The following is a 230,686-nucleotide window of genomic DNA, read 5'->3' as shown; positions in this document are numbered from 1 at the left end:
AACAAGCCTCAGCCTGCCGCTGTCTTCGGCATCGATATCGGAAAGAATGTTTTCCATGTCGTAGCAACAGACGCACGCGGTAGAGTCATTCAAAAAGTAAAGCTCCGCCGCGACACACTTTGCAGTTCTTCGACGCCGCGCAGCGTACGGCCGTCGCGATGGAGGCTTGCCCAGGCTCCCAATGGCTGGCGCGCAAGTTACAAGAGCTTGGGCACGTGGTCCGAGTGATACCTGCGCAGTTCGTGAAGCCCTACGTGAAGTCCAACAAGAACGATATCATCGATGCGGAAGCGATCGCCGAGGCCGCCACCCGACCCGCGATGCGCTTTGTTGAGATCAAATCGGAAGCCCGGGTCGACATCCAGGCGCTGCACCGCATCCGAGATCAGAAGGTTGGCCTGCGAACTCAGCTCGTCTGCCAAATGCGGGCATTTTGCCTCGATCGTCGCTGAGATACCTGACCCCCGCGGCCTATGCCGCCCACCTCACCGCAACGGACGATCGGCTGCGGTCGAGTCGCCCGGGGGAATTTCACCCCCAGGCGCTCACGAATCCGGACGTGAAGCTCGCGCTTCATCCGGCTTCTATCATCCAGCCGTTGGTCTGATGCCGACTTTCCACAGATACAGCAGGCTTGGCGCTCGTTTTGCGAGACGTCCTAGCCAGGATATGGCCGCAGTTTTCCGGCGCTTGAACCTTTTATATTTCCCCATCACCCACCGGGTGAGCACCATGTTGACGTGACGAAGGACGTTGACGCACTCCGAGCGGTAAAACCGCCCGTAGTAGTTCAGCCATCCTCTCGCGACAGGGTCGATCAGTTTGGCTAGGTCTTCCAGCGTTTGGTTGCTCCTGCTTGTCACCCGCCATTCGCGGATAGCCTGCCGGATTCCCTTGGCTGCCTTGCGGCTGATGGCCGGTGCGAAGCTGACAAACTTCTCACCCTTGCTGTCCCGAGCTTTGCGCGGCCGGAACGTGTAGCCGAGGAAGTCGAACGTGATTTGCTCGTACCCTCCGCTCCGATTGTTGTCCTTGCAGTAGACGATCCGGGTTTTCTCCGGGTGGAGTTCCAGACCGCACTCGGCAAGGCGATTACGGATCGCTCCCAGTACGGCTTTGGCCTCCTCCTCACTCCAGCAATGGACGATCGCATCATCAGCGAATCTTTCGAAGCGCAGGTGTGAGAAGGTCCGTTGCATCCATGCATCGAAACAATAATGCATGAAGAGATTGGAGAGTACGGGCGAGACGACAGAACCCTGAGGGGTTCCTCGTGTTCGCTCGTCGCGGGTCCCGTCTTTCCGCTCCACGGTGGCTTGCAGCCACCGTCTGACGTAGAGACGAACCCAGCCCAATTCCACATGGTGGGCTACAGCTTTTTCCATCAGGTCCCATGGAATCGTATCGAAGAACGACTTGATGTCCAAGTCTATGACCCAATCGAATTTCCAGCAGCGCTCGCGCGCCTTCCCCACCGCATCGAGCGCAGAGCGTCCGGGCCGATAGCCGTAAGAGTCGGGGTGGAAGACTGGCTCCACTTCCTTTTCTATGACCATCTTTGCGACCGTCTGGGCCACTCGGTCTCCGACGGCGGGAATGCCGAGTTTCCTGACACTCTTGCCATCGGATTTGGGGATTTCCACGAGACGAACAGGCGGTGGAAAATACGTCCCCGACGACATGCGATTCCAGACCTTGTAGAGATTCCTCTTCAGGTCCTTTTCGAACGCCGCGACGGAGACGCCATCCACGCCCGCGGCCCCTTGGTTTGCTTTGACCTGTTTCCAAGCCTGCCAAACAAGGTGCTTGGAGATATCATACGGCTTTGCCTCGGACATCAGTTCATCCCCATTGCGGGTTGGCTGTTGTCGTTGGCCAGATGATCGGGTCCCTTCGCTCCACCTGCATTACCAGGCTTCATCACTACTGCGAACCCGTCCGCCCCTGCGCCGTGCATCGGTACTCTCCCCTCAGCGGTGCTGCCGCTTTCAGGTTCTCCCTTGGCATCACGACACAGGTTCCCACGTTCCGTGTAAGAGCCTGCCATCAGGATCGCGCCGCCTCTACACCGGTCGTCACCCATCCAGTAACCAGGCTCCCGATAGGCTTGCTCCCAAGGAAGGGTTGAACCCTTGGTTTCGACAACGTCTGTACTGGTTTTCGATGCTTCATCGGCGGTTCGCTTCCGCTCGCCTTCCTGAGGCTTACCTGACGGGCTTGCGCCCGCCTTTTCCAACAACGCTCACCACCTCGACCGTTGTGTCGAAGCAGCTTGTGGTGGTTTGGACTCTGATCCTGCAATCCGAGCCCGAGGGGCCTACCCTCATCTCTTGCACAGCAAGGCTGCTTGAAGGCTTTAGGTCAATTGATCTACCTCCTTCTTCGCGCCGTCGTGGCGCACCAACCCCGACCAGCTCCGCCGATCGTCCGTTGCTCCACCCGCGCCACTTGGCGTACAAAGCCCCGAGACTCTAACTGCTGCCGGATGAAAATTCAGTGGCAGGTCACATCGAACACCGCATCGCCGAGATCACTCGTGAAATCGAGGCTTTGGCGGCGAGTGACGAACGAACGCGCCGGCTCATGACTGTTCCCGGGATAGGCCCACTGGTGGCGACGGCATTCGTCGCGAGCGCCGGCAATGCTAGTCAGTTCCGAAGGGCCAAGGACCTCGCCGCGTGGCTTGGGTTGGTCCCTCGCGAACACTCAACGGGTGGTAAGACGACCCTCCTCGGGATCAGCAAAAGAGGCAATCACTACCTCAGACGGCTGCTGATTTACGGCGCAAGGTCATGCGTCATGCATCTGAACCGTACTTCCAATCGCCTGGGTTCGTGGCTGACCGGCCTCGAAAAGCGCATGCATACCAACAAGGTCACCGTGGCCCTGGCTGCAAAGATTGCGCGGGTGGCCTGGGTCATCCTTTACGCGGCCCGGCTCGACCTACGAGCGGCGCCTTCCCGCATTCCCGCAAGCCCGGGCAGCAGACTGCGAGGTTCGAGTCCTGATGACGAGACAGTTGATCGGCGCCGCGTAAGCCCTTCGCCGAAAACATGCCCGATTAACTAAACTATCTGGGAACGCGGCGTGCTGATCTCATCATGGCCTGGCTGCAACCGCAGCCCACTCGCGAGAGGCCGGATACATTTACGCAGACTGTCGAAGTCGGATCGCTCAAGAGCCTTGCACGGGCGGGGCAGACCATACATTTCGGCGGATCACGTCCTGCAGCATCTCCTTGTCGAGCGACAGATCGGCGACCAGCTTCTTCAGCTTGCCATTCTCCTCCTCGAGCTGCTTTAACCGTCGCATCTCGTTCGGCAGCAGCCCGTCATACTTCTTCTTCCAATTGAAGTAGGTCGCCTGGCTGATCCCGGCCCTGCGGCAGATCTCCGCCACCGCACCCCCGTCGCTGCCCTGCTTCAGGATGAACGCCTTCTGGGCGTCCGAAAACTTCGAGGCCTTCATCGTCGTCGCTCCTCCCAGCCGGGTGGATTTACGCAGCGCAAACTCTAGCCAAAAATGGTCCAGTTTGCCGGCCTCAGATCATCACGTCGGTGAGCTATTTAAGGCTCTTGATAACGAGCGTGCCAGGACTTTGCGGTTTTCTGGAGTGTTCATCATCGTCGCGTGATTGCCTGGAATCGGTGTGGTATCAATGGCCGCTGCACTCAAAACCCTGTCCCAGCCTCGCATCGGCGAGCTCATCTCTGGAGCTATTGAGCTCTTGTCTATTCGTGCGCGACAACTTACGGAAGAATCCGTCGCGTAAAACTGATGTACCTCAATTGGCAGCGACGGAGCCCGATATAGCTGCAGCGCCCTTTGAAATTGCTCAATTCTCTCGTACATCAAAGCATCATTGTGATCCGGAAGTATAGCTCCTATTTGATGAGCCTTCTCAAGTAGTTGAGCAATTGAACTGTGCCGTGCAAAGCGCTTTAATAGTTTAAAGTGCTCGTCCTCAAGGGGTTCAAGAGTTTCTAGCACCACTTCGCATACCATCTGGGTGGGCGTCATGCCGGCTGGCTTTGCGGGTAGCGTAACATCAATGAACGCCATAAATGAGACAGTTTCATTGAGGCTCAGTAACTGCTCGGCTATGGCGTAAGCCAATATTCCGCCTGATGAGTATCCAGCAAATCGATATGGACCCCGGGACCGTATCTCCCTGATCGCCGGAATAACTTGCGAGGCTATCGCTTCAAGAGCTGGTGAACAAACTTCACTGAAAGAAGGCCACGGTAGACCATAGATTGGACAGTCCGCGTCCATTTCCTCCACCAAGTTGAGGATATAGGAACAATCTCCTAAGCCTGTGGGAACAAAGAACAGCGGCGGCTGCGATCCGGTTGCGCGAACACAAATCACTCCCGGACTACTGGGCTGTGGCTCCAAATGAACCTTCAATGCAAGTTCCTTCAGAACAGGAGCTTGGAAGAGATCGGCGGCGGTAAACTTGAACCCTGCATCGAGCGCTCGGCTGAGAAGCCGCACCGCTAGCAGTGAGTGCCCGCCCAGTTCGAAGAAGTCGTCGTGGCGTCCGACCCGCTCAACACCGAGCAGCTCGGCCCAGATCTGTGCTAGCGCGGGCTCGATCTCGCCTTGCGGCGCCTCATAGGCGGCGCGCGCATACGCCTCATCGTCCGGCGCAGCCAGCGCCTTGCGGTCCAGCTTGCCGTTCACCGTCAGCGGCAGCGCCGCCAGCCGCACGAACGCCGATGGCACCATGTACTCCGGCAGGTGCGCACTTATGTGCGCGCGCAAGGCGCCGGCAAGCTCGCTTCCCTCCAGCCCGTTCGAAGCTGCTTCCGGCGCGCACACCACATAGGCGACAAGACGCTGCTCGCCGCCGGGGCTCTCGTGCGCCACCACCACCGCCTCGCGCACGAACGGGTGCTCGCAAAGCCGCGCCGCGATCTCGCCCGGCTCGATCCGGAAACCGCGGATCTTCACCTGGTCGTCGTTGCGGCCCAAAAACTCCAGATTGCCGTCCGGTAGGTAGCGCGCCAGATCGCCGGTGCGGTACAGCCGGTCGCCGTCCACAAAGGGACTGGCGATGAACCGCTCCGCGGTCAGCTCGGGCCGGTTCAGGTAGCCGCGCGCCACCCCCGCCCCGCCGACGTAGAGCTCCCCGACCGCGCCAAACGGCACCGGCCCGCCATGATCATCCAGCAGATACACCCGCGTGTTCGCAATCGGGCGGCCAATCGGGACAATGGCCCCATCAAACCCATCGGGGCAACTCCAGGTCGCCGCACAAACTGTTGCTTCGGTAGGTCCATAAGCATTGATAATGGATGCTGGAGCTAGACTCCGGATCAGTTCTGCCTTCGGCAGCTCTCCAGCAAGAATGAGAACTTGCGATCCCAAGCCTTCCAGCTTCTGGCTTCCCTGAAGCAAGGCTGGAGGCAGCGTCGCGTGCGTGATGGCTTCGCTTCGCAGATAATCCGATAGCTTGTTACTCGATTGACGGAGCTCATCCGCAGGCAAATGCAATGCGGCTCCCGAACCAAACGCCATAACAAGCTCCGAGGCGCTTGCATCAAAACCGAAGGAGGCGAACTGCACCACGCGGCTGTTGCAACAAACGCCAAAAAGCCCGATCTGAGCCAAGCTGAGATTGACCAAGCCGCGATGCTCGACCATGACCCCCTTGGGGGTGCCTGTTGATCCGGAGGTGTAGATCACATAGGCGAGATGGCGCGAGGTCAGGCCGAGCGCACGCGGGTCCGGATCCGACGCCGGCAGATTTGCCCATTCCGGCGTCGCCGCCAGATCCACCACCGTCAGATCGCGTAGCGCATCGTCGCCCAGCGCCGATCGCCCCGCTGCATCGGCCAGCAGCACTCGCGGCGCCGCATCGTCGAGAACCTGCCGCAGCCGCGCCGGCGGATAGGCCGGGTCCAGCGGCAGGTACGCCCCGCCCGCCTTGAGGATCGCCAAAAGCCCGACCACCATCGCCACGCTGCGCGCAACGCAGATCGCCACCGGCTGATCCGGCCTGACCCCGAGCCCGATCAGATGATGCGCCAGCTGGTTGGCATGCGCATTGAGCTCGCCATAGCTGACGCGCTGGTCCTGATAGACCACCGCCACCGCCTCCGGCGCTTTTTGCACCTGCGCCTCAAACAGCTCATGGATGCACTGCTGCTCAGGATACGTCACCGCCGTCCGGTTCAGTTCCTCCAGCAGATATGCGCGCTCGTCGGCTGGCAGCAGCTCAATCCGCCCGACCGCTTGCTGCGCATCGGCAACCATCGCCCGCAGCAGCGCCAGCAGATAACCACGCTGCCGCTCGATGGTCGCGCGATCGAACAGCGCCGTGGCATAACCCAGCGTGCCAGCAATCACCTCACCCTGCTCGCCAAGGCTCAGCTCCAGATCGAACTTGACCTGATCGAAGCCGTCTGCCGCCGCCTCCACCATCAGCCCAGGAAGGTCGAACGTCCCAGCGGCGTTGTTCTGCCAGGCCAGCATCACCTGGAACAACGGCGTGTGATCAAGAGCCCGGGGCGGCTGCACGATCTCCACCACCTGCTCGAACGGCAGGTCCTGGTGCTCCTGCGCTCCCAAGGCCGTGCGCCGCGTCCGCTCCAACAGCTCCGACACGCTCGGCTCGCCCGACAGGTCCAGCCGCAGCGCCAGGGTGTTGACGAAGAAGCCGATCAGCTCTTCGATTTCGCGGCGACCGCGATTAGCGCTCGGCACGCCAATCGCAAGATCGTCCTGTCCCGACAGACACGACAGCACCGCGGCCCACCCCGCCAGCACCGTCATGAACAACGTCGTGCCTTGCTGCAGGCCCAGCCGCTTCAGCTCCCGCGTCAGCTCCGCATCAATAACGATCGGGACCGTCGCCCCCGCAAACGACTGCTGCGCCGGCCGCGGCCGGTCCGTCGGCAGCGCCAGACGGGCCGGCGCGCCAGACAGATTGTTGCGCCAATACTGCGCCTGGCGCTGCAGCCGCGCGCCCGACAGCCACTGCCGTTGCCAGGCGGCATAGTCCGGATACTGGATTGCAAGCGGCGGCAGCGGATCGCCTTCTCCGGCCACGAACGCCCGGTACAGCTGACTGAGTTCATGCGCCAACACGCCCAGCGACCAACCATCCGAGACAATGTGATGCTGCGTCAGCAGCAAGACGTGCTCCTCATCCGAGATCCGGATCAGCCGGCCACGGATCAGCGGGCCACGCGCCAGATCGAACGGCGTGCACGCCTCTTCCCTGCACAGACCCAATAGCGCCTCGTCCGCATCCGGCCTGTCCCGCAGATCGTGCTCCACAACCGGCAGCCCCGCATCCTCCGGCAGCAGCTCCACCCAGGGCTTGCCCTCCGGCGCGACAAACACGCTGCGCAGCGCCTCATGGCGCGCCAACACACGGTCCAGGCTACGCTGCCAGGCGCTGCGGTCGAGCCCACCCTTGAGCCGCCACCCGAGCGGAATGTGATAGTTCGTGCTGCTCTGATCCAGCTGCGCCAAAAACCACAGCCGCTGCTGCGCAAACGACAGCACAAGCGGCGCGTCACGCGACACCGGCGCAATGGCTGGCAGGTCTTGCGCGCCGGAGCGGCTCAACTCATCCATGATACTCGCGGCCAGATCGGCCAGCACCGGTTTGGCAAACAGCGTGGTCAGCGGCAGTGTGAAGCCAATGGCCTGCGAGACCCGGCTCAACAGCTGCACCGCCGCCAGCGAGTGCCCGCCGAGCGCAAAGAAGTGGTCGTGGCGTCCGACCCGCTCAACACCCAGAAGCTCGGCCCAGATCTGTGCCAGCGTGGTCTCGATCTCGCCTTGCGGCGCCTCATAGGCGGCGCGCGCATACGCCTCATCGTCCGGCGCAGCCAGCGCCTTGCGGTCCAGCTTGCCGTTCACCGTCAGCGGCAGCGCCACCAGCCGCACGAACGCCGATGGCACCATGTACTCCGGCAGGTGCGCACTTATGTGCGCGCGCAAGGTGCCGGCAAGGTCGCCGCCATCCTGTCCGTTCGAAGCTGCCTCGGGCGCAGACACCACATAGCCGACAAGGTGCTTGTCGCCGCAGCCATCCTCGCGCGCCACCACCACTGCATCACCCACCGCCGGATGCTCGAGGAGCCGCGCCGCGATCTCGCCCGGCTCGATCCGGAAGCCGCGGATCTTCACCTGCTCGTCGTTGCGGCCCAAAAACTCCAGATTGCCGTCCGGCAGGTAGCGTGCCAGGTCGCCGGTGCGGTACAGCCGGTCGCCCTCGACAAAGGGACTGGCGATGAACCGCTCCGCTGTCAGCTCAGGGCGGTTCAGATAGCCGCGCGCCACCCCCGCCCCGCCAATGTAGAGCTCCCCCACCGCCCCGAACGGCACCGGTGCCCCATGACCATCCAGCAGATACACCCGCGTGTTCGCAATCGGACGGCCAATCGGGACAATGGCGCCATCAAACTCAGCCGGACAACTCCACGCTGTCACGTCGATCGCAGCTTCCGTCGGACCGTACAGATTGTGCAGGGCCGTCCAAGGCAAGAGGCGCCGAACCTTATGCACACTGGCGGCAGGAAGCGCCTCGCCGCTGCATAAAACTCGTCCCAGCGATGTGCAGCGGTCAACACTCTTCGCATCCATAAAGCTGACCAGCATGGATGGCACGAAGTGAACCGTCGTAATTCGCTGGTTGATGATCAAGTCGACCAATGCGTCGGGATCTCTGTGCGCACCGGGCGGCGCCAGCACCAGGGTTGCCCCTTCAAGCAAGGTCCAGAAGAACTCCCAGGCCGAGACATCGAAGCTAAATGGCGTCTTCTGCAACACGACATCAGTTGCGTTGAGACCATAGGCGTTTTGCATCCAGATCAGGCGATTAACGATAGCCCGATGCTCATTCTGTGCCCCCTTGGGCGAACCGGTTGATCCGGAGGTGTAGATCACATAGGCGAGATGGCGCGAGGTCAGGCCGAGCGCACGCGGGTCCGGATCCGACGCCGGCAGATTTGCCCATTCCGGCGTCGCCGCCAGATCCACCACCGTCAGATCGCGTAGCGCATCGTCGCCCAGCGCCGATCGCCCGGTTGCATCGGCCAGCAGCACTCGCGGCGCCGCATCGTCGAGAACCTGCCGCAGCCGCGCCGGCGGATAGGCCGGATCCAGCGGCAGATAGGCGCCCCCCGCCTTGAGGATCGCCAACAGCCCCACCACCATCGCCACGCTGCGCGCAACGCAGATCGCCACCGGCTGATCCGGCCTGACCCCGAGCCCGATCAGATGATGCGCCAGCTGGTTGGCCCGCGCATTGAGCTCGCCATAGCTTACGCGCTGGTCCTGATAGACCACCGCCACCGCATTCGGCGCCTGGCGCACCTGCGCCTCAAACAGCTCATGGATGCACTGCTCCACAGGATACGGCGCCGCCGTCCGGTTCAGCTCCTCCAGCAGATAGGTGCGCTCGTCCGCTGGCAGGATGTCCAGCTCCCGCACTGGCGTGTTCGGCGCCCGCTCCAGCGCCGCTGCCAGCTGCGCGAGCGTCTGCTGCATGTAGCCGCAGATCCGATCCGCCGAGATTGGCTCCACCCCCTGCGCCGTCAGCCCGAGCGCCTCGCCAAAATCCTCCACCGACAAGGTCAGCGGATAGTTGGTGCGCTCCTCCTCGCCCAGCCATTCCACGCCGGACAGCGCATCATCGGCTGCGGAGGCGGTGACCGCCGCCGGCGTGTTGTGGCGGTAGTTCAACAGCGCGCTGAACAGCGGCGCCGGCGCCGCAACGGCGCTGCAGCGCTGCGCCAGCGCCAGCGAGGCATGCTCGTGCGCCAAGAGCTCGACCAGCCGGGCATGCGTGGTTCGCACGCTCGCCTCGACCGCGGTGCCGTCAAGATCAAGCCGCAGCGGCAGGGTGTTGATGAACAGGCCCATCGCGCGGTCGGCGCCCGCCCCGCCATGCATGCGGCCGAACAGCACCGTGCCGAACACCACCTGCTCGCGGCCGCTGCTGCGCGCCACCACCTGACCCCAGGCCAGATGGCACAGGCTGGCCAGGCTCACCCCCAGCCGCCGCGCCTGGCTGCGCAGCCGCGCGTTCAGCTGCTGCGGCAGCATCCGCTGCGCCTCTCGAACCCCGCCGCCGTCGCCGCGCACCTCGCTCAAGCCGAACGGCGTGCTCGGCTCGTCGATGTCTGCCAGCAGCTCCCGGAAGAACGCTTCATCCGCCTTGGCATCAGCGCCGAGATGCGCCTGCGCCACCAGATTGCGGAACGGCTGTGGCTCGCTCAGCTCGTGCTCGCGTCCCTCCAGCACAGCCTGGACCTCGGCACGCATCACCTCCAGTGTCGTGTGATCCCCGATCAGATGATGCTGCAGCTCCAACAGCAGCCAGCGCCCGCTGCCGGGCTCGCGCGCAATCACAAACCGCAACAAGGGCGCTCGGCCAAGATCGATGCGGTGCTGGCGCGGATCAAACCGATCCTTAAGCTGCGCGGCGCCAGGACCAGCAGACCCGTCCAGCTCGACCTCGCTCACCTCCAGCGATGCGTGGCGCCAAACCACCTGGGCCGGCCGCGACAATCCCTCCCAGACAAACGAGGTACGCAGGATGTCATGTCGATCCACCACCCGCTGGACCGCGGCAAGATAGCGGTCCAACACGCCACGCTCGGCAAACGCCATCTGCGATACCAGCAGGTACGGATCGCCCTTTGTCGCCAACAGATGATGGAACAGGATGCCGTCCTGCAGCGGCGACAAGCCATAAATGTCCTGGATGTTGCCGATCCCGCCGGGTACCGTGGCGATGATCCGATCGATCTCGTCCTGCGCCAGCTCGATGAGCGGCAACATCTCTGGCGTGATCGCCGTACTCTGTTCGGTGATCCGATTGGCCGGGACCGCCACCTCCTGATGACTGCCCAGGCTTGCGGCCTGATCGGCCAGCACCGGCCTGGCGAACAGCGTGCGCACCTCAACCCCCAGCGACCGCCGCCGCAAACGCTCGATCAGTTGCACCGCCAGCAGCGAGTGCCCGCCGAGCGCAAAGAAGTGGTCGTGGCGTCCGACCCGCTCAACACCCAGAAGCTCGGCCCAGATCTGTGCCAGCGTGATCTCGATCTCGCCTTGCGGCGGCTCATAGGCGGCGCGCGCATACGCCTCATCGTCCGGCGCAGCCAGCGCCTTGCGGTCCAGCTTGCCGTTCACCGTCAGCGGCAGCGCCGCCAGCCGCACGAACGCCGATGGCACCATGTACTCCGGCAGGTGTGCACTTATGTGGGCGCGCAAGGCGCCGACAAGCTCGCTTCCCTCCAGCCCGTTCGAAGCTGCTTCCGGCGCGCACACCACATAGGCGACAAGACGCTGCTCGCCGCCGGGGCCCTCGTGCGCCACCACCACCGCCTCGCGCACGAACGGGTGCTCGCAAAGCCGCGCCGCGATCTCGCCCGGCTCGATCCGGAAGCCGCGGATCTTCACCTGGTCGTCGTTGCGGCCCAAAAACTCCAGATTGCCGTCCGGTAGGTAGCGCGCCAGATCGCCGGTGCGGTACAGCCGGTCGCCGTCCACAAAGGGACTGGCGATGAACCGCTCCGCGGTCAGCTCGGGCCGGTTCAGGTAGCCGCGCGCCACCCCCGCCCCGCCAATGCAGAGCTCCCCCACCGCCCCGAACGGCACCAGCCCGCCATGATCATCCAGCAGATACACCCGCGTGTTCGCAATCGGGCGGCCAATCGTCTCAACGACAACGTCCCCCCTTCGCACGCAGATCCAGGTTGAGTACGTGGTGGTTTCAGAAGGCGCGTACAGATTACAAATCTTCTGGACCCGACTGCTCGCAAAGATCTTCTCGATCAGTTCCGCCGTCAGCCACTCGCCCGCCAAATTGACGACGCTGGTCGAAGCCGGCACTGCTTTCCTGTCGACCAGAGCGGCGATCGCAGAGGGCACTGTGTTGATCAAAGAGATATCCAAAGACCTCTCGGCCAGCGCCAGCGCATTCTCGACAAGGTAAAGCGTGCTTCCTTGCGAAAGCGGAACGAAGCACTCATAGACGGACAGATCAAAACTGATCGAGGTGGCGAACAGCGTGCGGCTGATCTCTGATGCCGTAAACACGTCGCTGCTCCAATGCAGCAGGTTCACCGTGCTCGCATGCTCAATCATGACCCCCTTGGGGGTGCCTGTTGATCCCGAGGTGTAGATCACATAGGCGAGATGGCGCGAGGTCAGGCCGAGCGCACGCGGGTCCGGATCCGACGCCGGCAGATTTGCCCATTCCGGCGTGGCCGTCTCCAGATCCACCACCGTCAGATCGCGTAGCGCATCGTCGCCCAGCGCCGATCGCCCGGTTGCATCGGCCAGCAGCACTCGCGGCGCCGCATCGTCGAGAACCTGCCGCAGCCGCGCCGGCGGATAGGCCGGGTCCAGCGGCAGGTACGCCCCCCCGCCTTGAGGATCGCCAGCAGCCCGACCACCATCGCCACGCTGCGCGCAACGCAGATCGCCACCGGCTGATCCGGCCTGACCCCGAGCCCGATCAGATGATGCGCCAGCTGGTTGGCCCGCGCATTGAGCTCGCCATAGCTTACGCGCTGGTCCTGATAGACCACCGCCACCGCATTCGGCGCCTGGCGCACCTGCGCCTCAAACAGCTCATGGATGCACTGCTCCACAGGATACGGCGCCGCCGTCCGGTTCAGCTCCTCCAGCAGATAGGTGCGCTCGTCCGCTGGCAGGATGTCCAGCTCCCGCACTGGCGTGTTCGGCGCCCGCTCCAGCGCCGCTGCCAGCTGCGCGAGCGTCTGCTGCATGTAGCCGCAGATCCGATCCGCCGAGATTGGCTCCCCCCCCTGCGCCGTCAGCCCGAGCGCCTCGCCAAAATCCTCCACCGACAAGGTCAGCGGATAGTTGGTGCGCTCCTCCTCGCCCAGCCATTCCACGCCGGACAGCGCATCATCGGCTGCGGAGGCGGTGACCGCCGCCGGCGTGTTGTGGCGGTAGTTCAACAGCGCGCTGAACAGCGGCGCCGGCGCCGCAACGGCGCTGCAGCGCTGCGCCAGCGCCAGCGAGGCATGCTCGTGCGCCAAGAGCTCGACCAGCCGGGCATGCGTGGTTCGCACGCTCGCCTCGACCGCGGTGCCGTCAAGATCAAGCCGCAGCGGCAGGGTGTTGATGAACAGGCCCATCGCGCGGTCGGCGCCCGCCCCGCCATGCATGCGGCCGAACAGCACCGTGCCGAACACCACCTGCTCGCGGCCGCTGCTGCGCGCCACCACCTGACCCCAGGCCAGATGGCACAGGCTGGCCAGGCTCACCCCCAGCCGCCGCGCCTGGCTGCGCAGCCGCGCGTTCAGCTGCTGCGGCAGCATCCGCTGCGCCTCTCGAACCCCGCCGCCGTCGCCGCGCACCTCGCTCAAGCCGAACGGCGTGCTCGGCTCGTCGATGTCTGCCAGCAGCTCCCGGAAGAACGCTTCATCCGCCTTGGCATCAGCGCCGAGATGCGCCTGCGCCACCAGATTGCGGAACGGCTGTGGCTCGCTCAGCTCGTGCTCGCGTCCCTCCAGCACAGCCTGGACCTCGGCACGCATCACCTCCAGTGTCGTGTGATCCCCGATCAGATGATGCTGCAGCTCCAACAGCAGCCAGCGCCCGCTGCCGGGCTCGCGCGCAATCACAAACCGCAACAAGGGCGCTCGGCCAAGATCGATGCGGTGCTGGCGCGGATCAAACCGATCCTTAAGCTGCGCGGCGCCAGGACCAGCAGACCCGTCCAGCTCGACCTCGCTCACCTCCAGCGATGCGTGGCGCCAAACCACCTGGGCCGGCCGCGACAATCCCTCCCAGACAAACGAGGTACGCAGGATGTCATGTCGATCCACCACCCGCTGGACCGCGGCAAGATAGCGGTCCAACACGCCACGCTCGGCAAACGCCATCTGCGATACCAGCAGGTACGGATCGCCCTTTGTCGCCAACAGATGATGGAACAGGATGCCGTCCTGCAGCGGCGACAAGCCATAAATGTCCTGGATGTTGCCGATCCCGCCGGGTACCGTGGCGATGATCCGATCGATCTCGTCCTGCGCCAGCTCGATGAGCGGCAACATCTCTGGCGTGATCGCCGTACTCTGTTCGGTGATCCGATTGGCCGGGACCGCCACCTCCTGATGACTGCCCAGGCTTGCGGCCTGATCGGCCAGCACCGGCCTGGCGAACAGCGTGCGCACCTCAACCCCCAGCGACCGCCGCCGCAAACGCTCGATCAGTTGCACCGCCAGCAGCGAGTGCCCGCCGAGCGCAAAGAAGTGGTCGTGGCGTCCGACCCGCTCAACACCCAGAAGCTCGGCCCAGATCTGTGCCAGCGCGGGCTCGATCTCGCCTTGCGGCGCCTCATAGGCGCGATGCGCATACGCCTCATCGTCCGGCGCAGCCAGCGCCTTGCGGTCCAGCTTGCCGTTCACCGTCAGCGGCAGCGCCGCCAGCCGCACGAACGCCGATGGCACCATGTACTCCGGCAGGTGTGCACTTATGTGCGCGCGCAAGGCGCCGACAAGCTCGCTTCCCTCCAGCCCGTTCGAAGCTGCTTCCGGCGCGCACACCACATAGGCGACAAGACGCTGCTCGCCGCCGGGGCCCTCGTGCGCCACCACCACCGCCTCGCGCACGAACGGGTGCTCGCAAAGCCGCGCCGCGATCTCGCCCGGCTCGATCCGGAAGCCGCGGATCTTCACCTGGTCGTCGTTGCGGCCCAAAAACTCCAGATTGCCGTCCGGTAGGTAGCGCGCCAGATCGCCGGTGCGGTACAGCCGGTCGCCGTCCACAAAGGGACTGGCGATGAACCGCTCCGCGGTCAGCTCGGGCCGGTTCAGGTAGCCGCGCGCCACCCCCGCCCCGCCAATGCAGAGCTCCCCCACCGCCCCGAACGGCACCAGCCCGCCATGATCATCCAGCAGATACACCCGCGTGTTCGCAATCGGGCGGCCAATCGGGACAATGGCCCCATCAAACCCATCGGGGCAACTCCAGGTCGCCGCACAAACTGTTGCTTCGGTAGGTCCATAAGCATTGATAATGGATGCTGGAGCTAGACTCCGGATCAGTTCTGCCTTCGGCAGCTCTCCAGCAAGAATGAGAACTTGCGATCCCAAGCCTTCCAGCTTCTGGCTTCCCTGAAGCAAGGCTGGAGGCAGCGTCGCGTGCGTGATGGCTTCGCTTCGCAGATAATCCGATAGCTTGTTACTCGCTTGACGGAGCTCATCCGCAGGCAAATGCAATGTGGCTCCCGAACCAAACGCCATAACAAGCTCCCAGGCGCTTGCATCAAAACCGAAGGAGGCGAACTGCACCACGCGGCTGTTGCAACAAACGCCAAAAAGCCCGATCTGAGCCAAGCTGAGATTGACCAAGCCGCGATGCTCGACCATGACCCCCTTGGGGGTGCCTGTTGATCCGGAGGTGTAGATCACATAGGCGAGATGGCGCGAGGTCAGGCCGAGCGCACGCGGGTCCGGATCCGACGCCGGCAGATTTGCCCATTCCGGCGTCGCCGCCAGATCCACCACCGTCAGATCGCGTAGCGCATCGTCGCCCAGCGCCGATCGCCCGGTTGCATCGGCCAGCAGCACTCGCGGCGCCGCATCGTCGAGAACCTGCCGCAGCCGCGCCGGCGGATAGGCCGGATCCAGCGGCAGATAGGCGCCCCCCGCCTTGAGGATCGCCAACAGCCCCACCACCATCGCCACGCTGCGCGCAACGCAGATCGCCACCGGCTGATCCGGCCTGACCCCGAGCCCGATCAGATGATGCGCCAGCTGGTTGGCCCGCGCATTGAGCTCGCCATAGCTTACGCGCTGGTCCTGATAGACCACCGCCACCGCATTCGGCGCCTGGCGCACCTGCGCCTCAAACAGCTCATGGATGCACTGCTCCACAGGATACGGCGCCGCCGTCCGGTTCAGCTCCTCCAGCAGATAGGTGCGCTCGTCCGCTGGCAGGATGTCCAGCTCCCGCACTGGCGTGTTCGGCGCCCGCTCCAGCGCCGCTGCCAGCTGCGCGAGCGTCTGCTGCATGTAGCCGCAGATCCGATCCGCCGAGATTGGCTCCACCCCCTGCGCCGTCAGCCCGAGCGCCTCGCCAAAATCCTCCACCGACAAGGTCAGCGGATAGTTGGTGCGCTCCTCCTCGCCCAGCCATTCCACGCCGGACAGCGCATCATCGGCTGCGGAGGCGGTGACCGCCGCCGGCGTGTTGTGGCGGTAGTTCAACAGCGCGCTGAACAGCGGCGCCGGCGCCGCAACGGCGCTGCAGCGCTGCGCCAGCGCCAGCGAGGCATGCTCGTGCGCCAAGAGCTCGACCAGCCGGGCATGCGTGGTTCGCACGCTCGCCTCGACCGCGGTGCCGTCAAGATCAAGCCGCAGCGGCAGGGTGTTGATGAACAGGCCCATCGCGCGGTCGGCGCCCGCCCCGCCATGCATGCGGCCGAACAGCACCGTGCCGAACACCACCTGCTCGCGGCCGCTGCTGCGCGCCACCACCTGACCCCAGGCCAGATGGCACAGGCTGGCCAGGCTCACCCCCAGCCGCCGCGCCTGGCTGCGCAGCCGCGCGTTCAGCTGCTGCGGCAGCATCCGCTGCGCCTCTCGAACCCCGCCGCCGTCGCCGCGCACCTCGCTCAAGCCGAACGGCGTGCTCGGCTCGTCGATGTCTGCCAGCAGCTCCCGGAAGAACGCTTCATCCGCCTTGGCATCAGCGCCGAGATGCGCCTGCGCCACCAGATTGCGGAACGGCTGTGGCTCGCTCAGCTCGTGCTCGCGTCCCTCCAGCACAGCCTGGACCTCGGCACGCATCACCTCCAGTGTCGTGTGATCCCCGATCAGATGATGCTGCAGCTCCAACAGCAGCCAGCGCCCGCTGCCGGGCTCGCGCGCAATCACAAACCGCAACAAGGGCGCTCGGCCAAGATCGATGCGGTGCTGGCGCGGATCAAACCGATCCTTAAGCTGCGCGGCGCCAGGACCAGCAGACCCGTCCAGCTCGACCTCGCTCACCTCCAGCGATGCGTGGCGCCAAACCACCTGGGCCGGCCGCGACAATCCCTCCCAGACAAACGAGGTACGCAGGATGTCATGTCGATCCACCACCCGCTGGACCGCGGCAAGATAGCGGTCCAACACGCCACGCTCGGCAAACGCCATCTGCGATACCAGCAGGTACGGATCGCCCTTTGTCGCCAACAGATGATGGAACAGGATGCCGTCCTGCAGCGGCGACAAGCCATAAATGTCCTGGATGTTGCCGATCCCGCCGGGTACCGTGGCGATGATCCGATCGATCTCGTCCTGCGCCAGCTCGATGAGCGGCAACATCTCTGGCGTGATCGCCGTACTCTGTTCGGTGATCCGATTGGCCGGGACCGCCACCTCCTGATGACTGCCCAGGCTTGCGGCCTGATCGGCCAGCACCGGCCTGGCGAACAGCGTGCGCACCTCAACCCCCAGCGACCGCCGCCGCAAACGCTCGATCAGTTGCACCGCCAGCAGCGAGTGCCCGCCGAGCGCAAAGAAGTGGTCGTGGCGTCCGACCCGCTCAACACCCAGAAGCTCGGCCCAGATCTGTGCCAGCGTGATCTCGATCTCGCCTTGCGGCGGCTCATAGGCGCGATGCGCATACGCCTCATCGTCCGGCGCAGCCAGCGCCTTGCGGTCCAGCTTGCCGTTCACCGTCAGCGGCAGCGCCGCCAGCCGCACGAACGCCGATGGCACCATGTACTCCGGCAGGTGTGCACTTATGTGGGCGCGCAAGGCGCCGACAAGCTCGCTTCCCTCCAGCCCGTTCGAAGCTGCTTCCGGCGCGCACACCACATAGGCGACAAGACGCTGCTCGCCGCCGGGGCCCTCGTGCGCCACCACCACCGCCTCGCGCACGAACGGGTGCTCGCAAAGCCGCGCCGCGATCTCGCCCGGCTCGATCCGGAAGCCGCGGATCTTCACCTGGTCGTCGTTGCGGCCCAAAAACTCCAGATTGCCGTCCGGTAGGTAGCGCGCCAGATCGCCGGTGTGGTACAGCCGGTCGCCGTCCACAAAGGGACTGGCGATGAACCGCTCCGCGGTCAGCTCGGGCCGGTTCAGGTAGCCGCGCGCCACCCCCGCCCCGCCGACGTAGAGCTCCCCGACCGCGCCAAACGGAACCGGCGCACCATGACCGTCCAGCAGATAGACCACCGAATTCCGGATTGGTCGTCCCAGTGGCACCCGCTGCTGGCCGTCGAAGCCAGCAGGCACCGGGTAGGAGAGACTGAAGGTGGTGTTCTCGGTCGGGCCGTAGCCATTTGAGATTCGCAGCGTCGGATGTCGCGTCTGACATGCTCTGATGGAACTGGCTGAGACCTCTTCGCCCCCGACCAGCAGTTGCTGCAGCCCACTGGTGCTCCGCCCCTCCCCGACATAGACGTCGAACAACCGCGCAGTCATCCAAGCGATAGTGATGCCTTGGTCTTGGATGATCCGGGCCAGCGTTGCCGTCGAGAGATAGCGTTCAGGATAGAGCACAACACTGGCGCCGTTCGCCAAGGCTCCCCAGACTTCGAACGTGGTCGCATCGAATGTCGGCGAGGAAGCGTTGAGAAAAACGTCCTGCGGCGAGATCTCGACGATATCGTTCTCCGCCACCAGACGCACCACTCCGCGATGCTCGACCATGACCCCCTTGGGCGAACCGGTTGATCCGGAGGTGTAGATCACATAGGCGAGATGGCGCGAGGTCAGGCCGAGCGCACGCGGGTCCGGATCCGACGCCGGCAGATTTGCCCATTCCGGCGTCGCCGCCAGATCCACCACCGTCAGATCGCGTAGCGCATCGTCGCCCAGCGCCGATCGCCCGGTTGCATCGGCCAGCAGCACTCGCGGCGCCGCATCGTCGAGAACCTGCCGCAGCCGCGCCGGCGGATAGGCCGGATCCAGCGGCAGATAGGCGCCCCCCGCCTTGAGGATCGCCAACAGCCCCACCACCATCGCCACGCTGCGCGCAACGCAGATCGCCACCGGCTGATCCGGCCTGACCCCGAGCCCGATCAGATGATGCGCCAGCTGGTTGGCCCGCGCATTGAGCTCGCCATAGCTTAGCCGCTCCTCCTCATGGACCACCGCCACCGCGTCCGGCGCACGGCGAACCTGTGCCTCGAACAGCTCGTGGATGCACACGTCCGACGGATAGGCCGATGCCGTCCGGTTCAGCTCCTCCAGCAGATACGCGCGCTCAGCGGATGACAAGAGTTCAATCCGCCCCACCGGCTGCCGCGGATCTGCCTTCACAGCACATAGCAAATTTTGCAAATGCTGGGTCATACGGTCGATATGCTTGGGCTCCAAGCGACTTGCATCAAAGTGCCATCGAAAGCTGCCATCTAGAGCGCAAACCTCAAATGTTAACGCCTCACCGGGCAGGGCTGCCTCAGAAGTCGGGCTCGAAGCTAGGTCACCAGTGGCAGACTCGCCACTTACAGTAAGCATAACGCCAACGGGCCAGGGCCGGCGCAATCGTAACGCCTCCATACCGAGCAACGTTGGGCAGCGCGCGATAAGATCTCGCGCGAAGCTATCCTGCTCCTTCAGCTGAGCGAATTCGGCCGCCACCACCGTGCGCGCCTCTGCAAAATCATTGTCGAGATCGATGGTAATTGCCATCGGCACAACAGAAGCGACAAGCACCTCGAGCGCTTTCAAGCCCGCTCGCGATCCACTCGGCGCGGGAGTCCATCCCAATTGAAGCTCTAATTCTCCCGTGATGCGGGCTAGGTAGATCAGCCAAGCCGTTAGCAAGAATTCCGTGCGATTACTGGGAGACAGCTCAGCCAAAGCACCTGGAATTCGCCATGAACTCAACTGCCATTGAGGTGCAGCCAAAGCTACTGAACACGACAAAAAGGAAAGCTGGGATGTTTTGAACTGTTCAAGCCGCCGTCGCCAAAAACTCTCACGAGGCGCCAACATTTCATGCGCGACCGTTATGCTCCGCGCCTCGTCATCGCTCAGAATCGGGAGGCGGTCGCCTACATGGGAATCAGAACGCCTCGCGAGTGCCCGCGCATCCAGAGCCTTACCATCCAAGCTGCTAAGCCAAACATCAACATCCTCTGTCCCTGTCGCCACACGCCAGTGGCTGGGGTGGATCTCAACTAAAGCCCCCGCAGCAAAACCCGAGCGCCGAGCCGTCACCTCCAAGCGCTTGACGACGACAACGTCATCGCCTACGAGAGCCTTGGACAACCCCAATGGATTGGTATGATACGGGCCAAAGTCTAAGGCGCGCGTCATCGCTTCCAGATCTTGTGCGGATCGATCCCATCGCAGACAGCCCGCAGCATCTGGGCGTCGACCTTTCGGGAAAAAGCTTCGGTCCGCTAGCGCTTGCGGACGAGCACTAAGCTCTCCATTTGTTAAGCCAGTTAGAAGCTCGCGGAAGCCATCGATAGCAGCCTCATAACATTTGAGATTCAGCGTCAGCGCAGTATCGCTCGTCGCAATCAACACTTGGCGTTGGACGACCAGCTCACCAGTACCAACACCGTGATCGATACGATGCCACGTGATGCCATGTTCGGTCTCACGGGCAGGAAGCGCCCAAGACGTCGCATGAGTTCCGGCATATCGCGGCAACGGACCGTCGTGGTAATTGAAAGCGCCTCTACGCGCTTTCCCAAACACATCTGCTGGCAATATGAACGGATTGGCAACGGAAAATATCCACTCGACTGGCTCGGCGTTGAGCAGCGCAGATAGCTCTTCAATGCTCGTCACACACAAGATATCGGCGAGAGCGGCCCAATCGCGGAATATGGCGTCGGCACACAGCGCCGCCCGGATCACGTGGCCCATCTCCATCACTAGCTGAGCACATCTAACAGCTAGCGTACCACCACCAACAAAGATGCAAGAGCCAACCGGTGTAGCAAGTTTCATCTGAACTCTTAGACAGGGGTTACGATGAAGGCCGTAACGGATCACCCCGCATTTCAAGCAATCGACATACCAATGACGTACTGCGAGCGTTTCCTGAAGAAATAACGCGCGCCTCGCTCGGAATGCCGCCGTCGGACTTGGGACATCGACGTCCTGAACCAGACACAGCTCAGCACAACAATACGGACGTCATTGGCGACGATCACCGCATGGGCGTCCGCAAAGTCGTCGGAAGATCTGCAACAGCCGCCGTCATCACCGCGCGTACAGCAGAATCTCCTTGGCGCTCACGTTAAGTAACGGACGCGCCAATGACCTTCTGCGAGCTCATTCTGAAGAAAACAATTCGCTTCTCGCCGGGCTGCCAGAATTTTGCCGTCATGCCGTCGGGCTTGGGACATTAACGCCTTGAACCGAACAGAGCTCAACACAACAGCACGCGCCGTCAACAGCGACGACCACTCAAGATCGGGCGCCCGCGCCTTGCCCGGATTGCCTTTGCGAGCCAAAATGCTCGCCGCTGCTTTCTCCAGGTGGTCTGCTCGTCGAGTGAGAGAGGGTCCTGCGGCAGGGATTCCGCTCGATGTTGCAAAGTTCGCCACGCATCGCGTTTTCGCAGATTGGCCGGGGCTCGGCACTAAGTAGCGTTTTCGCTTAATGCCCGCTGACGTCTGTGGCACGGCCCTTGCTCGTGAGGCGACGAATGCGACGAAGAACGGGTCCACGGCGAATGTCGCAACCACAACTGACTCCTGATCTCTCACATCGGCGCATGCTGTTGACCCTTGGGTGCAGCGGCTTGGATGTGACTTGCGTGATCGAGGCACTCAGTCGAGACTGTGTCATTTTGATTCGTAATGTCTCACCGAGCGAGTCGGACGGCCTCGTACATCAAATTGCCGGTGAACTGGGATTGCAAAAAAAGCTAGAGCTGGAGGCCGGCTTTTCCGATTTTCTTGGTCACCGACGGCGGATCAACAAATACTTCATGAGCGTTAATTCCCGAGATGATTATCAGTTTGTCACCCCGCATTCCGAAGGAGATAGAATATCTAATATGCAGTTGTCGTGCTTTTATTGTTTCGAGAATAGTAAAGACGGAGGAGAAACAATCCTATTGAACATCGACGACACAAGTGAGGCATGGGGACTTTTACGAGAAAAAACGACAAAAATATTACCTGGATCAAAGCCATTGTCTCGGGGCATGATCACTCGTGCAAAAGCACTTTATCGTCTGAGCTCGCCGGATGACTATTTGGTACCAGATGACCAAATAGTAGCCGAGGTGAAATCCGAGATCCCGGGCCTTTTGCTGGCGATTGTTATGGCAAGGCCGAAAAGAAGCTTTTCCCTTCTCCTAGGGCGGGATGTGAATGTCCTTTGGGATAACATTGGTAGTGTTGACCAAAGCTGTCTTCACTTTTTCGTTCGGATGTTGCAGGAGCGAGAACTTCTCAAGTTCCCGCCGAACGGTTTTGAGTTGCACCAACTGGACCCCGTTAATGCAGGACGGAGCTGGTGTTCAGGCGCCGATTACGAGAAACTTTTTTGTGACGAGATTATTCTCAAGCTAAAACCAGGGGACCTTGTTATTCTGAACAACCTAACTTGGGCGCATGCGGTGAACAATTGGACATCGGCACCGGGCACTCGAAGGATAGCCGTGGCATTGGCCTAGCGTATTGTTGTTAGCGTTGAGATGATATTGGGCGAGCGCGACCAAGTCGGATTCCTTGGCGACATCTAGCCCGTCTTATTCGTCAGAGGGCGCCTGAGAGGCTGGCGAGCGTGGTGTAAAGCGCTAATGCGGCGTAGGATTCGGTTGCAAAGCCAACCCCATCACCTTCAGCCGCGAACACCACGCCCGCCATGACCGATGATACGATTCCGCCCTTCTCGTTTCCAGCCGTTCACGCCAAGAAAGTCACAGCTGCCTTCGTAGGCGGTCGGCTGACCTCGAACGGGGGCGTGATGCTTCTGGCGATGGCCGAGCGGCGTCTCGGCTTGGCCGACAATTTGGCCCGGGTGTTCCCGGATCGGCGCGATCCGACGCGGGTCGTGCACAGCCTTGTCGATATGTTCCGCGCGCGCATGTTCGCGATCTGCTGCGGCTACGAGGACGCCGACGACCTCGATCATCTGCGGTCCGATCCCGCATTCAAGCTGGCCTGCGGACGGCTGCCGGACACGGGTCGCGATCTGTGTTCCCAACCGACGCTGTCGCGGCTGGAGAATGCTCCGCGCCTGCGCGACGTGATCCGACTGACCTACACTTTGGTCGACGCATGGATGGATAGCTACCCGCGCGAGCCGGCATCCGTCACGCTCGACATCGATGATACCTGCGATGTCGTCCACGGCCATCAGCAGCTCTCGCTGTTCAACGCTCATTATGACGAACGCTGCTTCCTGCCGATCCACGTCTACGACACGGAGAAGAGCCGGCCCGTGGCGGTCGTGCTGCGGCCCGGCAAGACGCCGGGCGGCGTCGAGGTGCGTGCCCATCTGCGCCGCCTGATACGGCATATCCGGACGCGGTGGCACAACACGCGAATTACGTTCCGTGGCGACGGGCGCACTATGCTCGGCCGGAGGCCATGACGTGGTGCGAGACCAACGGCATCGACTACATCTTCGGTCTGTCCGGCACCAAGCCGCTCGCCAGAAAAGTCGACGAGGCCGCCGACGACATCCGCACGCGACGCGCCATCGAGAACCTGCCGGTTCTGCGTGGCTATACCGAGACGCGCCACAAGGCAAAGTCCTGGGATCGCGAACGGCGCACCGTCGTCCGTATTGAGGCGACGATGCTCGGCCTCGACATCCGCTTCGTCGTCACCAGCCTCGATGTCGGCTCGGCCGAGTGGATCTACGACAGCCTGTATTGCGCGCGCGGCCAAGCCGAGAATCTGATCAAGCTGCATAAGACACAGCTCGCCTCCGATCGCACCAGCTGCCGTTCGGCGCTCGCCAATCAAGTCCGCCTCGTTCTCCACACCGCCGCTTATTGGCTGATGCTGACCGTGCGCGACGCGATTCCCAAAGCCCGGGAATTGGCCACAGCCGAGTTCGCGACGCTGCGTCTTCGGCTCTTGAAACTCGCTGCCCGTGTCGTCGAGACCACGAGCCGCATTCGCCTTGCGTTTGCCGCGGCATGTCCCGAAGCCGACCTGATCCGCGGCTTGCCAGGCGCGCTGCTGCCGCTCGGTCCTTGACCGGCGGGGCGTCCGCCCCCCGTTCGCCCAACCTACACCTCAAGCGCGTTGCAAAGTACGGGTCGTCAGGCGGTGAAAAGCCGAAGGCAATCCCGCGCGCCTCGTCAGAGCAGATGTGCGGCCACATCAATCGGACTAAAAAAAACGCACTCTCACGAATAGGACGGGCTAGATAATTCGACTGTGGAAGGGCTCTACAAGAAGCACGGACCGCTCGCGCTAATCGGCTCGCGCACGAAGCTGATGCAGCATTGGGCTGATCGGATCGACCACTGGCTCGATCCCAAGAAGGTAATGCCGATAAAGCGCGGCACGCAGGCCTAATGCTCTACGCTTTTCCGCCTAGTTAAACGCCACAACTACACGCGCCGGATCTGACACTTCAGCGCAGATTGACCGCTGCCCTCCGAAGGCATGTGTCAACCCAGTAGGAGCAAAAAAGGAGTTCGAAAGAGGCCCGGAATTCAGAGACTTGCGAGGACGTTGCGCGCCGCTTCACACTCGCAACAAATTCACGTAAGCAGCACGTTAGCAGAATGCACCCGTAGCTCAGTTGGATAGAGCGTCGCCCTCCGAAGGCGTCCCACACGTTCGAATCGTGTCGGGTGCGCCATTTCGGTACAAAACTGGGCACTCCAAAACCTGCCGATTTTGCGCCGGACGCGGCGACGAGAGTGCGCAAGAGCACGCTTTTCGATCCCATGATGCGAACTTCTTTCGCGTCCACCTCGATGCGCTGGGCCAGCGCGCGCAGGTGATCGCGGCGGTAGCCGCCCTGTTCGGTCCGCATGCGCCGGCGGGCCTGGCTGGCGAAGGTCTTGAGCGCCTGGGGTGTGATGCTCGGCCCAGCCCGATCCAGCGCACCCTCGCCCCGCTCCGCGTCGGCGCGGGCCTGGTCGCGGATCGACTTCAGCTCGGTTACACGCTCCTTGAGCATCGGGTCTGAGACGTCGGCGATCCCGTTTTCGATGGCGTCGTATAGCCGCTTGAGTTTGGCTTCCGCTTCGGCCGCACGCTTGCGCAATTCGGCGATATGCGTCGTTCGGCGCTCGGCGCGCTCCTTCCGGCGATGCAGGACGGCCGATAAGACTTCCTCGAGACGTTTGGGCTGCAAAAGGCGGTGCTCGATGTGCTCGGCTACGACGCTGTCGAGCTTTTCCATCGGAACGGTGCGGCCTTTGCAGCCGGTCTCGCCCTGCCGGGCCTTGGTCGAGCACGTGTAGTACCTGTACCGTCCACTCTTCCCGGTCCTCAGTGTCATCGCGCCGCCGCAGGTGGCGCAAAAGCAGATGCCGGTAAGGAGGGTCGGTCCGCTGACGACGCGCGGCGCGGTCAGCGCCGGGCAGCGCGTCTTGAGTAGCATCTGCACGGCCTCGAACTCGGCCGCATCGATGATCGGCGGCACCGCCATTTCCACCACCTCGGCGTCCGGTTTGCGCTCGCGGGTCTTCCAAAATTTGGTGTTGAACCGGTGACGGCCGATGTACGTGGTTCGCGTTAGTACCTTGTGCACGGCATCGACGCCCCAGCGTCCGCCATCGCGCGTTCGGATGCCGGCTTCGTTCAGATGCTTGGCGATCGATTTGACGCCCATCGACCCGGATGAGCCGCTTCCTTCGCGCGCCAGGCGATAGATCAGCCGCACGGTCTTGGCCTGGATAGGATCGATCTCCAGCGTCTTCTTGGTGCGATGGCCGCGCTGCTCACTGGCTTCCACGATACGGTAACCGATCGGCGGCAACGCGCCATTCCAGAAGCCTTGCCGTGCGTTCTCCTTCATCGCTCGCAGCGTGTGCTTGGCATTCTCCTTGGACTGATATTCGTCGAACAGTGCCATGATTTGGCGGATCATGTTGCTCATCGGATCATCGCCGAGTTCCTGCGTGATCGACACCAGCCGCACGCCATTCTTGGCGAGCCGGCGGACATAAAACTCAAGCTGGAACTGGTCGCGGAAGAAGCGGCTGAAGCTGTGGACCAGGATCACGTCGAACGCCGGCGGCTTGACCGTCGCCGCGTCGATCATGCGCTGGAACTCCGGCCGCCGATCGTCGGTCGCGGACGCTCCGGGCTCGACATAGTCAGCGACGATCTCCCACCCACGAGACGCACAATGAGCCTTCGCCTGGCGGCGCTGATCCGGGATAGAAAGATCGCTGTCTGCTTGCCGCCCCGTCGAGACCCGCAGGTAGAGAGCCGCCCGAACCGTCGCTGCCATGGTGATTTCCCCCTTAGCCGTCTCCAAACAGCTCGTCGAACAGGTCGCCGAACCAAGCCTCAAAGACGGCGATCTCGGCTTCAGCAACCGGCACGTCTTCCGGCCAGTCATCCGTCACCGTCCATGTCACCGAAGTGCGCTTCGCTCCTCGCCGGCTAGGACGCGCGGGCGCCACTGCATAGTCGTAGAGATCGTCGCATTGCACGTTGGTCGACACGCGCCGCTGCGATTCTTGAGAGCGAGCCATGGCGCCATTGTGGCAAGCTTGGCCGATCCACTGAACAGCCGAAGCGCGCGCTACATCACGCTGCTGTGCTCCGACCTCGCGCTTCGTCTGCCGGCTGAGCGCAATCGCGCAGAGCAAGCTATGATCGCATGGCAGCAAAGGCCGGGCCATCGGAGCGCAGTCAAGGCCGCAAGCCGGCGGAGCCGGTCGCGCAAAGCGCGAGCCTTGACGGCGTTCCGTTGGTCCGGCAGCGGTCTCGCATGCGATCATGGCGGGCCTCCATGCCGAGCCTGCACAACTGGACGCTACGCTGCGAATGATGCCGCTCGGAACGTTGATTTTGAATGCTTTCTCGGTTCGAATGGCACCAGGCCGCCTAATACGGTGCCGCTGCAGTGCCATCCAAAACAATGTGCAGACAAACACTTACGATCCCCGACGGCACGGAGCGACACCGTCGCTTTTATCTAGCCGTCCTAATCGATCGTGGTCTGTGCCCGTCATCTTGATGACAAGCACGCGGCCCTCGGTCGGTAGTATCAGGTATTGTCGATAGCAGACGAGAGAGCGGATGTGGCAATATCGACGCGAATGACCCGGAGCAGCCCGACGGCAGCTTTTGCACGAGACGGACGGTCGCAACCTGGGAAGCCGACACTGGCGCTAACCATCCGGCAATAAGTTCAGGACACGTTGGAAGAATGGGCCGCTCACCGAATTAATTCATGAGGTCGACTGTCTTGTGGACATTGACATCGGAAACTGAAGCTTACGCGCAAATCCTGGGCGCAATTTTTGGCTATCTGGTCGGCTCGTTACCGTCCGAGGTGCTTCAGAAGAAGGCCGAAGCCGTTCAGGGTAATCGCAAGACTATTTTGGGCAACCTGCGGACGACCGAGCCGCTCATCCTAGATGTCGTAAAAGGTGCGATGGCTGTACTAGTCGCCTTTTGGCTGGCTCGTGCGTTCAATGACGGCTCAACGAGCGCGGACCTTAGTCAAGAATTTTCGGTATGGTTTGCGGCAGGCGTTGCCGCCTTTCTAGGTCACTTGTTTCCGATCTGGCGCGGTTTTCGAGGTGGCAATGGGTTTGGCATATACCTCGGCGTGCTAATCGGCTGGTGGTGGCCGGCGGCACTTGCGTTCTGTATCACATGGCTGATCGTTGCTCGTGCTACGCGGAATTCATCCCTGGCCTCGCTGCTCGCGGCAGTCGTCGCCGCGCTGGCGTTCTACTTGGGCACCCAACCCATGGGTACAACAAGTATGGTCTTCTGGGAACTATATCGTCAGCACGAAGTCATGACGTGGGCTACGGCCCTCATGGCGGTAGTCACTGCCTGGAAGCATCGTGACGACATTAAGAGGTTGCTGACCGGCACAGAGCCGAAAATCGGCACAGGAGATTGATAGTCGCAACGCGGGGGGCGAGGAACCTGGGACACTCGCCCTTTCGGTAATCCGTGCTCCATCTCAAAGCGACCGCTCCGAACGTGATGCGGGCCGTACCTGTGAGGTCGACAGCTGGCCCATCACGTCGATCCCAAGACTGGTCGAAAGGACCGCTATCGAAGGTATTCGGAACCACCAGTGAAATCGGGAAGACAGCCGCCATAAAGCGTAGCGCAAGATCGCAGTCCGTCGCAGGCGATCCGGCCGCATCGCTTGGGCGGTCATTGCGTCATAGCGCCACGGCGAGGCAATAGTGCCCATCTTCATCGGCCGTGGCGCGCCAGCTTTGCCTGTGTTCGGCGAGCGGTCGATGCGGGCTTTCACAAAGAACATTCGCGTGGGCGCGCCCGGAGCAGCACGCATGTGCCGCCGCCTGACCTGCGATGTCACGTTGCTTTGCCCGCCGTGGTCTCTTGCCCCCGGCCTACCCGCCAGACCGGATCCGGGCGAGACCATAGCGCCGTGTTGCGGATTGCTTCGGCCAACGCCTCTGCCTGCACGCCAAGGAAACGCGCGCCCTTTTCGGCCGTGGCGCTCCGCGGGTCCCCCCAGGAGCCTGTGATCGGCGCGCGTTCGGAGAAGGAGTAGAACCGCGAGAACCCTGCCGGCGGCTCTACCGCGGCAGGCGCCTGCTGCATCGCCTCGTCCAGCTTGTGTTCCTTCACAATGTCCCTCGCGATCGCCATCATGACCGAGGTTTCGCCCTCGCAAGCGTGTTTCGGTGCGGTGTCGGATTCGAAGATTGCCGCGATCTTCACGGGTGCCAGGAACCATGGCGTTGTGGCGACGATCGGAAAGTCGTACGCCACCGCCAGTTCGCGCGATGCCACGGCAAGCGGATCGATATTGCCGCCATGGCCGTTGACGATCAGCAAGCGGGCAAAGCCCAATGCGCGAAGAGATCGCACGATGCTTTCTAGGATCGCGCGATAAGCGGCATAGTCCACGCTGATCGTGCCACCGAAAGGCAAATGATGCTCGCTCAAACCCAACCACAGGCCGGGCAACACGGCGACCGGTACCGGATCTGGACCCGCGGCCACCAGCCGCGCGGCCGCAATCGCGGCGGCACTGGCGCTGGCCGTATCGGTAATCACAGGCAAATGCGGGCCATGCTGCTCCAGCGAGCCGGCGGGCAGGATCGCCAGAGCGCCTTCGCGTGCGGCGATCGCGCGTAGGTCCGGAGCGGTCATACGCGCCCATTCGACTTCAATGCTCATAGCGATCTCCCGAAAGGATCTGGATGGAGGGGGTCATCATGCGATCGGAGAAGAAATATCATGGCGAGCTTCGAGATCGGCACAGCAGCTCAGCATAGTGCCCATCTTCATCTGCTATGGCGCGCCAACAGCAATGAGCCGCGATCTCTATTGTCTGCTGGCAACCAAAAACGAAGCTTGTCACAGACCCTCGAAGCCTCGGATAACGCAAGCCAAGATCCGCAGCTTAGATTGCCGCCGATGCGGGCAATTGGACAGTGCAGTCGCTCCCCTGAGGCGCCATCCTCTCTATTGCACACACAGCTCTCGCTGGCGAGGCGACGATGGATCTCGTCCGATACTGCGGGACGCGGCCGGTGCCGCAGGTCGGGTGCTGGAAACAGGCGATCGCGCGCAGCTTCCTCCCAGATCTCGGTCAGCACTGGCAGATAGAATGACAATGCCTCGACGGCCGTGTCGTTGAACGTGAACTTGTCGACAAGCTGTTCGGCAATGCGTTCGGCGCCCCATATCCTCAAGGAGCGGCCTTGCATCTCGGGCTTCGCTAGCGCCGCTTTGAGGAACTCATCCACAATCTGCGGGCGTTCGGGCTGTGCGGCGATGAGGAGCACCAGTTTTGCATTCGGACGATGAGACAAGGCATGGGCGAGATCCTGCTCGGCCTTGGGCATCCCCCTCGTGAAATAGTCGTCGTGCGCGGAATATTCCGCGACTATCGCGCCATCTGCGCTGCTGCTATCGAGCACGCGCCTGATCGGAAAACCGAGCGCGTTCAAGCCACTGTGCTCGAGCGGCGTCGAGAGCAAATGGTCAAGGAAAAGCTCCCCAAAGCGCTCGAAATCAGGGCCGATTACGCCGATAGGCGCGATAAGGCGCTGGATCAGGAGCTTTCGGGTCTGTGGGTTCATAGCCAAATATCATAAGGCCTCCATCTGCCCTAGGAAATGGGTATCCCGTCGGGCATCATCGAGCTCGCGTCACACCGCTTGCGGGAGACTTGGCAAGGGCCCGGTCACTTCGTGTAGTCGGCCATCCAGATCACCGAGAAATTCCATAATTGCCTTGTCGAACAGGTCGTAATGCTCGGGATCGGTAGCGGTTATCCCGTCGCGCCGGCGCAGGAAGCGCCCGATGGCGTAGGCGACGACATCGGCAATCTGGAGGCCCAGTATGTGCGCGGAGTTAGAGAAATGGCACCGCCGCCAATCAGCGTGGCGCTGCCTTCGAACTTGACCAAGCTCGGCCCAGGCGTGGTTTTGTCTCGATCGATAAGTAGGACCGCGGGACCCGCAGCGGCTAGATACTCGGCAACCGAACGCAGGAAGACCTGCTTCACAGCTGCCTTATAATTTTTCTTAGCGACAGCTCCACCAACCTGCTGAAGCAGGTCGGCATATTGAGCCTTGCAGATGCGCGCATAGACAAAGATCGCCCTGCTGGTCAATTATGAAGTGGTCTCCAGGTCGCCCGTCTCTATCGCCGCGCGACAGACGGTTCGCAAAGCGCGGCCCAGTTCGGCCGAATGCACGCGGCAGTCTTGGAGGAGGGGAACACGAAGTTCGCATTTAACCTTGCGATCTGCAAGCGACCTCGACGACTTGCTGAGGCGGTATACCGCCGTCGGCCTTCTCGTGTCTCCAAATTGAGATCGTCTGCGCTTCAATCACAAAGCCATACCTCTAGCTTCTCCACTTTGCGGCCACTCTCCCGTCGTTTCGGGCCGTGGCTCGCCCAGCGGGATAAGATCTCAGCTCCCCTAGCTTGACGTTATTGACGTTGCGGAGGCCGTCAAGCGCTTTCGCAGCGCTCCATGACGGGTAGTCCTTTGCTGCGAATTCCCTCCCTATTCCATGCAGTTTTTCCTCGTCATTATCTGCAAAACTGCACTTTTGCGCCCGCCACGCGCGGTTGCGATTTCAATTCACAACCGAAAATAGTATCCTTGGCGCCGATATCCGGTACGCAAAGACGGCAACCGGGCAAGGAATTTAAGGAGAACAGATGATTCGTCATACGATTGAAGCAAACGAGAAGCCGATACTTGATATCTTTTGCGACAAGTACCTTTTCAGCATCCCATCATACCAGCGGCCGTATGCTTGGACTACAGAGCAGGCCAGCGATCTCCTTGACGACATAACGACTGCTTGTGGCGCCACGGGGGATGTCGCTAACGCGAACCCGTACTTTCTCGGCAGTATCGTCCTGATCAAGAACCTGTTTGCCGTCAGGGCGTGTGAGACAAATTGAAGGATTTTGCGGAGGGAGGATTTCTGGTTCATCGTAGCCAACAGGAGCGCAGATGGAGCAGAAATCCGGACTGGGCAAAGCGCCGGCAGAACAAGTGCTAAAGGACATTCGGCGCCAGACGCGCCGGCAGTATTCGACGGAAGAGAAGATCCGTATCCGTGCTGGAAGGACTGCGGGGCGAGGAGAATATCTCCGAGCTCTGCCGGCGCGAGGGCATTGCCGCCTCGATGTATTACGGCTGGTCCAAGGAGTTCCTCGAGGCCAGCAAGCGCCTCCTGGCGGGCGATACGGCGCGAGCTGCGACCTCCGGCGAGGTGAAGGATCTCCGCCGGGAGGCCGCCGCCCTGAAGGAGGCCGTAGCCGATCTGACCCTGGAAAACCGTCTGCTCAAAAAACGTATGGCCCCGCCCCGTCTGCAAGGGGTCTGATTCGGTTAAAGGAGATCGTGGTCGACTGGGCTGCCCTGGTCACCAATATCAAGCCGAAAAGCGAACATCCGACTTTTCGCGTGCGCCTGGCGCTCGGCTTTACCACCTCATTAAGCTGCAATGCGACATCATAATGCATTCACGCATCTGTCACGGACTCGGCTTATGGCTTCAACATCGTCAAATGACCGAGGATTAATCATGAGCCCTTTGTCAGACATGCTGCGAAACCTGCGGTGGGATGACTACCGTTACTATCACCGGAGCAGAATTAATCAGATGCTGCATTTGATCAGCGCTTTCATCTTCCTCGGTTGCTACGCGCTCTTGTTCAAGGACCCGGCAATGGCCGGCCTCGTTGGCTGGGCTCTCATCCTGTGATGAGGATTGGCTCGGACCGCCCGAGCAACCCTCGGACGCGCAGCGTAGGGCGAGCCACCTCATCGGCGGAGGCGGACATGCGGGCTTACGCTCATTCGGGTGAGCGTACTTGACAAACAGATAGGGTCACCGGACAAGATGCTGGCTTTCGGACCGCGAGGGCCAGCACATGCTGCGGACTCGGCCGCTGCTCGATGAACTGCCATTGAGTCGCATCATCGGCCTCGCCCTGGCTAAACGAGATGGAAGCCGGATTCAGCGAGAAGGAAAAACTGTCGAGTGGGCGACTCAATCCCTCGCCGGTCGCCTTGATGAAAGCCTCCTTCAGGGTCCAGAGACGGAAGAAGCATTCGGCTTGCTCGTCTGGCGGTGCGTCGCGCAAAATGGCGACCTCCGACGGGCTGAAATAGCGTTCGGCGATATCGAGGCTCGCCCGGCTCGGCGTGAGCGTCTCAACGTCGATCCCGACGTCGACGCCCACGCTGACCGCACAGGCAACGAAGCCCCTGGTATGCGACAGATTGAACCGAAGTTCGGACCGGCCGAGGGCCCGATCGATCTGGGGCTTGCCATGCTCTTCGACGATGAAACGCCAGTTCGCGGGCGGCAAGTTGCCTACCGATGCAAGCGCGCTACGAACCAGCCAATGTGCTGCGACGTATGTCGATCGATCGTCCTGGACATAGAACTTGTCCGCCTGTGCCTGCTCAGAAGGGTCCAGACAAGCACGCCATTGCTTAACAGCTGCGGCCGAAGGAGAGCCCAGCCTCATCCACCACACCGCGACTTCGGTCGATCTCGAGGTGCAGATCATTACTTCACCTGACGCGAGCGGGACCGGCCCGCCACGATCACGCCGCACTTCCGGCCGCAGGCGTCTGGAGGTGCCCGCCGTTCAAGTGCGAATCCCGGCAACCGGTCAGATACGTCGATAACAGCAAAACGTCATTTTCGGAAATCCGGTCAAGCCCGAATGCCGAGCCAGGAGAAACTGTCGTATTGGCGGCTCAATGGAAGGATCTGACCCGAGGAAGAAATTCATTGTCGATGAAATGCGATACGCAGGTTGAGAGCAAACCTCGATCGATTGACGGACACGAGATATCACTGCCAAAGAGGCCGGTCAACGTATTCTGGCAGCTGATGGTGACCGGAAGATCCGCACCTTGGGGGTATTCCTCCGAGCAACGGCGCGATCCAAAAAAGGCCGCGCTCGTCGGCTCAGCCTCGGCATGACGGACAATGGCGTCACACCACGTTGCGAAAGGGACAACTGAAACTGATACCCGTAGCTACCGAGCACCTCGAGGATCTCGATCCAGCGACAGACGCGCCGTTGGCAAGTGGAATGTCTGTCCGGACAAACGCTGCCAAGCGACAGGTGACGATGGCTTTGCTCGCATAGTCGACGGGAATAACGTTCACCGGGCCGTCGAACTGCGGCGCGAACCCCGTTTCGATGCAAGCTTTGAGCAGTAACCACAGGAAATCATGCCTCTGGCAGGCACCGCTGTGGCTGTCCCCCAGATGCGCCTGGCCGAAAGATGTCAACCGAAATGCCTCTGCGGCGCGCCTCGATCGCCAACTGCTCAGCGACCTACTTGCTCTGTGTGTAACCCAGTGACAATCCCTCGGGGTCATCCGGGAGATCTTCCTCGCGGAGTTCTCGCCCCGCCACCGCTTCGCGCGACGAGAATACGTGCAGGGTGGACACGAGATGCACCCGCTTCACGCACCCGCGGCTGGCAAGCCGGAGGAGTTCCTGCATGCCGAGGACATTGGCGGCCTTGAGCCCCTCATACGGCCAGATAGAATTTACCGTCGAACCGCAGTGACAGATGCTATCGACCGTATCCGTCAGCATTTCGAAGTCGGCACTGGAGAGGCCCAGTAGCGGCCGCGCCGTATCCCCGGCCAGAGGCACCACCCGCACTGCGAACTGTCCCTCCGCAATGTGGAGGGATGTGAGATTGCCGCTCAGCCGGACGAGGGCCTTCTACCATCACCGGCGCGCACCAAGCAATAGATTTTCGCGTCGGTCTGGCCAAGGAGTTCGCGGAGTAGAAAGGCCCCGAGAAATCCGCTGGCGCCAGTGAGCAAGATGGCACGCGGCGACGTCGACGGCCGGGATGAGACGGACAAGGCGCGTCTGATGGAAGACTCGAGTACTGCCTCGGCGCGAAAATCGGCCTGCGGCATCGTGTCGATCGAGCCGGTCCGCTTCTTCGTCTCGATCACGTGACTCACCCGGGCAACGGTCGGCCTCTCGAACAGCGTGCGTAGCGGCACGTCCACATGCAGCGCCTCAGGCAGCCGATAGATGAGCTGGGTGGTGGAATGTCCTCCGAGGTCGAAGAAGCTGTCGTTCATCCCCACCCGGTCCACCCACGGTCCACCCCGAGGACTTCAGCCCAGATGTCGGCGAGGCATCGTCAACTTAATCGACCGCCGAGCTGAAGGAGGCGATTCTCAAAGGTTCGAGATTCTGCGATAGCGCTTGTCGTGGAGATCTCGCGCCAAGTCGCAAAGGCTCGTTCGCGTGAAGCACGACGGAAGTCGGCAGTGACGGCTCCGGGATAGGGGATGTGGAAAGGGTTCGCATCCTGATTGAACCTCCTCCGAACGAGTGGACACCTGTAGTAGGCTTATTGAGCCAGGAGGTGTCGAATGGAGGACGTCAACGTCGGTCGTTTACCGAGGAGTACAAGCGGCAGGCAGCTGAGCTTGTGGTGTCGAGTGGCCGGTCGATCACGGCCGTTGGCAAGGAACTCGGTTTGCGCGACTCGGTGCTGCGGCGCTGGGTTGAGAAGCTCCGGCGGACCAGGCTGCCGAGATCGCCCGTTTGCGTGAGGAAAACGAGCGGCTGCGCATGGAGCGGGACATTTTTAAAAAAGTCGATCGCGATCTTTGCCGGAACACGGCCATGAGTTTCCGCTTCATCGAGGACCATCGCGATACCTACCCGGTGCGGCTGATGTGCGCCGTGCTCGAGGTCTCGCCGGCCGGCTATTATGCCTGGCGCGAGCGTCCGGAGAGCACACGTACGGCCACCAATGCCGCGCTTCTGGCTGATATCCGACAGGTCCACCAGGATAGCGGCGGGCGCTATGGCAGCCCACGGGTCCACGCCGTACTGCGGATGCGGGAACGTGGCGCCAGCCGTGGCCGGATCGAACGCCTGATGCATCGGCACGGTGTCCGCGCCATCATGGCTCCGCCGCGCCGGGTTCGGACCACCGACAGCCGTCATGGCTTGCCGATCGCGCCGAACCTCGTCGATCGCAACTTTACCGCCGCAGCGTCGAACCGGATCTGGCTCGCCGATATCACCTACATTCCGACTGCTGAGGGTTGGCTGTATCTGGCGGCCATCATCGACCTCTTCAGCCGCAAGATCGTCGGCTGGGCGATGCGCGATCACATGCAGGTCCTCGCCTCGTCGGCATTGACGATACATCCAGCAGCAGAAGCCGAAGGCTGGATTGATCCATCACTCCGATCGCGGCGTGCAATACGCCTCGCACGACTATCGCGCCGCCTTGTCGGCGGCCGGGATCGTCGGATCAATGAGCCGCAAAGCCAACTGCTACGACAGTGCCCCAATGGAGAGCTTCTTCCATACCCTGAAGACCGAGCTCGTTCACCATCGTCAATACAAGACCAGAGCTGAGGCCCAGCGCGATATCTTCGCCTACATCGAGGGCTTCTACAATCGAACCCGTCTCCATTCCGCCATCGGCTATATCGCGCCGATCGACATGGAGCTAAAAGCAGCTTAACCCTGTCTACTTATTTGGGGGAAGATCACCGGACGATCTAATCCAATCTGCCAGGTGAGCGGTCACTTGATACTCGCGCGCTTTGCGCAATATCGCGTCGCGCTTTGCGCATGCCGGCATTTGGTCAGCGCGGCTCCTTAAGCGCGCCGCCTCTTCCAACAGGCGGTCAGTAAGGGGCTTTGTTAGCTTGAAAAGCCTCCGGTGTTTGGTCATGCACTTTCTCCCCGGATGTGTACCTTAGACCATGCGATCTCTGAGCCGAGAGAAACCTATGCTGGGTCGCTGGCAACACGATACGCGGGCGGGTTGGAGCGGACCGCCCGCGCTAGTTCTGACTTTGACGTTAGTGTCCCGCGACATCGGGGCCAAGCAACCAAGCCCAGCAACTAGCGTGCCAAACAATCGCACGCGGCCCGAAAAGGCTCTGGTCAGCCGTGCCTTGAGGATTGGGGCGGCTCGATCCTAGCCGGTATCAGGACGCCACGTCCGCGAGATCAGCGGATCAATCCGATCATCGTATATGGTCACAAGCTCGCCGGCTCTTATGCCAAGGCCCTTCAAGTCGGCTTCGCGGAGTTCGGAATTCGAGATCGCTGCTTCGCCCGCGCTGGCCGCCAATGAAGCCTTTACTGCTTCTGCCGCATCGGCGATTGCGACCGCATAGGTTACATATCGAAGCTTGCCGTCGTCTTGGGGGACGCCGATCGTAACCATCCATCCTGCTGCCATCAGTCCTCCGATATTCAAGACAGGCGGTTACTCTACGCATTCACCCCTAGCAGCCACCTCCCAATAATGGCAGGATCGCAAATCCGTGGCGGCCCAGTCCGCAAGATCACGGGACCCTCTTCCATGCGTAGCGCGAGCTGCGCTAGACTGCGACTTGGAGGAAAGCCGCAGTGGCGAGCAAGTTTGAGCGGATCGACACTGTCGCGCGGCCGGCCATCCTGCCATGCCTCCGCCGTGTGCAGGCGTGGCGCAGGCGCGGCTCCAGCGCCTCCTATCTGATCCCAACATCGCACAGAATGACCCGGGAAGGCTCAAGTCTATCAAAGCGGCACAGCACTACATGGCCGTCTCCGTGCGCGCCAAAGCCATCCTCGCCGGGATCATCGATCGCTAGGGGACGCCGGGGGCAGCGCAGCAAATAGCCAAATCAAGCATCGGGCCGTAGAGCCTGTCAGCTCCGATCAATAGTTCTTCCGCGACAATTTCGATAGCGCGCCAGCTTTCCGCCACGAGCGTCTTTGCTTTCGCCTCATAGTGCTCGCGCGGCTCCGGCAATTGCGTCATTGCGCTGGTGATGTTGGCTTCGTCATCGCCAGCACAAAGCAGCCGGCCGGTGAAGCGAGCTTCCGCGAATGGCCCTGCCATCGTGATCAAGATTTCAGTCTTGGGGCTGGCCTTCTCGTGCCACACGTGCCCAATGCGACCCATAAAAGGAATGATGGCAACACACGCGACCTCTATGTCTAGTGCGCGAGCAATCACTGCATGCCCCGCCTCGTGATATGCAGCGATCTCGCGCTCTTCGAATACTTCGGTGTACTCCTGCTCGATATCCGGAGGATGGCAGCGCGACCCTAGGGGCCTGACATTGCTAGGGCGTAACTTTAACGCGCGCATCCGCGTTGTGGAAGAGAGCTTCCGTTTTGGAGGCCGCCTAGGTGTCGGCCTACGCGCTTCGAGCTTCGCGATCGCGGCAAGCACGACGGCCGTTGCGACCTTCCCTTGAGACCATTGTGTGAGCGCCTCAATGGCGATCTTCAACGCCCCTTCACGGGTCATGGCATGATCTCCACAGCGTGCACCAACTAGAGCATTTTCCGATCACGTCCAGCATGGAGCTGCCAAAGCCCATCCGGCGAAGTCATAGGCACCGGAAGGACTCGGCATGGCCAGGGCAACCTCTGCGGTCACGTCGGTTGTGCGCGTCACGAGGCCGCGGTCCGGATGGTAAGATGCCGCAGCAGCGCGGCGATCTGTGGCCATATCATTGGGCCGGCGTCCGGCTCGATCTCCGAGCCCACCGCCCAAGGGTGCAGCAGCAATTCCTACTGCATTGCTGACGACCGTGCTCGCAAAGGCGAGAGGCGGCAACTTGCAGGACGTTTCGGGCAGGACACTGCGCAACCAAAATCCGAACGGCAGCGTACCGGCACCGAGCAGAAACGCGATCCGCCATCCGTACGCGTCCAGCGCCTCGCTTGTCATGGCGACGGAGAGTATTTCTCCGACCAGCGCTCCGCGCCGTTTCTTTCGCTCCGCATGACTAGCACTACTTTGGCAGATTTTGGCGATTGATCGGCGAAACTGGATTCCCGAATCGGATTTTCAATGATTCATGGGCGGTCGGCTTTTGGAGGGCCGACCATGGTGAACACGACGCCGAAGTGGGAAGACGAGCTTGGACGCTGGCTCAAGCCATTCCCGGATCGCTTGGGTCACAGGGCTCGGCGAAGGATGTGTCCCCTTTATATCTCGGGACTGATTGGACCAGGCGATCGCAAGAGCATCCAGCCGATGGCGGCGCGTCTGGCACCGGGTGACTATGACCAGTTGCACCACTTCATCGCTGATGGCGTCTGGGATGCGACGCCATTGGAGTCGGAATTGCTGGTTCAGGCCGATCGCCTGGTCGGCGGCAAAGATGCGGTGCTGGTCATCGACGACACCGCGATGCCGAAGAAGGGCGATCGTTCGGTTGGTGTCGCTCCGCAATATGCCTCGTCTCTCGGCAAGATGGCCAATTGCCAAACATTGGTGTCGTGACGCTTGCGCGGGGTGAAGTGCCGGTCATGGTGGCATTACGTCTCTTCGTTCCCGAGAGTTGGACGAGTAATCCGGTGCGTTTGAAGCGCGCCGGTGTTCCAGTCGAGCATCGCGTAGCGCGAACCAAGCCAGAGATCGCGTTGGCGGAGATTGATCGCGTGATCGCAGCCAGTGTTCGCTTCGGCTGTGTGCTGGCAGATGCTGGATACGGTCTCAGCGCGCCGTTCCGTCAGGGGCTCACGACACGCGGCCTGGCCTGGGCCGTCGGTATCCCTCGTCACCAGAAGGTTTATCCGGTCCGGGTTAAACTGATCTGGCCGGTCGCCGGTCGAGGTCGTCCCCGCAAGCGGCACATTCCCGATGTATTGTCGACGGAGGCCGAAGACATGCTGGCCAATGCCAAGTGGCAAAATGTGAGTTGGCGAAACGGGACCAAGGGCCGGTTGGAAGCTCGCTTCGCCGCGGTTCGCGTGCGGACCGCGGATGGACCTCCGCAGCGGATCAAGGACATGGGCCAGCAGCATCTTCCGGGGGACGAAGCTTGGCTCATCGGTGAACACAGGGCGTCGGGAGCGAAGAAGTATTATCTCGCCAATCTGCCGACCAAAACGGACCTGCGCTCTTTAGCTGCCACGATCAAAGCCCGATGGATTTGCGAACAGGCCCATCAGCAGTTGAAAGAGGAACTGGGGCTCGATCACTTCGAGGGACGGTCCTGGCAAGGCCTCCATCGTCATGCTCTTATGACCATGATCGCTTACGCATTCCTCCAGTATCGCCGTCTCGCACAAGCGGGGGAAAAAAAAGAATCAGCGGTCCTCCGCCTCAACCGAGCCTGCCGGCCGTGCGCCAAGCCATCGTCGAACTCATCGTTCGACCACGACCTCAGCGATGCCCGTACTGCAGAAGACAAATCGGCGAAAAGCAACGGCGTGAATAAATCTGCCAAAGTAGTGCTAGGAGCCTTGCTCATCTCGCGCATACGTGCGGCGAGTTGTCGTACTTCGTATGCAATGTCGAGCTCGCGACATCGTTGGCGGGCGCCGAACAAGTGTTGGCTTGCTTTCAGACAGAAAGCATCCATCGTGCGTGCCCCTTGCGCCGTGCGTCAAGTTCACTGCGCCTGCGCGGAACCGTCAGGTGATTGGCTCGGTTTTTGCTGCACTACTTGCCAACAGCCTGCAGTTCCTCTGCTTTGTCGGATTGTCCACTGAAGCTCACTCATCTCAATAGAGACTCCGGTCAACAGCACTCCGAGCCGCCAACTGAGGCGGCTTAGCTTCGAGGGGAAGGAAGTTGAGATCAAGGCAATCAGGAATAGTGACGAAGTGGGTCGCCGATCGCGGCTTTGGGTTCATCAAGCCCGACTCAGGGGGCGACGATGTCTTCCTGCATATTAAAGCGCTGCCACTCGGCTCGGAGCCTCAGGAAGGCACGCGCGTAACCTACGATGTCACCAATGACGCCCGCAGCGGTAAGTCGCGGGCGGTCAATGTGCACACACGGTCGCAGTGAGATAGCAAAAACACGCTGATGCACAACTAGTCCCCAGCTGGAAGTTTATGATTTGAAAACCAAGAAAATCGCAATGATGGCCACAGCCGTTGCAGTTCACGCGTTACTCGCCACGCCCGGCCAGGCCATTGAAACCTACGATATCAGGGATTCGAACGGTGTGCCGTTCATGCGGGTGCGGATATTCGGTACCGGCGACGGCCCTTACTGTTGCGGTGAAACTAGGAAGCCTGAGGATTCACTGCGCAATCTGTCGCGAGGGGAAATAGATCAATCACTGGCGGCAATTCGGCATTGGGCTGAAATCATCAAGGTCGTACATGGTCAATCGCCGGCCAGTGTCAATATCGGCGGGTTTCTCGATAACAACGCACATGCCTCTATCCATACGTCCAGCGATATACAGGGTGCCGGCACCAAGGTGCAGGCGGCACTCACCGGTCAGGATCCGAGCAAACCGAACTATGGGGCGCATGGCATGATAACAATCGGCGAGATGGGTTTTTCATCCGAGGCATATATCCCATCGCAATTGTCGATGACGCCGCAGGCGAATCTGACAGCCGTTGTGTTTCACGAGGGCGCACATCAGCTCGGTATCGGCAGTAGCATTTTCGGCTATTTTGCACACTCACCGTATTTCCCTGAAGCGATAAATGCTTGGACGACCCATTTGTACGATGACAATGGCAAGCAGGCTAAGCCGGGACAGGCGATTTATTGTTCCGGCTGCGCGAACTCGCCAGCTGACGAGGTTTTTGATCTGCGGCACGATCAAGGCTATTTCGCCGGGAAGCATGTGAATGAAGTGCTAGCCGGTGGCCATGCCCGGCATTCCGGTGCGAGCGATGAGGGAGAATGGTCAGCCGGATATACCGTTCGCGTCGCATACCGAGCTTAAGAACAGTTTGATGAGCCACCAGAGATACCGGAACTACACCTATCTGATGGAGGCGGAGATCGCAACGTTGCAGGATCTCGGCTACATCATCGATCAGCGCAATTTCTTCAGTTACTCCATCTACGGCAACGGCCAGACTCTGGTGAATGATGACCCCTTCTTCGCCCGTAACGCTGACGGCACCGCCTATCTCGCGAATACCTACAACACGGCCACGCTCGGACTAGGATTGCACGTTTATGGCAGTAGCAACACCGTGGTTCAGCGCGCCGACCTGCTTTCAGGCGGAGCCGGGGGCGCTGGCATCCGTGTCAATGGCGGAAACAATTCGATAACAATCCTGCCCGGGACCCGTGTCTATGCGGACGGCGCCTATGCGCGCGGCGTCATGTTCGCCTATGGCAAGGATCACACATTCACCCAGCGTGGCAACGTGCAGGCTCTCGGCGAGGCAAGTTTCGACTTTGGCAACAACCCGCTGGCATGGTGCGGCGCTGTCAGGGGACATTTCAGGAGCAGAGCCAAATAATCAGGAACGCCATCGGGAGGCCGGCACCCAACGCGCCGCCGATCGTCAACGCAAACGCCGAAATCAAATTTGCATCGGCCTGAGGCTCACGCCCAGACACGCCGTTACTCCACGAGACCCCACGGGCATCGCGTTCAGCGCTGGCAGGTGAGCGAACCAGTGCTTTGGCAGCATCAACACGCGACGCTTTCTCAGCTCGCCACTGGTAGTCGTCAGCTAGGGCTTTAAGCTGACCCGCAATCGCTCGGTCGGTCATGGTTTGGGCAGCGCGGAGCAAAGTCTATGCGGTTTGTAAGTATTCCTTGCCTCGTTGTAAGCTGAAGCTCCCGCCCACGCTAGGTATTCCGCGCCCGCATCTGTCAGATAAACTTGGCCATCCAAGCCAATCACCGCATAGCCTACCGCCAGCGCGCTCCACATCGTCCCCCAGGACAAGGAGATCATCTCGAACAGCAATCCGGTGAAAATGGTCATGCGACGCGGCTCTCCTTGTGTCTGGAACATCACAGAGCCCTCGCGCGGTTCTCAGGCGCCTGGTCTAAGGCGATGTGGCGCCAGGGTAGCCAACCGCGGTCACTTGCCCGGCGCGTTCTGAAGCGATCGAAACACTACTTGGAACAAATGGGGCGCCATGAGTAGTACCGGACGAGACCACACGTGCCATCACAAACTGCGCATCGCGCGGCTCTGCCAGATCCAAGATTATCGGAGCAATTGGGCATTGTAGTCTCCTCTTGGTATTATCGTCCCTGTTCGTCGATCGTCCGTTTTCACCTCCTACTTCATGAGCCTGTCCGCTTTTCCAACGCATGCAGCCTAGGACGATTGCGATCAGAGACTCAATTGAACGTAGGTAATCGTCGGGCATCCAAGGGGGCCACGGAACGATACGAAGGTTTACGGCGCGCGCCCTTAAAACCGACCATTTCCGCAATGGGGCGTAAGCGCCAAGCTGAGCCGCTCAGGCAGCGTGAGCTATGCGGGAACCTGGGTGATGACGGAATGAGATTTCGGTAGTTACGCGAATAGGTGGCGTACTTTACTCGCTTCAGCTCGAGCCGAACTTTGTAGTTCGGGTCGTCGCAGGCTCCGATGAACCGGAAGCCGAAGGCTTGACGGTCGCGAATGGGTACTATGAGCAGTCGCGCACTGGTCCGGAGTCCACAGCTTGTTGCTGCTCTTCGTGTCCGCAACGACCGCTTCCAATTGCTCTCGCGTCAACCAGGGTGCCCAGCATCGGCACCAACGGCGCACCGATCGCATCGGGTTACCCGGCGAGGCGAGGCAAGCATGATCGGCGCCCCACTGGAGTATCCGTCGGCCCCGTTCGTTTTGGGGCGGGACGTTCCAGCCAATATGCTCAAACCACCTTCTGGCTTCCTTTGGCTTCCTTCAAACGGCCCCGCGCAAACAGCACCGTCTTGTCGGGATCGGCATCGAGCGCCGACGGCGCCGAAGAGGAGAACGCGTCTTGAGAATTGCGATCAAGATCGCTAATTTCTGCGCAGCCGATGGTCGTCGGTGAACTCTCGATGAAGGCCCTATCGGTTGCCGACGCGGGGGCAGCACCGGCCTGGTCTCCTTGGTTCCGGCGGCCTTCACCGCGTTGAGGTAGTGCAGGGTGGCGTTGTAGGTCGCTGCCTGGTTCATCGTCGGCATCCGCTTCATGCGCTCGAAGAAGCGCTTGCCGAAGGCGCGAGTGCGGTCGTTGAGATCCCAATAGTAGGCCTCGGTGATGACCAGACCCTGCGCGAGCTTCAGCCCGAGGCTGTGGATGTCTCGTTCGTCGGAACGTCGCTTTCATTTGATGGACTGAAGTTTGCGGAGCCGATCAAGGCGCACGAGCACGCCGCGCAGCTTTCTGGGGATTTCGCGAACTTTTTGCGAGAAGCTGGAATGGGCGCCATCCAAACTTCAATGGAGGACATAGATCCCGATAAAAAAATAGAACTGCATGCCGAAGCTCGCGAACATCTCCTGGGTCGCAGTGGCCAGCACCACGGCCAGCAGGGCGACCACGAACGTCGACAACGACCACGGCCGCAGCTTCAGAATGTAGTCATTGCCCTTGCGCATCGAGACGTCCCGGCCTCCGCGAGTTCCGGGAAGGTAGCCGAGGAGGCTCGCGAATAAAACACCGTAGGACTCCGTGGGGGCGGCGTTCTGTTCGATACCGTGAAAAGGAACCGGCCCGGTCAAGCCCCTGCCGCATTGTCGCGCTTATTGCATTGCGGCAAGGTGATTGGGGACAGCACGATGCTGGAGCTTCTGATTGTCGTTCTCGTCGCCGGGATCGGGTTCGCATCGGGATATGGCGTCCGCGAGTTGATCTCGCGCCGCCGGCGCCGGTCACCGCCGCGCGTTCACGCGCCGAAGGCGCGGGCCGCCAATGACGACATCTCCGCGCGCGGCCGGTATCGGCCGACCGGCACGCAACAGGCCGATTACGCCACTCCGCCCGACGAACTCGACGGCGCCGTTCGCGATCTGCTCGGCGAACTCAGCCGGCGCACCGCCAAGCCGTCATCGGCACCGCACCGCCGCCGGCAATGAGGGGAATGCGGGGCGAACGGCGGTCAGACCACCGCTGCGCTGATCGATCTGCTGAAGGAAGAGGAAATGGTGGACGCACAAGGGATCGAACCTTGGACCTCTCCCCGTGTGAAGGCTGCGGGTCTGCTTTTTACGCTAATAAAATCAATTGTTTAGTAGTGAGGTCGTGCCCGGGGCACGGGAAATGCACGGCCGTACGCTAACTGGACATCGCAGCTCGTAGTCCGATCCACGCAGATTGCAGTGTTGAAAATGAGCCAATAACGTTGCCATTGATCGCTCGCTCAACGGATCACACACAATGACACCAGACAACGTGGCGCGCAGTCGACACGCCGCGCAGCAGGATACCGTGCTTTGGCTGTTCGTCGCTGGTATTCTTGCTGCCGCAATCGGGTTTTCCTGGAATCCAACTCCGTTCGCGCAAGCGCTCGCGGTAGTTTTCATTGCCTGCGCACTAGCCCACGCCGCCCTTGCTTATGGGGCGCGACGCGCCTTGATTCTGTTCGTTGCTTGCAATGCAATTTCGTTTGCGATGGAGAACCTCGGCACCGCCACGGGCTTTCCATTCGGCGTCTATCATTTTGAGGTCGGTGCGGGTCTACCGCATGTCGGCCTCATTCCGATCGTCGTCGGACCCCTGTGGTTCGGCGCGGGCTATTTTTCGTGGACGGTCGCGTCTGTTCTGCTTGATGGCGCCGACCATCAGCTCGATCGTCCTTTCAACTTGATCGCCCTGCCCGTCGTCGCGGCGTTCGTGATGACTCAATGGGACCTTGTGATAGATGCCCCCAACGCAACTATCGCCAAGGTCTGGATATGGCACAACGGCGGCGGTGTGTTCGGTGTTCCTCTTACCAACTATGTTGGCTGGCTTCTCACCTCATGGCTGATTTTCCAGGTCTTCGCGCTCTACCTGCGCCGCAGCGACCTCCGGCCGTATTCAAAGCTGAGCCTCAAGCTGCCGGCGATCGGTATCCTGTTCTATGTAGGCGCCGGCCTTACTCACATCGTACCCTGGGTAATGGGACAGACAGGCGAAGCCGTGGACGCCAGAGGGTATGGCTGGCAGGTCCACGACATCCGCGAAGCCACCGTCGCAATCCTGCTGTTAACGATGCTCTTCACCGCGCTGTTGGCAGCGCTGCGCCTACTGCGCCGGACGAGTCAAAAATGAGCCATGGCGTGGAATTTTGGCTCACAATTTTAGTTAAAAACGCGCTCGGCTACGGAAACTCAGAAGGCCGTACAGTCACGCTATGGAACGTTTCAACCTCTACGTTCACTGCGTTATGGTGCCCGGGCGTTGTTGATGGCGAGCCTTGGTTTCCACTTTTTATTCGCCGCGGTTACGCCGGTCGTCTCATCGTAGCCTAATAGCTGGCATATTTTAAAGGCTTCACCCTTTCGGTATTGCTCCCTACTCGGTGCGCAGCGAAGTCCGTGCGCCGGCCTGCTTTGAGAGGCGAATAACGAATAAGGGGTCTGACGCCGTCTAGTTGTAGCTGTGCATCTTCCATCGAGCGGCCTTGCGTCGAAAGGGCGTCACCGTCGGCGGCCGTTTGCCGTCTAATGCCGCTGCAATTTGGCCTGCAATTGATTCTGATGCTCGCCGAAGCGGATCATTGTCAAGGTGTGCGTACCGCGCCGTAGTGACCGCTTGCGTGTGGCCAAGCAGCCGGCCAATGATTGGCAATCCTAGCCCGCTACCAGCACCGAAACTTGCGTAGGTGTGCCGCAAGTCGTGAAGCCGAACACCGGTTAGGCCGGCCCTTTTGGTGATGGCACCCCACGGCCGTTTCAGATCGTGGCGTGGCATTTCCGGGTCGTCGCCGGGAACGACATAGGGCCCAATCCACTCTAGATTGTTCAGTACAGAAAGGGCTGGCGCGTTTAGAATGACCGTTTTTCGGCCACTCTTGCTGTCAGGCAGAAACAAACAGCCGCGCTCAATATCTACATGTTGCCACCGCAGATGCAGGATTTCCCTCAAACGGCAGCCGGTAAATAGGAGGAGCCGCAGCGCGGCCGCGGCAGACGGTGCGATCCGGGTAGAACGCTTCTCCTTTGCGACATGTTTGGCAGTAGGTTTCGTTTCATCCACCGTCCAAGCAATGCCGACCGTTTCCGCTTCCCGAATAGCACCTCCAATGCGCTCAAGTTCATCGCTAGTCAGGAAACGTTCGCGGCGGCTTTCCTTAAATTTTTCGATGCCGCGCGCCGGATGGGTGCCTTCGGCGACGATGTCGGTCCGAGCTGCGAAGGCGTACATGCTACCAACCACCGCTAAAACACGGTTGGCCTGGAAGGGCGTCTCGGCGAGCGAGGAGTGCAGCTTGCTGACCTGTACCCGCGTCAGCTTGTCGGCCTTAGCGGTGCCCAAGGCCGGCTTAACAATGCGGTCCAAGACGTCCCGGTAGAACTCTGCCGTCCCGTCCTTGCGTTTCGCTCGCACGTGGTCAACCATGAAACGGTCGACCAATTCAGCCACCGTGGGCGTTCCCCGCTCAGTAGTTTTCTGGCCCGCCGGATCGTGCCCATGTGCCACAGCCCCCAAAATAACCTTGGCGCGCGTTCTAGCCCGCTCAGGCGCGATTTTTCCAACCGCCGCGATAGTGTAACGCCGCATGGGCGCCCCGCGGCCGGCGCCCGCCCTATAAACCACCACGTAGGATTTCGCGCCGGTTGGGCGCACTCGTTCACCCAAATCCGGGCGCCAGATATCCGTTTCTCGAACCACGGCTTTAACGCGGCTATGATGGGCAGCGAGTGCTCCTTGCGCGCGGCCAGCCGGATGTCCGGCGATGAGCCGCGGACCATGGCTTCGATGGCGTAAAGTTGTGCGATGTGCCGAACGGCGGCCTCGGCGATCGGCGATTTGGTGTTACGGGCCAATTTGACGAAGCGCCGGCGCAATGGCTCCAGCAATGCACGAGCGTCCACGGCCCTTGCGGTCGAGCGACTTCGGTTAGCCGGTCATAACCTTCATAGGCATCGCACTGCAGGAAGCGTCCGCAAAAGCCATCCAGGAACTGCTCCGCAAAGGCACCGCTGCGACCGGGGGCATATCGGAACAGCACGATCGGCGGACTTGGGCCGCTGTGGCCTCGATCGTCGGAGACGATCGCCCAGAAGTAGCCCTTCTTCGTTTGGCCTCGCCCGGGATCGAGCACCGGCGCCGTGGTTTCGTCCATGAACAGCCGATCCGCCATGGCCAGGCGGCGGCGCATGTGGTTCGCGATGGGCTGAAGATGGAAGCAGGCGCGGCCGGACCAGTTGCCCAGCGTCGCCCGATCAAGCCGGATGCCCTGGCGCGCATAGATCTCGGCCTGACGGTAAAACGGCGTATGGTCGCCAAACTTGGAGACGATCACGTGCGCAATGGCCGCTTCGGTCGGCAGCCCGCTGGGCACGACGCGCTCCGGTGCGCGCGCCTGCACGACAGGGCCCGAGCAGTGGCGACAGATGTATTTCGGGCGGCGCGTGACCAACACCGCCATTGCGCCGGGATCACGTCGAGGCGTTTGCTGACGTCCTCGCCGATCTTCGTCATGGCGCCGCAACCGCACGGACAGAGCGTGCTCGCAAGCTCGATGATCCGTTCCACCCGCGGCAAATGGGCAGGCAAGCAGCCGCGATTGCGATGAGAACCTTGATCCGGCACGCTCCGCGATCGGCCCTTGATCACAGCCTCGGCTCTCTCCTGCGCCGCGTCCAGGATGCCTTGCGCGATCTCCACGTCTTCCAGCGGTAAGTGATACTGATCTGGCCGCAGCTTCTCGGACGTCGCGCCGAACTTCTCGCGTCGCAATTCGCCGAGAATGACCTCCAACCGACGCCGCGACTCTTCCGACGTCGCCAGCGCCGCCTGATGCTCGCTCAAGGCCGCTTGCGTTTGCGCCAAAAGCGCTTTCAGTTGTTCATTTTCGTCGCGTAGTGCCGCGATGCTCATGCGCTATTTCGAGCACATCGTCGCCGCGCGTGCCACGTTCAAAATAGCTTCCGAGTCATTCTGCCGCAGTTATCCAGCGACCTGTGGACGCCGCGCTTCTATCCAGCCCCTCGAACAGGGCTGCGAACATCGCCGGCGATATGCGCATCACGCCGTCTGCGATCGTTGGCCAAACGAACTTGCAACCTTCGAGACGCTTGTGCACCAACACCAGGCCCGTTCGATCCCAGACCAAAATTTTGATCCGGTCCGCCCAACGCCCGACATTCTGCATACAGTCTTCGAAGCGCGACAATCGCATATCCGTGGCATCCCCTTTTTGGACGAACGCTTCAAGTCGCACCGTTCCGACGCGGCAAGGATTTGAAGTGCATCTACACGGAGGAACGCCGTGGGTTTAGTCGTGAGGTACCCAACTGGATTGACAAAAGCTATCGCTCCGGCATGGCGCTTGGACCGCCGCAGGTCAGTATTGAGGGGCTCAACGAACTTGCCGTTGTTCTGAAGCTTCTCGGAACGAATCAGGCGTCGAGCGCACGATCCCGTCCTTCGGTGAAGAGGGAGAAGGGACGTGCGGAGAAAAAGCCAATATCGCGAGCCGATGCAGCTGTGTCTGGATCTGGGTCACCGGATTCCCCAGAACCCGCTGAGCGCCAATCCCAAAGGTCTGGTCCAGGCGCTCGCTGATCTGTTGCTGGAAGCGGCGGGCGTCCAGACCGCTCAGATGCCGGGAGGTGACCATGAGTATCAAGATCACGCCTGATCACCTCAGCCGCACCGCCGTCGTCTATGTTCGCCAATCGACAATGTCCCAAGTCACGGGGAATCTCGAAAGCCAGCGGCGGCAATATGACTTGGCAAAGGCCGCGGAAACCACCGGATTTAAGTCGGTGACGGTCATTGACGACGATCTTGGCCGCTCAGGTTCCGGCAGCACTCAGCGGCCCGGATTTGAGCGGCTTGTGGCGATGGTGTGCTCGGGCGATGTCGGTACCGTCTATTGCATCGAGGCATCGCGGCTGGCGCGCAATGGACGCGACTGGCATCACTTGAGCTTCTCGGACTGAAGGGGACGATGTCGGAGTATGAGCTGAGCCTGCTTCGCCAACGTGGAATCGCCGCTCGAGCCTCCAAGGCCCAGCGCGGCGAGTACCGCTTCATGCTACCACCCGGATTTTGTTGGAGTGAACTCGGCAAGATCGAAATCGATCCCGACGAACATGTGGCGGGAGTGGTTCGACGCGTCTTCACGAAGTTCCGCGAGCTCGGCAGCGCCCGGCAGGTCTTTCTTTGGCTGCGCGCTGCCGACATCAAAATGCCTGTGGTCCTGAGGAATGTTCAAATCTACAAGCTCAGCTGGAAAGCGCCAGCCTATCACGAATACGACCCCGCGTCATCCGACGGCAAAATGATCAGCCTCGCGAAGGCTGCGGTCCACTTTGGAATTTGCGTCGGATCTGCAAAGAGCCTGGTTCTGAAGGGCATCTTGCCGGCAACACAAGCAATCAAGGGCTCGCAATGGTTGGTCCCCGTCGACACGCTGAGTTCGGAAGCAGTACGCATAGCGGTGCAGCGCGTGATCGAACGTCGACCGAAAAACTACATTGATTATCAATACGATAAGATGATCCGTCTGCCCGGAATCTGACAAAGGGACGTACAATGAAACGAGCTGTGCTCGTTTCGATCGGAACACGAAGGCTGCGCCGCTGAACGGGTCGAGACGAAGCATCTCCTGCACCTTCGCCGCAAGCCCATCGTGGCCACAGCGGAAGTCGATCGGCCGCGTCGCGATGTAAATCTTCAGATCGGCAACGGCCGCGATCATCGTGACGCGCGCACTGCGCGGATCACCCGGGACAGCTGCTCGCCATCTATGGCTGTGTCCGTCCGCAGCACGACATCGCCGATCGCGATCTCAAGCTTGATCGCCGGAACCTGACGCTCCTCCAACGCGCTTTCCACGACCAGCGGTGCGAATGTCGACTGCGATGCCTCGCACGGCGCCAACATGCCTCGCGGGTGAGCCTTGGTGTATGTCGTCCGGCAACGTCGGTGAGTGTCTCGGTTCGGTCGATGACGTCCCGCAGAGTGTGACCGTCGTAAGGGTTATCGGGCAGCGCCTTGGCGTGCAGCACGAACTGGCCGCCGGGAGCAGGCCGGTTGTTGGTGACGATGGAAGCCTTCACGCCGAACTCGTAAGGCGCGCTGGCCTTGCCCTTGCCGATGCACTCCACCTCGGGGGCATGGAAGGAATACAGCTTCCAGCCGCGCGGGCGCTGCTGCTGCGAGCGGTTCTGCGTGGCCCGGCTCAACGAGAGTGCGAACGCCACTTCGAGCGCATCCTGGCCTTCGATCTTGCGGCGGATGTCGCGGATGATCCGGCCCAGGCGGCTGCGCAGGATGCGCAACTGCCGCTGGTGCCGCTTGAACGTAAGCGCGACTTTCTCGTCACATTGAATCTCGCATAGAATCAGTCGGCCCCTACGAGAGCCAGTGGATTCGCTGCTGGACGAGAGATTATGTTATATCAGGCCGGGTTTTCGGCGCTGCGGCTTTTGGGGAAGTTGAGACGGAGTAGATCTTCAATATCGTCGTCGTCGCGGCGCGTCGGTTAAGAAGCCGATTTGAGTGGTGTGCGGTGGCTGGTGACTGAGAAGAAGGCAGCCAGGAAGAGGTACCAAAGAGCCCTTAGCCAGGCGAGGATGTGGCGGAAGTTGTAACCGACGGCGGAGAGGATGACGTTGGCGGCATCGTCGACGAGCTATCCGCGCACGGCGACATCAGCCCCTGAGTCGGTTCTGCAGTGCCTGCCGATTGGCAACGAGGTCGCTGAAGTTCAGCAGGTGTGGTTCCCGTCCTTGCTCCAATTGCCTAACCAGCGCCCGCGTGCCGTCCACGACAAAGACGCCGCAATCATAGCCGTTCCGCTGCCGGGCCATGCCGGCTGGCTCCAGGCGGAGGTCCAGCTGACCTGCGAGATGTTCTGCATCCTTGTTGTTGAGTCCGCCGTAGGAATCGTAGTGATAGGCGACCGGCCGGCCCCGGTCGCTGCGATCAACGAACAACAGCGACCAATGGTTGCCGAGGCTATTAGGATCTTCAGGATCGGCATTAATCACGGGCAGGAACAGGAAGTCGGCTGCATCATTACCATTATCATCATCGACGATGCGCTGGAATTCGGTTCGCACGACGCCATCGTGGTCAGAGCGCAGATAATTTAGGACGATGAGGGGATTCACGAATCGCGTCCGGGCGGCGAGATTTGGATGGTACCTCTGCAAATCCTGCTCCTGGAGCCGGCAATCCCTGTCGATATGCTCGTCGCCCAGCCATTCCGTGTCCTGGAGCACCAGCCCGCGGCCGTGAGACGAGGCTGTCGGATCTAAAGCCCCGATCTGAGCATCAGCGGAGGTGCTCGGAAACGGCCGTACAGAATTAGCATCGTCGCGTGATTCGGACGGCGTGGGCGCAGTCAGATCAACCAATGGAAAACCGCGGTAGGTGCCTGAGCGAGCCCTGGCAGCGGGCGCCGGCGCTGCTTCCATTGCGGAGGACCTCCTCAAGCCCCGAAATAAGGCGAGCATCCTCGGAATAAAGAGGCGGGCTTACTTCTGTCACCGCTGGCAACCGAGCGACCCGGGGTTCTGCAGCGACACTCGTCAGCTGATCGACAGGTAGGCCTGCTACGGGCAGAACGCTGCCACGTTGACGGTCCTCCGGGACTTAATCTGGTCAACGAAATGGCAGGAAGCCTCGCAGCAGTAGCGATCCATTTGCCGCGTTTGGGCTCATGTGAACCTGTACCGGCTCGAGTCGGGCGGGAGCCGCAGCGCACGTGCGCTGGCTCTCGAATGATGCTGGCTCTCGAATGATCATGACAACCAGCCTGCTTCGCGACCTTGAGAAGCGGGGGCATTCTTGTTCTGACGATGGAGAAATTGATGAACACAGGACAGGCACAGTGGAGTGCAGGTTCTTCCTCGGACGCTTCTGAAGAGGGGGAGCAGGAAAGTTACCTCAGCGGCTTCAGCCGAGCCGTGGCGGATTTGGTCGAAGCCATGACAGGATATCGGACCCCGGCCTCCGCGCGCGCGCAGATCCTCGACAACTGGGTTGCCGAAGAGGGGCAGGGCGAAGCCGAGAATCGGCGACAGGGGCGCACACGAATTAGGGGTTCGGACAACGCGGGCTCGCACTTGCTGGATTTGTCCTCCCTCTCCCTGACCGCTTTGCCCGCCGCCCTGCCGCCAAGATTGCTTGAACTGCGCGCCAGGCACAACGAGCTAAGCAGCCTGCCCTCTAGCTTCCCACCCGGTCTTCAGCATCTTCTCATTAGCCATAACCGGTTGACCAATTTGCCGGACGCTCTTCCGGCGACCCTCTCTCGGCTGGAGGTGGCCGATAACAGCTTGACCAGTCTGCCGGCCAACCTTCCGGCTGGGCTCGAGATCCTGAACGCAAGCGACAACCGACTAACTAGCCTGCCGGACGCTCTCCCGAGCAGGCTCACCTCGCTCGCGGTTAGTGGCAATCAGCTTACCGACCTCCCCGACTCCCTCCCATCGGGGCTTATTGAACTCGATGTCAGCAGCAATCAATTGGCCAACCTCCTCGCCCCCCTTCCGAGCACGCTCCAATCACTCAATCTCAGCGGTAACCGGCTGACCAGCCTGCCTGAGGATCTTCTTGAGGGTCTTGTACCGAATCTTAGTCTCAGCTACCCGCATTTGGAGAACCTCGAGTTCGGGGATAACCCGCTGCCGGACGACGTCCTCGCTAATCTGGCGGCGGCTGAAGCGCCACCTCAGCTTGCGCAGCAATCTCTATATGAGGCTGCCGCGCACTGGCTGGGAGACGCCCCCTCGGCACTGGCCGAATGGCTGCACTTTGCGGATGAGCCCGGCGCCCAGGACTACGCACGGTTCCTAGAGAGGCTACGAGAGACCGTTAACTATGGCAATCACGAGTTTCGGCAGAGAGTGGCTGATGATCTGCGGCAGGCGGCGGCCAATCCGAGATTGCGCGAGCAGTTTTTTGCACAGGCTTCCGAGGCCAACGCGAGCTGCGAGGATCGAGTTACCTTGCACTGGAACGGTATGCAGACCGCGCGCCTCAACGCTGATGTCGAGGGCGGCGTCTATGACGATCGTCTTGGCGAACTGATCCAGCGCGGCCGTGTTGCGTTCCGCTTGGAGGCGCTTGATGAGATCGCGCGCGACAGGGTCAACTCGCTCCTCAGCCTCGACCCAGACATAGACGACGTGGAAGTCTACTTGGCCTATCAACATCGGCTGCGCGAGCCGCTGGAGCTCAGTCACGTCGCCCCTGACATGCGCTTCCTGGCGGTCTCTCGCGTAAGCGAGGATGATGCGACGGAGGCACTGGACCTGGTCCGGGAGCGGGAAGCGAACCAATTCACCGACTATATGGCAACCCGCTGGCAACCTTGGGAGACGGTGCTGAGGCGCATCGCACCGGACGAACATGCAGCGATGCAGGACCGGCTCGTCGAAGCCATGGGCGAAGAGTTTCAAAGCCGTCTGGATCAGCGACTGGCCGAACATGGTCTGGTAGGCGACGTCGATGCCGAGCGGGTGCTCGGAGCCCAAGTCCGAAACCAAATCGCTGGCGAGATAAAAGGCGAGGTCATGCACCGGCTGCTCGCAGAGCGTGGCCTAGAACAATGAGACTTCCCAAGAGTCCCGCAGGGATATTTTCATTGCTCTGTGGGGCTGCCTCAAGATGGATCCTGCAATCGACATCATCCTTGAGCTGACGATTGGCGCTCGAGCGAGAGGCTGAGGCGCGGCCCGTTGAGGCAGCACGCATCTACCGCCGTGAAGATCGCACGGTGTGCGGCAGCGTGAAATGGTCGGCGTGCAGCCTGTCAATCGGCGTTCAAATTGAACGCCGATTGACATCCTACGCTCGCTCATCTGGTCCGGTCATTGCCTCTTGTTTGGTGGCGCCCCTCTGCATCGACGCCCTGCTCCGCGCCGCGGCGGCGGGTATTGGCAAGCTCCGAAAGCTCATTCTTCAGCGCATGCCGACGGGTTTCGACAGCAGGCATGTCGTTGACGAATTGCCGAATCTGGCGCGAGAGGGCGTGATCTGCTGCCGCTCCAGAGCGCTTTAGCTCGGCGGCATAGTCGAGATATCGCTGCCGGATCGCATCCTGACGTGACATAATCTTTTCGTCCCAAGGATGTTTCACAACCTTGCCGCCCCTCACCTCCGAAAGCACATCCGTGCGGGCGAATCGGTCGACATCGGGCCTGATCTTTCGCTTGCGCAAAGCGAGCACCGGCCCGCGATCAGCCTTTCGAACCCGTCCGCGGGTTCGCCGCGGCGTTGCCTCCGTCGCAATCCCGCGAAGCCGGAGCTCGCCAGCAAACCGCTCCCGCCAGGCCTGAAGATCCGCCTTGCGAGGGTTGAGGCGCTTGCCGTCATGGCCAAGCGACCGAACGGTCAAGTGCACGTGGGGATGCTTGTCGTCGAGGTGCTGGACGAAGACGTCGTCGTGATTGCCATCGAACGTCTCGATCGCAAACGCCCGCGCCGAATCCTTGACCGCAATCGCGTCAGTTCCCGCCGGCATAGACAGAATGATGTTGATCGAAAGCGCCCCATCGCGGCGGCGCTTGTCGTCAAGAACAGCATCATCCTCCCATCGTTGCTGCAGATCCTTCAATCTAGACCGACCCGTCAGTGACGCGCCCTGCTCTGTTTCCGCATCGAGTTCGCCGTTTCGCGTGATGTATGCGAGGTGCGATTTGAGATGAGCCACGCTCTTGGTCCGGCCGGTGATTTTGACCATCACCTCTGGCGCTCGGCGCACGATGCGTTCGAGCTTGGCACGCATCGCCGGCGTAAGGCGACCGGGTCGGGGATATCCCACTCGGCCCGCCGAGGGCGCCGATTGGGCGTTTCCCAGACGTACGAGATCGGCGGAAGTTCGGGGGCCAAGTCGCGCGACCGAGGGGAGGAGCACCGACTCATCGCCGCCCATCCCAATAATCCGCATTCCCATGCAGCGCATCACGTAGCCGCGCGAGTTCAGTTTCAATGACCAATTTGGCCTCTCGAATTGCGAGAAAATCAGGCTCAACCGCCCTGCCCTGCAACACACTGGTGTTTGCCGCACGCGCGATCTGGTTGATGTTGCCGCCGATCCGGTTGAGCTCGCGAACGATCGCGCGAAGCGCTTCATGCTCGTTCGGGGAATGCTGCACTGGCGACCCCAATCGTGAGCGCACCAGGCGACGATCCAGCCGGTCCGCGTCATGCCGCGCTGATGTGAAACCTCCGCGAGCTGCCGCATCTCGCTCTCGCGGAATCGTACCGTCACCTTCTCCGGCCGTCCGACCGGCAACGCCAATATGCGCGGCGCTGGCGCAGCTAGGGCATCAGCAATCAGACGCCGCAGCAGGGCGGACTTGCCGCCCCGGGTAGCAGCAAGGACTGAGAACTCCGCCGCGACCTCGTCGGGGACGCGAAGCGAGATCAGAGCCATGCACTCGTTCTGACGGAACGAAAAGACCATCTCGATTATCTTCGTCAGAGATTCTCGCCATCCGTGAAAAATCTCGTGGTCCTGCGCGGCGGTATGTCCGCGAAGGATCGCAAAACAGCCAACACGGTGTTGAATGTTCCTGATGATGATGAGCGTCTGATACTCGCAACAGGCCGTTACATCGGTGAAGGCTTCGATGACGCTCGACTCGACACGCTGTTCCTGACGATGCCGATCGCCTGGAAGGGAACATTGGCACAGTATGTCGGCCGGCTGCATAGCCAGCATGATGGCAAGAAAGATGTTTTGGTCGTCGACTATGTCGATAATACCGTCCCGGTTCTGGCCCGGATGGGAGCGAAGCGACGGGCGGGTTATCGCGCGCTGGGCTATGTGCTTGAATAGTGGCGCCCCGCTGGAAGCGGAGCGCCCTTCGCCGGTTCATCGCGACCAGATGAGCTTGTGCTCGCCCTTGTCGGCTTGAACGAGGGAGGCGTAGACCGGAGCCGTGAAGGACGGATCGTCGAGCTTGAGCGAGAGGTACTCGGCGCCTGTCTCACGGGCGGTCCTGCTCCAACCGGCGCCGAACTCGACACCGTTGACGGTGACGCGATAGTCGGGCGCCTTGTCGTTGTCACGGTCGCAGGGTTTGATGGTGGCCTTGACGTTGAGGGTGAGGGTCTTGATCGTGCCGGCATAGGAGCCGTTTTCGTCGCGGATGAAGGTGCCGATCTGAGCCATTGTCGTATCTCCTGAGAGTTGGCCGAAGCCGCCCGATGCGGCCTCGATGGCGGTCGTGAAGCGACGGACCGGACGTCTGCACCCTCGGGCCGCAGCGTCAGCGGAGGACGGCGCAGCCGAGCTTGTTGTTGCGCGAGGAATGCGGCGCGGCCGCAGGGGAAGAAGGTCGGCGGAGCCGTTGCAGGCCAAGTCCGGAGCGGCGCCAGACCAGCCGAGAGGGCGCATCGGGGGCTTCGCCGGCATTGTCGGCAGAGAACGACGCTGGCGGTCGGCGCCTCTTCAGCACGTTCGGCGCCGCCGGCGCGTCAGCCCTCCGGCATTACGGCCAGCATGCTCCGACCCAACGACACACGCCGCGCCCGACGGGTCTCCACGGACACGTCGGGTTCGGATCCAGTGGGCAAAACGCCTATCGCATGGAATGGGGTCGAAACCTTCGATTTGCTCGACGCGCCGGGCGCTCCCGACGTGAACAAGCAACTCGAAGGAAAACGTGGTGACAAAACGAAAGCGCGGACATCGCCGAAGCGTTGATGTCCGGATCAACTGGCTGCAACCGCATGTCGATGACTTCAAGGACTCGCTCTCGCTGCGGAAATACACACCGGCGACAGTAACAGAGATGGCGCGCCTGCTCGCGCTGTGGGCCGATTGGGTCCGCGCGTCCGGCTTCGAGATCGAAACGCTCGCCGCCGGCTTCGCCGCATCGGCGTCGGTATTCCGGGGTAGCAAGACAACTCGTGCGCCACAGGGCGCCGCCGCGCTGTTCATCGCCTATCTGCGTGAGACGAACGTCCTGCCGCCGGAGCGGCGGCCGTCGCTGGAGGAGAGCTGGCCGTCACTGGCCGCCTTCCGTCGCTGGATGCGGGAGCAGCGCGGCGTCAAGGACTCCACGCTCGACACCTATCAGGCGATCCTGGTCGACCTGCTGGCGTCGCTCGGCACCGATCCCGCCCCGTACACAGCCGCCGCGATCCGCGGCTTCGTGCTCGATCGTAACCGGTATGAGCTCCCACGTCTGCGGAGATCAGCGGGCGCGTGGGTAGCGGATCGGCATCCAATATTGGCGCATGGCCTCGACGACCGCTGGAATATCGGCGTAGGCGTTACGCAGAAAGTCGGCAGTCTCGCGGCCGCTTCGGGGGGATCCGAGCATCGGCTGCCCCTGATCGTCGCGACAGTGCAACAGAATGGGCAGAAGCAGGCCGTGATTGACATTGCTGGTGTCCAGCATCGGCGCCCACGCCGACAGCCTGAGCCGCATCGCGGCATGGAAACCCTGGCACCAGGGACGCGGATCGACGTCGCCATTGGGGTTGCGCCGGTGTATCGGCTCGAACCGATCGGGGGCAGTCGAGAGGGTGTTGCTGATGTCGTTGTGGCGCAGCGCAACGGCGGAGATCGCGGCGAACTCCGGCGTGCCGCCATGGTTGAACGCGTCGGCATCGATCGCGAGCAGCGGGCAGATCCAATCGAGCGGGCTCATCGAGACCGGTCCGGCTACGATCGCGGCAGCATAGCCGTCGAGCATGGGAATGCTAGTGGCGGCAGGATGGCGATCGATGCGAGCCTGGAGCCATCGCTCGAGGTCCGCAAGCGGCATCGCGGCTGACGGCATCGACGATGCTGCTTTATGGCGACGTGGGCTCATGCCGCTGCCTGCGGTGTGCGCCGGCGCGCCGCCTTCCAGTTCCAGGCGAGCAGCTCGTGCAGCTGATGGCTCTTGGTTCGCCCGGACACGATGCGCTCCAGCACATCGGCCAGGTAGGCCTGCGGGTCGAGCTCATGGAGTTTTGCCGTGTTCACGAGCGACGCCAGGATCGCCCGGCTCTCGGCGCCGCCTTCGCTGCCGCTGAACAATGAGTTGCGTCTTCCCATCGCAATCGGGCGCATGGAACGCTCGACTGTGTTGCTGTCAACCTCGACACGGCCGTCGCGGAGAAACAGCGTCAACCCGTCCCAGTGATTGAGTGCGTAGTTGATGGCCTCCGCCAGCTTCGATTGGGAGAAGAGCTGGCCGACCATTGTGGTCAGGCGCGTCCTGAGCGCCTCCATCAATGGAGCGGACCTGGTGCGGCGGGTGGCCAGCCGCTGCTCGGCATTGCTGCCGCGGATCTCTGCTTCGATGGCATAGACCGCCTGCAGGCGCTCGATCACTTCGCGAGCGAACGGCGACTGGGTCGTCTTATACACGTCGACGAATTTGCGTCGGGCGTGGGCGAGACAAAAGGCGAGCTGGATCGCGTCGCCATGATCGCGGGCGAGCGCTTTGTAGGCCGCATAACCGTCGACCTGCAGAATGCCGGAAAAGCCCGTCAACTGTCTGGCGATCTCCGCCGTGCCGCGGCCGTCGGCGAACACGTAGGCCACCGCCGGCGGCGAGGGGCCGCCCCATGGCCGGTCATCCATCGCATGCGCCAAGAACTGGCAGATGCGCGGGCGATGTCGTCCGGGATCGAGCACCGGCATCGGCGTCTCGTCGCAGAACAGGCGCGGCGCAGCCTGGATGGTGCGCAGCTGGAGCTCATAGAGGCTCCTGAGCCACCAGGCCGCTCGCTTCACCCAGCCGGCGAGCGTCGCCCGGTCGAGATGGACACCCTGGCCGGCCAGAATTTGCACCTGTCGGTAAAGCGGCAGATACCAGGCGAACTTCGAGACTACCACGTGGCTCACGAGTGCCGTCGAGGCCATGCCGCTCTCGATTAGGCGCGGCAGCACCTTCGCCTGGATCACACCATCGGTGCAGCGGCGGCAGCCGTACTTGGGACGGACCGTCCGCAACACCCGCAGGATCGCCGGGATGATGTCCAGCACCTCGCTGACGTCCTCGCCGATCTTGTGAAGCTGGCCCTGACAACACGGGCATGCGGTCGCCTCCGGCTCCAGCACCTGCTCGCAGCGCGGCAGGTGCTTGGGCAGCGCGCCGATGTTGCGGCGCGCCTTCTTCCGCAGTGGTTTGCCGGGCGGCTTTGCCGCGGCTGCATCGTCGTTGGCAGCTGCAGGCGGCGTGACGCCGGTCTCAAGGTCGCCAAGCTCAAGTGCGAGCTGCTCGGCCACGAGCGCGGCAAGCCGCTCCGAGCGCTTCCCGAAGATCATGTCCTTGAACGTCTGCATTGCTACGCGCAGCTTCTCGTTCTCAGCGTCAAGCGCGAGCACCATCTCGGTCAGAGCTGCTGGATCGGCCGGAAGAGCGTCGGGGCGAATCGCCATGATCAGACGATACATCCGTGTGACCCACGCTCCAGCGAAATCCTCACTTCTCAGCCGACAATGACCGGCTGCTTCACAGGCTTGGGCGACACACGCGTCCACTCGAGGCCGTCGAGTAGCATCGCAAGCTGCGTCGCACTGAGATGCACAACGCCGTCGCGGATCGGTGGCCAGGTGAAACGCCCCTGGTGCAACCACTTCGTTACCAACACCATGCCGCTGCCGTCCCACGCCAGAAGCTTCACTCTGTCCATGCGCTTGCTGCGGAACACGAAGACGTCGCCGCAATATGGGTTCGCGCGCAGTGCTTCGCTCACCAGCGCCGACAGCGTATGCACCGACTTACGAAAGTCGACCGGCTGGGCCGCCAGCACCACCTTGAGGTCTGACCGTAGCGCAATCACCGGATCCCTCGAAGCGCCGATAGCACCATCGAAAGCGTCGCCAGCTCCACGCCCGGCTCGACGCGGATGCGCGCCCCGTTCACCTCGATCTCGACCGCTCCACAGACCTTGGCCGGCGGCGCGGCAATCTCCAAGGGCTTCATCTTACCCGGCGAAATACACTCGGACTCGCCAGCCCTCCCGCCATCGCTCTCGGCGCCAATTTGGATAGGCACGAAGTTCTGGGCTTTGCCGGCCATCGCCGCCGCTACCTGGCGTCGCCACACCGTGAGCAGTCCGCGGGAAACACCATTGCGCCGCGCCACCTCGGAGATGTTCGTCCCCTCCTCAAAGCTCTCCGCCGCGATCCGGGCCTTCTCCTCGCGCGTCCACCGTCGCCGCCGGCGCTCCCCAGTGATCACCTCAACGCGGCGATAAGAGTCACCTTCCTGCCTGGCATCAAGCATGGCATTTGCCATCGCTTCACCTCCACCCATCAGCTCATCCCAGGCTGTATCCCAAGCGAACCGCGCCATGACGAGGTGGAGGCCTCATGCCGGTTACGCTCGATCGCGCGAAGCCGCACGGACGCGGACGGGCGCAAGGCATCACCGTCGCCACGCGCGCCTACCTCAAATATCTTGTGGCGACCGGGCAGTGCCCGGTCGGCCGGGAACAGGCTGTTCCGAGCTTCGCGAACTGGCAGTTGGCGACGACGCCACGCTTCCTCGGGCAAGCCGACATCGGCCGCCTTCTGCCGCTTGTGACGGCGAGGATCGGCTGCGCGATCGGGCCGTCATTCTGCTCCTTGCCCACTTGGGCCTCAGGGCAAGCGAAGTCGCTAATCTGGCCTTCGGTGAGATCGACTGGGTGACTGGCAGGATAACCCTTGCCGGCAAGGCTCGGCGCGAGGAGCGCCTGCCACTGACTCAGGAGATTGGCGATGCCATCCTCGCCTATATCGAGCGGGCACGGCCGCGCGTCGCGACAACGCGGGTCTTCCTGACGAGTGCTGCGCCCGTCAGGCCGCTCAGCCGCATCGCCGTGAAATGCATCGTGCGCCGTGCCCTCGATAGGGCTGGCGTCAAAAGCATCCATCGTGGGGCTCATGTTCTGCGCCACTCCGCCGCGACGACCATGCTGCGCAACGGCGCCAGCCTTGCCGGTGTCGGCGCCGTGCTGCGGCACCGCTCCCCATCGGTCACGGCGCTCTATGCCAAGGTGGACATCGGCCTCTTGTCGGAGATTGCGCAGCCCTGGGGCCGGAGGCTACCATGTTGAGCGAGGACGCTGACCGCTACATCACCCTTCGCCGCACGCTCGGTTACAAGCTGGTCAAGGCCGAGCGGCATCTTCGTGCCTTCGCGCGCTTCGCCCTCCACTGATAATGTTCGCCTTCGGCGTGCACCCCAGTTTCCCGCGCACACAGTCCGACTGGTGTCGGGCGAGAGCCGCTCCAGCCAACTCTATCCGCACAAGCCGACATCAGCCCCTGAGTCGGTTCTGCAGTGCCTGCCGATTGGCAACTACGTTGCTGAGGTTCAGCAGGTGTGGTTCCCGTCCTTGCTCCAATTGCCTAACCAGCGCCCGCGTCCCGTCCACCACGAAGACACCGCAATCATACCCGTTCCGCTGCTGGGCCATGCGGGCTGGCTCCAGGCGGAGGTCCAGCCTACCTGCGAGATGTTCTGCATCCTTGTTGTTGAGTCCGCCGTAGGAATCGTAGTGATAGGCGACCGGCCGGCCCCGGTCGCTGCGATCAACGAACAGCAGCGACCAATGGTTGCCGAGGCTATTAGGATCTTCAGGATCGGCATTAATCACGGGCAGGAACAGGAAGTCGGCTGCATCATTACCATTATCATCATCGACGATGCGCTGGAATTCGGTTCGCACGAAGCCATCGTCGTTAGAGCGCAGATAATTTAGGACTATGAGGGGATTCACGAACCGCGTCCGGGCGGCGAGATCCGGATGGTTCCTCCGCAAATCCTGCTCCTGGAGCCGGTAATCCCTGTCGATATGCTCGTCGCCCAGCCATTCCGTGTCCTCGAGCACCAGCCCGTGGCCGTGGGACGAGGCTGTCGGATCTAAAGCCCCGATCTGAGCATTAGCGGAGGTGCTCGGAAACGGCCGTACAGAATTAGCATCGTCGCGTGATTCGGAGGACGGCGTGGCCGCAGTCAGATCAACCAATGGAAAACCACGGTAGGTGTCTGAGCGAGCCCCGGCAGCGGGCGCCGGCGCAAAGTGAGCATCGTCGCGCAATTCGGACGGCGTGGGCGCATCCAGATCAACAAAAGACTCAAGACCGCCGTAGGTGTCTGAGTGAGCCCTGGCAGCGGGCGCTGGCGCAAAGTGACCATCGTCGCGCAACTCGGACGGCGTCGGCGGATTCAGATCAACAAATGGCTCAAGACCAGCGTAGGTGTCTGAACGAGCCCGGGCAGGATGCGCCGGCGCAAAGTGAGCATCGTCGCGCAACTCGGACGGCGTCGGCGGATTCAGATCAACAAATGGCTCAAGACCAGCGTAGGTGTCTGAACGAGCCCGGGCAGGATGCGCCGGCGCAAAGTGAGCATCGTCGCGCAATTCGGACGGCGTCGGCGCATTCAGATCAACAAATGGCTCAAGACCAGCGTAGGTGCCTGAACGAGCTCCGGCAGGGAGCGCTGGCGCAAAATGAGCATCGTCGCGCAACTCGGACGGCGTCGGCGCATTCAGATCAACAAATGGCTCAAGACCAGCGTAGGTGTCTGAACGAGCCCGGGCAGGATGCGCTGGCGCAAAATGAGCATCGTCGCGCAACTCGGACGGCGTCGGCGCATTCAGATCAACAAATGGCTCAAGACCAGCGTAGGTGTCTGAGCGGGCCCTGCCAGGATGCGCCGGCGCAAAGTGAGCATCGTCGCGCAACTCGGACGGCGTCGGCGCATCCAGATCAACAAATGGCTCAAGACCAGCGTAGGTGTCTGAACGAGCCCGGGCAGGATGCGCCGGCGCAAAGTGAGCATCGTCGCGCAATTCGGACGGCGTGGGCGCATCCAGATCAACAAAAGACTCAAGACCGCCGTAGGTGTCTGAGCGAGCCCTGGCAGCGGGCGCCGGCGCAAAGTGAGCATCGTCGCGCAGCTCGGACGGCGTCGGCGCATCCAGATCAACAAAAGACTCAAGACCGCCGTAGGTGTCTGAGCGAGCCCTGGCAGCAGGCGCCGGCGCAAAGTGAGCATCGTCGCGCAGCTCGGACGGCGTCGGCGCATTCAGATCAACAGATGGCTCAAGCCTGCCCTTAGCATGTGACGGGGGCCTGGATGGTGATGCTGGTTCTTGCAGCTGTTCACCCAACCAAACCCAAGCTCCCGCGCTTGGGCTTGCCAGCGTTGAGGGAAGATCCTGCGCCGAGCCGGGATGCCGATCGCCCTGCGCGGCCGGCGAGCTCGGCTGCTCAGGGCCTGGCAGCCCCAGCTCTCGGTTCGCCTCGATGAGTTTTAAGTAGCTGCGAAGATGCGACAAATCGGGACCGTATATTCTGCCTCCAGTCCGTTGGAACGCGAGCACATCGTTGTCCAGCGTTAACTGCTCCTTGCTAGAGCCGTTAAGTCGCCCGATGATGCTCCCTTTGCGATTCCCTTTGAGCCACGCACTCAGCGCACGAAGACGTGTCGCCCGCTTTTGCGCAGACCCCTTCTCCTTCGCAGTTTTAAGATTTTTCAGAGCTTGGCTCAGCGCGCCCTCGATGAGGGGCGCATCTTCTGGATGAGGAACCAGGCGACGTGGGGCACCGAGGACGCGGGGTTCGGGAGCTTCGGCTTCTTCACCCCCACGCAAGAGCCGCCGGAGAACATCCAGAGCCGATGTAATGCGGCGCTGGGGGTCACGGCCCAAGCTCCGGTACGCCGCAATTTCCTCATCCAGCGTTGCACCTCTTCGCAGCCGAGAAGCTACGGACCCCCCATGACTTGCGTTGACCCAGCGAACAAATGCCCCAAGTCCGGAAACACCGTTCTTGATGGCGCCTGGGGTGAGCTTGCGCCGCTCGGCGTCTAAACGAAACCTCGCCAAGAGCTCCGCGTCTTCGCCCGGGAGCTGCTCGCCGATCAGCTCGTCCGGCGACGGCATCAGAGCCTGCATCTGCGAAGGTGCCGCCGCCAGTTGATGGGATGGCATCTGCATCAGCTGCCGCTCAACGGCGACGCCCTGCGGATTGCTTAGCGTCTTCTGCCTCTTCGCTGATCTCAACTCCCCTATATCATGCTCATCGTTGACGAGAACCTGCTCGCCTGGCCCGAGCGGGTTCCTGTGACGTTTATCCGTCAGTTCGTCGTCATGGTGGCGCCAGTTCAGGGACTCTGCAGGATCCAATGCCAGGCCATGCGGCGGTGGAACCCCATGGTCGTCGCGGGGCAAGTTCAAGTCACGAAAAGACCCTCCGGCATCCGCTGCTTGTTGATGGTGCGCGATTGTCTCGAGAGGCGGCGAGGAGCTGGGTCCGTCCATCGTCTCCAAAAGCAGATCCTGCTGGTTCGCAGGCAGAGTCTCCGGCCAGCTGATAGCTCCGTTCGACCCGCTGTGCTGCGCAGTCGCGGCCCGGGTCCGCCTCGGCTCGGCGCGAACCGCCTCTTCGAGATCAGGAACGGAGCGAATATGACGCCGGAGGTCGATCGCTCTAGCACCCGCCGGCGACCTCAGGAGATGAGCCAGTGCGGCCCCGGCTTTTCTGCGGCCACGGGGGTCCGCCTCCTTATACTGGCTGACATCATTATCCAGCGAGCCGTCGCCAAGTCGAGCAGCAATGCCGGGCTTATCGTTTTCACGGAGGTAATCACTGAAATCGATAAGAAGAGTTGCATAGGTCCTGACGGTGTTGGCGGTGCCTGACGCTGCATCTTCCTTGTACCTGTTAATGAGATCCGCATCTTGGGGATAGGGATTCAGCTCAACCCGGCTTGCAATCGGCGCGATGCCGCCCGGCGATTGGGCGGCTCGAAGATGATCCAGTGGCGTAGCGACGGCCTGCCCCTCCTGCTTGCCAAACTCCTGGGCATCCTTGTCCAGCGACTCTTCGTAAAGCCGGGCATCAATGCCCGGCTTTCCGTTCTTTACGAGCCAATGCCCCAATCCGAGAAGACAACGTACATTGCGCCTGACGGTGCGCTCGGAGGCCCCAGCCTTGAAGAGTGCCGGCCCGAGCCGCTCAATAAGAGACGCATCTTCGGAATAAACAGGATCCATGCTGCTACCTGCGAAAACCAAATTTGCATGGCCGAGCGGCAGCGCCGACGCATTCAGCATCGTTCCACCGCATTCACCGTGCGGAGCCGGCGTATATGGTTGCCCGCTCGCCCGCATGATGGGCCGCGCCTCAGATCGCGATGCATCCGCTTGATGGGCGCGGGCCTGCATGAGCACGGGAGAGGACGGGACAGCGACCTCGCTCAGCTGCCGCTGAAAGGCCGCCGCCTCTGCCGACGAGTTGGCCGGAGAGGCATCTTGCGCGTCCACGCTATCCGTTTGTTGACGCACGCGATTCATTGAGACGAAGTTCATCTGTACTCACTTTCGAAGATGAAGGCCAGGAGCGCTGATCGTATGTGCCTGGACTTGAGCCGACACATCGCCGGCATTTGACGGTTCAGCTGCTTAAGCGAAAGGAAGTCGTGGTCACGACGCTCCCGATCGAATTTCAATCGGACCCCGTTGTCGATCTGTTCGAGGAGTTCGCGCCGGCTTCGAGCTCATCGAGGATTTCCTCTCGGTGATAACGGCCAACTTGATCGTGTCACCACAGCGGCGCTCCGGCGCGAGACACCCAGGTAACTACATCCCGAGGCGCGCGAACTGCATCGACGCGTGCTCCGCCTCGGGAAGGGGATACCACGGCTGGCCGCCAGCTGCGGTGCGCAATAAGGACCTACAGAACGCCGGCGTGAGCTTGCCGCGGTGGATCACGACATTCTCGCGCCCCGTCGCAGCTCGAGCGCTCTGCCAATCCTGATTGTAGCCGCGCTGGTCATTGGACTTCACGTGGCAAGCGGCGAACTCGGCATCGCTCAGCGTTGCCAACTGCCAGGCATGTACCGGCCGCTTGGTATGGATGTGCACCCACATCGGGCTTGGCATCGCGCCATTGCGCAGGGCCTTGGGCTGCAGCTTGATCTCGAACAGTGTCCCCGGATCATCCTTCAAGGCGCGCGGTGGATTCACAGACGCCAGCTCCCCGGCCGCCCGCAACTGTTCAAGATACTTCTGGGACGGAAACGCGTAGGTCTTCATGCAGTCGATCGTGATCGCCGCCTTTGCCTTCAAAGAGTTCGCCTGTCCCTGCACCTCGGACAACATCGCCTTGAGCCGGGTTATTTTGTCATGCACTTCCGGCACTTGCGCAGGCGTGAGTAGGACACGTCGGCGAGGCTCCTCCAGCGCGACTACACTGGCCTCAATCTCGGAGGCCTGCGTCTGCAGTCGCTTAACGATGAGATCCACGACGTGATCGGCGTCCTCGGCTTCATCTGGCGCGCTTGCGAGACGGCGCTTTGCTGAGCCGGCAGATCGAACTGCAAAAGTTCGTCCATTCGCTCGAGTAATCCGCTCAGTGCTTTCCTGGAGGGCGGAGCCTGCAATATCTCCAGGTGCCCAGTCGCCGACGATGACGCCCTCGCGTCTGCCTCCTCCGCGCTCGCGAGTTTCTTCGTACCCAGATCCGAGAGTACGATCACCTTGCCTGTTGGGGCCGTGGCAGCGTCGGGCGTGGCGAGCTGCGGCTCGCGCAGCCCGGCCGCCGAACTTCGCTCGCCTGCGGCCGGGGCGCGCTTGCCTTTCCCCTTCCTCCGCGCCGCGCCCCCCTCAACCACTACGGCAGTCCGGGCCGGCGGCTCAAGCATGGCGGGCGTCTTTGGCTGCACGTCCAAAAGACGCGTGACGTCGTCCGCGGTGACCCATGCACCTTCCGCGATCTGGCCCAACAGTTCCAACGGAAGGTCGGCATCCGTTCCGGCGTCCCTTAGTCGGGTAACGATGCCGTGCACCCCTGAGGCAAATTCCGAAAGCCGCTCCATGACTCCTTCCAGAACGGTGCAGTGGTCTGCGTCGAGCGCCGCTCCCTGCAGAACGGCATCGGAAGTCGAGTTGAATGCCGGAAAAAAATCCGTGATAAAGGTCCCAAGCAGTCGCACCCGCCCGTCCTCACCCATGAGGGCGTCGTTCACGGCTGGGCCGAACGTGGCCGCCTTCGACTCGATCAAGAGTCGCGCGAGAGCGATGCGCGATTCCAGGTACATGCACTTCGTACTAAGTGCCCAGCCGGTACGCTGGCGTAGCGCGGCCTCTTCCTCCTCCCGCATCTTGGACGTGGTGCTTGGCAAGTTGGCGGTGGCCGCATAGACGGACTGCATCCGCTCCGAGCGCAATACCTTCTTTCCCCACCAATCCAAGCAGGCTTCGTAATGCTTCGCCACGCTGGATACCGCCCGGCCCAGCTGGCCGGGCGGAGCGCCGGCATCTCGCATCCGGTCGAGCACGGCTGCTGCTTTGCTCCTGTTCGCCTCCAGGTCGTTGACAATCCAGGTGGCCACGATGTTGCATTCGTCTCCCGCAGCGATAGTTTCGGCGCGGACTTGGCGAGCCTGACCGTCGGAAAGAAGCTCGCGCGCCATGTCCGGGGGAAAGCTCGCGTAATAGTCCAGAACTTCCGAGCCTGCCTTGACGACTTGATCGATCAGCTCTTGCGCCTCCGACGGATTCCGGGCTTGCATGGCTGCATTTTTAGAAGCATCAAGGCCCTCAAGCAGGCTGCGCATTTTTTGCTTCGCTGCTTTGATTCCGTCGCCACTTGAGGAAATCGGGACCGCCACCGCCGAAGCTGGTGGCAGGCTCACGAGCGGAGCCGCTCTATCTCGAGGCCCGGAGCGCATCCGCTCCACGACGGAGTCGAAAGATTGCCCGCCTTCCCCAGGGGCGGGACCGGGCTCCGGGCTCGAACTGCTCGATCCCCATGCGCTGTCGGCTCCTGCGGGCCCAACGTGCGATTTGCCAGCTCGGCCAATGCCCGTCATATTCCACCTCCGATGAAGTCGAGAATGCGCAGCCAGTCTGCATAGACTGGCTGGCTGACGAGTAGCTGACGAAGGGCGCTTCTCCCCGATTCACAGGAAAACCCGGATCACCGTGGGTTGCAATTCCATCGCGGCTGGCGTGCTGCTGGAGGCAGCGGGGCATCGTCAACTTAATCGACCGCGAGCCGAAGGAGGCGCTTCTCAAAGGTTCGAGATTAGCCCGTCTTATTCGTCAGAGGGCGCCTGAGAGGCTGGCGAGCGTGGTGTAAAGCGCTGATGCGGCGTAGGATTCGGTTATAAAGCCAACCCCATCACCTTCAGCCGCGAACACCAGGCCCGCCATGACCGATGATACGATTCTGCCCTTCTCGTTTCCAGCCGTTCACGCCAGGAAAGTCACAGCTGCCTTCGATGGCGGTCGGCTGACCTCGAACGGGGGCGTGATGCTTCTGGCGATGGCCGAGCGGCGTCTCGGCTTGGCCGACAATTTGGCCCGGGTGTTCCCGGATCGGCGCGATCCGACGCGGGTCGTGCACAGCCTTGTCGATATGTTCCGCGCGCGCATTTTCGCGATCTGCTGCGGCTACGAGGACGCCGACGACCCCGATCATCTGCGGTCCGATCCCGCATTCAAGCTGGCCTGCGGACGGCTGCCGGACACGGGTCGCGATCTGTGTTCCCAACCGACGCTGTCGCGGCTGGAGAATGCTCCGCGCCTGCGCGACGTGATCCGACTGACCTACACTTTGGTCGACGCATGGATGGATAGCTATACCGAGACGCGCCACAAGGCAAAGTCCTGGGATCGCGAACGACGCACCGTCGCCCGAGGCGACGATGCTCGGCCTCGACATCCGTCTCGTCGTCACCAGCCTCGATGTCGGCTCGGCCGAGTGGATCTACGACAGCCTGTATTGCGCGCGCGGCCAAGCCGAGAATCTGATCAAGCTGCATAAGACACAGCTCGCCTCCGATCGCACCAGCTGCCGTTCGGCGCTCGCCAATCAAGTCCGCCTCATTCTCCACACCGCCGCTTGTTGGCTGATGCTGACCGTGCGCGACGCGATTCCCAAAGTCCGGGAATTGGCCACTGCCGAGTTCGCGACGCTGCGTCTTCGGCTCTTGAAACTCGCTGCCCGTGTGGTCGAGACCACGAGCCGCATTCGCCTTGCGTTTGCCGCGGCCTGTCCCGAAGCCGACCGCGGCTTGCCAGGCGCGCTGCTGCCGCTCGGTCCTTGACCGGCGGGGCGTCCGCCCCCCGTTCGCCCAACCTACACCTCAAGCGCGTTGCAAAGTACCGATCGTCAGGCGGTGAAAAGCCGAAGGCAATCCCGCGCGCCTCGTCAGAGCAGATGTGCGGCCACATCAATCGGACCAAAAAAAACGCACTCTCACGAATAGGGCGGGCTAACAACATGGTACCAAAGGAGCTGAGCCTTGGTGCTCGGGCCGTCCGCTCTACTCGCGCCTTGAGCGCTATGTTGGAGCGGCAGCCGCGGCGCGCCACAGTTGGCAAGTGAATGGCTAGTTTAGACCACGTTATCCGGCGCCAGCGCGCACTCGTTGTTGTCGCTGATTTCGATCTGCAGCGTTGCGTGGCCGATGTTGTAGGACTTCTTCATTGCCCGGCTGCATTCCATGAGGAATTCGTCACCAGGATGACCGGAAGGCATGACCAAGTGACAAGTCATGGCGGTTTCGGTCGTGCTGATCGGCCATACATGCAAGTCGTGGACTTCCGTAACGCCCGGTCTGCCGCTCAGGAACGTCCGCACTGCGTCAAGATCGACGTCTGCGGGGGCCGCGCTCAACGACATTCCGACCGAGTTCCGCAACAAGCCGCACGTGCTCCATAGGATGACGGCGCAGATCACGAGGCTCATTGCAGGATCCAGCCACAGCCAGCCGGTCCATAGGATAAGAGCCGTCGAGATCACGCCCCCCGCCGACACGGCAGCGTCGCTCGCCATGTGCAGGAAGGCCCCGTGGATATTGATGTCGCCCTTGCGGCCGCTGGCGAACAGCATAGCGGTGGCCCCGTTGATTAGGATGCCGATCGCGGCAACGGCCATGACGGTGTAGCCGGCAACCGGCTCCGGATCCCGGAAACGCTGTATCGATTCCCACCCGATCGCGCCGGTGGCCACCAGCAGGAAGATCGCGTTCGCGAGTACCGCTAGAATGGAGGATCCCCGGAGCCCGTAGGTGAACCGCCCGCTGGGCGGCCGCTTCGAGGCGATCGATGCGCCCCAAGCAACCAGCAGACCGAACACGTCGCTCAGATTGTGTCCCGCATCGGCCATGTGCGCGGTGGAGTTCCCAAGAAAACCATATACCGCTTCGGCCGCGACTAACGCGGTGTTCAGGGTAACGCCGATGGCGAACGCCTCGCCGGCGCGTGAACGTGACCAGCGCCACCATGCCCATGATGATCATTGTCGGCGGCATTTTCAAGCCGGTGGTCATGGTTGTCGTCGACATGCCGATGTTCATCGGCGGCGATATGGCCGCCCGTCCCGTCGTTGGTCATTAGACCTGATTCCTTCGCTCTCAGTATGCCGCCGCCTATCTGGCCAACGACGTTGCGGATCAGAACACGAATCTGGTCCGGTCCCACCGGAAGAACTGGTTTGACGCGCCATGGTTCACTTCAAGACCGGCTGCGTAGGTCGTCGATATGTTCCGCCGCCCACGGACGCTCGCTCGCCAAGCTACCGCGGGCCTCACACCGGAATCTGTCCCAGAGCAAGGGCGGCTGCGCAAATCGCAAGAATGCGAACATTCTCACCCGCCAGCGCCGGCGCGCCGATTTTGCACCTCGGCTCGACGGATACGGGATTGAAATTCTTGCAAAAAGAGAGCGTAGAGCGCAGGCAAGACCAGCAACGTGAGGAATTGATGATCTGAACCGGCTGCCGCGTCGATTTGCCGTGCCGCGCCTGCCCCCCGCTGACTTCAAGTATCCCCTCCCCTCCCATAGGATAGGATATGGGACCATGAGCAAGGATCACGTCCACGAAAGTCATCCGGAGATCGTCAAACGGCTGAGGCGGGCCGACGGGCATCTCCAAAAGGTCATCGCGATGCTCGCCGAAGGCCGGCCGTGTCTCGACCTCGCGCAGCAACTGCACGCCGTCGAGAAGGCGATCGCCGAGGCGAAGAAAACCCTGATCCACGATCACGTCGACAACTGCCTGGACGCCGCCGCCAACGGTAGATCGGGCAAGTCGACCAAGAGCGTCCTCGCCGAGTTCAAGGCGATCTCGCGCTACCTGTAGGAAGCAAAAGATGGTCCCGGGTATACGGACGGCCTGCATGATTCTCGTCGCGGCGCTTGCGACAGTAGCCGGCACCATTGTGCCGTCCTGGGCACAGTCGGATTCCGCGAAACCCGCGGTCATCGTCATGGACGATGAACGCATCAGGCTGTCAGGCATCGAACTCCGTCAGGCGGGACCTGCCTCGATAGCCAGACGGCTGACGGTGCCGGGCACGATCGTGCCCGACGCAGGGCGGGTCGCGCATGTCTCGATCAAAGTGTCCGGAACCGTCGCTGATCTGCGGAAGAACATCGGCGACGACGTTCAGAAGGACGAAGTCCTGGGCGTTCTGGAGAGCCGCGAGGTCGCCGACGCCAAGAGCGAGTACCTCTCCGCCAAACTCTCGAATGAACTGCAGCAGGACCTCACGGCGCGCGACAAATCGCTGTGGGAAGGCCGCGCCGTCCCCGAGCAGCAGTACATCAAGTCGCGCAACGCGGCGGCGCAGACCGAAATGCGCTTCGGTATCGCTCGTCAGAAGCTGACGGCGCTCGGCGTCAGCGATGCGGAGGTCTCCGGGCTGCCGCAGGCACCGGACGGGACGCTGCGCAGCCAGAACGTCCGCGCCCCTATCTCCGGACGCATCGTCGAGCGAAAGGTGGAGCTCGGCACCGCCGTCGGACGGGACAGTCTGGAGACCGAGCTCTTCGTCATCGTCGACCTCAGCCGCGTTTGGGTCGACCTAGCGGTCTCGGCGACAGACCTGCCCCTGGTCAGGGAAGGCCAGGATGTCGCCGTGGCCGTGCGCGGGATCACTGAGACCGGCTCGGGCAATATCACGTTCGTCACCCCCCTGTTGGACAAGGAGACCCGCACGGCCCGCGTCGTGGTCTCGCTCGACAATGCAGGCGGTCGATGGCGTCCCGGTTCCTTCGTCACGGCGAAGATCGCGGTCGAAAGGCATGATGCGGCGGTCACCATCCCCTTTGCCGCACTCCAGACCCTCTATGGGCGCAAGACCGTCTTCGTCCGGACCAAGGAAGGTTTCGAAGCCCGCAACGTCGTGCTCGGCGGACGAGACGGACCGGTCGTCGAGGTCGTCTCTGGCCTGGCTGCCGACGAGACCGTAGCCGCCTCGAACACGTTCCCGCTTAAGGCGGAGGTATCCAAGCCCGGTGACGAGGACTGAGCGATGATCGAACGTATCGTAGAATTCTCAATCCGCCGGAGATGGCTGGTCGTGCTGATCGCTTTGGCCGCGGCTGCATCGGGCTTCTGGTCGCTGACGAAGCTTCCGATCGACGCCGTGCCCGACGTCACCAACGTCCAGGTGCAGATCAACGCCGTGGCCCCAGCCATGACGCCGGTCGAGATCGAGAAGCAAGTCACCGTCATGCTGGAGACGGCGCTCGCCGGCATGCCCGGTCTGGAATCGACGCGCTCCTTCTCGCGCAACGGCTTCGCGCAGATCACCGCCGTCTTCGCCGACCGGACCAACATCTATTTCGCGCGTCAACTCGTCTCCGAGCGTGTCAACGAAGCCAAGACCGATATGCCCCCCGGTGTCGACATCCGGATGGGACCGGTCTCAACGGGCCTCGGCGAGATCTACTGGTGGGCGGTGGAGTACGAAAAGCCGGGCGCGTCCGCACCAATCCGCGACGGGAGGCCCGGCTGGCAAACCGATGGGAGCTACCTCACTCCAGAGGGCGAGCGGCTGACCGACGATTTCCAGCGCACCGTCTACCTTCGGACCGTTCAGGACTGGATCGTCCGGCCTCAGATGAAGACCGTGCCGGGCGTCGCCGGCGCGGACGCCAGCGGCGGCTTCGTCAAACAGTACCAGGTGCAGCCGGATCCGGCGAAGCTCGTCGGCTACGGGTTATCCCTAAAACAGATCATCGAGGCGATCGAGGCCAACAACGCCAGCCGCGGCGCGAACTACATCGAGCAGAACGGCGAAGGGTACGTCGTCCGCGCCGCCGGCCGAGTCGAAAACCTCGAAGACATCGAGACCATCGTCGTCGCGACACGTGGCGGCGTGCCGGTCCGCGTCAGGGACGTCGCCGAGGTCGCTATCGGAAAGGAGCTCCGGACCGGCAGTGCGAGCGTCGACGGGCGCGAGGTCGTGCTCGGCACCGCGCTGATGCTGATCGGCGGCAACAGCCGGACCGTAGCAGCCGCGGCGGACGTCAAGATCAAGGAGATCGGCAGGACGCTGCCGACGGGTATCTACGCCCACACGGTCCTGAACCGCACGCAACTGGTCGACGCCACCATCCAAACGGTCGCGAAGAATCTCGCCGAAGGCGCCCTCCTGGTGATCGCCGTGCTCTTCGTCCTGCTCGGCAACTTCCGCGCCGCGCTGGTCACCGCTCTCGTCATCCCTGTCACGATGCTCGTCACCGCGAGCGGGATGCTGCATGGGCGGATCAGCGCGAACCTCATGAGCCTCGGTGCGCTCGACTTCGGCCTCATCGTCGACGGCGCCGTCATCATCGCGGAGAACAGCCTCCGGCACCTCGCCGAGCGCCAACGCGAGCTCGGCCGCGCGCTGTCGCTGCAGGAGCGTCTGGACACCGTGACGGCGTCCGCGGTCGAGATGATCCGTCCATCCGTGTTCGGTCAGATCATCATCATACTGGTCTACACGCCCCTGCTCGCCTTCTCCGGCGTCGAGGGCAAGACTTTCGAGCCGATGGCGCTCACCGTGATGATCGCCCTTGCCGTGGCCTTCGTGGTGTCGCTGACGTTCGTCCCCGCGGCGATCGCCATCGCGGTCCGCGGACGCGTCATGGAGCGCGAGGACGTCATCGTCCGAACGCTGAAGCGCTGGTACGCCCCGCTCCTCGCGGGCTCGATCGCAAGACCGCTCCCCGTGGTGGCCGCTGCCGGCCTTCTCTTCGTCGGCGCCGCGCTCCTGTTCACGCGTCTCGGCCAGGAATTCACCCCGACCCTCGACGAGAAGAACATCGTCATGGAGGTGAAGCGCGTGCCGTCCACGGCGCTCGCACAGTCGCAGAGGATGCAGCTTCTCATTGAGCGTCAGATAAGCACCCTGGACGAGGTCTCGTTCGTCTTCTCGCGCACGGGCACGTGTTTGCCGTCAGGGCGTGTGAGACAAATTGAAGGATTTTGCGGAGGGAGGATTTCTGGTTCATCGTAGCCACCAGGAGCGAAGATGAAGCAGAAATCCGGACCGGGCAAAGCGCCGGCAGAACAGGTACTAAGGGACATTCGGCGCCAGACCCGCCGGCAGTATTCGGCGGAAGAGAAGATCCGCATCGTGCTGGAAGGACTGCGGGGCGAGGAGAACATCTCCGAGCTCTGCCGGCGTGAGGGCATTGCCGCCTCAATGTATTACGGCTGGTCGAAGGAGTTCCTCGAAGCCGGTAAGCGCCGCCTGGCGGGCGATACGGCGCGTGCGGCGACCTCCGGCGAGGTGACGGATCTCCGTCGTGAGACGGCCGCATTGAAGGAAGTCGTGGCCGACCTCACCCTTGAGAACCGCCTACTCAAAAAAAGCATGAACGGGGATGGGGAGGACGAGGCATGAGATATCCTGCGTCCGAGAAGGCCGAGATCATCCAGTTGGTCGAGCAGTCGCACCTGCCGGCCAAGCGCACGCTGGACAAGCTCGGGATCCCACGCGCCACGTTTTATAGATGGTATGATCGCTATCGTGATGGCGGCGTCGAGGCGCTGGCTGACCACCGGTCTCGACCTGACCGGATATGGAATCGCATCCCCGACGATGTGCGGGGCCAGATCATCGACCTGGCGCTGGAGCTGCCCGAGCTGTCGCCGCGCGAGCTGGCCGTGCGGTTCACCGACGAACGGAAGTATTTTGTCTCCGAGGCATCGGTCTATCGGCTGCTGAAGGCGCATGACCTCATCACCAGCCCCGCCTATGTGGTGATCAAGGCGGCGAACGAGTTCAAGGACAAGACCACCGCCATCAACCAGCTCTGGCAGACCGACTTTACCTACCTCAAGATCACCGGCTGGGGCTGGTACTACCTGTCGACCGTGCTCGATGACTTCTCGCGTTACATCGTCGCCTGGAGGCTTGGTCCCACGATGTGTGCCTCCGACGTCACGGCCACACTCGACCAGGCACTCGCGGCCTCCGGCCTTGACCACATCACCGTCGCGCACCGGCCGAGGCTTCTCAGCGACAATGGTTCGAGTTACGTCGCGGACGATCTGGCCAGGTGGCTCGAACACAAGGGCATGCAGCACGTGCGCGGCGCTCCGTATCATCCCCAAACCCAGGGAAAGATCGAGCGCTGGCATCAGACCCTGAAGAACCGCATTCTGCTCGAGAACTATTATCTACCTCACCACCTCGAACGGCAGATCGGCGCCTTCGTCGAGCATTACAACCACGTCCGCTATCATGAGAGCATCAAAAACCTGACCCCGGCTGACGTCTACTTCGGCAGAGCCGAGACCATCCTAACCGAACGACAGCGCATCAAGCGTGAGACCATCGCAAACCGCCGCTTGCAGCACCAACTGCAGGCCGCTTAAACTCCAACAACAGATGAGCCAGAGCCTCCCTTCTCGAAAAGCCTGATTAGTCTCAAATTATCTGACGACGGACACTGCGCGCTTCGCCGTCAACAGCCGATAGACCGAAGATTCAGAGACAAAATACTGCTTCTCATCGGTGAGGCGTGTCCTCGAGCACCAGCCCGCGGCCGTGGGACGAGGCTGTCGGACCTAAAGCCCCGATCTGAGCATCAGCGGAGCTGCTCGGAAACGGCCGTACAGAATTAGCATCGTCGCGTGATTCGGACGGCGTGGCCGCATTCAGATCAACAAAAGACTCAAGACCGCCGTAGGAGTCTGAGCGAGCCTTGGCAGCGGGCGCTGACGCTGCTTCCAGGGTCGGCCACACTCCAATCAAAGTTGAGCGGCATCTGCGGCGACCAGGTCGAGGTGGACCTGGCAGGTTCCTGCTCTCCAGCTTGGACTATCTCCTGCGCCTGCTCAGGGGGAACCCCGGACCACGGTGGGCCGTCTTCCACCATCAAACGCAGGTCCTGATCGTAACCTCCCGGGAGGACCAATGGCCGACTGACAACTCCCTGCGGCGCGCTGTGCTGCGCAGCGGCGCCTCCGACGTACGTCGCGACCGCATGCGGCGCCGTGGCATCTTCGTGCCCGCTCGCCTGCATCATCGGCTGCGCCTGCCATGGCGATGCACCCTGTTGATGGGTGGGGGCCGCCGACGTCAGCAGGCGACCGCCTGAATTGGCTTCGAAGGGATTGCCGTGCAGGACCTTGGCATGGAGCACGAACTGTCCGCCCTTCGGGGACGTCACGGGGGCCGATACTGACCTTGCAGCCGAACTCGTAAGGCGCGCGGGCTTTCGCCTTGCCGATGCACTCGACCTCCGGCGCATGTAACGCATAGACCGTAAGCGCTGTTTTCAGGCCACAGCTTTGAGGTCGTGACGGCAATAGGCCCACGGCAGCAGGTGATCGATCTCGTTATTCGGATGACCGTTGACGATCCTGGTGAGCGCGTCGGTCAAGTAGGCAAGCGGATCGACATCGTTCAGCTTACAGGTTTCGACCAGGGAGGCGATGATAGCCCAGTGCTCGGCACCACCGTCGGAGCCTGCGAACAGCGCATTTTTCCGGTTGAGCGTGATCGGACGGATCGAGCGCTCTACGGCGTTGTTGTCGAGCTCGATACGGCCATCATCGATAAAGCGCGTCAGGCCCTCCCAGCGTGAGAGCGCATAGCGGATGGCGTCGGCCAGCTTGCCCTTTTGGCTGATCAACGCGAGCTTTGCGCGGAGCCACTGCTCGAAGGCTTCCGCCAGCGGTCGGCTTTTCTGTTGCCGAACGAGACAGCGCTCCTCGGCGCTACGGCCACGGATGTCCTTCTCGATGGCATAGAACTCGGCGATATGCTTGAGCGCCTCGCCCGCAATGGGCGCGGGACCGGGGGCGGCGAGTTCGTAGAAGTTACGCCGCATGTGGGACCAGCAGAATGCAAGCTGAACGTCGCCACGCTCGGCCAGCTTGCCATAGCCAGCATAGCCATCGACCTGCAGGATCCCCTTGAAGCCTGCCAGATGCGCGATTGGTCGGTCGGCTTTGCGATCGGGAGCATAGACATAGGCGACGCCCGGCGGATCGGCGCCGCCCCATGGCTGGTCGTCCGCTGCATAGGCCCAGAGCTGACCGGTCTTGGTGCGCCCTCGGCCGGGATCGAGCACCGGCATCGTCGTCTCGTCGGCGAACAGCTTTGGCCGTCGCCTGAGCTTGCCGAGGAGGCGCTCATGCAACGGACGCAGGTGGAAGGCTGCTTGTCCCACCCAGTCCGCCAGCGTCGAACGATCGAGCTCAATGCCCTGGCGGGCGTAAATCTGAGCCTGCCGATAGAGCGGCAAGCGAGTCGCGCGGGGGAATCTCACCCCCGCGCGCTCCCAGAACCGTACGTGAACCTCTCGGCTCATACGGCTCCCAGCGTTCGGCCTCGGCCATAGAGAAGCGGCCAATGAGCGAAGAGTTCGGGCTGAGCCCGGACCAACCGCGCCAGCCACGCCCGAGCGTCACGGGGACGCTGACGAAAGCGCTTGAACTTGCGAGCCGCCCATCTGAGGACATGCGCATCTATCCGACGCATCGTCGAATAGAGAGCAGATTTGTAGAAGTGGCTGTAGTAGCCGATCCAACCCCGGATGCAGGGATTGAACATCCGAGCGAGATCGTGCAGCACTTTGTCGCTGCGCCGCTGAAGGCCCCAATTACGCAACGTACGCCGGATATCCTTCAGCGCCGTCGGACTTGCTGCCGGCAAGAACGAGACCCCATAGAGGCCGCCCCGCCATTTCGCCAGCCTCGGACGGAACGTGTATCCGAGGAAGTCGAAGCTGATACATCCGTATTCGCCTTTTCGGTTGGTATCCTTGCAGTAGACCAGTTTGGTCTTCTGCGGATGGAGGACCAGACCGCAGGCGGCGAACCGTTCATCAACAGCACGCCACAACCTCAGCGCTTCACGTTCAGTCTGGCAGTGACAGATGATGTCATCAGCATATCGTTCGAACAATATGCCAGGCATCTCCCGCTCTATCCAGATGTCGAACGCGTAGTGCAGGAACAGGTTTGCGAGTAGCGGCGAGATGACACCGCCCTGTGGCGTTCCCCGTTCCCTCGCGACAAGCTTGCCATTGTCGAGCATCGCGGGCGCCTTCAGCCAGCGTTCGATATAGAGCCGAACCCAGGCGCAATCCGTGTGCTTGCACACAGCCCTGAGGAGCAGCTCGTGATCGATGCTGTCGAAAAAGCCCTTGATATCGATGTCGAGCACCCAATCGGAGCGCCAGCACCGCTGACGCGCCACCCGGATAGCATCGACTGCCGAGCGCTTGGGGCGATAGCCGTAGGAGTCGGCGTGGAAAATAGGTTCCAGCGACGGCTCCAGTCGGCGTCGAACAACCTCTTGCGCAATACGGTCGGCGACGGTGGGGATTCCCAACGGCCGCGTTCCACCATTCGCCTTCGGGATGTCCACCCGGCGCACCGGCTGCGGCATATAGCTGCCTGAGGACAGTCGATTCCAGAGCTTGTAGAGATTGGCCGAAAGCCGGCTCTCAAATTCTTCGATCGACTGCCCGTCAACTCCAGCCGCTCCTTGGTTGGCCTTCACTCTCTTGAAGGCTTCCCATACCTCCCGCTTCGGGATGGCGAACGGCTTTGCCCGCGTCATACGGCTCCTCCCGTCACCGGTTGGCCGCAGCCGAGAGCTGAACGCCACGGCCCCTTCGGTCCGGCGCCATTACGGCGCCTTCATCCCTACTACGAACCGTTCTGCCCCTGTGTCCCGCATCGGTACGCTGGATCTCGCAGGGTTCGCCCGCTCGACCGTCTTCCTTAGCATCGGAACGACAGGTTCTCCTGTTCCACGTAAGAGCCTGATCCAAGTTCACGCCGCCTTCGAGCCGGACGCCGCACAGGCCGGTCTTCAGGACTCCGCCTGCACTAATCCCCGGGCGACCACCAGCTCGGGTTTTGACGTCGACAATATGCTTTCGGCAGTTCATCGGCGGTTTGCTTTCGCTCGTCTCCTTGGATCTCACCTGACGGGTCGAAGCCCGCCTTTTCCGCGACGCTCACTACCATCGCTCTTTACGACAGCAGCTCGCGGCGGTTTGAAGCCAACGCCTGATCGTCGGCTCCGAGGGGCCCGCCCTCATCTCTCACGCAGCTTCCACACCTCCTTTCGTTGGTGTGTTCCAGGACACACGGTGATCGGCATATTTGGACACCAGAACCTGGGCGATGGTTGCTTCGGTCGGCAGTCCGCCCTCGATCAACCGGGCCGGGGCCGGCGCCTGCATGACACCGTCCTCGCAAGCGCGGCAGGCGTATTTGGGACGCCGGGTAACGAGGATCCGGAACTGCGCCGGGACCAGGTCCAGCCGCTCGCTTCTATCCTCGCCGATCCGATGTAACTCGCCCTGGCAGCAGGGACAGGTCTTGTCCTCGATGTCGACGACGACTTCGATCCGCGGCAGGTGCGCCGGCAAGGCGCCACGGTTGACGCGGCGCCTACCGGCTTGCACCTCACGGCCTTCAGGTGCGCTGACGTCCTGCGCCGTCTCGCCGTACGCTGCCACCTGCTCGACGTCTTCTAGGCCCAGCAGCATCTGATCTTCAGGCAGCGTCTCTGCCCGCCGGCCAAACCGATGCCGCTGCAATTCCTTGATGATCTGACGCAGCCGTTCGCTCTCGCACCGCTCCGCAAGCAGCATCGCTTTCAGCGTCTCGGGATCGTCAGGCAGGGCGTCGCTCACACCCAATTCAGAGCATATTCGCCGCCAACTGGCGACGCGTCCGACGCTCCTGATTCACTTCGCCGCAGCACCGCCAACAACTATCCCGCTTGTGTTGGCGCCGGCGTCGCCCGTGCTTCATGCACAAGCCGCCAGTCGAGCCCCTCCAGCAGCGCCGACAATTGCGCCGCCGACAGACGCATCACACCGTCCTCGATCTTCGGCCAGCGGAAGATTCCATCCTCCAGCCTCTTGGCGAACAGACACAAACCCGTTCCGTCCCAGAACACCAGCTTGATCCGATCCGCCCGCTTGGCCCTGAACACATAGACAGCTCCCGAGAATGGGTCAGCCCCCATGCTCTCGCGCACCAGGGTAGCAAGCCCCTCCATTCCCTTGCGGAAGTCTACCGGTTTAGTCGCCACCATCACCCGGACCGCACCCGACGGACCGATCACTGGCTCGCCTTCAGCGCCTGGACGATCGACGCAATCATTGTTGGGTCGGCACCACGACCGACCCGGATCGTGATGCCGTCAACTTCGATCTCGATGATCCCGGAATCCGTCTTGGCCTTGCAGCGCACCGCTTTGCGCTCACGGCCAAGAGCGGACGCCGGCACTACGGCATCCACCACCGCCGGCACAAACTGTACTTCTTCCACTTCGGAATGACCGCCCGCAGCTTCTCGCAACTGACGGCGCCAGCCAAACAACTGCTGCGGCGACAATCCATGCCGTCGCGCTACCGAACAGACCGAGTCGCCGCTCGCAACGATCTCCGCAACAATCCGCGCCTTGTCCTCGTCGCTCCACTTCCGCCGACGGCCGGCTCCAGTGAAGACCTCAAGCCGCCTCACCGGCTCCGTGATAGCACTATGCACTGTGTCCATTCTAAGCCTAACGGTTCAAACAAACCGCAGACTCGCAGATCGCCCCGTCAACCGGTAGGTGGCCGCTGAACAGCGCTTACCATAGACCTTGGGGCCGCGCTGATGCTGATCCTGGGTACGCACCCGCTGCGCCAGATCGAGCAGCGGGCCAAAGCGAGCTTCCAGCACCGCATCGCCATCAATCTTGCGGCGGATGTCGCGGATGATCCGGCCAAGCCGCGTCCGCAGGAACTTGAGTTGGCACCGGGCGCGCTTGAACTGATGGGCGTGGGTATAGCGGCCGACCATGATGGCGGCGCGCTTCGCCAGGCGCAGATGGCTCTGCAGCAGCACACGGTTGCGCTTGGCAAGCCCGACGAGCTTGGTGATGGCCCGATGCATCAGCCGCGCGTCGGTCGGATGCGCAACGGCGCCTTGGGCTGCACCGTGATATCGACTACCACCCGCTCCAGGTCCTTAGCGCCGATGGCGCCAGTCTTGTGTGCAACCGACAGACTTTCCTGGATCAGCGCGACGAGCTGCTCCTCGCCGAGCCGCTGGCGCCAGCGCGTCATCGGGCATCGACATAGGCGTCGAATGCGGCTTCACTCTCGGCTGTCCAGTCGGGCATGGCGGGGCGCTTCGCTGATCACGAAGCAGCACCCTAACAAATCCGCGACCAGCGCGAATCCCCCGCATCCGCGACTTTCTGACTCAGTAAGACTAGGCGCCCGCCGCCACGTGCGGGCGACGCCGGCATCAACCGGCGGGCAGATGCACCGAGGGCAACAAGCGCGCCTGACGCAACGCCGCCAGATCAGCCGAGCCGGTGCAGAAGCAGGCGACGGCCAACTGGCGGATGACGATCTCGAAATGCGCGACAACCGCCTCAGTGGATACCGTAGCCGCGCGCAGCACGCCGGCCGCCTGCCCGGCGATGTCCGCGCCCAGGCGGATGGCCTTGGCCACGTCGACGCCGTCGCGGATCCCGCCCGACGCGATCAGCTTCACCGTTGGCCCGACGTACCGCCTGCACGCTGGCCGGGGTCGGAATCCCCCAATCGGCGAACGCCATCGCCACCGCACGGTCGGCGGCATCGCGGGCGCGCTGGCCCTCCACCACGGCCTAACTGGTGCCGCCGGCGCCGGCGACATCGATCACCGCCACGCCCGCCTCGACGAGCGCACAGGCCACCGAGGCGGAGAGGCCCGACCCCACTTCCTTGGCCACGATCGGCACGCCCACGCTGCGCGCGGCGCGAGCGATCTGCGCCAGGACGCCGCGCCAGTCGCGGTCGCCCTCCGGCTGTACCGCTTCCTGCAGCGGATTGAGATGGACGATGCGTCCGTCGGCATCCACCGCCCGGCGCGCCAGGTCCAGGCCGTCGGCCTCGCGCAGTTGCGCGGCGCCGATATTGGCCAGCAAGGGGGACGTCTGGGGCCAGGCGGCGCAGCGCGCGCGTCAGCCCCTGGGAGTTGCGGGATTGCAGGCTCACGCGCTGCGAACCGACGCCATGGCGATCCCCAAGGCTTGCGCTGCCTCGCTCAGATGCCGGTTGATGGCCTCGGCGCGTGGCATGCCGCCGGTCATGGAACTGATCAGCAGCGTAGCGCGCAGGTCGATGTGCGTCAGGTCCAACTCGGGCAATGCGCAGGTTCGAAACGGATGTACTCCCAGCCGGCGGCGACCGTGGCCGGCGCCGTTCGCCGATCCAGCACGATGTCCAGATGGTCGTCCTTGCGCCGGCTCAGGGCGGCGTCGCTCATGCTCGCTCCATCCGTCGCATCGGGCGACGGCGTTGCGTCGGATCGGACCGACGGCAGCGCGCGCACGCCGCCGCCCTCCCGCGCGTTCAGGCCGGCGCACGCTGGCCTCCCCCCGCAGCGTCGCTGCGGTAGCGGCTGGTCGAGGTCTGGTAGTACTGCGCGCGGATGGCCGCCATGGCCTCGATCAACGGTCCCCACGGCGCGGGAAAGCGTTCCTCCGCCATCACCCGATGCAGCATGCGCGTATGGCCGGCCAGCTCGTCGTTGAGGAACTCCACCACAGGCATAGCCGGATAGCGCTGCAGCAGCAGGATTACCGCGTTGTCGGCCTCGCCGGCCGACCTGTCCTTGTCGCGTCCATGCAGATCGTTCTGCAGGCGCCCTATCGCGGAGATGAGCCGCAGGACCTGGCGAAACGCCGGACGCGCACGCAAGGTCGCCATGTCCAGCCCCCACAGCAACGACAGGCAACAGAACACGTTCGTGTAGGCAATCGAATTGATGCCGTTGTGCAGGTACTCGGCGTAGGACCAGCGTTCCACCCCTGCCGCCTGCGCGTGTCCGGCGCGCAGCGCCGCGCAGTAGCACCGGGTATCGTCGAGAAGCTGAGCATAGTCGCGACGATCGTAGGCGAGCGCGGCCAGCGAAGCGCGCAGCACAGCGCAGCCCTCGAATCCGGGGAGCGCGCACGGCTCGCCCTGCCCCAGCGCCTGCTCCACCGCGGCGAGCTGCTCCGGCGCGATCAGGCCAAGGTCGTTGCAATCGTCGAGCCAGAACAGCAGCGCCAGTTCGCGATAGAACGCCACGATCAGCGTTTCGTCCTGCGGATCGCGGCCGATGCGGGCGCTGGTGTCGCGCAGGCTCGTGTGGATGCGCTGCAGGATGTACTGGCCGCCCCTGACCGCTTCCACGGCATGCTCGTCGGCGAACCCGGTCAGGGAACGCCCCCATTCCAGCACCTGCTGCAGCGCGCGTTCGGTCTGGATCATGGCGCCGCTCCTGCTCCCTCGGCCAGGACGCGCCGCCCCCAACGGAGCGCCAGCCACAACCCGGCGAGTTCGGCCACGCGCACGACCCGGGTGGGGCAATACAGTTCCTTGCCGATCCACAGCGGCGTCTGCGGCAATGCATGCGCCGCATGGCGGGCGAGCATCCACTCCAGCGCACGCGCCACCGCCTGCGCGATGCGCCGGCGCCCTGTCGGCTCTTCGCTCCCGTCCATCACGTACAACGCGAACAGCGCATAGGCGGTTTCCTCGAATGTGGCCACGCGACCGGCGCCCCAGCCGCCGTCGTCGCGCTGCGCCTGCAGCAGCGCCGCCAGCGCGCGCTCGTCGCGCCACTGGGGCTTGCCTTGCGCCAGCGCAGCGACCGCATGCGCGGTGGGATACAGCCACGAAACGTGCCATTTTTCGTTGTCCCATAAACCGTGCGGGTTGCGATTGGCCTCGACGTAGGCGCTGGTGCCGGCGGCGGGCTTTCCCAACAGTCGCAACGCATGCAGGGCGTGGATGTTGGTCGACACCGAGGCATTGCGCTCGCCGGGGAAGGTGACGAACAGCTCGCCGATTTCGAAATGGCGCAACGCATCGACCGCCGGGTCGCGGCCTGCAAGGCGCAGGACGCACAACGCAACGGCGGTGTCGTCCGCATCGGCCGCGAAGTGCAAGGCCGGGCCTAGACCGCGCACGCCCAGGCGAGCGTCGAGCTGCGCGACGATCACGCGCACCGCCTCGGCGAGCGCGGGATGCGCGAACAGCCCGGCCAGATGCAGGGTGTACAGCGACCAGCATAGCTCGAACACATTGATCGGCCAGACGTTGGGAACGACACCTTCGATGCCGCTGCGCGTCGCCCGCGATGCCGCCTGCAGATACGCGTCGGCACGCCCGACCTGCGGCGTGCTCCCCTGTGTCACGGCGTGCGCACGCCACGCGGCGGTGGCCGCCGGACTGATGCCGATGCTGCCGTCATCATCCGGGCATGCGGTGGTCGGCGACGTCCCCCAGGCTTCCCAGGAGTGCAGCAACGGATGGCCGCTCGGGAACGTCGCCACCGCCCCCAGCTTGACCAGGCACGCTTGCCGCAACGGCAAGAGCGCCGGGTGGCGCGGAAACGCCACGCCGCCCAGCAAGGATGCGGCCTCGCCGCACAACTGCGGCAGGATCAACTCCGCGCCGATCGGCGCGTCTTCCGGCACCGCATGCGCGTAGGGATCGGGCTGGCGCTCGAGGAACCGGATTGCAGCCTGGACTGCGTCGGCAGCGCCAGGAAAAGGATCGGCACGCTGCAATGCCAGCAACGCCGCCCACGTGGGCGCATGGCGGAACAGCGGGAAGTCCGCGCTTCCCCATCCGCCATCGGCCTGTTGCTGTGCGATAAGCCACGCGTATGCGTCCTGCCGACCAGTGGCGTTGCCGTGGAACTGCAGAGCTCGCGCCGTGTCGTAGACGGACGGACCGACGCTGCCGCCGTCGCTCATCTCGCTCAGCAGGTGGCGCAATTCGGAAAGGATCTGTTCGGACAGCGAGTTCACGCGGGATGTTCCTTCTGCAGACGGTTGACGAGAACCAGGATCGGGCAGACGCCGCGCACGTATCCGCAGGCCCGGCGCATGGGCAGCGCCGGACGGCCGCCCTGCTCCGGCGCGGCGACGCGCCCCGATGCCGGTCCGCCGCATAGGCTTGCGCGCAGCGCGCCACGTGCGCCGCAGCCGTGCTGGGCAACCGCTGCGATCGGCGCCGCGGACTCGGACACAGTGCAGCGTGCACTGCTGCCGCCCGCCGATCGCAGCGGCACAGGGGCGACTCCATGCGGACGGGCGCGCTCATGCGCATGGCGCGTGCTTGAACAGATACGCGTTGGCCCGCTGCAGCATCTGCGCCAACCGTTCCGCACGCGGCCCCAACGGGGCGATGGCCTCCCCGGCGTCGCGCAACAAATCCAGCGCGAAGTGGCGAGCTGCCTGCAGCCCCATGATCGACGCGCAGGTCGGCTTCTGCGCCGCCGCGTCCTTGCCGGGGGTCTTGCCCAGCGTCGCGGTATCCGCTGTCGCGTCGAGAATGTCGTCGACCACCTGCAACGCCAGGCCGAAACAGGCGGTGTAGCGATCGAGCGCACAGTACAGCGCAGCGTGCGCGGCATCCTCCGCGATGGCGCATAGCGCGCCCATGCGAACGGACGCGCGCACTAGCGCGCCGCTCTTCATCCGGTGCATCGCCACGATCCTGTCCAGCTCGACGTGCTTTCCGACCAGCGACAGATCCATGGCCTGCCCGCCTGCGGCCCCCTCGGCGGACACCGCCTGCGCCAGTTCGCGCACGAGCGCGATACGGTTGTCGCCCGGCGCATCCAGGCTCGCCAGGGTCAGGAAGGCGTGCGCCTGCAGCGCATCGCCGACCAGGATCGCAGTGGCTTCGCCAAACTTGACGTGCACGGTCGGAAGGTCGCGGCGAAGCACGTCGTCGTCCATCGCGGGCAGGTCGTCGTGGACCAGGGTACAGGCGTGCATCATTTCGATGGCGGCGCCGACGTCGTCGAGCATGTGCGCCGGCGTGTCGGCCAGTGCGCCGGCAGCCAGACAGAGCAAGGCGCGGGTGCGCTTCCCGCCATGCAAGGTGGCGTAGCGCATCGCCGCCATCAGCTCGGTCTCACCGTCGTGTTCGGCGCAGAGAAGACGCGCCAGCGCCTGTTCGACCCGCTTTGCGCCGTCCTGCATCCAGATCTCCGGCAGCAGCCCGGGTGCGCCGCGCGCCTGCGCGCCCAATCCGCCGAGCGCGGAAAGGCCAGTTCGGTCGTCGTGTAGCGTGGAACCAGTCTGCATGTTGTTCATCTCCTTGGTACCTGACACGGCCACGGCGAGCGCCGAGCCGCCGCGGTGTTGCCGGCGTCGCACCGGGCGCGCGCCGAGTGCAGCAATGCCGCGCGTCGCCGGCGCCGCTGCCTCGCCACACGGGGCATGCGATGCCAGCTCATGAGAATCCGATGCGGATTGTCATGGACGGATGTGCGGTCGGGTAATAGCGCCGGCCTTTTTCGACGCCGCTCAGCAACCGCGGCCGCACCCCGGCCTTGTGCATGGTCAGCGCCAAGGCGATGCAGAACTGCACCAGTTCCAGCCATACCAAGTGGTAGCCGATGCAGACGTGTGGGCCGGTACCGAACTGCAGCATGTCCACCGGCCGGATCGGCTCCGGGCGTTGCAGCCACCGCGCCAGGCGGAACTGATCAGGCGCCTCGTGCAGCAGCGCCGATGTCGAGAAATGCAGCAGCGGGATGCACAGATGGGTGCCCGCGGGAATGCGCCGTTGGCCGAGTTGCAATTCCTGCAGCGCGCGACGCGGCAGGAGCGTGGTCGCCGGATGCACGCGCAGCGTCTCGCGGAACAGCGCCTCGGCGACCGGACACTGCGCCAGGTCCGCGTGCCGGGTCGGCACCGCGCCCACGCGTTTCGCCTCCTCGACCAGAGCGTCCCACAGCACAGGCTGCCGCGCCAACTCGATCACCATCCAGGCCATCGTCGAGGCGGTGGTGTCGTGACCGCCAAGCAGCAGCAAGCGGATATTGGCGACCAGGACGTCATCGGAGAGCGCATCGTCGCTGCGATCGAAGGCGCTCACCATGTCGTTGATCAACCCGGTGCGCGCGGTATGCGCGCGCGCGTCGCGGACGAACTGGCGCAGCTGCGCGTCGATCCAGTCGCGGGCTGCGCGGCCGCGCCGCAAGGGCAGTCCGGGCAGGTCGACCCGGGGCGCGACGATCAACTGCAGCAGTTGCCGGTACTTGCGATGCCATCCCGGCAGGTCCTGCGCGGGGATTCCCATGAGTCTGAAGATGAGCGTGAGCGTCAGGTCGCTGGTTTCGCGCAGGATGGTTACGTCGCCGCGGTCGCGCCACGCCTGCACCCGCGCCCGGATGACGGGCGCGAACAGGTCGCCGATGCCGGCCTCGGTCAGCCCCTTGGGCAGGAACGCCGCCTTGATCGCATCGCGCGCCTGCCGGTGCGCGCCGCCGTCCTGGGCGACCAACGTTCCGCCAAGCAATTCGGGCGCGATCTCTTCGATCAGCGCCGAGGACACGTCCTTGTGCCGGAGCAATGCGAACGCATCCGGATCCGCGCAGGTCATCTGGTGTCCGGCAGGGCCGAAATCCAGCCAGAAGCAGCTGCCCAGCGTCCGTTCCGCGCGCCGCAGCAGGCGCGGCAGGTCGCAGACGATGGCGGGAAGATGCCCGACCAGGGGGAAAGCGCCGGGCACGACCGGGATATCGTACCGCAGCCGGTGCCGACGGTCCAGCGGGTTGAGCAGCATGTCCATCAGCAGCGCGGCGCCGCTGCCGCTTCGGCGGCAGGCCGCGCGGCGCGGCTGTTGCCACCGTCGGCGTACGTCGGCACATGCGCCAGCATGCCGCCGTCGATGCACACGACCTGGCCGGTGATGAACGCGGCATCGTCGGAGAGCAGGAACGCCACCAGCGCGGCCACGTCCTCGGGGCGGCCGACGCGCGGCAGGAGCTGGTGCCGGCGCAGATGCCGTTGCATGCACTCGTCCAGCTTGGCGAGGAGACGCTCGGTCATGATGAGACCCGGCGCAACCGCGTTGCAGCGGATCTGCGCATGACCGTACTGGGTGGCGAGCGAGGCCGATAGCATGTTCATCGCCGCCTTCGACGCGGCGTAGGACGTGTGCGAGGTGTCACCGCTAAGCCCCTGGCACGACGACATGTTGACGATCGCGCCACCGCCGCGGGCGATCATCCGTGGGATGGCCTGCCGGCAGCAGAGCAGCGTGCCACGCAGATTGGTCGCCATGGTCTGATCCCAGACCGCCAGGTCCAGGTCGAGGATCGCGCGGTCGCGCGGGGTCAGGTGCATGGCGCTCGCGTTGTTCACCAGCAGGTCGACCCCACCGAGTTGCCGCTCCGCCGTCTCGAAAAGCGCTGTCACCGCCTGCGCATCGGCGATGTCCATGTCCATGGCCAGCGCGTGGCCCGCTTCGGCCGCGATCTGCGCGGCGCCGGCGATGGCCGCCGAGCCATCAATGTCGGCTACCACCACTCTGCCGCCCTCGCGCGCGATGGCGATGGCGCATGCCTTGCCGATGCCGGCGCCGGCGCCGGTCACCACGGCCACCTTGCCTTCAAACCGTCCCATCGTGTCCTCCTGGATTGCGTTGGTCTTTCGCGGCATGCCGCTCGGCCTCCGCCGGAGAAGGCGCAGGGTCGGCGCTGGCGCGCTGGTCATCGCCAGCGTCGCTTTCGATGACCCGAATGGCGGCGACCGGGCACTGGCTGGCCGCGCGCCGCACGGCGGCGTGCAGCGCCTGCGGGACCGTCGCCACGCACACTTCGGCCACGCCGTCCGGGTCGCGCTGGCGAAAGGTGCCCGGCAGCGTCAGCACGCACTGCCCGGTGGTTCCGCACAGATCCTGGTCGACCACGACGCGCATCTCAGCCCCCCCGCGCTTGCAGCCGCACCGACAGCGCGCGGAACGTCCTAAGGAACGCGGACGGCTCCCGGGTCGGCTGCTCGGCCAATGCCAGTGTGGGGAAGCGCGCCTGGATCCGCGGCAGGCTCTCGGCCAACTGCACCCGGGCCAGTTGCGCACCGAGGCAGAAGTGGATGCCGTGGCCGAAGCTCAGCATGATCTTCCCGTCGGTCGACATGCCAGGACTGGTGCCGTAGAACCGCGCGGGATCGAAGCGGTCGGGATCGGCGAAGGCGTCCGGGTCGCGATTGCCGGCCGCGACCAGCACGCGCACGTCCGCGTTCTTCGGGATCACCGCGCCGCCCAGTTCGATGTCGCGCTGGGCGATACGCGGAATGGAGCTGAACATAACGGGCGCGTCGCAGCGCAGGACTTCTTCGACGAATGCCTTCACCCCCACGGCGTCTCCCTGCAGCCAGTGCCGCTGTTCGGGATACGCCAGCATCGCCAGGACCGCATGGTCGATGGCCGCAGCAGTGGTGGCGAAGCCGCCCAGCAGCATGCCCCACAGCATGCTGATCAACTCCGCATCCGACAGCGTGTCGGCATCGTCGTCGTGTGCGCCGACCAGCATCGACACGATGTCGTGGCGGGGATCGGCGCGCTTGCGCGGTATGAGGTCGCCGAAGTAGGCCAGCACCCTGGCGCTGGCCGCGTCCGCCGCGGCGAGCTGGGGATTGCTGGCGTGCGGGCGCAGGCCTTCCAGAATGGCGCCGATGCCGGCGGCGAGCCCGAACATGTCGTCCGGGGGCATGCCGAACAGTTCGGCGGAGACCAACACCGGCAAGGCCAGCGCGAATTCCCGATGCAGGTCCACCGCCTCCCCGCGCTCCAGCGCGGGCGCCATGCCGTCCAGGCGCGCAGCGACGATGCGCGCGATGCTCGGCCGCAGGTTGTCGATCTGGCGCATGGTGAAATCGCGCGAGATCAGCCGGCGCAGACGCGTATGCGTCGGTGGATCCTTCATCGCTAGCGTGGACGCCAGCAGATTGAGCGACAGGCTGGTCGCCACACGCGGGAAATAGCGCGCCAGTTCGCCCGGCGCCGGCGCCCGAAACGCATCGCCCGTGGCCTTGAACGCCCAGTAGATGTCGGCGTGGCGGCTCAACAGAAAGAGCCCCGACGCCGTGCGATGCACCGGATCGTGCTCGCGCAACCACCGCATGAACGGATACGGGTCGTGGATGCGCGCCGCCGACGCTAGTTCGGCGAAGGCGTCCCGGCATGCTGCCGTGGTTTCTTGCATGTCCATCTTGGTTACCTGTTGGCTGGCTGATCTGACCGGCGCGCGAGGCGCGCCGGCAAATTGCGGAGAAGATCGCGATCCCCGGCGGCGTCCGCGCATCACCAGAGCACCGGGAACTCCTCGAACCCGCCAGTGATGATCTCCTTGCGCAACTTCAGTTCTTCCGGCGCCACGGCCAGGCGCAGCGCGGGAAAGCGCTGGAAGATCGAACCGAACACCACCTTGAGTTCCAGCCTGGCCAGCGCCACGCCAATGCAGTAGTGCGGCCCGAAGGAGAACGCCAGGTGCGGCTTTCCGTCGCGTCCGACGTCGAAGATTTCCGGTTCGTCGAAATGGCGCGGATCGAACGACGTCGCCGGCAGGCCGACCAACACCTTGCTCTCCGCGGGAATATGAACGCCCGCGATGGTCACGTCGGTCCTCGGATAGCGCATGATGCCGTCCCAGCCCGCGCCCGGCGGGTACATGCGCAGGATTTCCTCCACCGCCTTGTCCACCAGGGATGGATCGCCGACCAGGCGTTCGCGCTGTTGCGGATGGCGGAACATGGCCAGCAGGCCGAATTCGATCTGCGCGACGGTGCTCTCGTGCCCGGCCACCAGCATGCCCGCCGCCAGGCCCATCGCCTCTTCCTCGGTCGCCTTGCCCAGGTCGACCGCCGCGAGCAGATCCGTCAGCAGGTTGTCGCCCGGATCCTGGCGCTTGTCCCGCATCTTGCCGCGAATGTAGGCGCGCAGCTCTTCCCAGGCCAGGCGCGACGCGGTGCGCGGGCCGCTTTCATGCTGGTGCGTCATCACCTCGTCGGACAGCTCGGCGAAAAAGGCGTGATCCTCGTAGAGCACACCCATCAGCGCGCTGATGACCATGGCCGGAAGCGGAAAGGAGAGGTGGCGCCGCAGGTCAGCGGGCTGGGGCTGGGCCGCCAGCGTCTCGAACAACTGCGCGGCGATCGCCTCTACCTGCTGCGCGAGCAGCTTCACCCTGTGGTCGCTGAACGCCGGCGCCACGATCGTGCGTAACCGGGCATGCTCGGCCCCCTCGTGCGAGACCAGCCACCCCGGCGAACCGAGAATCACCGAATCCGGGGTGAATGCCGCCGGCGGCATTCCCGCAGGCCGGAACGCCGCGTCGGACAGCACCGCCTTGGCCTCGTCGTAGCCCGTCACCCACCAGCCTTCGTGCCCGGACGGGAAGCGCACGCGGTGGATCGGACCGTTGGCGCGTAGCGCCAACATCTCGGGCGAGGGCTCGATGTGATCGACGCGCCACATCGGTAGCGTCGGCAAGGGGTGTTCGGACATGGTGGCACTTCACTCTCTAAGCGATGGAAGGGCAGAAGGTGACCGGCAGGCGCTGCGGGCAGCGAATGAACGTAAGACGGCACGTCGACGACCTCCTCCGCGGCGACGGTCAGCGGCAGATCCCCCAGCCGCACGAACAACGCGGGGAAGGCGCATCGCAATTCCAGGCGCGCCAGCGCAGCGCCCAGGCAGAAATGCCCCCCCCCCCCCCCCCCCCCGCCGAACGACAGGCGCGGGTTGTCCCGCCGGGTGACATCGAACCTGTCCGCATCGCCATAGATCGACTGACCGTAGGGATTGGTGAAGGAGGTTCGACCGTACCCGCCACCGACGTGTCCGCCAATATAGCCTCCGGACCAGTCCCACACCGCCGGTGGCAGTTTGACTCCTGGCTCAAGGTCTGCCGCTTCTCGCGACGAGCGCAATTGTTGTGGCTCCCAAAAGAAGAACTCTAAATCGCATCCAACACTCCCCTTCCCTGCGTTTTCTCGGTCCACAATCGAACGCCAAGTCATTGCCACAGCAAACCGTCGGAACGGACCAGACGCGAACAGCGACGCGCGCCGTGTCCGCCCCAAAGACCATCGCACTGCGATTGGTGATGATGCCGTGAACAGAGCAAATCGCGTGCCGAAGTGAATTCGCAGGCTCAACAGGCATTTCGTAGCGGCGCGGAGTGTCAGGTTTCCGGCATTGAGTCTCAATGCCGACAACCGGCGCGGCAAGTGCCCGACAAAGGCCTGCTCTCGCGCTGAATGTGCGGGGCAGCCCTTGCGCGATATTGTAAGCATCCGAATTGGCTGCAGCAGGTGTGGTTCGCCGGAAGCCACTCCGATGTCGGCGGTCGCTATCCGGAAAACGAAGCCCGCCTCTCCCTCGCTGGGTTGGATGGCGCATGCGGCCGAGACCTTCCCGACGGCAAGACGCCCGACGGCTTCGGCATCAAGGTAGACGATAGATTCCTGAAGCTGAATCCGGATCCGCTTGGTCCGTAGCACGACGAGCGCGAACCCGGGTCACTTGCGGGGGGCAAGTCAAGTGGACCGAAGGGTTACGTCAAGTGCAGAGCTAGGCAGCCCTTCATCCGGCGGTGCTTGAGCGCTTGGCCGCGCTAAGGCTGGCTTCGAGATTAAGTCTCAGCCGCGACTAAGCTCTGTCGTCGCTTCGAAGCGCCTCACCATCAGCAGCCTTGCTTGCTAAGCGAGTTCGACGACCTGACCGGTGGATTGGCGTTGCTCTGCTTTCTATAGCCGGCGATCTGCTGCCCGTAGTGGCGGATGCTCGAGGCATCCGGAGCCACGAACCGCGTCGATGCCGCCGGCGTTAGCAGGAGCCAAGCAAAGGATTCTAGCGCTTGCCCAGCCCCCCTCGGTGCAAGACAATTGGTCCCTATACGCGCAATAAGGGGAACCGCGCTGTGACAGTCTCTCTTGACGGCGAAATTCGAGACGGACGGCGCTACATGCAGGTGCGAGTCTACTTTGAAGATATCGACGCCCTGCCAGATTGTTTATCACACGAGTTTTCTCCGTTTCATGGAGCGCGGCAGAACGAATTACTTGCGCCCGCTCGGCACCAATCAGCAAGCGCGGCTCGAGGAAACGCGGAACGATGCCCCGGGCTTCGCCTTCGTTGTCCGTTCGACGACAATCGATTTTCTAAAACCGCCGTTCTTGGACGGCCTTCTTGACATTGTCACGGTCCCGCAAGAGGTGAGAGGCACGTCGGTTGGCTTGCCGCAGGAGTGCAGGCGCGGGGACGATCTCTTGGTCTCGGCGCGCGTACGGGTCGCGTTTATCTCAGGCGGAAAAGCGCAGCGCATCCCAAGGTCTGAGGCTTGCTATGGAAGAGCACAGATAAATCTGCCTTTCGTTCACGCCTTAACGCTCCAGCGCCCCGATGAAATCAATGCATTGGCCTTCTGCTGCGACATCGTCAAGTCAGAGTTCGCCGGAGCGACACGTTGCTCAAGGTTCACAATCCATCTGGGTGACTGTTCTCGTCGTGGCGCTCGTATACGCGACGATCATTGACATTGCGGCCTCATTCATCGCTGCCAAGCTCTTGGAAGGAAATTCCTCCATCCGCCGCAGAGCTGGCTCCCGACGCCGCGACCGAACGCAAGCGCTGGCCGACGCATCCGCGCCTTCACAGAAGGCGTCAATCACCACCGGCCTGCAGGCCCAACTCACTGCATCCTTTGCGTCGTGATTGTCGACAAATGTTGCCCGTTGGGATTCCTGTAACGATCGGCGAGGCTTTGTAACAATAAAGCCATCTGGTTCGGATCTGATCGAACAGTAAATTCTCCGTAGTTAGGGTCGAAAAGCGTGGTCGTTCCATTGGAGGCCGACGTCGCCACTGTGTGTGCGCCGCCTTCGGCGAAATACAAGCTGAGCAAATGGTTCGATCGGTCTTTGTTGATTTCGTTCACCATGCGCTCGACGTTCGAAGACTTGCCGAATGCGAATCTCTTCTCTTCTCCAGCCGGTTCCAAGCCAGCTTCCTCCAAAATGGCATTCTGTGCCCGAAGGTCGGCGTGAGAAGAGTCTGCTCCCCTGCTTCGCAACTGATCCTTGAGATTTTGATATTGCTGCTGCCGTTCAGCCGCTGAGGCGTGCGTTTGCGACCCAGGTGTGAGCGCACGCATTCGGGTTGGTGGGCTGTTGTTAAGATTGCGGAACCACTCCGCAGTCAGCCCAACGCAGATGCCGTCCACATTCGCATCACGCAGATCGGCCGTTCTGTAATCAAACAAGGAGGTGGCCGGACTCTCTGGAGCGGATGTACTGGGGTCGGAGGCACTGGAAGTACGAACGTCGTTTTCATCCGAGGTATGTGGCTTGCTGCAGCAGGCCCCCATCTTGTCGGGCAACTCCCCCGGTTGTGAGTTCCACTGAGGCGAGAGATGTGCTAGTGTTTCCGTAAAGCTGCCGCTATCCACCGACTGACTCAGTTCGTCAGCTTGGCTAGTGCGTGTCGATGAGCTACTGATTCGATCGTACATGACGATTCACCTTTCTGTGCTGCGCTAGTCTCCACGTATCGATTCGGGCTGCTTAGGCCCTGCTGCGAGGATACCCAGCCAAGCTGATGGCGAGCTGACGGGCAGCTGTTGTCCGGCTTAGAATCGTTCCTTTGGCGGACTTCTGACAATGTCTGATACGGTGCGGCGTAGCGCTGTGTCAGATCCTCCCGCGCATCATCCGGTAGGTGGCCTTGAGCAGCGCTATCGCGGGGACGGACAATTCCTCCGCAACGCTGTTTGCCAGGATAGTAGCGGTGAGGCTGGCGCCGAATTCCTGAGTGCGCTCACCGGAATCATTCGTGGCGGTGAGCGGGCACTACCGCCAACACTTCAACTACCGACCTTTAACCGATCGGGTTCGGCTGTCCGTCCGTGAGGGCCTCACAGTGAGCTGCGAAGCGGGCGACTATCGGTATTCCCTGTTTCGTGACGGCCTGGCGCTGCTCGGCAATCTGTTCCGCGATCGCCTCCGCGAGGTTGTTATCTGGTCGCCAAACGACGTGCTATCTTTGCGCTGGGCGGCGTCATTCCAGGACGACATTAAAGGAAGGAACGGTCGTCGGAAAGCAGCAAGCACTCGATCGCGCGCTAGATCCATCTCGCGAGCCGCCGCGTCGGCATCAGGAACTGATCAGCGATGCGACGCGCGGCAAATTCGTCGTCGTGCTCGCAGTGGCGATGGATCGCCTGAGCCGCGATCAGGAGGATATCGCTGGACTGTTCAAGCATATGGCTTTCGGCGGTGTGCGTGTCGTCACGCTGTCGGGCGGTGACGTGACGCATCTGAACAAGGTTCTCGACCGCATCATCGATGAGCACGGGCTGATCGTGAGCGGCTGGTCCCCTGATTGGGACCCCGCGTTGAGAGCGGCACTCACGCGGGCCCCGACGCGGGGATATCCAGTGTACTGGGTGGCGCGAGGTGAACCTTCCAAGATCGCCACGGACCTGATTAGCCAGCGGGCCGGCAGGACCATTCGCATTGATAGCGCGGACACGAAAGCTTGGAACGCTTGGTGAGCAGCCAGGCTGACATAAAAAGGCAAAACCCACAGAGCGTTGAATTGATGGTGGCCAGCGACAAGCGCTTTTTGGCAAGGCCTGAATTCCGCATTCAGCTGGGTGATCTTATTGGTGAAGAAGCACGAAAGCTGGAAAGGACGCTAAACGGCCCGGATTTCGCACTGATCGGCGCCTTCTCCAATGACCTGATCATGCAGAGGGTGGCGCGAGCAGAGAGTGCAACGGAGTCGGTCGCGCGCATTGTGGGTGTTCTCGGGCGTTGGGGCACCGGATCAGAGTTGCGCTTGGTGCTCGACTTGCGGATCGAATTCGGCGTCAGGGAAAGTATCGGCGGGTTGGTCGCCTTGATCAATCTGCGCACCTACCCGGCCGTTCTCCTCCTTTACGCGTATGGCCTCGCATTGCTTGCTGCCCGGCGATATACTGATCTTCTCAAATTCCTCAGCGTCACCATCGTGACCGAGCGCGACAACACTACAACCGTGGTGAGTCACTTATTTCTCACGTCATGTGCGGGTGGCGAAAACAACGCCTGGAAATTCTTGCCGGGGCTTGAAAAGCGCAAGACGCCCTCAGCGATCATCTGCACGACGTCTTCCAATCCTGGACCGGCGACTATCTGTTTTCGTCGAATGGTTACACCACTCTTTTCGAAGATTGCGAGCTGCTCTGTTCCTTGGCGTATATCTCGATCGGGACCAGCAAAGAGGACCTGCAGCAAGCAACCAGCGGCGCCACAGGCAGAAGCTTTGCCTGGTGTCCGATGGGACGGGTCTCATGGGACGGGCAGACGCGCAGGCGCATCATGGAAGGATGGGCGCGTCCGGAAGCGGCCGATGAACTGACGAAGGCCGACTTCGCGAGAGGACAGCCAGAGTATCTGAAACTGGCCATGAGCCGCCTCAACAATCTCGCGGGCGCCTCGAATGGTAGTGTTCGGACATCGAGTGCCTTTTTCCGGCGTGGCAGCCTAACAATGGCGGTCGTACCAACCTCGGATTGGAATCTCACCAACCTCAACGACACGGACCGGCGCATACGCCTGCTCGAAGAGGTTCCTGCAGATGACTTGATCTCTGGGCTTACCACCGCCGCCAAGAAAGCTGCGGGTGAGGCCAAGCAGACTTTGAGTGGCAGCGAGCCGCCCACACAGAAGCTCTGCCTGTCATTCGGCCCTTTAATTGCGGATTGTTGTCAAGCTTTACATTTCTGAATTCGCCCATCGCACGGTGGTAGTGCTCGCGCCGTCGGAGGTCAGGGTTGCGGAGACGGCGCGAGCGCGGCTGATACGTACTTTGCCGGCCAGGCATTGGATCGCCCTGACTGGTTGATGTCTTCGCTGGGGTCATGGTCCTTTCCGAGGTCGCGTAGCGCCTCATGATGATGTCCGGGTCGGACGCCTCAACGTTTGCAGCGGAGTACGATCGAGCCGCCACCAGCCGAATGAACGAGGTCGCCTCAACACCGTCCCAGCGGGACGTCGCCAGTCCGGCAGACCGGACCAGGAACTTTCGAGCAAATATCAGACCGGCTGCGGCTGCCCCCAGTCGAAGGATGTGCCATCGCCCCAGATGCAGTGAAGGATGACTGCGATCTTTCGGGCGATGGCGACCTTTGCCTTCCTCATGCCGATCCGCTTGGCGAGCTTCATGCCCCAGGCCTTGAGGGAAGACCACTTCTTTGTCCGATAAAGAAGTACGGTAGCGGCCTCGAACAGGTTCGGAGGAGCCGGTCGCCCCATCGAGATATCTTGCCATTGATGTCCGTTTCGCCAGACTGGTTGCGCCGAGGTGTAAGACCCAGATAGGCGCCAACAGTCGATGCCGATCGGAAGCGGGACGGGTCATCGATCGTATGGCGGAACGTCAAAGCCGTCGCCACGCCGACACCAGGAACCGTCATCAGACGAAGCGTCGTCTCATCCGACTTCGCCAACTCGCGGACCTCGTTGTCGAACTTGCTTTGTTGCTTACAGATCTGCTCATGGATCGACAGAAGCGGCGCGATCACACCGAAGAGCTGATGATCTTCGCCCAATAGCTCACGGACCTGATTGCGGAACTGCAGTCCGATCGCGCGTGGGAACAGCAAGCCGTATTCTTTGATCAGACTGCGGACCTGGTTCTCGATATCACGACGGATGGCGACGAGCCGGGATCTCGCGACGAGTATCGCGCGGATCTTCTGACTTTCCTCGCTCTTGACTTTGACTTCTCGATACCAGCCAACCCGAACCAGTTCGGCCAGACCTCGAGCATCATTCTGATCGCTTTTGTTCATGCGTACGGACAAAGCCGCGTGGGCATGCCGCGCGTCGATGCAAACCACCGGGAAATCGATCCTACGAAGTTCGTGCCATAGCCAGCTCGCCATCGCCCCAGTCTCAAATCCGATGCGCTCCGCTTGTGGCGCCCGCTTGCGAAGCAATGCCGCGAGTGCCCCTGGGTCGGACTTTGCCTTTCCTTCGAACAAGATCTGACCCACTTCGTCGACCACACATACTGAAGTTTCTTTTTGCGAGACATCCAGTCCAACATATTGCTTCATGGCCCCCTCCGATTCGTGAGATTGCGGGAAGGCTTGAAGATAGCGGACCTTTTTGAGCCGCGGGCGCCGACCGCAATTACGCCATCGTTTGCAATGAACGCCGATTGACACCACAGATCCCAAGCAGGCGCCGGGCCTTCGTCGAGCCTGGAGGGCGTGTGATGGTCTGCCTTGTCTGAGTTTTCGGTGAGCGACCCGATCGTCATGAATACAAGATCGTCGGCGCCAAGGCCGATGCCGCCGGCGACGCCGTCCTCCAGCCAGTGGATAGCCGTGGCCTGCTTGCATCCGGCCTTTATGTCGAAATCGACATCGGTGACTTCGACGTCGTAGCGGAAGTTGACGCCCTGCTCCAACAGCCATTTGCACAACGGTAGAACCAGCGATTCATACTGATTGTACCTGGTAAACTTCAGCGCGCTGAAATCCGGCAGGCCCCCGATATGATGGATGAACCGATCCAGATAAAGCTTCATCTCCAGGGCGGAAAGAGCTGGCTCCGCAAATTCGGACAGTAGCTTGAGTGGATTTTCTGCCTGACAGCGGCGAGGATTCTTGCCGCGAATCAGGAGCGAAGATGACGAAGAAGAGCCGCCGGATGCATTCTCCGGCATTCAAGGCGAAGGTTGCTTTGGCTGCGGTCAAAGGCGACAAGACGCTGGCGGAGCTGGCGCAACTGTTTGATGTTCATCCGAACCAGATCACGATCTGGAAAAACCAGCTCCTGGAAGGCGCCGCCGGCGTGTTTGGGCATGACAAGGCGTCGGCCGAGACGCCGGTCGATTTGAAGGCGTTACATGCCAAGATCGGCGAGCTGGCGTTGGAAAACGATTTTTTGTCCGGCGCGCTCACCAAGGCGGGCCTGCTGAGCGCAAAGCGATGATCGACCGCGGTCATGATCTTTCTATCGTGCGCCAGGCGAAGGTCCTGAAGCTGGCTCGCAGCACGGTCTACTATGAACCTCGGCCAGTTTCGGCCGAGGACCTTGCCTTGATGCGTCGGCTCGATGAGCTGCATCTCGATTATCCCTTCGCGGGAGCGCGTATGCAGCGATCGTTGCTGCGGCGGGAGGGCGTATACGCCGGTCGCCGCCACATCGCGACGCTGATGAAGCGCATGGGGATCGAGGCGGTCTATCGTCGCCCGAACACGAGTAAGCCGGCACCGGGTCACAAGATCTACCCGTACCTGTTGCGCGGATTGAAGATCGAGCGGCCCGACCAGGCGTGGGCAATGGACATCACCTACATTCCGATGCGGCGTGGCTTCGTCTATCTCGCGGCGGTCGTCGATGTGTTCAGCCGACGGGTCCTGGCCCATCGCGTCTCGATCACAATGGAGGCGGCCTTCTGCGTCGAAGCGGTCCAGGAGGCGTTGGCGAAGCACGGCAGGCCCGAGATTTTCAACACGGACCAGGGCAGCCAGTTCACCAGCCTCGAGTTCACCGATGTGCTGCTGGACGCGAAGATCGCCATCAGCATGGACGGCAAGGGCGCCTGGCGCGACAACGTGTTTGTCGAGCGGCTCTGGCGCACGGTCAAATACGAAGAAGTTTATCTCCGCGCCTACGACAGCGTGTCCGAGGCGCGAGCGTCAATTGCCAAGTATCTGGCCTTCTACAATCAGGGACGCCCTCACTCGAGCCTTGACGGGCGCACGCCCGACGAGGCTTACTTCGGCACGCAAGCTATGGTGATGGCCGCATGACCGTCGCCGACGATTTTGTCGTCGCTCTGGTCGGGCTACGCCCTCCCGACGCAACGACAAAATCGTAAGGCCCCGCGTTCAGCATAACCCGGCAGGAATCCACTTAAATCCCGCGGGGCGCTGTCCAAACAACCGGCGCCAGCTCTGAATGCCACTCCGCAAAGGCAAACATCGTCCGCCAATAGAGTCAAAAATTGCTGCAGAAAAACTCTTTCCCGAACACTTCGTCGATACGACTGTTCTCCATCTCCTCACGGGAGGTAAGAAAGACGGCGATCAATTCCTTCTCCGCCTTTTCGCTCAGAGTGAAGAGGCCGTCGGTGTGCGCGTCCTGTCCCTGGTTCACCGTCGCCCGTTGCAGCGAGTAGTTCGGATCATCCTTGTTCAACCAGTAGAATTCGTCGAGCACGCTGGCACCTTCGGTTTCCAGCGAAGGGATCGACCGGAACAACCCAGATTACGAAGCTTTTGCCCGCCCTCGCAAACCCGAAGGTGTGGACAACAAGACTGCGTGGTTCGTCGGTGCGGGCCTGGCGGCGCTTTCCGGTGCGGCCTTCCTGATCCGCGATGGCCATATGCGTGGCGACCGGATCACCATCCTCGAACGGCTGAAGATACCCGGTGGGGCTCTCGACGGTAACCAAGACCTGGGAAGGGGCTTCGTGGTCCGGGGTGGCCGCGAGATGGAGGATCATTTCGAGTGCCTATGACCGTAGTACATCGCAACATTCTATCCGACTAGATTGGACATTCAGTCAGGCTAATCAAAAGAGGTTCTCGGGCGCCAGGCATTTGCGCGGGACGCCGACCGTCAGACCTCCATCGATGACGACCTCCGAACCGGTAAGGTAGCTGGACTCGTCGCTGAGGAGGAACAAGACGACCTGCGATACTTCCTGCGGCTCGGCTGCCCGCCCGAGTGGAACGGGGAAAAGGGAGGACTCGAAGCTCTCGGTCATCGGGGTGGCAATTGTCCGTCGTCAGATAATTTGAGACTAATCAGGCTTTTCGAGAAGGGAGGCTCTGGCTCATCTGTTGTTGGAGTTTAAGCGGCCTGCAGTTGGTGCTGCAAGCGGCGGTTTGCGATGGTCTCACGCTTGATGCGCTGTCGTTCGGTTAGGATGGTCTCGGCTCTGCCGAAGTAGACGTCAGCCGGGGTCAGGTTTTTGATGCTCTCATGATAGCGGACGTGGTTGTAATGCTCGACGAAGGCGCCGATCTGCCGTTCGAGGTGGTGAGGTAGATAATAGTTCTCGAGCAGAATGCGGTTCTTCAGGGTCTGATGCCAGCGCTCGATCTTTCCCTGGGTTTGGGGATGATACGGAGCGCCGCGCACGTGCTGCATGCCCTTGTGTTCGAGCCACCTGGCCAGATCGTCCGCGACGTAACTCGAACCATTGTCGCTGAGAAGCCTCGGCCGGTGCGCGACGGTGATGTGGTCAAGGCCGGAGGCCGCGAGTGCCTGGTCGAGTGTGGCCGTGACGTCGGAGGCACACATCGTGGGACCAAGCCTCCAGGCGACGATGTAACGCGAGAAGTCATCGAGCACGGTCGACAGGTAGTACCAGCCCCAGCCGGTGATCTTGAGGTAGGTAAAGTCGGTCTGCCAGAGCTGGTTGATGGCGGTGGTCTTGTCCTTGAACTCGTTCGCCGCCTTGATCACCACATAGGCGGGGCTGGTGATGAGGTCATGCGCCTTCAGCAGCCGATAGACCGATGCCTCGGAGACAAAATACTTCCGTTCGTCGGTGAACCGCACGGCCAGCTCGCGCGGCGACAGCTCGGGCAGCTCCAGCGCCAGGTCGATGATCTGGCCCCGCACATCGTCGGGGATGCGATTCCATATCCGGTCAGGTCGAGACCGGTGGTCAGCCAGCGCCTCGACGCCGCCATCACGATAGCGATCATACCATCTATAAAACGTGGCGCGTGGGATCCCGAGCTTGTCCAGCGTGCGCTTGGCCGGCAGGTGCGACTGCTCGACCAACTGGATGATCTCGGCCTTCTCGGACGCAGGATATCTCATGCCTCGTCCTCCCCATCCCCGTTCATGCTTTTTTTGAGTAGGCGGTTCTCAAGGGTGAGGTCGGCCACGACTTCCTTCAATGCGGCCGTCTCACGACGGAGATCCGTCACCTCGCCGGAGGTCGCCGCACGCGCCGTATCGCCCGCCAGGCGGCGCTTACCGGCTTCGAGGAACTCCTTCGACCAGCCGTAATACATTGAGGCGGCAATGCCCTCACGCCGGCAGAGCTCGGAGATGTTCTCCTCGCCCCGCAGTCCTTCCAGCACGATGCGGATCTTCTCTTCCGCCGAATACTGCCGGCGGGTCTGGCGCCGAATGTCCCTTAGTACCTGTTCTGCCGGCGCTTTGCCCGGTCCGGATTTCTGCTTCATCTTCGCTCCTGGTGGCTACGATGAACCAGAAATCCTCCCTCCGCAAAATCCTTCAATTTGTCTCACACGCCCTGACGGCAAACAATCGGGGTGGCAATGAAGCCGGGATGGATCGAGTTGATGCGGACTCCCGAGGCCGCGGCTTCCAGTGCAGCGGACTTGGTTATGCCCCGCACGCCGAACTTCGAAGCGACATAGGCGTGGAGTCCGGCACTGCCCCGCAGCCCCTCGACGGACGAGACGTTGACGATCGAACCTCCGCCCGCGCGCCGGATGGCCGGTAGGGCTGCCTGCATTCCGAGGAATACGCCGGTTAGATTGACGGCAAGGGTCTTGTTCCACTGATCGAGCGAGAACTGCTCAATAGGGGCTATGTTGGCGATCGCGGCGTTGTTGACCAGCCCGTGGAGCGCGCCGAAGCGCCCTTCGGCGCTTGCGACCGCCTCGGCCCACTGCTTCGGCTGGGTAACGTCCTGAGGCATATAGATGGTCGAATTGCCAAGTTGAGCCGCGAGAGCCTCTCCTTCTGTATGAAGAATATCAGTGATCACGACCCTGGCCCCCTCAGCCACCAGCAGGCGCGCATTAGCTGCCCCCATTCCGCGAGCCCCGCCGGTCGCCAGAATGACCTTGTCGTTCACACGTCCCATAGTCGTCGACTCGTTCCGTTGATCAATGGCGGTGCAGCGTCTTCCAGGCGTCGAAGAGAACGCGAGGGTCATGCTGGCCCTTGTAAAGGGGTGAGACCGAACGTTGGACATCGAGCAAGCCGAAAACGGCAGTCTGCGCCGCGCGCACGGAATATTTAACGGTAAAGACAACGTCGGCGGGAATCTCGCAGAACTGGCCGATGAAGGCGAGGTTGCGCGATCCCTTCGGGATCACCCTCGGTCGGTCATGACGCGCGGCATGAACTGGGCGGTAATGTAAGGCATCATCGCCGTAATGACGCGCGACGTGTCGAGAATGAACGGAATACTCTCTGTGAATCGCAGGTGCGAAAGCAATTCGATGAGAATTTCACGCCCCGTGCACTCCGACATGGGCTTATGCACGAAGTTACCCGGCTTGTCCGGGTAGAGCCCATAGCCCCACCACACCCACACATTCTTCGGCTGTTCGTAAAAGTGCGGTTGCCGATTAAGGACAATGGTCAGGAGCCAATTGGAGTCTTTAATTGTTACCAATCCGCCTTTGCCGGCCTTACTGCCGGAGAAGGCTTCTAGCCGGTCGAAGAAGCTCGAGTCGTCCGCGGTGACTGTGAACGATTCCCATTTGGACTGATCGATCTTGGAAGCGAAGGCGGCGGGGCGGCCGAAATCCGGACTCTTGGCAGCCAGGCGCTCCCAAAGTTTCCACGCCCCTCCGGTTCGCTCCGTATTCAGCACGGGAACCGTGTCCATCGAACCGTAACTCGTATCGGATGTCATTGACCCGTTGGTCACGAACACAAGATCCCGTTCGGCCAGATCGATGGTGCGATCTTCGCCGCCATGCCGATAGCGCAAACGCGTCGCGGTCTTCTTCCCGCCTTCGGTGACAATATCAACATCGGTCACTTCCGTCCCCATCTCCAGCCGCACGCCCCGCGCCGTCAACCATGCGACGATCGGACGGACCATGGCGTCGAACTGGTTGAACTGGGTGCGGTAGATCCCCGCTAAAGTGTCGACCGTCGAGAACAGATGCAGGAAGCGCAGACAGTATCGCTTGAACTCGACGGCGCTGTGCCATGGCCCAAAAGCAAAGGTTGTGGACCAGATGAACCAGAAATTGCTGCGGAAAAAGTGGGGTTCGAACCAGTCCTGGATCGTCCTGACGTCGAGCACCGATTCTGGAGCCGCGCAAAGCGCGATCAGGTCGAGCCGATCTTTCTCACTGAACCCCAGATCGGAGACGTCGACGATCTGCCCTCCCGAAACCAAGCGCGCCTTGTCGTTCCAAAAGAACTCCTGATGGAACTCCATCAATTCGTCCTTCGCCGATTTGGTCTCGTCGGCAATCGAGGGAATGAAGGATAACAAGTCGCAGGTACAGTTGAACTTTTCCTCGAACATGCGCCCGCCGCGCATGACATATCCGTCCTTCGGATCGCCATGTGCGTCGAGGCTTTCGCCGAACTGCTCCATTTGCTCGAACAGGACGACATTCGGGCCGGATAGCCCGCCCTCCTTGACGAGGTAAGCCGCTGCGGCCAGGGCGGCGATGCCTGTTCCGACCAAATAGGCCTTGCGAGGAGCCGCCTGCTTCGGTGGATTAAGGCGAGAAACGAGAGAAGCAGAGGACATAAAGTTCTCCAGCATGTAGCGGTTGGAATGTCTATGCAATCGGCGCGCCGATGGCGCCGTGCAAAACAATATGATCGCGAAGCACAGCTCCCGGACTGCATAATCAACAAGCGCCAGAAGCCCTGCGGGGTGCACAGCCACATGCAGTCGCCGTCGAGCGCCTGACCATAAGCAGCAACGGCGCCGCGATCATCGAATTGGATCAAGCCATACCAGCAGCGGCTGCGCGGCGCGCAAAAGCTGATTGCGGGCTTTGCTTGAAGACGGAATGGGAGCGTCGTCATGTCGGGCTTACAACCATCTCCGTCTTCAACCAGACAAGACAGAAAGCAACCGGACAAGACGGAAATTGAGACGGTGCCAGTTGTCGCTTTTGCCGAAGTCGACCATACGTCAGTACGAAGATGCCCAAGGCGACCTTACAAGGTGCTTGGCCAGCGGCCGGGTTGAGTTCGAGCGCAAGCACGTACCGGTCCTTGGCGCATCGCTAAAGTCTTTCGGGATGGCGCCACACTTCTGAACCAGGGTCCGTGCTACCTCCTATCTCATCTGTGAGGCGCTCCATACCCTGAGAGCCCGGGCTGTGAGGCTGGCGTTCGCCAGTTCTCTCCAGGACTTCCGTACTTCCATCCAACGGATTTTTCGAGCGGGCAAGGTATCAAGCAGTTTTCGGGCAATTGGTACAAACCGCACAGCTTCCGAGTTCGGGTCGCGCTTGGTATCTTCGAGAATTTTGAGAGCGGCCGCTTCGGACCGTCTCCAGCCCGACTCGGTGAACCTGCTCTCCGCGAAATACTCAAAACAGGTCCGGAACCTCAAAGCGCGGCCGATGATCGTATGGGCTGGCAATCCCGCCTCGCTCAGCCACCTCCGAAGATGGTCACACCACCCTTTGCTGCTGCATTCGAGAAGACCACCACCTTCCAAGACCAGAAGCGCTGCCATGCCAGCGATCTCGCATCGTACCTCCTCATTCTGGCCTTCGAACCAGTTCCGGATTGCATGCAGTGGCGTCACCGGCCGATTCACAACCGATACCTGTGCCGTGCCGGCGCGATAGAACGGAACCACGTTTTCCAGCGATGGCAGGCGCGGCCACGGCCTCCCTTCTGAGTCCCACAAGACCCAGCGCTGAGCGATCCTCTTTGCCTCGTCGGGCGACCTGCTTCGCCAAAGCTCTTTGAGCGCCTCATTGACGTAATATGAGACGTCAGCTTTCAGACCGCATGTACGTGCTATTGCTGCGAGGCGACCGGCGTCAATGAGCCGCGCCGCGAAATTGTTCTCCGCGTTCATTTGCCGACGTGCTAAGTGGTTCGCTGCTCAGTTCCGATCATCAACCTTCAGAAGGTACCACAATCTCCAACTTGTCATACCCACCTCATTCGGTACGGCGTGGACGTATGCAAAGCCAATGGAATTGGGCTGGCTGGGCCTTCGCGCTCTTATTGATTTTCGGAGAAGTCACTGACGGCGAAAAGGACAATCCACTTTCAGGCTATGAAGTGCCACTTGGACTTTGCCAAGAACTCCTGGTCGAAGTCGTTCCGCGAGGGATCGAAGATGCTGGATCGTCTCAAAACACAGCCACCCTCTGCGGTGAGGTAAGCTATCCACGCATCGCCGCACGAAGGGGACGATTCCGCCCTCCCGACCTCGTCGGCCCGCGTCCGTCAAAAAACTTGGGCTTCTCAGAATGCAAAGACCCCGCTGCTGTCCCGCTCAGAACTGAACGCCGTGCCGAATTCGGTTGCTACGATACAGCGCCGCCTCAGGGGCGCGTTGGTTGGGCGTATAGCTAGGACGACTACACACTCATTGAAGCCAAAGCAGATTGCGGCGAGGTGGACAAACGCGAGGAAGTTCGGCCCGTCGGTCGAATCGCGTAGCGAAGCGGCGGAAGTGTTTTGAGCTTGTTGAGCAGCGCTCGATGCGGTTTCTCAGCTTGTAGATCGTTTCGTCGTGGGGGATCGGGACCTTGCGAGAGCGGCTGAGGAAATCTCTGCTTGGGAGTTCCTGTCTGCGATGGTTTTGCGCAGACGTCGTTGTAGTCATAGGCCCTGTCGGCTAGCACAGCCCCGGCCTCAAAGCCTTCGAGCAGGGCTTTCGTAGTGAGATTGCCGTGTCGTTGACCGGCCATGAGCATGTAAGCGGACGACCGAGGCCGTTGCAGAGCATGTGGATCTTGGTCGTCAAACCACCTCCGGAGCGCCCGAGTTCTTGAGTTTTGGCCCCCTTCTCCGCTCGCGGCCTGCTGGTGGACGCGAACCAGAGTGGTGTCGAGCATCAGGTATTTATTGTCGCGATCCCGGATCAGTTCGGCAAACACTTTCTCCCACACGCCGCTTTGGCCCAGCGGGAAACCGCGCAGGCACGCTGTTCCACTTGCCATAGCGCTCCGGCAGGTGCAGGTGCTGCCAGTTAGGCGCCGGACCGCGGAACCCACAACCCCGTTCACGAACAGACGGTTGTCGACACCGCTGCGGTCGGGATCACCCACCTTGCCCGCCAGCATCTGCCCGAGGATCGATAGAACGCGCTGTCCAGGCGCCGGATCACGCAATTGAATGGGCGATTGTTGCCGACGTCATGAATCTTCTTCGACTCTTCCTCGACCGGCTGCGCGACTCCCGAGAACCGTCCCGGTTAAACCGCGCTCCACCTAGAAGGTGCCGGCATAGTCGCTTGCCTGGGTTAGCGCGGTATAGGCGATCTCCGGCAACTGGATTTTCCTGAGCTTTTTGAGCAACGAAGAATGCGGCGCGCCTGCTCGACCAGCTTCAGCGCGAACTTTTTGACCGCGAAGCCATTGTGCTACTCCGGACTCATTCCGAAAAACTTTCTCGTTTTCGCGATGGGCGACGAAGAGAAATTGGTAAGTGGAGCTTCGGATCTGACCTGGAGAATGACAACGAAAATGAGCGCCACGGCGCGGAGCGCCTGAGGCTAAGCGCGCGAATGAATGAAGCTTACGCGGCAATCACACGATTGCGACCTTCATGTTTTGCGCGATAGAGCCGCTGATCGGCGACGTTCAGCAATCCGTCAAGCGTGTCTCCATCGCGCCCGAACTCCGACACCCCAACGCTGATGGTGACGCCGACCGACGGCTGAGCTTCGACGTCGAATGCAGTGCCTTCAATCGTCGATCGAAGGCGTTCGGCTACCGCGTAAGCCGTGTCGAGCGTCGCCGCGGGCAGCAAGACCATGAATTCTTCACCGCCCACGCGTGCGACAGAGTCATAAGGGCGAATTGCCTCCAGACACTTTCGCACAAATGCGCGGAGCACCTCATCGCCGACGCTGTGACCACGTGAGTCATTGATATCCTTGAAATGGTCGAGATCGAGCGACAGCAGAGATAATGGAGCACCGGTTCGTTTGGCCCGCGCGATCTCGGCGCCGATATGGTCGAGGAAGTGTCGCCGATTTCCGGCACCGGTCAGTGGGTCGGTGGCGACAAGGCGTTCTAACCTTTGATTGCTCACCTGCACTTGCTGTAGCGCCCTTTGAGTGTCGGCCATCGAATCGGCCAGGCGGGCCATCATTTCTTCCTGGCTATAGATGGTCGAGAAGGATTGCGTCGTTCGGAAAGCCTGGACAACGCCATAGCTGAGCAGCAAGAACCCGCCAGCAAAGATCGCGTGGGCGAGCCACCACATATGATTCCACGGTGCCGCCAGAATGAATGCGAGCGACGATAACGCAAACCACGCGACCGAGATGCCGAAAACAAGCATGAGCGGCGAGTGAATCCCTCGCATGAGCATGACCGCAACGTTCAGCGCGCTGAACACCAGTGCACCGCCCTCCATGGACAAGCGTACCGCCGGGTGTCCCGCATAGGGGGAGTAGGCGATCAATGCGACAGCTATATCCACGGTCAGGAACAGGCCGGTCCACATCAGCCATGTGCGCGCATCCGAACGCTTCTCGACCTCGTCTGATGGCTGGTTATAGCTGAGCAGCCCAACGAAGAGAAGAATCGACATCGCGAGACGCGACGCCGGTCCATAGAGCAGAAACAGCCAGATGTTGCGGTGTGCCATCCTGGTGAAGGCGCCGTGCAGTAAATAGATCAATACGAAGCCGAGAAAACCCAGCGTCAACCAACGCAACAGAGGTTCGCCCGAAGACCAGTAGCAGCGCCACGTCACATAGGTGACGAACAGCCCTTCGAGGGTGGCGAGGGCAATCGCGAATTCATGGAATGGGTGATTTTCGAATTTTAGCGTGGGATCCTGCTGGAAATACAGGTAGGCAATGAACTGGGCGGGCATCAAGGCGAAGGCGATGAGGAGAAGGCTCATATACGCCTGTGTGACCAGCCGGAGCGCATTAGGCGGCTCGGGTACCGCACGATTGGTGCTCATATGCAATACCGTCTCCCATGATGACGTCAGATCGTTTCGTGGACACTTGAGCGTCTCCGAAGGATACTGTCCCAGAGCACCTTCGGTCCTTGTGTACTAGCCAGATGAAGGAACCAGAATGCGTCGCGGCCGGAGGCCATTCAACAACTCGGCGCCCGCGATCACCGCTGCGACGGAGGCATGAGCTTGAGCTTTCCGTCCATCTGCGGCACCCCATCGAGCAGGCGGCGGCGCGGATAGGGTCGGCCTTGTCGTCCAGCAGCGGCCAGCTCCCGCCGCCACCGAGATCAGCAGCGCCGTGGACTGCGTTTATGTATTCGAGCCCACCGCGTTCAGGCCGCCCGCTCCGCTAGGTCAACGTGTCGTGTGTTCAGCAGATTATTCCGGCCCCTGCCGCGAGTTGTCACGGTCTGCGAGGCGCTCGAAAATGCCCATCGAGACAAGGAAATCACGAGCCCGTTGAGGAAGGAGTCTGCGTATTACCGTACTCAACCGTCTGCCTGCCGCCCGCCGGTAGTGCCGCCGCCACAATCGATCCGTTACTGGTTCGGCTCCGAGCCAACACGCGTAATGAGCAAAACCGTAAGCGTCAGCCCGCTTTGATTGGCGAGTTTCTTGTAGGCCATCTGCGATCTCCTTCGTCTGGGATGTCCCCGCACTGCGCGACCGGGGCCGTAGGATACCTAAACTGGTTGAGTTAGCCGCCTGCCAAACCTTGTAGGTTCCCTAACGCAACCTGTGAGATTGGCTTGCGGCAAGGACGAGTTACTCGATCCGTCATGGATCACGCACGAAGATATATCCGCGAGAAGGTAAGTATCCCTCCATTGAGGGCCGCCTTGTTTGACGGACGCGAGCGCTGCAGGTCCTAGGGGTAATCCTAGGAGAAGCGCTATGACGATTTCGCGGGCAGAGGTGATCACATCGGTCGAGCGGCGGCGTCGGTGGTCACAGGATGAGAAGGAACGGCTAGTTGCAGCATCGTTCGAGCCCGGAGCCACTGTTTCCGAGGTGGCTCGCATGGCCGGCCTTCATGTGAGCCAGCTGTTCAGGTGGCGCAAAGAGCTTTGCAAGCACGGTGAAACGAGTGTAGCGCCGTTGGTGCCGGTCGAGATTGGGCCGTCTGTGCCGCCGCGGGATGTGGCCGAAGCGCCATTGACGACGGCGCCGGCGCGTCGACGGAGGAGCCAGGGCATCATCGAGATTGATCTCGGTAGCGGACACCGCATCCGGGTCGACGGTGACGTTGATGGAGACGCGCTGCGGCGAGTTCTCGATGCCCTGGTGCGCCGATGATCCCGGTTCCGACAGGCGCGCGAGTGTGGCTCGCGACAGGCTACACGGATATGCGCAGAGGCTTTCCGTCGTTGGCACTCCAAGTGCAGGAGGTGTTGCGCAAAGACCCGCTCAGCGGTCATCTGTTCGTCTTCCGCGGTCGCCGCAGCGATCTTGTGAAGATGATCTGGCACGATGGCCAGGGAGCATGCTTGTTTACCAAAAGACTCGAGAGAGGAAGGTTCATCTGGCCATCGGTTGCCGGTGAATCGGTAACGATCTCTCCGGCGCAATTGAGCTATCTGTTGTCCGGGATCGATTGGCGCAACCCTCAAGAAACCCAGCGTCCGACGCGGGTCGGTTAGTCGTTTTGCAGGTTTGAATCTGCTGCTTGATCTGATTCAATGGCTTCGTGATATCAAAGCCGGACGATCTTCCATCGGACCTTGTCAGTGCCCTGGCGGCGCTGCAGGCCGAGCGTGAGGCGCGGCTGCGAGCTGAGGCGATGGCTGCCAGCGCGCAGGCGGAGCTGTCGAACAACGAGGCGCTGGTCGCGCATCTCGAGCTGCGGATCGAGAAGCTCAAACGCGAACTGTACGGGCAGCGCTCCGAGCGCACGGCGCGGCTGCTCGAGCAGTTGGAACTGGAGCTCGAAGACCTCGTCGCCACGGCGAGCGAGGATGAGCTTGCGGCGCAGGCCGCAGCGGCGAAGACGCAGAACGTCCGCCCCTTCACGCGCAAGCGGCCGGTGCGCAAGCCTTGGCCGGACGACATCGAACACGAGCGCGTCGTCATTGACGCTCCGACGAGCTGCGCCTGCTGCGGCGGATCGCGGCTGGCGAAGGTCGGCGAGGATGTGACCAAGACGCTGGAGGAGATCCCGCGTCGCTTCAAGGTCATCGAGACAGTGCGCGAGAAGTTCACCTGCCGCGATTGCGAGAAGATCAGCCAGCCGCCTGCGCCGTTCCATGCCACGCCGCGCGGCTTCATCGGCCCACAATTGCTGGCGACGATCCTGTTCGACAAGTTCGGCATGCATATCCCGCTCAACCGCCAGAGTGCGCGCTTTAAGGCCGAGAGGATCGATTTGCCGCTGTCGACGCTGGCCGACCAGGTCGGCCACGGGACCTTCGCCGTCATGCCACTCTTCCACTTGATCGAACGCCATGTGCTCGCTGCTGAGCGCCTTCATGGCGATGACACCACCATCCGTATCCTGGCGAAGGGCAAGTGCACGACCGGGCGGATCTGGACTTATGTGCGGGATGACCGGCCCTTTGCCGGGCCTGCGCCGCCGGCGGCGGTCTATTACGCCTCGAGCGACCGACGAGGCGAGCATCCGCAGAAGCATCTGGCCGCCTTCGCCGGCATCCTGCAAGCCGATTGCTACAACGGCTTCGAGCCGCTGTTCGACCCGCAGAAGAAGGTGCTGCCGATTACGCCGGCGTTTTGCTTCGCCCATGCGCGGCGGGGCTTCTTCGAGCTGGCTGACATCGAGAAGAATGCCCGGGAAGGCAAGAGAGGTAAACCGGTCTCTCCGATCGCGCTGGAGGCGGTCAGGCGCCTGGATGTGTTGTTCGAGATCGAGCGCGCCATTAACGGCTGCGGCGCCGAAGAGCGGCGCGCCGTGCGCCAGGAAAAGAGCAAGCCGCTCCTCGGGGACATGCACGCCTGGTTGCTGCGTGAGCGCGAAACCCTCTCTCGCTCCTCCGAGGTCCTGAAGCCTATGAATTACATGCTCAGGCGCTGGGACGACTTCGCCCGCTTCCTCGACGATGGCAGGATCTGCTTGACCAACAATTGTGCTGAGCGCGCATTGAGAGGCATCGCCTTGGGAAGGCGCAACTGGACCTTCGCCGGCAGCCAGCGTGGTGCCGACCGTGCCGCCATCATGCTGACGATGATCACGACCTGTCGTCTCAACGACGTCGATCCGAAAGCCTGGCTCGCCGACGTCCTCGCCCGTATCGCCGATCTTCCCGCATCGCGTCTGCACGAATTGCTGCCCTGGGAATGGAAGCTCCTGCGCCAAGCCGACAAGCCCGCCGATCAGCAGGCCGCCTGACCTTCACGCAAACGCCATCATAGAGCTCGCCGTACCCGCGCGCATGCGTCCATCACGCGGTCCTCGTCGTATGCGTACGAAGGTAATCGCCGGTTGGCTCTATCGAATGCTTGGGCGGGCGGGCAAGTGCTTCGGCCTAGCGGATCTACGCGCACTGGGCGTTCAACATCTACGACTATGACGATAAAGGTACGCTCGAGATCGGGTTCGTGCCGCGCCCGCTGCATTTGCCGGAAGAGAGGCTCATCGCTGGCGACGCGTCGGTCCGTATCCTGATGGACCGCGTCGAAGCCCATCGACCGTGAGGTCGGCATGCCAATTGGTTGGTTCTTCTTGATAATTCATGGTCATCAGGCTAAGCGAGAGGTTGGCCAAGCGATCGCCAAGGGGCTGCGTAATCTTTGACAGTCACTTCGGAGGAAGGCTCCTTGCTGGTCGATGCATGGATCTGGATCTTCCTCGAGGCCTTCTGCGATTCCAGGCCTGAGAGTGGCAAGCGGGAGCTGCGCCGCCGCTCCGCCATTGAGCCTATCATAGGACACCTCAGAACCGAAGGACACCTCGGCCGGTGTTACCTCAAAGGCCGCACCGGGGCCGCAGCCAACGTCGCCCTCTCTGCCGCCGGCCCCAACTTCCGACGCATCCTCGCTTGGGTTGGAGAACTTTGCGCCTGTTGCTGGTCTCGCTTTGGCGCATGCTCAACTGTCCAGCTCAGCTCAATCCAACTCCTTAAAGATCGGCTCGAAAGAAACGATGCAAGCACGTTTTGAGATTGCAAGTACGAAGAAGTCATGGCATGCGCTCGATACAGCCATCTCGCGATGGCTCCGCTTGAGCCAAGCTCCGGCACTACCGAGCAGCTTAGCAGGCGTCGCGCGTCGAGGTCCAGACGAGGCAGGCGAACTTTACGAGGCATCACCTCGTCTCCCATCGAGCGGCTTTGCATAAGTTTCTTGCTCAAAACACGTACCGACTGCGAAGCCGCATGGACCAATGCCGGGATTCTTTTTGCCGTCCTTCGCAGAAAGAACGCAATCATGTGCGCTCCGGCATAGAGACGTCCGCGGAAAGAACCATGAACCCGGCACCGGATCACTTTTGTCTATCGGGGTTGACACCCCATCCACTATCAAAGAACGGTCGACCAACTACGCCGACGTCCGATTTCAGACATGCTTGTCGGTTTTGGTACTCTCCCTCAAGCAGTTGGGCCTTTTATGATCAAGCTCTCGCAGTTGGCATGAGGCTTGAAGGGGAGGTCTCATCCAACGCAGGCGCTCGAGGAGCGGCGGCTTACGATATGGTCGTTTTACCCATGGCCTCGCTGCGCAAATACACGAGCTTTCACATGGCGTCGATCTCGATGGCACATTCCGATAAATGCTCTCGATGTGGTTCTGCATTGGTCCACCTTGAGTGGCATGAGCGCACAGGTGCGCAGGTCCAATATCTTTGGCGCTGCTGGAACTGCAAGAACGAATTTGTCACCCTCGCCAGTTCTGATGAGACGGATCCTCCGGCCGTTGAGATCACGAAACTGTTCTTTACCAGCCTGCTAGTCTGATAGATGGCGCCCGAACGGGTCGAGCTTGTAAAACTATCGTTCGATGCAATGCGGCCGCTTCATTGCCGATGTCAAAATCGGTTCGAGTGGCACCCGGCGTTCCAACCCGAAACAAGCAGCAGAGGATGGTTTGGCAGAGGCCTAAAGAAAAACGAGTCTCCGTAGCGCCCTCTTGAGAACGCTAGCGTAGCAAATGCCGCTCAGTGGAGCCACCTTCCCATTGGTAATGAACTTGCAAGTCGCCTATGAGACTCGTACGCGTCGTCGTCGGTTTCGCCCTGCTGACTGTGGGACTATACGTTGTTATCGGCGAGCACTTTGCTGGGACATCGGCGGATGCTACGCTCAATGCTAGGCTCAACATCGTTCGTGCCCCGATCGAAGGAAGGGTGACGCTCGCCATAAAAAACATGGGCGCGCGCGTTAGCCCCGGCGGGCTTATAGCTGAAATATACGACCAGCGTTTCGATACCGCCAGGCTTCTTGAGCTTGATCGCGATCGCGAAGACCAACGGATCGAGCTCAAGCGCCTTGCTGGCCAGCCCCGAATTGCCGAAACGAAAGCAACTCAAGACGCTGCGGCTGCGCGCCTCCGTCAGGCGGATGCAGAGTTCCAGCGCGCGAACGAACTAAACACGCGTGGCGTACAGACAGCGGCCAATCTGGATCGCGCTCGCGCAACTTACGACGTCGCCCAGCAAGAACTCGAGAGTGCGCGGCAGCGAGTAAATTACTCGGAGACCGAACTCGCGTCCGCTCGCGAACGTCTTCATCGGGGAGTCCTACAATGCTGCTCCCTCCTCGACCCAACGTATCCGTGAACTCGAGCAACGGCTGGCCGAGCTGACTGTGGACAAAGAGCAGCTGAAGGCGCGCATCGCCCAGCTCGACCGGCAGATCGACGCCGAGCGTCTTCGTGTCAATAGTTTGACCTTCGCCACGCTCAGTGCCGGCATCTCGGGCCTAGTCTGGGACATACTGGTAGGCGACGGCCAATACGCGCGGCGTGGCCAGGATCTTGTCAAGATCGTCGACTGCAATACGCTGATCGTCGCCGCCGGCGTCGCCGAGTCTCTGTACGACAGTCTTTCCGTGGGGGCGGCGGTCCAGTTTCGGTTGTTTGGGGATGATCGGATTTTCGATGGAACCATAACCCGCCTCGGCGGATCCGGTGCAAGCTCGCTGTACGCCAACCTTGCTGTGGGTCCAAGTGCGCAGCATCTCCAGCGCTTTGACGTCACCGTGACTGTTCCCGACCTCGCGGCAGAGCCAGATCTCAGCTGCGCGATCGGGCGTACTGGTCGCGTCATCTTCACGGGCGGTCCCATCGCACAATTTCGCCGGTTTATTACGCGGTACGGACTCTGATGCTTCTGCTGTCTCCACTCCTTGCTGCCTTCGCAGGCGCCGCTTTGGTAATCGGGCTCCGCCTTACTGTCCTCCCTTTGCTCAATCCGATGAAATGGTATTGGCGCGCACTTCTCCTTGGGGCGGCCGCCATACTCTCGTGGCGCTATGTGATCTGGCGCATCACCGAAACTCTGGCGCCGCTCGACTGGACTGCGGATGCGCTCTTCAGTTGGGGATTCGCCATGCTCGAAGCTCTATCGGTTGGATTCCGATACAAAGCGTGACCAAGGACTTCCTGCTCACGCTCAAGCTCGCGGAAAACGGCTGGCAAACCGTGTACCTTAACGAGCCGCTGACTGAAGGCTTGGCTCCCGAGGGATTGCAAGAGTATATCGTCCAGCGTGGCCGGTGGTGCCTCGGCCTAATGCAGATTGTCCGCAACTCATACAGCCCATTTGGCTTGCACCGCCTCGGGCTGATGCATCGAATCGGCATCATCGACTCACTACTCTATTGGCTCACCACCTTTCCCTTCCGGCTTGCCAGCCTGATTTGCCCACTGTTGTACTGGTGGTGCGGGATCACGATCGTGAACGCGTCGCTGGTCGACATTATCAAATTTTACGTGCCGTATTACCTGGTGGTCCTGGTATCTTTGAACTGGCTGTCGAAAGGACTGTTTGTCCCGCTTCTCAACGACACGGCTCAGCTGATGGCGGCCTGGCCGATCAGTCGGGCTGCTGCTCTGGGGCTGCTGACCAGGGGATCGCATAACTTCTCGGTGACGGCCAAGGGTGGCAACCGCGCCAAAGTCGTTATTCAATGGACGTTGATGCGACCATTCCTAATCCTGCTCGGATTGACAATCGGCGGCCTAATCGTGTCGCTTAACTCCGATTTCGTCTTCAATACGTCGGGCGACGGCGGCCTACCGCAAAGAAGCCGATCGCACTCCAAACAGCCATTTTCATCATGACCCTCGCCGTTTGCGTTGAGCTGGTTCGATATGCCGCCGTTAGTTCAGTATCAGCAAAACCGCACCGCGAGGCTCCTACAAGCTCTGTAGGCATTCCCAAATCAAACGCCGCTCAGCATGCTGCTGGATGTCTTGCGCCCTTAGTCAACTATTGAGCTTGGTTATTGATCGAGAGGATGTAGCTATGGTACGCGTGCCCGATGAACGATCGCGGAGTCGTTTCGCATGAAGAACGTCTTGCTCGGCACGGTAGCCCTGATCGCGTTGACCGCTCCTGCCGCCTCCGCAGATCTAGCCGCGCGGCCTTACGCCAAAGCTTCTCCGATAGTGATTCCGATCTTTGATTGGACCGGCTTCTACATCGGCATCAATGGCGGCGGTAGCACCGCGCATCAGTGCTGGGACGTAGCCAACGCCGCCGGCTTGGTCTTCGCTCCACCTCGTGGCATGGGTTGCCACAATGCAACCGGTGGCACGTTCGGTGGCCAAATCGGCTACGGCCGGCAAATAGCCAACTCGGTGTTTGACCTGGAGGCGCAGGGTAACTGGCCCAATCTCAGCGGCTCCAACTCCAATCTCGCTTTCGTCGGCGTCCAGGATGGCACCAAGATCGATGCCTTCGGCCTGTTCACGGGCCAGGTTGGCTACACTTGGAATAACATGCTGCTCTATGTGAAAGTGGCGCTCCGGTCGTCCGCGACAAGTACCGGGTCTTCGATTTCACAACGGGGATGAACGTCGATAACGGCAGCGAGCCCCGGTGGGGCGGCGCCGTAGGCACGGGCCTTGAATTCGACTTCGCTCGGAACTGGTCAATTGGCGTTGAGTACGATCACTTGTTCACGGCTCATCGGGATGCGGACTTCTTCTTTTCAACCGGGCTTGTGGGCGGTCCAGCAGGCGCTTTTGCAGGGACCGCGCGTATTGGTCAGGACTTTGATATCGGTTTGATCCGCGTGAACTACCGCTGGGGTGGCGCTGGGGGCTGTGAGATATTGAGTCCCAGCGAGAGCGCGTATTGGACCATCGGCGCAGCCCTACCATACGACGACGGCCAGAAGGCTGTGGAGTTACCAGTAAATGGAGTCTACAATGCGTCTAGCAAATTGGAAATTAATCGAGTGGATCGCGTCTGCCTGCCTCGGGTTGATACTGGCGACAGCGGCAGAGGCGCAACCCATTTGGACATGGAGCAACCAGTACGGCTCAACCCTGGCGGTCAGCAGCTACGACCGGAGCACCGGCGCGATTTCCGGCACCTATACGAACAACGCAACCAATAGCTGCGACGAAGGCGTGCCTCAGGCGATGACAGGCTGGCTCGTCCAGAACCACAACGGAACGGCGATAAGCTTTGCTGTCAACTTCGAAGGTTGCAGCTCAACCACTGTTTGGACAGGACAGGTTAATGCGGCATCGGGATTTCAAGGGCTTTGGTTGCTTTCACTCGCCGAGGCGGTGGCATGGAATGGCATCAGCGCAGGCGCCGACACTTTCACGTTCGGTAGCGGCGACAAGTCAAAATTGGTGTCTGCTGATGCTCCTGCGGCGAAAGGCGACGCGGGAGAGAAGCTCTCAAATACGAAGAAGCGCAAATGATGGCCAGCTTGCCAAGTCGACGTAGGCGAGCGGCCACTATTTGCGGCTCGAGCCAAGCAGTCTCGCGCACGTGCATAGGCCCGCGCGTGAGACTTTCTTCATCTATGATGGTACTGGCGCTCGTCCATCAATTCCGGGCGCTCGGCTTGGAGGGGCCCACACTACGGTTCTATCGGCTCGCTTGCCTCCGTCTGATCGCATTTCAGAATACGCCATCTCCCTCCCGCCGCGCCTGATGCTGACATTGGCGCGCGCCAGCGCGTCTGCCAGTCAATATAGCGGCGTGCCGTCGACGTACTTGTTGGCGAGCACGAGCGCCAGCGTTGAAGGCGTGGCGACGCTGCCGGGCAAGGGCTGCGCCGGCATCGGCACAGTCACCATCGGGCTATTCAGTGCGGTCCGCTCGCAGTGGCGGCGCGCATACTTAGAGCTGGCGCCGGTTGTTTGGACAGCGCCCCGCGGGATTTAAGTGGATTCCTGCCGGGTTATGCTGAACGCGGGGCCTTACGATTTTGTCGTTGCGTCGGGAGGGCGTAGCCCGACCAGAGCGACGACAAAATCGTCGGCGACGGTCATGCGGCGATCACCATAGCTTGCGTGCCGAAGTAAGCCTCGTCGGGCGTGCGCCCGTCAAGGCTCGAGTGAGGGCGTCCCTGATTGTAGAAGGCCAGATACTTGGCAATTGACGCTCGCGCCTCGGACACGCTGTCGTAGGCGCGGAGATAAACTTCTTCGTATTTGACCGTGCGCCAGAGCCGCTCGACAAACACGTTGTCGCGCCAGGCGCCCTTGCCGTCCATGCTGATGGCGATCTTCGCGTCCAGCAGCACATCGGTGAACTCGAGGCTGGTGAACTGGCTGCCCTGGTCCGTGTTGAAAATCTCGGGCCTGCCGTGCTTCGCCAACGCCTCCTGGACCGCTTCGACGCAGAAGGCCGCCTCCATTGTGATCGAGACGCGATGGGCCAGGACCCGTCGGCTGAACACATCGACGACCGCCGCGAGATAGACGAAGCCACGCCGCATCGGAATGTAGGTGATGTCCATTGCCCACGCCTGGTCGGGCCGCTCGATCTTCAATCCGCGCAACAGGTACGGGTAGATCTTGTGACCCGGTGCCGGCTTACTCGTGTTCGGGCGACGATAGACCGCCTCGATCCCCATGCGCTTCATCAGCGTCGCGATGTGGCGGCGACCGGCGTATACGCCCTCCCGCCGCAGCAACGATCGCTGCATACGCGCTCCCGCGAAGGGATAATCGAGATGCAGCTCATCGAGCCGACGCATCAAGGCAAGGTCCTCGGCCGAAACTGGCCGAGGTTCATAGTAGACCGTGCTGCGAGCCAGCTTCAGGACCTTCGCCTGGCGCACGATAGAAAGATCATGACCGCGGTCGATCATCGCTTTGCGCTCAGCAGGCCCGCCTTGGTGAGCGCGCCGGACAAAAAATCGTTTTCCAACGCCAGCTCGCCGATCTTGGCATGTAACGCCTTCAAATCGACCGGCGTCTCGGCCGACGCCTTGTCATGCCCAAACACGCCGGCGGCGCCTTCCAGGAGCTGGTTTTTCCAGATCGTGATCTGGTTCGGATGAACATCAAACAGTTGCGCCAGCTCCGCCAGCGTCTTGTCGCCTTTGACCGCAGCCAAAGCAACCTTCGCCTTGAATGCCGGAGAATGCATCCGGCGGCTCTTCTTCGTCATCTTCGCTCCTGATTCGCGGCAAGAATCCTCGCCGCTGTCAGGCAGAAAATCCACTCAAGCTACTGTCCGAATTTGCGGAGCCAGCTCTCTTGAACCGCACATGCCGCAGCACCGTCGCCTTCACCTCGATGCGCAGCTGCTCGGCGACGTTCTCGCCCATCCGATGCATCCGGCTCCGGCAGCACGGACAGGCCTTTTGGTCCTCGGGCAGGTCATGTTCGATGCGCTGGCGCGGCAGATCGGCCGGCAGCGGCTTGCGGTCGCGCTTCTTCGGCTCGGGCTTCTCGCCCTCAGGCAACCCTGTATCCGGAATCCCCGCCGGCTAACATCGCCGTCTTCCGCGCCGTCCTTAGCGGCGGTCTGCTCGGCTTCATTGACGATACGGTCCTTGAGCTTCGCTCCTAGGCGCGTAGCGCTGCAACCGCTCCAGACGCAACCGCTCCACAGGCGATGGCTTCGGGAGCGCGGCAACATGGACGGTTGGATAGTGACCGTCGCCGTCTTCAAGGAAGGCGCCGACGATGAGGAATTCAAGCACATAACTTACGCGGTTGCAGTGGCCGACCCGTCAGAAGCGGCGAGGATGACCATATTGCAAACTGCGGCGCAAAGCCCGCAATGCTAAACTGCCCTCTCGCAGAGGAGAAGTTGCGAAGGCTCGGCTTGGAGCCCGGCGCTGATAGCCATACACGATGACGCGATCGACCCGCATCACGCGACCCCGGCGCCACTAAGCGCTGCACGTTTCATCTCGTTCGGCCGCGTCCGGTTCATGACATTGCAGTCCGCAAGCCGCCACATCGTTCCGGTAGCTAGGGTGCACGAGGTGTGAAAGCGCTCTGTTTTGCAGGCGTGACCGTTTTGCCATGCATGGCTTGGTCGCTTGTTGATTGACCTCGTGAGGGCCAAGCCCTCATACCGCAACTTCGCGCGGGCGGTCGTCAGCAGCCGCCCGCGCTTTTTCATAGTGCTGGGTGCTCTTCCTCCTCTCTCTCTTGCATGGTGACTTGTCTGGCACGCGAGTTGCTTGCCGCATCGCGAAGCTCTAAGTGACTAGGCCTCCGCCAAAACGAAAGGTCACTTCGTGGGCCAGCGTTCACGAACGCTTAGGAGGCTGTTGAAATGGACAGGCTCAAATTCATACCAGCCTTCGAGGCTGCTATTCGTTCTGCCGATCCTAACAAGCTCGCCGCACTTCGCGAGACCATCCGCGAGCGCGGAGGCCCTGACGAGTTCGCGATGACGAGTACAGAACTCATGCGCATACCTCCGCTTACGCTCTTTAGGCTGCTTACGATCATTTGCGACGCGGCCGATGAGGAGAAGCGTTCATGAGTATGAATCCAGCAGCCGCTCGAAGTTATAGTATTCTCGAAGTTATAGTATTCTCATCGCAGACGCGGCCGTACCTGTCGTTAATGCGGCTTGCACAGCATTGCGGCTGTACGTCCGGACCGACAGACAAGGCACAAGTGATCGGACCAGAAACGAAGGCGGAGAAATCAGCCAAAATGAAAGGCCGGCGCAATGGCCAGCCCCATTAATCTTCGATGGCTTGATGCGCTCAACGGAATTACGCAGTAATGACTTCGAAGTCAGCCGGCATGCCACCGCTCATCAACATTGTCGCCTCGACGCATCTTAGCATTCTGGCCACCATCAACATCACTGCTCGACCATCAGAGACCTTAGATGAGTGTCGGAGGATTGGTGAGTTAGCGATCAAGGCCGCAACCGTGAAGCCCGGCTATTCCGCGTCCTATGTCTGCCACGACACTACCCTACAACGAGGCTTATCGGGCGTATTAGGCGTCGTTGCCTACGTGCAGCAGGAGGATAGTAAAATAACGATCCTTGAGGGCTACATGGCGACGATGTCAGACTGCAAGGTTGCCGGTATGGCAGCAGCCGCGAGCCGAGTTGTTCCCGGCGCTAGGTCTTGGGCTTGGGCTTGCTATGAGCTCGGTAGCTTTGGACAATGACCCAATCTCGGACGGCGCTAGTATTCCATAATCCTTGCGAGGGTTCACAACTGTGGCGCACCCAGAGCTATCTGCAGGCCCTCATTCCCGCCCCATTGCAAGTACCTAATTTGAGTTTGTGAGTGGCCTGTTTTGGATTAAGCAAACAGAAACCAAGGCTTAGCCGATGTTCCCAGTATTGGACGTTCTGTCCCATCAATTTCCATTAGGACGCCATCCGTTCTGCTGGTTGGCAGCCGTCATTAACCTTTGCCAATATGTTTTCTTTTGACCAGCAAGTCGGCGACCGGACATGCGAGCCTTGCCCAATCACCGCACCATCAACGGCAATAATCGGTGACCGAGAGTATCGTGCTCCCGCCTGAGTTAAGGCGCGCAACCATGGCCTACCATTTCGGGCGACTATGCCCGGCATGTCTAACCGCAATGTTGCTGGCACGCATCACGCCCGGCCGCTGGGGTCTTCAAATCCGCACCTATGAATGCCCGGTGTGCGACGACATCCACCAGGTTGTCGGCGATCTTGCTGACCCGTCTGAATGCTGACGTCGCGTACCTGCCGTGGACCGATTTCAAGGGGCGTGACAATCATCTCTTGCGCGACGAGACCATGTTTGATGAACAACGGGGCAATGGGAGCCGAGGCGTCCAAGTTGAAGGCGTCTTGTCCTACTTCGTCACCAGGAACTTCAGCGTCGGCGTCGGTGGCCGCTACTGGGCGATGGGGACCAACAGGCGAAGCAACCCTTTGTGCAGCGGCTGCGGTGAACCGACCGTACTTGCGAAGTACAGCATGGAACGCTGGGGTACGTTCTTTCAGGCGTCCTATAAGTTCGATTGAAAAAACACACCAAAATCGGTCATAAGCCTATAGGTTCCACGATGCAGGTTTCATGGAATCGATCGTCTGGAAGGAAGGATAGCTTCGCCAGGTTTGATTTCCGTCACCTGGAGATTCTTGTAGTTGACCAGCGCAGCGTTCTCTGAGCCGAATCGCGGTCAACCCCACCTTTTGCCAGTCGCGAGGATTCTAAGCGCGACTGCGAGGAAGCAGAGCTAAAGCCATGTCTTCTTTAGAAGCAATCAGCCGCTGGCTGGAATTACAAGACTTAGACACGCAACTTGAGGTCGCTGCATACGTGACACTCTTGATTTATCTTTAGGAAGAGTGACGTTCTCACGCTTGGCGGGCCGGAGGGCTCGACACCCTTCAGCGTTGGTTGACCGAACCAGAGTTGGATCCAAGGGCCGCCGCAGGTCGTGCTCTCACCTTCCGGCTCGCCTTCGACTACTTTGCCGAGGGCAAAATCAGAGGGGTTGGATGGAAACGGACCGAAGAACTAGAGCGAAAGAATCTGGAACAAGCTAAGCGCGACGGAAAGCTTGCGGCTGCGCGCAAGGCACAAAGAAAGCTTCAACTGTTGCCAACCCGAAAAGAGCACTGGTATCGTGTTGCGAGATCCTGGAATGGATTGGCGGCTACTTATCTTACACGCGAGGCTCTCGCTGTCGGATCTTTGCCGAGATGCACCTGAAGGTCATTTCAAATAGTCACTGTCTTCTACTGGCGAATCCCACCTTGCGCTCGAACTCAACCTGGCTGAGGTAGCCGATGGTCGAGTGCCTGCGGGTCGAGTTGTAAAATCGTTCGATGTAGTCGAACACATCGGCGCGTGCCTCGTCTCTGGTACGGTAGATCTTGTGGCGGTGCGTTCGGTCTTGAGCGAGAAGAAGCTCTCCAACAACGGCCGTCGATAAGGAAGGACGCAGCGCGATCAATCGGTCGCTGGTCGCGTCCTACCTGCACAGTGATGGTTTCGCTTCCCTGGCGCGACCGCTCACGAGATCATGGTCGCACTGGGCCATCTGACTCTCGCCGAAGCCGAGCACTACACATCCCCAAACCGGCAGAAGAGGGTATCCCTCCATTGAGGGCCGCCTTGTTTGACGGACGCGAGCGCTGCAGGTCCTAGGGGTAATCCTAGGAGAAGCGCTATGACGATTTCGCGGGCAGAGGTGATCACATCGGTCGAGCGGCGGCGTCGGTGGTCACAGGATGAGAAGGAACGGCTAGTTGCAGCATCGTTCGAGCCCGGAGCCACTGTTTCCGAGGTGGCTCGCATGGCCGGCCTTCATGTGAGCCAGCTGTTCAGGTGGCGCAAAGAGCTTTGCAAGCACGGTGAAACGAGTGTAGCGCCGTTGGTGCCGGTCGAGATTGGGCCGTCTGTGCCGCCGCGGGATGTGGCCGAAGCGCCATTGACGACGGCGCCGGCGCGTCGACGGAGGAGCCAGGGCATCATCGAGATTGATCTCGGTAGCGGACACCGCATCCGGGTCGACGGTGACGTTGATGGAGACGCGCTGCGGCGAGTTCTCGATGCCCTGGTGCGCCGATGATCCCGGTTCCGACAGGCGCGCGAGTGTGGCTCGCGACAGGCTACACGGATATGCGCAGAGGCTTTCCGTCGTTGGCACTCCAAGTGCAGGAGGTGTTGCGCAAAGACCCGCTCAGCGGTCATCTGTTCGTCTTCCGCGGTCGCCGCAGCGATCTTGTGAAGATGATCTGGCACGATGGCCAGGGAGCATGCTTGTTTACCAAAAGACTCGAGAGAGGAAGGTTCATCTGGCCATCGGTTGCCGGTGAATCGGTAACGATCTCTCCGGCGCAATTGAGCTATCTGTTGTCCGGGATCGATTGGCGCAACCCTCAAGAAACCCAGCGTCCGACGCGGGTCGGTTAGTCGTTTTGCAGGTTTGAATCTGCTGCTTGATCTGATTCAATGGCTTCGTGATATCAAAGCCGGACGATCTTCCATCGGACCTTGTCAGTGCCCTGGCGGCGCTGCAGGCCGAGCGTGAGGCGCGGCTGCGAGCTGAGGCGATGGCTGCCAGCGCGCAGGCGGAGCTGTCGAACAACGAGGCGCTGGTCGCGCATCTCGAGCTGCGGATCGAGAAGCTCAAACGCGAACTGTACGGGCAGCGCTCCGAGCGCACGGCGCGGCTGCTCGAGCAGTTGGAACTGGAGCTCGAAGACCTCGTCGCCACGGCGAGCGAGGATGAGCTTGCGGCGCAGGCCGCAGCGGCGAAGACGCAGAACGTCCGCCCCTTCACGCGCAAGCGGCCGGTGCGCAAGCCTTGGCCGGACGACATCGAACACGAGCGCGTCGTCATTGACGCTCCGACGAGCTGCGCCTGCTGCGGCGGATCGCGGCTGGCGAAGGTCGGCGAGGATGTGACCAAGACGCTGGAGGAGATCCCGCGTCGCTTCAAGGTCATCGAGACAGTGCGCGAGAAGTTCACCTGCCGCGATTGCGAGAAGATCAGCCAGCCGCCTGCGCCGTTCCATGCCACGCCGCGCGGCTTCATCGGCCCACAATTGCTGGCGACGATCCTGTTCGACAAGTTCGGCATGCATATCCCGCTCAACCGCCAGAGTGCGCGCTTTAAGGCCGAGAGGATCGATTTGCCGCTGTCGACGCTGGCCGACCAGGTCGGCCACGGGACCTTCGCCGTCATGCCACTCTTCCACTTGATCGAACGCCATGTGCTCGCTGCTGAGCGCCTTCATGGCGATGACACCACCATCCGTATCCTGGCGAAGGGCAAGTGCACGACCGGGCGGATCTGGACTTATGTGCGGGATGACCGGCCCTTTGCCGGGCCTGCGCCGCCGGCGGCGGTCTATTACGCCTCGAGCGACCGACGAGGCGAGCATCCGCAGAAGCATCTGGCCGCCTTCGCCGGCATCCTGCAAGCCGATTGCTACAACGGCTTCGAGCCGCTGTTCGACCCGCAGAAGAAGGTGCTGCCGATTACGCCGGCGTTTTGCTTCGCCCATGCGCGGCGGGGCTTCTTCGAGCTGGCTGACATCGAGAAGAATGCCCGGGAAGGCAAGAGAGGTAAACCGGTCTCTCCGATCGCGCTGGAGGCGGTCAGGCGCCTGGATGTGTTGTTCGAGATCGAGCGCGCCATTAACGGCTGCGGCGCCGAAGAGCGGCGCGCCGTGCGCCAGGAAAAGAGCAAGCCGCTCCTCGGGGACATGCACGCCTGGTTGCTGCGTGAGCGCGAAACCCTCTCTCGCTCCTCCGAGGTCCTGAAGCCTATGAATTACATGCTCAGGCGCTGGGACGACTTCGCCCGCTTCCTCGACGATGGCAGGATCTGCTTGACCAACAATTGTGCTGAGCGCGCATTGAGAGGCATCGCCTTGGGAAGGCGCAACTGGACCTTCGCCGGCAGCCAGCGTGGTGCCGACCGTGCCGCCATCATGCTGACGATGATCACGACCTGTCGTCTCAACGACGTCGATCCGAAAGCCTGGCTCGCCGACGTCCTCGCCCGTATCGCCGATCTTCCCGCATCGCGTCTGCACGAATTGCTGCCCTGGGAATGGAAGCTCCTGCGCCAAGCCGACAAGCCCGCCGATCAGCAGGCCGCCTGACCTTCACGCAAACGCCATCATAGAGCTCGCCGTACCCGCGCGCATGCGTCCATCACGCGGTCCTCGTCGTATGCGTACAGAAGAGGTTTCGGGAATTCTGTTCGCCTTGTGATATTCGAGCTTTAAGATTGCTTGGCGACCGCCGCGTAAGCGATCAGATACTCTACCTGCTGAATTAGCGTAAGCGGCAAAGAAACCCCGTCTGGCGGAGTGGTAAGCGATCGGCTATCGGCTGCTGAGTTTGTGAGCCGATGTGAGCTTCTATGTAAGCGCTGTTTTCAGGCCACAGCTTTGAGGTCGTGACGGCAATAGGCCCACGGCAGCAGGTGATCGATCTCGTTATTCGGATGACCGTTGACGATCCTGGTGAGCGCGTCGGTCAAGTAGGCAAGCGGATCGACATCGTTCAGCTTACAGGTTTCGACCAGGGAGGCGATGATAGCCCAGTGCTCGGCACCACCGTCGGAGCCTGCGAACAGCGCATTTTTCCGGTTGAGCGTGATCGGACGGATCGAGCGCTCTACGGCGTTGTTGTCGAGCTCGATACGGCCATCATCGATAAAGCGCGTCAGGCCCTCCCAGCGTGAGAGCGCATAGCGGATGGCGTCGGCCAGCGTACGCATACGACGAGGACCGCGTGATGGACGCATGCGCGCGGGTACGGCGAGCTCTATGATGGCGTTTGCGTGAAGGTCAGGCGGCCTGCTGATCGGCGGGCTTGTCGGCTTGGCGCAGGAGCTTCCATTCCCAGGGCAGCAATTCGTGCAGACGCGATGCGGGAAGATCGGCGATACGGGCGAGGACGTCGGCGAGCCAGGCTTTCGGATCGACGTCGTTGAGACGACAGGTCGTGATCATCGTCAGCATGATGGCGGCACGGTCGGCACCACGCTGGCTGCCGGCGAAGGTCCAGTTGCGCCTTCCCAAGGCGATGCCTCTCAATGCGCGCTCAGCACAATTGTTGGTCAAGCAGATCCTGCCATCGTCGAGGAAGCGGGCGAAGTCGTCCCAGCGCCTGAGCATGTAATTCATAGGCTTCAGGACCTCGGAGGAGCGAGAGAGGGTTTCGCGCTCACGCAGCAACCAGGCGTGCATGTCCCCGAGGAGCGGCTTGCTCTTTTCCTGGCGCACGGCGCGCCGCTCTTCGGCGCCGCAGCCGTTAATGGCGCGCTCGATCTCGAACAACACATCCAGGCGCCTGACCGCCTCCAGCGCGATCGGAGAGACCGGTTTACCTCTCTTGCCTTCCCGGGCATTCTTCTCGATGTCAGCCAGCTCGAAGAAGCCCCGCCGCGCATGGGCGAAGCAAAACGCCGGCGTAATCGGCAGCACCTTCTTCTGCGGGTCGAACAGCGGCTCGAAGCCGTTGTAGCAATCGGCTTGCAGGATGCCGGCGAAGGCGGCCAGATGCTTCTGCGGATGCTCGCCTCGTCGGTCGCTCGAGGCGTAATAGACCGCCGCCGGCGGCGCAGGCCCGGCAAAGGGCCGGTCATCCCGCACATAAGTCCAGATCCGCCCGGTCGTGCACTTGCCCTTCGCCAGGATACGGATGGTGGTGTCATCGCCATGAAGGCGCTCAGCAGCGAGCACATGGCGTTCGATCAAGTGGAAGAGTGGCATGACGGCGAAGGTCCCGTGGCCGACCTGGTCGGCCAGCGTCGACAGCGGCAAATCGATCCTCTCGGCCTTAAAGCGCGCACTCTGGCGGTTGAGCGGGATATGCATGCCGAACTTGTCGAACAGGATCGTCGCCAGCAATTGTGGGCCGATGAAGCCGCGCGGCGTGGCATGGAACGGCGCAGGCGGCTGGCTGATCTTCTCGCAATCGCGGCAGGTGAACTTCTCGCGCACTGTCTCGATGACCTTGAAGCGACGCGGGATCTCCTCCAGCGTCTTGGTCACATCCTCGCCGACCTTCGCCAGCCGCGATCCGCCGCAGCAGGCGCAGCTCGTCGGAGCGTCAATGACGACGCGCTCGTGTTCGATGTCGTCCGGCCAAGGCTTGCGCACCGGCCGCTTGCGCGTGAAGGGGCGGACGTTCTGCGTCTTCGCCGCTGCGGCCTGCGCCGCAAGCTCATCCTCGCTCGCCGTGGCGACGAGGTCTTCGAGCTCCAGTTCCAACTGCTCGAGCAGCCGCGCCGTGCGCTCGGAGCGCTGCCCGTACAGTTCGCGTTTGAGCTTCTCGATCCGCAGCTCGAGATGCGCGACCAGCGCCTCGTTGTTCGACAGCTCCGCCTGCGCGCTGGCAGCCATCGCCTCAGCTCGCAGCCGCGCCTCACGCTCGGCCTGCAGCGCCGCCAGGGCACTGACAAGGTCCGATGGAAGATCGTCCGGCTTTGATATCACGAAGCCATTGAATCAGATCAAGCAGCAGATTCAAACCTGCAAAACGACTAACCGACCCGCGTCGGACGCTGGGTTTCTTGAGGGTTGCGCCAATCGATCCCGGACAACAGATAGCTCAATTGCGCCGGAGAGATCGTTACCGATTCACCGGCAACCGATGGCCAGATGAACCTTCCTCTCTCGAGTCTTTTGGTAAACAAGCATGCTCCCTGGCCATCGTGCCAGATCATCTTCACAAGATCGCTGCGGCGACCGCGGAAGACGAACAGATGACCGCTGAGCGGGTCTTTGCGCAACACCTCCTGCACTTGGAGTGCCAACGACGGAAAGCCTCTGCGCATATCCGTGTAGCCTGTCGCGAGCCACACTCGCGCGCCTGTCGGAACCGGGATCATCGGCGCACCAGGGCATCGAGAACTCGCCGCAGCGCGTCTCCATCAACGTCACCGTCGACCCGGATGCGGTGTCCGCTACCGAGATCAATCTCGATGATGCCCTGGCTCCTCCGTCGACGCGCCGGCGCCGTCGTCAATGGCGCTTCGGCCACATCCCGCGGCGGCACAGACGGCCCAATCTCGACCGGCACCAACGGCGCTACACTCGTTTCACCGTGCTTGCAAAGCTCTTTGCGCCACCTGAACAGCTGGCTCACATGAAGGCCGGCCATGCGAGCCACCTCGGAAACAGTGGCTCCGGGCTCGAACGATGCTGCAACTAGCCGTTCCTTCTCATCCTGTGACCACCGACGCCGCCGCTCGACCGATGTGATCACCTCTGCCCGCGAAATCGTCATAGCGCTTCTCCTAGGATTACCCCTAGGACCTGCAGCGCTCGCGTCCGTCAAACAAGGCGGCCCTCAATGGAGGGATACCGGCCAGCTTGCCCTTTTGGCTGATCAACGCGAGCTTTGCGCGGAGCCACTGCTCGAAGGCTTCCGCCAGCGGTCGGCTTTTCTGTTGCCGAACGAGACAGCGCTCCTCGGCGCTACGGCCACGGATGTCCTTCTCGATGGCATAGAACTCGGCGATATGCTTGAGCGCCTCGCCCGCAATGGGCGCGGGACCGGGGGCGGCGAGTTCGTAGAAGTTACGCCGCATGTGGGACCAGCAGAATGCAAGCTGAACGTCGCCACGCTCGGCCAGCTTGCCATAGCCAGCATAGCCATCGACCTGCAGGATCCCCTTGAAGCCTGCCAGATGCGCGATTGGTCGGTCGGCTTTGCGATCGGGAGCATAGACATAGGCGACGCCCGGCGGATCGGCGCCGCCCCATGGCTGGTCGTCCGCTGCATAGGCCCAGAGCTGACCGGTCTTGGTGCGCCCTCGGCCGGGATCGAGCACCGGCATCGTCGTCTCGTCGGCGAACAGCTTTGGCCGTCGCCTGAGCTTGCCGAGGAGGCGCTCATGCAACGGACGCAGGTGGAAGGCTGCTTGTCCCACCCAGTCCGCCAGCGTCGAACGATCGAGCTCAATGCCCTGGCGGGCGTAAATCTGAGCCTGCCGATAGAGCGGCAAGCGAGTCGCGCGGGGGAATCTCACCCCCGCGCGCTCCCAGAACCGTACGTGAACCTCTCGGCTCATACGGCTCCCAGCGTTCGGCCTCGGCCATAGAGAAGCGGCCAATGAGCGAAGAGTTCGGGCTGAGCCCGGACCAACCGCGCCAGCCACGCCCGAGCGTCACGGGGACGCTGACGAAAGCGCTTGAACTTGCGAGCCGCCCATCTGAGGACATGCGCATCTATCCGACGCATCGTCGAATAGAGAGCAGATTTGTAGAAGTGGCTGTAGTAGCCGATCCAACCCCGGATGCAGGGATTGAACATCCGAGCGAGATCGTGCAGCACTTTGTCGCTGCGCCGCTGAAGGCCCCAATTACGCAACGTACGCCGGATATCCTTCAGCGCCGTCGGACTTGCTGCCGGCAAGAACGAGACCCCATAGAGGCCGCCCCGCCATTTCGCCAGCCTCGGACGGAACGTGTATCCGAGGAAGTCGAAGCTGATACATCCGTATTCGCCTTTTCGGTTGGTATCCTTGCAGTAGACCAGTTTGGTCTTCTGCGGATGGAGGACCAGACCGCAGGCGGCGAACCGTTCATCAACAGCACGCCACAACCTCAGCGCTTCACGTTCAGTCTGGCAGTGACAGATGATGTCATCAGCATATCGTTCGAACAATATGCCAGGCATCTCCCGCTCTATCCAGATGTCGAACGCGTAGTGCAGGAACAGGTTTGCGAGTAGCGGCGAGATGACACCGCCCTGTGGCGTTCCCCGTTCCCTCGCGACAAGCTTGCCATTGTCGAGCATCGCGGGCGCCTTCAGCCAGCGTTCGATATAGAGCCGAACCCAGGCGCAATCCGTGTGCTTGCACACAGCCCTGAGGAGCAGCTCGTGATCGATGCTGTCGAAAAAGCCCTTGATATCGATGTCGAGCACCCAATCGGAGCGCCAGCACCGCTGACGCGCCACCCGGATAGCATCGACTGCCGAGCGCTTGGGGCGATAGCCGTAGGAGTCGGCGTGGAAAATAGGTTCCAGCGACGGCTCCAGTCGGCGTCGAACAACCTCTTGCGCAATACGGTCGGCGACGGTGGGGATTCCCAACGGCCGCGTTCCACCATTCGCCTTCGGGATGTCCACCCGGCGCACCGGTCTCAAATTCTTCGATCGACTGCCCGTCAACTCCAGCCGCTCCTTGGTTGGCCTTCACTCTCTTGAAGGCTTCCCATACCTCCCGCTTCGGGATGGCGAACGGCTTTGCCCGCGTCATACGGCTCCTCCCGTCACCGGTTGGCCGCAGCCGAGAGCTGAACGCCACGGCCCCTTCGGTCCGGCGCCATTACGGCGCCTTCATCCCTACTACGAACCGTTCTGCCCCTGTGTCCCGCATCGGTACGCTGGATCTCGCAGGGTTCGCCCGCTCGACCGTCTTCCTTAGCATCGGAACGACAGGTTCTCCTGTTCCACGTAAGAGCCTGATCCAAGTTCACGCCGCCTTCGAGCCGGACGCCGCACAGGCCGGTCTTCAGGACTCCGCCTGCACTAATCCCCGGGCGACCACCAGCTCGGGTTTTGACGTCGACAATATGCTTTCGGCAGTTCATCGGCGGTTTGCTTTCGCTCGTCTCCTTGGATCTCACCTGACGGGTCGAAGCCCGCCTTTTCCGCGACGCTCACTACCATCGCTCTTTACGACAGCAGCTCGCGGCGGTTTGAAGCCAACGCCTGATCGTCGGCTCCGAGGGGCCCGCCCTCATCTCTCACGCAGCTTCCACACCTCCTTTCGTTGGTGTGTTCCAGGACACACGGTGATCGGCATATTTGGACACCAGAACCTGGGCGATGGTTGCTTCGGTCGGCAGTCCGCCCTCGATCAACCGGGCCGGGGCCGGCGCCTGCATGACACCGTCCTCGCAAGCGCGGCAGGCGTATTTGGGACGCCGGGTAACGAGGATCCGGAACTGCGCCGGGACCAGGTCCAGCCGCTCGCTTCTATCCTCGCCGATCCGATGTAACTCGCCCTGGCAGCAGGGACAGGTCTTGTCCTCGATGTCGACGACGACTTCGATCCGCGGCAGGTGCGCCGGCAAGGCGCCACGGTTGACGCGGCGCCTACCGGCTTGCACCTCACGGCCTTCAGGTGCGCTGACGTCCTGCGCCGTCTCGCCGTACGCTGCCACCTGCTCGACGTCTTCTAGGCCCAGCAGCATCTGATCTTCAGGCAGCGTCTCTGCCCGCCGGCCAAACCGATGCCGCTGCAATTCCTTGATGATCTGACGCAGCCGTTCGCTCTCGCACCGCTCCGCAAGCAGCATCGCTTTCAGCGTCTCGGGATCGTCAGGCAGGGCGTCGCTCACACCCAATTCAGAGCATATTCGCCGCCAACTGGCGACGCGTCCGACGCTCCTGATTCACTTCGCCGCAGCACCGCCAACAACTATCCCGCTTGTGTTGGCGCCGGCGTCGCCCGTGCTTCATGCACAAGCCGCCAGTCGAGCCCCTCCAGCAGCGCCGACAATTGCGCCGCCGACAGACGCATCACACCGTCCTCGATCTTCGGCCAGCGGAAGATTCCATCCTCCAGCCTCTTGGCGAACAGACACAAACCCGTTCCGTCCCAGAACACCAGCTTGATCCGATCCGCCCGCTTGGCCCTGAACACATAGACAGCTCCCGAGAATGGGTCAGCCCCCATGCTCTCGCGCACCAGGGTAGCAAGCCCCTCCATTCCCTTGCGGAAGTCTACCGGTTTAGTCGCCACCATCACCCGGACCGCACCCGACGGACCGATCACTGGCTCGCCTTCAGCGCCTGGACGATCGACGCAATCATTGTTGGGTCGGCACCACGACCGACCCGGATCGTGATGCCGTCAACTTCGATCTCGATGATCCCGGAATCCGTCTTGGCCTTGCAGCGCACCGCTTTGCGCTCACGGCCAAGAGCGGACGCCGGCACTACGGCATCCACCACCGCCGGCACAAACTGTACTTCTTCCACTTCGGAATGACCGCCCGCAGCTTCTCGCAACTGACGGCGCCAGCCAAACAACTGCTGCGGCGACAATCCATGCCGTCGCGCTACCGAACAGACCGAGTCGCCGCTCGCAACGATCTCCGCAACAATCCGCGCCTTGTCCTCGTCGCTCCACTTCCGCCGACGGCCGGCTCCAGTGAAGACCTCAAGCCGCCTCACCGGCTCCGTGATAGCACTATGCACTGTGTCCATTCTAAGCCTAACGGTTCAAACAAACCGCAGACTCGCAGATCGCCCCGTCAACCGGTAGGTGGCCGCTGAACAGCGCTTACGCTTCTATGTCTGCGCCTAGTTCTGGAACTAGAACCTTCCATATGATCGAAGCGGTCGCCGACCGTCTTGAGGGAGCGCCGCGGCAGCTTCGCCGACGCTGGTCGGACGAGTTCAAGGCGCAAATTGTGACAGAGGCGCTGGAGCCTGGCGCGAGCGTCTCGGCGATCGCCCGCCGGATCGGCATTCACCCGTCGCAGCTGTTCGCTTGGCGCCGTGATGCTCGGGCCGAGCGGCATTATCGCTCGCGGCACTCGAGTTGCGAGGGCGTGGTGGCGTCTGTGGCAGGCACAGTGATTGAGATTGCCATTGGCGAGGTCGTCGTGCGTGCCGGCGTGGACGTCGACGAGGCGCACTTGCAGCGAGTGATCCGGGCGGTGCGTTCGGCATGATTCCCTCGGGCGTGAAGGTGTTCCTCGCCAGCCATCCAGTCGACTTCCGCAAGGGTATCGATGGCCTGGTTGCGCTTGTGCGCGATGCGGGCTCAGATCCGTTCGACGGTGCGCTTTATGTCTTCCGGGCCAAAAGAGCCGACAGAATAAAGATCGTATGGTGGGATGGCTCCGGCGTGTGCCTCTATTTAAAACGTCTCGAAAAGGCGAAGTTCTGCTGGCCGCGGATCGGGCATCATCGGGTGCAGATGAATCCTGCGCAGTTGATGGCACTGGTGGATGGAATGGACTGGAAGCGGGTCCGGACCGTGGCGGTCCAGCCGCCGGAGATTGTTGGGTAAAAGCGCTGCGGCGAAGTGAATCAGTGAGCTGAAAAGGCAAGAGAACCGGGGCAAAATGTGCTCTGGTCGGGCCAATGACGCCGCCCGATCTCAACCTCCCGAATGACGTAGAGACGCTGAGAGCCATGGTGCTTGCCCTGGCCGAGAGGGCGGCCCGCGCCGATGCTCTGGAGAGCGAAGTCGCCGATCTCAGGGTGCGCAACGCCGATGCCGATGCGCGTATCGAGCGGCTGACGCAGATCCTGAAGGCCTTCGACCGCGCCCGGTTCGGCCGACGATCGGAAAAGCTCGGCTCTGCGAACGGCGACGATGAACAGCAGGCCTTTGTCTTCGAGGAAATTGAGACCGGCATCGCTGCAATCAAGGCCCAGGTCAGCAAGGGCCGTGAGCAAGCGGATGGCAAGCGTGCACCGCGTCGGCGCAAGGGCTTTGCGCCCCATCTGGAACGGATCGAAACCGTCATTGAGCCGGAAGACCTTGCTGAGCACCGGCAAGCAGAAGGTGGTGATCGGCGAGGACGTGTCGGAGCGTCTGGATGTGGTGCCAGCGAAGTTCCGTGTGATCGTCACGCGCCGTCCCAAGTATGCCTTCAAGAACGCGGACGGCGTAATCCAGGCGCCGGCTCCGGCCCATATCATTGAAGGAGGCATTCCGACGGAAGCGCTTCTGGCCCAGATCGCGGTCGCCAAATACGCCGATGGCATGCCGCTCTACCGGCAGGAGGCGATCTACGCGCGCGATCATGTCGAGCTCGACCGCCAGCTGATGGCGCAATGGATGGGCAAGCTCGGCTTCGAGCTCGAGATCATGGCCGACTACATCTTCAGCGAGGTCAAGAAGGCCGAACGGGTCTTTGCCGACGAAACCACCCTGCCGACGCTCGCTCCCGGCTCCGGATCGACGAAAACGGCCTACTTATGGGCCTATGCCAGAGATGACCGCACCTTTGGCCGCAGCGGTCCCCCGATGGTGGCTTATCGCTTCGAAGACAGCCGCTCCGGCGAATGCGCGGTCCGCCATCTCAATGGTTATCGGGGCATCCTGCAAGTGGATGGCTATGCCGCCTATAACAAGTTGGCGCGCGCCGATCGCGGCAATGATGGCATCACATTGGCTGGCTGCTGGTCACACAGCAGACGCAAGTTCTACGAGCTGCATGTTGCAGGAAGCTCGAAAGTGGCAACGATGACGGTCGAGCGGATGGCAAAGCTCTGGCAGGTCGAGAAGACCGTGCGCGGTCAAAGTCCCCACGCACGCGTTGCCGCGCGTCAGCAAGCCTCCGCGGCGGTCGTCGCAGATCTCTTTGATCTCTGGCAGCAGACCTTGCGGCGGATCTCCGGCACATCAAAACTGGCCGAGGCAATCCGCTATGCCGTCTCGCGCCGTGCCATCTTCGAGCGCTTCCTGACCGACGGCCGCATTGAGCTCGACTCCAACATCGTCGAACGCGCCATCAGGCCACAAACAATTACGAGAAAGAATAGCCTCTTCGCTGGCAGCGACGGCGGCGGACGAACCTGGGCGACCATCGCGACACTGCTGCAGACAGCGAAGATGAACAACGTCGATCCGTTCGCCTGGCTCACCCTCACGCTTCAGCGCATCGCCAACGGCTGGCCGAGCAGCCAGATCGAGGCGCTTATGCCATGGAACCACGCCGCGTGAACGGCCTCAGCTTGCCGCTTACGAATTAGCCCGACGGCTTTGTCAATCAACTAATCAACTGGCATCCCGGCGCCTTCAACTGACGCGAGGACGCTGATCGGCTGACTGCGGCCGACTTCTCTGAGAGCCCTGTTAGATTTGGGAGGTGATCAGCGTTCTACATTGGGACTATCAATCTTGCTGCTGCTTCGCATTGAAGACCAACATGCATTGCCCACCCAAGCTTGACCGCATTTAGCGGAGCACAGACCTCCAGGTTCTATGCCGCCATCATTCGTTACCTCAAGATCCCAGATATCCGCAGGCATCAAGGAGAGCGCAGCATTATGAGACCTTCGGCTGCCTATGTCGCCGTCATGGCAATCCTCGTGAGTGCGACATCTACTGCCGCGCCGACCCTGGTCGTAGCACAGGGAATTTCAGGGGACGTCATCAAGATTGGCGTCATGAACGACCAAAGCGGCCCTTATTCCGACAATTGCGGGCTCGGTTCGGTTATCGCCGCGCAGTTAGCCATAAGCGACTTTAGTAGGGCCATCAACGGTAAGAACATCGAGCTCATCGTGGCGGACGATCAGAACAAGCCGGACATCGGCGTCGGGATCGCGTCGCGCTGGCTAGACAATGAGGGGGTGGACGCAATCGTCGGATGTTCTGCATCGTCAGTCGCACTCGGTGTACAAGACGTCATGAGGAGCCGGAAGAAACCATATCTCTTGGCCGGAACGGCGGCCGCGTTCTTCACCAATGAGAGATGCTCTCCTTTGACGACGCAGTGGGCAATGGATACCTATGCGCTGGCTAAGGCGACGGTCAAATCGTTGCTGGCTCAGAGACTGGATACTTGGTTCTTTGTCACCGTTGATTACTCCTTCGGCAAAGTCTGGCAGGCCGACGCGACGAACTTTATCAAGTCCGCTGGCGGCAAGGTCGTCGGCTCCGTTCTGCATCCGCTCAATTCTTCCGATTTCGCGTCTGCTCTCCTGACGGCCCAGTCGAGCGGTGCAAAGGTCGTCGCTTTGGCCAATTCGGGGGCAGACTTCGCCAATGCCCTGAAGCAGGCTGAGGAGTTCGGGCTCACGCAGAAGCAGCAGCTAGCTCCGCTGGGATTGATGATCAATCAGACGCACAGCATCGGCCTGCAGCCGCTGCAGAATGTACGTCTGACCACCACGTTTTACTGGGATAGGACAGACGAGACGCGCGCCTTCGCGAAGCGCTACGAGGCAGCATTCGATGGCCGGATCCCGAACGAGGCGCACGCGAGCACCTACAGTGCAGTTATGCACTATCTCAAGGCGATTGCCGCGGCGCAGACGGACGAAGGCGAGGCGGTGGTGCGACAGATGAAGAACACCACGGTCAATGGTTTCGAGATGAAGAATGTTAGGATCCGCGCCGACGGTCAGGTGATGCGCCCGCTCTATGCCGCGCGCATAAAGGCGTCGATCGAGTCAAAATATCCTTATGACTACTACGAGATCACGGGGACCATTCCGGCCGAGGATGCTTGGCGCCCGGCCGCGGACAGCGCCTGCAATCTCCTGAAGACGCAGTAAGTCGCACAGGCGGGCCAGCCCGATCTGTCTCGATCGGGCTACAGACAGTCAATCCGCCAACAACAATAGTTCTGCCCGACAACAGGGCGCTGGATGGACAACGTGTTCATCGAACGCCTGTGGCGCGCTAAAATACGAGGACATCGTATCCGTCCGAGGGCGGCCGTCTTGCGAGTTTTTCCGATCTGTAGCTGACTGTCCTTATGGACGTACATAAGGACAGTGCGGTGCTGAGCCGCATGGATTTGGTGGAGACCGGTCGGCGGCGACGCTGGACGCGTGCGGAGAAGCTCAGAATCGTAGAGGAGAGCTTCTCGGGGCCACGACTGGTGTCGGCGACGGCTCGCCGGTATGGGATATCACGTCAGCTTCTGCTGAGCTGGCGCAAGGCTTGGACCTGTCATGATCCGGCCGAAGAGGATTCGATCGGCCCGACATTCGTCCCTGCGATAGTTGCGGCAAGTACGCCGCCAACGACGGAAGCTGTCGAGACAGGTCAGATCGAAATCGTGAGCCCTCAGGGGCTGCGCGTGGTCTTCGGCCCCGGTGCGGATATCGAGGCGGTCGTTCGAATTGCTCGGGGCCTGGCGCGCCGATGATCCCGATCCCGACGGGCGTGCGGGTGTGGCTGGCGACGGGCCATACCGACATGCGGTGCGGCTTTCCGAGCCTGGCTCTGCGCGTGCAGGAAGTGCTCAAGCGCGACGCCATGGGCGGCGGTCTTTTCTGCTTCCGGGGCAAACGCGGTGATCTATTGAAGGTCATTTGGCACGATGGCCAGGGCGCCTGCTTGTTCACCAAAAGACTCGAGAGAGGCAGGTTCATCTGGCCATCGGTTGCTGGTGAATCGGTAACGATCTCTCCGGCGCAGTTGAGCTATCTGTTGTCCGGGATCGATTGGCGCAACCCTCAAGAAACCCAGCGTCCGACGCGGGTCGGATAGTCGTTTTACGGTTTGAATCTGCGGCTCGATCTGATTCAATGGCTCCATGATATCGAAGCCGGATGATCTTCCATCGGACCTTGTCAGTGCCCTGGCGGCGCTGCAGGCCGAGCGTGAGGCGCGACAGAAAGCCGAGGCGAAGGCCGCCAACTGGCAGGCGCAAGCCGCGAATGCGCAGGCGAAACTGTCGGATACCGAGGCGCTGATCGCTCATCTCGAGTTGCGCATCGAGAAGCTGAAACGCGAACTGTACGGGCAGCGCTCCGAGCGCACGGCGCGGCTGCTCGAGCAGTTGGAACTGGAGCTCGAAGACCTCGTCGCCACGGCGAGCGAGGATGAGCTTGCGGCGCAGGCCGCAGCGGCGAAGACGCAGAACGTCCGCCCCTTCACGCGCAAGCGGCCGGTGCGCAAGCCTTGGCCGGACGACATCGAACACGAGCGCGTCGTCATTGACGCTCCGACGAGCTGCGCCTGCTGCGGCGGATCGCGGCTGGCGAAGGTCGGCGAGGATGTGACCAAGACGCTGGAGGAGATCCCGCGTCGCTTCAAGGTCATCGAAACAGTGCGCGAGAAGTTCACCTGCCGCGATTGCGAGAAGATCAGCCAGCCGCCTGCGCCGTTCCATGCCACGCCGCGCGGCTTCATCGGCCCACAATTGCTGGCGACGATCCTGTTCGACAAGTTCGGCATGCATATCCCGCTCAACCGCCAGAGTGCGCGCTTTAAGGCCGAGAGGATCGATTTGCCGCTGTCGACGCTGGCCGACCAGGTCGGCCACGGGACCTTCGCCGTCATGCCACTCTTCCACTTGATCGAACGCCATGTGCTCGCTGCTGAGCGCCTTCATGGCGATGACACCACCATCCGTATCCTGGCGAAGGGCAAGTGCACGACCGGGCGGATCTGGACTTATGTGCGGGATAACCGGCCCTTTGCCGGGCCTGCGCCGCCGGCGGCGGTCTATTACGCCTCGAGCGACCGACGAGGCGAGCATCCGCAGAAGCATCTGGCCGCCTTCGCCGGCATCCTGCAAGCCGATTGCTACAACGGCTTCGAGCCACTGTTCGACCCGCAGAAGAAGGTGCTGCCGATTACGCCGGCGTTTTGCTTCGCCCATGCGCGGCGGGGCTTCTTCGAGCTGGCTGACATCGAGAAGAATGCCCGGGAAGGCAAGAGAGGTAAACCGGTCTCTCCGATCGCGCTGGAGGCGGTCAGGCGCCTGGATGTGTTGTTCGAGATCGAGCGCGCCATTAACGGCTGCGGCGCCGAAGAGCGGCGCGCCGTGCGCCAGGAAAAGAGCAAGCCGCTCCTCGGGGACATGCACGCCTGGTTGCTGCGTGAGCGCGAAACCCTCTCTCGCTCCTCCGAGGTCCTGAAGCCTATGAATTACATGCTCAGGCGCTGGGACGACTTCGCCCGCTTCCTCGACGATGGCAGGATCTGCTTGACCAACAATTGTGCTGAGCGCGCATTGAGAGGCATCGCCTTGGGAAGGCGCAACTGGACCTTCGCCGGCAGCCAGCGTGGTGCCGACCGTGCCGCCATCATGCTGACGATGATCACGACCTGTCGTCTCAACGACGTCGATCCGAAAGCCTGGCTCGCCGACGTCCTCGCCCGTATCGCCGATCTTCCCGCATCGCGTCTGCACGAATTGCTGCCCTGGGAATGGAAGCTCCTGCGCCAAGCCGACAAGCCCGCCGATCAGCAGGCCGCCTGACCTTCACGCAACGCCATCATAGAGCTCGCCGTACCCGCGCGCATGCGTCCATCACGCGGTCCTCGTCGTATGCGTACAGGACATCTATCTCAAGGGTTATTCGGATGGCCATGAGGCCAACGCCGGAATCGCGCGATGGATCGAATTTACTATTTCCAGCGCCCTCATCAGGCGCGGGAAAACCGCGCGCCGATGACGGTCTGGCGGGCCGGTGTCAGCGGCGCCTCCGGCGACGAGGCTGTAGATATGACGCTTCTCGCAAGCGAGACGCTTGGACAACGCTGCGCGTTGCCCACATCCCCACGGCCACAACAGCAGCAAGCAAGAGTAGCGTAAGGCTATTGAGAAGAACGAACGGCAGCAGCTCCACTTAAGAAACCGGACCCAGCGGTCCTCAGTGTAGGGTCCACTTCACAGCAGCAGCAGCAATCATTCTTTCTATCGGGGATCCTGCCCGCGATCAAAGCACGGTTCATTAAGAGGAATTCCGGGCGACCATCCTGCCGCTCGTCTACTTCCTCGGCGGCTCCAACGATAAGTGGTGCCCGCCCAGTTGCGCATGTGCACCTCGCCGCGTGCCTCTCTCACCGTGTTTCCATCGTCACACTGCGCGCTGACAGCGTGACCAGACACATGAGTGCCGCCAATATCGCAAATGCGATCGGCAATCCAGCGAGCTTGGCGAGAAAGCCCACGCCCGCCGGTCCAACGAGGATTCCGGCATAACCAACTGCGGTGATCGCTGCAATCGCGAGGCCGCGAGGCATTACCTTCTGCGCGCCGGCCCGCCGGAACAGGATCGGGACGAGGTTCGATGCACCCAAACCAATAAGCAGGAAGCCTGCTATGGCGAAGGTTGCACTTGTCGCGCAAAGCAGAAGTGCGAAGCCCGCGACCGCCAATAAACTGCCTAACACCAGTGTTGTGCGGTCACCGAGGCGCGCCACAACGGAATCTCCACCGAGGCGCCCGGCAGTCATGGCGATCGAGAACAGCATGAAGCCGAGCCCGCCCTGCGCTTTCGGGACAAGGCCACGTTCCACGAGCAGCAAGGCACTCCAATCAAGCATCGCCCCCTCAATGAGAAACATGATCCCCGCTAGCGCCGCGAGCAGCAGCACGATGGCACGCGGCACCACGAATAGCGCCCCATGCTGTGCCTGAGCGCTTCGGGGCAATCGCGGCCAGATCAGCATCATGGCGCAAACTACGATGATCGAGCAGATCAAGGTTGACGAAAACGCCTCGATATCCAGCCAGAGCAATGTGGTCATCGCGGCGGAACCAACAAATTCGCCTATGCTGAATTGCGCGTGAAAGCCCGACATCAGCGGACGCTTCGCAGCACGTTCCGCCTCTACCGCATAGATATTCGCTGATACACTGATCGAGCCGAGCGAGGCGCCGAAGCCGACCAGCGCAGCTCCTAGCGCAGCGGGTGTACTGAAAACGGCGAGCCACGGCAGGAGGAGCGCAACTCCGAATCCGCCGGCTAAGATGATTGGTTTGCTGCCGCAACGCGCACTCAATAATCCGGTCAATAGCATCGCGACAACTGAACCAATCCCCAGAAGGAGCAGCAGAAAGCCGAGGACGCCGTCATCGACAGCCAGCCGCTCCTTAACGAACGGCACCAACGGCGCCCAGCCCGCCATGCCAAAACCGGCGACAAAGAATGCAAGGCGCGTCGCGAGCCGAGTGGCTCTCCAAGAGGCGGACATCATTCGAAACTCCGGACGAAATGGCGGGCGACACCTACGCAACAGATAAACAGGCCGCTCGTTGCGAGTTGAAACATCTGTGCGCCTCCAGGTCGTGAGACAATTGACGACTTTCCTCAACCTCCTTTGATCGTACAATCTAACGCCACGTTCGTTTCAAGCCATGGGCGTGCCGTCAGATGGCTCGATGGTTGGTACCGGCCTCGTAACCCATGCCCCGCACATCGTCTGCGTGATAACAGCTACCATCCGCAGGTAAGACGATATGGTGAGTATTGCGCGTTAATCCCCAGCACGTCATTCGTTTTGGTTTACCGAGGGAGAGCGGACATGGTGCTGAACAGTCGAAAGGTCATCTTTTACGACGACACCAGGTTGCAGCTAACTTGCCTGCCCGAATCTGGCGCAAATTCGCTCATTTCAATATTGGCGCCCGCCTAACTTCCTCTCGGGTGGTCGGCTTGCGAAGGTTGCCGGACGCGAGAAGGCGGAGCTACCAGCTTACGGCGCATAACATCGCACGGTCGATCGAGGAACCCTTGGTCGCTCAGATAGGTATTAGCGCGCCCACTTTCTTATGCCTCTGAATTCCTCCGCGCGGGCGCGCTCTTGTGACCGTGACGTCGTCGGCGTGCATTCGCAACATGCTCAGCGAGCGGGACGGCCTACCATTTCTGGCAGGTGCCTCGGAGGTCTTTTGTGGCAGATAAGACACAAAGCAACCATCGGCAAAAGGCAGATTCCCGGGAATTGTTGAACAGACCAACCTGGAACTAGAACGGCCTCGACGAGCTTTAGGAATCACCGTCATGGTGGGTTCCGCTTTGAAAGGTGTGCATCAACGCACGTCGTCCAAAATCGGTTGTATGGTTCTCCTATTTCGGATCACATGGATTCGACGATGTCTCAAGAAATCTGGAAACTGACGCACTACGTGGCATCGATCTGCTATTGGCTGCCCAGAAAATGCTCAACCCACCTGAATCTGGACCAACCAATATGGCTCAACTCTGATCCGTAACAGCTACGGCCAGAGTACCGGAGCGATGTCTGGCACCTACACGAACAACGCAAGCAACAGCTGCGACGGCAATAGACCCTGTTCGCCGTCAGGGCCTGTGAGACAAACAGAGGGATTTTGCGGGGGGAGGATTTCTGGTTCATCGTAGCCACCAGGAGCGAAGATGAAGCAGAAATCCGGACCGGGCAAGGCTCGGCAGAACAAGTTCTAAAGGACATTAGGCGACAGACCCGCCGGCGTTATTCGGAGGAGGAGAAGATCCGCATGGTGCTGGAAGGGTTGCGTGACAAGGCGAACATCTCCGAGCTCTGCCGCCGAGAAGGCATTGCGGCCTCGATGTATTACGGCTGGTCCAAGGAGTTCCTCAAAGCCGGTAAGCGCCGCTTGACCGACGGCACGGCGCGAGCTGCGACCTCCCGGCGAGGTGAAAGACCTCCGCCGGGAGGCTACCGCGTTGAAGGAGGCCGTAGCCGATCTGATCCTAGAGCGTGATGAGTTTAGTTTTGGTCATATCCGGCGTTTGCGAAGTAGTTGGCGCATTCGGCCGGTGAGACGGTGCCGAGGATCGGAGCGATAGCATCGTAGACGGCCTCGGTGGTTCGCTGTGCGGCTTTGCGCAGCCAGTGTTTGAACTTGGCGAAGAACTGCTCGATCGGATTGAGATCAGGCGAGTATTTCGGCAGGTAGAAGAGCCGGGCGCCGGCGGCACGGATGGCGCGACGCACGGCGTGGGCCTTGTGCGAGCCGAGATTGTCCATGATGACGATGTCGCCGTGCCGCAGGGTCGGGACCAGAGCCTTCTCGATATAGACAAGGAAGGCTTCGCCGTTGATCGGCCCCTCGAGGAACCACGGAGCGGTAATGCGATCGTGGCGCAAGGCGGCCATGAAGGTCATGGTCCGCCAGCGGCCGTGCGGTACCTTGGCTTTGATACGTTGACCGCGCGGCGCCCAGCCCCGCAGCGGCGCCATATTGGTCTTGGTCCAGGTCTCATCGATGAACACCAGCCGAGTGGGATCGATCCGATCCCGATACTTGGTCCACTGCGCCCGCCGACGGGTGACATCGGGACGATCCTGCTCGGCGGCAATCAGCGTCTTTTTTGTAACTGAGCTTCTCGGCGTGGACGAACTCCCACGTCGTGCGGTAATCGACCTTCAGGCCACGCTCAGCGAGTTCGGCCACCAGCCCGCGCACGGTAAAATCGTTTCGGCACCGTTGCATCAGCCATTCGCGGTGCGGCCCCGCAATCTTCTTTGGCCGATAGCCCCCGATCTGGTCTGGCTTGACGCTACCGGTCTCGTGGAAGCGCTGTACCCAGTTGATCGCCGTGCTGATGCCCACCCCAAATTGAGCCGCTGCCTGATGCCGCGACAGGCCACCTTTGATGACAGCTCTCACTACCCGCTCACGAAGGTCGTCCGAATAGGCTCGTCCCATCCATGCTGGCCTCCTTCCCAGCCAGCATGTTGAATCAGAAGCCTTCCGATTTGGGAATCCCAAATCGATTCAAGCTAGACCCATCCCGCTCTAGAGAACCGTCTGCTCAAAAAAGCATGAACGGGCCCTATCGGTGAATGCTTCGCATTCACCTGTCGGGTGACAGATGAGACGAGGCATGAGGTATCCCGCCTCCGAGAAGGCCGAGATCATCCAGCTGGTCGAGCAATCGCATCTTCCGGCCAAGCGCGACCGTGCTTGACGACTTCTCGCACTACATCGTGGCCTGGAGGCTTGGCCGACCATGTGCGCTTCCGACGTCACGGCCACGCTCGACCAGGCACTCGCTGCATCCGGCCTTGACCACATCGCCATCGCGCACCGGCCAAGGCTTCTCAGCGACAATGGTTCGAGTTACGTGGCGGACGATCTGGCCAAGTGGCTCGACCAGAAGGGCATGCAGCATGTGCGCGGTGCTCCGTACCATCCCCAGACCCAGGGAAAGATCGAGCGCTGGCATCAGACACTGAAGAACTGCATTCTGCTTGACAACTACTACCTGCCTGGTGATCTCGAACGGCAGATATCGGCCTTCGTCGAACACTACAATCAAGTTCGCTATCATGAGAGCATCGAAAACCTCACACCAGCCGATGTATTTATCGGCAGAGCCAAGGCGATCCTCGCAGCGCGAAGATGCATCAAGCGCGACACCATCGCAAACCGCCGCTTGCAGCATCAACTGCAGGCTGCTTAGACTCTAACCCCTGATGAGCCAGAGCCTCCCTTCTCGAAACGCCTGATCAGTCTCAAATCATCTGACAACGGACACACAGCATGATGTGTCTTGCTGGCGCTATTCCAGAGTTCAGCGATCCTGCCAGGGCTGCACATAATTGCTTTCTGACGGCAGCTTCAAGCAGCTCGGGCCGGTGAAGCGTGCGAGCGAGGTGTGGCGCGGAGTAACAGATATGCCAACTATCTCGATTCAGGCTGTGTTTCCGTGAAGAAGCAGTGTGCTTTACCAGGCCACATTGTGAACTGTTCCTCTTTAGCAGTAACGCCGTTGCTCAAAAACTGACCGAATTTACCCCGATCGTTCGTAGACCGATAGTGAGCAGGTATGTATTGTTCAGCACGGGCGGTGCCGAACCAACAGAGTAATTGTAGGAACTTACGTATTTTGCTGCCAGCACGAAGCAGTCGTCCACATAGCCCGCGCCGAACGCGTACTGGTTGATTTTGTTCGCTTCAAGGTCCCAGCGCGCAGCGCCCTGAACCACCCAGTTCGACGCCACCTTGACCGATCCGCTGGTGAGAATGCCTTCGCGGCGCGTCAGGTAGCCGAGTTCCGGCTGCGCTGCATAATCGCCGTAGGTCACGGCGACCGACCAGCGGTCGAAATTCGCGCTCGCCGTGGCCTCGAACCGGTTGATGTTCCAGGTTGCCTCATCCATCCGCGAGCGCACGCTGAACGTATAGGTGCGGTTCGGCGAATAGGCGACGCTCGCGACATAATCCGAGCGCGGGTTCTGCAGGCCGGAGTCGACACCGGTGTTGGTCATATCGGTGACCGCGAACGAATTCAGCCCGAACATCTGGTAGGACTGTCCGAACATCGTCTTGACGCTGCCGCCGCGATCGAACTGCGTGGTGGCCTGCACGCCGACATTGGCGCGGCCGCCGCCCTCGACGCGGTCATAGCCGGAGAACTTGTCGACCGCGAACAGGTTGCTGGTGTCGAATAGAAAACTTTGTGCGTCCTCGTTCGGAAGCTTGCCGGCATTGGGTTCGTCGGGCCGGATAATGACCTGCGCAATCGGCTCGACGGTGGTCGTGCCCCACGGCTGCACATTGATGAACGGGTAGCGGTATTCGAAGCCGACGGTCGGCATCATGCGGACCGTCTGGGTGTCGCCGACCGGCAGGAAGTTGGAAACGCCCGGCTGATTCGAGACGTCGGCATTGATGGCGTCGGCGCGGATGCTGGCGAACGGCGTCCAGATCTGGCCGAACGGGTCGGTGTAGGACTTGCGCCACTGCGCCTCGGCCGTCAGCCTGGTGTAGGTGCCCGGCATGCCGCGCAGCAGGCACTGCGACGGCGTCCGCGCCAGCGGATCTGCGGACGTTAAACTGCACAGGCCGGCGGTGTTAGCAAGCGTCGTGATCGGATCGAACACCGCGGTTTCGCGGGTCAGGTTGACGAAGTTCATCCTGTAGGAGAGCTCGCCACCCAGGATCGGGCTGTTGATCACGTTGTTGTAGTCGATGACGGGGGCGACCACGGGCACCTGGTTCTGGTTGCCCGAGTAGCTCAGGTAGTAGATCGCGCGCGCGTCAAAGTAGCTGCGGTTGCCGACACCGGTCAGATAGAGCTGCGAGATCGCCTCGGTGGGCAGCGACAGGAACGATCCGAACGGGTCCTTGTACTGGGCGAGCCGGTAGTCGGACATGAAGAAGTAGTCGGACAGCACCACGCCGTCCCAGCCCCAGACCCATTTGTCGTTCAGCGCGAACTGACCCTTGGTGTCGACGCCCCAGCGGAACTGGCGATCGCCGGGCTGGCCGGCAAACTGGCCTTGATCGAGCTGGTCGATGCCGTAGAGCCGGATCTGATAGGAGCCGTCCGCCAAGCGCTGGCGGAATTCGCTCTGGAACAGCACGCCCTGCTTCGACGTGATGCGCGGATTGAAGGTGGCGTCCATGTCAGGCGCGATCGCCCAGTAATAGGGGATTTCGACGCCGTAGCCGAACGCCGTGTACGAGGTGAAGCCCGGCATCAGGAAGCCGCTCTTGCGCTTCACGGTCGGATCGGGCGTCGAGAAATAGGGCAGATACGCCATCGGAACGCCGAAGAATTCGAGCTGGGCGTTCTCGAAATAGAGCATCTTCTCGGTCTGGTCATGGATGATGCGCGCGCCCTTGACCTGCCAGAGCGGCGGCTTCCTCGGATCATCCTTGCAGGGCGCGCAGGCGGTATAAACGCCGTAGTCGAACACCGCGTAATTGCCGCTGGACCGATCGGCGCGGGTCGCCGCCATCCGGGTCTGGTCTTCGGTATCGACGCGCAGCGAATCGACGAAACCGTCGCGGTAGTCGTCGCTGAGATCCATGATGTTGGCGTAGGTGATCTTGCCTTCCGCATCGGTCATGCGGATGTTGCCTTCGGCATGAAGACGCTTGGTCTTCTGGTCGTAGATGACCTTGTCGGCCTCCACGCTGGTGCCGTTGTAGAACATCTGCACGTTGCCGACGGCCGAGATGCGGCTGTTGTTGTAGTCGTAATCGACCTCGGTCGCCTGAACGAGCATGTGGTTGCCGCCGAGCACCTTCGGCCGGGTAGCTCGCGATTGGTGCTCATTGTAGATGAAGGCTTGCGCCCATGCTTTCGCAGGCGCAACAACGCCGCAAGCAGTCGCAATAACACCCGCGATGGTAAGCATTAAGATTCGGCGCGAGCGATCACGCATATCCACTCCACGAACTCAGTAAGGCGCACCTGCCCACCGGGAGAAGCACCGCAGAATCCCAGCTAAATCGCGCCGTACGACCCACGCGACAGCTCCATCATAGCACTAGTTTGAATCAATCGGATGAGGTCCCATCTGAACCGTAAAAGGGGCTGCGAACCGTCATCGACATAACGGAATACGTCGCATCTGAAGCAATCGACGTGCCATTGCATCTTTGGTGACGTTGGCGAACCCTGAAGTCATACGTGGGGTTCGCGACATTGACGTCTCAGATCGGACGCGGATCGCGCGACAACAACATGAATCGTCCATGGTGACGATTCTCGAGGCTCTAGTCAGCGAAATCACCGCTGCCATACCGCGATCTCGGCCAGCGTTACGCGGCCCGTAAGCGATATGAACTACAAGGCGCGTGCTGTGCGAGTTACGGGCCTTAATCACCCCCCAAAGGCGGTCGCGCCGGGGCGGCCATACCGGCAGCTCCTTCAGCACGCCGTCAGGTCGGGCCAGACGACCTTGTTCTCGTTGAGCATGTGTTCTCCCTCAGCGAACCTTGTGAATTTCCGTCCGTCCTCTGGCCGGACTTACTTCTATGAGAATGGCCAATTAGATCGCCGCGTTCTTGGCGGCCAAGAAAGCAATTGGCGGTTCCAGCACCGGTATTGCGCCTGCCACGGGATCTGCGCTGCTTCACTTTGGACGCCAGAGCGTTCCCATCACGCAACAGCAAGCATTACCCCCGTCTTTCGTCGCAGAAGCTCCCCTGGAAACGGTGCTCCAACCAGCCTGAACTCAATAAAGGTCAAGACCCTGATAATGAGCGGCTATCACTATTGGAGCGCCTCCACCATCCTTCGCAAGCAGACAACGGCTCATAATGCCATTCGTAGCCTTGGCGGCCCAGTCATCCGCAATGGATCGTTCGACGTCTACGCGAGGAAGTCCTCTGCCAGGATCGGCAGCCTCTTTGACGAAAGCGTCAGCCAACGAATTCCGGAATCCGGAGATTGTTTCCGTGTCCGAGGGCGGGATCGCGCACACCACAGCGTTATTTTCTGCATCCATATACACCTGAGGTCCAAAGGCATTGCGGCTGGCATTGAAGGCCATGATCAGGGTGTAGGTGATCTTGGTGCCGTTGGATGATGTAAATGTATGGTCTCCGACAGAAGCGGGAGTGGATAGGACAAAATTGGTTAGGCCATCCGGATAGAGTTTCGGACGCTGCTGCCCGACAACTCCTATTCCAGCAAATTTGGCAATTTCATCCTCCGCGCAGTGGTTTAGAATGTGACGAGTGCAGTTTGGTTGCTCATTGCTGCGCCGGGGCTCAGTCCAATGGCCAAGACACGGGAGTGATGGAAGGCTGACGGTACCCAGCGGAGCATTGGCCCGATCGATACAGAAAAGGTCCATGACGGGCTTGGTCAACACAGGACGTCGTTTCGACTGTCTGTAATCCAAAATGTACAGCGCAAGGAACTTTGCTCGCGAACTCGCCGGACTACGGTCATCCAGGTCGGTGGCCGGACCACCAGGTATGCTGGCCACCAACATGGACGCGGCGGCGAGCAATAAGAATCCCAAATACAGGTGCTGCGAACATTGGTATCGTGGAATCGGCGTATGTACTAGCATAGCTAAGGAATCCACCGCCGGTGGTGGCTAGGCGATCGTCGGCAATTAGTCGCTCCCCTCGCCGGTGGCTCAGATGTCGACGCCCCAAAAACTGCCAAGGTCTCTGTTTCTCTCGGGAGCAAAAACGACGCCGTATGTGAGCGTCACCACATGATCGACGCCCCGAAACCCGGGTGGCGACGCCGTGAACAAAAGCAAGCGCCGTGCCTCTTGCACGATGCAGATTTTGCGAATTCTTCGTGGTATATGCGTGCCTTCGAGACATCGACACTTGTCTCGAACCTGACAAATTCGGTGCCAGTGCGTCGGAATACGTGCACCGGCGACTGCGAAAGCACGCTATGTCGCTTCCTTCGCGAAGAAGGCTGCGGCCTTGTTTAGGAGATCCCGCTCGGCCTTCAGCTTGGCGACCTCACGGCGCAGCCGTTCGATCTCCTGCTGCTCCGGCTTCATCAGCCCGTGGCCGGAAAAGGCCTGCACCGGGTCTTCACCCATTTGCGCAGAACATTCTCATGAACATCGAGGTCGTGGCCGGCTTGCGCCGCCGACACCCCACGCTGCCTGACCAGCTTGACCGCCTCGATCTTGACTCGCGACTGAACTTCCGTCTCTTCATCGCGCACCTCCGGCTTCATGAAACACCTAATCTCGGTGTCCATCAAACCGGCAGCAGCTCACAACGGACTGGCGCACGCGGCCCCGACCTCGCGGCCACCCCCGTGTCACGGATGTTCGATAGCTCTCGCAGAGGCTCGCTAGCTCGTAGGCCAATGCCTCACGGAGCGGCAAGATGGACGGTTGGTGACGGTCGCCATCAAGGAAGACGGCGATGACGACGACGACTGGCATAGGCACATAACTTACGCGGTCACAGTCGCAAACCCGAGCAAAGCCGCAAAGCTGGCCATGAGAGATAGCTGCGCAAGGTCGCAATGCTCAACCGTCCGCTCGGAGCTGGAATGTTGCAAAGTCGACTTGGAAGTTGGCGAACTGGTCGTGGTTCACGACGATGACATTGATCCAATCACCTCACGGCCCGGAATCATTAGCCAACGTCTGATTTTTCATTTAACCGCGTCGGATTGGATACCTGTCCGGAAGCTCCACGAGCAGTTAGCTGGCGCACTGTGAAGAAGCGGCTTGGCCGTCTAATTAACCCCGGACAGTATGTGGTTGCCTCCAGCTGCCCGCGTCTCTTTCGTAGTCCCAGGCCACTGACTCGGGAAAAGCGACGCCGTGGAATTGGTTCCATGAACGCGATAGAGGCGCTCATACGATAGTCCTGGGGGAAGATCGCAAACAGCCCAGCCCTTTCCGCGATTGCGAAGCTCGAATTAACTAGGCCGCCACCTACACGGCGTCCAAAAAACAGGCCCTCTACATAGGCTAGAACTGAGATGGCAGCAGGATGGATGGCTTCGATCGGCGTCGTCAAAAACGACAAGCTCCGATCTGTCACTTACGCCTTGCGATGGCTGATCAGGCGGAAGCCGTGAAAGCTTCTTTGGCGGCCAGCGCGGGTGGAAGCAGCGATCGCGAATTCCGAACCCCGCGACTCCAATTTTAGAGGTCTTGGGCTAAAGCCAGGCGACGATATCCCTGGCTCGAGTGCAAGACGCCGCGCGCGGTTGACCTGGCCGCGCTGCGCCACGTGCCATCGACGATGGTGCACGATCTCGCCGGGCGCGTACGCTACGTGAAGTGCAGCGGCGCCGGCAAGCGGCCGACGGCCGAGCTCACGCAGCTGTGGCAACGATGCCCGATCGAAGACATGACCGAGCTGACACGCCAGCAATCAGCCGATCCTCACCGAATGGGCTGGGATGTTTTCTATGGCAACGTCAAGATTGGCTGGTTTGGCGAGCGCGCCGGCGTGCCGGCTGACGCCGATCGATGGGGCTGGACCTGTGGCTTCTATCCCGGCTGGCGATCCCGGCCGTCCAGATCGCGACATCACCAGCTACTGCCCTGGGCCTATCGCGCTCAAGACCCGTGGCCTGAACGACGCTTACTTTGACCGATGCCATCGAGAGTTTGTTTTTTGGGGGCGGCGACATTGCGCTCTTCGCAAGCGGCGCCGCCAATGCGGCAGACCTGGAACCAGAACTGAAACTGCCCGGAGCGTGGAATTGGTCCGGAGGCTGCGTTGGGGGCACGTCGGCGGCGGCTACCGCCGAACTTCTATTGCGATGTAGTCGACAAGGCCAGTGTTCCTAGCCGGTGACCGGATCGGCTACATAGAGGAAGAACGGCTGGGTATTTGGTGTCGAGCTCGATGCTAGAGCGGGATGGGTCTAGCTTGAATCGATTTGGGATTCCCAAATCGGAAGGCGTCTGATTCAACATGCTGGCTGGGAAGGAGGCCAGCATGGATGGGACGAGCCTATTCGGACGACCTTCGTGAGCGGGTAGTGAGAGCTGTCATCAAAGGTGGCCTGTCGCGGCATCAGGCAGCGGCTCAATTTGGGGTGGGCATCAGCACGGCGATCAACTGGGTACAGCGCTTCCACGAGACCGGTAGCGTCAAGCCAGACCAGATCGGGGGCTATCGGCCAAAGAAGATTGCGGGGCCGCACCGCGAATGGCTGATGCAACGGTGCCGAAACGATTTTACCGTGCGCGGGCTGGTGGCCGAACTCGCTGAGCGTGGCCTGAAGGTCGATTACCGCACGACGTGGGAGTTCGTCCACGCCGAGAAGCTCAGTTACAAAAAAGACGCTGATTGCCGCCGAGCAGGATCGTCCCGATGTCACCCGTCGGCGGGCGCAGTGGACCAAGTATCGGGATCGGATCCTAGCGCTGCTGCCTCCGACGGCACAAACCTGCCTCGCTGCGTCTGGCTTTCTTGTAAGCGCAAACTGCAAGGCGGGCCCCCACGTCTTTGCTTTGGTCGGCTACGCCTTTGGTTATCCGAGCTAACCGGGCGAGCGGCGTAAGCGCGGCCGCTGATCCGCTGCAAACTACCGTTTCTCATAGGCTTTGCAGGTCACCGAATGTGGTCGAATGGGTATGGCGGAACGCACCATCGCCGGAGACCACCGATGTATTTCCACCTCTATCAGGACGACAAGCGAGAGTGGTGTTGGTCGCTGCACGGCGGGAATCACCATAAGATTGCCAGCTCCGGTGAAGGCTACCATCACAAGACCTGATGCTGTCCCTGCCCTTGGACTAGTCCAAGGGACGAACGAACGCACTCCGGTAAAGGACTGAAGACTGCGAATTGACCATCGTCGGAGACTTACATGCATTTCGAATTGTACCGAGACGAGCACCAGGAATGGCGTTGAAAGCTACACGCGCGGAATGGTCTCAATATCGTCACCTCCGGCGAAAGCTACCACAAAAAGGATGATGCTATTCGCGCCATCAGGCTCGTCCAAGCCACGACTGACGAAACTCCGATCCGTATATCCGCTACCTAGCGTCGGTAGCGTGTCAACCTATCACCTCTCGCTGTTGATAGGGAAATCGACACATGTAACCGTAACTCATCGGCGATCATCAATGCTGCCGATCAGAATCAGGAGAGACGCCTATGCCGATCCATATTAGCTACGCTGAGAAAGAGCTAACCAACGAACAGCGCGCGTCGCAGCCGGCGAACGCCGCGCTAGCTCAAGGAACGCAATACTCGCTGTTGCTCAAGAATCGATCCGCTCAGCCCTGGATATTTTTCGTTTATCAGAAGTTGCCGCGCCTGCAGGCGGATATTTTCTCCTTGGCTTGGTTCTGCTCCCCCTATCAGATCCAAGTCGGCGATCAGATCAGGTTCACGTGGGAAATCGGGACTAAGTGCGGGGTCAATGTTCAGCGTCGATTCACAACCTCGAGGTCTCCGGCCTCGACCGCCCCGGCCTGCTCTACCAGCTCACCACCGCGATCTCGAAGCTCAACCTCAACATCGCCCTCGGCGCATGTCGCGACCTTCGGCGAGCGCGCCCGCGAGGTGTTCTATGTCACCGACCTGCTCGGCGCCCAGATCACCGCGCCGACCCGCAGGCCGCGATCAAGAGCGCGCTGCTGCATCTGTTGTCGACCGAGGACCAGGCGGCGAAGCCGGCGGCTTGACGCGTCGCCTCTCTCCGTCGTCATTCCCCGATGCGCAATTGCGCATCGGGGAATGACGACGGATGGGACTGCTGCAGGCCCACCTCATTCATACCGCTCTAGCCGAACAGCCGCATCAGCAGGGCCTTGCCGACCGGCGCTGCGCGGACACTGCGGAAGGCGCGGACATATTCGCCGGCATAGAATGCGCGCACGACATTGATCCGCGTCGCAACCGCGTCCTCGAAGCGGACGCCGAAGCCATCGCGGGTGCGGCGGACCACGAGCGCGGCCACGTTCTGTCCGTAGACATTGCACTTGATCGAGGCGCCGATTGCGGGAGGGGCGGGATCGATGAAGCGCGCGCCCGAGATCGAAATGTCGACCATCCGGACCAGCCGCGGCTCCGTACCTTCGTGAATCAGGATCGGCTCGTCACGCTCGAAGCGCTCGGCCTTGCGACGCCGCGGCTGCTCGATGCAAATGAAGCACACGATCGCGAGCACGACGCAATTATAGAGGCTCCAGGCCAGCGCCAGCCCCCCATAGGCGATGCTGTCGCCGCGCACATGCAGGATGAATGCGTAGGCGATCGCCAGCAGCGTGATGAGCAAGGCGCTGCCATAGAGCCGCAGCAGCGGCCACTCGATGAAGCGGCGATCGCGGTCACCGCCCTTGGCCGTCACCTTGAACTTGTGGCCTTGCGGCTTGGCGAGGCCGATCACGACCGCCTTCAGGACCGCGGGGGCTGCGATGCATTGCGACACGTCGGTCATGATCGCGAGCGAGCGACCGCGCGAGATCCAAGCCATGGTGAAGGCGTGCCAGACATAGAACGGCATGAAGTACTTCAGAAGCTCGAACAGATCGGCGTGAACCGCCTTGATGCCGAACAGCAGATAGAGCCACGGCACGACGAGGCCGAAAACCTTGGTGCCATAGAGCGCCGCCCAGCTCATGAAGGCGTCGACCAGCGACAGCCGGTCCATGAAGGCGAGCTTCGATTGCCGCGAGAACGGCCCGCTGCGGCCCCTGAAGATCTGCATGAAGCCGAGACACCAGCGCCCGCGCTGGGTGATGTATTCCTTCAATCCCTCCGGCGCGAGACCGATGGTCAAGCGCTCGTTGAGATAGACCGTGCGCAATCCCCTTTCCTTCAGGCGCAGCGTGACGAGATAATCCTCCGTCACCGAATCGGTCGGAAAGCCGCCGATCTGCATCAGGCCGGAAAAGCGGATCAGCGATGAGGTTCCGCAGCAAAATGCCGTGCCCCAGGCGTCCTTGGCCGGCATCAGGATGTCGAAGAAGAAACGCTGTTCGTCGGGCCAGACGTCGGTTGCGGCGAGATTGGTCTGGATCGGATCCGGATTGATGAAGTGCTGCGGCGTCTGCACGACGCCGACGGTGCCGTCCTGCATCAGGCTCATCGCCCGCGTTAGGAAGTCCGGCATCGGGACAAAATCCGCATCGAGGATCGAGACGAACTCCGGCCGGTCCGGCAGCCCGGAAACGTGCTGGAGCGCATGATTGATGTTGCCGGCCTTGGCATGGCGGTTGTCCGGACGGGTCAGATAGTTGCAGCCGAGCTCCTGGGCGAGCCGGCGCAGCCAGAGCCGCCGTCCGTCGTCGAGCACCCAGACGCGATAATCGGGATAGTTCAGCCCGGTGGCGCCGATGATGGTGCGCTCGAGGATCGCCTTCTCTTCATTGTAGGTGCAGATGAAGACGTCGACGCGCGGCGCATCCGTCAACGCCTTGGATTGACGCAGGATGGCATTGACCGCGGGCGAGCGGTCGATGGTGCGGCTGAGGAACAGCAGCGAAAGGCACACCGCGATCATCGAGGCCGCCTCGGCCGCCACGAAGGGATAGCCGACCACCGCGTCGGCGGTGAGCCCCAACGGCGGCAGGGTCTGGGTCACCCGCCAGACGAAGTAGTGCAACAGCAGCAGGAACGATATGCCGGTCATCATGACGCGCCCCAGCGTCTGCTCGCGCCGGAGCAGCGGCAGGATCGCAAGGCAGGCGCCTAAGGCGACCAGCCCGGGCACGAATGCCGCCATCATGACTTTGCCGCGTCCGTGTTGAACACCACCCGCCCGGTTCGGCCGACCGCGCAATCCTTGCCCGTGGTGTCGAGCTCCGGCATCGAGACCGTCACCCGGTACGGTTCCTTGTTCAGTGCATCCGGATTGATCGCAAGGTTCGCGGGCGCCCCCGATGCACCGGTGAGGTTGGCGATCTCACCCTTGATCGAAGCGCTGCCGTCGTTCGGCTCAAAGCTCGCCCGCTCACCAAGCCTGAGGCGGTTATAGACGCCTTCGGTGACATTGGCGGTGACCACTGCGCCGGTGCAATCGAGCAGCTTGAGCAGGGGCTGCCCGGCCCTGACGTCCTCGCCCGGCGACGTCATCATCTCCCAGATGCGTCCGGCGACCGGCGCCTTGATGTCGGCTTCCGCCCGGTTGATGTAGTGCAATTGCTCCGAGGCAATCTCGTGGGTGAGCCAGTCGATCTCCGCATCGGAATGCACCAGATCGGCGCGCAGATCGCTGACGCGCTGGCGCATCTCCTCTTCGCGTTGCACGGAACTCGGCCGGTCATTGTAGCTGTCGCCAAGATAGGTGCCGTTCCTTGCCGCGGTGAGTTCGACCTTGGCGGCGTCGAGCCGGCGCTGCGCGCCTATCTCGGTCTGATGGGCGATCGCCTGCTCGCGCGTCAGCCGGGCCATTTCGACCGTCGAGACGCTGCCCGATTTGACCAGCGACGAGGCGCGTTCAACCGCCGCCGTCGCTTCTTCCCGTCGCGCGGCCGCGGCCTCGATCGCGGTCTGGATTTCGGCGATCCGCGCCTCGAGCTGGAGGATGCGGCCGTCGCGGAACTGGGCCGCCTGGCGCGCGAGGTCCTGTTGCGACGTCTCGGCGGCCGCAAGCTTTGCGGCGAGACTCGGGCGCTCATTCTCCATCCGGGACATCTGCCGCCGGAGATCGTCGAGCCGCACCCGATCGCCGCGCGCGTTGACGACATGAAGGATCGTATCGCCTTCGTGGACCACACTGAGCTGCGTGGAGCTCTGCGGCTTCGCACTCACGGTGCCGTCGATCGGCGAGCGCAGGGTTACGATCCTGGCATTGACCACGGCCTCGACGCTCGAGGTCTGCAGCACGGCTTTCAGCGGCAGCCATCCGAAGATCGCGACGAGGGCGAGGCCAATGCCGACCTTGAGCAGGCGCCGAACCCACCGGCCCGAGCCTGCAGGCGCTTCGGGATGGGGGGCGCTATCATTGACAGGCTCGCTGACCGGCTCGTCGTCCGCCGGCTGCAAGCGGTCCTGCAAATCGCGCTGCAACCCCCGTGCGCCCGATTCCTCGTCCTTGCTGACGGACGTATGATCTTCGGGAACGGGCTTCTGCTGTTCCTGATTCATGATGACCGGACCTGAACTGTCAGTGCGCGCGGGGTTCAGAAACCGTAATCCTGAACGGCCAATGTGCTTTTGGGGTGCCCCTTCGACATAGGCGCACCGTCCCACCGAACGGGGGCGTTATACGCTGGCCCATTGATGGCCACTGATGCTATCTTGGGTTTCTGAGGCCCAAGCCGAGGGTTGCAAACAACCTAGACGTTTGCAACAGTCAGTTTCTACTTAGGGTGCGACGAAACCGCGCGCTCTCGTAAAGCGGTTGCAAGGCTCGACGCTGACGGAAGACACTGTGAATCGGCGTGGAATCCGGACGCCGATCGGCGTCCCAAGTGCTTGATTGACTTCGCGCTTGCGGGGTCAATGTTCAGCGTCGATTCACAAACAGGCAGAGCGCTTGTCGTCTCCCTCACACCTGTGAGCGTGCCGCGCTCGATGCCACTTGCAACGGCCGTTCTCGATTACGTCAAAGCACCCTGGATGTGCTGGCCGATGCCCACGCTCTCGTTGGCCGCTTCCACGCGATGATCAGAAAGAGGGGCGAGATCGAGCTCGAACCTTGGATAGATGAATCCAAGCGGAGCCTCATTGGCTCGTTCGCGAATGGCATCGCCAAAGATAAGGGCGCGGTGCACGGCTATCACACAACCATGGTCCAATGGCCAAGTGGAAGCTCAGATCACCAAACTCAAGCTGGTCAAACGGCAGATGTACGGGCGCGCTAAGCTCGATCTCCTTCAGGCTAGAGCGGTTTTCGGTTGATGTGAATCGGAACAAATAAGGAGGTCCCTGAGGCGCGCAAATCAGATTCGGGTTGCTTTGACAAGCAAATGGCGAGGTCGCGCGATGGCGAAGGGATACTCGAAGGATCTCAGGGCGGGCGGTCGCGCTCGTCGAAGACGGCGAGAGCAGACGGGAAACGGCGCGGGTGCTCGGTCTCGGCGCCTCGACCGCAATCCGCTGGATTGAGCGCTGGGTGACGACGGGCAGTGTAGCGGCACTACCCGGCACGGGCCACAGTCGCTCGCCGCTCGAGGCGCATCGCCAATGGCTGCTTGATCTGGTCGCAGCGGAGCCGGACTTGACGCTCGAGGAGATAAGCGCACGGCTCAAGTCCGAGAAGCGGCTGAAAACCGGTACGACCTCGGTCTGGCGCTTCTAAGAAGTACGCCTCCGGTGGAGGCCGCCTTCCCGGATCGGGTTCGAGCGTGAGATGGTTTGCGCATTAATTCGCAAACAAATGAGCAAACGTGACGACGGTTACGGTTCTGTGCGGTCCTGAGCGGCGACGGCGGAGGACGAGTGCGGAGAAGCTTCGGATCGTGGAGGAGAGTCTGGCGCCTGGGGCCAGTGTTGTCGAGGTTGCTCGGCGACACGACGTTCACCGCAATCTGGTTACGGCCTGGCGGCGGCAGGCGCGGACCGGTGTCCTCGCTTGCGGGGCCGAGCCGATGCAGCGGCAGGATGACGAGGTCGGTTTTGCGCCAGTCTCCATTGCGCCAGACCGGCAACCGTTGACCGCGCCCTCGGGAAGCTGCGGTGCGATCGAGATTGAGTTCGCGGCCGGGGCTCGGATGCGGATCACCGGTGCGGTTGACGCGGCGACGCTGACCGCAGTCGTGGCGGCGCTGACTGATGGACGGCCGCGATGATCCCGTTGCCAGCCGGCGTGCGGGTATGGCTCGCGACCGGCCATACCGACATGCGGAAGGGCTTTCCGTCGCTGGCATTACAGGTTCAGGAGATCTTGCATCGCGACCCGCTGGGCGGCCACCTGTTTTGCTTCCGCGGTCGCCGCGGCAACCTGCTGAAGGTGATCTGGCATGACGGCCAGGGCGCCTGCCTGTTCACAAAACGCCTTGAGCGCGGCCGCTTCATCTGGCCGAGCCCGGCCGAGGGTGTGGTGACGATCTCATCGGCGCAGCTCGGTTATCTCTTGTCCGGGATCGACTGGCGGCACCCACAAGAGACGTGGCGACCGGCATCGGTCGGATGAGGCTTTGAGCTTGCGGATCGTGATGGATGTGATTCCATCATCATCGTGACCACATCTGAATCGCTTCCGACCGATCTTGCCGCTGCGCATGCGATGATCCTCGCGGAGCGCGCCGCGCGCCTGGAAGCGGAGGCGGTTGCGGCGAACGCTAAAGCGGAAGCTGCCAATGCGAAGGCGGCCGAGGCACTGATCCGTTACCTCAAGCTCGAGATCGAGAAGCTGCGTCGCCAGATTTACGGCAGCCGCTCGGAGCGCAAGGCACGGCTCTTGGAGCAGATGGAGCTTGAGCTCGAAGAGCTGGAAGCAACCGCAACCGAAGACGAGTTGGCGGCTGAGAGGGCGGCAGCCAGGGCGCAGACGGTGCAATCCTTCCAGCGCAAGCGTCCGTCGCGCAAACCGTTCCCCGACCATTTGCCGCGCGAGCGTGTTCGTAGTCGCCGCACCGCAGAGCTGCCCTTGCTGCGGCTCATCGAAGCTATCAAAGCTGGGCGAAGATATCACCGAGACGCTGGAGGTCATTCCCCGGCAGTGGAAGGTGATCCAGACGGTGCGCGAGAAGTTCTCGTGCCGGGACTGCGAGACGATCACCCAGCCGCCAGCCCCCTTCCACGTGACGCCGCGCGGCTTTGCCGGGCCGAACCTGCTGGCCATGATCCTGTTCGAGAAGTTCGGCCAGCATCAGCCCTTGAATCGGCAGAGCGAGCGCTACGCCCGGGAGGGCATCGATCTGAGCCTGTCGACACTGGCTGACCAGGTCGGCGCCTGTGCGGCGGCCCTGCAGCCGCTCTATCGGCTGATCGAGCGTCACGTCCTCTCCGCCGAGCGACTGCATGGCGATGACACCACGGTGCCGATCCTGGCCAAGGGCCAGACGGTCAAGGGACATATCTGGACCTACGTTCGCGACGATCGGCCGTTTGGCGGGCGGGCGCCGCCGGCCGCGCTCTATTACGCCTCGCGCGACCGGCGGCAGGAGCATCCCACACGGCATCTTCAAAGCTTCTCCGGCATCCTGCAGGCCGATGCCTATAGCGGCTACAACGAGCTGTATGACGCCTCGCGCGTGCAGGGGCCGATCATGTCCGCACTCTGCCGAGTAGGCGGGGGTGTTGCCATCCCCGCCCCTCACAGACCCGGACGAGCGGATTACCCGCATCCGGTTCTTCACGCGCAAGCTTCGCTCACGAGACGGCAGCATATTGGTGGACGATCTTGGCTGTTGGCAGTGGGTATCGCGCGAGCATGGCCCGGAAGCGCGTCCACGGCAGATTGCTGTGGCGGCCACGCCGTGCGAGCCATTTCCTCCATATCCGCGTGACTTGGTGGTGGTACCATCTGATGCGTCGGCCGTTTCCGGAGATGCCGTAGTAGGCGCAGTGCCCCCGGATTACCCGTGACAGATGGGCGTGCTGCTCCCTGAACGAACAGTGCAGGTTTTGCCGACACCATTCCATCACAGAAGCCAGCGCGCGTGCGTAACGGTCTTTTGCCGTTATCTGACGGACGACATTCTTGCCTTGCCTCGACAGACCCCACACGTGGGTGAAGCCAAGGAAGTTGAACGTGGTCCCCGCCGTCGCAGGATGACGCCCGCCTGGGCGTTTGAACCGGAAGTCTACGAAGCGAGTCTTGGTCGGATGGAGTTGAAGCCCATACCGATCAAGCCGCTTGGCCAACACGTTCAGCAATCGCTTGCCGGACAGGTGGTCCTCAAAGGCAATCACCGCATCATCAGCGTATCGAACCAGTTGGCACCGCCCCTTGAGCCGCGGTCGCGCCACCTGCTCGAACCATTCGTCCAGCACATAATGCAGGTAGATGTTTGCAAGCAGTGGCGAGATCACGCCGCCTTGGGGCGTTCCAACAGTCGTGCGGCGCAGGATGCCCTTTTCGAGCACCCCCGCCTTCAGCCATTTATCAATCATCCTCCGGACGACACCGTCCGTGACTCGCTGGTCGAGGAATCGGCGCAAGTGTGCGTGGTCGATGGTGTCGAAGTATTTCGAGATATCGACGTCCACCACCCAGCGCAGCCCTTGTTCCATGAACCCGGTACGTAGAGCGTGCAGGGCGTCATGGGCCGATCGTCCCGATCGGAACCCGTACGAGCACGGCAAGAAGTCCGTCTCGTAGATCGGCTCTAGCAGCAGGAGAATCGCCCGCTGCGCCACCTTGTCTTCCAGTGTCGGGATGCCCAGCGGCCGTTCCGTGCCATCCGCCTTGGGGATGTAGTGCCGTCGCACCGGCGGCGCGATGTAACGGCCGGATTTGATGCGCGCCAGGAGATCATCAAGATTGACCTCCAAGTTCGCCTCATAGTCCGTCGCCATCATGCCGTCGACGCCGGGCGCGCCATCCTTGCGCGTCAGACGATAAGCCTCGAGCATCCATTCACGGTCGATCAGGTGATGCAGCGCGGTCAGCACCCGCTCGGGATGTTGCCTCGCCAGATCGGCTATCCATTGTCGTTTCGTGGACAGGTTTGCGGGACTCAGGGTTCCCTCCCGTGTTTCTCGTCAATGGGTCTTAACGCGTGACGGCTCCCTTCCCTCCAGCGGGTCCCGGTGAGCCCAGTTCCCCGCCTTCCTCGGTACTACGAAGCCGCTACGACTTCCCGCCGCGCATGTCCGTCAGCTTATGTCTTCGCCTCGGGATTCCACATGCCTTGGTGTTTCGTGTTCGCGTCTGCGCTCCCGATGTTCGCCAAGTCGGTCATCGGGCCCGGAGCATTGTTCAGGCCGGTGCTCCTGTCCGGCCGATTCATGTGGACACAAACGGGACCTCTCAGGTTTCCTGGTGGCCCATCCCGTACCTTTGCCCTGCTCTGAGACCCCGGCCGAACCGGTAAGCCTGACCATAGCGGCTTTCCCAGTGCTGCCCCCGGATCCAACACGGCGAAGGCTTCAGCACGACCATGATTTCGAGGCTGCCACAGGGCTTCAGTACCCGCTGTCTACGCTTCACGAATGACGTTGCCGTCACCCATGCAAGACTCGCTTCCGGCTGGCGGGCTCCGCCTTTGCCGCGAGGGCGTCGAACCCTCTGGGTCACGTTGAAAGGTTTCAGGTCACATTCTTCCTCCTTTCCAGGACTTATCCTGACGCAAGTTGGGCCCACGCCAGGCGGCAGTTCTTCGAGCTGGCGGACATCGCGGCCAATGCGAGGCGAGACAAGAATGCCGCAGCGATCTCGCCGATTGCCCTGGAGGCGGTCAAGCGCATCGATGCACTGTTCGATATTGAGCGCGGCATCAACGGCCAAAGTGCCGGAGAGCGTCTGCGGGTGCGCAAGGAGCAAAGCGCACCCCTGCTGGCGGTGCTGGAAGCGTGGCTGCGCGAGCAGCGTGCTCGGCTATCGAACTCCTCATCGGTCGCCAAGCCAATCGATTACATGCTGCGCCGCTGGGATCGGTTCACTCGCTTCATCGATGACGGGCGGATCTGCCTGACAAACAATGCGGCGGAGCGCGCGCTGCGCGGTTTTGCTCTCGGCCGCAAGTCCTGGCTATTCGCCGGCTCGGAACGCGGCGCTGACCGCGCCGCCATCATGGCGACGCTGATCATGACGGCAAAGCTCAACGACATCGACCCGCAAGCCTGGCTGGCGGACGTCTTGGCCCGCATCGCCAGCACCCCGCAAGGTCGGCTCAATGAGCTGCTGCCTTGGGAATGGAAGAACAGCCCCGTCCAGTCTGCGGCCTGATCGGGCGACCGCACCGCGCGATCATGCCGCGGCCCTCACCGGACGGTTACTCTAAGAACGCCACGACATCACGTTCAAAAAACCTCTGCACGCCGCCGAACAGGATCGTCCTGATGTCGCTGCAGCGCGTGCCGAGCTGAAGGTAGAGCAATCCAAACTTGATGCGCCGCGCCTCGTCTTCATCAACGAGACGGCGGTTACGACCAAGATGGTCCGACATCGCGGCCGCTCACCGCGTGGCGAGCGTCTCGTTGCGAGCGTGCCGCACGGCCATTGGAAGACGCTGACGCTCGTTGCCGCGTTGCGCATCAATGGCCTGACGGCGCCTTATGTCATTGACGGCGCAATGGATGGGCCATCGTACCTCGCTTATGTTGAGCAGATCCTCGCGCCGACGCTGCGCAAACGCGATATCGTCTTCATGGATAACCTGCGCACCCACAAGATCGACGGCGTTCGCCAGGCGATCGACACGGTCGGCGCCAAAGTGCGCTATTTGCCGGCCTACTCGCCGGACCTCAATCCGATCGAAATGGCATTCTCAAAGCTGAAGACGGCGCTGCGCAAGCGGGCCGCTCGCACCGTGACAACGCTGATGAAGTTGATCGGCAAGCTCATCAAGACATTTGCACCCGAGCAGTGCGCCAACTACTTTCGACATGCTGGATACGCGTAGTGACCCATATCAAGTGGAAACCGCTCTAGCCACGAGCTCTCTCCTCTGTAGATATTCGAGCTTCAACTAATGTGATGAATTTGCGTTCCAGATAACTAGTCCAGGTTATCAAGCCCACGGACAGATTCCCTGATTTGCGACCGATCGGCAATAGCGAAGAAGCCCTACCGGGGCGGCTTTCGCGCGCCCTCAGGTTGCGATAGGCTTTGGCGATCATGTCCGATGACACCAGCCAGCCGCCGCAAAAGAGCGAGGAAATCGTCAAGATGATGCACCTGCGCGGCGCGACGATGGCCTGATGTACAAAATGTTCAAAGGCGGCAACCCTGCTGAGGGCAAGATACAGTTCACGATGGACGAATACCTCCACCACACGCACATGCTCACGGCGTCTGTTAAGCAATTCGTCTCGATTTTGCGACGAGTTTGGGCGGATCAGGGCCTATGCGAAAGCTTGGCAGCGATCAATCGTGAAGGACTTCAGGTTTGAGATTGGCCGCCACGAAAGCCTCAAGGACGCGTATCTATATAACTTTCCCCGCATGAGAGGCGCGCGGGCCCATCCGACAAGGCAGCGGTCGCACAGGCGACCGAAAGCTTTCGAAACCGAGACAATTTGTGTCGGATAGGCCGCTTCGCAATCCAGGGCGGCGGGGAGTCCTGCCTACATCGGGGGAATCATCTATTCTTCTTCCGGCACCTCCTTCAAGACCTCCTCGGCGTTCTTAGGAACATTCTTAAAAAGTGTCTGCAAATCTGTCAGGCTGAGAACTGGCGCCGAGCGCATCTGATCCTTAGCTGCTGTTTTCGACTCGTCGATTTCGTTGAAGCGCCTATCCATCTTTCTAAGATGAGCGTAGCATCCACTATCGATCGCAAAAGCCTGAAATTTCCTTGCTGCGATTTGTGCGTTAGCGCGCTGGCCGCTTGGTGGATGATCCTATAGTCTACGAGGCGACTAAATAGCGACTTCCAGTCCTCCTCCTGCTGAAGCAGCTGTTCTGGCACTAGACAGACATTCATTTTCCTGCCGAGGCAAAACTCCCTCAGAACGTAAATGCCGGCGATGAGGATGTTCTGTTCGTCGATCTGGGAATCTTGCTTAAGCTCCTCGATGTGCCGCTCGAGATTTGATCGACTAAGGACGCGGATTTCATCCATGCCTACCGCTTCGCCCTCGCTCGGACTCATAGATTCCAAAAATAGCGACAGCACGTCACGCGGAACGCCACCGCCCGCCACAACTAGGCGCGCGAACCCCTCTCCCTTGAATAAGGCCTCGAGCTCTTTCTTATCCATTCCCGCACGGCGCCCGTACTCCATCAGCATCTGCCAATTCTGGCTTTCTGTCCGCGAGAAATGGCTAAACGTGTAGTCGATGTTGATCGGCTGATAGTCGTGACGCTCCTATGCCCCGATGGGTTGCCCATCGCGGTCAGCAAACATTGTGCCGCATGGTCGCAATTTTGAAAAACAGAGCAACGTCTTTACAAAGGCGGTGAATATCGCGCCAGGCCGGTAGAGGATGCTGATCGGCACATCATAGGTGATGGAGGGCCGGCCCATCATGAATAGCTATCGCCTTCAGATATCCATGTTCTTTAGAGCCATAATGGCTTTGTTGAGCGCGTTCGAGGCTTGCTTGAGGCCGTCCACATATTCGGCTGTGACAACGGCCTCGGAGGCGCCTGCCGCATGGACGCGGACTTGGCGCCCCCCAAGGCCTGCCCAAAGCTGATCAATGTTCGCTCGTTCTCGCTCCAACTCCTCGATGATCGACCCGGGTTTTGTCATCCCGCTTTCCTTACCCATCAGGTTTGACTGTTGTACTCGGGGCCTCCGTTAAACTCGGCGAACCGGCGTGTTCGCTCATCGTATCGCCAGCACGCTCGGGTGGTGTGACCGCTTGTGAACGTGCCGCGATACCGAATGAAGACCCAGAAGAACAGATGCATGTCGCCGAAATCGGGGCGGTCACCTTCGTAGTCGTCAAGCTCCACATCATTCCACGCAAGCCCCTCATCCAGATCATTGCGGGGCTCGCCAGGCACGAGGACAGCAGAGATCGCAAGGGAATGGTTGTGGTCGTAGTTGACCGGGGCTGGCGGCTCTGCATGCACGCTCAGACTTACTTGCATAGCTTCGATGACGGCAGGGAGCTTCCCATAGTTTGCGACCGAGTAGGTGACGGACAACCTCACCCCCTCGGTCCCGTTTTCCCAATCCTCCAAACGTACGATTGTGAGAGGGCTCACATTGAAGACGAAGACATAAGGGCGCTCGATCTTGGTGAGGGTATCTTCTGCAACACGAGCTTGCCGAGTAGCCGTCTCAGATGCGACCTTGGCGTCATCCAAGCTGAGCTTGATCAAACGAAGCTGATAGAAGAAGAGTGCCGCTTGGACTGTCGCCACAGTGAATTGCAGCGAAGTGAAAAAGCCACTTGCATCCTTGGTGAACCAACCGAGCAAGGGCTCGCCTGTTCTCGCAGACGGCATGAAGGCCATTTCCACCGCAAAAGCGGCAACCGTAAGCAAGCAACCTATAACAACCTCGGGCACTCGGAACTTCAAGCGAGCTTGTCTGTCGAGAGGCGCCATTGGTCCGCACCCGTAATGCAATCTGTGGATTGCTACACCAATTTTTGGTTCGATTGACTAGGAGGCTTCCAGCCCCTGTTCGAATTTGCTTGCGAGAGGACGGACCTTCTCCCCGCGAAGCGTCAACGAGATACTCCGCACGTTGAGCGCGGCTTAACGTCTAATGTATTCGCCGTCAGGTTGGCACCTATGCAGACAAGTAGGTGCAGGACTTGACTTGCCGTGTCCGGTTGCGGAACGCTGCGCGCCGCTTGTGCTGGTTTGCCGCGTTCCGGACCGTAGCGGAAAGCAGCGCAATGGCCGCATTGCTCAACTGCCCCATCGAGGAGGAGCGGTTGCTGTGACTTGGCTTAAAGCCCGGCGGGCTTCTCTGTTGTACACGATGACGAGTTCGATCCAATCATCTCGCCCCCTCGTCGTCACTAGTGCGGCATGTTTGATCTCCTTCACCCGCGTCCAGTTGACGACATGCATGTCCTAGCTGGCGTGCTGTGATATAGCGCCAGCTTTGCCCTCTCGTCTTTCTCCAGCTGTCTGGCACGCGGGTTGCTGAGCCTAGTATGGCTTGGTCCCTTATTGAATGACCCTCGTGAGGGCCAAGCCTGTTCGCGGCGCGACGGCGTGCGGGCGGCCGTTAGCAGCCGTCCGCACGCTTTCGGCAGTCGGTGCCGCCCACGTAGACGGAGATCATGGCATGACCCGAGAACAGGCTCTGAAGAAGCCATAACGACGGTCAAACAATACTTTCAAGGAAAGATCACAAAACGGGCCGTACTTGCCGCGATTGAGAAGCTGCAAGCGACTAGGCCGCCTCCAAAACAGAAAGGCCAATTTCGCCGATCTGCACTTCGATACCGCTTATCGCTCGATCAGTCCTCTCAGGACGGCTTCCGCACGCATAGAGACGGCCGTGTAGTGCCGTGCGGCCTTAATGGACCTATACCGCCCCGGATCGTTTTCCACGATGTTGGGATCAGCTAAACGCCGCTGGAGCCGCTTCCGGCGCCATGCCTGCACCCGGCGGAGCCGCGACAGCACAGACGGCCGCTCTTCGATGCTGGTCCGCTTCTCCCTCGTCACTCCGGTCGCTCCTCTTGAGGTTGCGAGCCTAGACCAACGTGCGGCGCAGAGGGAAGAGGTTCCCGGAATGCTACGGGATCGAGCGCGATCAATGGCTTCTAAAAGAAGTGTGGTTAACGGCCGCCCGTCGCCGGCTCGCGGACCTTCTGTTCTCTTGCGGCTGTCACCGGCTCGGACTAGTCGCTGGACGAGAGGAGATACATGCGATGAAAACGCGGACATTCAAACAGGGCTGAGAGAAGGCGCGAGCAGGACCGCAGGCAGTCGAACCGCGTCCGCCGGCTCGTCGGCATCACCGAGCGGCTGATGGCGGAGTGCGGCTCTACTGAACTCGCGAACGTAAGGTTGACCGTCAAACGCAGTATCGCGCGGCGGATGCAAGGCATCTTTCCGCCGGAGATACTCAGGGGCATCTAGCGGCACGCCACAGGCGGCAAAAGAAAGGCCGGACAAAGCCGGGCCTCTTCTGATTGATCGCTCGCAGGACCGCTCTATGGCCCCGAAGGCCTTTGACGAAGCTCTCCAGCGTGGCCCTATGGCTGACCGACCGTAAACTAGACATCAGATTTCTTGAGAGCACGCGTCCGCCACCTACGCGGACAAGCAGGTGTAGGACTTGGATTTCCGTGTCACGTTGCCGCGTCCCGGAGTGTATGCTCCGTCCAAGCGCCGTAGCCGAGTAGTGCGTGGAGCCTCCCGTACATCGCGTGCGTCATTTTGATGGGACTAGCCTCGGTTGCCGTCATAGCGGCCGCAATATTCATGCAATGAGGTGACCGACCTAGCGTTCAGCTGCGTTCGGTCGGTGTGTGCGGTGGCTCCCGTGTGCCGCCGGTTCTGATCTGCCGGAGCGCAACAAAATGGATGGTTGGATAGTGACAGTCTCTGTCCTCAAGGAAGACGGCCACGATGACGAAGATTTCAGGCACATAACTTACGTAGTGGCCCTCGCCGACCCGGCGGACGCGGTGAGAATGACCATAGCGGAATGCGGCGCAAAGGCCGCAATGCTAACCTGCCCGATCGACGAGAAGCAGCTGCCAAGACCTGGTTTGAAGCCTGGCGAGCTTCTGGTTGTACAAGATGACGAGATCAATCCAATCATCTCGCGGCCTCGGCGTATTAGCGTGGCACGTCTGATCTCGTCAGTCGTGTCCGGTTCATGACGTTGTGGTCCGGAAGCCGCCGCTCGCGCGAGTATTCAGTCCGCACAAGGTATGAAAGCGCGCCGTTTGCTTGTCTGCGCAATTGACCGTCTGGCACGCTGATTGCTGAGCCAGGTATGGCTTGGTCGCTTATCGATTGACCCTCGTGAGGGCCAAGTCCTCGCATCGCAACTAGTGCGGGCGGTCGTAAGCGGCTACCCGCACGTTTTTTTTGTCGGGCCGGCTCTACCCTTGCGTAGTGACCGTCTGGCACATGAGTTGCTCAGATGCTTATCGGCTTGGCTGTCTATCTTCACGCCCCCCAGACAGCCAAGCTTGGCGTACCAAACTTCGCGCGGGTGGTTCCTCCAGCCGCCCGCGTCTTTTCCGTAGCATCGGGAACAGCAACACGCCGTGGAGATCATGGCATGCCCCGTGAAACTGAGATGGCAGCAGGGTGGATGGTTACGGTCGGCGTCGTCAAAAACGACAAGCTCCGATATGTGGCTTATGCTGTCGCAATGGCTGATCAGGCTGAAGCCGTGAAAGCTTCGTTGGCAGCCAACGCCGGTGAAGCAACGATCGACAAATCCGAACTTCGCGAAGCCGATTTGAAGGGCCTCGGCCTAAAGGCCGGCGAGCTTGTGGCCATATACGATGATCGCAGTGATCCGCGGATGTCACGCACGTGGCGACCGCGCGGCAGAAGCTAGAGCGCTGCGACCCTCTCCGGCATACGGAGAACGGCATTCCCGGCTCAGTGCGAAGAGCTTCCATCGGCCGCTCAGCCTTAACGAGCCGGCAATGGCTTGTCAGATCTCCCCGAACCCAACCGATAAAAACGGTCAACGCGGCGCTGGTCGTTGGACTTCTTCGTTCGCGGTCTCATCAGCATCTTGCAGGAAACAGAATCTGCTGCAGAAGGCTGGCCGGAGCTCTGCCCGTGTGCTTCTCGATCGCTCGCGGCTGGCGCCTCTGGCCAACCGGGAGTCGCGGCGGCCTGAGGGCTGAGCTATCGTGATGCATGATGATGAATGCGAAAAGGAGAACTCAGACAGCCCGACTTGGCCAGCCACTCAGTCCCCTTTCATCAAAAATGCTGAGCCCGATGCTGGGCTCGTTCCGGCGGAGTATAATCGGGACAGCTTCGGTGAACCCCATGAGAGTATCGTTGCCGTGAATTGTGGCTGGACCGCTGCTCTCGCAGTCACCTACGGTCTGAAGGTGCCCTGATGATAGACACAACCGCTGAAGTGGCCCGACTGATGAAGGTGACCGAAGCAATCGTCGCCGAGTTGCAGCGGCAAGGTGTGGCTAAAGCGATAGCGAACCTCAGGTTCGACCCGCTCGAGTTGGCGCGGGTGGCGATCCGCGCCGCAGACGGCAACGTAGTTCAGTTCCGAAAGCCACCGAAATGACAATGGCGGATTGACCAAAGTCTTGCTCTCCGACGTTCGCGAAACCCAAGCCAAGCGACTTCCCGCGCCCCCGATTCAGCGCGATCATCGGCCCATCATGGCCCCGATGCACCATCCCCCCCGGCCGTCCGGGGGCGACCGCAAGGCGCTGACCAAGGAGCTGAAGCGCGCCCGGGCCGTGACTACCATGCTCGCCACCCGGTCGATCGAGAAGCGCGCGGCAATGCAAGCGGAGCAGAACAGAGGGAAATAGCCACAGACCGCCCGAGCCGGTGCCGACTTCGCTCCGATCTCCGGTTCACGAACTAGCTGAATCGACTTGTCCCAGACCGCCACGCATTGTCTGGACCCGCTGCTCCGGAGTCTACAAACGCGACCGGTGTTGAACCATGCGCGAATATAGCTCGCTCACGCTAGTCGATCCGGTCTTCGTTAATAGAAAGGGGAAGATCCCGTGCACGAAGCAGGCGAGAGCTGCCAATTGCATCCGCCAGAGAGGGGCCAAGCGGTTCGCATATGCTGAGTAGGTCTCGCCTACCGAGGCCGGATGCTGTGTGAACGAAATACGAACCATCGAACTCTCCTTGCTTGCGGACAAGAGTCCGCGCTCCTTGAACAGCAACATTGCATCCTTTTACTAAAGCCACCTATGTGTTAGAGTTCATTTTCATCCTTCTGCGCATTCGGCGCGAATTGTTCGCGCAGCGTATCGACCAATACGGCGGGTAATCGATCCGCCAAGTTGGCGAAGCTGCCCGGTAGAAGCTTGGCAATGGCATCGTCAACTTAATCGACCGCCGAGCTGACTCAAAGGTTCGAGATTAGGCGACAGCGCTTGTCGTGGAGATCTCGCGCCAAGTCGCAAAGGCTCGCTCGCGCGAAGCGCGACGGAAGTCGGCGGTGACGGTTCCGGGATAGGGGATGTAGAAAAGGTTCGCGACCTGATCGTGAAGTGACAGAAACCGTTGGGCCTGACGGAACAATTTGAAACGCTTCATGGAGCTTATCCGTGATCATCACGCGCGGCGGCGTGCCGGCAGATTTCAAGAGCTTCTTCATGAGCCGCTGCGCAGCGCGCGAAGTCTCTTCGGCGCTGGATCAAGACGTCGAGAACGAAGCCATTCTGACCGACAGCGCGCCAGAGCCAATGTTGTGCGCCCGCGATCGAGATAACGACTTCGTCCAGATGCCATTTGTCACCGCGAGCGGGTGCGCGCTGGCGGATCCGATCGGAGAACGGCTTGCCGAATTTCCGCCCCACTGGCGCACGGTGGCATAGGTCACGCCAATGCCACGCGCCGCCAGGATTTCCTCGACCATGCGCAAGCTTAAGGGAAACCGGAAATACAACAAAACGGCACAGCTGATCACTTCCGGTGGGAAGCGATGGCGCCGATAAAGAGGGTCCCGGGTGGTCGGCATGCCTGTCGTCTACCCCCTCGGCCGCTCTAATTGTACGCATCCGGCCAGCACCCCGGGCAGGCGCGCCGGTCTGCCGCGGCGCTCAGGCAGCAGCCGCTTTGGACTGTTGGGTTGCCTTCCAATTCCACGGGAGCAGGTCGGCGACTCTGTTGACGGGGTGATCTGGAAGCCTTGCCAGCACGTCAGCGAGCCAGGCCTGCGGATCGAGATCATTCAGCTTGCAGGTTTCGATCAGGGTATAGACGGCGGCGGCACGATTGCCGCCAGCATCTGAACCTGCGAAGGTCCAATTTCGTCTTCCGACAGCCACGCCGCGTAACGCTCGTTCGGCAGCGTTGTTCGAGAGGCAGACGCGGCCATCGTCCAGGAAGCGCGTGAACGCCGTCCAGCGGTTGAGCAGGTAGTTGATCGCCTTTGCAGTATCGTTGCCTGATGAAAGCAAGGTTCGTTGCTGGCGCATCCAGATTTCGAGATCGGCGACGATCGGCCTGACTTATCACGACGTACCGCAAGCCGTTGTTCCGGCGTTTTGCCGTTGATGGTGCGCTCGATCTCGAACAGGATATCGATGCGTCGCACGGCCTCGCTGGCAATCGGCGCCTCTCCAGATTTCGCCAGGTCGAAGAACTTTCTGCGGCCATGGCTCCAACAGGCCGCTTCAAGGATCGGAGCCGGCTTCCTTTGGGCTTTGTAGAGCTGGTTATATCCATCGAAGGCATCGGCCTGCATGAGGCCGACATAGCCGGCAAGATGGCTTTGCGGGTGTTCTCCAGCCCGGTTGCGTGAGTAGTAGAACAGGGCCGCCGGCGGATCCGTGCCGCCAAACGGCCGGTCATCGCGAACATAGGTCCAGATCCGGCCGGTAACCGTCTTGAGCTTGGCCAGCACCGGCACCGTCGTATCGTCGCCGTGGATGCGTTCCGCGCTCATGACGTGGATCCGGATCGCCTCAATGATGGGATCGAGTGCCACCACGCAGGCGCCGATCCGATCCGCCAGGGTCGAGACGTCGATCTCGATCCCTTCGCGGGCATAGGTCTTGCTCTGTCGGTTCAACGGCTGGTGCAGCAGGAACTTGTTGACCAGCACCATCGCCAGCAGGCTCGGCCCGGCAAAGCCTCGCGGGATCGGATGGGAGGGCGCCGGCGCCTCTGTGATCGCCTCGCAATCTCGGCAGGAGAACTTTTCGCGGACATGCTCGATAATCTTCCAGCGCCGCGGCTCGCATTCCAGAGTCTTCGATACCACCTCGCCGAGCTTGTGCAGCCGTTCACTGCCGCACTTGCCACACGCGCAAGGCATGGGTTCGACGATACGTTCGACCGGCAGGTTATCCGGTAGGGGGCGTCGCGGCGGCCTTGGATTTTGCGTGCGATTCTGTTTGGCGGCTTCCGGCGCTGCGAACTCGGCTTTGGTTTCCTGCTCCGCCTGTGTCTCTTCAAGATCCTCGATGGCGAGTTCGAGCTGCTCGACCAGCAGCTTGCCGCGTTCAGAAGATTGCCCGAACTGCTCGCGCCGTGCCTTGGCCAGCATCAGCTTCAGCCGCTCGATTTCCAGCCGGCCGACGGTCACTTCGCTCTTCGCCAGCGTTAGCTGTTCGCGCTGCGCAATGATCATCGCATGCGCAGCGGCAAGGTCGGCGGGAAGCGGATCGGCGGGCGTCGTCACGAGGGCGAATCAACCATATTCGCGGCAAAAAATCCCGCTGGATTCCTGCCGTGAGTCAAAGAGCCACAGCTTAACCGGAAGCCTGTGGACGCCAGGTTGCCTGCGGCATTCGCCAATCAATCCCGGAGAGGAGATAAGATAGCTGCGCAACGCTGATCGTCACAACGCCGTCCGCCAGTGACGGCCACAAAAAGCGGCCGCGCTCCAGCCGCTTCGTGAACAGACACGCGCTCTGGCCATCATGCCAGATGATCTTGATCAGGTCGCCGCGGCGGCCTCTAAAAACGTAGAGATCGCCAGCGTGAGGGTTCCGTTTCAAACCCTCCTGAACCAGACGCGCAAGGCTAGGGAAGCCTCGGCGCATATCGGTATGGCCGGTCGCGAGCCAAACCCGTACATTGCCCGGTATGGCGATCATCGGCGCTCAAGCACCTCGAGGACCCGCGCCAGCGCCTCCGGATCGACGTGTGCATCCACCCGGATGCGTCGTCGGTTGCCAAGATCGATCTCGATCAATCCAGTACGCGCGGCCGCCACGGAGCGCACTCGGCCGTCACCCGCAGGCAAAAGATTCGGAGTTTCCTCCACTTCTGTAGCGACGATCTGCACCGGCGCAAAGGAAGGTACAACCTGCTCTGATGTCCGCGCTTGTCGACGCCAGGTAAACACCAGGCTGGCCGCTACTCCGTTGCGACGCGCAACCTCTGTCACCTTCGCGCCTGGCGCCAACGTCTCCTCGACAATCCGCGCCTTGTCATCCTGCGACCAGCGCCGCCGCCGCTCCAGCCCGCCCAAAACCTCGACCCGCATCGCCTGATGACCTTAAAGCTAGACTTAAGGTCGCACGCTTCGCGAATTACCACGCGTCACGCAAGACGGCGCCCGTCGGATGCGTACCCCTAATTCGTTAGCTTGCGGTAAAAGCCGACCTAGACAAGATGAGAGAGCCCATCCGGGTCATTTGCGTCGGTCTTGTTTGGCGCCATATCTAGCGCCGCCTTGGCGTCCCGCGCATCTAAGCAAATCGCTGGCAGTCTTTCCTGTGTCAGTGCATGGTACACTAGACTGACAAGGGCCCCGTCTCGAACACGACGCGTTCGGCGGCAACCACCTCAATCCAACGCATCACAACCACGCCGGTGTTCCCAACCCCGCGATTACCCTATGTAATTGAAAGCTCGCTTACGTTGAAACCAGCAGCGATCAAGCCGATCTTGTCATCGAGACGTGGGCATACGATCCCGCCGCATTGTCTGACACCGACAACGTGGACCCTCTGTCACTTTACGCTCACTTCAAGGATCACCGTGACGAATGCGTCTCCATGGCGGCAGAACATCTCTTGGAGCAAATCACATGGTAGCTGGTGACTTGCGTTGCTCTCAGTTGCTCGGCTTATCGCGTCTGCCACACATGACTCGACCGACGGGCTGCCGCGCTCGCAGTCAAGTTGTTGAATAGAATGTAGGACGGCTTTTCGGGGTTTCTCCTCCCCCGCAGTTGGCACGACTCTTGAGTGTCTCTCGTTGCCCGGCGGCACGAGTTGCCGACGCCATCACTGATTGATCCTCTCATTGAGAAGGGAAGCAGCAATGAAGATCGATATTTCAGCTTAAGGTGTGACCGAATTAACTGCTTAAGAAGCATCTGCAACTTCAGGAGGCCGGTCTTGGCTCCTCATAGGAGCAGTGGGCGGAATTCTCGGGGTGCAGCCCCTGTAGTTATATCTGCGGGCGTCTGGTTTCCTACATATAAGCCGTACGGCTAGACTGGTTTCTTACACGTAAGCCGCACGGCTAGACCCGAAGAACACAGGTGACGAAAACGCAGTACGGACCGCGGATTAGCAGCTTCCATGGAAGCCACTAATCACCACAAGGCGTGAACTTGTGGCCTTCGGCGAGCGACGGCGTTCAGGCATTCACCGGGTTTGGCAATCAACAGGTTAGGTCATGGATTGTCTGGACTTTCTTCGGACGAGCATAGCGAAAAAGGAGCTGCCGACCTACGTCTATGGTTATCCTTCCAAGCGAGCGTATCGGGCTTTTCCGCAGCCACTCCACATAACTGATGTCGTTGAGCAGGCTAGCCGTTCTAAGCACATCAACATCTATATCCACATACCGTTCTGCCGCTACCGGTGCACCTACTGCACGCTCTTCCTTACAACGCGTCAAAGCCCGGCCACGAGGGAGTCTTATGTTGCTCGATTGGCGGAGCACATCGCGCGATATGGAGAATACTTCGGAGATCGAGAGGTTGTAAGTATCTATTTCGGCGGCGGCACGCCAACTCTGCTGACTCAGCATCAATTCCGCGAGCTTTTCGCCGCCCTCGAGGCTGCATTTCCAAAACGAAGCCGGAAATGTGAGATTACGATCGAGAGCGCGCCAGACACTTTCGACAACAACCTTCTGGATTGCTTGAAGGCCTTTGGCGTCAACCGAATGAGCATGGGCATCCAGACCATGGTACCCGGCGAGCTTGCGCACGCTGGTAGACCATATTCGGTCGAGACTGCAGAAGCGGGAATGAAAGCACTGACGGAACGTTTTTCCCACGTCAATCTTGATCTGATCTACGGGTTGCGTGGTCAAACCCGTGACTCCTGGTTCTTTTCGCTTGGCCGCGCGCTCGACTACGAGTCGCAGACACTCTCCCTTTACCCCGTTGTTGTTCGTCCGATGACAAACATCATGACCTCAAAGGCGCACGCCCCCGAATTATTCTTCTCTGATGCGGATAAGTATGAGGTCTACGACCAGAATGTTGCTCTGATGGCGTCCAAGGGTTACCGCCAGGAATCCTTTACGTGTTTCACCAAGATCGCTGGCGGCCGAGCCTACCGGCAGGAGAACTCGGATTTCGAGGGAACGCCCCTGCTAGGATTAGGAGCTGGCGCCAGAAGCTATTTCGGGCAATATCACTACGGCTCGGACTATGCCGTCGATTCGAGAGCGGCTTCGTCAATCATCAACGCATTCTCGGCCCACTCCTTCGATCCTGAGGCGATAGCATCGCACGGGATCACACTGACGCCGAACGATCTTGCGCGTCGCTACGTCCTGCTTGGCCTCACGTTGTCAGCCCTGAGCAGAAGGAGCTACGCTTCAGTATTCGGTCGCGAACTGACGGCCGATTTCAGCGAAGAGCTCAAAGCGCTCGAATGTCTGCAACTCGTCGACTTGGCCGACGGTGATACTTATCGACTGACTCACGCGGGATTCAAATATTCTAGCATCGTGGCGATAGCGTTTTACTCGGACACGATCGTGGCTCTCGAAGAGCAATATAAGGTAGCGTGAGGTGCAGTATGCGAGAGGTCGCGAAGCATTCACCGTTCTGGTGGAACTCGGGCTACGCCGAAGCCAACGTATCGTGTATGGGTGGTCCCAGTCCCGAAATCTTCGAGATAGCACCGGCTCTCCGCACGAAGAGCGTGGTTGTGGAGCTGGGTTGCGGGGAAGGCCGCAATGCCCTCTATTTGGGCCATTTCGATCATCAGGTGATCGCGACCGACATCTCCGAAACCGCTATCTCCAAGCTGAACCGGCTCGCAGGTGATCTTGGCGTGAACATAGCGAGTGGGGTCGCTCGCGTTGAAGACTTCCGGCCGCCTGCTTACCTGGACGTCTTTATAGCGCATTGCGTATTGCATTTCACGGAACGGGGAGTCTGGAAGCCGCTCGTCACGGCCTTAATGAATCGAACGCGGCCTGGTGGATTTCATTGCTTCACGAACACGCTCGATCAACCAGACCATCCTATTTCGAAGGAGGCTTTGGCATCTGGTCACAAAAACTCGTTCCAGCGCGGCGAGCTCGAGGCTATCTATACAGAAGCGGGCTGGGAGATCTTGCGCTCCGATCATTACATCAAATGGGACTCGCACCCTGGCATTCCGATCCATTCACACTGCATCGAGAAAGTTGTGGTTCGTAAGCCAATTGGATCTGAAGATCTCCCGCGAATGAGAGCTGAGCCCATCAAGGTAGCCGGGATGATTCCTGTCAAACAATTTGATACCTTGAAATTAGGCACACCACGCGATGCCATAGTTGAAATGCTCGGCTCGCCGCTAGCCAGCTATGGGGTGAAGACTGCCCGGAAGACAGTGGGCGGCAACAATCAAGTGGCCATTGCGGACGGCTACGTACGTGAGGATATGATCTATGGCGATCACGGCCTCCAATTCGTCAATGGAACGCTTACCGGCAAATATCGAGACTTCACGCGCCCGAAGCGCTTGCTTATTCGAAATAAGTGATACTTGAACGGTTTCTCATTGGCTGCCTTGGCCCCGTCGAAAAAGGGCTTGGGTCACGTCACCACGGTCGCCAACCTTACGAGGTTATTCACACCCCGCAACTTCCCGATCAACCCACGTCTCGACGCCGGTCATCAATCGCTGAGCACGCGCTTTCGTAGGATACTTTAATACCAAATACACCGAGCACCATCAAATTCGACTCAGGGGCTCGACAACGCCGATTCTGCCGATTCAAGATTTCGCCGAATTGACTGATGCTGCGTTTGTCCCGCCGAACACTGCGGAAGTCGAGGTCGCGCTTACGAATGGTGGCGCGTTCTGTATGTAAGATCCGTCTGGCTGTACCGCGGATTGGCCGACTCAAGGTCGCCGCTCGTGGAGTCGTAGATATCCGCAGGTGTAGCCGGAGCAGGTTTTCGCCAGAATAATCTGCGCATCGCTATGGTGTTCTTGTTTCCGCCTACACCAACTGAGGCAGCCTTACGGCACGACGTGCGTCATTATTATCCCGACCAGCAGAGCAGCACCTAAGACCGTAATGCCAATACAGATGCGAGCGGCGGTTGAATAAGAATGGAAGTGTGGTTGTTCGAACATGCCACACTCAGGCTCCTTCACGGACCTCAGCCCTTCTTTAGCCCGGGCGCGCCGAGGATGAATAGAGGATGAGTGGCCAGGGAGCGACGGGCCCCCAAAATGGGTAGGAGCTCGATCCAATGTTGATGCTGTACCGTCAAACGTCGTCAGCCTTTCGGGCTGGACTCCGTGGAGCATCAGGATCTGACGATGTCTAGAAAGACTGCCAACTTGCGTGCCGAAGTTAAGAAGCGCATTGCCCAGATCGAAAGTATGACACTGGTCCAGATTCAACGGGTCATGATGGATTGTGTGTCCGAGCGGTCTGCTGGCAGGATGACGACAGATGAGGGCAATGCGTTGCGCCGAGCACTGAACAAACGGGTTAGCATTCTCAGACGAGACCTTATCGCGTAAGAGTTCGCGAGCTTGTCAGGCAAAGCACTGACGTCGCACAGCGATAGGACACGAATTTAGCCGGGGAGAACCTAGATAAATGACTGCTTTTAGGCGGGGTTGCTAGGTAAGCGATTTACCCGGTGGTCTAAGCTGGACGACCAGCGGGTATTCGAACTGCGGGAAGCCGCGCGAGCTGCGCAAGAGATCGCGAGTGAGCTAAAGCGCAGTGAGTCGGCGATCAGAATCCGGGTCGTCACCCTTGCGGGCCTAAAGAAAGAACCCGCGGTGGGGAGTTAGGACGAAGAGGAGCGGCGTCTTTTATTTGGAGTCCCTTACCCTCGGCGATCGTTGCCGGCCATTGACGACACGGGGGCGCACTCGGCGCATCCCGCCCTTCGTCCGTCCGGCATTAGGTAGGCGATATGAAACAGCATGTCCGAGCGGCTTCAGCTGCGGTCGCGTTCGCTTACCATCGGCGCTGCGAAGTCAGAGCTGGCGCCGGTTGTTTGGACAGCGCCCCGCGGGATTTAAGTGGATTCCTGCCGGGTTATGCTGAACGCGGGGCCTTACGATTTTGTCGTTGCGTCGGGAGGGCGTAGCCCGACCAGAGCGACGACAAAATCGTCGGCGACGGTCATGCGGCCATCACCATAGCTTGCGTGCCGAAGTAAGCCTCGTCGGGCGTGCGCCCGTCAAGGCTCGAGTGAGGGCGTCCCTGATTGTAGAAGGCCAGATACTTGGCAATTGACGCTCGCGCCTCGGACACGCTGTCGTAGGCGCGGAGATAAACTTCTTCGTATTTGACCGTGCGCCAGAGCCGCTCGACAAACACGTTGTCGCGCCAGGCGCCCTTGCCGTCCATGCTGATGGCGATCTTCGCGTCCAGCAGCACATCGGTGAACTCGAGGCTGGTGAACTGGCTGCCCTGGTCCGTGTTGAAAATCTCGGGCCTGCCGTGCTTCGCCAACGCCTCCTGGACCGCTTCGACGCAGAAGGCCGCCTCCATTGTGATCGAGACGCGATGGGCCAGGACCCGTCGGCTGAACACATCGACGACCGCCGCGAGATAGACGAAGCCACGCCGCATCGGAATGTAGGTGATGTCCATTGCCCACGCCTGGTCGGGCCGCTCGATCTTCAATCCGCGCAACAGGTACGGGTAGATCTTGTGACCCGGTGCCGGCTTACTCGTGTTCGGGCGACGATAGACCGCCTCGATCCCCATGCGCTTCATCAGCGTCGCGATGTGGCGGCGACCGGCGTATACGCCCTCCCGCCGCAGCAACGATCGCTGCATACGCGCTCCCGCGAAGGGATAATCGAGATGCAGCTCATCGAGCCGACGCATCAAGGCAAGGTCCTCGGCCGAAACTGGCCGAGGTTCATAGTAGACCGTGCTGCGAGCCAGCTTCAGGACCTTCGCCTGGCGCACGATAGAAAGATCATGACCGCGGTCGATCATCGCTTTGCGCTCAGCAGGCCCGCCTTGGTGAGCGCGCCGGACAAAAAATCGTTTTCCAACGCCAGCTCGCCGATCTTGGCATGTAACGCCTTCAAATCGACCGGCGTCTCGGCCGACGCCTTGTCATGCCCAAACACGCCGGCGGCGCCTTCCAGGAGCTGGTTTTTCCAGATCGTGATCTGGTTCGGATGAACATCAAACAGTTGCGCCAGCTCCGCCAGCGTCTTGTCGCCTTTGACCGCAGCCAAAGCAACCTTCGCCTTGAATGCCGGAGAATGCATCCGGCGGCTCTTCTTCGTCATCTTCGCTCCTGATTCGCGGCAAGAATCCTCGCCGCTGTCAGGCAGAAAATCCACTCAAGCTACTGTCCGAATTTGCGGAGCCAGCTCTGTCCTCAGCGTGTACGAACGCGAAACCAAAACGCGCAACGAGATTAGTGTCGCCGTATGCGGAAAACAAGTGGACGGATACGACTACGACAGTGAATGCCACGTCAGCGGTTTGTTACCGAACCTGTATCACCACGGGGCGAAATCGCGTTGGATATTGAGCCCTGGGACCTCGGAGATTTGCATCGGCTACGAGGACGACACATCGTCCTTCTTCTCAGTGAAAATCGTCAGCGGTCACGTTCAGGTATTTGATTGCCGCCAAGTCCTGTCCTTCACATACACAGTATGGTGGAGAGACGTGCAATCCGATAGCTGCTGATGCCCCTCGGCTCGCCGAGCCGGGTGATTTCTACGGAGGATTAGGCCGAGAGGACGTTGAACTGGAACACTGCGAGGCGGTCGGCGACGCTGGAGCTGGCTTCCGCGTCTCTCGTTACCGGCACTCCAATAGCTTTGACGACGGAAGCGCTTCTGGCCCAGATTGCCGTTGCCAAATATGCCGATGGCGAGCCGCTTTACCGCCAGGAGGCCATCTACGCCCGCGACAAGGTCGAACTCGACCGCCACGCAACAACCGCATCTCACTAGACCGACGAAGAGATGCCTGGGCCGCCGGCGTCGGCGGTGGGTACACGATGATCTCCAAGGACCTGCGCGGCGGCGCGGGAACAAGGGGACGTGCAATAATCGCCTGAACATCCGGCACGATGCGCTGGCGGCATCCGTATTGAACGGCCTCCGGACGCACTTAATAAAGCCCGAATTGTTCAAGCTGTTTTGCGAGGAATTCACCCAAGAAGTGAACCGAATGCGGATCGAACGTCGAACCGATCAGGATGCTTGGCAAAGCGAGCTGGAAAGAGTCGAAAAGCAGATTCGAGGCATTATCACTGCGATCAAGATGGCACGTATGAACCGTCGATGAAGGCTGAGATGGATGCGCTCGAAGCTTGCAAGTCGAAGTTGACCGATCTGCTCGCGAGCGCCGAGGCCCCCGCCGCTCTTGCACCCGAACATGCGGAGTCTATCGGCAGCGCATCTCTGCACTGTATGAAAGCCTGCAGTGCGAAGAGGAGAAAGCCGAGGCGGCGGTTCCGTACGTTGATCGATCAGGTTGCTCGTGCTCGACGGGGAACAGCTCGCCATCGTGCTGCGCGGTGACTTGGCCGCGATCCTGCGATTTGCGGCGGACAAGAAGAACCCCGACTTCCTCTCGGAGGCCTGGGCTCTGGATGGCTTGCTATCGCAAGCATCGGTCGTTGCGGGACCGGATTTGAACGTATGACCATCAGTTCATAAACCGTCCTGCCCTATTGATCCTATGCTGCCAGACTGCCAGAGCGAATTTGATCCCGCCAGCCGTCGGCGCGCTTTACCATTTCGGCATTAGCGTATCCACTTGCTCGTCGAATGCCATGAACATCCGCCGCGAGCTGATGGTTTGAGATCATTGCTTCTTCATAAACGTGTGAGAGCCAGAAGCGACACACCTTCGGAGGACGGATTGCCACTACGCCCAGACAAAGATCGAGACCAAAGCGGGCACATTGACATGAAGCAAAGACACCGAGGAGGAGATGGGTCAACTTCATGTGTGTGAGCATGGATAGATAAGACGTGCAGACCTCATTGCTGAACAAATATTGCGATTCCCGCCTGCCTTGGTACACTATTTATCCGACCGTACCGGATTTCTCTGCGATGGTGGGCGCCAACACTTATGGGAGATGGTTGAGGCGGCTGCCGCGCGATGAACCGGTATCCATCTATCTCCACGTTCCGTTCTGTCGCTCGATTTGCTGGTATTGCGGCTTCCCGACAAGCCTCACTCACAGCGAGCGACCGATCCGCAAATATCTCGCGGTGCTCCGCGAGGAGATTGATTTGGTCGCAGCGCAGGCGCCGCGCGCCTTGTCCGTCAGCGACGTGCATTTCGGCGGCGGGACACCGACCATCATCTCGCCCGCCGACTTCTTGGGCCTGATGGAGCTCCTGCGCGACTGCTTCACATTCAGCAAGTCGACCACCGTTGCCGTCGAGATCGATCCCAGAGCGTTCACGACCGAGATGGCCGAAACATTAGGCTCAGCCGGCGTTAGCCGCGCCAGCATTGGCGTGCAAAGTTTTGATCCCCTGGTGCAGCGGGCAGTGAACCGCGTCCAGAGCGAGACACAGACAGCTCTTGCCGTCGAAAGTCTGCGCCAGCATGGAATAAGCCGCATCAACTTCGACCTCCTGTTCGGATTGCCACACCAGTCGGTGCAGTCCTGCGTGGACTCCGCCAGAATCGCGGTAGCGATGCGGCCGGACCGGCTTGCGGTTTTCGGCTACGCCCATGTTCCCTCCTATATGAAACGTCAGCGCCAGATCGATGAGGCGGCGCTGCCGGACAATGTCGCTCGCGCCGAGCAAGCCGCGGCGGTGGCTGACACTCTGGTCGCGGCGGGCTACCGACAAATTGGGCTCGACCATTTCGCCTTGCCAGACGACGAGCTCGCGCTGGCGCAGAAGGCCGGTCGCCTTTGCCGCAACTCCCTGGGTTATTCGGCTGATACCTGTCAAACCGTGATCGGCTTCGGTCCGTCCGCCATTGGCCGCCTTCCTGACGGCTACGTCCAGAATGAGCTCGCAACCGCTTCCTATCATCAGCATATCAAAGCTAGCTGCTTCCCGACTTCAAAGGGCTACCGTCTCACCGAGGAAGATCGGCTTCGGGCCGAAATCATCGAACGCGTGATGTGCGACTTACAGGCCGATGTTCCAGCAATCTGCGCCAACCACGGATTTGATCCAGTAGCTTTTCTTGATTCAGCTGATCGCTTGGAGATGCTCACCGAGGACGGGATAGTGGAGATCGAAAAGGGTATCCTCCGCGTCAAGCAGGAGCACCGTTTTGTCATCCGCGCCGTTGCTGCGGCATTCGACGCTTATCTCGACCGCGCACCATATTAACGAAGACCACCCATATGCGCACAGTTCCGAAGCATCAAATGAGGTCGCGGGCCGCGGCCCGTACGGTCATACTAGAGCATTTTCCGACCGGAACGAATCGGGTGGGGATTCCCAAAACGGCGCGAGTCAGATTCAAGCTACATGCTGGCGAGGGAGGCCAGCATGTATGGCCAGGGCGCTTTCGGTTGATCTTCGCCAAAGGGTGGTAGCAGCGATTGACGGTGGCATGTCCTGTCGACAGGCTGCCGAGCGCTTTGGTGTCAGCGCGGCCAGCGCGATCCGCTGGCGCGGTCGCCTCAAGGAAGTTGGCGACATCGTTCCTAAACGCCAGGGCGGTGACCGCAAATCGAAGCGCATCGAAGCGCATTCGCAATTGATTCTGGAGGCGGTGACAGCGAAGCCGGATATCACGCTCGCCGAGTGGCTCTGCACAGTGATTTTGATAGGTTGGGTTCGGCGGTCAGATTAGCTCCGGCAGGAGCTTCGGATCAAGATTGGATCATCGGACGACCAACCGAGACGGGGCCCTGTTCGTGGGCGGCAATCTCATGACTATCCGATGGCACGTGAACCAAATCCGTAACGCGCCGAAGATGGGACGAGTCCGAGCTACGGCTGCAGACACGAGTCGGCTTGCAACCGTTCACGCGCATACTAAAGACTTTCAATTCACGCAGCGGTGAACGGCCTTACTATGGGAACTCCAGTCAATTGCGAACAATATCTAGCACTCGGAGGACAGCATAAATGAGGATTGCCCAAGTCCCAGCGCAAAACAACACGGCAGCACGCCACGTGTTGGCCCTGAATCGATTTCGCCATTTGATGAGCTCGGATGCGTAACCACTGAAGCAATGACCGCGGACGACACCGATCATCTGGCCGTAGCTGTCAAACCGGAATTGGGAACGATGTTTTCGGATGTAATTGATCCTCTCTTGAGGCGAGAGACACCAAGTCCATATGTCAAGAGCTGAAGCTGCCTGCTGCTCGAGATGCGGCGTCCCGCGCAGTCTACTGCGATGATAACCTACTCCCGAAGCCTTGCTATATGCTCTGTTTGCGGCGCGCACGTCGTCGAAGTCTGTAAATCTAAAATGCATTATCGGATCGAGCCTGCTTTTGGTCATGTTTCGCTGGCGACGCTACAATATGACCTTACGTCAGCTTCAAGCCAAATTTGACCTACCAGCCCTATGAGGCTCCCCTCGACGTCTTGATGAGCCATGAGCGCTACGCGGGGGGATGGTGAGCGATCACCGCTGTCACGATCGCCAATTGATGTTCGTCGTGAGCTCGCGTCTCTCTGACAAGTTTGCGACCAACTGACCCGAAATCCCCGATCTTGGCGATTGTGCCAACCGCGCGGCATACTCGCTCAGTGCGGAGACGCTTCAATTGTCTGAAGAATTTAATCGTAGAACCTGCTTGCAACGGACAATGGCTCCCGATGGACTCGCGACGGCCGCTCCGTCCAGGGATAGCGGCTTGACATAGTAGGCAATGTTGGTCGTAACGCGACGATTGCTCGCTCGAACTACCTACTGCCCGGCAACAATCCCTTCTATGAGCCATGAACTGGGAGCAGGACTTCAACTTAAACGCCATGGTCTCAGCGTGGCGCGTTGAATCGCTTCCATTCCGACGCTCAGCGCGACGCTTATACGCGGCGCGCGAAGCCATGCGGCTACACGGCGTCGATGCCGACCTTTGGACCCAGACGCAGCGGTGACCTCCACCGACAGGCTGTGCTGCGATGGGTCGCGCACAAGGCCAGGATCGTCGTGCAACGCGAACTCTCTATACGGAAGATTCACGCGAGCCCGCGGGAGACGCGTCCGCGCCCCGGCCGGCGACGGGCTGCCCTGCGAATTGTCTGGCCCGTTAGATGACCCCGGCATCCTTAGCGCTCTTAGCTTCTGCTGAAAGTCCGTTGGACCCCGATGGTGCTAACCAGTCAAAATCACTGTGCAGAGCCACTAGGATAGTCCAGGTTCGGCGTTGCTCGGGCCCATCATTCAGATCGACAGGCGTTTCGGTTCGGACTTACGGCGGAGGCCGTCCGTAGCGGATCTTCTCGCTGTGATCGCGAAGATCCGGCTGCACTGAACGAGACATGTGATGGAAGGGGCCAATCCATATCCGGTTCGGGTCGAGGCGGCGCGAGGCAGCTTGACGCGGCGCCCGGCGCGGGCCCCGCCCCGGCGGTGGCGACGCGGTGAGACAGCGATACGGAGGCGACCGGTCTGTGGTGTCAGCGCTCGCCGATCGGTCCTGCGATCAAAGGCGCGCCTCCGACCGAAACAGGACCCTGTGGTTTTGAGCGTCCGATGCGTTTCTTGACGGAGCTCAAGACCGCTTTGTCTGGCGGCAAAGTAGCAGCGGAAGGAGCAGATGGACCAGGCGCCGGAATCTGCAAGGTGTCGATTCGCGAAGTCAGTGTGGTGAGTTGATCCAAGATCGCTTGGAGGTCGCCCCGCTGGGCATCGATGTGGCGGGTGAGCTCTGCGATGTCATCGCTCAGCTTCTGCTGCGCCCCCTGTGTCTCGGTCAGGGATGCCCTGTCCTCCGGTGACAGAACCATCGTTGAACCGACTTGCCCAGCGGCAGGCGTTTCGACGAACTCTGCGAGGCTCGATGCAAAATGGGCTGCCGCTGCACCCAGGCCGACGAAGACAACAAGAAACATCAAACCCCAGCGAATGCGCCCTAACGAGCTGTGCAAGAGCGGCCGCAAGTCCGAGGCGGCAGCCTGATCTGTCATCTCCATGGTTCCACGCGCGACTTCCCCGACCCAATAGGCTGCTCGTTGCTGCAATAGCCTGCGATGCTGACGGGCTGCAGCCGCCCGCGCCCCCCCCGGGCACGATCATTCTTCGCAACCTCCGATCGTTTGCCCTTTGGCTCCACTGTGGGCTCTTTTTCAGCGCAAAAGACCCCTAGCGGGGATCTCCTGCATCTTACCGTCAGCAGCGGCGTACTGCTTCGCGTCTTTGCGAGCGACGGCGCAGCATTTTCTCACGATTCACAAGATCCTTGCAGATTTTCTCACCCTGCTGCGGCCGAATACGAACCGCGCCAACTCGCCGGAGTGCGTTGCGACGGAAACTCAGCCCTGCCAGCTAGCCACCTCAGCACCTGGCCGAGGGGCGCCATGCCATTGGACCGGCAGCCATTGCAACTACCAATCTCGGCAGGTTGATCGAGACGATGGACAGCTGGCAAGCGTGGCCATCGAACGCCCCACGGATCATTTGTCAAGGAACTCGGAATGCACCATAGATCTGGCCGCGCTAATGGAGCTGACGGATTCGCCAACTGTCCTCCGGCAGCGATCAAAGCTGCTCGAATGCTATTTTCTCCGTTCTCCTGCGCCAGCACGCAGAACACTCTGCCACGATCGCCGGGGGCACAGACGGCAACATTTTCCAGACCTCGCGCCCGTCTATTGCCTCGTCTTTCGGTGACCGAGCTGCCAACAAAGCTTCATGATGCCTGCCCTCGTCACCGGCGGGGGTTGCTTTCGGTGACTACCATTTCGTCGAGAATGACGTCTTCAAGCACGATGTTCGGCACCATAAGACTCCTCTGCGCCATCACGAAGCACGGTCGCTCGCGATGTCTTGCTGGCAAGGACAGCTGAAGCTCGTTCGTCATCAGCACCTCATCGAGCCAGCACGCCGCTCGCACTCGGCGCCACGCATGATGCACAAGCTACGTGCAGGCCAGATCATCCTCGCCCTCCCCGGGTGACGAGGTTCGGGACGGTTAAGCCGGTCCCGCTGGGGACGTACGAGACCTTTTGCTTTTAGAGGTCACCATAGCCTTCAGACTCCAAAGGCTGGGAAGGCCGCTTCTCGGGCAATCAGGCCGACGCTCGATCCATTCACGGCTCGCAGATAGGGACGCGAAGTACATTATGCGCGATCGCATTGTTTCGGCGATAACGTCTCGAACATCTTCGGCTACGGCGACACTTGCATACAGCTCGAAGCGACGGCGCCGGGTTGTCGCACTTCCGCTGGCGGCTTGTCTGGTCGGCAATTCAGTTCTGGCAAAAGCCGCTAACGAGCTTGATCTCAACAGAGATACTGCAGATCAGGTCACCAAAAGGAGCCGCAGCACCGCTCCCGATCGGGCGACAAGGCTCTCCATCCGCTTGATCAGTAAGGCATCCGGACCCCGTGCCGCGGCGCCGGCAACTGGTCCCAGCATGCCTCTCAAAAAGAGCGGCAGTGCCGATCAGGCTACCCAGACGAGAACACAAGCGGCGATCGACCCTTTCGCGCGTTTCGAAAATCTACGAGAAAAGGGGTTGTGGCTCGCCATTCCTGGGCCTGCCGATACGATAGATCAGGACAAGGGCGGCGCCAGATCTGCGCTGGCGGACATCGGCATCGGGTATATCGGCTGGACGCACAACAGCTTTGCAGACAACCAGCTGCCGAATGCAGCCAGAAGCAGCTTCGCAAACCAGCTCTATATGGGACAAAATCCGACATTTGCCACGGCGAACTTCATGATCGTCACCTACGATCTCAGCCGCTTCGGTATTGCTGATGGTCAAATTGCCGTGGGGGCCGAGCAGCAATACTGGACATGGAAGCGCCCTGGGCCAGATCGAGTAGGACTCAACACGCTCGCTTACTACCAAACTTTCCTCGACAGGACACTCGAACTCAAGTTTGGCTATCTTAGAAATCAGAACGAATTCACCGGCACATTGTTCGGAGGAATTTCAGGATCAAACATGTTCGCCCTGTTCCAAGCAGGGATGAGCACCAACGCGGCGCCGACCCCCGCCCTCAACCTGAAGTACAATTTCGATGATCGCTGGTACAACAAAGTCTCCGTGCAGCGCTCAATCAGTCCAGATGGACCCTATGCGCATGTAACCGAGAATCCCAGCGGCGTGAACTGGAGCACAGCAAACGCGGGCATTCTTTTCATCGACGAGATTGGCTACAAGAGCAAGGCCGCTCCCGGCGTGCCTGACACGTGGTTGCGGGCAGGCGCTGGTTTCAGCAGCAGCCGCTACAAGAATGTAGCGGACCCGGACCGGCAAAGGCATAGCGGCAATAGTTTTCACTACATCGCCGCGGACCAGCAGCTCTGGCAGAGTGACGTCCAGGGGGCACCATCTCGTGGTATCTATGGCGGATTCTCTCTCATGGGAGCACCGCCCGACCTCAACAGAATCAGCCAGTACTACGAGCTTCGCCTTTATGCGAAGGGACCTTTTGATAGTCGGCCCAGTGATCTGATGGCTCTCGTTGCCACCAACACCGTCTGGAGCAAGTTTGCGGTGGATGCTGCCTTGGCCAAGGGCGAGCTCGTGCATCGCGATACAACAGCAATCACGGGAACATACACTGCGTATCTCGCGCCGGGAATATATGCGAGCATCGGCCTGTCATACATCCATAACCCGACGAGCATCACACACACGCCCCAAACGGAGCACGCCCTCGACCTGTTGGTGTCTACGCTGATATTCTTCTAGATCATCGCAAGCCTCGTTTTGCTCTTACCTTTTCATGGAGCATGCGACAGCGAGCTTCTCGATTGCGATTCCGATGATTTCGCCTGGGTGTACCGATTTGATCTCGCCCAGGATTCCGAGATGATCTCGCCCATCGCCCGGGGCGCGAGGCGTTCTGGCTGTTTGGTTTCTGGTATCGGCGAAGCCGCGAGGCCAATCTAGAATCGCGGCTCGAAGGAATTGGTTTTTTTGCTGCTCCTGCTGCGGGCATGTGGGCAACGCCCTTCGCGTTGTCCACGCGCGGCGGCATGTCCACGGAGCCACTGGCTCAGGCCTTTCGGCCGGGCTTGCGGGTTCGCCGCAGGCTCTCGACGCCGGGGGGGGGGGGGGCCGCAGATCGGCAGGTTGGCGTGGTGGGCGATCCAGCCGCCTTCGACCAGCATTGCCAGAAGGCTGCGGTCCAGACCGCGCGGAGTGCGATAGTCGATGTCCTCGACGGCGGCCTGCTGGCGCAGCTTGGCGATGGCCATGCCGTGAAGGGCGAGCGCGTTGAGCTGATCAGGGGTCGAACCGCCAACCGGGGCGATTGGCGATGGTCGGGCATATGATCTGCACCCGCCGACGGTGGCAACTGCTGACTCTGGTAGGTTTGTTGTTCCCACGCATGAGCTAGTGACTAGACCGTTTTGACAGACACGCCTCGCGCACCAACAGTGCAAGCCTTGCACAGGAGAACCTCTATGTCGTCGACCGCACTGCGCAGCACCTCTCTTGCGTTGATCCTGTTTGCTTGCGGGATCATGGGGAGCGTGCGGGCAGACGATCCGCCGCCGCGCGCCAATGCCACGACGCCGGCCGGCCAGAAGGGCGGCGCCGGCGAACACGCCGGCCAAGCGCCGAGTACGCCGTCGGCGGCCGAGCACCATCGCCTGCCGCCGGACTCCAGCACCAGGCAAACGCTTGATCTCCCTGGGCGGACGCTCTCTTTCATCGCGACGGGCGGCTCCATCCGCCTGTTCGACAAGAAGGGCGAACCGGAGGCCGACATCGCCTATACGTCCTATCAGCTTGACGGCGCCGATCGCGGCACGCGCCCGGTAACGTTCTTCTTCAACGGCGGACCGGGCTCATCATCGGCCTGGCTGCAGCTCGGCAATGCCGGACCGTGGCGGCTACCGATCAATGCTGACGAGGTCACGCCATCCACTTTTCCGGAGGTGAGGCCAAACGCGGAGACTTGGCTAGATTTCACCGATTTGGTGTTTCTCGACCCCGTGGGCACAGGCTATAGCCGTTTCGTGGGGACCGGCGATGATGTGCGCAAGCGGCTCTTTTCCGTTGACGGCGACGTCAACGCGCTCGCGCTGGTGGTCCGCCGCTGGCTCGAAAAGCATGACCGGCTGTTGTCGCCGAAATACATCGTGGGTGAAAGCTATGGGGGTATTCGCGGGCCAAAGGTTGTGCACCAGTTGCAGATGCGGCAGGGCATAGGCGTCAAGGGCCTTATAATGGTCTCGCCACTCTTCGACTACGGCCAGTATGCCCGCACTGGCCTGCTGCAATACATCGCAACACTGCCGAGCTATGTCGCGACCCTGCGTGAAGCCGAGGGTCCGGTAAAGCGAGCCGATCTCGCCGACGTGGAAGCTTATGCACGCGGAGAGTTTCTGGTCGACCTCATCAAAGGTCAGGCGGACAAGGAAGCGACCACGCGTCTGGCCGACAAGGTCGCGGCGCTGACCGGCATCGATCAGGCGGTGAGTCGCAGGCTCGCGGGCCGCTTTGAGCTCGCCGAGTTTCGCCGTGAGTTCGATCGTAAGAACGGCAAGTTAATCGGCAATTATGACGCCTCAGTGCGTGGGCTCGATCCGTATCCGGACTCGGATTTCCATCTTTCCGGCGATCCCTCCAGCGACACGCTGCTCGCACCTCTGAGCAGCGCCACTGTCGATCTCCTTACGCGCAAGCTAAACTGGCGGCCGGACGGCTCCTATGAGCTAGTCAACGGCGCGGTCGCGCAGGCTTGGGATTTCGGCCGCGGGCCTCCGGAGTCGCTGTCGGAGCTGCGCCAGATTCTCGCAACGGACCCGAAGATGCAATTGCTAGTCGGGCACGGCCTGTTTGACCTCGTCACGCCTTATCTCGGATCACAGATCGTGCTCGACCAATTGCCGCCATTTGCCTCAGCACCGCGCGTCAAACTCGTAGTCTTTCCAGGCGGTCACATGTTCTATTCACGAGATGGCTCGCGCCACGCGTTTCGTGCAGAGGCCGAAGCGATTATGAAGTAACCCGGACCACCGCGAACTAGGTCACAAGCATGCTCGCGTTCGCACGAGCATAGTTATGATCTTTCAACGAGATCCGGATGAACTCCTAGCACCAGCTTCAATCGGCGCGAGACTCGGCTACGATCATCGTGAATCAAGCAATTGGGCGGGAGTTTATTTGTTGACTAAGCTTGGACTCGATTCTGGTCTGCCAGACCTTCCCGCTCTACCTGTGGCGCGGCGGTTTCGGTCAGGATTTGAGGATTGGCCTCAGGCTGCCGCCGATCGGCATCTTGTTCTATGTCGTCGCCGGCCGTACGCACCTCGTGCCGTGGATGATGGGACAGACAGGCGAAGCCGTCGACGGCAGGGGCATGGCTGGCAGGTCCATGGTATCCGTAAATCCACGGTCGCGATCCAGCTGCTGACGATGGTTCTCCCGCGTTCCTGCCAGCGCTGCGCCTCCTGTGCCAGACGAATTCGAAAAGCGAGCCAATCGCGCCTGCCGTTCTCCCGCAGGCGCACGCTCAAACGGCGCGGGTCGGTCGCCGCATTTTTGATGTTGCCTTCGCTGAGATTGCCTGCCGCTAACTCTTTGATGAGCGCGTCGACCCCGCGCGTCCGGCCGGCTGCCTCGCGTAATGAATGCGACGCTTCGTTGAAGAAACCTCTGACTGCCCCGCGTCTCGCGAGGGTTTTTTACTCCTGCTCCCGCCAAGGGCTTTGCCGCCCCCGATCTGATGCGTGACCACAGTCCGCGGATTTTTCCGCTCTTGGCGTGAACCGCAGCGTCTGAGTCCGGCAAGCTGTAGCGTTCGCTGCTGAACGGGTCATCCCGCAAACTGGACTGCGGCGCTAGGGCGAAGCTCCAAGCTGAAAGCGGGGAATGTCCACGCTCGCCCGCGCACCGCTGAGCGCGCCGCCTCTAGAACCAGGGTGTGGCGGCATCCGCATCGAACCGCCGATATCGCCTCGGCTGATCCGTCCACGGCCCTCTGCGACAGCCCGATCCGGCGAAGGCGAGCTTGCGGGGGTCCCATCCGTCGAATCAACCTGCAAATCCTCCATCCGCCGCTCAAAGTTGCTTTGCTGGCTTGCGTTGCCTGTCATTCGGCCTGCAATATTGACCCCCTAAGCCGGGGGATCGGCGTCCAAAATTGACCCCCTGTAGGTTGGTCTGTTGCGCTGCCTGCTTTGGAATGAAGCAGGTGGTCGGGGATGCTGGTCGTGGAGACGATTGCGCGGATTCGGCGCGAGCACTTCATCAAGGGCAAGACGATCAAGGAGATCGCCCGCGACCTGAAGGTGTCGCGGAACACGGTCCGGAAGGTGCTGAGGTCCGGAGGGACCTCCTTCGAGTACGAGCGGCAGGTGCAGCCACGACCAAAGCTGGGGCGGTGGGCATCGGAGCTCGATAGGCTGCTGGCGGCGAACGCGACCAAACCGGCTCGTGAACAGCTGACGCTGATCCGGATCTTCGAAGAGCTGCGCGGGAGCGGCTACGACGGCGGTTACGATGCCGTGCGGCGTTACGCCAGGCGGTGGAGCAAAGAACGCGGGCAATCGACCGCGGCCGCTTATGTCCCGCTGAGCTTTGCCCCCGGCGAAGCCTACCAGTTCGACTGGAGCCACGAGGTGGTCTTGCTGAGCGGCACCACGGTGATGGTGAAGGCCGCCCATGTCCGGCTCTGTCACAGCCGCATGCTGTTCGTGCGGGCCTATCCGCGGGAGACGCAGGAGATGGTGTTCGACGCCCACGACCGGGCGTTCGCCCTGTTCAAAGGCACCTGCACCCGCGGCATCTACGACAACATGAAGACCGCCGTAGAGACGATCTTCGTCGGTAAAGGGCGTCTCTACAATCGCCGCTTCCTGCAGATGTGCAGCCACTATCTGGTCGATCCGGTCGCCTGCACGCCAGCGTCGGGCTGGGAGAAGGGGCAGGTCGAGAACCAGGTCGGGCTGGTCAGGGAACGCTTCTTCACGCCGCGGCTGCGGTTCAAAAACCTCGACGAGTTAAACGTCTGGCTGCTCGACAAATGCATCGCCTACGCCAAGGCTCATCGCCATCCGGAGCTGGTCGATCAGACGATCTGGGAAGTGTTCGAAGCCGAACGCCCCAAACTCGTTCCCTATGCCGGCCGCTTCGACGGCTTCCATGCGGTGACGGCATCGGTCTCGAAGACCTGCCTGGTGCGCTTCGACAATAACAAATACTCGGTCGCAGCCAGCGCAGTCGGACGACCGGTCGAGGTTCAAGCCTATGCCGATCGCATTGTGATCCGTCAGGATGGACGCATCGTTGCCGAGCACCCGCGATCCTTTGGCCGCGGCGATACCGTCTACGACCCCTGGCATTATGTGCCGGTGCTCGCCCGCAAACCCGGCGCCTTGCGCAACGGTGCTCCCTTCAAAGACTGGGTGCTGCCGGCCGCGATCGAGCGGATCCGGCGCAAGCTTGCCAGCACCGACGATGGCAATCGGCAGATGGTCGACATCCTCAACGCGGTGCTGACTGACGGTCTGCCCGCGGTGGAAGCAGCCTGTGCTGAAGCGCTCAGTCACAGCGTCCATTCCGCCGATGTCGTGCTCAATATCCTGGCCCGTCAACGTGAACCCGCCCCACCGGCCAACATCATGACGCCGGCCGCACTGACGCTCCGTCATGCGCCGATCGCCGATTGTGCCCGCTACGACAACCTCCGGAGGACCATCTGATGGAACGAACCCAAATCTTCGACCTCATGGGCGAACTCAAGCTCTACGGCATGAAGGCTGCCTTCGACGAGATCATGGCAACTGCCGTCAAACGCCAGCACGAACCTCAGCGCATTGTCGGCGACCTGCTCAACGCCGAGATCAACGAGAAGCAAGCCAGGTCGATCAAATACCAGCTCACCATTGCCAAGCTGCCGCTTGCCAAGGACATTGCCGACTTCCAGTTCGACGGCACGCCGATCAATCGTATCCGTCCGAGGGCGGCCGTCTTGCGAGTTTTTCCGATCTGTAGCTGACTGTCCTTATGGACGTACATAAGGACAGTGCGGTGCTGAGCCGCATGGATTTGGTGGAGACCGGTCGGCGGCGACGCTGGACGCGTGCGGAGAAGCTCAGAATCGTAGAGGAGAGCTTCTCGGGGCCACGACTGGTGTCGGCGACGGCTCGCCGGTATGGGATATCACGTCAGCTTCTGCTGAGCTGGCGCAAGGCTTGGACCTGTCATGATCCGGCCGAAGAGGATTCGATCGGCCCGACATTCGTCCCTGCGATAGTTGCGGCAAGTACGCCGCCAACGACGGAAGCTGTCGAGACAGGTCAGATCGAAATCGTGAGCCCTCAGGGGCTGCGCGTGGTCTTCGGCCCCGGTGCGGATATCGAGGCGGTCGTTCGAATTGCTCGGGGCCTGGCGCGCCGATGATCCCGATCCCGACGGGCGTGCGGGTGTGGCTGGCGACGGGCCATACCGACATGCGGTGCGGCTTTCCGAGCCTGGCTCTGCGCGTGCAGGAAGTGCTCAAGCGCGACGCCATGGGCGGCGGTCTTTTCTGCTTCCGGGGCAAACGCGGTGATCTATTGAAGGTCATTTGGCACGATGGCCAGGGCGCCTGCTTGTTCACCAAAAGACTCGAGAGAGGCAGGTTCATCTGGCCATCGGTTGCTGGTGAATCGGTAACGATCTCTCCGGCGCAGTTGAGCTATCTGTTGTCCGGGATCGATTGGCGCAACCCTCAAGAAACCCAGCGTCCGACGCGGGTCGGATAGTCGTTTTACGGTTTGAATCTGCGGCTCGATCTGATTCAATGGCTCCATGATATCGAAGCCGGATGATCTTCCATCGGACCTTGTCAGTGCCCTGGCGGCGCTGCAGGCCGAGCGTGAGGCGCGACAGAAAGCCGAGGCGAAGGCCGCCAACTGGCAGGCGCAAGCCGCGAATGCGCAGGCGAAACTGTCGGATACCGAGGCGCTGATCGCTCATCTCGAGTTGCGCATCGAGAAGCTGAAACGCGAACTGTACGGGCAGCGCTCCGAGCGCACGGCGCGGCTGCTCGAGCAGTTGGAACTGGAGCTCGAAGACCTCGTCGCCACGGCGAGCGAGGATGAGCTTGCGGCGCAGGCCGCAGCGGCGAAGACGCAGAACGTCCGCCCCTTCACGCGCAAGCGGCCGGTGCGCAAGCCTTGGCCGGACGACATCGAACACGAGCGCGTCGTCATTGACGCTCCGACGAGCTGCGCCTGCTGCGGCGGATCGCGGCTGGCGAAGGTCGGCGAGGATGTGACCAAGACGCTGGAGGAGATCCCGCGTCGCTTCAAGGTCATCGAAACAGTGCGCGAGAAGTTCACCTGCCGCGATTGCGAGAAGATCAGCCAGCCGCCTGCGCCGTTCCATGCCACGCCGCGCGGCTTCATCGGCCCACAATTGCTGGCGACGATCCTGTTCGACAAGTTCGGCATGCATATCCCGCTCAACCGCCAGAGTGCGCGCTTTAAGGCCGAGAGGATCGATTTGCCGCTGTCGACGCTGGCCGACCAGGTCGGCCACGGGACCTTCGCCGTCATGCCACTCTTCCACTTGATCGAACGCCATGTGCTCGCTGCTGAGCGCCTTCATGGCGATGACACCACCATCCGTATCCTGGCGAAGGGCAAGTGCACGACCGGGCGGATCTGGACTTATGTGCGGGATAACCGGCCCTTTGCCGGGCCTGCGCCGCCGGCGGCGGTCTATTACGCCTCGAGCGACCGACGAGGCGAGCATCCGCAGAAGCATCTGGCCGCCTTCGCCGGCATCCTGCAAGCCGATTGCTACAACGGCTTCGAGCCACTGTTCGACCCGCAGAAGAAGGTGCTGCCGATTACGCCGGCGTTTTGCTTCGCCCATGCGCGGCGGGGCTTCTTCGAGCTGGCTGACATCGAGAAGAATGCCCGGGAAGGCAAGAGAGGTAAACCGGTCTCTCCGATCGCGCTGGAGGCGGTCAGGCGCCTGGATGTGTTGTTCGAGATCGAGCGCGCCATTAACGGCTGCGGCGCCGAAGAGCGGCGCGCCGTGCGCCAGGAAAAGAGCAAGCCGCTCCTCGGGGACATGCACGCCTGGTTGCTGCGTGAGCGCGAAACCCTCTCTCGCTCCTCCGAGGTCCTGAAGCCTATGAATTACATGCTCAGGCGCTGGGACGACTTCGCCCGCTTCCTCGACGATGGCAGGATCTGCTTGACCAACAATTGTGCTGAGCGCGCATTGAGAGGCATCGCCTTGGGAAGGCGCAACTGGACCTTCGCCGGCAGCCAGCGTGGTGCCGACCGTGCCGCCATCATGCTGACGATGATCACGACCTGTCGTCTCAACGACGTCGATCCGAAAGCCTGGCTCGCCGACGTCCTCGCCCGTATCGCCGATCTTCCCGCATCGCGTCTGCACGAATTGCTGCCCTGGGAATGGAAGCTCCTGCGCCAAGCCGACAAGCCCGCCGATCAGCAGGCCGCCTGACCTTCACGCAACGCCATCATAGAGCTCGCCGTACCCGCGCGCATGCGTCCATCACGCGGTCCTCGTCGTATGCGTACGATCAATCAGACTCTCGTCAATGATCTCGCTGGCGGCGGCTTCATCGCCCAACAACGCAACGTCGTGCTGGTTGGCGGCACCGGCACAGGCAAGACCCACCTGGCCATTGCCATCGCCAGAAGCTGCATCCGATCCGGGGCTCGCGGCCGCTTCTTCGTGAGCGTCATGCGGAGACCACGCGCTGAGGGTTGATCTGGTCGGCTAGGAAGATCTCGCGGAATGGTTTGTCGCGAGGTCACAATGTCAAAGGATAGTCGTAAGGATAGCGATAAGGATAGGCATATGCCTATCCTCGAACACGGCGCCGACACGCTGCAGCGTGTCGAGATCATCACCGGGACGGGCCGACGTCGGCGCTGGTCGACCGATGCGAAGGCGGCGATTGTTGCGGAGAGTTTTGCGCCGGGTGCAAGCGTGTCCGCAGTGGCGCGGCGACACGACATCAGTCCAAGCCTGTTGTTTCTCTGGCGTCGCCAGGCTACGCGGGCGCAGGTCGCGGAGCGCGGGGACAGAGGCATGCCACCTGGCTTTGTGCCGGTCGCGATCACCGGCTGTGGGCGCCCGAGTGAGGAGCAGGCGGCGATCGAGATCGAGGTCGGCGCGATTCGCATCCGTGTCAGGGGGACAGTCGACCGGGAGGCACTGTGCGAGGTGCTGGCGGCGGTCGGGACGGTTGGTCGATGATCGGGCTTCGAGCTGGGTTGTCGATCTGGATTGCGACGCAGCCGGTCGATTTCCGCCGCGGCATGGACTCGCTGGCGATGCTGGTGAGCGAGGCCTTTGGAGCCGATCCGTTCGACGGCGGACTTTATGTCTTCCGCTCCAAGCGCCGAGATCGCGTGAAGATCCTGACTTGGGATGGAAGCGGCCTTGTCCTTTACTACAAAAGAATCGAGGGGCAGTTCACCTGGCCGCCGATCAAGGAAGGCGTCATGTCGCTATCTCATGCTCAGCTCTCGGTGCTGCTCGATGGCTCGGACTGGAAGCGTGTGCCGATGCGAGTTGTGGATCAGCCGATGCGAGCTGGTTGATCATTATCAAGAGTCGTTCGTCACTCATGCGGAGTTGTTGTAGAATCGCTCTGCATGAGTGATTTGCCTTCCGATCCAGCATTGCTCCGACAAGCCGTGATGACGCTATCGTCACGGCTTGCGGCGTTGTCGGAGGAATGCAGCACGCTGGCGACCGAGCGTGATGCAGCGATCGCCCAACGCGACGCTGCGATCCAGGAGAACGACAAGCTCCTGATGATCCTGTCCCAGTACAAGCGCACGATCTTCGGTCCGCGCTCCGAGACACTGGATATCGGACAGCTGTCTCTCTTCACCATCAGGGCACAGGCGGTTCGTGCCGCCGCCAACGACGACGTGACCGGAGGCAGGCTGCCTGACGGAGCGGAGGGCCGTGGAAAGCGACCGGCGCGACGCAACCGGGGGAAGCTTCCGGAGCATTTGCCGCGCATCGATGTCGTGATCGATATCGAGAGCCACATCTGCCCTTGCTGCGGCGAGCAGCTGCACAAGATCGGGGAGACCGTCAAGGAAGCCTTCGACGTCATTCCGATGCAGTACCGGGTCAAGCGCATCATGCGTCCACGGTACGGCTGCCGGGGATGCCGCCAGGGTGTTCTGCAGGCACCCGCGCCGGCCCAGGCGATCGACGGTGGAATGGTGACGGAAGCCTTGCTGGCCCACGTCGCGGTGATGAAATACGGCTACCAGCTGCCGCTGTATCGCCAGGAACAGATGTTTGCCGCCCAAGGCATCACGCTCGACCGGCAAACGCTGGCCTCGTGGATGGGCCGCGTCGCCTGGTGGCTGAAGCCGCTTCACGCGCTGTTGCGCCGCGCAGTGATGTCCTACCCGCGGCTGTTTGCCGACGAGACGCCGCTGCCAGTTCTCGATCCCGGCCGTGGCAGAACCAAAGTCTGCCAGTTCTGGGCGATCGCCACCGACGACCGCCCGTGGGGCGGCCCGGCGCCGCCGGCAGTAGTCTACGTGTTCGCCGAGGATCGCAAGGCAATCCGCGCCAGGCAGCTGTTTGGAGACTACGACGGCATCCTGCAGGTCGACGGCTACGCCGGGTACAAGGGGCTGATTAAAAACGGCGGCCGTCTGGTACAACTGGCGTTCTGCTTCGCGCATGCGCGGCGGAAGTTCTGGGACGTCCACATCGCGACGAAATCGCCGATTGCCGCGGAAGCGCTGCAGCGGATCGCGATGTTCTACGCCATTGAGGATCGCATTCGCGGTTTGCCGGCGACGCAGCGAGCTGCGGTGCGACAATCCGACACCAGACCGCTGATCGAGGACTTCAAGCCCTGGCTCGAGGCGCGACTGCTGGAAGTCTCGAAGAAATCCGGCCTTGGCAAGGCGATCCGCTACACCCTCAACCATTGGGATGGCCTGACGCGATTCATCGATGATGGGCGCATCGAGATCGACAGCAATACGGTCGAACGCAGCATCAAGCCGATCGGGCTGGGAAAGAAAAACTATCTGTTCGCAGGCAGTGAGGGCGGCGCCGAAACCTGGGCCACTCTCGCATCACTCATCAACTCCGCAAAGCTTCACGACATCGACCCACGGCACTATTTTACTGATGTTCTCGAGCGCATCGTCTCCGGACGTACCAAGATCAATCAGCTGAACACGCTGCTGCCGTGGAATTGGAAAGCCGAGCGCGATGGTTCGGAGCCAAAGCTCGCCGCTTGATCAGTTCGACGGCACGGCGTCGGGAACTTCCTGCGCATCGCTGGCGTCGTCGTAGATCTCTTCGCGGATCACGCGCAGCGTTACCTCGTGCAGATACACTTGCAGCGCACCCTCCAGCTCGGTGAACTCGGGCAGCAGGACTCGATCAACGAAGCCCCGTGACGCACGGACCATCACCGTGTTACGTCGCTGTCGGCGATAACGAAACGGCCGCAGCCCATATCGGCGGCAAAGCGCCAGAAACAGGTGCCGAGACCACTGGTCGGGAAGTGAGAATTGCTGTTCGATCGGTGGATCGTGGCGAGCAAGTTCCTCGACCCGGGCCCGCACCCGCTGCAGCGCGGCTTCCGCTGCAAGGCGCTCACCAGCAGTTCCGGCCCCCACGAACAACGCCTCGATCTTCCGAAGCTTCTCGCGCAGCTGCGACTCGCTGGTCATTCTGATCCCCGTTGCCCGCTCCGAACCGGGATCAACCCATCACCGCGCGCCGGCGGCGTCAATCATCCCGACCGCGCTATCCAGAGCATTCCGCGCAAGTCAAGCCCAGGCACCCGTGATCCTCTCGTGACGCTCACGAGGCGCTGCGCAAGATCTGTGCTTTCTTAGCCGAAGCGCCGAATTGCAGTGCCAACGGCCAACCGGACGAAGCGCTACGCGGGGCGTCCGTGGCGCAGCTCGATAAGTTGGCGCGCACTGTCACTTGGTCCAAATTCGTGCATGCCGACTTTGAATTCGTGAACAAGCGGGCCTATTTCGATTACCAGCAACGCCACGTGTTCGTGCGAACGAAAACCGCCCGGCGCAAGCGAGGCGATAATAAGGGACGCCGGCGGTGGCAAAATCGGGATTTGCGGGTCACGCACCGGATGGAAATCACGGCAACCCGCTGTCCCGTCTGCGACAGCAAGCGCATCGTGCCGCTCGATTCAAAACGTCGACCGAAGGGCCTGCAAAGAAGGCGCAAGCGTGCCATCGATCTCGTCATCACGCCGGGAGCGATACGCCGAAAGGTCATAGAGTTTAGGACTGTCGCCTATCGTTGCCAGTGTTGCGAAAGATGCTTCACGCCCGAGCGCTACGATCGCCTAACGCGCTACTTTCATGGCCTAATGAGCTGGTTTGCGTACCAGCACATCACCCATAGGCTTGGAGTCAGGTCGCTAGCCGCGCTGTTTATGAGACCTTCGGCATCCGTGTGAACTTCTGGGAGTTCATGGATTTCCGGCATCTGCTAGTCCGGAAATATCGTAAGACCTACAACATGCTGCTCGCGCAGTTGATCGCCGGGCCCGTGCTGCACATCGACGAAACCGAGATGAAGCTGAAGGACGGCCGCGGATATGTCTGGGTGTTCGCCAGCCCGTCCGCAACCATCTACATCTTCAGACGCTCGCGTGAAGGGGATTTCCTACGGCAGATGCTCAAGAACTTCAAAGGCGTGCTGGTCTCAGATTTCTATTCGGCATACGACGGACTTCCCTGTTTGCAGCAGCGTTGTCTTATCCACTTGATGCGCGACATGAACAGGGCGACTCTCGACAATCCGTTCGACCAGGAGCTTCAGTCCATTACGGCTCCGTTCGGAGCCCTCTTGCGGTCGATCATCATGACTGTCGATGAGCATGGCCTCAAGCGGCGCTATATGCAGACGCATGCGAACGCTGTCGAAGCATTTTTTAGTGCGCTTGCCGAGCGATTCTACGAATCGGATGCATCCAACGGCTTACAAGAACGACTACTCCGAAATCGCCAACGCCTATTCACATTTCTGAAGAACGATGGCGTGTCGTGGAATAACAATTTGGCCGAAAATGCCATCAAGCGCGTTAGCGACTATAGAGAGGATGTCGGACGCAGCGTCAAAGAAGCTGGCCTCGCCGAGCATTTGGTATTGCTGAGCCTTTATCAAACATGCCGGGTTCGAGACATAAGCTTTCTGAAATTTCTGCTCTCGCGAGAACGCGATATGGATACCTACGCCGCGGGAAAGCATCGCCGCCGACGCGGACCGCGCATCGAAATCTATCCAAAGGGCTATTTGCCATCCTCAATCGGCTCGCTTCGTCGAGCAGGAACTTCTCGGACGGGGATTACGATAACGGTGGAAAGCGAGTAATCGCAGGACCGCAATCCGAGGCGTCGCTACAGCGGCAGGCGGCTCTTTCAGATATTGCAGTTAGCCCTTATCAGTTCTATATTGATGCCTGTAAGGACCCACCATGACCACCCATGTGCTGCAATTCGTCGAACTCTCAGACCAGGACCGCAAGGCGGCCAAGGCCTTCGACAAGCTCGGCAAGGGCGATCGGGTCGAGGTCCGGGTCCGCCGCAAGTCGGGCGAGGATCAGATCGTCAGGTTGCCGCTGAAGGCCGCGGCGCTGCTTGAGATTGCACTTGGCCATCTTTTTCAGGGAGAGCGTGTCGCTGTCCTCGCCGAGGATCAGGAACTCAGTCCGAACGACACGGCCGATATCCTGGGGATATCCCGACCGCTGGTCGTGCATCGGATGGACCTCGGGGACCTGCCATTCCGATATGTCGGCAAGCACCGCCGCACGAAGCTAAAGGATGTATTGGCGCTGAAGTCGCGGATCGACGCCCGGCGGGCTGCAATGCAGGCGCTCGCCAACGACGCCGAGAACCTCAGGCGGCACCATGGCGTGAGCCCAACGAAGAAATCGAAGAGCGTCGGACGCTCTTCCAACCATAGGTCCGCGCTTAACGATGTTGATCGACTCGTTCTCGGTACGACCAACGCTCCGTACCGCCGGACGATCAATTCGGCTGATCTTGTGGCTCGCCTCACGTCGAGAGATTGGCAAAATTGGATCGCACATGTCGTCACATTCTTCACGGAAGTACGGCCTGAACTTGTTTTACAGTTCGCTCGGCTTCACGCCATTCCCATTCGAGATTTGGCGGCCGCTTATCGGTCGATGAAGTCGGCCACTGGCGAAACCAACCCTGCATTGGAGCGCGCACTTGAGCGACTGGCGTAGCTTACTTGGGCGAACGCTCGATGGACTTTCCGACCTGGAGCAACAGGGCCAGCCGGTGCCCGATTGGGTGCTAGGTGGCGGCACGGCTCTGATGCTTTACGCCAACCATCGGTTCAGCCGGGACATCGACGCTTTCATCGACGATCCGCAATATCTTGCCTTGTTGTCGCCAGAGACAACCGACGTATGGAACTGCAACGATTGGGACAAGGCCGCCCATTATCTCAAACTCAGATATCCCGAGGGCGAAATCGATTTCATCGTCGGCGGCGCGATCTCGGATCTCGATGCTGTTACGAAGGAAATCGACTTGACGTCAATTCGAGCGGGGTGGAGGCCAACGATTATCGTCGAGCCACCAGCGGAGATCGCCCTCAAGAAGATGTACCACCGGTCGAAGATGCTAAAGCCTCGCGACATTTTCGACATCGCAGTCATTGAAAAGATCGACGGCGGCTCCCTCATCGCAAATCTAGGCGAAGTCGCCTCCAAGAAGTACGATCTCGTTCGCCGTCTCGCCAGCATTCGTGTCGACTACCTGAAGGCCGACCTTGCCGAATTGGACATCCAACCTGGTTGGGAGCACGAGAAGGAAACATGTCTCGAAACCGTTCGCTCGCTCGTGGCGCAGATTCCAAAAGCCAGCTAGGTGCGCGAGGTTCGAGTCCTGCCGGGCCCACCAATGAGATCAAAGGGTTGTAGCCAGTCCCGCACAAGCCAAAAAAGCGCCGCCGCAGTTTTCGCCACAGATACGTGCTCTGGCCGTTCCGGTGTCATGCCTGGACGAACTTGGTTGGACGGTTCTTGTTTTTCCAATCTCGCGAGCTCTCACGACGTTGAGCAACGCAATAACCATCTCTCGGTCGATAACAGGCACGGGCCTACGAACGATTAACGACTCAACTCTAATCCACCCGACATGATGATCCGCGATCCGCAAGCTAGGTAAGCTGTTGCTTCAGGGTGGGGTGCGCGTGGCAGTCGCGAGCCTGGCGACACTGTGTATCGCCGGTGTCCTCTACCTCGTTGCAACCCGCGTACAATCTGAAAAGCGAACGTTCGTCGAAGTGTCAACAAAGCCGAGCTGCCTGCCCAGCCACTGCCGAGCGAAAGCGCCGGGCGGTCGATGATCGTCCGACATCTGCCCCGAAAACCATTCGTGTAAGCGAGGCCTTCCCTGGCCAATCGGCTCAGCGGCACCGGGATTCGCACTTTCCAGTGCCGGCCCGCACAAAGTCAGAAGGCTATAACCGCACCCAAACGGATGTAGCCGATGTTACGGCTCCCACACGAAGCGCTATATCCAAACTGCCGGCTGGGCTTTCAACTTCCCTGGATGACATTCTGTCCGGAGTGCAGAACCCGTCCGATTGCGCGGAGCGATTGCGATGAGGAAGGCTATGATGGATTTTTTACGGATGTCGGATGGAATCCGGCCGCATCACGCCTCTCTTCACCACGATGGGTACGATGGTGACGATGAACCGGGCCCTGCGCCGAGCGCCCCGTTCGCGACTGACGCGGTCGGCGGAGCTGCCCTGGTTCATGGCACCGGCCCACTTGCAGGCCTTGGAGGGCACCCGGCGAGCGCGCATAGCCAGCATCATGACTCCCATCCGGTTCAATCCGAGCATCCCACCACGTCCGCTTCCGGCGCATCCCATCCCGGGACGGACACTGCCAAGGTCGAGAGCGGAGCGAACACGGCCGGGAACGGCGGAGATGGCTATTTTTACGGAGGGATCATTCACGCGTCGGTGCTGATCTATGAACCGATCAACATCTCGGTAAGCTTGGGATACGGCTCGGTCGCCCTGGCCAGCCAGTCCAACAATCTGAATGTCGATCAATCCGCCTTTCAGATGGCCGGCGTCGGCGGCCATGGCGGCAATGACAACATTGGATCGGGAGGGAGCGTCAGTGCTTCCTCGGGCTTCGACGTGATCGCGACCGGCGACAACAGCGCCGGAAACGGCGGCAGCGGCTATTTCTTCGGTGCGTTGGTGGACGCTCCTGTGGTGATCTATCATCCGATCAATATTGCGGTGGCGGGCCCGGGCGGCACTGCGCATGCAAGTCAATCGAACACCGTCGACATCGATCAATCGGCCATACAGATCGCGGGCGTCGGCGGAAGTGGCGGAAATGGCAACGTGGCCGCCGGCGGCGGCATCATCACGCTCGACCCCAGTTGGGGATCAAACGGAGGGGGCGTCTCGGACTTTCAAACGGGCGGAAGCCAGGCCGGCAATGGCGGCGACGGCGTGTTCTACGGCGGACTCGTCCATACCTCCTTCGTGCTGTACGCCCCGATCAACATCGCAGTCGCGGGCTATGGCTCCAACGTTCATTCGGTCCAGACGAATGACACCGACGTGGATCAATCCATAGTTCAGATCGCCGGCATTGGCGGACACGGCGGCAATGGCAACGCCGCGACGGGCGGCCATGCAAGCCTTCTTTCCCACGGCTTGTGGGGCGGCTCCGACACGATTGCGACCGGTTCGAACGGCGCAGGCAATGGCGGCAACGGCTATTTTGCCGGGAGCCTGGTCGATGTCAGCGTCGCCATCTATGCACCCATCAACATCGCAATCGCAGGTCCCCATTCGACGGCCCTGGCCGATCAGGTCAACAACGTGCACATCGACCAGAGTGCGGTGCAGATCGCCGGACTTGGCGGAGACGGCGGCTACGGCAATCTCGCGCTGGGTGGCGATCTTACCGCCCACCTTCTGTCAGACCTTCACCCGATGGGATAGCGCAACATCAAGCCGCTCGCGCCGGCCCGATCGGAAGGCGGTCCTGTGCATACGAGCTCACCCAAAGGCGCCGTCCCCTGACGTTTCGAGCTCGGATGTTGCGGGAAGAATGACATACTTTCGTACGTAGATCGACCGAACCGGATGGTGTCCGATTTGACATCTATCGTCATCGCACATGGGCGGATCAGACTTGCCGCGCGCGTCCGCCTGATCGGGCTGGATGATGCGAGACAGCCAACAGAAGCACGGAGGCTCACATGTTGCCCAAGGCGATTCACATCTCGGATTCGATCGAATTCAAATCGATCAACACCGGTGGTCAAAGCGTCGGAAATGGCGGCGATGGCACCTTCAAGGGAGCTATCATCAGCAAGCCGACGGTCAACTTCGATCCGACCAACAAGGCAGACGGCGCCGATGTGCATGTGAGCACCGGCGATCACGTGACTCAGAAGGCGGATTGGGACGCCGGCGGCGCAAACGCGACAGCCTCGTTGTTTGCGAAAGCCAACGGCGGAGCCGCCGAGTCGAACGGAAGCCAGAAATCCTACAGCGGCCATGATACTTCCAAGGTATACGCCAATACGGATGCCACTCAGATCAACAAGCTCACGGTGGACCAGCATCAGGAGGTCCTGGCCGGTATCGGCGGCAATGGCGGAGACGGCAACGCCGCGTTGGGTGGAGAAGTGAGCTTCCATCTCGATACGCTCTGACCACCGGTTCGTCCGATGGCAGGACCGGTGGCCACCGCCGCCGGTCCTGGAGTTCAAGCGAATGCCCCGCCGATGCCGTTGGCAGATGACGCCGACCATCGAGCAAGTGCGTCGGACCTCGATTTCAGGCGGTGACGATCATGCTGATGCCGATCCTGCCGCAGATCCGGACGCCACTGCATGCGGCCCTCTGGTCCTGCGCGGGACCGCTCGGTCTCGTATTCGCGTATAGTTGCAGCTACAATCTGCTTCTGTTTGCGCCCTCCATCTACCTTCTTCAGATCTACGACAGAGTCTTGTCGAGCCGGAGCGGCGACACACTGCTCCTGCTCACGCTCATTGTCGCGATCACGGTGGTGGTCGGAGGGGTGTTCGATGCATTGCGCCGTGCACTGCTGGCACGCCTTGGCGGCTGGCTCGACGATCGGCTCCGTCCTTGCGTGCTTTCGGCCGGCCTCGAATCGGCGTTTCGCAGCGATTGGACGCAAGCATCCGGCGCATATCGGGATCTCACCGTGCTGCGCCAATTCATTGAGTCTGGCGCATGTCCGATGCTGTTCGACGCGCTCTGGACGCCCTTGTTCCTTCTTGTCCTCTTCCTCATCCATCCCTTGCTGGGCGTAGTCGGTGCCTGCTGCGTAGCCTTCCTGTTCGCTATCACCCTTGTCGGAGATCTGGTCACGGAAGACGTTCTGCTCAGATCCGGCGCCGCACGGTCCAGAAGCTACGGCCGCCTCCAGGCTGCCGCGGGCAACATCCACATGATCCGCGCCATGGGAATGCTCGATAGCGCTGCGCGCATGATCCATCGTGACGCGCAGGAGGCGCGCAGGGAGCACGATGCGGCAAGCCGGCGAGGCGAGATCGTCATGCTGGCCACCAAGCCGGTCCGCGCGCTGTCGCAGGTCTTGATCATGGGAGCTGCCGCGTGGCTCGTGCTCGATCACGGGAAGAGTCCGGCAATCATCTTCGCTTCCATGCTGATGTTCAGCCGGGCGCTGGCGCCGGTCGAAAGTGCGATCGCAGGCTGGAAGTCTCTCGCGACAGCCGCGAGCGCCTGTCGGCGGCTCGGCGCGCTTCTCGCCGCATTCCCCGCCGCCGGGCAGCGAGATACGGAGATTTCGCCGCGGCAAGCCCGGAGCAGTCTCGTCGTCGAGAATGTCGGCGTGAGGCTTGCGGGGACCAACCATCTTCTGCTGAACGGCGTCTCGTTCACGCTCGCGCCCGGAGAATGCCTCGGCATTGTCGGTCCGTCCGGGTCGGGCAAGTCCCTGCTTGGCCAGGTGATTGCCGGGCTATCGATGCCAACGCATGGCCGTGTTCTTCTCGACAATACCGACGTCTCGCTGCTTCGCGAAGGCCGAAACGGCCACCATCTCGGCTATCTTCCCCAGGACATCGACCTTATCGGCGATACGATCAACGACATCATCGCACGCCTCGATGACGCCGATCGGCGGAAGGTCGCCGACGCGGCCAAGCTCGCCGGAATCCATGAGGCGATCATGCGCCTACCGCGGGGTTACGACACGGTGGTCCACAGCGAGAAAGTCTTCTCGCGCGGATATCGGCAGCGCCTGGGTCTGGCCCGCGCCTTTTTCGGCAGTCCACGCCTCGTCGTTCTCGATGAGCCTAACGCCAGCCTCGACTACGGGGGCGAGCGAATGCTGCTGGATGCCATCCAGCACATGAAGCTCGCAGGTGCGATCCTTGTCGTCGTTACGCACCGCATGGGTCCGCTGGCAGCCACGGACAAGATCGCCATCATGGAGGACGGTGCGGTCGTCGCGTTCGGCGACAGCGAGGAAATTTTCGAACGGCATCTGAGCCGTCCCCAGCTTACATCGCAGATTGCGCCATGATCTCGAGCTTTTCTCACTATCTGGGGAAACTTCCAGCGGTCTCGAGACTTCCCGTGATCTGGGACCAGGTCATGCGAACGCCTGCAAGGCACCCGTTCGCCGGACGACTTGGAGCCGTGGTTACCGCAATCGATGATTTCGAGCCTCTTGAATATCCATGGTGCTCGACACCCACGCCGATCTCTCCGCGCCGGAGGCTTCGCGGTATCATGCTCGCGGGCAATCTGCTGGTGGCCTTCTTCATGGTGGGGATTGGCACATGGGCGAGCCTCGCGCCTCTCGAGAGCGCCGCGATCGCGTCCGGCGTCGTGGAATCAGAATCGAGCCGCAAGACAATTCAGCATCTGGAAGGCGGTATCGTGAGGAAGATCCTGGTTTCGGACGGCGATGTCGTGCGAAGCGGACAGATGCTGATCGCGCTGGACGACACCCGAGCCGGTTCGGAGGTGCAAAGCCTTCAAGGTCAGTTGTGGGATGCAATTGCCCGTGCCGCACGGCTTCAGGCCGAGCAGCAGAGATTCGAGAGGATCGCAATCCCGAGCGCGCTGGAACAGGACAGCAGGCAGAATGGAGTGGCCGCCGCAGCGCTGTCAGCGCAGCAGTTCATTTTTCAGGCACGTCGGCAGGTTCACGAGTCGCAGCTTGCGGTCATTCGCGAACGAAGGCTTCAAGTCGAAAAGGAGATCGAAGGTCTCAGGGCTCAGGAGAGCGCCACCAGGCAGCGAATCGATATCGTCCGGGAGGAACTGGACATGGTCACGACCCTCGTCAGCAAAGGACTCGAACGGCGGCCGCGGCTTCTGAACCTGCAGCGCGAACTGGCCGACGTTGAGGGTCGCCGCGGCGAGATCACCGCACAGATTTCCCGCGCCGGGCAGGTCATCAGCGAGCAGCAGGCCACATTGTTCAAGCTAGAGAGCGACAGGCAGAACGAGATCGCGCAGTCGATTCGTGAAGCGCAGAACCAGATATTCCAGCTCCGCGAGCGGTTGCTTGCGGCCAGGGATCAGCTATCGCGAACAGAGGTCAAGGCGCCTGAGGATGGCGTGATAACCGACCTGCGGATCCATACAGCCGGCGGCGTCATCGGGGCGGGTGCGCCGCTCATGGACCTGGTGCCCCGGCAAGACCGCCTCATCGTGACCGCCCGCCTGAGACCCGAGGACATTGATGTGGTTCACCCCGGCCTCAATGCCGAGGTGCATCTCGTACCGTACAATCAGCGTCGCGTGCCGCGCCTGAAGGGGACTGTCGTGCATGTGTCCGCTGACCGGCTTCTCGACAAGCGTACCGACCAGCCATACTACGCAACCAGGATCCGGATCGACGACGCGCAGATCGCAGAAAACGACATCCAGATCGTCCCCGGCATGCCGGTTGAAGTGTTCATCACGACAGGGCGCGGCACCGTCGCACTTTACGCACTCAGGCCCCTGCTCGATAGCTTCCGCGGTGCATTCAGGGAGGATTGATCCTGGTCAAGGCGACTAGGTCTCCGTCGTCAGAGCTGCGCCCGGCTCGAGATCGCGACTCTGCGCGGGCAACCGGCCGCGCCAACGGAGGACCGCTTCGGTGCGATTGTGGGCGGCACATTTCCTCATGATGTGCTGAATGTGCATTTTGACGGTGCTTTCCGAAAGGTTCAGTTTGGCGGCGATTAGCTTGTTGGGCAGGCCGAGCTCCAGTTCCGCCAGAACGTGCTGCTCTCGAGGCGTGAGATCGGCCACGCTCCTGTCGATAGCCAGCCTGGCTGCCTCGTTGATCAGATATGCGGACGCAAGCCCCCGCGCGTCCGGCGGCTCGAAATCCGGCATTTTGTTCATCCCGGCGACGGGCAACGGCCTGTAGACGCCGCCGACGAGAACAAGGCGCAGGCCAGCTATGGCGATCTCGATTGGTAGCGAGGTGGAAAGAAAGCAGCGCACGCCCCGCTGCATCGCGGCCTGCACGGTCGGCTCGTCGTCATGATTTGACAGGACTGCAACGGCGGCGTTGGGACAGCACTCCGCAACGAAGGCAAAGTCGTCCTCAACCGTGGGATCGCCGATATGCTTGTCCGCGATACTCAGCACCACCAGACGAACATCACGGGCTGACGTGCAGTCCAGGCTTTGGACCGTCGCCATGTCAAGGATCTCAAGCTCGTCCAGTTCCCGCCTGAGGACGTTCAGAATGCATGTGCGAGGCAACAGGAGCGGCTCGACGATCACCAGAACCGGCAAGTGAAGGGATTCATTGAGCCGCTTTGAGGAGTGCGCTATGTCGTGCATGATTTCCCCGAAGTTAAAAGAATTTCCGCGATATTCCCATTTCGCCTCTCGTGATGCTGCATTCGTCCTGAATGCGGTAACTACGAGAGTACAGCGCCAGTGTTGGTGCCGTATCCACTACGGGATCGCTTGGCACGGGATCACTTGGCGCTTGGCTGGAAATTCTTTCCGCTCAAATCATTTGGGCGCATACCGCGCGGTGACGCAGTCGACGCATTCCCTAATTGCAGATATTTCGATACGCGATTGAAGCCGCCGACCCTGACTTGCCGTCGACGACATATGCTTCATCCTCTTTCACGAGATACAGAAACGGCCGATCTCCATTCTCGCTGCCTGACGCGCTTCTTCCTTTCACACGCCCGCAGATCGTATCCACGTGGCGTCCAAGCGTGTTCTTTCGCATTGCGCGCTTCATATCGCTGAATTCGACCGATCCTGGATCCCCCATCCTCGCCGCGATCGTGACCTTTGCCTTGTCCAGGACAGGATCTGATGTGCCCGCGGGGCGTTCGGATGGCGAGGCGCTGATCCTCGTTCGCGGAGCTGCCGCTTTGCTGAGGTCAGCCGATCCCCGCTTCTTCGGGGGTTTCTTGCCGGACCTTGCCGGGGTGGCAGAATTCGATTTGACGATCGCAGGATCTGGCGCCGATGCCGCTGGCATTGGCTGCGCGGGCCGGACGACGGCAACCCTGTCGAAACAGGGTTGTGACGCGCACCCAAGGAAATATCCTCGGGAAGGCGCAACCCAGCCAAAGCCGATCAAGACTCCTGCCAGCACTCCAACAAAAAGCAGTCCCATCCGATTCCCCTCCTCGGGAGCTCGGCTCGCACTCGTACTAGGACTAATTCCGCGCTGGTGGTCTTATCTGTTGCGCAAAAGCGTTAAACGCTCATTAAGCGCACGTGCGGCCGTTCGGCACGTGCCGGGACCGGTTGACCAGGGCCGCCACATCCGCGCCGATTTGCTGCAAAAGGCCAATCGTGAGAGCAATTATGGCAGATTTGGCCGGATCCGGCGTCCCCTCCGTTGCTCTCGCAACCACCAGCCTCTCTAGGCTGTCATCAATGGTCTCAGCTTGCCGATGTCGTCGATCCGCTCGAGATTGCCGATCTGCTCGATCAGCGTCTCGGTCTTCTCGCTGCCCAGCACCGGCGCAATCAGGTCCCGCGTCTTTGCCGCCACGGCTTCCGTGCTCAGCGGATTCTCCCTGGTGCCCGGCGGATATTTGGTGAAGTGATCGACCTTCCTGCCGTCGTTTAGCGTCACCTCGACAATCGCGCCGCGCGGCGCGGCGGGGTCCATCAGCGCCTTGTCGCCGGCCAACGTCACCTTGGCGCGCTGTTCGAGGATCTTCGGGTCATGCATCAGCGCGACGTCGTGGCTGTCGTTGAACGACACCGCACCCTTCACCAGGGCGACGGCCACGAGATGCTGGCAATTGACGTCCGGCATCGCGCTCTCGCCGACGATTCCCATCGCATCGGTCGGGAGCTTGACCAGGATGCTGCGCACATTGTCCGGCGTGAGGCCATGCTGCTTGCGCAATGTCAGCGTGGCATCCAGCGGCGATTGAATGGGATAGCCGACCGAAAAAGTCTTGATCGCCGTCTCGGTGACGTAGAAGCGGCTGCCGAGATCCTTCACCATCTCCTCCGGCTTCGGATCGGTCGAGAGCGCGATGAAGAGATTATGGGTGCCGTCGAGCACATCATCGACGCCGGTCAATCCGGCGCGGACCATGTCGACAGCCATCACGCCGTTGCGCGCGCCCATGCCCGCGAAGTCGAACGCCTTCTCGACATGGTCGCGATCCCTAACCCAGCTCCACAGGCCGGAGACCTGTTGAGACGAATAGGAGATCGCATAGCGCATCCCCTTCTCGTCAAGCCGGGCCAGCGACGCGGCGGCGCCAAGCGCACCGAAGGTCGACGAGGTTCCCTCGGCACTTCGATGCGAGCCACGCACGAGATCCGGCCCAGCGCCATCAGCAGGCGGCAGCACAGGTCGTAGCCGAGCGCGACGGCGCGCACGACGTCCTGCCCGCTGCGATGTTCCCGCTCCGCAAAAGCGAAAGCAGCCGGCACGACCGCGCATCCCGGATGCGCCTTGGTGACGGGCTCGAAATCGTCGGTCTCGTCGGCATGGGCGCACATGGCGTTGGCCAGCGCTGCGTTGACCGCCGTGGTCCGGAAATCGGACCCGACGACGGAGGCCTGCGCATCGCCGCCGAGGCTGCGGACATATTTCAGCGCCATGATACCGGGGTTCATGCGCGAGCCCGACACCATGGCACCGAGCGTATCGAGAATGCGGTGCTTACATGCCAGCACCACCTGCTCGGACAGCTCCTGATCGCGCGCAGCCACCATGTACCGCGCCAGCCGTTCGGTGACACCCGGGCCCGCCGCGCGCACCGGGCGGCCGCCGGCGGCGGCCATCGCGGCAACCGAAGCGGCGGATTGCAAGAAACGGCGGCGTGACGGCATGCTGCTTCCTCCGCGATCAGGCCGAAACCGACATCTTGGCAATGTCCGCCGCGTTCGGCAGGCTCTCGACATTCCAGCAGGCATCCATGACGCGCCGGATCATCGCGGCGGGAATGATGCCGTCCGCGAGGTCGGAGAACTTGGTCTCGAGCTGCTTGTCGCTCATCGGCACCTCGACGCTGCCGATCGCGTGCTCGATGAAGCGGTTCAGCTTGCGCCCATCCTTGAGCACGATGGTCAGATCGACCTGCTCCGGCTTGATGCCAGACGTGATCACCGGCACAACCTTGCCCCGCAGCGCGACGATGGTTGGATCGGTCACGGCACGATCGCTGAACTGCTTCTCGCCGCCGGCACCCTCGACGATTGCGACCGCAACGGCATGGTAGATGCTGAACTTGCCTTCGAGCCCCTGCCGCGGCGTCTTCTTGCCGGTGAGCTCCAGCACCAGCGGATGGACCTTCAGCTCGACGCGCTCGATCTGGTCCGCGGTCACCTTGTTCTCGTTGCGAAGCTGGATTGCCGCGTCGATCGCAGGATGCATCACGATCCCGCAGGCGAACGGCTTGTAGGTATTCAGCGCCGCCTCGTAGCGCTTGCCGAGGTCGACCAGGATCTCGTTGTAATCCTGCTTGGTGCTGATCGTATTGGCCCAGCCGCGCTTGGCTTCGATCATCGCGTCGGACGAGGTGAAATTCTTTGACGCCAGAATGGCGGCGAAGATGCCACTGGACGCGGCACGGCCGGGGTTGAAGCTCTTGTTCATCGAACCGAACGACTCGCGCAGCCCCACCGGCTGCGACGCGGCGAGGCCGAGCGCCCAAATCATCTGCTGCTCGTTCAGCTTCAAAAGCTTGCCTACGGCGGCCGCCGAGCCGAACACACCGGCGGTGCCGGTGATGTGCCAGCCGACATCGTAATGGTTTGGATAGACCGCGTTGCCGATCCTGCATTCGGTCTCGACGCCGAGCACCAGCGCGTTCAGGAACTCCTTGCCGGAGACCGGCTGCATTTCCGCCAGCGCGAGGATCGCCGAGGCGACGGGACCGGCGGGATGGATGATGGTCTTCAGATGCGTGTCGTCATAGTCGAAGATGTGGCTCGACACGCCGTTGATGAAGGCCGCGTTCATGATGTCGAACCGCTCGCGCCGCCCGAACAGCGAGGCCTGCTGCGGACCCGAGAACGGACCGAGCGCGGCGACCGCGATGTCGACCGTCTCGTGATGCGATCCGCCGATCGCGACACCGACCCAGTTCAGAAGCGTCCGTACCCCCTCCTTGCGGACATTGGCGGGCAGGTCGTCGTAGCTCGCGGTGACGAGATAATGCGCGAGTGCGCGGGTGACCTCCTTGGGCGGCGCGGCCGCGGGTGCTGGCGCGGAGGCCTGCGCGAAGGCCGCGCTGCTGCCGACCGCCGAGAGCGGAAGTGCGGCGGCGGCCCGGATCAGGGTCCTGCGATCAGTGTGCATGGGATGTCTCCAAAGACTTCGTCGAGGATTTCATCGAGGCCAATTGCGCCGCGAGGCGGACGGCGCTTTCGAAGGCACCGGTCTTGGCGACACCTTTGCCGACAATATCGAATGCCGTCCCGTGCGACGGCGTGGTGAACACGGTCTCGAGCCCGGCCGTGACGGTGACGCCGCGGTTGAAGCCGCGCAGCTTGGTCGCGATCTGGCCCTGGTCGTGATACATCGCGACGACGCTGTCGAATTCGCCGGCAAAGGCCCGGACATAGACCGTATCCGCGGGGTAAGGTCCGCTGCAGGCGATCCCTGTCTTCGCGGCCGCTTCGACGGTCGGGCGGATCAACTCGATCTCGTCACGGCCAAACAGGCCGCCCTCGCCGGCATGCGGATTGAGCGCGGCCACCGCGATGCGCGGCGTGGCGACGCCGGCCCTGCGCATCATCCGGTCGACCAGCTCGATCGCATCGGTGATGCTTTCCGCATTGATGCCGTTCAGCGCCTCACGCAGCGACTGATGTCCGGTGACCCGCGACATCCATTGGCCGTCCAGCACGTTCATCTCGGAGAAGTAGCTCTTGTGCCCGAGCAGGCTCGCGAACATCTTGTGTTCGTCGGGGAATTTCCAGCCGCCGTCGAACATCGCCCGCTTGTTGAGCGGCGCGAATGTGATGGCGTCGATTTCGCCGGCTTTGGCGAACTCGATCGCGCGCGACAGCGTCTCACCGGTCAACCGGCCGGATTCGGCGTTGGACTTGCCGAGCGGAAATCGCGCGGGATCGGTGTTGCCGAGATCGACGAGCTGCACGGTGCCGTGTCCCCAGCGAGCCGCCCGGGGCGAGCTGATCGGCTCGACGTCAAGCTTCACGCCGGCATGCGCCATGCCCATTTCCAGCACACGGACGTCGCCTATCACGACGAGGCGCGCAGCATCGCTGAGCCGGTCGTCGGAAAGAATGCGCACGGTCTGTTCGGGACCGATACCGGTGCAATCGCCCGGGGTCAGCGCCACGATCGGCAGGTCGTTTGAATTGGGTGCCATGGGTCCTTACTTTGCTGTCTGGATTTGAGCGGAAGACCGGGCCCAGTCTTCGCTGTTGAATTCGCCATCCCATTTCGCGACCACGATCGCGGCAACGGCGTTGCCGATGGTGTTGGTGATGGCACGCGCCAGCGACATGAAACGGTCGATGCCGAGCAGCAGCGCCAGTCCTTCCGCGGGCAACCCGGCCGCGACCACGGTCGTCGCCAGCGCCGCGAACGCGCCGCCGGTGACGCCGGCCGCCCCCTTGCTGGTGAACAGCATCACCACGAACAGGCTGAGCTGCTGCGCGGCGGTCAGCTCGACACCGTAGACCTGGGCGACGAAGATCGTGCTCAGCGGCAGCGTCAGCGCGACGCCGTCGAGATTGAAGGAATAGCCGGAAGGAATGACGAGGCCGGCCACCGCCCGGCCGACACCGGCCTTCGGCAGTTTCTCCATCATCCCGGGGATGGCGGTCTCCGACGACGAGGTGCCGAGCACGACGAGCAGCTCGGTGCGCAAGAGGCGCAGCAGGTCCATCAGGCGAATACCCGCGAGGCGGCAGATCGTGCCGAGAATGACGAAGATGAAGAACGCCATCATCGCCCAGGCCGTGCCGACCAGAAGCGCCAGCGCGTACAGCGTGGCGGCACCGAACTTCGCGATCGTGAAGGCCATGGCGCCAAAGGCGCCGATCGGGGCCAACGCCACCACGACATGGACGACGCTGAAGACGAGCTCGGTCACCCGCTCCAGGCCCGACCGCAGCGGCGGCGCCTTGTCGCCGAGCAGGACAAGGCCGATGCCGCACAACAATGCGAGCACCAGCACCTGGAGCACGTCGCCGCTCGCGAACGCACCGACAAAGCTTTCCGGCACCATATGCTGGATGTAGGCCGACAACGATCCGACATGGGACTGCGCGTAGCGGGCAACCGTCTCGGCCTGCCGCGTGGTGGCATGGGCCACACCCGCGCCGGGCTGAACCCACCGCACCACGACGAAGCTGAGCAGCAGGCACAGGGTCGTGACGGCCTCGAAATAGACAAGGGCCTTGAGGCCGATCCGGCCCACCGCCTTCATGTCGCCGACCTGCGCAATGCCGGTGACCACGACCAGGAAGATCAGCGGCGCGATCGTCATCTTGATCAGCGAAATGAAGATATCGCCGAGCGGCTTGAACTCGACGGCAACGGCCGGGAACAAGGCGCCGAACAGCGCGCCAAGCGCGGCACCGGCCACCACAAGGACATACTGCTCGCGCCAGAGCGGTTTGCGTCGCCGCTCGGACGCGGGCCTCGAGACGGACTCGGACAGCGGAGTTGTGGCGACCTGCAATTCGTTTCCCCAAAGGTGTGTTCGCGCCATGCCGGATCCGGTTGGCGCCTTGTTCTGGTTTTGCGATGGCGTTTACATTGGACCAGCAGCCTGTCGGGCGCTAATGCCGTATTGGAATGATTTGAGGACAAAACGTCATTATGGATCTGATTTGGCTGGAGGATTTCCTTGCGATCGCCGAGGAGGGCGGGTTCTCGCGCGCCGCCGAGCGCCGCCATGTCACCCAGCCGGCGCTGAGCCGCCGGATCAAGGCACTCGAGGGATGGCTGGGTACGCCGCTGTTCGAGCGGAGCACCCATGTCGTGACCCTCACCTCCGCCGGGCGGAGCTTCCGTCCGATCGCGGAGGATGTGCTGCGCAGAGTCCTGAACGGCCGGGAGGAGGCACTGGAGGCGGCGCGCCTGAAAGCCGAAACCATCCAGTTCGTCGCCACGCACGCGCTCTCGCAGTCGTTCTTTCCGGACTGGATACGAAAGACGGACCGTGCCCGGACCGGTTCGGCGGTGCAACTCGTCGCATCCAACTTTGGTGGGTGTGAAAGACTCCTCCTCGAAGCACAGGCGCACTTCCTGCTGACTCACTATCACCCTACCCTCGTCACACGACTGGATACGGATCGCTTTCAACGCATCGAGCTGGATACCGACGTGCTGGTTCCGATCAGCGCACCGGCTTCAAAGCACACGCTGCGAGGTGGCCGCCGACGCAAACCGATGCCTCGCTATCAGTTGCCGGGTTCCACCAAGGCTCCGCTGCCCTACCTTGCCTACCATCCAGGATCGGGTGTGGGGCGGATCGTCAACTCGTTCCTTGCGGCGAAGGAGCCCGCGGCCGTTCTCGTTCCGAGTTTCTCGGCGCCAGTGATGTTGCTGGTCGACATGGCGCGTGAAGGTCGTGGCATCACCTGGGCGCCCCGCAGCCTCGTTCAGCGCGAGCTGCAGAGCGGCCGGCTGCTAAGAGCAGGCGGGGAGGAATGGGACATTGCGATCAGCATTTGCCTGTTTCGTTCCCGATCTCGCCTCACCAACGCGGCTGAAAGTTTCTGGAACGGGATCAAGAAGCAACGCAACGGTTACCTCGAAGCCGCGGCGCACGCTCCCGGCATCGCACCGAAACAGTCGCGCAAATGACTGGCGAGATGACCCTGATCGGCCATCTACGCGTTGGAACGCGTCGCATTCCATTCCCGGCCATGGTCACCGGGGGCTTCCCAGCCCGTCTCGGAGACGATCAGCGTGTCCTCCAGCTTGATGTAGCCGCGCGCCGGATGCAGCAACGCGGTTTCGACCGAAATCACCATCCCGCTTTCGAGCGGCCGATCGGCATCGTACGGCGAATAAGGGACCGGGCCGGTGGCGGTCAGACGCGGCGCTTCATGACTGACTAACCCAATTCCGTGCGCGGTGAAGTCAAGCACGGCGCGGTGGGGAGACGATCTGACGGCGGCCTCGCCTGACGCAATCACATCGCCCCCCATGGCACCCGGCCGGGTGACGCGGCGCGCCGCCTGCTGGATGTCCTCGATCTCCTGCAGCAATTCGCAAAGCTCGCTGTCCGGCTCACCCAGGATGCCCATGCGGCTGAGGTCGCCGATATAGCGCCGGTAGTTTCCTCCGGAATCGATCGAGATCACATCGCCTTCCGCGAGACGCTGGCTCGACGGCGCACGGTTGTGGCTCTTTCCCGCGGCGATCAGGCAATACTCGAAGACGAGGTCGCGTTCCTGTTCCTCGCGCCGCAGACGAGCGACGACATCGTTCTTGGTCATGCCTGGTGCACAGTTCTTGAACGTCACCAGCATCGCATCGACGACCCGTTCGGACGCTTCTCTGATCAGCGCGAGTTCGGCGGGAGATTTCACGGCACGAAGCCGTTCGAGCGTGAAGTGGGCCTCGCGGAGCTCGACCTTGTCGAGGCCGGCTATCAGATGATCCCTGGCGTCAGCCGGCAGGAAGCCTGCCTCGACGCCGATGCGCCTTGTCCCGCCCCCGAGCTTCCTCACATGATCGATCGCAAGCCCGATCGCATCGATCGTGCCCCAACTTCCGGTTTTGACAATCGGCGCCGCTATCCGCCCAAGTTCATGCTCGAACGTTTCCATGCCGTTCCCGATGTAGATGGAATTGTCCGGATGTCCCTTCTGATAGACGAACACCGGCAGATAGCGGCTGGTGCCGATCGCCTCCATGACATCGAAGAAGAAGAAACGATAGCCACCAAGGAGATATTGCACATTGTGCCGCGAGGTTGCGATCAGCACGTCAAGGCCCGCCTCCTCCATCAGCCGATCGAGCTTTGCGGTGATGAACGGCGCCGTTGCTGCGATCGGTTCGAGCGCATTGTCCATGGTCTGACCTTCCATCTTCCACTCACACTGCGGTTTTTGCCGCCAGCGACTTCGCTGCAGCGTTTGAACCGGCGTTGTCGCCGAACAGGGCCACCGGGCGCCCATGCGGCTCGACGCCGAGGAAGGTGAAGGCAAGCCCGATCAGGAGGCCTGCGCCGGCAAGAAAGAAGAACGCCGGCCTCACCGCCGAGGCGGTCGCGCTTGGATGCACCAGATTGTCCGCTCCGGCGATCAAGGCGAGGCACAGCGGCCCGACGATCTTGCCGACCCCGTTTGCGAGCTGGGCAAGGCCGACCGCACGTCCCGAGAGTTGCACCGGAAATATCTCCGCAGGATAAGGCCCAATGTTCGAGAACCCGCCGTCGAAGAACACAGCGCCGACAATCAGGAACACCAGGAACAGCGGAACCGAGCCGGCAAAGTCATTGTGAAAATAGGCGGCCAGTGCCAGCGAAACCGCGGTGCCATAGCCCATCAACTGGCCGCAGGGCTTGCGGCCGATCCGATGCGCCAGGAACGCGAAACCGGTGCGGCCGAGGACGCCGGCAAGGCTGACGTAAATGAACATCTTCGCTGCATCCTGAGGCGCGACGCCGAGCAGCAGCGCCACGATCGTCGGTCCCCACAAGAAGACGCCGTAGTTCGCCGTGCTGGCGCCGAACCAGATCAGGACCGTCAGCCAGAAGCGCCGCTGCTCGGCAAAGAGATCGGCAAATGTCGCAGCGTTGGCCGGCGGCTGCGTGAGCAGCACGAACGCATCGCCGCCGACCCGATAGAGTTTGCGGATGCTGGCCTGTGCCTCGCGCACGCGGCCCTTGCCGATGAGCCAGCGCGGCGATTCCGGCATGATGATCATGGTCAGAATCCCGAGGACGATCGGCAGAAAGCCGACTGCCGCCAATCCGCGCCAGCCAACCAATGGCAACAGGAAGCTCGCCGTGACCGACGCGGCGAGCACGCCAAAGGCGACCGGAACGACGACGAGGCTCGTGACCAGCGTGCGGTGGCGCGTCGGTGCAAATTCGACGATGGCAGGAACAGCCGCCGCCGCGCCGGCGGCAAGGCCGAAGCCCACGAAGAAACGCAGGATCGCAAACGCAATCCAACCGTCTTCCGGAATGAACGCGATCGCGCCCGAACTCACGCCGCACAGCAGAACACCAGCAACCGCCAGCGGCTTGCGCCCGAAGCGATCTGCGAGGAATCCGGAAGCGAACGCCCCGAGCATCGCCCCGATCCCGGCGCTCATCAGCATGATCGAGGTTTGCCCGAACGTCAGGTGCCATTTCGGCGCCAGCACCGAGACCAGAAATCCGACCACAAAGAAATCGAAGAAATCGACCACACCGGTGACGGCGAAGATGATGATCGATAGCCAGTAGCGCGTCGTCACCGGCGCCTCGTCGAACGACACTGCGCCCGTTTGCTCAGCCATGGTCTCCCCCTGTTGTTGTCAAGCCGCCTTCTGTTTTGAATTCAGGAATGCCGTCACTGCCTCCGCCACCCGCTCGGGGGCCTGGATCGACGCGACGTGGCCGACGTCCGCGATGGTTGTGGTCTCTACACACGCAAGATCGCGAGCGAGCGCAAATGTCTCGGCATTCGGGATCAGCCGGTCGCCACTGCCGGCCAGCAGGAGCGTCGGACGATCGAAGGTGGCCAGATCGGCGGCGACGGGCTGCGCGAGCAGGGCACCACGCCGCGCCTTCTGGCCGTCGTCCCGGCTCGAGCCCCGGAAGATGTCGATCAGTTCGGGCCGCGCGCGCAGGCAATCCGGCGGAAAGAAGAACTCCGCAATCTTCGGTGCGTTGCCGACGGTGTCCGCCCGGTAGGACGCGAGCGTGCGGAACGCAGCCGCATTGACGTCCAGCGGACTCTTGTTGACCTTCCAGGTGCTGCTCAGGATCAGGCAGTCGATGCTGCCGGGATGGCGGGCCGCCAACGCTTGCGCTATCAGGCCGCCCAGTGAGGTTCCCATGACATGGGCACGATCGTAGCCAAGCCCTTTGATCAAGGCCGCGGCGTCATCGGCCAGATCGGCCAGCGAATAGGACGACGGAGGATTTTTGGTGGCGCCGGAATCGCGCTGATCATAGGCGATCACGGTGAAATGCGCGGCCAACAGAGGCGCAAGGCCGTCGAACATCGAATGATCGGCCTCACCGCCATGCAGCAGCACGAGCGGATCGCCACGTCCGGCTTTCTGATACGCCGTGACGACACCGTTGGCTTCGAACGATTGCATTGGGGCCCCCGCTAATGCAGCAGCGTTGAAAGCGCGCCGGCCAATTCCTTCGCCGGATCCGACGGCAGCCACGGCATCCGCCACGCCACATGCCCATCGGGGCGCACCAGCACGACGCCGCGCATGCCCAACTGGAAACCGTCCGCCGGGTCGGCCGCGGGCAACTGCTTCAACGAGAGCGGCAAGCCGGTCTTCTCGGAGACCTGCTTTCCGGCCTCCAGCCACTCGCTGCCGAGCGGGCCGGTGACGACGGCGAACTCCTTGTCGAACCAGTCGAGCGTCGATTTCTTGCGCGAAGGCTCGAGCCACATATGCGGAAAGCGCGCGCCGGGACGGTCGGTCGGCGTGTAGTAGCGGGAGTTCAGCGCCTTCGCGACGGTGCCATCGGGGATCACCGCGCCATCCTCGTAATTGTGGCCGAGGTTCTGGCCGATGCTGTGCAGATGATTGTCCATATCGTTGATCCAGAACCTGATCCGGTCCGGATTTCGCGATCGCACGGCGTCGTCGGTCAGCCCAAATCGCAGCCTGTTCCCGTAGCTGAAATTGGCATTGGATTGCGCGATCGGGCGGCGCTCGCTGGAATAGCTGTCGAGCAACTTGTCGTCGGCAAGGCCCTTCAACACGAAGGCAAGTTTCCAGGCGAGATTGTGTGCGTCCTGAACGCCGGAGTTCAGGCCGAAGCCGCCGGTGGGTGGAAAACGATGCGCGCAGTCGCCGACCAGAAACACCCGGCCCTTTCGAAAGGTCTCGGCCACCTGCATGCTGACGCGCCAGATCGAGCGGTTCAGAAGCGTGACATCGAGGTCCGGAATGCCGACATGGCCACGCGCGATCTCGATGAACTCCTGGTCGGTCCACGGCCGCTCGCGATCGTCCTTGGCCTGGCCGATTTGCGTCACGGTCAGCCAGCGATCCCGGCCATTGGTGTTCAGGATGCCGGCGCGCGGCAGATCGGGCCTGTCCGGGATGATGATGAACCCGGCGGCCTCGCGCGCAATCGGCAGCCGCGACAGGTCGGCACGCCAATACTCGTTCGACATCACCGCCAGCGTGGCCGGTCCGACCATGTCGATCCCGGCACTGCGGCGCGTCTGGCTGCCCGCGCCATCGGCGGCGATCAAATAGGTCGCCGTCCACTGCGTCACGTCGCCGGTCTTTTCGCAACGTGTCGTGACGCTGACGCCGCTGTTGGTCTCCTCGAACGATTCACAGGCCGTGTTTGAACAGGACGGTCGCGAGCTTGGACTTCTCGACCACCCGCAGAATCTCTTCCTCGACGGCGTCCTGGGCGACCAGGCTCTTCCAGGCGGGGGTATGGCCGACATTCGGTTCGGGACGGGTGCGGCCGAATTCGTGACCCGCGATGCTGTCGAGGAACACGAACATGTCGGAGTTGTCCTGCAGGCCGCGGTCGCGGATCGCCTGCTCGATCCCCCACTGCCGGAAGATCTCCATGGTGCGGACCCAGCAGCCGCGCGACTTGGGATGATCTGTTGTCGTCGGGCTCTTCTCGACCACCACGCAGTCGATGCCGAAGCGATCGAGCAGCAGCGACATCGCAAGGCCGACCGGCCCGCCGCCGGCGATGAATACGGACGTCCGGCGTGCCTCATCGGTGGCGATGCCCATCCTCGTCTCTCCTCCGTTTGATCGTTGGGAGGAGACTGCTCTCTTTTTGGTATCTCACAAGAATATGTTTGATATGGTTTCCATCTCGATTTGAGATGGATTGCCCATCATGGACTTGCGGCAGATTCGCTATTTCGTTGCCGTCGCCGAGCGTGGCGGCTTTGCCGCCGCGGCGAGCACGCTGAATATCGCCCAGTCGGCGCTCAGCCGCCACGTCAAGGAACTCGAGGATGAACTGGGCGGCGCGTTGCTCGAACGCGGCGCGCGCGGCGTCTCCGTCACCGAATCCGGCAAGGTGCTGCTCGCGCGCGGGCGCTGGCTGCTCGGGGCGATCGACGACATCAAGGCCGAAGTGCGCACGGAGAACCGCGAGCCCAGCGGCACGGTGCGGATCGGCGCGCCACCGAGCCTCGGCGACATCCTCTACGCACCGCTTGCCCAGATATTCGTGAAGCAGTTTCCGCGCGTGCGGCTCGAGTTGAGCGAGGGCCTGACCGAGAACGCATCCGACCGCCTGTTGCGGGGTGAGCTCGATCTGGCGATCGTGACGACGCCCTCCCCCAACGATCACCTCGACTACGAAACGCTGGTTGTCGAGCAGGTGTTCCTGATCGGTCCGTCGCGCGATCCGCTGCTGAAGCGCGGTAGGCTGACCCGCAAGGAGTTCGACGCCCTGCCATCCGCTGTGGCCCCGCTCAGCCGCAACCCGTTCCCGTCGACGATGCTCTGCGCGGTGCGGGTCGACAACAGCACCCCAATGAAGCGCATGGTGGCCTCGGGCCTCGGCTATGCCTTGCTGCCCTTCTCCGGAATTCACCAGGAAGTGGCTGCAGGAAGCCTTTCGGCAGCGCTGTTGCCGTGGATGCGCGCCGAGCGCGTGCTGGCGCTGCCGCGCGGGCGGCCGGTCAGCCGGGCAACGCGTGAAGCGATTGCCGCGCTGAAGAAGATCTGCCGCGCCCTGATCGATGAGGGAATTATCCTGACCGCGCCCGCCCGCAAAACCTGAACGCGCCTCACCACTCCGGACGACTGCTCATTCCGCACTGCAGCCGTCCGCGCCGGTCGCATTTGCTGCACCACCGCGTCCCGCTCCGGCCTTTCGGCGAACCAATCGTCTTGACGATAGTTGTCATGACAACTATAGAGTCATTCCAAGATTGGCGATCAAGCCGGCTGCTCCCGCCGCGAAGGACGGGAGCCGTGAAGCTGCAATGATCCTGCGGGCGACCCTCTGGGTTCGTCCGCTCCTTGCGCAGCCGGCGGTTAGTCGAAGGGAGGACGTGATGAGCGCTGCTTCGCAGAACCATGCGGCACGGCTGAGCGAGATTTCTCGGCTCGTCGACGACCGACCCGCCGAGCGCGTCTTCGAGGTCGATCGCCGGATCTTCACCGATCCTGCCGTGTTCGACGCCGAACTTCGGCATATCTTCGAGGCCACATGGAATTTCATCGGCCTGGAGTCCCAGGTCGCCCGGCCCAACGACTTCGTCACCACCCATATCGGCCGGCATCCCATTCTGGTGATGCGGAGTGCTGACGGAAATGTCGGCGCATTCCTCAACACCTGCCGGCATCGCGGAACGATCGTCTGTCCCTTCAAGCAGGGCCGGCAAAAATTCCATGTCTGCCGCTATCACGGCTGGGCCTACGATTCGAGCGGCCGCAACATCTCCGTGACGGAGGAAGCGAGCGGGCAGTATCCTCCGTCCTTCTCGAACCAGAACCATGACCTGCTCCCGGTTGCACGTCTTGGCTCGTATCGCGGCTTCCTGTTCGCGAGCCTGTCGGCCGACGTTCCGCAGCTGGAAGAGTTTCTCGGCGACACGCGCGCCTTCCTCGACCTCATCATCGACCAGAGCGACAGCGGCGAGGTCGAATTCGTACCGGGCGCCAGCACCTACACGTTCGACGCGAACTGGAAGCTGCAGTTCGAGAACGGTCTCGACTACTATCATTTCGCGACCACCCACAGCTCCTACGTCGATATCCTGAAGGAGCGCAATGCCAGCGCCGGACCGGACGCCGGCTTCACTGCGGAGCCGGAGGGCGAGCAGGAAGGCCAAGGCAGCTTCAGCTTCGATTACGGCCACGCCGTGAACTGGTCGATCAAGCGCACCCAGCTCTATGGCCGGCCGCTCGGCATGGATCCGGCGCGTCTCGATGCCGTGCGGCAACGCGTCGGCAGCACCCGCGCCAAATGGATGCTTCGCCAGCGCAACCTCACGATCTTTCCGAACCTGCAGGTCATCGACATCCTCTCCGCGCAGGTGCGGACCTGGCGCCCGCTCGCGCCCGACAAGACCGAGATGGTGTCGCATTGCCTGGCTCCGGTCGGCGAAAGCGCCGCGGCGCGCACGCTTCGGATTCGCAATTACGAGGACTTCTTCAACGCCTCGGGGCTCGCAAGCTCGGACGACAACGTGATGTACGAATTCTGCCAGACCGGCTACGACGCAACGACCGCGGCGCCCACGCAAGGCTATCTGCGCGGCGTCGCAGACGTCGGCCGCGGCGAGAGCGCGCATACGCGCGAGCTCGGCATCACCCCGTCCGAGTGGTCGTTCGGCCCCACCAGCTTCGGCGGCGAGACGAATTTCCATCCCGGCTATCGCGAGTGGCGCAGGCTGTTGCGGCACGCCGCGGGGGAGACGGCGTGATGGCAGCCGCTGCAATCAGGGAAACGGATGCCCACGCGATCGCATCCGCGATTATCTTCCGCGAGGCCCGCCTGCTCGACACCGGCGAATGGGCCGACTGGGTCGCGATGTACTGCGAGGATGCCATCTACTGGGTGCCGGCGTGGCTTGACGAGTACACCACCACCAATGATCCCGATACGCAGGTCTCGCTACTCTATCACGATGCCCGGCGTGGGCTGGAAGAGCGGATCGCGCGTATCGAGTCGCGCAAATCGATCACCGCGCTGCCGCTGCCGCGCACGGTGCACCAGATCTCGAACCTGGAAGCGTCCGAAGCCGGACCTGAACAGATCATGTGCCACGCGGTGTTCTCGGTCCACGTCTACGATCCGCGTCTGGCAAAGGAGCATCTGCGCCACGGACGCTATCGGCACACGTTGCGACGTGAAGGCGAGACCTGGAAGATCGCGCGCAAGGTCATCACGCTGGTCAATGACCGCGTCCCGACCGTTCTCGATTTCTACAGCATTTGAGAGGGCACAATGGCAGACCAAGGAACCTGGCACGCGGCCGCAACGCTCGGCGAGCTGAACGAAGGCGAACCATACGGCGTCGAAATCGCCGGCCACCACATCGCGCTCTATCGCGTCGGCAATGAGTATTACGCCACCAGCAACATCTGCACGCATGAGGAGGCGCTGCTCTCCGACGGCGTTCTGGACGGTTGCGAGATCGAATGCCCGCTGCATATGGGCCGCTTCGACATCAACACCGGCGAGGCGCTGACCAGTCCGGTCGAGATAGACATCCAGACCTATCCGGTGCGCGTGGCAGGCGACTGGCTGGAGGTCTGCCTGCCCGCATAAAACGACCGTCAACAAGAAGAATCGGGGGGAAACCGGGATGACCGAAGTCGTGATGGATAAGGCGGCGATAACGACCGCCGATCCGGAGATCGAACGCACCACGATCCGCAAGGTTGCGCTGCGCCTGATGTGGTTCGTGATGGCGATGTACTTCCTCGCCATCCTCGACCGCGGCAACATCTCCTTTGCCGCGCTGCAGATGAACAAGGAGCTCGGGCTCAATGCCGAGATGTTTGGCATCGCCGTCGGCGTCATGTACTTCACCTATTCCATCTTCGAGATCCCGAGCAACCTCATCCTCAGCAAATACGGCGCACGCGTCACGCTGACGCGGATCGCGATCCTCTGGGGCATTGCCACGGTGCTGATGGCCTTCACGCAGGGCCCGCTCAGCCTCTATGCATTCCGCGGCTTTCTCGGCTTTGCCGAGTCCGGCCTGTTTCCCGGCGTGATGCTGCTGCTCAGCCTGTGGTTTCCGTTCAGCTATCGCGCCCGCTACAATGCGATGTTCAATTATGCGGTGCCGATCTCCTACATTTTCGCCTCGCTGATCTCGGGCGCCATCCTCGATCTGAATGGGACGTTCGGCATCTCCGGCTGGAAGTGGCTGTTCATCCTCGAAGGCCTGCCGCCGATCATTCTCGGGATCGTCGGCATCTTCTATCTGACCGACCGGCCGCAGCAGGCGAGCTGGCTGTCGACCGCGCAACGCAACTGGCTGACCGGCGCGCTCGAGCGCGACGCCAAGGCAACCGGCGTGGTGCATGCCGAGGGCGTGCTCAGGACCATCACCAAGCCGATGGTGCTGCTGTTCGGCCTGTGCAATTTCGGCCTGTTCTGCGGGCTGGCTTCGCTGTTTCCCTGGCTGCCGCAAATCATCAAATCCTTCGGCCTGCCGAATTCGCAGGTCGGCTTCGTGACCGCGATCCCGCCGGTCGCCGGCCTGATCGGCATGATTGCGTTGTCGCGGCACTCCGATCATGTCGGCGAGCGCTTCTATTATGCCGCGATGACCTTCGTGATCGCTGCATCGGGCTTCGCAATCGCCGCCTTTTCAACATCTCCGGTCTGGATCATCATCGGTTTCATGGTTGCCAATGTCGGTGTCTATGGTACGCAAGCCGTGTTCTGGACCATCCCCCAGTCCTACATGTCGCGGCAGAGCGCGCCGGGTGCGATCGGCCTGGTCAGCACCATCGGCAGCATTGGAGGCGCCACGATCCCGATCGTGATCGGACGTGCCAAGGACGCCTCCGGCAACTTCACCACCGGATTCCTCGTGGTGGCCGGAGTTCTGCTCGTCGCAGCGGTGCTGGTCCTGATCGCACGCTCTCAACTCGTGAAAGAATGAAAAGCCGGACCGCCAAACATCGTACCAAGACCCCTGCCCCGCGCGAGAACGCGCGCTCGGAGCTGGTGATCGATTTCGAGCGCTACGTGCCCACGGTGCTGTCGAGCCTGGTCGCGAAGCTGCGTGCCAGTGCCAATGCCTTCTTTCCGCAGGCCTACGGCGTGTCGCTCGCGGAATGGCGGGTGCTGTCCTTTCTCAGGGAGCACGAGCCGGCCAGCGCCTATGACATCTGGACCAACGCGCAACTGGACAAGGCGGTCGTCAGCCGTGAGACGACGTCGCTCAGGAAGAAGGGGCTGATCGAGCTGACGCCGGTCAGAGGCAGCGCCCGAAACCGGACCGAGATTCGGCTGACCAGACTCGGCGTGGCGCTGCTCGACCGCAGCCTGGACGAAATCCTGCGCCGGCATGACAACCTCACGGCCGGCCTCGACACCAGGGCGCTCGATGCCTTCTTCCGTGTCGTGGCGCATATCGAGCAGCGCATCCCCCACATGGGCGATCCGTCGGACAATGCCATGCCGGCCCATGCGCCGGTCAAGCGCATTGTGAAGCGCAGGCCGCCAACCGGAGCCTAGCGGCGGCAGCCCGAGAGCGCGGCGGCCGCGCGGATCGAAATACGGGTCATCCACCGCTGGGTGCATGAAGGAACCGGCCGTAATTTATGTTTCAGTAAGCAAGTTGTAGCTAGGATCGATGAGTGCGTTGCGTATGGGAGACTTCCAGTGATCGACTTTGACGAACTTCGTAGTATCGCAGCGGATGTTCGTATCTTCATCGACGCTTCGGAAGACAAGGGCGGCGCCTTGAAGGCCATCGTCGAGGCCTACGATGTCGTGCTGGGCATTTTCCCGGCCGGCCCCGGAATGGACCTTCACGTGGTCAAGGGCACCGAGGTCCTCAATCACATCGCGCAGACCCAGGCCTCGTCCGGCTTTACGCACACCGCGATCGCATTCCAGACCCGTGAGCAGGCTGTTGCGCTTGAGCAACTGATGGCGGCCTAGCCACCGGCGCTTCACGCTTCCGTGACGGGGCATCGCATTTCGCTTTGAGATCAAGCGATTGCCCGACGCGCTGCCCGTTTGACGCGCACCCTTCGCCAATCTTGACGCAAATCCTGTCCTCAAGGCGCCGTCCCAGCACAAAGACGTGCCAAGCGCGTCAATCCGGCGCCATCGTCCGCATTGCCTCGCAGCGCAAAACGAGCGAAAATCCGCACGTTTGTAGAACGAGATCATGGTCTCGCCACGCGAATCAAATCAATCTGGGCAAGTTGTCGCGGGCGCGCTTTCTTCTGACGTCGAGTACTTGGTATTCGTGAACTAATCGCGCTACAGTTGTGGGCGTGGATATGGGCGAGCACCTGACGGTTAGCACCGGCGAGCTCGACGGCTTCGAGGGACTCCACGACGCCGTCAAAGGCTCGCATGTCGAGGTCATGCAGCTTGAGCGCGGCAGGCTGCGCGGCACGCTGTCTCATGTCGGGATCGGCGATTTTTCGCTCAGCATCGGCGCGTTCAATGTCGGGGTTCGCACCCAGCGCACGTCGGCCGATGACAAGCTGATCATCGGAATGCTGCTGAACGCCACCGACCGCGTCACGCATTGGGCTTTCGACATGCAGCCGGCCGACGTGCTGGTGATTCCTCCATCGGTCGAGCATGACGGCGTGTTTCACAGGGCCTCGTCCTATGCCGCAATTCGCTTCGACATGGCGGATCTGCCCGACATATTCGGCGGTGACCCGCGGCTCGCCGATGCCGAAACATGGCAAGCGAAGAACCACTTTCGCGCCGACCCCGCGATCGGCATGGTCGGGGCGGACCGGCTGCCGCAGATCGTCTCGCATCTCGCCCGCTATCCGGACGCGCTGTCGGACGCGTCGGCCCAATTCTGGAAGCGCGCGATCGTCGACTGCGTGAGGGCGACGGCGATCACGTCGCTGCCTCCAGACGGATCGAGCTATCTGCCATCGGCCATGAAGCTGGTACGCCACGTCGAGGATTACCTGCACGCCGCGGGCGCCCGCCCCGTCCATGTCTCGGAAATCTGCGGCGAGCTTCGGCTGTCGCGACGGAGCCTGCACCGCGCCTTCCACGAGGTGTTCGGCGTCGGCCCGGTGACGTTCCTGCGCTACAAGCGGCTTTGCACGGTCCGCGAGATCCTGCGCGAAAGCACGCCGGACCAGACCACGGTCTCCAGGGTTGCGATCGAACAAGGCTTCATCGAGCTCGGGCGCTTCTCGCAATACTACCGCGCGATGTTCGGGGAATACCCGTCGCAGACGCTCGGCTATGCCGGGTAGAAAGATCTGCCCGCGCTCAAGCGCGATGACGGCGCCAGGCTCGCGCAAGCTCATTTGATCGCCCCGGATCGCCGTTACCCGACAGCAGCTGCGCGGCGCCGCCGACGCCGCGGCGGAAGGCTTCGTCGAAAGTGACGCCGCGGACCTGCCATTTGTAGTCCTTGCCGCCCCACGCCATCTGCCATTGCGTCGCCCAGCCGAGATCCTTGTCGTCCCAGACCAGCCGTCCGACCAGCGTGGCCTCGCCGCCCTGCGCCGCGACGATCGATGTCAGCTTCGCGGGCGGCACCTTCAGGAGCCCGGCCGCGGTGACGTTGGCGCTCGTCAACGCGGCCGCGCTTGGCAGCACGAAGCGTATGCCGCGCTTGCCGGCCGCGGCCGCGAGCGCGTCGCGCTGCAGATCGGACTGCGTTCCATCAGCGGTGACGACGTAATCCTTCGGGCCGTGCTGCATCTCGGTGAACACGCCGAGCACCGGCCGCTGCGACCGCCACGGCTTGAGGCCGAGCTTGCCGAGAATGCCGTCGATCTTCTTGTCGTCGAAATCCACCGTCAGATCATAAGGCCGATCGCGGGTGCCCTGCTCGTCATGATGCGGCTTGCCGGCATACTGGTCGTGATAGTCGAAGCCACTGACGAACTCTTTTGCTTTCGATTTGTACGTGGCAAGCCGGCGATCACCCACCAGCATTGGCTGCCCGGAGACCTTGATCAGGACGTCCTCGAGACATGCACCGAAGCCGATGATGCGGTTCGGCTCGCCCTGGCCGGTGACGACGGTCTGCGCGCGGTAGAGACTGTCGTCTGCCGCCGCCACCGCGCCACCGCAACAGATCAATGCAGCGGCAAGCAGCACGCGAGCGAGCGTGGCAATCAGATTGCGCTTCGTCTCAAGCAAGGCAGCCATGGTCACCTCCGCTCGGTCACATCATTATCGGCTCAGATTGGTGGTATTTTTCGGCAGCGCCAACGCGTTCGGACATGGGCGCCATTCCATCGGCCGCTCCACACGCTCTGGCCACGCACGACGGGCCTGACATATGCTGAGCGGATGCGCGGCGGCGCCGGGAGCGCTGCCCGTCACAACAACATCCGGCAGGAGACGCCCCGTGAAATGCTATGAGTTGCAAGGCCCCGGTGGCGTCGACGCGCTGGCGCTGGTCGACAAGCCGGTTCCGCAAGCCGGTCCGGGCGAAGTCCTGGTACGTCTGAAGGCCGCGACGCTGAACTATCGCGACCTGCTCACGGTCAAGGGCCGCTACGGCTCGCGCCAGAAATTTCCGCTGGTGCCGGTGTCCGACGGCGCGGGTATCGTCGAGGCGGTCGGCGCCGGCGTGAAGAATTTCGCGGCCGGCGATCGCGTGATCGGCAGCTTCTTCGAAAGCTGGCTCGGCGGCGAACCGAGCGAGGCACGGATGCGCGCAGCGCTCGGCGGCAGCGTCGACGGCGTGCTGACCGAGTACCGGGTATTTCCCGCGCATGCGCTGGTGCGCACGCCTGACCATCTCAGCGACATCGAGGCTGCCGCGCTGCCCTGCGCCGGGCTCACGGCGTGGAGCGCGGTGGTCAAGCTCGGCGACATCAAGCCAGGACAGACGGTGCTGACCCAGGGTACCGGCGGCGTCTCGCTGTTCGCGCTGCAATTCGCCAAAATGTGCGGCGCCCGCGTCATCGCGACCTCGTCCAGCGACACCAAGATCGCGCGGCTGAAACAGCTCGGCGCCGATGTCACGCTCAACTACAAGACCACGCCCGACTGGGGCAAGAAGGCGCGCGAACAGACCGGGCGCGGCGTCG

At 61.5% G+C, this 230,686-nt stretch carries 170 protein-coding genes, 1 tRNA gene and 60 pseudogenes (2 of these 231 only partly in view); 114 read left to right on the top strand and 117 right to left on the bottom strand.

Annotated elements, in window-relative coordinates; all coding sequences use genetic code 11:
* Nucleotides 1-443: pseudogene (locus HAP48_RS50940) on the top strand (IS110 family transposase) (its annotated part extends 9 nt beyond the left edge of the window); the annotation flags it as partial.
* A gap of 144 nt (nucleotides 444-587) precedes the next feature.
* Here HAP48_RS50940 and ltrA (HAP48_RS27200) read toward each other — a convergent pair.
* The gene (ltrA, locus tag HAP48_RS27200; RefSeq protein WP_166208664.1) at nucleotides 588-1,838 is read right to left on the bottom strand and encodes a group II intron reverse transcriptase/maturase; all 1,251 of its coding nucleotides are present in this window, start codon (nucleotides 1,836-1,838) and stop codon (nucleotides 588-590) included.
* A 682-nt stretch (nucleotides 1,839-2,520) separates the two neighbouring features.
* Between ltrA (HAP48_RS27200) and HAP48_RS27195 the strand changes: the two genes are divergently transcribed.
* Nucleotides 2,521-3,069 (top strand): IS110 family RNA-guided transposase, encoded by a 549-nt coding sequence (locus HAP48_RS27195; protein WP_420869910.1) that lies wholly within the window; start codon nucleotides 2,521-2,523, stop codon nucleotides 3,067-3,069.
* A gap of 141 nt (nucleotides 3,070-3,210) precedes the next feature.
* On the opposite strand, the pseudogene HAP48_RS27190 reads toward HAP48_RS27195, so the two are convergent.
* From HAP48_RS27190 to HAP48_RS50935, 5 pseudogenes are all read right to left on the bottom strand, one after another.
* Nucleotides 3,211-3,468 (bottom strand): annotated as a pseudogene (locus tag HAP48_RS27190) (transposase); the annotation flags it as partial.
* An 81-nt stretch (nucleotides 3,469-3,549) separates the two neighbouring features.
* Nucleotides 3,550-12,542, bottom strand: a pseudogene (locus HAP48_RS51080) (amino acid adenylation domain-containing protein); the annotation flags it as partial.
* Nucleotides 12,543-12,722: 180 nt separating this feature from the next.
* Nucleotides 12,723-14,258 (bottom strand): annotated as a pseudogene (locus tag HAP48_RS51075) (condensation domain-containing protein); the annotation flags it as partial.
* 183 nt (nucleotides 14,259-14,441) lie between these two features.
* A pseudogene (locus tag HAP48_RS51070) lies at nucleotides 14,442-19,295 on the bottom strand (amino acid adenylation domain-containing protein); the annotation flags it as partial.
* Between the two features lie 1,137 nt (nucleotides 19,296-20,432).
* Nucleotides 20,433-20,825: pseudogene (locus HAP48_RS50935) on the bottom strand (formyltransferase family protein); the annotation flags it as partial.
* A gap of 898 nt (nucleotides 20,826-21,723) precedes the next feature.
* Here HAP48_RS50935 and HAP48_RS27175 point away from each other — a divergent pair.
* From HAP48_RS27175 to HAP48_RS27160, 4 genes and pseudogenes are all read left to right on the top strand, one after another.
* Nucleotides 21,724-22,590, top strand: a complete 867-nt coding sequence (locus tag HAP48_RS27175) for a Fe(II)-2OG oxygenase family protein (protein ID WP_156929122.1) — start codon at nucleotides 21,724-21,726, stop codon at nucleotides 22,588-22,590.
* A 191-nt stretch (nucleotides 22,591-22,781) separates the two neighbouring features.
* A pseudogene (locus HAP48_RS27170) lies at nucleotides 22,782-24,127 on the top strand (IS1380-like element ISBdi2 family transposase).
* A 183-nt stretch (nucleotides 24,128-24,310) separates the two neighbouring features.
* Nucleotides 24,311-24,451 carry a hypothetical protein gene (locus HAP48_RS27165; RefSeq protein WP_224741464.1) on the top strand — a complete coding sequence of 47 codons (141 nt, stop codon included), beginning with the start codon at nucleotides 24,311-24,313 and terminating at the stop codon, nucleotides 24,449-24,451.
* A 214-nt stretch (nucleotides 24,452-24,665) separates the two neighbouring features.
* Nucleotides 24,666-24,740: transfer RNA gene (locus HAP48_RS27160), tRNA-Arg, on the top strand.
* 573 nt (nucleotides 24,741-25,313) lie between these two features.
* On the opposite strand, the pseudogene HAP48_RS50515 reads toward HAP48_RS27160, so the two are convergent.
* A pseudogene (locus tag HAP48_RS50515) lies at nucleotides 25,314-26,345 on the bottom strand (recombinase family protein); the annotation flags it as partial.
* A 13-nt stretch (nucleotides 26,346-26,358) separates the two neighbouring features.
* Nucleotides 26,359-26,709, bottom strand: a complete 351-nt coding sequence (locus tag HAP48_RS27150; RefSeq protein WP_143278893.1) for a hypothetical protein — start codon at nucleotides 26,707-26,709, stop codon at nucleotides 26,359-26,361.
* Between the two features lie 587 nt (nucleotides 26,710-27,296).
* Here HAP48_RS27150 and HAP48_RS27145 point away from each other — a divergent pair.
* Nucleotides 27,297-27,980 (top strand): glycerol-3-phosphate acyltransferase, encoded by a 684-nt coding sequence (locus tag HAP48_RS27145; protein WP_166208670.1) that lies wholly within the window; start codon nucleotides 27,297-27,299, stop codon nucleotides 27,978-27,980.
* A 428-nt stretch (nucleotides 27,981-28,408) separates the two neighbouring features.
* Here the strand turns inward: HAP48_RS27145 and HAP48_RS27140 are convergent, their stop codons facing one another.
* From HAP48_RS27140 to HAP48_RS27130, 4 genes and pseudogenes are all read right to left on the bottom strand, one after another.
* Entirely contained in the window at nucleotides 28,409-29,242 is an 834-nt protein-coding gene (locus HAP48_RS27140; RefSeq protein ID WP_029085172.1) for a creatininase family protein, read from the bottom strand.
* 107 nt (nucleotides 29,243-29,349) lie between these two features.
* Nucleotides 29,350-30,150 carry a hypothetical protein gene (locus tag HAP48_RS27135; RefSeq protein ID WP_029085171.1) on the bottom strand — a complete coding sequence of 267 codons (801 nt, stop codon included), beginning with the start codon at nucleotides 30,148-30,150 and terminating at the stop codon, nucleotides 29,350-29,352.
* A 69-nt stretch (nucleotides 30,151-30,219) separates the two neighbouring features.
* Nucleotides 30,220-30,435 (bottom strand): annotated as a pseudogene (locus HAP48_RS50930) (DUF3800 domain-containing protein); the annotation flags it as partial.
* Nucleotides 30,342-30,686 (bottom strand): hypothetical protein, encoded by a 345-nt coding sequence (locus HAP48_RS27130; RefSeq protein WP_156929119.1) that lies wholly within the window; start codon nucleotides 30,684-30,686, stop codon nucleotides 30,342-30,344. The gene HAP48_RS27130 and the pseudogene HAP48_RS50930, both read right to left, overlap by 94 nt.
* 557 nt (nucleotides 30,687-31,243) lie before the next feature.
* On the opposite strand from HAP48_RS27130, the gene HAP48_RS27125 reads away from it, so the two are divergent.
* Entirely contained in the window at nucleotides 31,244-31,492 is a 249-nt protein-coding gene (locus tag HAP48_RS27125; RefSeq protein ID WP_166208673.1) for a DUF262 domain-containing protein, read from the top strand.
* A 52-nt stretch (nucleotides 31,493-31,544) separates the two neighbouring features.
* A pseudogene (locus tag HAP48_RS27120) lies at nucleotides 31,545-31,890 on the top strand (transposase); the annotation flags it as partial.
* Nucleotides 31,891-32,392: 502 nt separating this feature from the next.
* Here HAP48_RS27120 and HAP48_RS27115 read toward each other — a convergent pair.
* From HAP48_RS27115 to HAP48_RS27105, 5 genes and pseudogenes are all read right to left on the bottom strand, one after another.
* Entirely contained in the window at nucleotides 32,393-33,115 is a 723-nt protein-coding gene (locus HAP48_RS27115; protein WP_166208676.1) for a 4'-phosphopantetheinyl transferase family protein, read from the bottom strand.
* Nucleotides 33,116-33,549: 434 nt separating this feature from the next.
* Nucleotides 33,550-33,942, bottom strand: a complete 393-nt coding sequence (locus HAP48_RS50925; protein ID WP_156929098.1) for an SDR family oxidoreductase — start codon at nucleotides 33,940-33,942, stop codon at nucleotides 33,550-33,552.
* Complete coding sequence (locus HAP48_RS50185) at nucleotides 33,899-34,282, bottom strand: SDR family oxidoreductase (protein WP_084518834.1); 384 nt, start codon at nucleotides 34,280-34,282, stop codon at nucleotides 33,899-33,901. Before HAP48_RS50185 ends, HAP48_RS50925 begins: the two co-directional genes overlap by 44 nt.
* The gene (locus HAP48_RS50180; protein WP_029085075.1) at nucleotides 34,279-34,671 is read right to left on the bottom strand and encodes an SDR family oxidoreductase; all 393 of its coding nucleotides are present in this window, start codon (nucleotides 34,669-34,671) and stop codon (nucleotides 34,279-34,281) included. The genes HAP48_RS50185 and HAP48_RS50180 overlap by 4 nt, the downstream gene beginning before the upstream one ends.
* Before the next feature lie 67 nt (nucleotides 34,672-34,738).
* Nucleotides 34,739-34,910: pseudogene (locus HAP48_RS27105) on the bottom strand (IS6 family transposase); the annotation flags it as partial.
* A 51-nt stretch (nucleotides 34,911-34,961) separates the two neighbouring features.
* Here HAP48_RS27105 and HAP48_RS27100 point away from each other — a divergent pair.
* Nucleotides 34,962-36,080: pseudogene (locus HAP48_RS27100) on the top strand (IS3 family transposase).
* 462 nt (nucleotides 36,081-36,542) lie between these two features.
* On the opposite strand, the gene HAP48_RS27095 reads toward HAP48_RS27100, so the two are convergent.
* From HAP48_RS27095 to HAP48_RS50510, 3 genes and pseudogenes are all read right to left on the bottom strand, one after another.
* Complete coding sequence (locus tag HAP48_RS27095) at nucleotides 36,543-36,809, bottom strand: hypothetical protein (RefSeq protein WP_063619006.1); 267 nt, start codon at nucleotides 36,807-36,809, stop codon at nucleotides 36,543-36,545.
* Nucleotides 36,810-37,199: 390 nt separating this feature from the next.
* Complete coding sequence (locus tag HAP48_RS27090; protein ID WP_165128183.1) at nucleotides 37,200-37,868, bottom strand: FtsH/Yme1/Tma family ATP-dependent metallopeptidase; 669 nt, start codon at nucleotides 37,866-37,868, stop codon at nucleotides 37,200-37,202.
* 179 nt (nucleotides 37,869-38,047) lie between these two features.
* Nucleotides 38,048-38,327: pseudogene (locus HAP48_RS50510) on the bottom strand (MFS transporter); the annotation flags it as partial.
* 126 nt (nucleotides 38,328-38,453) lie between these two features.
* Here HAP48_RS50510 and HAP48_RS27080 point away from each other — a divergent pair.
* The 4 genes and pseudogenes from HAP48_RS27080 to HAP48_RS27065 all read left to right on the top strand — a co-directional run bounded on the left by HAP48_RS27080 (nucleotide 38,454) and on the right by HAP48_RS27065 (nucleotide 41,797).
* Nucleotides 38,454-39,788: pseudogene (locus HAP48_RS27080) on the top strand (IS701 family transposase).
* Nucleotides 39,789-40,172: 384 nt separating this feature from the next.
* Entirely contained in the window at nucleotides 40,173-40,367 is a 195-nt protein-coding gene (locus tag HAP48_RS27075; protein WP_225024712.1) for a cold-shock protein, read from the top strand.
* A 52-nt stretch (nucleotides 40,368-40,419) separates the two neighbouring features.
* Entirely contained in the window at nucleotides 40,420-41,268 is an 849-nt protein-coding gene (locus HAP48_RS27070; protein ID WP_224496622.1) for a hypothetical protein, read from the top strand.
* 10 nt (nucleotides 41,269-41,278) lie between these two features.
* Complete coding sequence (locus HAP48_RS27065; RefSeq protein ID WP_029085003.1) at nucleotides 41,279-41,797, top strand: hypothetical protein; 519 nt, start codon at nucleotides 41,279-41,281, stop codon at nucleotides 41,795-41,797.
* Between the two features lie 252 nt (nucleotides 41,798-42,049).
* Here the strand turns inward: HAP48_RS27065 and HAP48_RS27060 are convergent, their stop codons facing one another.
* From HAP48_RS27060 to HAP48_RS27050, 3 genes and pseudogenes are all read right to left on the bottom strand, one after another.
* Nucleotides 42,050-42,271, bottom strand: a complete 222-nt coding sequence (locus HAP48_RS27060; RefSeq protein ID WP_029085002.1) for a hypothetical protein — start codon at nucleotides 42,269-42,271, stop codon at nucleotides 42,050-42,052.
* Between the two features lie 1,074 nt (nucleotides 42,272-43,345).
* Nucleotides 43,346-43,576: pseudogene (locus tag HAP48_RS27055) on the bottom strand (ABC transporter substrate-binding protein); the annotation flags it as partial.
* 135 nt (nucleotides 43,577-43,711) lie between these two features.
* A complete protein-coding gene (locus HAP48_RS27050; RefSeq protein WP_224496621.1) occupies nucleotides 43,712-43,873 on the bottom strand; it encodes a hypothetical protein in 162 nt (53 codons plus the stop codon).
* Nucleotides 43,874-44,053: 180 nt separating this feature from the next.
* On the opposite strand from HAP48_RS27050, the gene HAP48_RS27045 reads away from it, so the two are divergent.
* The 3 genes from HAP48_RS27045 to HAP48_RS50920 all read left to right on the top strand — a co-directional run bounded on the left by HAP48_RS27045 (nucleotide 44,054) and on the right by HAP48_RS50920 (nucleotide 45,727).
* A complete protein-coding gene (locus HAP48_RS27045; RefSeq protein WP_166208679.1) occupies nucleotides 44,054-44,350 on the top strand; it encodes a hypothetical protein in 297 nt (98 codons plus the stop codon).
* A gap of 301 nt (nucleotides 44,351-44,651) precedes the next feature.
* Nucleotides 44,652-45,527, top strand: coding sequence for a carotenoid biosynthesis protein (locus tag HAP48_RS27040; protein WP_165128177.1), 876 nt, complete (start codon nucleotides 44,652-44,654; stop codon nucleotides 45,525-45,527).
* Nucleotides 45,524-45,727 carry a phosphoribosyltransferase-like protein gene (locus HAP48_RS50920; RefSeq protein WP_420869819.1) on the top strand — a complete coding sequence of 68 codons (204 nt, stop codon included), beginning with the start codon at nucleotides 45,524-45,526 and terminating at the stop codon, nucleotides 45,725-45,727. Before HAP48_RS27040 ends, HAP48_RS50920 begins: the two co-directional genes overlap by 4 nt.
* A 118-nt stretch (nucleotides 45,728-45,845) precedes the next feature.
* Here HAP48_RS50920 and HAP48_RS27035 read toward each other — a convergent pair whose 3' ends face one another.
* From HAP48_RS27035 to tnpB (HAP48_RS50910), 5 genes and pseudogenes are all read right to left on the bottom strand, one after another.
* Nucleotides 45,846-46,841 carry a tyrosine-type recombinase/integrase gene (locus HAP48_RS27035; RefSeq protein WP_420869909.1) on the bottom strand — a complete coding sequence of 332 codons (996 nt, stop codon included), beginning with the start codon at nucleotides 46,839-46,841 and terminating at the stop codon, nucleotides 45,846-45,848.
* Nucleotides 46,842-46,874: 33 nt separating this feature from the next.
* Nucleotides 46,875-47,090 (bottom strand): annotated as a pseudogene (locus HAP48_RS50915) (integrase arm-type DNA-binding domain-containing protein); the annotation flags it as partial.
* Between the two features lie 44 nt (nucleotides 47,091-47,134).
* A pseudogene (gene tnpC / locus HAP48_RS27030) lies at nucleotides 47,135-47,919 on the bottom strand (IS66 family transposase); the annotation flags it as partial.
* Nucleotides 47,883-48,302: pseudogene (locus HAP48_RS27025) on the bottom strand (transposase domain-containing protein); the annotation flags it as partial. The pseudogenes tnpC (HAP48_RS27030) and HAP48_RS27025, both read right to left, overlap by 37 nt.
* A gap of 55 nt (nucleotides 48,303-48,357) precedes the next feature.
* On the bottom strand, nucleotides 48,358-48,576 hold the full coding sequence (gene tnpB, locus HAP48_RS50910) for an IS66 family insertion sequence element accessory protein TnpB (protein WP_224497084.1): 219 nt from the start codon (nucleotides 48,574-48,576) through the stop codon (nucleotides 48,358-48,360).
* A 297-nt stretch (nucleotides 48,577-48,873) separates the two neighbouring features.
* Here tnpB (HAP48_RS50910) and HAP48_RS27015 point away from each other — a divergent pair, with 297 nt between their 5' ends.
* Genes HAP48_RS27015 through HAP48_RS50900 form a run of 3 tightly spaced genes read left to right on the top strand, consistent with a single transcriptional unit; the run spans nucleotide 48,874 to nucleotide 49,950 of the window.
* The gene (locus HAP48_RS27015; protein ID WP_165128171.1) at nucleotides 48,874-49,065 is read left to right on the top strand and encodes a hypothetical protein; all 192 of its coding nucleotides are present in this window, start codon (nucleotides 48,874-48,876) and stop codon (nucleotides 49,063-49,065) included.
* A complete protein-coding gene (locus tag HAP48_RS50905) occupies nucleotides 49,043-49,369 on the top strand; it encodes a recombinase family protein (RefSeq protein ID WP_420869818.1) in 327 nt (108 codons plus the stop codon). Before HAP48_RS27015 ends, HAP48_RS50905 begins: the two co-directional genes overlap by 23 nt.
* Nucleotides 49,370-49,377: 8 nt before the next feature.
* Entirely contained in the window at nucleotides 49,378-49,950 is a 573-nt protein-coding gene (locus HAP48_RS50900; RefSeq protein ID WP_420869920.1) for a hypothetical protein, read from the top strand.
* Nucleotides 49,951-49,980: 30 nt separating this feature from the next.
* Here HAP48_RS50900 and tnpB (HAP48_RS50895) read toward each other — a convergent pair.
* The 4 genes and pseudogenes from tnpB (HAP48_RS50895) to HAP48_RS26995 form a co-directional block, all read right to left on the bottom strand.
* Nucleotides 49,981-50,130: pseudogene (gene tnpB, locus HAP48_RS50895) on the bottom strand (IS66 family insertion sequence element accessory protein TnpB); the annotation flags it as partial.
* A 226-nt stretch (nucleotides 50,131-50,356) separates the two neighbouring features.
* Nucleotides 50,357-50,743: pseudogene (locus HAP48_RS27005) on the bottom strand (IS5/IS1182 family transposase); the annotation flags it as partial.
* Nucleotides 50,744-50,916: 173 nt separating this feature from the next.
* Nucleotides 50,917-51,057: pseudogene (locus tag HAP48_RS27000) on the bottom strand (IS5/IS1182 family transposase); the annotation flags it as partial.
* 28 nt (nucleotides 51,058-51,085) lie between these two features.
* Nucleotides 51,086-51,853: a Ulp1 family isopeptidase gene (locus HAP48_RS26995; protein WP_224496620.1), complete on the bottom strand. Its 768-nt coding sequence runs from the start codon at nucleotides 51,851-51,853 to the stop codon at nucleotides 51,086-51,088.
* 396 nt (nucleotides 51,854-52,249) lie between these two features.
* Here HAP48_RS26995 and nopM point away from each other — a divergent pair, with 396 nt between their 5' ends.
* Nucleotides 52,250-53,995, top strand: coding sequence for a T3SS effector NEL-type E3 ubiquitin ligase NopM (nopM, locus tag HAP48_RS26990; protein WP_175612291.1), 1,746 nt, complete (start codon nucleotides 52,250-52,252; stop codon nucleotides 53,993-53,995).
* A 245-nt stretch (nucleotides 53,996-54,240) separates the two neighbouring features.
* Here nopM and HAP48_RS26985 read toward each other — a convergent pair whose 3' ends face one another.
* Complete coding sequence (locus HAP48_RS26985) at nucleotides 54,241-55,170, bottom strand: relaxase/mobilization nuclease domain-containing protein (protein ID WP_224496619.1); 930 nt, start codon at nucleotides 55,168-55,170, stop codon at nucleotides 54,241-54,243.
* Nucleotides 55,171-55,303: 133 nt separating this feature from the next.
* Complete coding sequence (gene mobC, locus HAP48_RS26980) at nucleotides 55,304-55,540, bottom strand: plasmid mobilization relaxosome protein MobC (protein ID WP_224496618.1); 237 nt, start codon at nucleotides 55,538-55,540, stop codon at nucleotides 55,304-55,306.
* 344 nt (nucleotides 55,541-55,884) lie between these two features.
* Here mobC and HAP48_RS26975 point away from each other — a divergent pair, with 344 nt between their 5' ends.
* Nucleotides 55,885-56,226 carry a hypothetical protein gene (locus HAP48_RS26975; RefSeq protein WP_224496617.1) on the top strand — a complete coding sequence of 114 codons (342 nt, stop codon included), beginning with the start codon at nucleotides 55,885-55,887 and terminating at the stop codon, nucleotides 56,224-56,226.
* Nucleotides 56,227-56,262: 36 nt separating this feature from the next.
* On the opposite strand, the gene HAP48_RS26970 is transcribed toward HAP48_RS26975, so the two are convergent.
* From HAP48_RS26970 to tnpA (HAP48_RS50175), 5 genes are all read right to left on the bottom strand, one after another.
* Nucleotides 56,263-56,562 carry a DUF736 domain-containing protein gene (locus tag HAP48_RS26970; RefSeq protein WP_166208691.1) on the bottom strand — a complete coding sequence of 100 codons (300 nt, stop codon included), beginning with the start codon at nucleotides 56,560-56,562 and terminating at the stop codon, nucleotides 56,263-56,265.
* Between the two features lie 1,027 nt (nucleotides 56,563-57,589).
* Nucleotides 57,590-58,165, bottom strand: a complete 576-nt coding sequence (locus HAP48_RS26965; protein ID WP_224497083.1) for a YecA/YgfB family protein — start codon at nucleotides 58,163-58,165, stop codon at nucleotides 57,590-57,592.
* Between the two features lie 44 nt (nucleotides 58,166-58,209).
* Complete coding sequence (gene tnpC, locus HAP48_RS26960) at nucleotides 58,210-59,772, bottom strand: IS66 family transposase (RefSeq protein WP_166208694.1); 1,563 nt, start codon at nucleotides 59,770-59,772, stop codon at nucleotides 58,210-58,212.
* 50 nt (nucleotides 59,773-59,822) lie between these two features.
* Nucleotides 59,823-60,176: an IS66 family insertion sequence element accessory protein TnpB gene (tnpB, locus tag HAP48_RS26955; RefSeq protein WP_166208697.1), complete on the bottom strand. Its 354-nt coding sequence runs from the start codon at nucleotides 60,174-60,176 to the stop codon at nucleotides 59,823-59,825.
* Nucleotides 60,173-60,634, bottom strand: a complete 462-nt coding sequence (gene tnpA, locus HAP48_RS50175; protein WP_166208700.1) for an IS66-like element accessory protein TnpA — start codon at nucleotides 60,632-60,634, stop codon at nucleotides 60,173-60,175. Before tnpA (HAP48_RS50175) ends, tnpB (HAP48_RS26955) begins: the two co-directional genes overlap by 4 nt.
* 178 nt (nucleotides 60,635-60,812) lie before the next feature.
* On the opposite strand from tnpA (HAP48_RS50175), the gene HAP48_RS26945 reads away from it, so the two are divergent.
* Nucleotides 60,813-61,436, top strand: coding sequence for a tyrosine-type recombinase/integrase (locus tag HAP48_RS26945; protein ID WP_224496616.1), 624 nt, complete (start codon nucleotides 60,813-60,815; stop codon nucleotides 61,434-61,436).
* A 204-nt stretch (nucleotides 61,437-61,640) separates the two neighbouring features.
* Here the strand turns inward: HAP48_RS26945 and HAP48_RS26940 are convergent, their stop codons facing one another.
* Together HAP48_RS26940 and HAP48_RS26935 are read right to left on the bottom strand one after the other, a co-directional pair.
* On the bottom strand, nucleotides 61,641-65,702 hold the full coding sequence (locus HAP48_RS26940) for a Ulp1 family isopeptidase (protein WP_166208703.1): 4,062 nt from the start codon (nucleotides 65,700-65,702) through the stop codon (nucleotides 61,641-61,643).
* A 270-nt stretch (nucleotides 65,703-65,972) separates the two neighbouring features.
* Nucleotides 65,973-68,206: pseudogene (locus tag HAP48_RS26935) on the bottom strand (hypothetical protein).
* A gap of 341 nt (nucleotides 68,207-68,547) precedes the next feature.
* Here HAP48_RS26935 and HAP48_RS26930 point away from each other — a divergent pair.
* Nucleotides 68,548-69,445 (top strand): annotated as a pseudogene (locus tag HAP48_RS26930) (transposase).
* Nucleotides 69,446-69,735: 290 nt separating this feature from the next.
* On the opposite strand, the pseudogene HAP48_RS26925 reads toward HAP48_RS26930, so the two are convergent.
* A pseudogene (locus tag HAP48_RS26925) lies at nucleotides 69,736-70,736 on the bottom strand (cation diffusion facilitator family transporter).
* Nucleotides 70,737-71,202: 466 nt separating this feature from the next.
* Between HAP48_RS26925 and HAP48_RS26920 the strand changes: the two are divergent.
* From HAP48_RS26920 to HAP48_RS26905, 4 genes and pseudogenes are all read left to right on the top strand, one after another.
* The gene (locus HAP48_RS26920) at nucleotides 71,203-71,484 is read left to right on the top strand and encodes a metal-sensing transcriptional repressor (RefSeq protein WP_029084808.1); all 282 of its coding nucleotides are present in this window, start codon (nucleotides 71,203-71,205) and stop codon (nucleotides 71,482-71,484) included.
* A 37-nt stretch (nucleotides 71,485-71,521) separates the two neighbouring features.
* Nucleotides 71,522-72,655 carry an efflux RND transporter periplasmic adaptor subunit gene (locus tag HAP48_RS26915; RefSeq protein ID WP_224496615.1) on the top strand — a complete coding sequence of 378 codons (1,134 nt, stop codon included), beginning with the start codon at nucleotides 71,522-71,524 and terminating at the stop codon, nucleotides 72,653-72,655.
* Between the two features lie 3 nt (nucleotides 72,656-72,658).
* Nucleotides 72,659-74,563: pseudogene (locus HAP48_RS26910) on the top strand (efflux RND transporter permease subunit); the annotation flags it as partial.
* A gap of 84 nt (nucleotides 74,564-74,647) precedes the next feature.
* A protein-coding gene (locus HAP48_RS26905) for an IS3 family transposase (RefSeq protein WP_166208706.1) occupies nucleotides 74,648-75,999 on the top strand; the annotation gives its coding sequence in 2 pieces (ribosomal slippage) (nucleotides 74,648-74,984 and nucleotides 74,984-75,999; 1,353 coding nt in all).
* A 172-nt stretch (nucleotides 76,000-76,171) separates the two neighbouring features.
* Here the strand turns inward: HAP48_RS26905 and HAP48_RS50890 are convergent.
* The 18 genes and pseudogenes from HAP48_RS50890 to HAP48_RS26820 form a co-directional block, all read right to left on the bottom strand.
* Nucleotides 76,172-76,730: pseudogene (locus tag HAP48_RS50890) on the bottom strand (hypothetical protein); the annotation flags it as partial.
* Nucleotides 76,722-76,890 (bottom strand): annotated as a pseudogene (locus HAP48_RS26900) (IS5/IS1182 family transposase); the annotation flags it as partial. The pseudogenes HAP48_RS50890 and HAP48_RS26900, both read right to left, overlap by 9 nt.
* 14 nt (nucleotides 76,891-76,904) lie before the next feature.
* Nucleotides 76,905-77,885, bottom strand: a pseudogene (tnpC, locus tag HAP48_RS26895) (IS66 family transposase); the annotation flags it as partial.
* Between the two features lie 53 nt (nucleotides 77,886-77,938).
* Nucleotides 77,939-79,198, bottom strand: a complete 1,260-nt coding sequence (gene ltrA / locus HAP48_RS26890) for a group II intron reverse transcriptase/maturase (RefSeq protein ID WP_166208709.1) — start codon at nucleotides 79,196-79,198, stop codon at nucleotides 77,939-77,941.
* Between the two features lie 538 nt (nucleotides 79,199-79,736).
* Nucleotides 79,737-80,243, bottom strand: a pseudogene (locus HAP48_RS26885) (transposase domain-containing protein); the annotation flags it as partial.
* A gap of 122 nt (nucleotides 80,244-80,365) precedes the next feature.
* A complete protein-coding gene (gene tnpB / locus HAP48_RS26880) occupies nucleotides 80,366-80,722 on the bottom strand; it encodes an IS66 family insertion sequence element accessory protein TnpB (protein WP_092304020.1) in 357 nt (118 codons plus the stop codon).
* Nucleotides 80,719-81,156, bottom strand: coding sequence for an IS66-like element accessory protein TnpA (gene tnpA, locus HAP48_RS26875; protein ID WP_166208712.1), 438 nt, complete (start codon nucleotides 81,154-81,156; stop codon nucleotides 80,719-80,721). Before tnpA (HAP48_RS26875) ends, tnpB (HAP48_RS26880) begins: the two co-directional genes overlap by 4 nt.
* An 81-nt stretch (nucleotides 81,157-81,237) precedes the next feature.
* Nucleotides 81,238-81,719 (bottom strand): annotated as a pseudogene (locus tag HAP48_RS26870) (IS5/IS1182 family transposase); the annotation flags it as partial.
* A gap of 175 nt (nucleotides 81,720-81,894) precedes the next feature.
* Nucleotides 81,895-82,902, bottom strand: a pseudogene (fni, locus tag HAP48_RS26865) (type 2 isopentenyl-diphosphate Delta-isomerase).
* 86 nt (nucleotides 82,903-82,988) lie between these two features.
* Nucleotides 82,989-83,891 carry a terpene synthase family protein gene (locus tag HAP48_RS26860; protein WP_029084607.1) on the bottom strand — a complete coding sequence of 301 codons (903 nt, stop codon included), beginning with the start codon at nucleotides 83,889-83,891 and terminating at the stop codon, nucleotides 82,989-82,991.
* Nucleotides 83,888-85,438, bottom strand: coding sequence for a hypothetical protein (locus HAP48_RS26855; protein ID WP_029084608.1), 1,551 nt, complete (start codon nucleotides 85,436-85,438; stop codon nucleotides 83,888-83,890). The genes HAP48_RS26860 and HAP48_RS26855 overlap by 4 nt, the downstream gene beginning before the upstream one ends.
* Complete coding sequence (locus HAP48_RS26850; protein ID WP_029084609.1) at nucleotides 85,435-85,659, bottom strand: hypothetical protein; 225 nt, start codon at nucleotides 85,657-85,659, stop codon at nucleotides 85,435-85,437. Before HAP48_RS26850 ends, HAP48_RS26855 begins: the two co-directional genes overlap by 4 nt.
* A gap of 70 nt (nucleotides 85,660-85,729) precedes the next feature.
* A complete protein-coding gene (locus HAP48_RS26845; protein WP_029084610.1) occupies nucleotides 85,730-86,725 on the bottom strand; it encodes a polyprenyl synthetase family protein in 996 nt (331 codons plus the stop codon).
* 148 nt (nucleotides 86,726-86,873) lie between these two features.
* Entirely contained in the window at nucleotides 86,874-88,217 is a 1,344-nt protein-coding gene (locus tag HAP48_RS26840; protein WP_029084611.1) for a cytochrome P450, read from the bottom strand.
* Nucleotides 88,217-89,053, bottom strand: coding sequence for an SDR family oxidoreductase (locus HAP48_RS26835; protein ID WP_166215960.1), 837 nt, complete (start codon nucleotides 89,051-89,053; stop codon nucleotides 88,217-88,219). The genes HAP48_RS26840 and HAP48_RS26835 overlap by 1 nt, the downstream gene beginning before the upstream one ends.
* Nucleotides 89,040-89,348 (bottom strand): ferredoxin, encoded by a 309-nt coding sequence (locus HAP48_RS26830; RefSeq protein WP_029084613.1) that lies wholly within the window; start codon nucleotides 89,346-89,348, stop codon nucleotides 89,040-89,042. The genes HAP48_RS26835 and HAP48_RS26830 overlap by 14 nt, the downstream gene beginning before the upstream one ends.
* Before the next feature lies 1 nt (nucleotide 89,349).
* Nucleotides 89,350-90,639, bottom strand: a complete 1,290-nt coding sequence (locus HAP48_RS26825) for a cytochrome P450 (RefSeq protein ID WP_029084614.1) — start codon at nucleotides 90,637-90,639, stop codon at nucleotides 89,350-89,352.
* Nucleotides 90,640-90,731: 92 nt separating this feature from the next.
* Nucleotides 90,732-91,934, bottom strand: a complete 1,203-nt coding sequence (locus HAP48_RS26820; RefSeq protein WP_029084615.1) for a cytochrome P450 — start codon at nucleotides 91,932-91,934, stop codon at nucleotides 90,732-90,734.
* Between the two features lie 755 nt (nucleotides 91,935-92,689).
* Here HAP48_RS26820 and HAP48_RS26810 point away from each other — a divergent pair.
* Both HAP48_RS26810 and HAP48_RS26805 read left to right on the top strand, forming a co-directional pair.
* Complete coding sequence (locus HAP48_RS26810; RefSeq protein ID WP_224496614.1) at nucleotides 92,690-92,929, top strand: phospholipase effector Tle1 domain-containing protein; 240 nt, start codon at nucleotides 92,690-92,692, stop codon at nucleotides 92,927-92,929.
* A gap of 467 nt (nucleotides 92,930-93,396) precedes the next feature.
* Nucleotides 93,397-93,766: pseudogene (locus HAP48_RS26805) on the top strand (YbgC/FadM family acyl-CoA thioesterase); the annotation flags it as partial.
* A gap of 356 nt (nucleotides 93,767-94,122) precedes the next feature.
* Here HAP48_RS26805 and HAP48_RS26800 read toward each other — a convergent pair.
* Complete coding sequence (locus HAP48_RS26800) at nucleotides 94,123-94,941, bottom strand: YopT-type cysteine protease domain-containing protein (protein WP_029084616.1); 819 nt, start codon at nucleotides 94,939-94,941, stop codon at nucleotides 94,123-94,125.
* Between the two features lie 447 nt (nucleotides 94,942-95,388).
* On the opposite strand from HAP48_RS26800, the gene HAP48_RS26795 reads away from it, so the two are divergent.
* From HAP48_RS26795 to HAP48_RS26785, 3 genes are read left to right on the top strand one after another with little or no spacing between them, the layout of a single operon-like run.
* Nucleotides 95,389-95,982 (top strand): recombinase family protein, encoded by a 594-nt coding sequence (locus tag HAP48_RS26795; RefSeq protein ID WP_224496613.1) that lies wholly within the window; start codon nucleotides 95,389-95,391, stop codon nucleotides 95,980-95,982.
* On the top strand, nucleotides 95,979-96,830 hold the full coding sequence (locus HAP48_RS26790) for a hypothetical protein (RefSeq protein ID WP_156928994.1): 852 nt from the start codon (nucleotides 95,979-95,981) through the stop codon (nucleotides 96,828-96,830). Before HAP48_RS26795 ends, HAP48_RS26790 begins: the two co-directional genes overlap by 4 nt.
* The gene (locus HAP48_RS26785) at nucleotides 96,791-97,198 is read left to right on the top strand and encodes a hypothetical protein (protein WP_156928995.1); all 408 of its coding nucleotides are present in this window, start codon (nucleotides 96,791-96,793) and stop codon (nucleotides 97,196-97,198) included. The genes HAP48_RS26790 and HAP48_RS26785 overlap by 40 nt, the downstream gene beginning before the upstream one ends.
* A gap of 309 nt (nucleotides 97,199-97,507) precedes the next feature.
* Here HAP48_RS26785 and HAP48_RS26780 read toward each other — a convergent pair.
* Nucleotides 97,508-98,532 (bottom strand): annotated as a pseudogene (locus HAP48_RS26780) (IS110 family RNA-guided transposase).
* On the bottom strand, nucleotides 98,529-99,146 hold the full coding sequence (locus HAP48_RS51065; protein WP_224496612.1) for an oleate hydratase: 618 nt from the start codon (nucleotides 99,144-99,146) through the stop codon (nucleotides 98,529-98,531). The pseudogene HAP48_RS26780 and the gene HAP48_RS51065 overlap by 4 nt, the downstream one beginning before the upstream one ends.
* Here HAP48_RS51065 and HAP48_RS26770 point away from each other — a divergent pair.
* A protein-coding gene (locus HAP48_RS26770; protein WP_166204126.1) for an IS3-like element ISRj2 family transposase occupies nucleotides 99,110-100,239 on the top strand; the annotation gives its coding sequence in 2 pieces (ribosomal slippage) (nucleotides 99,110-99,362 and nucleotides 99,362-100,239; 1,131 coding nt in all). The genes HAP48_RS51065 and HAP48_RS26770 overlap by 37 nt on opposite strands.
* Before the next feature lie 187 nt (nucleotides 100,240-100,426).
* Here the strand turns inward: HAP48_RS26770 and HAP48_RS26765 are convergent.
* On the bottom strand, nucleotides 100,427-100,690 hold the full coding sequence (locus HAP48_RS26765; RefSeq protein WP_224496611.1) for an oleate hydratase: 264 nt from the start codon (nucleotides 100,688-100,690) through the stop codon (nucleotides 100,427-100,429).
* 43 nt (nucleotides 100,691-100,733) lie between these two features.
* Here HAP48_RS26765 and HAP48_RS26760 point away from each other — a divergent pair, with 43 nt between their 5' ends.
* Nucleotides 100,734-100,949: an oleate hydratase gene (locus HAP48_RS26760; protein WP_224496610.1), complete on the top strand. Its 216-nt coding sequence runs from the start codon at nucleotides 100,734-100,736 to the stop codon at nucleotides 100,947-100,949.
* Nucleotides 100,950-101,003: 54 nt separating this feature from the next.
* On the opposite strand, the gene HAP48_RS26755 is transcribed toward HAP48_RS26760, so the two are convergent.
* The 7 genes and pseudogenes from HAP48_RS26755 to HAP48_RS50170 form a co-directional block, all read right to left on the bottom strand.
* Nucleotides 101,004-101,198 (bottom strand): SDR family oxidoreductase, encoded by a 195-nt coding sequence (locus tag HAP48_RS26755; protein ID WP_224496609.1) that lies wholly within the window; start codon nucleotides 101,196-101,198, stop codon nucleotides 101,004-101,006.
* 86 nt (nucleotides 101,199-101,284) lie between these two features.
* Nucleotides 101,285-102,636, bottom strand: a protein-coding gene (locus HAP48_RS26750) for an IS3 family transposase (protein ID WP_166208706.1) whose coding sequence is annotated in 2 segments (ribosomal slippage) — nucleotides 101,285-102,300 and nucleotides 102,300-102,636 — 1,353 coding nt in all. Because the reading frame shifts where the segments join, the coding sequence is not laid out codon by codon here.
* Between the two features lie 62 nt (nucleotides 102,637-102,698).
* Nucleotides 102,699-103,277, bottom strand: a complete 579-nt coding sequence (locus tag HAP48_RS26745; protein ID WP_224496608.1) for an SDR family NAD(P)-dependent oxidoreductase — start codon at nucleotides 103,275-103,277, stop codon at nucleotides 102,699-102,701.
* A 31-nt stretch (nucleotides 103,278-103,308) separates the two neighbouring features.
* Nucleotides 103,309-104,924 (bottom strand): annotated as a pseudogene (locus HAP48_RS26740) (oleate hydratase).
* A gap of 540 nt (nucleotides 104,925-105,464) precedes the next feature.
* Nucleotides 105,465-106,220 (bottom strand): HAD family hydrolase, encoded by a 756-nt coding sequence (locus tag HAP48_RS26735; protein ID WP_165128139.1) that lies wholly within the window; start codon nucleotides 106,218-106,220, stop codon nucleotides 105,465-105,467.
* A gap of 511 nt (nucleotides 106,221-106,731) precedes the next feature.
* A complete protein-coding gene (locus HAP48_RS26730; protein ID WP_371261263.1) occupies nucleotides 106,732-107,439 on the bottom strand; it encodes a hypothetical protein in 708 nt (235 codons plus the stop codon).
* A 454-nt stretch (nucleotides 107,440-107,893) separates the two neighbouring features.
* Nucleotides 107,894-109,297, bottom strand: coding sequence for a GGDEF domain-containing protein (locus HAP48_RS50170; protein ID WP_165128137.1), 1,404 nt, complete (start codon nucleotides 109,295-109,297; stop codon nucleotides 107,894-107,896).
* An 894-nt stretch (nucleotides 109,298-110,191) separates the two neighbouring features.
* Between HAP48_RS50170 and tnpA (HAP48_RS50165) the strand changes: the two genes are divergently transcribed.
* From tnpA (HAP48_RS50165) to HAP48_RS26680, 9 genes and pseudogenes are all read left to right on the top strand, one after another.
* Complete coding sequence (tnpA, locus tag HAP48_RS50165; protein ID WP_166205105.1) at nucleotides 110,192-110,593, top strand: IS66-like element accessory protein TnpA; 402 nt, start codon at nucleotides 110,192-110,194, stop codon at nucleotides 110,591-110,593.
* The gene (tnpB, locus tag HAP48_RS26715) at nucleotides 110,590-110,937 is read left to right on the top strand and encodes an IS66 family insertion sequence element accessory protein TnpB (RefSeq protein WP_165124204.1); all 348 of its coding nucleotides are present in this window, start codon (nucleotides 110,590-110,592) and stop codon (nucleotides 110,935-110,937) included. The genes tnpA (HAP48_RS50165) and tnpB (HAP48_RS26715) overlap by 4 nt, the downstream gene beginning before the upstream one ends.
* Nucleotides 110,938-110,984: 47 nt before the next feature.
* Nucleotides 110,985-112,637, top strand: a complete 1,653-nt coding sequence (gene tnpC / locus HAP48_RS26710; RefSeq protein ID WP_166207527.1) for an IS66 family transposase — start codon at nucleotides 110,985-110,987, stop codon at nucleotides 112,635-112,637.
* Nucleotides 112,638-113,131: 494 nt separating this feature from the next.
* Nucleotides 113,132-113,370, top strand: a pseudogene (locus HAP48_RS26705) (IS5/IS1182 family transposase); the annotation flags it as partial.
* A gap of 1,076 nt (nucleotides 113,371-114,446) precedes the next feature.
* Nucleotides 114,447-115,022 (top strand): HlyD family secretion protein, encoded by a 576-nt coding sequence (locus HAP48_RS26700; protein ID WP_029084856.1) that lies wholly within the window; start codon nucleotides 114,447-114,449, stop codon nucleotides 115,020-115,022.
* A 28-nt stretch (nucleotides 115,023-115,050) separates the two neighbouring features.
* A complete protein-coding gene (locus HAP48_RS26695; RefSeq protein WP_029084857.1) occupies nucleotides 115,051-115,569 on the top strand; it encodes an HlyD family secretion protein in 519 nt (172 codons plus the stop codon).
* A gap of 262 nt (nucleotides 115,570-115,831) precedes the next feature.
* Nucleotides 115,832-116,527 carry a glycosyltransferase family protein gene (locus HAP48_RS26690; RefSeq protein WP_234622328.1) on the top strand — a complete coding sequence of 232 codons (696 nt, stop codon included), beginning with the start codon at nucleotides 115,832-115,834 and terminating at the stop codon, nucleotides 116,525-116,527.
* Between the two features lie 225 nt (nucleotides 116,528-116,752).
* On the top strand, nucleotides 116,753-117,262 hold the full coding sequence (locus HAP48_RS26685; protein ID WP_063619001.1) for a hypothetical protein: 510 nt from the start codon (nucleotides 116,753-116,755) through the stop codon (nucleotides 117,260-117,262).
* A 357-nt stretch (nucleotides 117,263-117,619) separates the two neighbouring features.
* Entirely contained in the window at nucleotides 117,620-118,126 is a 507-nt protein-coding gene (locus HAP48_RS26680) for an avidin/streptavidin family protein (protein ID WP_166208718.1), read from the top strand.
* 273 nt (nucleotides 118,127-118,399) lie between these two features.
* On the opposite strand, the pseudogene HAP48_RS26675 reads toward HAP48_RS26680, so the two are convergent.
* From HAP48_RS26675 to HAP48_RS26665, 3 genes and pseudogenes are all read right to left on the bottom strand, one after another.
* Nucleotides 118,400-118,552, bottom strand: a pseudogene (locus tag HAP48_RS26675) (IS66 family transposase); the annotation flags it as partial.
* Nucleotides 118,553-118,698: 146 nt separating this feature from the next.
* Nucleotides 118,699-119,828, bottom strand: a protein-coding gene (locus HAP48_RS26670; RefSeq protein WP_166206328.1) for an IS3-like element ISRj2 family transposase whose coding sequence is annotated in 2 segments (ribosomal slippage) — nucleotides 118,699-119,576 and nucleotides 119,576-119,828 — 1,131 coding nt in all. Because the reading frame shifts where the segments join, the coding sequence is not laid out codon by codon here.
* Nucleotides 119,829-119,910: 82 nt separating this feature from the next.
* Nucleotides 119,911-120,270: pseudogene (locus HAP48_RS26665) on the bottom strand (IS66 family transposase zinc-finger binding domain-containing protein); the annotation flags it as partial.
* A 30-nt stretch (nucleotides 120,271-120,300) separates the two neighbouring features.
* Between HAP48_RS26665 and HAP48_RS26660 the strand changes: the two are divergent.
* The 4 genes from HAP48_RS26660 to HAP48_RS26645 all read left to right on the top strand — a co-directional run bounded on the left by HAP48_RS26660 (nucleotide 120,301) and on the right by HAP48_RS26645 (nucleotide 122,651).
* Nucleotides 120,301-120,453, top strand: coding sequence for a hypothetical protein (locus tag HAP48_RS26660; protein ID WP_224497162.1), 153 nt, complete (start codon nucleotides 120,301-120,303; stop codon nucleotides 120,451-120,453).
* Nucleotides 120,454-120,950: 497 nt separating this feature from the next.
* Nucleotides 120,951-121,163: a hypothetical protein gene (locus HAP48_RS26655; RefSeq protein WP_029084861.1), complete on the top strand. Its 213-nt coding sequence runs from the start codon at nucleotides 120,951-120,953 to the stop codon at nucleotides 121,161-121,163.
* Between the two features lie 269 nt (nucleotides 121,164-121,432).
* Nucleotides 121,433-121,810, top strand: a complete 378-nt coding sequence (locus HAP48_RS26650; protein ID WP_029084862.1) for a hypothetical protein — start codon at nucleotides 121,433-121,435, stop codon at nucleotides 121,808-121,810.
* Nucleotides 121,811-122,333: 523 nt separating this feature from the next.
* On the top strand, nucleotides 122,334-122,651 hold the full coding sequence (locus tag HAP48_RS26645) for a hypothetical protein (RefSeq protein WP_224496607.1): 318 nt from the start codon (nucleotides 122,334-122,336) through the stop codon (nucleotides 122,649-122,651).
* Nucleotides 122,652-123,361: 710 nt separating this feature from the next.
* On the opposite strand, the pseudogene HAP48_RS26640 reads toward HAP48_RS26645, so the two are convergent.
* Nucleotides 123,362-123,552: pseudogene (locus HAP48_RS26640) on the bottom strand (IS3 family transposase); the annotation flags it as partial.
* A 253-nt stretch (nucleotides 123,553-123,805) separates the two neighbouring features.
* Here HAP48_RS26640 and tnpA (HAP48_RS50160) point away from each other — a divergent pair.
* Genes tnpA (HAP48_RS50160) through tnpC (HAP48_RS26625) form a run of 3 tightly spaced genes read left to right on the top strand, consistent with a single transcriptional unit; the run spans nucleotide 123,806 to nucleotide 126,251 of the window.
* Complete coding sequence (tnpA, locus tag HAP48_RS50160; RefSeq protein WP_166205105.1) at nucleotides 123,806-124,207, top strand: IS66-like element accessory protein TnpA; 402 nt, start codon at nucleotides 123,806-123,808, stop codon at nucleotides 124,205-124,207.
* Nucleotides 124,204-124,551, top strand: coding sequence for an IS66 family insertion sequence element accessory protein TnpB (gene tnpB, locus HAP48_RS26630; RefSeq protein WP_165124204.1), 348 nt, complete (start codon nucleotides 124,204-124,206; stop codon nucleotides 124,549-124,551). Before tnpA (HAP48_RS50160) ends, tnpB (HAP48_RS26630) begins: the two co-directional genes overlap by 4 nt.
* 47 nt (nucleotides 124,552-124,598) lie before the next feature.
* A complete protein-coding gene (gene tnpC / locus HAP48_RS26625) occupies nucleotides 124,599-126,251 on the top strand; it encodes an IS66 family transposase (protein WP_166207527.1) in 1,653 nt (550 codons plus the stop codon).
* 278 nt (nucleotides 126,252-126,529) lie between these two features.
* Here the strand turns inward: tnpC (HAP48_RS26625) and HAP48_RS26620 are convergent.
* From HAP48_RS26620 to tnpA (HAP48_RS26580), 9 genes and pseudogenes are all read right to left on the bottom strand, one after another.
* Nucleotides 126,530-126,865: pseudogene (locus HAP48_RS26620) on the bottom strand (IS66 family transposase); the annotation flags it as partial.
* 79 nt (nucleotides 126,866-126,944) lie between these two features.
* Nucleotides 126,945-128,597, bottom strand: a complete 1,653-nt coding sequence (gene tnpC, locus HAP48_RS26615; RefSeq protein ID WP_166207527.1) for an IS66 family transposase — start codon at nucleotides 128,595-128,597, stop codon at nucleotides 126,945-126,947.
* Nucleotides 128,598-128,644: 47 nt separating this feature from the next.
* Nucleotides 128,645-128,992 (bottom strand): IS66 family insertion sequence element accessory protein TnpB, encoded by a 348-nt coding sequence (tnpB, locus tag HAP48_RS26610; RefSeq protein WP_165124204.1) that lies wholly within the window; start codon nucleotides 128,990-128,992, stop codon nucleotides 128,645-128,647.
* On the bottom strand, nucleotides 128,989-129,390 hold the full coding sequence (gene tnpA / locus HAP48_RS50155; RefSeq protein ID WP_166205105.1) for an IS66-like element accessory protein TnpA: 402 nt from the start codon (nucleotides 129,388-129,390) through the stop codon (nucleotides 128,989-128,991). The genes tnpB (HAP48_RS26610) and tnpA (HAP48_RS50155) overlap by 4 nt, the downstream gene beginning before the upstream one ends.
* 79 nt (nucleotides 129,391-129,469) lie before the next feature.
* Nucleotides 129,470-130,120: pseudogene (gene tnpC, locus HAP48_RS26600) on the bottom strand (IS66 family transposase); the annotation flags it as partial.
* 53 nt (nucleotides 130,121-130,173) lie between these two features.
* Nucleotides 130,174-131,238, bottom strand: a complete 1,065-nt coding sequence (ltrA, locus tag HAP48_RS26595; RefSeq protein ID WP_338028955.1) for a group II intron reverse transcriptase/maturase — start codon at nucleotides 131,236-131,238, stop codon at nucleotides 130,174-130,176.
* 668 nt (nucleotides 131,239-131,906) lie between these two features.
* Nucleotides 131,907-132,413: pseudogene (locus HAP48_RS26590) on the bottom strand (transposase domain-containing protein); the annotation flags it as partial.
* Nucleotides 132,414-132,535: 122 nt separating this feature from the next.
* Nucleotides 132,536-132,892: an IS66 family insertion sequence element accessory protein TnpB gene (gene tnpB, locus HAP48_RS26585; RefSeq protein ID WP_092304020.1), complete on the bottom strand. Its 357-nt coding sequence runs from the start codon at nucleotides 132,890-132,892 to the stop codon at nucleotides 132,536-132,538.
* Nucleotides 132,889-133,326 carry an IS66-like element accessory protein TnpA gene (tnpA, locus tag HAP48_RS26580; protein ID WP_166208712.1) on the bottom strand — a complete coding sequence of 146 codons (438 nt, stop codon included), beginning with the start codon at nucleotides 133,324-133,326 and terminating at the stop codon, nucleotides 132,889-132,891. Before tnpA (HAP48_RS26580) ends, tnpB (HAP48_RS26585) begins: the two co-directional genes overlap by 4 nt.
* Before the next feature lie 122 nt (nucleotides 133,327-133,448).
* On the opposite strand from tnpA (HAP48_RS26580), the gene HAP48_RS50150 reads away from it, so the two are divergent.
* From HAP48_RS50150 to tnpC (HAP48_RS26545), 7 genes and pseudogenes are all read left to right on the top strand, one after another.
* Nucleotides 133,449-133,796, top strand: a complete 348-nt coding sequence (locus HAP48_RS50150) for a transposase (protein WP_029085231.1) — start codon at nucleotides 133,449-133,451, stop codon at nucleotides 133,794-133,796.
* Entirely contained in the window at nucleotides 133,793-134,137 is a 345-nt protein-coding gene (gene tnpB, locus HAP48_RS26570) for an IS66 family insertion sequence element accessory protein TnpB (RefSeq protein ID WP_029085230.1), read from the top strand. Before HAP48_RS50150 ends, tnpB (HAP48_RS26570) begins: the two co-directional genes overlap by 4 nt.
* 74 nt (nucleotides 134,138-134,211) lie before the next feature.
* Nucleotides 134,212-135,802: pseudogene (tnpC, locus tag HAP48_RS26565) on the top strand (IS66 family transposase).
* A gap of 224 nt (nucleotides 135,803-136,026) precedes the next feature.
* Entirely contained in the window at nucleotides 136,027-137,361 is a 1,335-nt protein-coding gene (locus tag HAP48_RS26560; RefSeq protein ID WP_224496606.1) for an ABC transporter substrate-binding protein, read from the top strand.
* Nucleotides 137,362-137,564: 203 nt separating this feature from the next.
* Entirely contained in the window at nucleotides 137,565-137,960 is a 396-nt protein-coding gene (gene tnpA / locus HAP48_RS26555; RefSeq protein WP_166204038.1) for an IS66-like element accessory protein TnpA, read from the top strand.
* The gene (gene tnpB, locus HAP48_RS26550) at nucleotides 137,957-138,304 is read left to right on the top strand and encodes an IS66 family insertion sequence element accessory protein TnpB (RefSeq protein WP_063676425.1); all 348 of its coding nucleotides are present in this window, start codon (nucleotides 137,957-137,959) and stop codon (nucleotides 138,302-138,304) included. The genes tnpA (HAP48_RS26555) and tnpB (HAP48_RS26550) overlap by 4 nt, the downstream gene beginning before the upstream one ends.
* Before the next feature lie 46 nt (nucleotides 138,305-138,350).
* The gene (tnpC, locus tag HAP48_RS26545) at nucleotides 138,351-140,024 is read left to right on the top strand and encodes an IS66 family transposase (RefSeq protein WP_166204039.1); all 1,674 of its coding nucleotides are present in this window, start codon (nucleotides 138,351-138,353) and stop codon (nucleotides 140,022-140,024) included.
* A gap of 584 nt (nucleotides 140,025-140,608) precedes the next feature.
* Here the strand turns inward: tnpC (HAP48_RS26545) and HAP48_RS26540 are convergent.
* On the bottom strand, nucleotides 140,609-141,748 hold the full coding sequence (locus HAP48_RS26540) for an MFS transporter (RefSeq protein ID WP_029085173.1): 1,140 nt from the start codon (nucleotides 141,746-141,748) through the stop codon (nucleotides 140,609-140,611).
* A 980-nt stretch (nucleotides 141,749-142,728) separates the two neighbouring features.
* Here HAP48_RS26540 and HAP48_RS26535 point away from each other — a divergent pair.
* Together HAP48_RS26535 and HAP48_RS26530 are read left to right on the top strand one after the other, a co-directional pair.
* Nucleotides 142,729-142,914 (top strand): avidin/streptavidin family protein, encoded by a 186-nt coding sequence (locus HAP48_RS26535; RefSeq protein ID WP_166215966.1) that lies wholly within the window; start codon nucleotides 142,729-142,731, stop codon nucleotides 142,912-142,914.
* 15 nt (nucleotides 142,915-142,929) lie between these two features.
* Nucleotides 142,930-143,253: pseudogene (locus tag HAP48_RS26530) on the top strand (transposase); the annotation flags it as partial.
* A 10-nt stretch (nucleotides 143,254-143,263) separates the two neighbouring features.
* Here the strand turns inward: HAP48_RS26530 and HAP48_RS26525 are convergent.
* Nucleotides 143,264-144,206 (bottom strand): IS630 family transposase gene (locus HAP48_RS26525; RefSeq protein ID WP_166208721.1). Its coding sequence is split into 2 segments (ribosomal slippage): nucleotides 143,264-143,870 and nucleotides 143,869-144,206, totalling 945 coding nucleotides; the frame shifts between segments, so codons are not numbered across the junction.
* A 248-nt stretch (nucleotides 144,207-144,454) separates the two neighbouring features.
* Between HAP48_RS26525 and HAP48_RS26520 the strand changes: the two are divergent.
* Nucleotides 144,455-144,963 (top strand): annotated as a pseudogene (locus tag HAP48_RS26520) (transposase); the annotation flags it as partial.
* 313 nt (nucleotides 144,964-145,276) lie between these two features.
* Here HAP48_RS26520 and HAP48_RS26515 read toward each other — a convergent pair.
* From HAP48_RS26515 to HAP48_RS26505, 3 genes and pseudogenes are all read right to left on the bottom strand, one after another.
* Nucleotides 145,277-147,649 carry an LPS-assembly protein LptD gene (locus HAP48_RS26515; RefSeq protein WP_224496605.1) on the bottom strand — a complete coding sequence of 791 codons (2,373 nt, stop codon included), beginning with the start codon at nucleotides 147,647-147,649 and terminating at the stop codon, nucleotides 145,277-145,279.
* Nucleotides 147,650-148,471: 822 nt separating this feature from the next.
* Nucleotides 148,472-149,110 (bottom strand): hypothetical protein, encoded by a 639-nt coding sequence (locus tag HAP48_RS26510; protein ID WP_156929088.1) that lies wholly within the window; start codon nucleotides 149,108-149,110, stop codon nucleotides 148,472-148,474.
* Nucleotides 149,111-149,657: 547 nt separating this feature from the next.
* Nucleotides 149,658-149,933, bottom strand: a pseudogene (locus HAP48_RS26505) (transposase); the annotation flags it as partial.
* Nucleotides 149,934-150,118: 185 nt separating this feature from the next.
* Here HAP48_RS26505 and HAP48_RS26500 point away from each other — a divergent pair.
* The 5 genes and pseudogenes from HAP48_RS26500 to HAP48_RS26485 form a co-directional block, all read left to right on the top strand.
* Nucleotides 150,119-150,448 (top strand): hypothetical protein, encoded by a 330-nt coding sequence (locus tag HAP48_RS26500; protein ID WP_166208727.1) that lies wholly within the window; start codon nucleotides 150,119-150,121, stop codon nucleotides 150,446-150,448.
* 532 nt (nucleotides 150,449-150,980) lie between these two features.
* Complete coding sequence (locus HAP48_RS26495; protein WP_035978384.1) at nucleotides 150,981-151,334, top strand: hypothetical protein; 354 nt, start codon at nucleotides 150,981-150,983, stop codon at nucleotides 151,332-151,334.
* A 355-nt stretch (nucleotides 151,335-151,689) separates the two neighbouring features.
* A pseudogene (locus HAP48_RS26490) lies at nucleotides 151,690-152,110 on the top strand (helix-turn-helix domain-containing protein); the annotation flags it as partial.
* Nucleotides 152,111-152,622: 512 nt separating this feature from the next.
* Nucleotides 152,623-152,742 (top strand): annotated as a pseudogene (locus tag HAP48_RS50880) (hypothetical protein); the annotation flags it as partial.
* 403 nt (nucleotides 152,743-153,145) lie between these two features.
* Nucleotides 153,146-153,388 (top strand): annotated as a pseudogene (locus HAP48_RS26485) (ACT domain-containing protein); the annotation flags it as partial.
* Between the two features lie 98 nt (nucleotides 153,389-153,486).
* Here the strand turns inward: HAP48_RS26485 and HAP48_RS26480 are convergent.
* Nucleotides 153,487-155,433 carry a glycosyltransferase gene (locus HAP48_RS26480; RefSeq protein WP_166208730.1) on the bottom strand — a complete coding sequence of 649 codons (1,947 nt, stop codon included), beginning with the start codon at nucleotides 155,431-155,433 and terminating at the stop codon, nucleotides 153,487-153,489.
* Nucleotides 155,430-156,794: an HlyD family secretion protein gene (locus tag HAP48_RS26475; protein WP_175612293.1), complete on the bottom strand. Its 1,365-nt coding sequence runs from the start codon at nucleotides 156,792-156,794 to the stop codon at nucleotides 155,430-155,432. The genes HAP48_RS26480 and HAP48_RS26475 overlap by 4 nt, the downstream gene beginning before the upstream one ends.
* 545 nt (nucleotides 156,795-157,339) lie before the next feature.
* On the opposite strand from HAP48_RS26475, the pseudogene HAP48_RS50875 reads away from it, so the two are divergent.
* The 5 genes and pseudogenes from HAP48_RS50875 to tnpC (HAP48_RS26450) form a co-directional block, all read left to right on the top strand.
* Nucleotides 157,340-157,550, top strand: a pseudogene (locus tag HAP48_RS50875) (transposase); the annotation flags it as partial.
* 106 nt (nucleotides 157,551-157,656) lie between these two features.
* Nucleotides 157,657-157,950 (top strand): helix-turn-helix domain-containing protein, encoded by a 294-nt coding sequence (locus HAP48_RS26465; RefSeq protein ID WP_166215972.1) that lies wholly within the window; start codon nucleotides 157,657-157,659, stop codon nucleotides 157,948-157,950.
* An 88-nt stretch (nucleotides 157,951-158,038) separates the two neighbouring features.
* Nucleotides 158,039-158,440, top strand: coding sequence for an IS66-like element accessory protein TnpA (gene tnpA / locus HAP48_RS26460; RefSeq protein WP_029085228.1), 402 nt, complete (start codon nucleotides 158,039-158,041; stop codon nucleotides 158,438-158,440).
* The gene (gene tnpB, locus HAP48_RS26455) at nucleotides 158,437-158,784 is read left to right on the top strand and encodes an IS66 family insertion sequence element accessory protein TnpB (RefSeq protein ID WP_029085227.1); all 348 of its coding nucleotides are present in this window, start codon (nucleotides 158,437-158,439) and stop codon (nucleotides 158,782-158,784) included. The genes tnpA (HAP48_RS26460) and tnpB (HAP48_RS26455) overlap by 4 nt, the downstream gene beginning before the upstream one ends.
* A gap of 93 nt (nucleotides 158,785-158,877) precedes the next feature.
* Nucleotides 158,878-159,877, top strand: a pseudogene (tnpC, locus tag HAP48_RS26450) (IS66 family transposase); the annotation flags it as partial.
* Between the two features lie 88 nt (nucleotides 159,878-159,965).
* Here tnpC (HAP48_RS26450) and ltrA (HAP48_RS26445) read toward each other — a convergent pair.
* Nucleotides 159,966-161,210, bottom strand: a complete 1,245-nt coding sequence (ltrA, locus tag HAP48_RS26445) for a group II intron reverse transcriptase/maturase (protein ID WP_224496549.1) — start codon at nucleotides 161,208-161,210, stop codon at nucleotides 159,966-159,968.
* A 682-nt stretch (nucleotides 161,211-161,892) separates the two neighbouring features.
* On the opposite strand from ltrA (HAP48_RS26445), the pseudogene tnpC (HAP48_RS26440) reads away from it, so the two are divergent.
* The 3 genes and pseudogenes from tnpC (HAP48_RS26440) to HAP48_RS26430 all read left to right on the top strand — a co-directional run.
* Nucleotides 161,893-162,486 (top strand): annotated as a pseudogene (tnpC, locus tag HAP48_RS26440) (IS66 family transposase); the annotation flags it as partial.
* A gap of 67 nt (nucleotides 162,487-162,553) precedes the next feature.
* The gene (locus HAP48_RS26435; protein WP_166215978.1) at nucleotides 162,554-163,162 is read left to right on the top strand and encodes an IS630 family transposase; all 609 of its coding nucleotides are present in this window, start codon (nucleotides 162,554-162,556) and stop codon (nucleotides 163,160-163,162) included.
* A 298-nt stretch (nucleotides 163,163-163,460) separates the two neighbouring features.
* The gene (locus HAP48_RS26430) at nucleotides 163,461-163,652 is read left to right on the top strand and encodes a hypothetical protein (protein WP_029084873.1); all 192 of its coding nucleotides are present in this window, start codon (nucleotides 163,461-163,463) and stop codon (nucleotides 163,650-163,652) included.
* Nucleotides 163,653-163,921: 269 nt separating this feature from the next.
* On the opposite strand, the gene HAP48_RS26425 is transcribed toward HAP48_RS26430, so the two are convergent.
* From HAP48_RS26425 to HAP48_RS26415, 3 genes are all read right to left on the bottom strand, one after another.
* Complete coding sequence (locus tag HAP48_RS26425; protein WP_029084872.1) at nucleotides 163,922-164,491, bottom strand: hypothetical protein; 570 nt, start codon at nucleotides 164,489-164,491, stop codon at nucleotides 163,922-163,924.
* Between the two features lie 255 nt (nucleotides 164,492-164,746).
* Entirely contained in the window at nucleotides 164,747-164,956 is a 210-nt protein-coding gene (locus HAP48_RS26420) for a hypothetical protein (protein ID WP_156929054.1), read from the bottom strand.
* A 17-nt stretch (nucleotides 164,957-164,973) separates the two neighbouring features.
* Entirely contained in the window at nucleotides 164,974-165,723 is a 750-nt protein-coding gene (locus HAP48_RS26415) for a hypothetical protein (RefSeq protein WP_156929053.1), read from the bottom strand.
* A gap of 2,692 nt (nucleotides 165,724-168,415) precedes the next feature.
* Between HAP48_RS26415 and HAP48_RS26410 the strand changes: the two genes are divergently transcribed.
* The 3 genes from HAP48_RS26410 to HAP48_RS26400 all read left to right on the top strand — a co-directional run bounded on the left by HAP48_RS26410 (nucleotide 168,416) and on the right by HAP48_RS26400 (nucleotide 169,658).
* Nucleotides 168,416-168,700: a hypothetical protein gene (locus HAP48_RS26410; RefSeq protein WP_166208736.1), complete on the top strand. Its 285-nt coding sequence runs from the start codon at nucleotides 168,416-168,418 to the stop codon at nucleotides 168,698-168,700.
* 519 nt (nucleotides 168,701-169,219) lie between these two features.
* Nucleotides 169,220-169,405, top strand: a complete 186-nt coding sequence (locus HAP48_RS26405) for a hypothetical protein (protein WP_029084868.1) — start codon at nucleotides 169,220-169,222, stop codon at nucleotides 169,403-169,405.
* A 10-nt stretch (nucleotides 169,406-169,415) separates the two neighbouring features.
* Nucleotides 169,416-169,658, top strand: coding sequence for a hypothetical protein (locus HAP48_RS26400; protein WP_156929050.1), 243 nt, complete (start codon nucleotides 169,416-169,418; stop codon nucleotides 169,656-169,658).
* 111 nt (nucleotides 169,659-169,769) lie between these two features.
* Here HAP48_RS26400 and HAP48_RS26395 read toward each other — a convergent pair whose 3' ends face one another.
* From HAP48_RS26395 to HAP48_RS26370, 6 genes and pseudogenes are all read right to left on the bottom strand, one after another.
* On the bottom strand, nucleotides 169,770-169,979 hold the full coding sequence (locus tag HAP48_RS26395) for a DUF6356 family protein (RefSeq protein ID WP_029084866.1): 210 nt from the start codon (nucleotides 169,977-169,979) through the stop codon (nucleotides 169,770-169,772).
* Between the two features lie 247 nt (nucleotides 169,980-170,226).
* Nucleotides 170,227-170,827, bottom strand: a pseudogene (locus HAP48_RS26390) (IS6 family transposase).
* Nucleotides 170,828-170,909: 82 nt separating this feature from the next.
* Nucleotides 170,910-172,444, bottom strand: a protein-coding gene (gene tnpC / locus HAP48_RS26385) for an IS66 family transposase (RefSeq protein ID WP_166215981.1) whose coding sequence is annotated in 2 segments (ribosomal slippage) — nucleotides 170,910-171,316 and nucleotides 171,316-172,444 — 1,536 coding nt in all. Because the reading frame shifts where the segments join, the coding sequence is not laid out codon by codon here.
* Between the two features lie 121 nt (nucleotides 172,445-172,565).
* Complete coding sequence (gene tnpB / locus HAP48_RS26380) at nucleotides 172,566-172,913, bottom strand: IS66 family insertion sequence element accessory protein TnpB (protein WP_029084864.1); 348 nt, start codon at nucleotides 172,911-172,913, stop codon at nucleotides 172,566-172,568.
* Entirely contained in the window at nucleotides 172,910-173,305 is a 396-nt protein-coding gene (tnpA, locus tag HAP48_RS26375; protein WP_166208739.1) for an IS66-like element accessory protein TnpA, read from the bottom strand. The genes tnpB (HAP48_RS26380) and tnpA (HAP48_RS26375) overlap by 4 nt, the downstream gene beginning before the upstream one ends.
* 122 nt (nucleotides 173,306-173,427) lie before the next feature.
* A pseudogene (locus tag HAP48_RS26370) lies at nucleotides 173,428-173,597 on the bottom strand (IS110 family transposase); the annotation flags it as partial.
* A gap of 850 nt (nucleotides 173,598-174,447) precedes the next feature.
* Here HAP48_RS26370 and HAP48_RS26365 point away from each other — a divergent pair.
* Entirely contained in the window at nucleotides 174,448-175,800 is a 1,353-nt protein-coding gene (locus tag HAP48_RS26365; protein WP_166208742.1) for a coproporphyrinogen-III oxidase family protein, read from the top strand.
* A gap of 8 nt (nucleotides 175,801-175,808) precedes the next feature.
* Nucleotides 175,809-176,762 (top strand): class I SAM-dependent methyltransferase, encoded by a 954-nt coding sequence (locus HAP48_RS26360; protein WP_166208745.1) that lies wholly within the window; start codon nucleotides 175,809-175,811, stop codon nucleotides 176,760-176,762.
* Nucleotides 176,763-178,374: 1,612 nt separating this feature from the next.
* On the opposite strand, the gene HAP48_RS26355 is transcribed toward HAP48_RS26360, so the two are convergent.
* A protein-coding gene (locus HAP48_RS26355) for an IS3-like element ISRj2 family transposase (RefSeq protein WP_166204126.1) occupies nucleotides 178,375-179,504 on the bottom strand; the annotation gives its coding sequence in 2 pieces (ribosomal slippage) (nucleotides 178,375-179,252 and nucleotides 179,252-179,504; 1,131 coding nt in all).
* A 546-nt stretch (nucleotides 179,505-180,050) separates the two neighbouring features.
* On the opposite strand from HAP48_RS26355, the pseudogene HAP48_RS26345 reads away from it, so the two are divergent.
* From HAP48_RS26345 to HAP48_RS26325, 5 genes and pseudogenes are all read left to right on the top strand, one after another.
* Nucleotides 180,051-180,158 (top strand): annotated as a pseudogene (locus HAP48_RS26345) (IS66 family transposase); the annotation flags it as partial.
* 550 nt (nucleotides 180,159-180,708) lie between these two features.
* Entirely contained in the window at nucleotides 180,709-180,879 is a 171-nt protein-coding gene (locus HAP48_RS26340) for a hypothetical protein (RefSeq protein ID WP_156929073.1), read from the top strand.
* 332 nt (nucleotides 180,880-181,211) lie between these two features.
* Nucleotides 181,212-182,546: an oxygen-independent coproporphyrinogen III oxidase gene (gene hemN / locus HAP48_RS26335; protein ID WP_029084951.1), complete on the top strand. Its 1,335-nt coding sequence runs from the start codon at nucleotides 181,212-181,214 to the stop codon at nucleotides 182,544-182,546.
* A gap of 166 nt (nucleotides 182,547-182,712) precedes the next feature.
* A pseudogene (locus HAP48_RS26330) lies at nucleotides 182,713-182,967 on the top strand (helix-turn-helix domain-containing protein); the annotation flags it as partial.
* Between the two features lie 1,078 nt (nucleotides 182,968-184,045).
* A pseudogene (locus HAP48_RS26325) lies at nucleotides 184,046-184,257 on the top strand (sarcosine oxidase subunit beta); the annotation flags it as partial.
* Between the two features lie 543 nt (nucleotides 184,258-184,800).
* On the opposite strand, the gene HAP48_RS26320 reads toward HAP48_RS26325, so the two are convergent.
* Entirely contained in the window at nucleotides 184,801-185,310 is a 510-nt protein-coding gene (locus HAP48_RS26320) for a hypothetical protein (RefSeq protein WP_224496603.1), read from the bottom strand.
* Nucleotides 185,311-186,050: 740 nt separating this feature from the next.
* Nucleotides 186,051-186,203: a hypothetical protein gene (locus tag HAP48_RS26315; RefSeq protein ID WP_156928957.1), complete on the bottom strand. Its 153-nt coding sequence runs from the start codon at nucleotides 186,201-186,203 to the stop codon at nucleotides 186,051-186,053.
* A gap of 262 nt (nucleotides 186,204-186,465) precedes the next feature.
* On the opposite strand from HAP48_RS26315, the gene HAP48_RS26310 reads away from it, so the two are divergent.
* From HAP48_RS26310 to tnpC (HAP48_RS26255), 12 genes and pseudogenes are all read left to right on the top strand, one after another.
* Complete coding sequence (locus tag HAP48_RS26310) at nucleotides 186,466-188,049, top strand: carbohydrate porin (RefSeq protein WP_084518695.1); 1,584 nt, start codon at nucleotides 186,466-186,468, stop codon at nucleotides 188,047-188,049.
* Between the two features lie 392 nt (nucleotides 188,050-188,441).
* On the top strand, nucleotides 188,442-188,636 hold the full coding sequence (locus tag HAP48_RS50870) for a hypothetical protein (protein WP_029084420.1): 195 nt from the start codon (nucleotides 188,442-188,444) through the stop codon (nucleotides 188,634-188,636).
* Nucleotides 188,637-188,768: 132 nt separating this feature from the next.
* Nucleotides 188,769-190,319 carry a S10 family peptidase gene (locus HAP48_RS26300; protein WP_029084421.1) on the top strand — a complete coding sequence of 517 codons (1,551 nt, stop codon included), beginning with the start codon at nucleotides 188,769-188,771 and terminating at the stop codon, nucleotides 190,317-190,319.
* Between the two features lie 1,197 nt (nucleotides 190,320-191,516).
* Nucleotides 191,517-193,007: pseudogene (istA, locus tag HAP48_RS26295) on the top strand (IS21 family transposase); the annotation flags it as partial.
* A gap of 8 nt (nucleotides 193,008-193,015) precedes the next feature.
* Nucleotides 193,016-193,264, top strand: a pseudogene (locus HAP48_RS26290) (ATP-binding protein); the annotation flags it as partial.
* A 56-nt stretch (nucleotides 193,265-193,320) separates the two neighbouring features.
* Nucleotides 193,321-193,716: an IS66-like element accessory protein TnpA gene (gene tnpA, locus HAP48_RS26285; RefSeq protein ID WP_166204038.1), complete on the top strand. Its 396-nt coding sequence runs from the start codon at nucleotides 193,321-193,323 to the stop codon at nucleotides 193,714-193,716.
* Nucleotides 193,713-194,060 carry an IS66 family insertion sequence element accessory protein TnpB gene (gene tnpB / locus HAP48_RS26280; RefSeq protein ID WP_063676425.1) on the top strand — a complete coding sequence of 116 codons (348 nt, stop codon included), beginning with the start codon at nucleotides 193,713-193,715 and terminating at the stop codon, nucleotides 194,058-194,060. The genes tnpA (HAP48_RS26285) and tnpB (HAP48_RS26280) overlap by 4 nt, the downstream gene beginning before the upstream one ends.
* Before the next feature lie 46 nt (nucleotides 194,061-194,106).
* Nucleotides 194,107-195,780: an IS66 family transposase gene (gene tnpC / locus HAP48_RS26275; protein WP_166204039.1), complete on the top strand. Its 1,674-nt coding sequence runs from the start codon at nucleotides 194,107-194,109 to the stop codon at nucleotides 195,778-195,780.
* Between the two features lie 78 nt (nucleotides 195,781-195,858).
* A pseudogene (locus HAP48_RS26270) lies at nucleotides 195,859-196,044 on the top strand (ATP-binding protein); the annotation flags it as partial.
* A 96-nt stretch (nucleotides 196,045-196,140) separates the two neighbouring features.
* The gene (gene tnpA / locus HAP48_RS50140; RefSeq protein ID WP_166202958.1) at nucleotides 196,141-196,542 is read left to right on the top strand and encodes an IS66-like element accessory protein TnpA; all 402 of its coding nucleotides are present in this window, start codon (nucleotides 196,141-196,143) and stop codon (nucleotides 196,540-196,542) included.
* A complete protein-coding gene (gene tnpB, locus HAP48_RS26260) occupies nucleotides 196,539-196,889 on the top strand; it encodes an IS66 family insertion sequence element accessory protein TnpB (protein WP_166202960.1) in 351 nt (116 codons plus the stop codon). The genes tnpA (HAP48_RS50140) and tnpB (HAP48_RS26260) overlap by 4 nt, the downstream gene beginning before the upstream one ends.
* A gap of 99 nt (nucleotides 196,890-196,988) precedes the next feature.
* A complete protein-coding gene (tnpC, locus tag HAP48_RS26255) occupies nucleotides 196,989-198,572 on the top strand; it encodes an IS66 family transposase (protein ID WP_166215215.1) in 1,584 nt (527 codons plus the stop codon).
* Here tnpC (HAP48_RS26255) and HAP48_RS26250 read toward each other — a convergent pair whose 3' ends face one another.
* The gene (locus HAP48_RS26250; RefSeq protein WP_166202962.1) at nucleotides 198,573-199,010 is read right to left on the bottom strand and encodes a hypothetical protein; all 438 of its coding nucleotides are present in this window, start codon (nucleotides 199,008-199,010) and stop codon (nucleotides 198,573-198,575) included.
* Nucleotides 199,011-199,237: 227 nt separating this feature from the next.
* Between HAP48_RS26250 and HAP48_RS26245 the strand changes: the two genes are divergently transcribed.
* From HAP48_RS26245 to HAP48_RS26210, 8 genes are all read left to right on the top strand, one after another.
* The gene (locus HAP48_RS26245) at nucleotides 199,238-199,771 is read left to right on the top strand and encodes a hypothetical protein (RefSeq protein ID WP_166208758.1); all 534 of its coding nucleotides are present in this window, start codon (nucleotides 199,238-199,240) and stop codon (nucleotides 199,769-199,771) included.
* Between the two features lie 14 nt (nucleotides 199,772-199,785).
* Nucleotides 199,786-200,688 carry an IS66 family transposase gene (locus tag HAP48_RS26240; protein ID WP_176399236.1) on the top strand — a complete coding sequence of 301 codons (903 nt, stop codon included), beginning with the start codon at nucleotides 199,786-199,788 and terminating at the stop codon, nucleotides 200,686-200,688.
* 103 nt (nucleotides 200,689-200,791) lie between these two features.
* Nucleotides 200,792-201,571, top strand: coding sequence for a MerR family transcriptional regulator (locus HAP48_RS50495; RefSeq protein WP_338028953.1), 780 nt, complete (start codon nucleotides 200,792-200,794; stop codon nucleotides 201,569-201,571).
* Nucleotides 201,555-202,220 (top strand): nucleotidyl transferase AbiEii/AbiGii toxin family protein, encoded by a 666-nt coding sequence (locus HAP48_RS26230; protein ID WP_166208764.1) that lies wholly within the window; start codon nucleotides 201,555-201,557, stop codon nucleotides 202,218-202,220. Before HAP48_RS50495 ends, HAP48_RS26230 begins: the two co-directional genes overlap by 17 nt.
* 739 nt (nucleotides 202,221-202,959) lie before the next feature.
* Nucleotides 202,960-204,333: a hypothetical protein gene (locus HAP48_RS26225; protein WP_166208767.1), complete on the top strand. Its 1,374-nt coding sequence runs from the start codon at nucleotides 202,960-202,962 to the stop codon at nucleotides 204,331-204,333.
* Nucleotides 204,334-204,593: 260 nt separating this feature from the next.
* Nucleotides 204,594-205,052 carry a hypothetical protein gene (locus tag HAP48_RS26220; protein ID WP_166208770.1) on the top strand — a complete coding sequence of 153 codons (459 nt, stop codon included), beginning with the start codon at nucleotides 204,594-204,596 and terminating at the stop codon, nucleotides 205,050-205,052.
* A gap of 140 nt (nucleotides 205,053-205,192) precedes the next feature.
* Nucleotides 205,193-206,914, top strand: a complete 1,722-nt coding sequence (locus tag HAP48_RS26215) for a type I secretion system permease/ATPase (protein WP_166208773.1) — start codon at nucleotides 205,193-205,195, stop codon at nucleotides 206,912-206,914.
* Between the two features lie 209 nt (nucleotides 206,915-207,123).
* Nucleotides 207,124-208,386 carry an HlyD family type I secretion periplasmic adaptor subunit gene (locus tag HAP48_RS26210; protein ID WP_225024799.1) on the top strand — a complete coding sequence of 421 codons (1,263 nt, stop codon included), beginning with the start codon at nucleotides 207,124-207,126 and terminating at the stop codon, nucleotides 208,384-208,386.
* Between the two features lie 15 nt (nucleotides 208,387-208,401).
* On the opposite strand, the gene HAP48_RS26205 is transcribed toward HAP48_RS26210, so the two are convergent.
* From HAP48_RS26205 to HAP48_RS26175, 6 genes and pseudogenes are all read right to left on the bottom strand, one after another.
* Nucleotides 208,402-209,184 (bottom strand): helix-turn-helix transcriptional regulator, encoded by a 783-nt coding sequence (locus HAP48_RS26205; RefSeq protein ID WP_166208779.1) that lies wholly within the window; start codon nucleotides 209,182-209,184, stop codon nucleotides 208,402-208,404.
* Nucleotides 209,185-209,404: 220 nt separating this feature from the next.
* Nucleotides 209,405-209,986: a hypothetical protein gene (locus HAP48_RS26200; protein WP_224497312.1), complete on the bottom strand. Its 582-nt coding sequence runs from the start codon at nucleotides 209,984-209,986 to the stop codon at nucleotides 209,405-209,407.
* A gap of 252 nt (nucleotides 209,987-210,238) precedes the next feature.
* Nucleotides 210,239-211,674, bottom strand: a pseudogene (locus HAP48_RS50135) (MmgE/PrpD family protein).
* 16 nt (nucleotides 211,675-211,690) lie between these two features.
* On the bottom strand, nucleotides 211,691-213,145 hold the full coding sequence (locus HAP48_RS26185) for an MmgE/PrpD family protein (RefSeq protein WP_166208782.1): 1,455 nt from the start codon (nucleotides 213,143-213,145) through the stop codon (nucleotides 211,691-211,693).
* On the bottom strand, nucleotides 213,135-214,181 hold the full coding sequence (locus tag HAP48_RS26180) for a PdxA family dehydrogenase (protein WP_166208785.1): 1,047 nt from the start codon (nucleotides 214,179-214,181) through the stop codon (nucleotides 213,135-213,137). The genes HAP48_RS26185 and HAP48_RS26180 overlap by 11 nt, the downstream gene beginning before the upstream one ends.
* A 6-nt stretch (nucleotides 214,182-214,187) precedes the next feature.
* A complete protein-coding gene (locus HAP48_RS26175) occupies nucleotides 214,188-215,531 on the bottom strand; it encodes a cation:dicarboxylate symporter family transporter (protein WP_225024800.1) in 1,344 nt (447 codons plus the stop codon).
* Between the two features lie 110 nt (nucleotides 215,532-215,641).
* On the opposite strand from HAP48_RS26175, the gene HAP48_RS26170 reads away from it, so the two are divergent.
* Entirely contained in the window at nucleotides 215,642-216,631 is a 990-nt protein-coding gene (locus HAP48_RS26170) for a LysR family transcriptional regulator (protein WP_166208788.1), read from the top strand.
* Nucleotides 216,632-216,657: 26 nt separating this feature from the next.
* On the opposite strand, the gene HAP48_RS26165 is transcribed toward HAP48_RS26170, so the two are convergent.
* The 5 genes from HAP48_RS26165 to HAP48_RS50130 are packed head-to-tail and all read right to left on the bottom strand — an operon-like array spanning nucleotide 216,658 to nucleotide 221,725.
* The gene (locus HAP48_RS26165; protein WP_420869815.1) at nucleotides 216,658-217,863 is read right to left on the bottom strand and encodes a M24 family metallopeptidase; all 1,206 of its coding nucleotides are present in this window, start codon (nucleotides 217,861-217,863) and stop codon (nucleotides 216,658-216,660) included.
* Between the two features lie 7 nt (nucleotides 217,864-217,870).
* Nucleotides 217,871-219,283 (bottom strand): MFS transporter, encoded by a 1,413-nt coding sequence (locus HAP48_RS26160; RefSeq protein ID WP_166208790.1) that lies wholly within the window; start codon nucleotides 219,281-219,283, stop codon nucleotides 217,871-217,873.
* Nucleotides 219,284-219,301: 18 nt separating this feature from the next.
* Nucleotides 219,302-220,177 (bottom strand): alpha/beta fold hydrolase, encoded by an 876-nt coding sequence (locus HAP48_RS26155; protein WP_166208793.1) that lies wholly within the window; start codon nucleotides 220,175-220,177, stop codon nucleotides 219,302-219,304.
* The gene (locus HAP48_RS26150; protein WP_166208796.1) at nucleotides 220,105-221,421 is read right to left on the bottom strand and encodes an FAD-dependent monooxygenase; all 1,317 of its coding nucleotides are present in this window, start codon (nucleotides 221,419-221,421) and stop codon (nucleotides 220,105-220,107) included. Before HAP48_RS26150 ends, HAP48_RS26155 begins: the two co-directional genes overlap by 73 nt.
* Nucleotides 221,303-221,725 carry an FAD-dependent monooxygenase gene (locus HAP48_RS50130; RefSeq protein WP_166208799.1) on the bottom strand — a complete coding sequence of 141 codons (423 nt, stop codon included), beginning with the start codon at nucleotides 221,723-221,725 and terminating at the stop codon, nucleotides 221,303-221,305. Before HAP48_RS50130 ends, HAP48_RS26150 begins: the two co-directional genes overlap by 119 nt.
* Nucleotides 221,726-221,834: 109 nt before the next feature.
* Here HAP48_RS50130 and HAP48_RS26145 point away from each other — a divergent pair, with 109 nt between their 5' ends.
* The 8 genes from HAP48_RS26145 to HAP48_RS26110 all read left to right on the top strand — a co-directional run bounded on the left by HAP48_RS26145 (nucleotide 221,835) and on the right by HAP48_RS26110 (nucleotide 228,889).
* On the top strand, nucleotides 221,835-222,731 hold the full coding sequence (locus HAP48_RS26145) for a LysR family transcriptional regulator (RefSeq protein WP_166208802.1): 897 nt from the start codon (nucleotides 221,835-221,837) through the stop codon (nucleotides 222,729-222,731).
* Between the two features lie 277 nt (nucleotides 222,732-223,008).
* Complete coding sequence (locus tag HAP48_RS26140) at nucleotides 223,009-224,382, top strand: aromatic ring-hydroxylating oxygenase subunit alpha (protein ID WP_166208805.1); 1,374 nt, start codon at nucleotides 223,009-223,011, stop codon at nucleotides 224,380-224,382.
* Nucleotides 224,382-224,897, top strand: coding sequence for an aromatic-ring-hydroxylating dioxygenase subunit beta (locus HAP48_RS26135; RefSeq protein ID WP_166208809.1), 516 nt, complete (start codon nucleotides 224,382-224,384; stop codon nucleotides 224,895-224,897). Before HAP48_RS26140 ends, HAP48_RS26135 begins: the two co-directional genes overlap by 1 nt.
* 9 nt (nucleotides 224,898-224,906) lie before the next feature.
* Nucleotides 224,907-225,230: a non-heme iron oxygenase ferredoxin subunit gene (locus HAP48_RS26130; protein WP_166208813.1), complete on the top strand. Its 324-nt coding sequence runs from the start codon at nucleotides 224,907-224,909 to the stop codon at nucleotides 225,228-225,230.
* Nucleotides 225,231-225,267: 37 nt separating this feature from the next.
* The gene (locus HAP48_RS26125) at nucleotides 225,268-226,581 is read left to right on the top strand and encodes an MFS transporter (RefSeq protein ID WP_166208820.1); all 1,314 of its coding nucleotides are present in this window, start codon (nucleotides 225,268-225,270) and stop codon (nucleotides 226,579-226,581) included.
* Between the two features lie 65 nt (nucleotides 226,582-226,646).
* Complete coding sequence (locus HAP48_RS26120) at nucleotides 226,647-227,159, top strand: MarR family winged helix-turn-helix transcriptional regulator (RefSeq protein ID WP_166208823.1); 513 nt, start codon at nucleotides 226,647-226,649, stop codon at nucleotides 227,157-227,159.
* Nucleotides 227,160-227,306: 147 nt separating this feature from the next.
* Nucleotides 227,307-227,588, top strand: coding sequence for a hypothetical protein (locus HAP48_RS26115; protein ID WP_029083651.1), 282 nt, complete (start codon nucleotides 227,307-227,309; stop codon nucleotides 227,586-227,588).
* Nucleotides 227,589-227,935: 347 nt separating this feature from the next.
* Complete coding sequence (locus HAP48_RS26110) at nucleotides 227,936-228,889, top strand: AraC family transcriptional regulator (protein ID WP_166208826.1); 954 nt, start codon at nucleotides 227,936-227,938, stop codon at nucleotides 228,887-228,889.
* 16 nt (nucleotides 228,890-228,905) lie between these two features.
* Here HAP48_RS26110 and HAP48_RS26105 read toward each other — a convergent pair whose 3' ends face one another.
* Nucleotides 228,906-229,796, bottom strand: coding sequence for a DUF2066 domain-containing protein (locus tag HAP48_RS26105; RefSeq protein ID WP_166208829.1), 891 nt, complete (start codon nucleotides 229,794-229,796; stop codon nucleotides 228,906-228,908).
* A 202-nt stretch (nucleotides 229,797-229,998) separates the two neighbouring features.
* On the opposite strand from HAP48_RS26105, the gene HAP48_RS26100 reads away from it, so the two are divergent.
* Nucleotides 229,999-230,686, top strand: partial view of a zinc-dependent alcohol dehydrogenase family protein gene (locus HAP48_RS26100; protein WP_166208832.1) — the 5' portion only. Its footprint extends 326 nt past the window's final position; the window shows 688 of its 1,014 coding nt (coding positions 1-688); its start codon is at nucleotides 229,999-230,001; the stop codon falls past the right edge of the window.

This window comes from Bradyrhizobium septentrionale (genome assembly GCF_011516645.4).
Classification (GTDB): Bacteria; Pseudomonadota; Alphaproteobacteria; order Rhizobiales; family Xanthobacteraceae; genus Bradyrhizobium; species Bradyrhizobium septentrionale.
This window is presented reverse-complemented; position numbering and strand designations above follow the sequence as displayed.

Bases quoted from the DNA above. Each gene is read 5' to 3' on its own strand.
- HAP48_RS50130 (WP_166208799.1), bottom strand. From the start codon at position 221,725: ATGGGCATCGCCACCGATGAGGCACGCCGGACGTCCGTATTCATCGCC.
- HAP48_RS26650 (WP_029084862.1), top strand. From the start codon at position 121,433: ATGCCACCGCTCATCAACATTGTCGCCTCGACGCATCTTAGCATTCTG.
- HAP48_RS26110 (WP_166208826.1), top strand. From the start codon at position 227,936: ATGGGCGAGCACCTGACGGTTAGCACCGGCGAGCTCGACGGCTTCGAG.
- tnpB (WP_029084864.1), bottom strand. From the start codon at position 172,913: ATGATCGCCATACCGGGCAATGTACGGGTTTGGCTCGCGACCGGCCAT.
- HAP48_RS26125 (WP_166208820.1), top strand. From the start codon at position 225,268: ATGACCGAAGTCGTGATGGATAAGGCGGCGATAACGACCGCCGATCCG.
- HAP48_RS51065 (WP_224496612.1), bottom strand. From the start codon at position 99,146: ATGCCGGAGAATGCATCCGGCGGCTCTTCTTCGTCATCTTCGCTCCTG.
- HAP48_RS26250 (WP_166202962.1), bottom strand. From the start codon at position 199,010: ATGACCAGCGAGTCGCAGCTGCGCGAGAAGCTTCGGAAGATCGAGGCG.
- HAP48_RS50925 (WP_156929098.1), bottom strand. From the start codon at position 33,942: ATGACCCCGAGGGATTGTCACTGGGTTACACACAGAGCAAGTAGGTCG.
- HAP48_RS26135 (WP_166208809.1), top strand. From the start codon at position 224,382: ATGGCAGCCGCTGCAATCAGGGAAACGGATGCCCACGCGATCGCATCC.
- HAP48_RS26540 (WP_029085173.1), bottom strand. From the start codon at position 141,748: ATGATGTCCGCCTCTTGGAGAGCCACTCGGCTCGCGACGCGCCTTGCA.
- HAP48_RS26205 (WP_166208779.1), bottom strand. From the start codon at position 209,184: ATGCACGACATAGCGCACTCCTCAAAGCGGCTCAATGAATCCCTTCAC.
- HAP48_RS26680 (WP_166208718.1), top strand. From the start codon at position 117,620: ATGCGTCTAGCAAATTGGAAATTAATCGAGTGGATCGCGTCTGCCTGC.
- tnpA (WP_166208712.1), bottom strand. From the start codon at position 81,156: ATGGACACAGTGCATAGTGCTATCACGGAGCCGGTGAGGCGGCTTGAG.
- HAP48_RS26215 (WP_166208773.1), top strand. From the start codon at position 205,193: ATGCTGATGCCGATCCTGCCGCAGATCCGGACGCCACTGCATGCGGCC.
- HAP48_RS26820 (WP_029084615.1), bottom strand. From the start codon at position 91,934: ATGTCCGAACACCCCTTGCCGACGCTACCGATGTGGCGCGTCGATCAC.
- tnpB (WP_165124204.1), top strand. From the start codon at position 110,590: ATGATCCCGGTTCCGACAGGCGCGCGAGTGTGGCTCGCGACAGGCTAC.
- HAP48_RS26660 (WP_224497162.1), top strand. From the start codon at position 120,301: ATGGACGGTTGGATAGTGACCGTCGCCGTCTTCAAGGAAGGCGCCGAC.
- tnpA (WP_166208700.1), bottom strand. From the start codon at position 60,634: ATGGCAAATGCCATGCTTGATGCCAGGCAGGAAGGTGACTCTTATCGC.
- tnpC (WP_166204039.1), top strand. From the start codon at position 194,107: ATGATATCGAAGCCGGATGATCTTCCATCGGACCTTGTCAGTGCCCTG.
- HAP48_RS27040 (WP_165128177.1), top strand. From the start codon at position 44,652: ATGACACCAGACAACGTGGCGCGCAGTCGACACGCCGCGCAGCAGGAT.
- HAP48_RS26840 (WP_029084611.1), bottom strand. From the start codon at position 88,217: ATGGACATGCTGCTCAACCCGCTGGACCGTCGGCACCGGCTGCGGTAC.
- tnpA (WP_166208739.1), bottom strand. From the start codon at position 173,305: ATGCGGGTCGAGGTTTTGGGCGGGCTGGAGCGGCGGCGGCGCTGGTCG.
- HAP48_RS26320 (WP_224496603.1), bottom strand. From the start codon at position 185,310: ATGACAGATCAGGCTGCCGCCTCGGACTTGCGGCCGCTCTTGCACAGC.
- HAP48_RS26430 (WP_029084873.1), top strand. From the start codon at position 163,461: ATGTACAAAATGTTCAAAGGCGGCAACCCTGCTGAGGGCAAGATACAG.
- HAP48_RS26655 (WP_029084861.1), top strand. From the start codon at position 120,951: ATGGACAGGCTCAAATTCATACCAGCCTTCGAGGCTGCTATTCGTTCT.
- nopM (WP_175612291.1), top strand. From the start codon at position 52,250: ATGAACACAGGACAGGCACAGTGGAGTGCAGGTTCTTCCTCGGACGCT.
- HAP48_RS26180 (WP_166208785.1), bottom strand. From the start codon at position 214,181: ATGGCACCCAATTCAAACGACCTGCCGATCGTGGCGCTGACCCCGGGC.
- HAP48_RS26835 (WP_166215960.1), bottom strand. From the start codon at position 89,053: ATGGGACGGTTTGAAGGCAAGGTGGCCGTGGTGACCGGCGCCGGCGCC.
- HAP48_RS26970 (WP_166208691.1), bottom strand. From the start codon at position 56,562: ATGGCTCAGATCGGCACCTTCATCCGCGACGAAAACGGCTCCTATGCC.
- HAP48_RS26150 (WP_166208796.1), bottom strand. From the start codon at position 221,421: ATGTCGGCCATACCCCCGCCTGGAAGAGCCTGGTCGCCCAGGACGCCG.
- HAP48_RS50920 (WP_420869819.1), top strand. From the start codon at position 45,524: ATGAGCCATGGCGTGGAATTTTGGCTCACAATTTTAGTTAAAAACGCG.
- HAP48_RS27140 (WP_029085172.1), bottom strand. From the start codon at position 29,242: ATGAGCATTGAAGTCGAATGGGCGCGTATGACCGCTCCGGACCTACGC.
- HAP48_RS27060 (WP_029085002.1), bottom strand. From the start codon at position 42,271: ATGACCATTTTCACCGGATTGCTGTTCGAGATGATCTCCTTGTCCTGG.
- HAP48_RS26410 (WP_166208736.1), top strand. From the start codon at position 168,416: ATGCCCCGTGAAACTGAGATGGCAGCAGGGTGGATGGTTACGGTCGGC.
- HAP48_RS26395 (WP_029084866.1), bottom strand. From the start codon at position 169,979: ATGGTTCGTATTTCGTTCACACAGCATCCGGCCTCGGTAGGCGAGACC.
- HAP48_RS26995 (WP_224496620.1), bottom strand. From the start codon at position 51,853: ATGGAAGCAGCGCCGGCGCCCGCTGCCAGGGCTCGCTCAGGCACCTAC.
- HAP48_RS26735 (WP_165128139.1), bottom strand. From the start codon at position 106,220: ATGAACGCGGAGAACAATTTCGCGGCGCGGCTCATTGACGCCGGTCGC.
- HAP48_RS26310 (WP_084518695.1), top strand. From the start codon at position 186,466: ATGCGCGATCGCATTGTTTCGGCGATAACGTCTCGAACATCTTCGGCT.
- tnpA (WP_166205105.1), top strand. From the start codon at position 123,806: ATGACGATTTCGCGGGCAGAGGTGATCACATCGGTCGAGCGGCGGCGT.
- HAP48_RS50170 (WP_165128137.1), bottom strand. From the start codon at position 109,297: ATGAGCACCAATCGTGCGGTACCCGAGCCGCCTAATGCGCTCCGGCTG.
- HAP48_RS27125 (WP_166208673.1), top strand. From the start codon at position 31,244: ATGATTCGTCATACGATTGAAGCAAACGAGAAGCCGATACTTGATATC.
- HAP48_RS26940 (WP_166208703.1), bottom strand. From the start codon at position 65,702: ATGAACTTCGTCTCAATGAATCGCGTGCGTCAACAAACGGATAGCGTG.
- HAP48_RS26475 (WP_175612293.1), bottom strand. From the start codon at position 156,794: ATGAATCAGGAACAGCAGAAGCCCGTTCCCGAAGATCATACGTCCGTC.
- HAP48_RS26140 (WP_166208805.1), top strand. From the start codon at position 223,009: ATGAGCGCTGCTTCGCAGAACCATGCGGCACGGCTGAGCGAGATTTCT.
- HAP48_RS27090 (WP_165128183.1), bottom strand. From the start codon at position 37,868: ATGACCCGTGAAGGGGCGTTGAAGATCGCCATTGAGGCGCTCACACAA.
- HAP48_RS26920 (WP_029084808.1), top strand. From the start codon at position 71,203: ATGAGCAAGGATCACGTCCACGAAAGTCATCCGGAGATCGTCAAACGG.
- HAP48_RS26105 (WP_166208829.1), bottom strand. From the start codon at position 229,796: ATGGCTGCCTTGCTTGAGACGAAGCGCAATCTGATTGCCACGCTCGCT.
- HAP48_RS26200 (WP_224497312.1), bottom strand. From the start codon at position 209,986: ATGGGACTGCTTTTTGTTGGAGTGCTGGCAGGAGTCTTGATCGGCTTT.
- tnpC (WP_166204039.1), top strand. From the start codon at position 138,351: ATGATATCGAAGCCGGATGATCTTCCATCGGACCTTGTCAGTGCCCTG.
- HAP48_RS27095 (WP_063619006.1), bottom strand. From the start codon at position 36,809: ATGGCAGCAGGATGGATGGTTACGATCGGCGTCCCCCAAGACGACGGC.
- HAP48_RS26730 (WP_371261263.1), bottom strand. From the start codon at position 107,439: ATGCTGGCGGGCAAGGTGGGTGATCCCGACCGCAGCGGTGTCGACAAC.
- tnpB (WP_166202960.1), top strand. From the start codon at position 196,539: ATGATCGGGCTTCGAGCTGGGTTGTCGATCTGGATTGCGACGCAGCCG.
- HAP48_RS26300 (WP_029084421.1), top strand. From the start codon at position 188,769: ATGTCGTCGACCGCACTGCGCAGCACCTCTCTTGCGTTGATCCTGTTT.
- HAP48_RS26165 (WP_420869815.1), bottom strand. From the start codon at position 217,863: ATGGAAGGTCAGACCATGGACAATGCGCTCGAACCGATCGCAGCAACG.
- tnpB (WP_063676425.1), top strand. From the start codon at position 193,713: ATGATCCCGATCCCGACGGGCGTGCGGGTGTGGCTGGCGACGGGCCAT.
- HAP48_RS26360 (WP_166208745.1), top strand. From the start codon at position 175,809: ATGCGAGAGGTCGCGAAGCATTCACCGTTCTGGTGGAACTCGGGCTAC.
- HAP48_RS50905 (WP_420869818.1), top strand. From the start codon at position 49,043: ATGAGTATCAAGATCACGCCTGATCACCTCAGCCGCACCGCCGTCGTC.
- tnpB (WP_165124204.1), top strand. From the start codon at position 124,204: ATGATCCCGGTTCCGACAGGCGCGCGAGTGTGGCTCGCGACAGGCTAC.
- HAP48_RS26175 (WP_225024800.1), bottom strand. From the start codon at position 215,531: ATGGCGCGAACACACCTTTGGGGAAACGAATTGCAGGTCGCCACAACT.
- tnpB (WP_224497084.1), bottom strand. From the start codon at position 48,576: ATGCAGAATGTCGGGCGTTGGGCGGACCGGATCAAAATTTTGGTCTGG.
- HAP48_RS26860 (WP_029084607.1), bottom strand. From the start codon at position 83,891: ATGATCCAGACCGAACGCGCGCTGCAGCAGGTGCTGGAATGGGGGCGT.
- HAP48_RS50180 (WP_029085075.1), bottom strand. From the start codon at position 34,671: ATGAACGACAGCTTCTTCGACCTCGGAGGACATTCCACCACCCAGCTC.
- HAP48_RS50150 (WP_029085231.1), top strand. From the start codon at position 133,449: ATGATCGAAGCGGTCGCCGACCGTCTTGAGGGAGCGCCGCGGCAGCTT.
- HAP48_RS26405 (WP_029084868.1), top strand. From the start codon at position 169,220: ATGATAGACACAACCGCTGAAGTGGCCCGACTGATGAAGGTGACCGAA.
- HAP48_RS26145 (WP_166208802.1), top strand. From the start codon at position 221,835: ATGGACTTGCGGCAGATTCGCTATTTCGTTGCCGTCGCCGAGCGTGGC.
- HAP48_RS26965 (WP_224497083.1), bottom strand. From the start codon at position 58,165: ATGCCGCTTGCGGACCTCGAGCGATGGCTCCAGGCTCGCATCGATCGC.
- HAP48_RS26480 (WP_166208730.1), bottom strand. From the start codon at position 155,433: ATGATGGCGGCATTCGTGCCCGGGCTGGTCGCCTTAGGCGCCTGCCTT.
- tnpC (WP_166215215.1), top strand. From the start codon at position 196,989: ATGACGCTATCGTCACGGCTTGCGGCGTTGTCGGAGGAATGCAGCACG.
- HAP48_RS26225 (WP_166208767.1), top strand. From the start codon at position 202,960: ATGAGGAAGGCTATGATGGATTTTTTACGGATGTCGGATGGAATCCGG.
- tnpA (WP_166208712.1), bottom strand. From the start codon at position 133,326: ATGGACACAGTGCATAGTGCTATCACGGAGCCGGTGAGGCGGCTTGAG.
- HAP48_RS26365 (WP_166208742.1), top strand. From the start codon at position 174,448: ATGGATTGTCTGGACTTTCTTCGGACGAGCATAGCGAAAAAGGAGCTG.
- ltrA (WP_166208709.1), bottom strand. From the start codon at position 79,198: ATGACGCGGGCAAAGCCGTTCGCCATCCCGAAGCGGGAGGTATGGGAA.
- HAP48_RS26185 (WP_166208782.1), bottom strand. From the start codon at position 213,145: ATGCACACTGATCGCAGGACCCTGATCCGGGCCGCCGCCGCACTTCCG.
- HAP48_RS50495 (WP_338028953.1), top strand. From the start codon at position 200,792: ATGACCACCCATGTGCTGCAATTCGTCGAACTCTCAGACCAGGACCGC.
- HAP48_RS26825 (WP_029084614.1), bottom strand. From the start codon at position 90,639: ATGGACATGCAAGAAACCACGGCAGCATGCCGGGACGCCTTCGCCGAA.
- HAP48_RS26515 (WP_224496605.1), bottom strand. From the start codon at position 147,649: ATGCTTACCATCGCGGGTGTTATTGCGACTGCTTGCGGCGTTGTTGCG.
- tnpB (WP_063676425.1), top strand. From the start codon at position 137,957: ATGATCCCGATCCCGACGGGCGTGCGGGTGTGGCTGGCGACGGGCCAT.
- tnpA (WP_166205105.1), top strand. From the start codon at position 110,192: ATGACGATTTCGCGGGCAGAGGTGATCACATCGGTCGAGCGGCGGCGT.
- HAP48_RS26210 (WP_225024799.1), top strand. From the start codon at position 207,124: ATGCTCGCGGGCAATCTGCTGGTGGCCTTCTTCATGGTGGGGATTGGC.
- HAP48_RS26830 (WP_029084613.1), bottom strand. From the start codon at position 89,348: ATGCGCGTCGTGGTCGACCAGGATCTGTGCGGAACCACCGGGCAGTGC.
- ltrA (WP_166208664.1), bottom strand. From the start codon at position 1,838: ATGTCCGAGGCAAAGCCGTATGATATCTCCAAGCACCTTGTTTGGCAG.
- HAP48_RS27115 (WP_166208676.1), bottom strand. From the start codon at position 33,115: ATGATCTGCACCTCGAGATCGACCGAAGTCGCGGTGTGGTGGATGAGG.
- HAP48_RS26495 (WP_035978384.1), top strand. From the start codon at position 150,981: ATGGTGCACGATCTCGCCGGGCGCGTACGCTACGTGAAGTGCAGCGGC.
- HAP48_RS27050 (WP_224496621.1), bottom strand. From the start codon at position 43,873: ATGCGCAAGGGCAATGACTACATTCTGAAGCTGCGGCCGTGGTCGTTG.
- HAP48_RS50900 (WP_420869920.1), top strand. From the start codon at position 49,378: ATGTCGGAGTATGAGCTGAGCCTGCTTCGCCAACGTGGAATCGCCGCT.
- HAP48_RS26755 (WP_224496609.1), bottom strand. From the start codon at position 101,198: ATGACCGAGAGCTTCGAGTCCTCCCTTTTCCCCGTTCCACTCGGGCGG.
- HAP48_RS26170 (WP_166208788.1), top strand. From the start codon at position 215,642: ATGGATCTGATTTGGCTGGAGGATTTCCTTGCGATCGCCGAGGAGGGC.
- HAP48_RS26425 (WP_029084872.1), bottom strand. From the start codon at position 164,491: ATGCTGATGGAGTACGGGCGCCGTGCGGGAATGGATAAGAAAGAGCTC.
- tnpC (WP_166208694.1), bottom strand. From the start codon at position 59,772: ATGGCGATTCGCCCCGACGCTCTTCCGGCCGATCCAGCAGCTCTGACC.
- HAP48_RS27045 (WP_166208679.1), top strand. From the start codon at position 44,054: ATGCTGGAGCTTCTGATTGTCGTTCTCGTCGCCGGGATCGGGTTCGCA.
- tnpA (WP_166204038.1), top strand. From the start codon at position 137,565: ATGGACGTACATAAGGACAGTGCGGTGCTGAGCCGCATGGATTTGGTG.
- tnpB (WP_165124204.1), bottom strand. From the start codon at position 128,992: ATGATCCCGGTTCCGACAGGCGCGCGAGTGTGGCTCGCGACAGGCTAC.
- HAP48_RS26160 (WP_166208790.1), bottom strand. From the start codon at position 219,283: ATGGCTGAGCAAACGGGCGCAGTGTCGTTCGACGAGGCGCCGGTGACG.
- tnpA (WP_166204038.1), top strand. From the start codon at position 193,321: ATGGACGTACATAAGGACAGTGCGGTGCTGAGCCGCATGGATTTGGTG.
- tnpB (WP_029085227.1), top strand. From the start codon at position 158,437: ATGATCCCGTTGCCAGCCGGCGTGCGGGTATGGCTCGCGACCGGCCAT.
- HAP48_RS26810 (WP_224496614.1), top strand. From the start codon at position 92,690: ATGTGCGGGGCAGCCCTTGCGCGATATTGTAAGCATCCGAATTGGCTG.
- HAP48_RS27065 (WP_029085003.1), top strand. From the start codon at position 41,279: ATGAGCCACCAGAGATACCGGAACTACACCTATCTGATGGAGGCGGAG.
- HAP48_RS26800 (WP_029084616.1), bottom strand. From the start codon at position 94,941: ATGTACGATCGAATCAGTAGCTCATCGACACGCACTAGCCAAGCTGAC.
- tnpA (WP_166202958.1), top strand. From the start codon at position 196,141: ATGCCTATCCTCGAACACGGCGCCGACACGCTGCAGCGTGTCGAGATC.
- HAP48_RS27135 (WP_029085171.1), bottom strand. From the start codon at position 30,150: ATGAACCCACAGACCCGAAAGCTCCTGATCCAGCGCCTTATCGCGCCT.
- HAP48_RS26915 (WP_224496615.1), top strand. From the start codon at position 71,522: ATGATTCTCGTCGCGGCGCTTGCGACAGTAGCCGGCACCATTGTGCCG.
- HAP48_RS26785 (WP_156928995.1), top strand. From the start codon at position 96,791: ATGGAAGGATGGGCGCGTCCGGAAGCGGCCGATGAACTGACGAAGGCC.
- HAP48_RS26985 (WP_224496619.1), bottom strand. From the start codon at position 55,170: ATGCGTGCCAAGCTCGAACGCATCGTGCGCCGAGCGCCAGAGGTGATG.
- HAP48_RS26685 (WP_063619001.1), top strand. From the start codon at position 116,753: ATGAAGAACGTCTTGCTCGGCACGGTAGCCCTGATCGCGTTGACCGCT.
- tnpA (WP_166205105.1), bottom strand. From the start codon at position 129,390: ATGACGATTTCGCGGGCAGAGGTGATCACATCGGTCGAGCGGCGGCGT.
- HAP48_RS26700 (WP_029084856.1), top strand. From the start codon at position 114,447: ATGAGACTCGTACGCGTCGTCGTCGGTTTCGCCCTGCTGACTGTGGGA.
- HAP48_RS26130 (WP_166208813.1), top strand. From the start codon at position 224,907: ATGGCAGACCAAGGAACCTGGCACGCGGCCGCAACGCTCGGCGAGCTG.
- HAP48_RS26240 (WP_176399236.1), top strand. From the start codon at position 199,786: ATGGATTTCCGGCATCTGCTAGTCCGGAAATATCGTAAGACCTACAAC.
- tnpB (WP_029085230.1), top strand. From the start codon at position 133,793: ATGATTCCCTCGGGCGTGAAGGTGTTCCTCGCCAGCCATCCAGTCGAC.
- HAP48_RS26420 (WP_156929054.1), bottom strand. From the start codon at position 164,956: ATGACAAAACCCGGGTCGATCATCGAGGAGTTGGAGCGAGAACGAGCG.
- HAP48_RS27145 (WP_166208670.1), top strand. From the start codon at position 27,297: ATGAGGTCGACTGTCTTGTGGACATTGACATCGGAAACTGAAGCTTAC.
- HAP48_RS26845 (WP_029084610.1), bottom strand. From the start codon at position 86,725: ATGCAGACTGGTTCCACGCTACACGACGACCGAACTGGCCTTTCCGCG.
- HAP48_RS26315 (WP_156928957.1), bottom strand. From the start codon at position 186,203: ATGACGAACGAGCTTCAGCTGTCCTTGCCAGCAAGACATCGCGAGCGA.
- HAP48_RS26220 (WP_166208770.1), top strand. From the start codon at position 204,594: ATGTTGCCCAAGGCGATTCACATCTCGGATTCGATCGAATTCAAATCG.